Genomic DNA, 230686 nt, shown 5'->3' on the forward strand with positions numbered 1-230686 from the left:
TTGGGGTTTCGGTCCTTCAGTGCTTTGAGCGGGATGGCTGCGAGATCATCGGCACGCACGGACGATAAAGCGCCCCCGAAGCGGCCGATAGACGTACGTACATAGTCACAGATAAAGGCATCGGTCATAGTGTCTGCTTTTGCTGGTGTGCGGCAGCGGTCCGAGCCTTGAGATCGCGCAGCACTTCAAGCTCCTTAAGAGTTGGCACCGGTGTTTCCTGGACCATGTCGGCATAACGAATGTTCCAACCCACTGTCTCCTGCATCCGCGCTCGGGTGACACCGGGATGCAGGGACGTGACCGTGAATTCCCTGGTCTCCCAGTCCGGTTTCCAAATACCAAGATCAGTGACCAGAAGCATTGGCCCCTTTGTGGTCATACCGAGTCGCCGCCGGTGATCACCGCCCGCGCCATGGCCAAAAGAAGTTACGAAGTCGATTTTCTCGACGAAGCTGCGCTTGGACTGCTTCATGGTGATGTAAACCTCTCGGCAGAAAGCTGCAATCTCGGGCGCTCCGCCGCCGCCAGGCAGCCGCACCTTGGGCTTGTCGTATTCGCCGATTACGGTCGTGTTGATGTTGCCGAACCGGTCTAGCTGCGCCGCGCCCAGAAAACCAATTGTGATCCGTCCGCCCTGCAACCAATAGCGGAACATCTCCGGAACCGACACCGTCGTCAGCGCCGTGTCACACAATTCGCCGTCGCCGATCGAAAGCGGCAGAACGTCCGGCGCGGTTCCTATGGTGCCGCTCTCATAAATCAGCGTGATACCTGGTGAATGGGTCAGGCGCGCTAAGTTACAGGCCGCAGATGGCGCGCCGATGCCCACAAAGCACACATCGTCGTTTCGCAACAGTCGAGACGCAGTGATTGTCATCATTTCGTCCGATGTAAACTCGGTCATTCTGCGCTCCTCATCTCGGCGACGCGCTCGGTAAATATCTGAGGAGTTGTGTCGAGCACATGGGTTTTCATCCACGCCCGGAACGCATCACGGTCGGCAGCGACTCTGTCCCAGGCCAGATAGGAGGCGTTATCACGCTGGTAATAACCGTGTGTATAGGAAGGGTGCGCACCGCCCGGCACCGTGCAGATAGCGTCAATCGTCCAGTACGGCAGGATGCAGGCGTTGAGATGAGTGTTCAAATCATCGACGGTCTCCTCGACGGTGACAATTGCTGTCTTCGCCGCCAAAACCGCTTCCTTCTGCACACCGACGATACCCTCGGTAAGCACATTGCCTTCCCTGTCAGCTTTCTGGGCGTGGATGAAAGTGACGTCGGGTCGAATGGACCGGACTGTGGCCAGTTCCTCACCGGTGAATGGGCATGTAACGGACCGGATGTTGGGGTTCACGTCTTTTAGCTCTGCGCCCAGATAGCCCCGGAACACTGCGCAGGGTAAACCGGCGGCACCCGCTTCGTAGGCATTGGCCATGGCAGCGTGGGAGTGCTCCTCAATCTCTAACGGTTTTGGCCAGCCATTTTCTACCGCGTCGCGCAGCCGCTGCAGCAGGCCAACGCCCGGATTTCCGGCATAAGAGAAGATCAGTTTCTTGACCAAACCCATGCCTATCAGTTGGTCATAGATCAGATCAGGCGTCATACGAACCAGCGTCAGGTCGCCGATATTCTGGCGGATCACCTCGTGTGCGGCGGCGTACGGAATCAAATGCGTAAAGCCCTCGAACGCCACAGTTGACCCAGCGCTCAAATGTCTGCACACGGCATCGGCAAGTGGAATATGTTTGGCCATGGGTCTCCCCAACAATTACAAAACTGCTATAACATGAGAATATTGTCGCCTTTATTGACTTCTTATGGTTATGCGTTGAGAAAAAATCATGAGTCTTAATCGCAACGTCTCTCTCCGGCATCTGCGCTGCTTCACCGAAGCCTATCATATGCGCAGCCTGGCGGCGGCGGCGCAGGCGCTGGGCATCACGCAATCGGCTGCCAGCCGACGGCTGAGCGACCTTGAGCAGATGCTGGGCGTGAGCTTGTTTGAGCGGACGGGTCGGCGCCTAGTGCCAAGGCCACCGGCCGAACTACTGTTGCGCTATGCCGAGGCTGCGATGATCCAGCTAAACACCGGCCTCGAACTGGTAAGTGGAAGCGGTGCACAGACCACGCCTGAACTTTCCATCGGAGCTTTGCCAACTGTCGCCTCAACGCTGGTTCCGGCCTTGGTGCTTGATCTGCGCCGATTGTCGCCGCGTCTATTGATCCGCATCGAGACAGGGGCGGGTGACCAACTTTTGCCGCGCTTGCGGGCGGGACATCTGGACGTGGTGATCGGTCGCATGGCACCAGTTGCGGCGCTTGACGGCCTGGAGTTCGAGCCACTCTATGCTGACCGGCTCGCGTTTGTGGTCAGGGTTGGACATCCGCTGAGCCACAGGCCAGTCGAACTGGCAAAGATCAGTGATTACCCAATGATCCTGCCGGCGGCTAATGCCGTTGTCCGTCCGGCTGTTGATACGTTTCTGATGGCGCGAGGAGTTGGCATGCCCGATGACCGCATCGAAACGACCGACGCATCTGTTGCCGAACATTTGCTTACAGCAAGCGATGCTATCTGGGCGATCTCACGAAGCGCCGCCTTGCCAGCCGTACAGGTCGGAAGGTTAGCCTTTCTGCCGGTCGATACAGCGGACACGATTGGCTCGATTGGCCTAACCATTCGCTCAGGCGACAAAGAAAAGACACAACTGGGGCTTCTCCGTGATGCGCTGCCAGATAAATTTAGTGCCGATTGAGGTGGGGCTTGGTTTGAACCAACCGCTTGCCGATGTTGGTTAAGCCGCTTCCACGCACAATCTGAGCCAAAGTGCTTGTTCCGATTTTGGCCAAAAGGCCGAACGATTAAAATCCAAGCTCAAACAGTTTAGACCAAAACATGTTTCAGTCCGCCCATTACCTTTTTGTGACCGGGCAGGAAAACATCGTGGCAGCCTCAGATGTGGCATGCAGCGCCGCCGTGCCACTGTTCGTGGCCACTAACCAACGCGGGCGTGTCAAACATCAAACTAGCGACGGAACACGTGCCGAGTCAGACCTTTTTGGGCAGTTTTTACATAGTCCTGTTCGCGCCCGCGTTCAATCTCAGCCAAGTTTCATACGGATCGTATATAAACGGGCGGCATACGGTGCCATGCCAGATTGGTCGATGAACGCACTTAAAGTAGGTTGTGAGCAGGGCCGCCGCCGTCACGCATCTCCCCCATGTGCGAGCAGACGGGAATCCAACATAAATCCGGTAGGCATCACGTGCCGCTATGCGGCACGCTCAATGTACACAATCTCCGCCTCGTCAAAGACGGAAACTGAGCGGCTGTTCCCACTCTGTTTTGGCAACCAGACTATCCAGGGTTGGACGATTTGTGGCGGCGGAAATGCGGCCAGCTTGTCAAACCCTAGACGCCCAATACGCGGTACCAGGTCAGTGCATATTCCATCACAGATCTTATAGCAAAGTACATGAAGGGTTGACAGGAAGAGCCGCGCCCAGGCGTGATCATATCCTGTGAGTTCTGATAAATGGTAAGTCGACGATCGCCTGGCACTGCCGCAAAAGTTCTCAAGTGCCAGCTGCTCTTTCGCAAGGTGCTCGCAATATATTTTCTGACCACTGTTGTAGCGGTTTTGCTTGCATTGCCGACAAATGCAAGTATTCAAACAACCTCTCTTGAAGCTGCCATTCTGGGAGTGCAAATCAGACCGAAAGAGGAAACAGCTATGCCTAACGTCAAGATATTCGTGGATGATGCCGTTTTCGAGCAAAGGAAAGACGCAATCCGCGCCGTACTGGCACCTCTTCGCGAAAGCCTGTGCAGGGAACTGTCTGTTCCGGCATCCGCCTGCCAACTGGCGGTGGTCCCGGTGATGGGCATGAGCGAACAGTCAGTGGCCAACATGGAAATTCAATATCTCGCCAAACCCGAGAGGACGCCAGAAAAGATTGCAGCAACCTGCACCGCCCTGCGCGCAGTGCTCGAACCCGTTTTCAAAGCAAGGCTAGCGGTCAGAGCAAATCCATTGGACCCTACTGTTTATGTTGCTTTGAAGACGTAAGGGCTTCGACGAGGCAATAGCTAGCGCAGTCGCAGCCGCACAAGCCGGTGCCAATGAGAGTGCAATTGTTGGCAGATTGTGCGGTTCGCGCATGGCATTTGGTACGTTAAGCCGGATGATCTCCGCTGGTGATGTAGGGATCTCGAGGTAACTCTAACCAAACTGGACCGAAGTAGCAGACGCTTCTTGGACCGTCCTCTGCCTTAGCTGTGCAGGCTGCGTGTAAAGATAAAAGCTAGCTAAGGCTTGTTTCCGGGCTCCGCGGTTTGGTTGGTCAACTTATTGGGTGTCGAACGTCACTTTGGGACGACCTGCGGAAGTCCTGCAGAACCATTATTTGTTCCCAATCCGAACTGGTGAACCAGACGTCACTCCATGCCAAGACAATGTCGAAGACGAGAGGCGTCGCCGTGGGGACAGCCGGCGCGTCCAGAGCGTTTTATCATACGGATCGCGTATCAAAAAGGTCCACTATAGATATTGGACAAGGTGATATTTGCTCCCGATAAGAAGTCCAAAAGTGGACTGCTTGGAGAAAACATGAGGGACTTTGTCTACACTGGTTTGCCGGCGCGGGTTGTATTCGGTGTTGGCACCACACAACGGCTGACCGATGAAGTTGCCGCTTTGGGAATTACAAAAGCACTGGTGCTGACTACCCAGCCACAGGCCGGAGAAGGGCAAGCGCTCTCCAACCTCCTGGGAGACATATCCGCGGGGGTTTTCTCGGAAGCTGCAATGCACACGCCGATTGAAGTGACCAAACGTGCCATGCAGGCATTCGCGGCAACCGGTGCCGATGGCGTTGTCTCCATTGGGGGCGGGTCCACGATCGGGCTGGGCAAAGCCATCGCCTTGCGAAACGACGCGCCGCAGGTCGTGCTGCCGACCTCATACGCAGGTTCCGAGATGACCCCGATCGTCGGTCAAACGGAAGATGGAAAAAAGACCACACAGCGCACACTGAAAGTACTGCCAGAGACCGTTATTTACGACGTGAACCACACGCTCACCCTACCCCTGCAGATGACCGTTACAAGCGGCATGAATGCAATCGCACACGCGGTCGAAGCGCTTTATGCCGAGCAGGCGAATCCAGTTCTGGCGCTGATGGCGGAAGACGGCATTGCAAAGATGGTGGCTGCTCTGCACGGCGTTCAAGACGACCCGAACAACATCGGCGCGCGTTCCGACGCACTTTACGGTGCATGGTTATGTGCCGTGTGTCTGGGGGCTGGTGGCGTGGCGCTGCACCACAAGCTTTGCCATGTGCTGGGTGGCTCTTTTGATCTTCCGCATGCCGAAACCCACACTGTGCTTCTGCCGCACGTGATCGCCTACAACGCGCCGGGTATTCCAGGAGCAATGGATACCTTGCGCCGAGCCACAAACTCGGACACCCCTGCAACAGCGCTGTTCGACATTGCCAAATCAGGTGGTGCGCCCACCGCTTTGAAGGACATCGCTATGCCAGAAGACGGTATTGCACGTGCCGTCGAAATCACTCTAGAGAACCCATATTTCAATCCTCAAATCCTTGAGAGGGATGCCCTGACAGAGCTTTTGAAACGTGCTTGGCGCGGAAGCCGGCCAAAGGCGTAATGTAATGGCGGACGCTTCCATATTCTTCTTGATATTCAAATGGTCAATCATTTGGCAGTTCGTTCGCGCCGTTCGTGTGGCATCTGGTTTCGCTTGCCACTTAGTCAATGCGCGCGCGCATCTGCTGCACAGCCGGGCTATCCGGTGTTCACGGGTCGAAATAGCGGCGTGCAAACCGAGTATCTGCGATATTTGGACGGCCGGTGACGCGCCTGACGGGAGGCGAAAAACCGAAGCTCATCCCGCTAGTTCGCCCGGAGACCCGGACCGGATCCTAGCCATCCCAATTAATCTGCACATCGCATCTTCCGCTGACCTTTTCCGACATGGGGGCTTGTTAAGAAAGTGAGCGATACACCAATCCTATGGGGACGTGGTTCATCGTCCAACGTTCAAAAAGTACTTTGGATCGTCGCAGAACTCGATCTGGACATCCGTCGGCAGATCGTTGGCGGACAGCATGGCGGCACCGAAACCGAGGCCTTTTTCAATGTCAACCCGAACCGCACGGTTCCCGTTTGGCAATGCGGCGATTTTGCGTTGTGGGAAAGCCAGGCCATCTTACGACACCTCGCGCGACAGAACGGACAGCTTTATGGCAACTCCGAGCGCGATCGCGCTACCATTGATTGCTGGCTGGATTGGTCAACGATAGTCTTCTGGCCGAATGTCCGGTTACTCTTCCAAGAGGTTTTCCGGGCAGGGATCACTCCATCAGACCACCCGACAGCGCCAGAAATAATCTACAAGCTGCATCTTCTGCTGATGGTGATGGACAGGCAGTTGTCGGGCCGCGATCATTTGGTTGGCGCATTTTCCTTGGCGGACATAGCACAAGGCATCTGCATCAACCGGATGATTGGCTTGGCCTACGACATCGAACTGCCCTTGCACGTCGGCACATGGTTTCAACGCATCACTGCACGTCCAAGTTTCGCCTTGGCCACAGCGGACGAATTCAACATGCCAGGACATCGAGGGAGAAAACAGGAATGATCACGTTCTATGGATGGAACACCTCAAATGGTTACAAGGTTTCCATCGCGTTGGCCGAAATGAAGTTGGAACACAAGTTCGTACCTGTTGACATCACCAAGGGCGAGCAGTTTGAAGACTGGTTTGTTGCCTTGACGCTGAACTCCAAAATGCCCGTTCTTTTACACGAGCGACAGGGCAAGCCGCCAATCAGAATCTTTGAAAGCGGCGCCATCCTCGACTATCTCGCTGCATTGACCGGGCAGTTTTGGCCCAAAGACGAGGATGCCTGCCTTGAGGCAAGGCAATGGATATACTGGCAGATGGCCGGGCTGGGCCCGATGCTCGGGCAACTTCACCACTTCAATCACCGCGCTCCTGAAAACAACGGCTATTCCAAAGAACGTTATCTGACGGAGGGAAAGCGACTTTATGGCGTCTTAAATGAACGACTTGAGGGACGAGATTTCATCATTGGGGAATACTCGATCGTCGATATGATGTGTTGGCCCTGGATCATGCGTTTTGAAAAGCAGCAGATCGACATCACCGCCTTCCGAAACGTTGCAAACTGGCATGATCGTATAGCCGCGCGCCCTGCCGTTGAAGCTGGGATTGCGCGCTTGGATCGGGATTGCCGCTAATGCCATTGTAAGCGGGCGGATATCAACCGATGCACCCGCATTCGCCGTGGCACTTAAAACTATGGCGATAATAGGATGATCAGGTTGCACGACGCGGCCAACCGCCCGTCGAAATGGTATCCAAATATGGGAGAAAACGATCCAGAATGGGAGCCCTCAATTCTGAGGATTCGATATACGCGCAGCTCAGAGGTATGGTCAGTTTCAAATCCTCGATTGGTAAGAATACAAGAGATGGATGTCTTTGCTGCGCTATAGACTGCGGTACTATACTGAATGCACTTCCGCATGCGACTTGAGCCAGAGCCGAGGCGCTGTCCTCAGCAAAGCTCTGAACGTTGAGCATCAAATCCCGGGATTGAAACGCTGCAATAACCTGATCGGCAAAACTCGGTCGTTCTGAACTCGGAAACAAAATAACCGGTCGCGCGCGAAGATCAGCCATGCTCACGCCTGTGCCTTTTGCGAATTCCGAATCGTCGCGAACGACCGCATAGAGCTTCTCTTGGGTGAGCGTACGCGTTGCTATCCCCGCTTCGGACCTGTGGTAGCGACCGAAGCCTATGTGCAGTCTTCGCTCCCGAAGCGCAACCATTTGTGCATGGTGGTTCATACGAGTCAGGGTTATGTCGACCCCGGGATGTTTATCGCAGAACCGTCGGAGAAGATCGGGAACGAAACAACTGACGACCGAACCGAAGTAAGCGATGTCAAACCGGCCCAGTTTTCCAAGGAAAGCTTCCCGGGCTCGCATCCTTGAAAACTCTACCTCTTCCAGAACGCGCGTTGCATCCTTCTGAAACTGGATACCTGCCTCGGTCAGCAAGACGCCCTTCGGTGTGCGCACAAACAAGTCGAAGCCAAGCTCCCTTTCGAGCGCGTGAATGGTTCGCGTCACCGGCGGCTGCGATACGTTAAGGCGCTGCGCGGCCATACCGATATTGCCGAGTTCCGCGGCCGCAAGAAAATATCGAAATTGCTTGAGTTCCATCGGAGCCTTTATTGCCTTTGCGCTTCAGTTCGACAGCTCTAGGCTATCCTCCACAGCCATCAAGGCAAACAGAGTTCGCGGCCCGCCATGGTACAAAACGGTTTCGAACATGACAGCGCGCAACAGCTCCTTGCTATAGCCATTATCGAGTGAAGTGCGGGCAAACTTGCACAGCAACTCCGACGGGCTGGCAATCGTCATTCCCACCAAAGCACAACAGAGCCGCAGCTTGAGGCTCAGCGCAGGGCGCGACCAGATTTCTCCGTAACCGATACGTGAAACGATGCTGTAGAGCGGCCCCGAAAAAAATCGGCTTTCGTCTGCATGCCCCAATCCGTAGCGATCACTGTGAAGGGACTTACGTAGGTTAAGCGCCAGCAGTTCGGTGTCTAAGTCAGGGCCGGGCGCGAAGTTTAGCGAGCGACCTGTTTCTTCAAGCCCCGCTCGGATAGCTGTCAGCGCGCGGCCAAGCGAGGCCATGCCGGTATAGATTCCCGTCTGAAGGCAAATCTCGGCTAGTTCCTCGGCGCTCAGACCGATACGAGGTGACTCGATTGCAAGCCGACGCAGCTGTTCCCAGTCGCGGTTTGCAAATGCCGAAGTGGCCTCAATGACCTTGCGCATGTTGTCAGGAAGGATTGCCGTTTCATTCTGCACCGCGCTACAAAACCTAGTGCAGATCGCCTCGTATCCTGCGTCTACTTCATTTGTATGCCAATCGTTACTCTCGCTTTTGGCATTATGTTCCATGGTATCTCCCATTTGGGGTGCTCTTCAGGCGGTGAACCAGTTTGTAGCTTTTTTGGCTTATACCATTTTCCAACTCGCACATGTTGATACGGTCTAGTCTAAGGGTGCGAACTTGTAGCCTTGGCCCGAAGCAACAGCGCGACCAGCGCTGCGCCCCGGAAAATGGCCACAGAACATAACCGTTTCGTCGCGGCAGTACCCCTCAAGCTTGTCCCTCCGCACGCGGGCAGCTTGGTCTGGGTCGGAGCAGAACCGTGTAGACATCTCCGGAACCGTCATTTGTAAGGGGTGATGCATCAGGTCGCCGTTGAAAGCAGCGATGACCTTGCCGTCGGTGCGGTATTCAAGGCCCACCATGCCGGGGGAGTGCCCAGCTAAGTCCACGACAAAAAGAGAGTCGGCGATCTCATCGCCAGGCGAAATGAAAGAAAACAGGTTCGCGGCCGCGACAGGAGCGACGGAATCCGGGATCGAACGTTCCATAAATGGGAACTCGGCGTGATGCTTTGCCCAGTAGTCGAATTCGATCTTCGTTGTCATATGCCTCGCCTTGGGAAAACTTGGCATCCAGCCATCCGCGGTTTTTCGAGTCAGCCATCCCGTATGATCGATGTGCAGATGCGTGAGGAAGACAATGTCTATGTCTTCTGGAGCGACGCCGGCCTGGCCCAAGTGGTTCATCCAGTCAGACTTGGCGTGGTGCCAATCCGGGCGCAGCGCATATTCACCATCCTCGCCAACGGCGCAGTCAACGAGAATCGTTGCTTCGGGCGTTTTCACGATGAAGGACTGATAGGCCAGAATGAGCCTTTGCGAGTTGCTGTCGACATAGTTGCATTCAAGCCACTCGCGGTTGGCATGGACCAGATCTTCCGTGCCTCCCAACATCATTTCTGTGATCAGGCGGGCCGGTGCCACTCCATCGACAGCTGCATGCACATCTAGGGCACCCAGTTTCACCGATGCCATCCGAGGTAGTGGGCCAATTGTCATAGCTGTGTCCTCATATGTCCACCTGCCAGTCCAGTCCGATGGCCTGACGCGCCCATTTCTTTGACTAAAACGCGATGCGGTCAAATACCAAAATGTGAAGCGGCGATACCAAATCCGCATGGGCCGCCATACCGAAACTGTATTGCAGGCACCAAAATCAATATTGGACGTTTAATGTTTCAATTTGGAATGATCACATCCGTAGGAGCGCTATGACGATGGACCGGAATACTCGTGAGAGCAGACTGCACTTTTTGTTTGGACGTGGAACGAGGCGCTGCGGCTTGCCTCGGTCCTCACCCCTGGAAATGGACATGATCTGGAGCTGCTGATCGACGATGCTTGGTGCCTATGTTGTAGTTACAACATTGTGGAAGACCGAAACTTGAAGCACCACGTCGACAGCTTTGACGAATGGGAGGATATGATGAAAACAACGATCAAGATCGTATCGGCTGGCTGCCTTGCATGGTTCGCTGGCGCTTCGGTTGCGATGGCGAACGCCGAGGTCGTGCACTGGGATCTCAATGTTTTTGGTCCGCAGCGCCACCTTACAAAAGGGATTGAGGCGATTGTCGATCACGTGGAGCGAGAAACGGGTGGCAAGTTCACCATTGCTGTTCATTTTGGAGGGGCTTTGGGCAAGGGCCGCGATCAGTTAGACAACATCAAGATCGGTGCTTTTGAAATGGCGCTCTATTGCGTCTGTTTCGGCCCCGCCAAGACGCCTGCTGTTTCGGCGCTGATGCTGCCCTTCCTCCCTGTGGACGGCCTTGAGGATACCATCGCGCTGCGCGAGAGCTTTTACAACAACCAGATCGTCAAGGATGAATTTGGTCGCTGGAATGCCCTGGTTTTGATGGACAACATTATCCCTCAGAACACGCTGATCGGCAAAGGCGCGCCGCCCCAAAACTTGGAGGATTTCCAAGGTTTGCGCGTACGGGCTCTTGCCAGCAGCGGCAAGGCTATGGAACTCCTCGGGGCGACGACGGTCGCTATTCCTTCACCCGAGATCTATCAGGGCTACGAACGTGGTATGGTCGACTCCGTCGCTATGCCGTACTATGGGTTTTCTGCGTTCAAACTGGACGACTTATCGGATTGGTACACGGCAGACTTTGGGATCGGCGCCTTCACCGTGCCAACATTGATCAACATCGACGCCTGGAATGACCTTCCGGAACAATACCGCGAGGTTCTACAAGACGCCGTGCCATTTGGGCATGCAGCTTTGTTGGAGGCCTATCGCGAAGTCGATGAATTGAACTTGCCCAAATGGGCGGCGATGGGCCTTACCGAAGTGCGCTTTGACCCTGTGGAGGTGCAGAGCTTCATCGACAAAACTGGGCGCAGTATCTGGGATGATTGGGTCACTGAGAACGCCCAAAGAGGTATTCCCGCGCAGGAAATTTTCGATATGCTGCTCGTAGAAGCGCGTGCCATGAGTACGCAATGAGCGGATTGAAAGGCGCTCAGCTACTGGCTCGGGTTGACCGCGGACTATTCGCAGCCGAGCGGGTTACCGCACAGATCGGGGCAGTCACCATCTTCGGCATCATGGTCGCCGGGTCAGCCGAGATCATCATGCGAGGCATGTTCGATCGGCCAATACCTGCATACCTTGAATCAGTCGAACTGGTAATCGTCGCTTTCGCCATCCTGCCGATCTCCTATTGCTACAGACGGGATGGCCATTTGCGGATGGACCTATTGCTGAGGATGCTGAAAGGCCGCCTCTATTGGGTTGCCCATGCGCTAACGACAGTCGTCGCATTGTGTTTCCTGCTTGCAGTCTGCCCCGGCGCTTGGCGGTATTTTGCAAGCTCCTACGGGATTGGCGATTCTACGATGACGGCGGGTTGGCCGATCTGGCCCAGCAAGCTGGCCGCTGCGTTAGGACTGAGCCTACTGCTTGTGCGCCTCTCCGTAGAGTTTATTGCAATTGCCCGAATGATTGCATGGCCGGACACTGACCCACTTGCCGTGCCCCATAAACTCGATCCGCTACGCGAAGCGGTCGATTGAGTCGGAATTCCAAATGACAGACACTGCTATCGGCCTTTTGGGCTTTGTTGCATTAATCGTTTTGATTCTTCTTGGAGTGCGCATCTTTATTGCCGCCGGAATCGTTGGTTTCCTGGGCATTGCTTGGTTAAAGAGCTGGTCGGTGGCCGTTGGCGTGTCGGGTATCTCGCCCTTTTCTGAGGTATCCTCCTATTCACTGTCGGTGCTCCCGCTCTTTATCTTGATTGGCTTTCTGGCTCAAAGTAGCGGGCTTGTCGCTGGCGCCTACCGATTTGCCCGCGCCTGGATGGGCTGGCTCCCGGGTGGATTGGCCATTGGAACGGTCTTTGCCGCAGGAACGTTTGGTGCGGTGTCGGGTGCCAGCAGTGCAACAGCTGCAGTGTTCTCACGAGTAGCGATACCGGAACTGTTGAGCCGTGGTTATCAAAAGCAAATCTCGGCAGCCGTCGTTGCGGCCGGGGGCACGCTGGCTTCGCTGATACCGCCGTCGGCAATCCTCGTGATCTACGGCATCATTGTGGAGGAGAGCATAGGCGATCTTCTGTTAGCCGGCTTTGTACCAGGGATCATTTCCGCAATGATCTACATTGGCCTTTTGATGGCTATGTTCAAAATGAAGCCATCGCTGGGACCGTCGATCAAAGGGATCGACTGGAGAGAGCGCCTTGGTAGCATGCCAGGTATGCTGCCCATTCTTTTAGTTGTCGGGATCATTGTTGGCGGCATGTACACCGGTTGGGCGACACCCACCGAGGCAGGCGCCTTGGGTGCGAGTACCATTTTTCTCTATACACTGCTTCACGGCAAGCTGAGCTTCGCCAGTTTGAATGGCTCGCTTCTGGAGACCGTCAAACTCTCGGTTATGATCTTTTCGGTGTTGTGGGGTATCGTAACTTTCGTCAGGTTTCTTGGCTTTGCCGGGCTTCCAACGACGGTGGCCCACTGGGTTTCAGAACTGCCTTACCCACCGATGGCAATCCTGCTTATAATCTTGTTGATGTACACCTTTTTAGGGATGTTCATGAACGGCATCGGCATGTTGCTGTTAACGCTGCCGGTCATACATCCGGTTATTCTGAGCCTCGGTTTTGATCCGATCTGGTTTGGGATCATTCTCGTCAAAATGGTCGAGATTGGACTGATCACGCCGCCGATTGGTCTGAATTGTTATGTTGTGTCGGGAACACGTCCAGACATACCGATCGAACGCATCTTTCGCGGCGTGCTGCCTTTCATTGCAGCAGATATCCTCACTGTCGGACTGTTCATTGCCTTTCCGCAGATCGTGATGTTTTTGCCGGAGCTCGTGGCTGGAAGCCATTGACTCAGTTGGCGTTGGTTGTGAGACCCACCATAAGGCTAATTCAGACTTGCAGGTTATTTGCTAGGAAGCTTCCCGCAGGGTTTGGGTGCCGACTCAACGTAACCCAAAACATAGGTGCTCTTCACTCTGGGGTAAGCAATTGTATATCGTCAATATAGATGAGGCGTGGGACACCAAACTCCTTTACAAACTGCAAAAAACATCGCTCTAACTTGGAAGAATAAAATCCGGTTTCAAGGAACTTTGAACACCTTCGCCGTTGTCGTTGGTTGGGCTGGCTCACTGGTGGCTGTCGCGACCTAGCCAGAGTCGTCACTGGTAAGGATAGAAACTACTTTCGGTCCCTGACGCACCGCGTCAACAACGTCTGCGGATTTCACCAACGCCTTGATAGAGAAGCGGTGGACCCGCAAATCCCGGTGCAAATACATCGGTGTGGACAGTTCTATTTTTCGCCTGGGCAGCTTGGTCTGGCACTGTTGCAAAAGCTTCAAAACCGCGTGCTGTACCCGCACACATCATGACTAGGCCGCTGAAAGCTACCTCGGCTCAATCAACACGAATTCGACCCGCCGGCACCTTCACCCTGAATTCCATTCTCTCTGCACCGACCGGCGCTGGCATCGCAACAACTTGACTGCCGCATGACTACCGAAGCTTCGAAAGATCGAGGAACGGTGTCGCGCGCGTCATTTCGATGGACCGGATTGCACCGGAGCTTTCGATCTGCACATGCAGCTTCTCGGTTCCTTCGAAACGGTCGAAATACGCGAATTCTATGGTTTCCAAGGCCATCATATCCTGACACGTAATCACGTAATCCGCTTGAAACTCGGTATGCTCCGGGGGCTCGGAAAGCCGGGTGGTGTCATCAGATGCACTGTCGTCCTGACCGAGACTTTCGCCGGTCAATATGACGTTGGCCGAACCGGTCATGCATCCGGCTTCTTCAGAAGTAACAAACAGCTCCAGCGGCTTTGACAGATCCGAGATTGCAACCGCGACAAGTGCACGCTCATCGTCGTTTTCCGCGGGACGTTCAAACCCGACGATATCTGCGCTCGGCACGGCCAGCGACAGGGTGAACTCTGTTTCGGAAAGGGTGATACCAAGGCTCCCGGAACCATGCTCGTGGGGAACCTGAAGCTGTGTTGCCTGAGCCTGTAGGGCCGCAGGGCACAGGGACAAAGCAAAAACCGCGCACTTCATTAACCGGGTACCACCACAAAGAGAATCACGCTGTTCATTTTATCCTGTTTAGGCGGTCGCGCAACGTAAGCCGCTGCGTCGAATCCCCCCAGATATGGGGAGGCGGGCGCCGGATATCAATTGAGGCCCTCATTTCTGACAATAAAACTCAGGTTGACATAGTTGATTAAATCACTCAGTTAATTCACCGTGAAAACCTTGCTGCAAAGTCGTTCTCTTTGCCATTTCTGACAGGAAAGATCCAAATCTCATGCCCAGATTGTTTGCTGCCACCAGCGCCTTGATGCTTTGCGTTGCAACCGCCGCTTCAGCCGGCGATGCGCCGGCAAAATCCGATGTACTGAACAATTATGCCTACATTGCCGCAGCCAAATACGAAGACAGCCTGATCGCAGCGCAGGCGCTGCAGACCGCCGTAAACGCTTTGATCGCCGATCCGTCGGACGCCACATTGAACGCGGCGCGCGTTGCCTGGATCGCCGCACGTGTTCCGTATCAGCAGACCGAGGTTTACCGCTTTGGCAACGCCATCGTCGATGACTGGGAAGGCAAGGTTAACGCGTGGCCGCTGGACGAAGGACTGATCGATTACGTCGACACGTCCTATGGCGGCGCGACGGATGAGAACGAGTTTGCCGTGCTGAACGTCATCGCCAACCCGAACTTTGAACTGTCGGGCAACTCGATCGACGCCAGCGCAATCACACCCGAACTACTGGCAGAGACGCTGCACGAGGCCGGCGGGATCGAGGCCAACGTAGCCACCGGTTATCACGCCATCGAATTCCTGCTGTGGGGTCAGGATATGAACGGCCACGGTGCTGGCGCAGGCAACCGCCCCTGGTCCGACTATGCGCAGGGTGACGGCTGCACGGGCGGCAATTGCGACCGCCGTGCCCAGTTTCTGAGTGCAGCCACCGACCTCCTGGTCAGCGATCTGGAATGGATGACCGCGCAATGGGCCGACGGTGGCGAGGCACGTGTTGCGCTGACTGCCGACGCATCCGCAGGCGTCAGTGCAATCCTCACCGGCATGGGCTCGTTGTCCTATGGCGAAACCGCAGGTGAACGGATGCGTCTTGGCCTGATGCTGAACGACCCCGAAGAAGAGCATTCCTGCTTTGCCGACAACACCCACAACGACCACTATTATAATGGTGTCGGCATCCAGAACGTTTACTTGGGGCATTACACCCGCATCGACGGCACTCCGATCAGCGGCGCGTCTCTGTCGGATCTGGTGATCGCCAACGACCCGTCGCTGGATGCCGAGATGAAAGCCAAACTGGCAAACACAATGCTGGCATTGGGCACCATAAAAACCACGGCCGAAGCTGGTTTCGCCTATGATCAAATGCTGGAGCGCGGCAATGCCGGCGGCGAAGCTCTGATCATGAGCGGTGTCGACGGATTGATCGACCAGACCAAGACAATCGAGCGCATCGTGGCCGCCCTGGAACTGGATCAGATCGAGTTCGAAGGATCGGACAGCCTGGACAACCCGGACGCGGTCTTTCAGTAGCTGACATCACCAGCCGGAAGCCTGCGACAAATCGCGCTTCCGGCCCTTTGCGGGTCAATCGGCGCAAATTCGAACTGGACCCGGGATAAATAACTTACTATTTGAGTAAGAAATAAGAATCGGTCGAGTCACCATGATCGTCTGCCACTGCACCAACATAACTGACCACGACATCCGCGCTGCGATCGACTGGATGCGGACGTCGGATTCAAGTGCCATCATCACGCCCGGGAAAATCTACCATGCCCTTGGAAAGTCAGCAGATTGTGGCGGATGCATGCCTCTTTTCCTAGACACCATGCGATCAAACGATAATCTCGAAGTACCCATGCAGCTCCGTGCATTACGCACCGGAGTATCACAGGAGAGTGCAGATGAAGGGCGACCCAAAAGTCATCGAATATCTAAACAAGTCACTGCGGCATGAGCTGACCGCAGTCAGCCAATACTGGCTGCACTACCGACTGCAGGACGATTGGGGTCTGAGCGGCATGGCCAAAAAAAGCCGCGAGGAAAGCATCGAAGAGATGCATCACGCGGACAAGCTGATTGAACGCATACTTTTTTTGGAAGGTCACCCCAACCTGCAAAAACTTGACCCGCTGCGCATAGGTCAGAACCCGAAGGAAACACTGGAATGCGACCTTGCAGCCGAGATTGATGCACGGGCTCTCTACAAGGAAGCACGCGAATATTGTCAGAGCGCAGGAGACTATGTGTCGATGGCATTGTTCGAAGAGTTGATGGCCGATGAAGAAGGCCACATCGACTTTCTCGAGACGCAGCTCGACCTTTATGAAAGGATCGGCGAAGCCAATTATGCGCAACTCAACGCTTCCAAAATGGACGAAGGCGAATAGCCTTATGGCCCTGTCGGTGGCCGCCTTCGCGGCCACTCCCTCCCTGGCCAATGGGCTAAGGGATATTCATCTGAACACCCTTCCCAGAACCGCCGAAGAACGCGCCCGGATAAGTGTTGTCACAGCGGCGCCAGACGATTTCAGCGCGCCGCAACGGTTCGAGGACTTATCAGCCGGGGCTGCGACAGTGCGAGTGCGCAACAACGCCGACGCATTCTCGCAACCCTCGGGCAATCTGAGTTTCGAACAGGAACTGAACTTCAAGGTCGGCAACGGGCTATTCAAAAAAATCTGGGTCTCGTCCCCGTCTTCGACGCTGGCCTCGGACGGGCTCGGGCCATTGTACAACGCGCGGTCCTGCCAGCGCTGTCACATAAAGGATGGGCGGGGCCACACGCCCAATGGCCCAGACGACAGCGCGACTTCAATGTTCCTGCGTATATCAATCCCCGGTGCGCCCGAGGACGGGTTTGCGGAAATCGAAGGCTATTTCGCCACCCTGCCCGATCCGAACTATGGCGGCCAGTTACAGGATTTTGCGCTCGCCGGTCATCCCGCTGAGTATCGGCTTGATGTTACCTATGAAGAGATTGCGGTGGACCTCTCCGAAGGTGAGACCGCCTGGCTGCGCCGGCCGACCTACAAGGCGGCCGATTTGGGCTACGGCCCCCTGCATCCGGATGCCATGCTCAGCCCGCGGGTTGCGCCGCAGATGATCGGCCTGGGGTTGCTGGAGGCGATCCCGGTCGAGGATTTGTTGGCCAAGGCCGACCCCGACGATGTGGACGGTGATGGCATTTCCGGCCGTCCGAATATTGTCTGGTCCACCGAGTTCGGCGAGCCGATGATGGGCCGCTTCGGGCATAAGGCCGGGATGCCCACCGTCATGGAACAATCAGCCGGAGCCTTTGCCGGTGACATCGGCATCTCGAGCCCGCTGTTCCCCATGCCGCACGGCGACTGCACCGAGACGCAGAGGAACTGCGTCCGAGCCCCCCACGGCGACACCGATGTGCGCGGCGCCGAGATTGATCAGGTTGGCATGGACCTTGTGGCCTTCTATAGCCGAAATCTGGGCGTGCCCGCCCGTCGGGACACTGATGATCCGCAGGTCCTGCGCGGCAAAGAAGTGTTTCACACAACCGGATGCGCGTCCTGCCACACGCCCGCCCATGTCACGCATCGCATGGAAGACCGGCCCGAGCACAGTTTCCAGTTGATTTGGCCATATACCAACCTGCTCTTGCACGACATGGGCGAGGGGCTAGCCGATCATCGCCCCGAAGCCCGCGCCAACGGGCAGGAATGGCGCACGCCTCCGCTATGGGGCATCGGCTTGACCGAACGCGTATCGGGTCACACGCAGTTCTTACACGACGGGCGTGCCCGCAATCTGCTGGAAGCAATCCTGTGGCATGGCGGCGAAGCGCAATCTGCGCGGGACACAGTCGTATCGATGCCGAAGGCAGACCGCAACGCCCTGATCCGTTTTCTGGAGAGCCTTTGATCCATGCGCCTGACAGTTATTCTTGTCACTCTTTTTCTGCCGTTTGGAGCCTTCGCACAAGATCGCGCAGCAATCCTGCTGGACGTGACCGGCTCCCATATCCTGCCGCGATTTTCCGAACTGTCTGACGCGACGGGCGCGCTGGCGACCGAGGCCATGCTGGAGTGTGACCCGGGCTCGGCCGAGCTTCGCGCGGCATATGGCACCGCTTTTGACAGCTGGATTTCCGCAAGCCATCTGCGGTTCGGGCCAACGGAAACGGACGACCGCGCATTTGCGATGGCCTTTTGGCCGGACACCAAGGGCTTCACTACAAAAGCGCTGTCAAAGCTGATCGCAACCGAAGACGAGGCCGTTCAGAATCCAAAGGCCTATGCCGAAACATCGATCGCGGGGCGCGGGTTCCTTGCTCTGGAACGGTTGCTTTACGACCCCGCATTCAACCAACAAGGCAGCGCGAATTATCGATGCATCCTGATACAAGCAGTCGCAAAGGATATCGACGCAAACGCCAAGGCCATGGCAAGCGATTGGCCGGCCTACGCGCCACTTCTGACGCAACCAGGCAAGGACAGCCCCTACCGTTCGCAGAACGAGGCGATGCAAGAGCTGTTCAAGGCGCTGTCCACGGGGTTGCAATTCACATCAGAGACAAGGCTCGGCCGCCCCCTTGGCACTTTCGAACGCCCACGCCCCAAACGGGCTGAGGCGCACCGGTCCGGGCGTTCCTTGCGTCATGTGGAGCTGTCCCTGATCTCGCTGCGCGATCTTGCAGCACGTTTGTCTTACCAACACCATGATGTGGCCGCGGATCTGGACGCAGCGTTCGCGCGCGCCATCGACAGCATCCAGTCCATTGACGATCCCGCTTTGGCTGGGGTCGCAACACCGCAAGGTAGGTTCCGGGTCGAGGCACTACAGCAATCCATCAACGATATCCGCATGATCGCGGCAACCGAGTTGGGCCCCAAACTGGGGATCAGTGCCGGATTCAACGCGCTGGACGGGGATTGATCCATGACCAGCCGCCGTCTCTTCCTGGCCGGTCTGGCCGCCACGGCCCTGTCGCCTGTCCGAGGCTGGGCATCTGTCGGCGCACCCGATTTTCTGGCCGCCGCGCTGTTTCCGGATGGCACGTACCGACTGGCTGGGTTGAGTGTTCGCGGGGATGTCCTTTTTGCCCTTCCACTCCCCGCTCGCGGTCATGCGGCCGCCGCACATCCGGTCAAGGCAATGGCCGTGGCTTTCGCCCGTCGACCCGGCACATTTGCGTCGGTGATCGATTGTGCGAATGGGACCGAAGTGGCGCGGCTTCAGGCTCCGTACGGTCGCCATTTCTACGGGCACGGCACGTTCTCGGCGGATGGCGATCTGTTTTATGCGACTGAAAACAAATATGAAGCCGGAGACGGCATCATCAGTGTATGGGACGCCAGCAGCTTCGTAAGGTTGGGTGAATTCTCGTCCGGAGGGGTTGGACCGCATGACATGCGGATGATGCCCGACGGCCAGACACTGGTTGTTGCAAATGGCGGAATCGAGACACATCCTGACACAGGGCGAACCAAACTGAACCTGCCGACGATGCAGCCCAACCTGACCTATGTCGATATGTCCGGGACGGTGCAGGAGCAGGTTAAATTGCCACGCGCATTGCGAAAGAATTCGATCCGCCACCTCGCCATCCGGGGTGATGGTTTGGTTGCCTTCGCGATGCAATGGCAAGGCAGTCAAACGGAACACCCGCCGCTTCTGGGACTGCATCGCAGGGGCGAGAAACCTCGCCTGATATCGGCCCCTGAACGTATCCAAAACTCGCTGCAAGGCTATGCTGGCAGCATTGCCTTCTCGGCGAATGGCAAAACGGTGGCCATCACCTGCCCGCGCGGCAATGCGCTGCTCAGGTTCGACGTGAGCGAAGGCGCTTTTGCCGATGCCTTTGCACTTGAGGACGTGTGTGGTTTGGGTGCAGCCCCGGATGGCCTAATTTTCACGACGGGAACGGGAACCTTCGGATCGGTGACCGGAACGTATCCCGTGATAGAAGCCCGGTCCGATTGCCAGTGGGATAACCACCTGGTCCAGATCCGATCTGTCGCATAAATTCGGCAAGTGTTTCCACGCAGTTTACTCTTGGAAGAATCAAACCGCTGCCGTATTGGCGGGCGCGAAACCGACACCCACTCTGCAAGGATTGACCTGATTGAAACAGACGCCTGACGCACCGCATTCCATCTACGGCGTTGAGAAATGGGGCAAGGGCCTTGTCGAGGTGACGGAGCAGGGGGAAATCGGCCTGCGCAATCCGATGGCACCCGAAGCCAGTGCGATCAGCCTGCCGGGTATCCTCAGCGATCTGGATGACCGGGGCATCAAGGCCCCCATGGTTTTGCGCGTCGCGTCCTATCTTGAGCACGAGATCGCACATCTGAACGAAAGCTTCGCCGACGCCATTATGCGTGTCGGATACAAAGGGTCGTATCGCGGCGTTTTCCCGATCAAGGTAAACCAGCAGGCCCAAGTCGTGGACCGGATCGTCGAGTTCGGCAAGACATACCATTACGGGCTTGAGGCGGGGTCTAAACCCGAGTTGGTTGTGGCCCTGGCGCACCGCCTGGCCAGTGAGGCTCTGATTGTCTGCAACGGTGTCAAGGACGCCGAGTTTATCCAACTGGCCATCCTCAGCCGCAAGATCGGGTTCAACACGGTGATCGTACTGGAAAGCCCGAAAGAGGCTGACACCGTCATTGAGGTTTACAACAAACTGGGAATCGAACCCCTGATCGGCGTGCGGGTCAAGCTGACCAACCAGATTAGCGGCAAATGGGAGGAAAGCTCGGGCGACCGCTCAGCCTTTGGGATGAATACCGATCAGTTGATTGCCGTCGTCGACAAGCTGCGCGATGCCGGTTTGCTGCATTGCCTCAAGCTGCAGCACTCGCATCTGGGCAGCCAAGTTCAGGACGTCAACGATGTCCGCCGCGCCGTGGGTGAGGCCTGCCGCTACTACACCGAACTGACGCGTGAAGGCGTGCCGCTAACCCATCTGGACCTCGGCGGTGGCATGGGAGTGGACTATACGGGCGAGAAGAAGGTCGCTGAGAACTCGATCAACTACACGGTCGAGGAGTATTGCAGCAATGTGGTCGAAACCGTGGCCTATGCCATGGACGAGGCCGAAGTTGCGCACCCGACATTGGTCACCGAAAGTGGACGGGCCGTGGTCGCAACCTCCTCAATGCTGGTGTTCAACGTGCTGGAAAGCACGCTTTATGACGCCCCCAACGGCCCCGAAGTGGAGCCCGGCGATCACCACATGGTCTCGGACCTCGCTGCGGTACACGGGTACTTATGCAAAGACCGCCTGCAGGAATGCTGGAACGACGCCACATTCTACCGCAACGAGCTGCGCGCCCTGTTCCGCCGTGGATACGTCGATCTGCGCCAGATGGCCCGGGCCGAGCGTATCTATCTGTCGCTGATGGCCCGCCTAAAGGCGCTGGCCGCCAGTGATGATCTGGAAACGGATGTTGATGACCAGCTCGAGAAAGTGGCCGATATCTACCACTGCAATTTCTCACTGTTCCAATCCCTGCCCGATGTTTGGGCCATCGACCAGCTACACCCGATCGTCCCGCTGCAAGATCTGAACGCAACGCCTGATCGGCGCGCCGTTTTGTCAGACATCACCTGCGACAGCGATGGCAAGATCGACCGGTTCATTCTGGCCGATGGTGTCTCACCCAGCCTGCCGGTGCATTCCCTGCCCGAGGGCAGCGAGTATTTCATGGGTGTGTTCTTCGTCGGCGCCTATCAGGAAACGCTGGGCGATCTGCACAACCTGTTCGGCGACACCAACGTGGTCACCATCGACCTGCGCGCCGATGGCGGGTTCGACCTGCTGCACGAACAAGAGGGCGACACGATCAGCCAGGTTCTGTCTTACGTTGAGTTCGACCCGCAAGACTGCGTCGCCGCCTTCCGCAAAATGGTGGACGAGGCGATCTCCACCGGTACTCTGCAAGCCAAGGACCGCAAAACCCTGATGAGCGCCTATCGCGACTCGATCAACGGCTACACATATTACGAATAACCCCTGTGAGAGGAGAAAACCCCATGGGAAAAACACTGGTTGTTGGCGCAGGTGGCGTATCCCACGCCGCCGTGCACAAGATGGCGATGAATTCGGACATCTTCACCGAAATCACACTGGCCAGCCGCACCAAGTCAAAATGCGACGCCATCGCCAGGGCGGTGAAAGAACGTGTCGGCGTCGATATCGCAACCGCTGAACTGGACGCCTACAAGGTCGAAGACACGGTCAAGCTGATCAAGGAAACCGGGGCTGAAATCCTCGTGAACCTCGCTCTGCCCTATCAGGATCTGGTGCTGATGGATGCGTGTCTTGAGGCGGGCATCCATTATCTGGACACCGCGAACTATGAGCCCGAGGATGAGGCCAAGTTCGAATACCACTGGCAATGGGCCTATCAAGAGCGCTTCAAAGAGGCCGGTCTGACAGCGATCCTCGGCTCGGGCTTCGATCCGGGCGTGACCAGCGTCTTCGCCACATGGCTGAAGAAACACAAACTGGATACGATCCGCCAGATCGACGTTCTTGACGCCAATGGCGGCAGCAACGATCAGGAATTCGCCACCAACTTCAACCCGGAAATCAACCTGCGCGAAGTGCTGGCCGAGGTGCGCCATTGGGAAGGCGGCGAATGGAGACACTCTCCCGCCATGACCCACAAGGTCGAGTTCGACTTCCCCGCCATCGGCCCCAAAAACATGTACCTGATGTATCATGAGGAACTGGAGTCGCTCAGCACCCACTTTCCCGAGATCGAGCGCGCCCGCTTCTGGATGACCTTCGGCGACGCCTATATCACCCATGCGAAAGTGCTGGAAAATGTCGGCATGACCCGCATCGACCCGGTGATGCATGACGGCAAGGAGATCATCCCGATCCAGTTCCTGAAAACCCTGCTGCCCGACCCCGGTGATCTGGGCGCGGAAACCAAAGGCAAAGCCTGTATCGGCGACATCGCCACAGGTCAGGCCAAGGACGGCTCGGGCGAGAAGACTTTTTACATCTACAACATCTGTGACCACGAAGAATGCTACGCCGAGGTCGGCTCCCAGGCCGTCAGCTACACCACCGGCGTCCCCGCCATGATCGGCGCGGCACAGGTTCTGAAAGGCAACTGGACCGAGCCGGGTGTTTGGAACATGGAACAGCTCGACCCCGATGATTTCATGGACATGCTGAACACCCACGGCCTACCATGGCAAGTCCACGAACTCGATGGCCCAGTCGAATTCTGATCCGCTTTCGCTTCATCTGGCAAAAAATACCTCGGGGGTCCGGGGGCAGCGCCCCCGGCCTCTCCACCTAACGGAGACGCCGGTTATGTCCGACATGATGACCACGCAGGCCGGTGACGCCGGGGCCTTCCGTAACTTCGATCTCAGTCGTGTGCCCACCCCATGCTTTGTGGTCGACGAAAAGGCTGTTGAGCGAAACCTGACAATCCTCTCCGATATCGGCGCCCGATCCGGCGCACATGTCCTCAGTGCGCTCAAGGCGTTTTCGATGTTCTCGCTGGCCCCGCTGATCCGCCAGCACCTTGGCGGCACTTGTGCGTCCGGTATCTACGAGGCGCGTCTGGGTCGTGAGGAATACGGCGGCGAAGTCGCCACCTTTTGCGCGGGCTACAAAGACACCGACGTGGGCGAGATCCTGTCGCTGTCTGATCACATCATCTTCAACTCTCCAGCGCAAAAAGACCGCTTCCTCGCCAAGGCTCAAGCTGCGGGTGTTCAGGTCGGTCTGCGCATCAATCCGGAGCATTCCGAAGGCGACGTCTCAAAATACGATCCCTGTGCGCCGTGTTCGCGCCTCGGGACACCTGTCAGCCAACTCACTGAGGCCACTCTGACCGGAGTAGACGGCCTGCACATGCATACGCTCTGCGAACAGGGGTTCGAACCTCTACAACGCACGTGGGCCGCCGTTGAGCCAAAACTCCGCCCCTTCCTCGGCCAACTCAAATGGCTGAACTTCGGCGGCGGGCACCATATCACCCGCGACGACTATGACCGCGACGGGCTGGTGGCCTTTGTCAAAGCCATCCGCGCGGAGTTCAATGTCGAAATCTATCTCGAACCCGGCGAGGCCGTCGCACTGGACGCAGGCATTCTGGTCGGCGAAATTCTCGACCTGCCCACCAACGGTATGACCCTGGCGATCACCGATATCTCGGCCACCTGTCATATGCCCGACGTGATCGAGGCCCCCTATCGCCCCGCCCTATTGGACGAGGCCGAGGCGGGCCACACCTACCGCCTTGGCGGTCCCTCCTGCCTGGCAGGCGACGTGATCGGCGATTATACGTGGGACCAGCCGCTTGAAGTTGGCCAACGCTTTGCCTTCCTCGATCAGGCACACTACTCGATGGTCAAGACCAACACGTTCAACGGTGTTCCCCTGCCGACCATCGCGCTGTGGAACAGCGAAACAGACGAGCTGAACATCGTCAAACAGTTCGGCTATGACGACTTCAAGGACCGTCTTTCATGAGCATTTTCCTCGACAGCGAACTGACCGCATCCGAACGTACCAAAAACGCACGCTTCCGCGTGATCCCAGTGCCGCTGGAGCGCACAGTTTCTTACGGTTCGGGCACCGCCAAAGGCCCCCGGGCCATCATCGAAGCCAGCAACGAGCTGGAACGCATCACCGGCCATGCCGAGCCATGTGTTCAAGGCATCTTCACCGAAGACCCACTGGAGTGCGACGGGCCATTGCCGGACGTGATGGAGCGTCTTGCCCGACGTACCGAGACCGCCATCCATGCCGGCCAAGTGCCGGTCACTTTGGGCGGAGAGCATTCCCTGACCTACGGGGCCGTAATGGGCGTGACCCGCGCGCTGGGGCAGCCGGTCGGCCTCGTTCAGATCGACGCCCATGCGGACCTGCGCAACGCGTATCAGGGCGAGAAACACTCCCATGCCTCGGTCATGCACCTTCTGGCCGAAGAAGGTATCCGTCTGGCGCAATTCGGTGTGCGTGCTCTGTCTGTCGAAGAGGCCAAAAGCCGTCTGAGCAATCACGTCTTTCATGTGGATGCCGAGGAACTGGTCACCGGCAATATCCATGCGGTCGACCTGCCGGAGGACTTTCCCGATCTGGTCTATGTCAGTTTCGATGTGGACGGCCTCGACCCGTCGCTGATGCCCGCGACGGGCACACCTGTCCCGGGCGGGCTGGGCTATTATCAGGCGCTGCGACTGGTCGAACATGCCCTACAACATCGCAAATGTGTGGGCTTTGACGTGGTCGAACTGGCACCCGACGGCAATGCCGCCTGGGACTTCACCGCCGCCCAGATTGTTTATCGCCTGATGGCGGCCTGTTAATTCTCGGACGTTTCATTCAGCTCCATATGCCCCTCGCCCTTGCTCAGGACACGGCGCAGCATGGGCTCAAAAAACTCCAGCGGTTTGGTTGGATAGTCAGGATCAAACGCCTTCTGATCATATTCGTGGCAGAAATAGCGGCAATGCTCCCAATACGGGCTGTCGCGATACTTGTCGCGCGCGTTGCGGTCTCCGCCAAGGTGGTGGTTGTAGTAATACCCCTGAAACACGCAATGGTGCTTGAGAATCCAATGCGTGCGCTCACTGACATAGGGTTTCATCATCGCGGCTGACAACTCGCCATGATTGTAGGGCGACAGAATATCGCCGGTGTCGTGAATCAGGGCGGCGACGACCAGTTCCTCATCCGCACCATCCTCGTAGGCGCGGGTCGCCGCCTGCAGGCTATGCTGATAGCGGTTGACCGGATAGGGCGTCCAGTCCTCGTCCAGAGACCGGATGGCATCCAGAATTCGGTCCGGAAGCGCGGCATTGTACGCCTCTTCATATTCCATGACCGCATCCCAATCGGCTTTGGTTGCCTCTTCAAAACTGGTCCAGGTTGGTTTGTGGCTCTTGTCCAGCATGGTGTGTCCTTTGACTTGGCTTTACCGATCAGCGTAAGTCACGTTAGCCTTCCAAAAAAATAAATTGATTTTATCAACCTGATGAAAAAATACTTTCACTATGCAACTCAAGGCGATCGAAACCTTTCTATGCGTGGCTGAAACGGGCGGATTTCACGCGGCGGCCCGCAAGCTGAACGTCACACAAACGGCGGTCAGTGCCCGAATTCGTCTGATCGAAGAAGCAGCTGGCAAGCAATTGTTCACCCGCGGCGCCGGCGGAACGGCCCTGACGGACTATGGTCGCGAATTCAAACCCTATGCCGAACAGATGGTGTCCTTGTGGTCCTTTGCCTCAAAAGACCTGCCGACGCAGGCGCGGCATCGGCCCGCCCTGCGTCTTGGGGCACAACTAAGCATCTGGGATCCGTTGCTGGTTGATATTGCCGTGCGTTTTGAACAACGCTTTGGCCAACTGATGCTAACACTGAACTACGACCACGATCTGGATGTCGTTGACGCCGTCGCAACCCATGTCCTGGATGTAGCACTGACACACGAAACCCTTTCGGACCGGCGCGTTGTTTTTCACGAGCTTGCCGCGGAGCGACTGGTACTGGTCGAAAAACCCGAAGAACCCCAGACGGACGGTGCCTCGGTGTTCGTTAATCTGGAACTGGGGGACATCTATCAGGACCACGTGCGGTTTACGGCGCGGCAGGCCAAGGCTCAAACCATCTTTCTGGGCAATTGCATGATGGCGTTGCGCTATGTGCTCATGCGCGGCGGGCGCGGATACTTCCCGACTTATTTGGTTGGCGAGGATCTGGCCGCAGGTGCGTTGGTCGAGGTGGCCGGAGCGCGAGACTTGGTTGTGCCGCTTTACGTCGTGTCGCGACCGGACAGTACAACCGCGGCCGACGTTGTAAAGTGCGTGACCGACCTGCGCAGCTGACGTCAGCCGGTCGCTGCCAATGCTTGTCTTCGACCTCGATGCCGCACCAGTGGACGGCCGGCAACGGCGAGGAACAGGGCCGATATCAGAACGCCCATGATTGCCGGCAGATAAAGCAGAATCCACAAGGCTGGTTGATCAATCACCACAGGTGCAACAAAGCCCCGAACGCCCTCCAAGAGAACCAGGATGGTGAACGCGCCAAGAATTTGTGGCCACAAGCCGAACCGTGAAAAACTACCCAGCATCAGGGTGGAGTACCCCGCCAGCGCAACGGCAATGCATATTGCGACCCAGGAAAACCGCTGGTGCAATTCCTCAACCAGTTGCCCCTCGGAATAGCCGTCCGCAGCGGCAACGGCCGCGCGGTCCTGAATCAGCTCGACAGTTGGGATGGCTTCGAGACTGCGCTTGGTCAGGCTCTCGGTGTTGGTCAGTTCAGAGATGTCGTAGGACGCGTCCTGAAACAGGGTGGACGACAGGGTTTTGCCTTCTTCATCCAGCCGCAATGCCACCCCGTCAAGCATAACCAGATGGATGCCGGTGCCGTTGTTGACGAGATAAGCCGTGGCACTGGAATAGCTGACCGAGTTCTCCGGGTCGCGCTGATCGGACACGAACACTTCGTGCAGGGTTCCGTCCAGATCAATCCGGCCAATATAGACCGTCACGTTTGACGCCGGGTGCAGAAACTCACCTTCGTTCAGCAACTGCGCAGTCACGTCCCCTGCAACTTCGGCCTGACGCAGTTCTAACTGTTGAACCGAAGCCGGGCGCAGAAAGACACTGATGATCGCCATCATCAACCCGGTCACCAACCCGAACAGAACGATCGACCTGGCCAGTCGCCACGGGCTGGATCCGGTGGCCAGCATCACGGTCAACTCACTTTCCCGGCTCAATCGGTTGGTCGCATAAACAGCCGCAGCGAAGACCGCCATGGGCATGACGGTCCGGATCAGCGTCGGCAGGGTCAGGGCCGTGAACTCAAGAAACACCATCGCGGACTGGCCGCCACTGATCACCCGGTCAAACAGGCTGACAGAACGGGTGATCCAGAACACGCCGACCAGAACCAGCGTAAAAAACCCAAACAGCACCAGCAATTGCCGCAGGAAGTATCCATCAAAGCGCGACATGTATCCTCATTCAGACGTTTCTGTCCTGCCGCGACACTAGGCTATTCCCACGGCAGAAGAAACCGGGATTGGGGCAGGCGTTCCTGTGTCGGCGACAACTTTGAAAACCGCTTTCGGGAGGAATGGCAGGGGCAGCAGGGTTCGAACCCGCGACCTACGGTTTTGGAGACCGTCGCTCTACCAACTGAGCTATACCCCTGTGGTGCGACACCAGATATGCCAGCCGCGCAGCGGACTCAAGAGGCTTTTTCACAATCTCAATCAGTTCCCGACGGGACAAACAAGTTGCGTGTGGCGCGCAGTTCTTTAAGACAAACTTTGGTCAACAGAAGGACAGCGGCTTTGGGCCTCCGTCAAAACATTGCCAATAGCGAAGCCGTCCTGAACTGGGCTGCACGGCGGATTGCGGGCTATATCCGCATGGTTCATCGCAATACGCGGTGGCAACGCATCGGGTATGAAGAACTGGACAAGCTGGCAGAGCAGGCCGAACCGGTCATTGTTGTGTTATGGCATCAACGACTCGCACAATCGCCCTATTTCTTTCCATTGGACAAGGGGCGCATATGCTCGATTACGTCGGCCGCGCGGGCAGGCAGCATGGTCGGGCGCGTGCAACAACTCTTCGGGATGGACACGATCGCCATGTCCAGCCACAAGCGCCATGTCGCCTTGTCCCGCGAAGTGCTGGGCAAGATGAAGCAAGGCATCTCAATCGGGATTGCCGCCGACGGTCCCCGCGGTCCGGAACGTGTGTCGTCAACCGTCCCCTTGATCTGGGCCCGATCATCCGGGAAACGGGTCTTCGGTATCACCTATTCCACGCGGTATGGTCGCGAAGCAGGCACCTGGGATCGTTTGCTGATGCCACGGCCCTGGCGCAACGAAGGCGTCTTTTTGTGCCGGGAGTGGACGGACACCGTGCCGCGCAAGGCCAGTGAGGAACAGATCGAGGTCTTGCGGCAAAGTCTTGAGACCCACATGAATGATATCACGGCCGAGGCTGACCGCATGGTCGGGCGCGCACCGTGGGCACCCGACGCCTAACCGCCCCTCAGCCGCTGCATGAGGTAGACTTCACTGCCTTCGGGAATCGGTTCCGTCAACCCGCTGGCGATCACGCGCCCGTTGATGGCAATCGAGACACCCGCATCAATCGGGCCCTGCAGTTGCGGATGGGCTCGCACCAGTTCCCTGAGCAGTTCCCCGGTGGTGTTGGCCCGAACCTCCACCACCTGAAGGCCCCCGGTCAAAGACCGGAGGCCGGACCAGAGGTGGACCTCAACCATTGTCCTTCAACGCGGCCAGAATGCGCGGGGGCGACATCGGCAGTTGCTTCATCCGTACACCCGCCGCGTTTGAAACCGCGTTGGCGATGGCGGCCAGTGGAGGCACAATGCCGGTTTCGCCGACACCGCGCACCCCAAACGGGTGGCCGGGGTTCGGGACTTCGACAATCACCGTATCGATCATGGGCAGGTCACTGGCAACGGGGATGCGGTAGTCGAGGAAGATCGAGTTCTGCAGACGCCCATCCTCTCCATATATATATTCCTCGTTCAGCGCCCAGCCGATGCCTTGCGCGGCGCCCCCCTGATACTGGCCTTCCACGTAGGTCGGGTGAATCGCCTTGCCTGCGTCCTGAATCACGGTGTATCGCGTGACGCTGGTCTTACCGGTTTCCGGATCGACCTCGGCATCGACGATATGCGTGCCGAATGAGACGCCTGCGCCCTCGGGTGTCGCTTCGAAATGGCCCGAGATCGGCCCACCGGTTGCGCCCATGTCGGCGGTGATGTCCGCCAGCGGTATCGGATCAAAGTCACCGGCATTTGGACCGGAAGGCACGGCACAACCGTTTTCCCATTTCACCGCATCGACCGGGATGCCCCATTTCGCGGCTGCCCGTCCGCACAGTTTCTCAACTGCATGCCGTGCCGCCTTGATCGTGGCCAGACCGCTGGCATAGGTCACGCGAGAGCCGTGGCTGACGTCATTGTAGCCCAGCGTTGCGGTGTCGGCGATGGTGACACGGATGTTTTCGTAGGGAATGCCCAGAACTTCGGCGGCCATCAGCGCCATGGACGCCCGCGACCCACCGATGTCGGGCGTACCGACCATCAACTGTGCGGAACCGTCTTCGGACAGGGCCAGCGAAACCGACGTCTCGCCGCCGTGGTTAAACCAGAAGCCGCAGGAAATGCCGCGCCCCTGCCCCGGTTCGAGAGGGGCCGAGTAATGCGGATGCGCCTTCGCGGCCTCCAGCGTTTCGACCAGGCCGATCCTTTCATAGGTCGGGCCATAGCTGGCCTTGGTCCCCTCATGTGCCGCGTTTTTCAGCCGCACGTCGATCGGGTCAAGGCCCAGCTTGTTGCACAACTCGTCTATAACGGATTCGACCGCAAACGCCCCCATCGGTGCACCCGGGGCGCGATAGGCCGCCTGCTTCGGCCGATTGGCCATGACGTCATACCCGACCTGATGCACGTTGGTGAGATTATAGGGCGCAAAGGCGCACATCGCGGTCATGTCTCCCGGAGCACCCGGGAAAGCCCCGCCCTGCAGGCGGAACACACCCTGAGCTGCGGAAATGGTGCCGTCTTTTTTCATCCCGATCTTGATGTCCATCGAGGCCGAGGATGTCGGACCGGTTGCCCTGAAAACCTCGGACCGGCTCATCACGATCTTGACCGGACGGTTGGCCTTGCGGCTGAGCGCCAGCGCAACCGGTTCGATGAAGACGGTGGTCTTGCCACCAAAGCCGCCGCCGATTTCCGAGGCCGTCACGCGCAGTTGCGAGGTTTCGATGCCCAGCAGCGCCGCACAGGTTTTTTGCGCGATCCAGTGGCCCTGCGTCGTACACCACAGCTCACCCTTGCCGTCATTGCCCAACATACCCAGACAGGCATGGGGTTCGATATAGCCCTGATGGGTCGCTTCGGTCACAAAGCTGTCTTCGATGACCAGATCTGCCTCGGCAAACCCCGCCTCGACATCCCCGTGGCCGCTTTCGTGATAGCGTACAACATTGGGGTGCATGCCTTCGGGCACGGAATAGTCCGCCGCCCCTTCGCGAATGACCGGCGCGTCTGCCGCCATCGCCTTGTCGACGTCTGTGACATGGGGCAGCACTTCGTACTCCACCTCGATCAGTTTCAGCGCATCGCGCGCCGACAAGGCTGAGGTCGCCGCAACAGCCGCGACCGCGTGCCCGTCATACAGGGCCTTGTCGCCGGCCATGACGTTTTCCAGCACATTCCAGAATTCACCCTCAAGGCCAGGCTTGAACGGAACCTCGGCGAAATCAGCGCGCGTGACCACCGCCTTGACGTCCTTATGCGCCTCGGCTTTTGAGGCGTCGATTTTCACAATCCGTGCATGGGCATGTGGCGAGCGTAGAATGGCCCCATGCAGCATACCCGGCGCGGTCACATCGGCACCGAATTTTGCGCGTCCCGTCACCTTGTCCAGCCCGTCGGGACGGTCGGGGCGCGTGCCAACAAAATTGAATACAGACTTACGATCGTCGAGCGCCATTACGAAGCCTCCCGCAGCTCAGCCGCCGTATCCATCACGGCGCGAATGATCTTGTCATAACCGGTACAGCGGCACAGATTGCCCGCCAGCCAGTAGCGTGTTTCTTCCTCGGTCGGGTCCGGGTTCTTTTCCAGCAACGCTTTGGCCGCCACCAGAATCCCCGGGGTGCAGATGCCGCATTGGAGCGCGGCGTATTCGATGAACTTCTTCTGCAGCGGGTGCAGAACATCGCCATCGGCGATGCCCTCTACGGTTTCGATTCGCTTGCCGTCCGCTTCGACGCCCAACATGAGGCAGGAGCAGACCAGACGCCCATCAACCGTGACCGAGCAGGCCCCGCAATCGCCCGTGCCGCAACCTTCCTTGGCGCCGGTCAGGTTCAGCCTGTCCCGCAGGCAATCCAGCAGGGTTTCGCGCGGATCGCACAGAAAATCCACCGTGTCGCCGTTCACCTGAGTGGAAACGTGGAGCTTGCTCATGCTGTTTCTCCCTTTGCCCTGGCATAGGCTATTTTTGCCGCACGCTTGGCCAGAACGCCGGCCACCTCGGTGCGAAATTCTATTGTGCCCCGCTTGTCATCAATCGGGTTGCACGCAACCGACGCCGCCGACGCCAGAGCGTCAAGTGCGGCATCATCAAGCGTGGAGCCGATGATCGCCCGGGCGCACTCTTCGACCAGCAACACGGTCGGTGCGACAGCGCCCAGCGAGACACGCGCCTCGGCAACCGTGTCCCCATCCAAGCGCAAGCTGACACCGGCGCCGACAACCGCAATGTCCATCTCGGTGCGCGGTATAAAGCGCAGATAGGCGTCGCCGCCGTTTTTGCCACGCGCCGGGATGTTCACCGCCGAAATCACGTCGCCTTTGCCCAGAGACGTCTTGCCCGGACCGGTCGGAATATCCTCGACCGCAACGGTACGTGTTCCATGGGGACCGGTCACGGTCAGAGTCACGCCTGCGGCCATCATGGCGGGCACGGAATCAGCCGCCGGCGAACCGTTGCACAGGTTGCCGGCCAGCGTTGCCCGACCCTGTACCTGCGTCGAGCCAATCAGGTCCATCGCCTCGACAAGACCCGGCCAGTCTTGTGCCAGTTCGGCATGTTCGCTCATCTCGGCACCGGTTGTTGCGACGCCCAGCGTCCAGCTGCCGTCCGGATTGCGCGTTATGTCGTTTACACCGTTGATTTTCTTGATGTCTATCAGCGTATCTGGTGTCACCATTTCCGAGCGCAGCTGGACCAGAACATCGGTGCCGCCAGCCAGAAATCGTGTGGTACCCGTCGCATTTGCGGCCAGAGCCGACGCTTCGGCAAAACTGGCAGGGCTGTGATAATCCATGAATTTACCTCGCGCCTGTTGATCAGGGTTCACTGGGCTCCGGATGGACGTTAGTGCAGCCACCTGCCCGCGTCCATGGCTGGAGCGACCTATTTTTGCGCATAGCAATGTCGCTTCTGTGCTGTGTCAGAGATCAATCTCGATGACGCCGTCAGGATCCGCAGCGCGGCTCTGGCACAGGATCATCGAACCTTCGCGTTGTTTCCTGGACAAAACGAAATCCCGATGCTCGATTTCACCCGAGATGACGGCGCATTTACACACCCCACATATGCCGTCCGAGCATTTCACATCCACGTGAATGCCCGCTTCGTTCAGCACCTGGGCCGCGTCCTTTTCCGCAGGCACCAACAGCTCTCGTCCCGACCGCGCCAGCCTCAAGGTGAAGGGGTGGTTTTCAAACTCGGGCTGTTCAGGGACCGAGAAATACTCCAGATGCCGCGCCTCTTCGGGAAAGCCTTGTTTCTCGGCCGACTGAATGACGCCGTCCATGTACCGATCCGGCCCGCAAGTGTAGACATGCCATCCGTCCTCATAGCCGTTCAGAATCTCGTCGAACTCGGCGCGCGTGCCTTCGTCCGAAAAATGATAGTGCACATGGTCCGCCCATGGCATAGCCGCCAGATCGTGTATGTAGCCGGCCCCTTGGCGCGTGCTGGCCGAGTAGTGCAGAACGAAGTCCCGGCCCAGCGCGTGCAGCCGATGGGCAAAGGCGATCATGGGGGTGATCCCGATGCCGCCGCCCATCAGGAACGTCTTCGTTGCCGTCTCATCCAACTCAAAATGATTAATCGGGTTCGATACAAAGACCTTGCGGCCCTCGGTAAAAATACGGTGAAGCAACGCCGATCCGCCGCGTCCCTCATCCTCGCGCAGGACACCGATCTGATAGGAGGATCGGTCCGCAGGATCGCCGGACATGGAGTATTGCCGCAAGAACTCCGGCGCGACCAGAACGTCGAGATGCGATCCCGCGGTCCAGTCCGGCAACGGCGCGCCATCCATCGCCGAAAACTCGTATTTGGTCACGTCTGCGGTCATCTTGTCGACCTTGGTCAGCTCAACTCGCATCACCGGCGCGTCCCCGGCGATCTGATACCGATGGACCACCGACATATCGCCAGCCGCCTTTCGCGCTTTGTATTCATCTGCCGTGACCATCGCTTGATACGCCGCGATCCCGGCTTCACGGTCCATCGCAAACGGGTAAGGCCAAGGATGGGGGGCAAGATAGGCCGGGTAAACGGCAAGCGTCTGATCCCCGTATTTCAGGTCCAGATCCCGCTGCAGACCCCTGCGGTTCAATGGATGAACCGAGGGACGGTAAGACCCATCCTCCTGCAATTCGATATCCCACCACCATTTCTTGACGTCGTTCAAACCGCCATTGCCGACAGCATCGTCCAGTTTAGCCAGCGCAGGTGCGGCTTGCGGCAGGTTCATTGCCGCCCAGCGAAAGGGGCGTTCCTTGAAGATCCCTTCGAGGTTCCACGGGCATGTCTTCATGCACCGCCCGCACATGGACCCACCAGGCGTCGTGATCCGGTAGGTTGCGCATTTCTGGCTGTCGGATTTCCAGATTTCATAGCCGTTGAACATCAGCTTTGGCCCGGCTGTGATGGCGCCCGAGGGGCATTCCCGCGCGCATTTGTTGCAGCTTTCGCAAAAGCTTTGCAGGCCGAAATCTATGGGCTTGTCATGTGCCATCGGCATGTCGGTCGTCACCACGCCGGATTTCAGGCGCGGGCCGAGATAGGGGTTCAGGATGACCTCGCCAATCCGGCTGACCTCGCCCAACCCCGATAGCAGCAGCAGCGGTGGTTGCAGCACTTCGCCATCCATAACCGTGTGCGCCTTGGCCTTATAGCCGAGGTTGCGGATTTGCTGTGCAATGACACCGCCCAACAGAGAGAATCGAAGGTAGGCGCGCATGGATTGCGCGACGCTGATCCAGTCGTCTCCGCTGGCGCCTTCCATGGTTTCATACCCCTGATCGATGATCATGCTGACCGCCTGATCGTGAGGGGGATCAATCTCTTCGCCGGTCGCGTCGTGCGAATACCAGGTCCAGTCCGGGCAACGGCTCAGCCCCACGGCGTCGACACCGAGGAAGTAGCTGGCCGCCTTGATGTTCTCTGCATTACGCTTGGCGTCTGTGGGATTGGCAGTATCAGCGCTGTCCCCGTTCTGCAGCAGAACAAATGCACCCAGGGCACGGCGTTGCGCGAAGCTTGGCGCCGATTTGCGGACGTAATACCCGCCTTTGGCCGCATCCTGCAGGGGTTTGCCCATATCGCCGAACTGGGCGCGGGCAAACATGTCGGCGCGTTTGGGCACGCGGGCCACGTTCTCTTCATCGATGTATGTGGTCGGATCGTCCACGCGCCTGAGCTTTTCAAACGGGTGCGCACCGTCCACGTAGCGCCGCTTGGCATAGGGGTCACGGTTCAGCGCGTTTTTGGCGAACCCGGTTCCCAGCCACCACGCGGGGCCTTTGGTCCGGAACCAGTGTTGTTGCGCCATCGGTTGCAACGGCCGATCATGCGCAATCTCCATTTCGGTGGTGACCACCGCCAAACCAAACCGCTTGCCCAACCAAGGGGCGACAAGGTCCCCATCCTCGACCGAGGCTAAACCGGCAGCGACCGCCAATCTCCCCAAATCAACATCCGAGGACATCGCCGAATGCGCGCGCGCGTCAAAACCCAACAGGCGAATGTAGTTGGCGATCACAACGGCGTTTTCGGTGGCCAGCAAACAGGCACGATGATCTTGGGCATTCGTGATCCAGTCGGCACCCGGTTCCCCGGGCCCTGGGTCACGGTTGTGTTCGTAGAGGAAAACGATTGCGTGTTGATGCGTGTCCAACGGCCTCGGGGCGGCCTCCATACTGTCTTTCAGATCGGCCATGATAACATCGATCCCCGACGCCAGCGTCTTTGTCTGACGTGTGCGCAAGGCGTGGGCTAGCCGATCAATATCCGGGTTGCGACGCGGCTGGTTCAAAAGGGCCGAGGGTGGAAGCGGCCCACAGCCCATCATCGACGCGTCGTTGAAATAGCCGAAGGCTTTGAGGTGATCCGCGCGAGTTTTCGGGTCTGCCGGGATATCCGCAATCGCCGGGTTCACGATACCATCCCGGATGGTGTCCAGCATGGCCTGAAACTCGCCCATGGCATTGACGATGCTTTCCGGCTGCTCCGGGCGATGAAAGCTGAGTTCGGGGTCCGGGGGTACCATCGACAAGTCGAGTACAAGGTCCTGCCGGGCCAAACGCTCCAAAGGGTACGGCCCCATATGAACGGGCCGGTTCTTGTCCGAGAAAAAGCGGATCCCCATTGCGCGCCTCCTGTCCTAACTGATCACCTAGCCCACGGTGGACAGCAAAACCATTCATGAATAATCATAGATGGCATGAGCAAAATTGATTTTACCGACCTGGATGGAAAAGTGCTGCGCACATTCCTGACCATCCTCGAAGAAAGCTCTGTCTCAAAGGCGGCCGACCGATTGGGTGTCACACAATCGGCCATCAGCCACACGCTGGCCAAGCTGCGGCAGGTTCTGGGCGATCCGTTGTTTGTCAGGTCGGGACAGGGCCTGACCCCGACGGAACGTGCCTTGGCCCTGAAAGAGCCCGTGCAGGGGGTTCTGGACAGGATGCGAGCGCTGACCGAGGAGCGCCCGTTTGACCCGATGGCCGAAGAGATCACAATCCGGATTGCCACGAATGACATGCCGCGAGAGTTGATCTTTCCCGAACTGTTGCGCGCAACGCGCGCCGAAGGGGTTCGGCTGCAGCTGGAGTTTATCCCGTCGGGGGTCCCTGATCGCGAGCTATTGCGCAGCGACCGGTGTCAACTGATGCTGACGCCCCTACCCCCCGACGGGCCGGATATCTTTCAGAAAAGATTACTCACCAGTCCGCTTATGGTGTTCTACGATGCGGCCATGCGCACGCCCCCGGACAACTGGCAAGCCTATTGCGCAAGCGAGCATGTCGAGGTGCGCTTCCCCGACGGCCGCAACGCAAGGGCCGTGATGCGCGGCGTCGATCAGACTCGGATTCGCCCACCGACGGTGACGTTGCCGCATTTCAACGCGATCCCCTCGTTCATCAAAGGCAGCACCCTGATTTCGACGGACACGCTGCTCATGAAAGACGGGCCGCTGGCGACACTCGACTGCGCTCCGCTGCCGTTCGACTGTGAACCGGTTTCCATCTACATGGTCTGGCATCAGCGTTCCGCCAACGATCCCGCGCATCGTTGGTTGAGGGCCCGGATCGAGGACATCGCGTCCGCGCTTTAGGTCTGGGACAGCAGCCAGTCCCGCATCTTCGCCACCAGTTCAGGCCTGCGCGGCCTTTTGGGTGTCACGATGTAAAATCCAAGCTCGTCCTCCAAAACCTGTTCCAGCGGTCTGACCAATCGTCCGGATGCCAGTTCCGACGCGACGAGCGGTGCGTGGGCAAGCGCGAACCCCTGACCCGAGACAGCGGCATCAATGGCCAGGCTGGTTTGGTTGAACGTCATGGTGCGGGGCTTACCGCCTGCACCCGCATGTTCAAAAAACAAAGGCCAAAGCCCGTGGGAATCGCTGAGAAGGACCTGCTGCATCAGATCCGAAACATTTGAAACCTGTTGCGAAAGGTCCGGGGCACAAACGACCACCAATTCCGTCGAAAACAAAGGCACGGCATCCACGTCCTTGGTCACCGGATCGCGGCTGTGGCGAACGGCAATGTCGACGCCGTCATTGGCAAAATCTGCCAGTTTTTCGCGCCCGTCCACCTGAACCTGAATGTCCGGATACCGGGATGTGAAGCCGGGCAGTCTTGGAACCAGCCATTTGGATGCAAAACTCGGTGTGACAGAAATCGTAATCTGGCTGTGGGCGGTCAAATCGGCAACTGCTGTTTCGATGAGACGAAAAGCCCGTTTCAAAGGCGCCTGAAAGCGCCGCCCCGCCTCGGTCAGTCGCAGACCGCGCGGCATGCGGTCGAACAATTGCTCGCCCAGCCGCGCCTCAAGCCCGCGCACCTGCTGCGCGACAGCACCCTGTGTGACGCCAAGCTCTGCGGCGGCAAGACGAAAATTCAGATTTCTGGCCGAGGCTTCAAAGGCGCGCAAGGCATTCAGAGGCGGCAAGGCTGGCATGTCGATACACAGTAGATTTCCTACAGGCTTAGAGCAGAAGAACTGATTGGTCAAACTAGACGCCTTACCGCATCCTTTGGGCAAACTGGAAATGGAGCATGTAATGACCGAAAAAGTGGCCCTGATTACAGCGGGTGGCAGCGGCATGGGCGCAGATGCGGCCCGCCGACTGGCTGCCGATGGATTCAAGCTTGGCGTGTTGTCCTCATCCGGCAAGGGCGAGGCGCTCGCACGCGAATTGGGTGGTGTTGGCATAACGGGATCGAACCAGTCCAATGACGATCTGCAGAAACTGGTGGATGCCGCGATGGCGCATTGGGGAAGGGTCGACGTGCTGGTCAACTCGGCGGGTCACGGGCCGCGCGCGGAGGTTCTGGAACTGACGGACGAAGACTGGCACACCGGCATGGATGTGTACTTTATGAACGCGGTGCGCCCCACCCGGTTGGTGACACCGATCATGCAGGCGCAGGGTGGCGGGTCGATCATCAACATATCGACCTTTGCCGCGTTCGAACCCGATCCGGTTTTCCCCACCTCAGGCGTGTTTCGGGCCGGCCTGGCGGCGTTCACCAAGCTGTTCTCTGATCGGTATGCAGCCGAGAACATACGGATGAACAATGTCTTGCCCGGTTTTATCGACAGCCTGCCGGAGAAAGAGGAATTCCGGTCCCGCATTCCCATGGGCCGCTATGGGCGCAGCTATGACGAAATTGCGTCGGTCGTGTCCTTGCTGGCGTCCAAAGGCGGCGGATACATCACCGGGCAAAACATCCGCGTCGATGGTGGCATCACCCGCTCGGTCTGACAGGTCAGAACCGCGCCCTCAGGGCATGAGTCAGCGCCGCGCCTGTTTCGAAGAAAGCGCGGCGCAGCCCTGTCCAGCTTTCGCGATGCTCCGACACCGGAGGCACCGGCAGTCGCGCGTGATCATCATTCAGCAGACTGTCCGCCATCATGCGCCCGAACACCGTTCCAGGGCCAATGCCACGCCCGGAAAACCCGTGGACCGACAAGGCCTTGGGCCCAAACTCGGTGATCTTGGGGATATGGTCCGAGGTCATGGCGATGCGCCCATGCCAGCCGTGCACCAGCGGCTCGTCTGCAAGCTGAGGGTAAAGTTCATCCAACTTGCGCCTGACCCAGCCCGCATGCGCTGCACGACCTGCGCGCGCAAGGTCGCCCATACCGCCGATGATCATCCGCCCGTCCTGATCCAGCCGGAACGAGGTCATGATCAGGCCGGTGTCCCAGCAGCCTTCGCCATGGTCCAGAATACCGGCCCTCAGGTTGTGTGACAGCGGCGCAGTCGCATACTGGAAGTAGTAGACCGGCACATAGGCCGGTGCGGTCTCTTGCAGCCCCCGATGATACGCGTTCGTGGCCTGGATAACGGCCTTGGCACGGACGGTGCCACCGGGTGTGGTCAGAACCCATTCATTGTTGTGATGCTGCATGGCCTGCACCGGGCTCTGACCAAAAACCTGGGCCCCGGCCTCGGTCGCCGCGCGCGCCAGCCCAACCACATAAGCCAAAGGCTGAATGGTTCCGGCGCGCGGGTCAAACAGCGCCCCATGAAAGGCACTGCTGCCGGTTCGGGCCTGCGCACCTTCCGCAGACAACAGTTCCACCGGTGCGCCGGACGCACTCAACTGCGCATGGCGTGTCTGCAAATCCCGAAACCCGGCGGCAGAATGCGCGCAATGAAGCGTGCCATTTCTGACCGGTTCGCAGTCAATCCCATGCGCATCGATCAAGTTGAAGACATCTGTGGGGGCGTGCGCCAGCAGATTAATCAGGCGGTCGCCGACCTCACGCCCGATATGAGATCGAATGTCGTTGGGCGGCAGCCAGAGTCCGGCATTGACCAACCCGACATTGCGCCCCGAGCCGCCATGTCCGATGTCCTGTGACTCAAGCAGACAAACCGATGCCCCGGCTTGCGCCGCCGTCAGCGCGGCGGAGCAGCCCGTGTACCCTCCACCAATAACGGCGAGGTCAACCGTTAGATCGTTGGTCAGCGGCGGCGCGTTTATCGTTTCGCGACAGGTCTCGCGCCACATGGCATGTTCGGGATGGGTCACATTGAGCCTCAAGATGTTGAGCGCAAATCATCGGATAGCGCCTAGCCCGTTGCAAGCGCCCTCTGATCGTCGCGACCCATCGCGACAAGCACAGGAGCGGTTTTCTGACGTTCTACAAACGACGCCTTGTCCGCCATGCCGCGCCAACTGGCCAGAACCAGCGATTGGGCGACGGCGCCGCCCAGAGTGTCCCCCGGTCCGGTCACGATGAACAGGTCCGGGGCAAACTCCCGTGCCGCCGTTTGGATGGCACGGGTGAAGTCATAGGGTTCGGTGACCTGATGACCCAGCGTGTAGTCCCATAGCGCCGTGGTGTCTGTGGCATCGGGCCACCAGATCTTGCCCCGCCCGTCGATCAGCGGATGCTGGGGCTGCCCGAAAAGCTCGGCGCTCAGGCGCGTACGACCTTCCGCCGCGACGGGTGTCTGCAACCTTGTGTGAAACGCCGCGTGATTGGGCAAGCGCATGGGAAAGCGATCCTGAACCGATGGCTGTGAGGCCTCGAAGGCCGCCAAACCCGCCTCATTGCCAGCCAGAACCAGCATCCCGCCCAGATCGATGGACAGCGCCAGATCGTGGTCATCGGTCGCGTCGATGCGCGCCACATCTTGCAGCAATGCAGCTTTTCGATCCGGGTCCGGAGCCCAATCGTCGCCCACAAAGGGGTAGACCAACTGCCCGCCGATCAGATGCTCCTGCATCAAGGTTCCCATTGTGTTGACGACCCGAAACCCGTTCTCGGCGCTCAGGGCACCTGCTGCCGCAAGCGCTATGTACCACCCCATGGAATTTCCGGTGACTGCCACGACCTCAATATCGCTCGCAAGGCTCTGTGCATCGGCAAGCGATGCCGCGTAGATCAGGGGCGAGGCCACATCGCCACGAGAGAATTTGCCAACGGTAAACCGGGCCGCGCTGTCCAGCGTGGTGACCGGCTCCTGTCCGACTTCGGTCCGGATCGCGTCGAAGCCTTGAAACATCGCCATCCGCGGTGCGTGGTGTCGGTGCAGGTAACCCAGTTCCGGTTTGTTATAGGTCCCGCGCCCCGGGCAGATTACAACGGCGGTGCGGGTCATCTTGCCGCTCCGGTCAGGGCAAAAGCGGCATTCACAATGTCGTCCTTGGACGGCAACGGCGCGGCATAGGCCGGGCCGGTTGCAATGAAACTGTCTTCGGCAACAACGCGCGCAACGGGTTTGCTTTCGTCTTCCTCGCCAAAGAACGCCATCAGTGCTTCGGACTGGCTGCCGGTTCGGCGGCATTCATCTACGATCAACACGTGTCGGCACCCTTCGGTGGCGCTGCGCAAGGCCTCGACCGGCAGGGGCGCCAGCCACCGCATGTCGATGATCCGCACGTTCAAACCGGCGGCCTTCAAATCAGGCAGCGCCTGTTGCGACAAGTAGTGCCCGTTGCCATAGGTGACGATCGCCAAGTCGGTGCCGTCGCCACGCACACCAACCTCGCCCAGGGCGATGCGCTGATCCGGTGAGGGATAGATCGTCATCCAGGAACCGTCCTGCGCCGCATGCAGATCGCGCATGGGGTAGAGAGCGATGGGCTCCAGAAATACCACCACCCGCTGCTCTTCCCGCGCCAAACGCACACACTCGCGCAGCATCTGCGCCGCATCCGCGCCCTGGGAGGGACAGGCGATGACCACCCCCGGGATATCCCGCAAAACGGCCAGAGAGTTGTCGTTGTGAAAATGCCCGCCAAAACCCTTTTGGTATCCCAGCCCGGCAATCCGCACGACCATCGGGTTGGTGAATTGTCCTTTGGAGAAGAACGGCAACGTCGCCGCTTCGCCCCGGATCTGGTCCTCGGCATTGTGCAGGTAAGCCAGGAACTGGATTTCCGGGATCGGGACAAATCCGTTGTGGGCCATTCCGATAGCCAACCCCAGAATGGACTGTTCGTCCAGCAACGTATCGATCACCCGGTCCGGTCCAAACCGCTGCTGCAATTTCTGCGACACACCATAGACGCCACCCTTGCGACCGACATCCTCGCCCATGCTGACGATCTCGCCATGTTCCAGCATCAGATCGGTCAGAGCCCAGTTGATGATACGGCTCATCGGTTGCGGCTCGGCCATCGCGCTCAGGTCCGCCCCAAAAGTCTCGGCCCGCTCATTAGATCTGGGCCCGTTTGTGGGTTTGCACGCGCGTTTAGGTGGGATGATGCTGGCCATGACCTCCTGCGCGCTGGTCAGATGCGGGCGGGTTGCAGCCTCGGCTGCGATACGATCCGTGCGGGCGCAGGTGTCATCATAGATATTCAGCGCCTGTTCCGGCGTCAAAGCACCGGCCTCGTCCAGCAGGCGCACGGAATGCAGCAACGGGTCATTTGCCTCATCCGCCTCGACCTCGGACTTGCTGAGATAGGTCGTCGGCACATCTGCCCCGGCATGGCCATAAAGGCGGACGGTCCGCAGATGTAAAAAGGCGGGCTTGCGGCGTGCACGGACGTAATCGGCTGCCGCTTTCGCGACCGCATGAGTTTCGTAGATGTCGAGACCGTTGGCCTGAAAATACCTGATCCCGGGTCGATGCTCCATCGAGGCCTGAATCCATCCCCTCGGTGTCTTGACCGAGATCCCGATACCATTGTCCTCACACACGAACAGCAAAGGCAGCGGCGTGGATTGAACACTTGTCCAACCCGCCGTGTTTATCGCTCCTTGCGCTGTGGAATGGTTTGCGGAAGCGTCCCCGAACGAGCACATGGCGATCCCGTCTTCCGGCAGTTCCCGGTGCTCGAGGTTATGCCGCCGCGCCGCGCCCAGTGAATAGGCGGCCCCAACCGCCTTGGGCAGGTGGCTGGCAATGGTCGACGTTTGCGGCGGAATTGTCAGTGCCTTGGATCCCAGCACCTTATGCCGCCCTCCCGATATGGGGTCCTCTTTCGAACAGGCGAAACTCAGCAGCATGTCCCACGCGATCTGCTGACCAGGCACCTGCTCGGCCCGGGCAATCTGAAACGCCGCATCCCGATAATGAAGAAATGCGATATCTGTCGGGCGCAGAGCATGCGCCACGACCGCCATCCCCTCATGGCCCGACGATCCGATTGTATAGAACCCCTGCCCGGCCTTTTGCATTGCGCGGCTCGTGCGGTCCAGCGCGCGGCTCAGGACTTGCGACCGAAACAGGGAAACGGCATCGGGATCGCTCAACCCCGGCTTTGGGCGCGGACCCTGCGGCAGGTCCCTTTTGGCAACCCGGGCGCGGAAGTTTTCGTGAACGATCTGAGCGCGATCCATCGAATGACCTCTTCAAACGTTTCGGGGCGGACCCTGTTTTGCGGCCCAATCTGCGCCGATCGAAACCCATTGTGTAAGCAATTCATGTATCTCGCTGGTCTTGCCAAAAGGCCAGTGATATTCGGGGGCAAAGGTATGAGGAATTGTAATATGATTGCGCCGCGCCGCTTTCTCCCTTCGATTTCATCCCTGCTGGCTCTGGAAGCCGTGGACCGTCTGGGCAGCGCCTCGGCCGCAGCCGAAGAGTTGTCACTGACCCAAAGCGCGATCAGCCGTCAACTCAAGGCGATGGAAGAACAGTTGGGTGTCGAACTGATCCAGCGCACGCAGATGCGCCTTAACCTGACGCCGGCTGCAAAAGACTATGTGCAGACGGCGCGCGCGGCTCTTCATCAACTGGCGCAGGCGTCGCTGAAACTCAAAGCCAACCCGACCGGCGGGTCGCTGCATCTGTCGATCCTGCCGGCCTTTGGAATGCACTGGCTGGCACCGCGCCTGCAGGATTTTGCCCGCCGCCATCCGGAAGTGACTGTCAACCTGAACACGCGCCTGAAACCGTTTGACTTTACCAACGAACCCTTTGACGCGGCGTTCCATTTCGGTCAGCAGAACTGGAGCGGTGTGAGCTACATGAAGATCATGCACGAAGAGGTACTGCCAGTTTGCGCCCCTGCGCTGTTGCCCGAACGGATCAAGAGCATCGACTGGCTGACCGGGACCTCCCTTTTGCACATCGAAACCCGCCCCGACGGGTGGGAGCGATGGTTCGCCGCGCAGGGCAAACCGGTTCACGGGCTGCAGGGCATGATGTTCGATCAGTTTTCAACGATGATTCAAGCGACCATCCATGGGCTGGGCGTCGGTCTGTTGCCAAGCTATCTGGTGGCCGAAGACCTGAAATCTGGGCGCCTGGCCCTGGCATGGGAGGGTCCGAAGATCAGCCTCGGCGACTACTTCCTGGTCTGGCCCAAGGCAAAAGCCGAATCCGAACCCCTGAAATCTTTCCGAAATTGGCTGGAAAGCCAGTTGGAGCCGACACACGACGAGGCGGACCGCGGCCTTGAATGATCGACTGCGTCCGGTCACCTGAACCCCATCAAACGTCCAGTGACCGCGCGATCAGTTCCTTCATGACTTCGTTTGTGCCACCGTATATCATCTGGACCCTTGCGTCGGCATAGAGACGGGCAATCGGGTATTCCATCATGAAGCCGTAGCCGCCAAACAACTGCAGGCATTCGTGCATGATCTCATTTTGCACTTCGGAGCCCCAGTATTTGACCATAGACGCCGTGGCCGCATCCAGTTCTCCGGCTTCGAGCTTGCCGACGCAGTCATTGACGAAACTGCGCAACACCTCAGCCTTGGTCTTGCATTCCGCCAGCTTGAACCGGGTGTTCTGAAAGTCCATGACACGCTGTCCGAAGGCTTTGCGGTCCTGGACGTATTTCACCGTCTCGGCGATGGCGAAATCGATGGCTCCCAAGGCCATCAAGCCGATGGTCAGACGCTCCCAAGGCAATTGTTTCATCAACTGGTAGAACCCCTGCCCTTCTTCGGGACCCAAAAGGTTCGTCATCGGCACTTTGACATCTTCAAAGAACAACTCGGCCGTATCGTTGCCTTTCATGCCCAGTTTCTTGAGGTTGCGGCCGCGCCGGAAACCATCCGCCCCATCCGTTTCAACGGCGATCAGTGACACACCCTTGGCGCCAAGCGACTTGTCCGTCTTGGCCGCAACAATGATCAGATCCGCGGATTGTCCGTTGGTGATGAAAATCTTGGACCCGTTGAGACGGTAGGAATTCCCATCCTTCTCCGCCGTCGTCCGCACCGCCTGCACATCCGAACCGGTTCCGGGTTCCGTCATGGCAAGCGCCCCGACCATTTCACCCGAGGCCAGCTTGGGCAGCCATTTCTGTTTTTGATCCTCACTGCCATAAGCGGTGATGTAATGGGTCACGATAGACTGAATGCCGTAACCCCACCCGGCGTCGCCCCGGGCCGTCTGTTCGTAAATCGTGACCGAGTCGAACCCCATGCCGCCGCCGACGCCGCCATATTCTTCGGGTATGGCCCCTGCCATCAGTCCGGTTTCGCCCGCTTTGCGCCAGAACTCGCGGTCAACCACGCCATTTGCAGCCCAGGTTTCGATGTTGGGCGTCAGTTCATCATCCATGAAACGGCCTGCCATTTCAGCAAACATCCGGTGTTCATCCGTGACCCATGCGGCGGTGGAGGTAAAAAGCGACATCTCAGGCTCTCCGATAAGCAGTTACCGCAAAGCTAGCCTGCATCGCGCGCGCCGCCAATCCGTGTGACGCCGCGTTCATGCATCAGGCAACGCAACGTCTTTTATCCAGACGGGAAAACGGAACGAACACTCCCACGTAACCCGGTCACTCAAGTGCCGTAGCGAGCAATTGCCGGGCCGCGTCCTTTGCATCCTCTGCAGGATCACAGTTCTTCAGTAGAACCGCCGCCACGATGGCCCCCTCCTGCAGCAGGACAATCTGACTGGCCAGTTTTTCCGGGTCCTGAGCGTTCGCCTGCCGCGCGAGATGTGTGAAATGGTCCAACAGCAGGCGTTTGTGTTCAGCGGCCTGCGCATGAATCGGATGCTCGGCATCCTGATACTCGGCCCCGGCTTTGATGAACATGCACCCGCGAAAGCCGTCTTCCTCAAACCACTCTTTCATTGCGTCGAAACTGGCGATGATCTGCCCGGCGGGTGTGTCCGATAGCTCTTCGATCCGGCGGTAAATCCAGTTTCGAAAGTTTTCATCGCGCAAGCGAAGAGACGCGAGAATGAGCTCTTCCTTGGTACGAAAGTGCTTGTACATCGACGTCTTGGAGACACCCGTTTCCGCGACCAGCTTGTCCATTCCGGTCGCGTGGAAACCATCGCGATAGAAAACCTGCAATGCCTTGCGGACAAGCTGGTCTCGCTTGTTTGGGCGCATGTTTCGGCTCCTGGGTGTACTGCTCAGTACATATTAAGCAGAGCGCCGAGACGCAATACCCGATGAAAAAACCCATGTTTTAAAACACCTTAACCCAACCCAAAGCTGGATCACTTCCTGTTGACGAATTGCTCCCTTGATTAAGTTAACCGATCGGTACATGTATTCATTATAGCTTACCGATCTGTACACTTTAAGGAAAGCAGATGAAACGCCGCGCCAACCTGTTCCCCTCTCAATACGTTCCTTTCCTCTTGACCGTGGCACTTCTGGCCGCGTCCATGACCTGAAGGACGCCCTGCACAATGGACCGCACCCCGTTCCCTCCATTCTCCCACGAAACCGCCACAACGAAAGTGCGTTTGGCGGAGAATGCCTGGAACAGCCGCAATGCGAATGTCGCCACGTCCGCATACACAGAGGACAGCCAGTGGCGGACCCGCGCCGAATTACTGTCCGGACATCCTGACATTTGCGCCTTTCTGACCCGAAAATGGCGCAAGGAATTGAACTATCGGCTGATCAAGGACCTGTGGGCTTTTCGGCAATTGCATCACTGTGCGCTATGGCTACGCGTGGCATGATGACAGCGGACACTGGTTCCGGTCCTACGGCAACGAAAACTGGGGGTTTACCGCAGGCGGTCGGATGTCCCACCGCCACGCCTTACTGAACGACATGCCCACCGCCGAGGGGGAACATCTGTTTCGCTGGCCTCTGGGTCAGCATCCAGACGATCATCCCGGGCTTCACAGCCTCGGCCTTTGAAAGGATTGACCATGCCCCGCGCCTTCTCGGAACTGACTTTCACCCCCTCTGTCCGCGCGCATCAGGAGCGAATGGGCTCTGCCAAGACATATGCCAAGTTCACCGAGGGAGGACCTCGGCAAGGTCATCTGATCGGCGATCCGGAAAAAGCTTTTATCGAGGCACGCGACGGTTTCTACCAGGCCACGGTGTCCGAGACCGGGTGGCCGTATGTGCAGTATCGTGGTGGGCCTGCCGGATTTCTAAAGGTGCTGGGGCCTCAAACAATTGGATACGCCGATTTCTCGGGAAACAAACAGTATATCTCGCGCGGGAATCTCGACGGAAATGACCGGATTGCCCTGATCCTGATGGACTACGCCAATCAACGGCGCCTCAAGATCCTGGGGCGTGTTGAGTTCACTGAAGGCGAAGCGGCCGCAACCAGCCTGTACCCTGAGGGTGCCGAGGCTCCGGCAGAACGTGCCGCAATCATCCGTGTCGAGGCGCTGGACTGGAACTGCCCGCGCCACATCGCACCACGCTTTACCGAGACTGAACTGCGCCCGTATCTCGCAGATTTGGGTCAGCAACTGGCCCGATTACAGGCTGAAAACGAAAGACTAAAACGGGAACTGGCCAAGCCGGATTGAGATTGCTGATCAACTGGTCAAGACTCAACTTACGGTGTCGGTCAACTGAAGTGTTGCCTCCGTCACCATGCTAAAGCGCTCAAAAACTCCCAGGGCAAAAATATATATTCGATAATTTGATCGCACCCCTTGACCTTCCTGTCACTGGAACCCTCATCTAGATGGCAACTGAACTGCCGGAACGAGTCGGATGTCCAAACCGCACACCATACAGCTTAAGATCAATGGCATGACCTGCGCGTCCTGTGTCGCGCGGGTCGAAACTGCGTTGGAAAACGTTGCAAGCGTCGCAAGCGCCTCTGTCAATTTCGCCACCGAGACAGCCCAGGTTCGCTTTGACGGGCGCGTTTCTGAATTGACCGAGGCGTTGGAAACCGCCGGGTATCCCGCTGCAACTCTCCAGACGGATTTGAAGATCAGCGGGATGAACTGTGCCTCCTGTGTGGCCAAAATCGAACGCGCTTTGCTGTCCGCCCCCGGGGTCACGGGCGCAAATGTCAATCTGGCGTCTGAAACCGCGACTGTCCGTTATGTCGAAGGCGCGACCGACCCGGATGCCCTGGCACATCTTGTAACGGCGTTGGGATACCCGACCCGCACCAAGACAGCGCCCAACGTTCAACGTGATGAAAAAACGGACGAACTGCGCAAGCTGTACCGCGCGACCTTGTTCGCTGCGGTTCTTGCGCTGCCGGTTTTCATTCTCGAGATGGGCGGGCACATGATCCCCGTCTTTCACCACTGGGTTCACGCAACAATTGGCACGCAGACAAGCCATCTCATCCAGTTTGCGCTGACCTCCGTGCTGCTGATCGGACCCGGGCGCATTTTCTACGTAAAAGGAATCCCGTCCTTGCTGCGACGCGCACCCGACATGAACGCTCTGGTCGCATTGGGAACAGGGGCGGCGTATCTCTATTCGGTGACCGCAACATTCGCGCCGCAGGTACTGCCACAGGGCACTGCCAACGTGTATTTCGAAGCGGCGGCCGTCATTGTTGTCCTTATCCTTCTGGGCCGGCTTTTGGAGGCACGCGCCAAGGGCAAAACCGGCGCCGCGATCCGCAAGCTTATAGGCTTGCAACCCAAAACGGCGCGCGTTGAGCTGGACGGAAAGGCTGTGGACCGCCCTATCGCCGAGATCGTCGTGAGCGATATCCTGCAAATCCGCCCCGGCGAACGCGTACCCGTCGATGGGGATGTCATCGAAGGCACGTCATACATTGATGAGAGCATGATCACGGGTGAGCCTGTACCGGTCGGCAAGTCCTTGGGCGATCATGTCGTCGGAGGGACAGTGAACGGGACCGGCCCTCTGCGCGTTCAGGCAACGCATGTCGGGTCGGACACGGTGCTGGCGCAGGTCATTCAAATGGTGGAACAGGCGCAGGGGGCCAAGCTGCCCATTCAGGGGCTGGTGGACCAGATCACCTATCGCTTTGTTCCTGCGGTCATCGCGGTCGCGGTGCTCACCGTCGTAATGTGGCTGATGTTTGGGCCGTCCCCGGCCCTGCCGTTGGCGCTGGTGGCCGGGGTGTCGGTTCTGATCATCGCCTGCCCCTGCGCCATGGGACTGGCAACACCCACATCGATCATGGTTGGAACCGGTCGCGCAGCAGAACTGGGTGTTCTGTTTCGCAAGGGCGACGCGCTGCAACAGCTTCAGCAGGCGCAGGTTGTTGCATTGGACAAGACCGGCACGCTGACGCTTGGTCGCCCGGAACTGCAGGATGTGATGACTGCGAACGGATTTGAGCGGAGCGAAGTGTTGCGGCTGGCTGCCGCACTCGAAACGCGATCTGAGCATCCGATCGCAACGGCTATTACCCGTGCCGGGCCCGAGGAACTGCCGAAGGTCTCGGACGTCCAATCCCTGACGGGCCTTGGCCTGCAGGGCCGCGCAGACGGCAAGGAGCTCTTGATCGGTTCACAGAAACTGATGCAGCAAAGTGGGATCGATCTGCAAGAGCTGCAGGCGGATGCCGACGCGCGCGCCGCCCAAGGTGCCACGCCGTTGTTTCTGGCCATTGATGGCAAGGCGGCGGCGAGCCTTTCCGTTTCGGACCCGATCAAACCGGGCACGCGTGAGGCGTTGGCGCGGCTGCACGAAATGGGCCTGACGCTGGCCATGGTCACCGGAGACAACGCCCGCACGGCCGAGGCGTTGGCCGCCCGTCTGGGGATCGATCATGTGACCGCCGACGTGCTGCCAGAGGGCAAGCTCAATGCCATAAATGCGTTGCGCGACCGGCATGGGACACTGGCTTTTGTGGGCGACGGGATCAATGACGCCCCGGCGCTGGCCGCCGCTGATATCGGCATCGCCATCGGAACCGGAACCGATGTCGCCATTGAAACTGCAGATGTGGTCCTGATGTCAGGTGATTTGCGTGGCGTGGCAAATGCGGTCGAGATCAGCCGCCGAACCATGCGCAACATCCGCCAAAACCTCGGCTGGGCGTTTGGATACAACGTCTTGCTGATCCCGGTGGCCGCAGGTGCGTTATACCCCTTTGGCGGTCATCTTCTGTCACCGGCTCTGGCCGCCGGGGCCATGGCGTTGTCGAGCGTCTTTGTCGTCTCGAACGCATTGCGCCTGAGACGGGTTCGTGCAAGCGCACCGGAAACCGCTCCGGCCACAACCGTAGAGGTGCATGCATGAATATCGGAAATGTCGCTAGCCGCACCGGCCTGCCCGCCAAGACCATCCGGTACTACGAGGACATCAACCTGATCAAACCGCAGCGCGACGAAAACGGGTATCGCCGGTTCCGAGAACAGGACGTGCACAAGCTGAACTTTCTGGGACGCGCCCGCGCATTGGGGTTCACAATAGAAGACTGCCGAACCCTGCTGGCGCTGTACGAGGATGAAACCCGGGCCAGCGCGGATGTTAAGCGGGTCGCACGGGATCATTTGGCGCAGATCGAAGCCAAAATCGCCGACCTGAAAGCGATGCGGGATACGCTCAGCCATCTGATTGACGCCTGTGCAGGCGATGACAGGCCGGATTGTCCGATCCTGCAGGACCTGGGCGGCAAATCGTAGCGCGGGGTTGCCCTTTGTCCGCAGCTTTGCTTTGTCTCTGCTGAACATTCCGGCCCGCTGCGCCTGCAGAAGAAGGGGCCGGACAGCGGAGAGGATCACCAAATGGCAAAAGTCGCTTTCCTTGGCCTCGGAGTTATGGGCTATCCCATGGCCGGGCACCTGCAGGCCGCAGGTCATCAGGTTACGGTTTTCAATCGCACCACCGCCAAGGCCGAAGCGTGGGTGACCGAACATGGCGGCGCAATGGCTCGGACTCCCGAAGAAGCCGCGCAGGCTGCAGAGATCGTGTTTGCCTGCGTCGGCAACGATGATGACCTGCGCAACGTATGCACAGGTGAAGGCGGCGCCTTTCACGGCATGTCCAACGGAGCGATTTTTGTCGACCACACAACAGTGTCAGCCAAGGTCACGCGCGAGTTATCTGCAACAGCGGGCGCGCAAGGCATTGCTTTTGTCGATGCGCCGATCTCAGGGGGTCAGGCCGGAGCAGAGAATGGTGTGTTGTCGATCATGTGCGGCGGCGATCAGGGCGCCTATGGCCGGGCCGAACCCGTGATGCAGGTTTACTCGAAAATCTGCCGCCGGATTGGTGACAGCGGTGCCGGTCAAATGGCCAAAATGTGCAACCAGATCGCGATTGCGGGGCTGGTTCAGGGTCTAAGCGAAGCGTTGCACTTTGCGGAAAAGGCCGGTCTGGACGGACGCTCGGTCGTCGAAGTGATCAGTCAGGGCGCGGCCGGCAGCTGGCAAATGGCGAACCGGTATGAGACCATGCTGGACGATCATTTCGATCACGGTTTTGCGGTGGATTGGATGCGCAAGGATCTGGGCATCTGCCTGGACACTGCGAATGAGACCGGGGCATCCCTGCCAGTGACCGCACTTGTCGATCAGTTCTACAAGGACGTGCAGAAACTGGGCGGTGGCCGCTGGGATACATCATCGCTGATCAAACGGTTGCGTGCACTGGGCTGACGGAGTCAGGTGTCGATGAACGACAGCATTGAATTTTGGGCAGCTGTGCTGAGAGCGCGCTGGGGTCTGGACGCCAAACTGTCGCGACTGGCCGGCGAGTATGACCTGAACCTTTTGGTGCAAGCCACGAACGGACAGGACTACGTGCTCAAGATCATGCGTGTCGGGTGTGAGACCACGCTCGTCGACCTGCAGATCAAAGCGCTTGAACATCTCGCCGCCGAAGCGCCGGGCCTGCCATGTCCCAAGGTCATTCACGATCTGAACGGAGCGCTGTTGCCCGAGATCGCCGACGAGACAGGCGCCCCCAGGCTGGTCTGGCTGCTCGAACGATTGCCGGGGCAGTGTTACGCCGAAACGGCGCCCAAGAGCGAAGAACTGATCCTGAAGCTTGGACGCGTGTTGGGGGCAACCGACCGTGTTTTGGAACACTTCAAACATGACAGTTTGGCGCGGGAAGATTTCAAATGGGATCTGATGCAGGCGGGGTGGATCGCGGGCGAATTGGACGTGATTACCGATCCGGTCCGGCGCGCCTTATTGACCGAGATCACCAGCGGCTACGACGCTATCGCCCAAAAGGTTTCGACCCTGCCGAAACAGGCCATCCACAACGATGCAAACGATTACAACATACTGGTGGATGGCGAACTGGGTCAGCGTCAATCCGTGTCCGGTCTGATTGATTTGGGCGACATGTGCGCGGCCCCCCGGATATGTGACCTGGCCATTGCCGGGGCCTACGTCGTTCTCGATCACCCCAAGCCCGAGCGCGCCCTGACTGCTTTGGTACGCGGATATCACGCCGCCAATCGCCTGTGCACCGAAGAGATTGATTTGATCTGGCCGCTGCTCAGAATGCGTCTGGCGGTGTCCGTGGTGAACTCGACCCTGATGGCCGTCGCGAACCCAGCCGACCCCTATGTGACGATCAGTCAGGCGCCTGCGTGGCGCTTTCTGGAAAACACCTCGGTCAATGGTGGCCTGATGCCAGCGCGCCTGCGCGCCGCATGCGGCCTGCCCGTCACGGACGGGGCCGACCGGGTTCTGGCCTATCTGTCCGAGCATCGTGGCCACTTTGCCCGGATGTTCGAACAGGACCTGAGCGATGCACCGATGGGTTCTCTGTCGGTTGAAAACTCGGTCTGGCCGGAAAACCCGTTCCATATGCCCTTGGACGAGGCTGCGCGGGTCGGGGAAGAGTTCGGAGACGGCCTTTGGCTGGGCTACTACAACGAGCCGCGCCTGATATACGCCGAACCGGGGTTCCGCAAAGGCCAGTGGAAAGCGTCGGATCGGCGGACGGTGCATCTGGCCGTCGATGTCTTTGCACCTGCTGGCACCATTCTGCACGCCCCGATGAGCGGGCGGGTCGAAGCCGTCGAAAATCGCGCCAGCCATCTCGACTATGGCGGTGTCGTAATCCTGCATCACGAAACCCCTGACGGGGACCCGTTTTATACGCTGTATGGCCATCTGGACCCCGAAGTGTGTGACCGCCTGAAACCCGGCGACCCGGTTGCGCAAGGCGCGGCCTTTGCCCGTCTTGGAGATGCCAGCCAGAATGGCGGTTGGGCGCCGCATGTGCATTTCCAGCTGGCGCTCACCACCGACGGGATGCAGGCTGACTGGCCCGGTGTTGGTGACCCGGACGAGATGTTCCTGTGGCATGCGGTATGTCCCAACCCCGCCGCCTTGTTGAACTTGCCGGATGACAAAGTGTTTTATTGCCCGACAGACAAGCAGGCCGTCCTGCAGGGGCGGCAGGACCATTTCGGCGGCAACCTGTCGTTGACCTATGACGATCCGGTCATGTTGGTACGGGGCTGGAAACACCACCTGTTCGATGAGTGGGGGCGGCCCTATCTGGACGCCTATAACAATGTCCCTCATGTCGGCCACGCACATCCGCGCATTCAGGCGGTTGCAGCGGATCAGTTAAAGCGGATGAATTCGAACACCCGCTACCTGCACCCGGCGCAAACCGCCTTTGCCGGCAAGGTTCTGTCGAAACTACCGGACAGTTTCGAGGTCTGTTTTTTCGTCAACTCCGGGACCGAGGCGAACGAGCTCGCCTTGCGTCTGGCCCGCACGCATACCGGGGCCAAAGGGATCGTGACGCCGGATCATGGGTATCACGGCAACACCAACGCAGCCGTTGCGATATCGGCCTACAAGTTCAACAAACCCGGTGGTGTCGGGCAGGCGGACTGGGTCGAACTGGTCGACGTTGCCGATGATTACCGCGGCGCTTTCAAACGCGATGATCCGGATCGGGCACAGAAATTCGCTGATCTCGTTGACCCTGCGATTTCGGCCTTGCAGAGCCGAGGCCAAGGGCTCGCTGGTTTCATCGCCGAAACCTTTCCCTCGGTCGGGGGGCAGATCATTCCACCCCCGGGTTACCTGCCGGCGGTTTATGAGAAAATCCGGGCCGCAGGCGGTGTTTGCATCGCGGATGAGGTGCAGACGGGCCTTGGGCGGCTGGGTGAGTACTACTTCGGGTTCGAACATCAGGGCGCGGTGCCCGATATTGTTGTCCTGGGCAAACCTATCGGCAACGGGCACCCGCTGGGCGTCGTCGCAACGACCAAGGCAATTGCCGAAAGCTTTGACAACGGGATCGAGTTCTTTTCGACCTTTGGCGGCTCCACCCTGTCCTGCCGGATCGGCAAGGAGGTGCTCGATATCGTGGACGAGGAAGGCCTTCAGGTGAATGCCCGGGCAATGGGTGTGCGCCTGCTGGATGGATTGCGCCAGATCGAGACCGAATTTGCAGCCGTCGGTGACGTGCGGGGGATGGGGCTGTTCATTGGCGTTGAACTGATCAATCCGGACGGGTCCGAAGGCACCGAGATTTGCAGATACGTCAAGAACCGGATGCGCGATCATCGCATTCTGATCGGCAGCGAAGGCCCAAGGGACAATATCCTTAAAATCCGCCCACCTCTGACCATCGAGGCTGACGACTTGGATATGATCCTGTGGGCCCTGCGCGAGGTGCTCTCCGAGATCGGAGAGTACACGCCACCCCCGCCCCCCGACCATGATCACCATCACGCGGGCTGCGGATGCTGCTGAAACAAGAAACTCCGGCGTAAGCCGGGGTTTCACTGTTAGGCTAAGAATGGGCTCAATGCAGAACGGTCGAGTGAGACTTGTGACCGGTCGTCGGCATGGGCGTCGCCGCAACCATCCGCCGAAGGGCCAGACCAAATTCTTCGGACAAGGCTGCCAGAGCAGGCGCAAAATCCGGGCGGATCATCAAGGATGCCATTAACATCGCGTCCTCACGCGCACCCTCGGACGCTGCCCCGATCATCTGGGCAAAACAATTCTCGTCCGCTCCAACGCAGGCACATCCCAGACCGTGTCGGATCAGCGGCCTGCGCCCGTGTTTTGCACATAACGAACACAGGCGATCCAGCGTCAGCATGGCGGCCCTGCCATGATCCATACCCAGAGCGATGCCAAAATCACTGGCAGCATCTGCCCGGCCCTTTGGGCCTTCGCCCCACAACCGCAAATACATCACCGCGCCGGCTTCGACCGGGTCGAGATCGGATAGGCGACCGACAGCCGCCCCACCCCGAATGGACGGTGATTTCATTTTGTCAGGATCAGTTTGCCCGCGCGGGTGATGCGCAGGGTGTAGAGTTGGTCGCCCAGTTCGATATGGGCCAGATTGCCCCCTTTGGTCAGGTCTTCGGCCTTGTGCGCCGGAAGCATCGAAACTGCATAGGATTGGCTTGGATTCGGGGTCTGCGCGTTCATCGGACAACTCCAGAGGGTTTTAGCCAAACGGCCTGTTCTGTTTGCGTTTCTAATGATTTGGCTGACCCCGGATTGGGCTGGCTGTCGGTATTGAGCCTTAATCTGATTATTTTACTAAGGTATGTCAAGCCCCGGATTCTCCATTCTGAAAACGGGCACAATTGCGCTGCATTTCAGCACGGGTTAGGAGTTGCAAAACCCATTATTCAGGCAGGTATTCCATGCGCGCTGCGGTTGTATTCGATCTGGACGGAACTCTGGTAGACAGCATCGGTGACATCGCTAATGCCGCCAACAGGATGCTGAGTGACATTGGCAAAGGCCCTGTTTCACAGACTGTGATCCAGCGATTCGTTGGCAACGGGCTGCCCAAGCTGGTCGAGCGTTTGATGGGGCATTGTGAGTTGCCGATGGCCCGGCACGCTGAGCTCACGCGGATCACACTGACACATTACGACGCGGCCGCCAGTAACACGACCCAACCGTATCCGGGCATGCCAGACGCTTTGGTGCAGTTGCGCGACATGGGGTGCGTCCTCGGTGTCTGCACAAACAAGCCCGAGGCCCCGGCGCGGCACGTGCTGGACGCACTTGATCTGACCCAACACTTTGATGCCGTGCTGGGCGGGGATACTCTGCCAACACGCAAGCCGGACCCTGCACATCTGCACTCAAGCTTTGACGCTCTGTCATTCCAAGGACCGCGTCTGTTTGTTGGCGACAGCGAAGTGGACGCGGAAACGTCGCAACGCGCGCAGATACCCTTTTTGCTATTCAGTGGGGGGTACAGGAAAACGCCCGTCGCAGAAATTCCGCATACGGTCAGCTACGATGCCGCTGAACAACTGCCGGGTTTGGTGACACAGATGCTGAACCAAATGGAACAGCGCGCCTGAGGACCGCCCGGTTTCGGCCATCACAATCGCTGCGTTGCACCTGTTTGGGAAACCCCAGAAGTTATTGAGGGGCCGGCCGAGGGGGTGGTGACCAGCCCCTCATCGGGGAAAGTGGTTTGGCCGCGAACGACCTTGTGGTTAATCAATGTCTACCGATTCTCAACGGCTGGTGTAATTGGGGGATTCCCGTAGACGGCAAGATTTCTTGTCTGGGCACCACTCAAACATTGGCTTTGCTCAGAACAATTGCGTAGCGTTCCAGAAGCTTTTGTGCGGATAAAACCAGCGTCAGCGCACAACACCTGCAGCGAGCAATAAAAGGATCAGGGAATGGGATTGCCACGCAGAGGGAACCGTCTGTTTTCTCTGCCTATTCTGCAAGGACTCCTGCCGTTCGACCGCGCAAGACTGCCGGCGGAAATTCTGGCAGGCGTTACCTTTGCGTGCCTCGCGATCCCCGAAGTCATGGGCTACACTAAGATCGCCGGAACGCCGGTAATCACGGGCCTGTACACAATCCTGATACCAATGGCCCTGTTCGCGCTTTTTGGGTCCTCAAGGCATCTTGTCGTCGGGGCCGACTCGGCAACGGCAGCGATCACGGCGTCCGCATTAGCGGGAATGGCGGTTGCGGGATCATCCGAATATATGGCGCTGGCCTCCCTGCTCGCCCTGATGGCCGCTGCCCTGCTGATTGCAGCACGAACCATCGGGCTGGGTTTTCTGGCGGACTTTTTGTCTCGGACGGTTCTGGTCGGGTTCCTGACCGGCGTGGGCATTCAGGTTGCGACCGGCGAAGTGCCGGGCATGCTTGGAATCGACGTTGCGGGTCATGGCACGCTCACCAAGCTGCACGGCATCATACAGGACCTGTCACAGGTCAACTGGCCAACCGTTGCCGTCTCGGCCGGCATCCTGTGCATTGTCGTCGGCTGCACCCGCGTGTCTCGCAAAGCGCCTGGTCCCCTGATTGCAATCGTGGGCGTGATCCTGTGCAGCTGGATCTTCCAGTTCGACACAGTCGGAATCTCGCTGCTGGGCACGGTGCCAAGTGGTCTGCCCTCGTTTTCCGTGCCCGAAGTTCAATGGAACTGGACGCTGTTCAAGCAATTGCTGCCCACGGCTCTGTCCATTTTTGTCGTGATCCTCGCGCAGAGTGCGGCAACGTCCCGGGCCTATGCGGCCAGGTACGAGGAGAAGGTCAGCGAGAATACCGACCTTGTCGGACTGGGGCTGGCGAACCTTGGCGCAGCATTCACGGGCACGTTCGTGGTGAACGGAAGCCCGACCAAAACCGAAATGGTCGCCAGTGCCGGAGGACGCAGCCAGATTGCACAATTGACCACCGTTGTGATCGTTCTGATCGTCATCCTGTTCCTGACCGGTCCTTTGGCGTATCTGCCCAACGCGGCGCTGTCCGCAGTTGTGTTCCTGATCGGCGTCAAACTGATCGACGTCAAAGGCCTTGCAACGATCTTCAGACAGGCGCGGTCGGAATTCTGGGTTGCGGTCGCCACGGCAGCGGTGGTGGTTTTTGTGGGTGTCGAACAGGGCATCATTTTCGCAATGGTCCTGTCGCTTGTTGACCATACCCGCCGGGGTTACAGGCCGAAGAACTCGGTCATTGTGCAAAGCGACACCGGGGGTTGGCACTCCAAGGCGTTATCCGCGCCGAACCAGTTCGAACCGGGCCTGGTGATCTACCGGTTTTCCCACGGCATGTACTACGCGAACACCCAAAGGTTTACTGATGAGGTCACAGCGATTGCTCAGAACTCAGACCAAAACCTTGAATGGTTCTGCATCGACGCCTCGGCAATCGACGTCGTCGATTTCACGGCCGGGTACACATTGCGGAACATGATCGCATATTTGCATGCGCGCGAGGTCCGGCTGGTTTTCACGTTGGTGGAACCGGAGGTGAAGGCAGAGCTTGACCGATATGGCGTCACCGAACTGGTCGGGGCAGGCGCGTTTTTTGACAGCGGGAACAGCCTGTTGCAGGCTTATCTCGACCGCTCCCCTAGGAAGGCGCGGGGAAATGCAAATGCTCAGTGCTCCGGATCAAGGCCCGCCTAGTCCTGATAGTTTTTTGCCTTGGACATCTTGCCGATCCCCGGATTGAAGGAATTCGTCGGATCACAACACTGATAATGCGCCGCCAGGTCAGGTTTGGCTTTGTACAGGTGGCCAACATTGTGTTCGGCCGGGTATTCCGCGCCACGTTTGTCAAACAAGTCCAGCATCGCGGCCTTCAACGCTTTGGGATCTGCGCCTTTGCGGACCACATAGTCCTGATGCATCACGTGGCACATGAAGTGGCCGTAGTAGAGTTTGTGCACCAATTGGTTCTCGATCTCGGGCGGAAGCTTTTCAAGCCAGTCCTGATCGTTGCGGCGCAGTGCAACATCCAGTGCGATGATGTCTTCTACCTCATTGTCGTGCAGCGCCATGTACCGAACGGCGGCCCCGGCAGCGGCGAAACGGTGCAACCCCGCAATCTTGGCCTCACGCGCAGTGCATTCGAAGAAGTCTCCGTCGCGGTCCTTGAGGAACTGGGGCAACCATTCTGCCGCCTCGACAATCCCGTCATCTTTCATCTTCAGGATCAAATGGTGCTCGTATCGGTCGCGGAATTCAATCATCCGCTTAGGCAAGACGCGGGGCCAGACGGACACCGCCATCTGCATGAACCTGTCCGTAAAGTTGCGCAGGAACGGAATGCGGCGCAATCGGGCATCCACCGCCCCTTTCATTGCAAAGAACATCGGCAACCGGTCGGTGCCCAGCTTGTCGATCATCACCACCGTGTCTTTGCCGTATTTTGCAGTGATATCGAAAACCTCACGCTGCATGTATTCCGCCGAGACAGGCAGAGACTTGAAGCTGGACAGGATATGACGGCGCAAATCGGCCAGATCATCAGGGCTGTTTGTACCGATGTAGAACACCTTCTCGGCCTGGTTCTTTCGGAAGGTATCAAGGCGTACGGCAAACACAGCCACCTTGCCCGCCGAGCCTGCAGATTCGAACAGCTTGGTCTTGTCCGCATTGAACCGGGCCGGCGTTTCCGCATCCACATCCCGCACGATCTGCGCATAGTCACTTGCCGAGGCGCGTTTGTTCGTGGCACCCGGGTTCCGGTCAAAGGTTCCGGCATCGAGGTTCGCCAGGATGTCCTCAGGCGTCTCACCCAGATCAATGCCCAGATGGTTGACCAGTTCCAACTCGCCCTGCTCGGAAATTCGCGCATGGACTGACAGTTCGGTATAGACCGGCCCACGCTCGACCAGTGACCCGCCCGAGTTGTTGCAGACCCCGCCCACGATTGATGCCCCGATGCAGGACGAGCCAATCACCGAATGCGGCTCTCGCCCCAACGGGGCCAGCAGTTTTTCCAACGCAAACAGGGTCGCTCCGGGAAAACTGATGATCTGTTCGCCGTCGTTCAGCGGCACCAGGGTGTCCATCCGGCGCGTATTGATCAGGACCACATCGCGATCATAGCTGCCCGACGGGGTCGAGCCTTCGGTCAACCCGGTATTCGCCGCCTGCATGATAACGATCTTGTCTGCCGCGACGCAGGCTTGCAGAACCTTCCACTGCTCCAAAAGTGTGCCCGGTTGAATGACGCAAAGCGCCTCACCCTCGCCCGAGCGAAATCCACGGCGAAACCGTTCGGTGGCCCGTTCGCCGGTCAAAACGTGACGCGATCCAACGATGGACCGGAAGGTGTCGATCAACGCGTCATTGGTCACAGCAGTCTCCGTAACGGTTCAGACATTTCGAAATCGGATGTTCTCGCGGTTCAGTTGGTCGATACGCGTCACCCCCATCAGTTTCATACCGCGTTCGATCTCGGCCCGCATCAAACCCAGCGCACGCTCGACACCCGCCTGCCCGGCGGCGGCCAGCGGATACAGATAATGCCGCCCGACACCGACCGCCTTGGCCCCCAAAGACAAGGCCTTGAGAACATGTGTACCCCGTTGCACGCCACTGTCCATCATCACGTCCAGCCTGTCACCCACCGCGTCGACAATCTCGGCCAATTGATCGAAGGGCGTACGCGAGCCGTCTAGTTGGCGGCCGCCGTGATTGGACAGAACGATCCCGGTGCAGCCGATCTCGGCAGCACGGCGGGCGTCATCGACGGTCATGATGCCCTTGAGGCAGAATTGACCGTCCCAAGCGCGCACCATCTGCGCCACATCGTCCCAGTTCATGGACGGATCCAGCATGTCCGTGAAATAGCCGCCGATCGAACTGGCGCCGCCGCCCATATCCAGATGTTCTTCCAATTGCGGCAGACGGAATTTCTCGTGGGTGACGTAGTTGATCCCCCACATCGGCTTGATCGCAAACTGGATCATGCCGCCCAGCGTCAGGCGGAAGGGGATCGAGAACCCGGTGCGCAGGTCACGTTCGCGGTTGCCGCCAGTGATACTGTCGACGGTCAGCATCATCACCTCGACACCCGCATCTTTCGCGCGCTGCATCATGGCTGCGTTCAGTCCGCGATCCTTGTGGAAGTAGAACTGATAGACCTGCGGGTTCTTATGCTTCTGCCGCAACTCTTCCAGCGACACGGTGCCCAAAGAGGACACACCGAACATGGTGCCGTATTTCTCAGCGGCTGCCGCAACGGCGCGTTCGCCCTGGTGGTGGAACAGGCGCTGCAAGGCGGTGGGCGAGCAATAGACAGGCAAATCCAGCTTTTGACCCATTACCGTCACCGACATGTCGACGTCTGACACCCCGCGCAGGACCGAGGGCAACAGATCGCAGCGGTCAAACGCCGTGGTGTTTTCCCGATACGTCACCTCGTCATCCGCACCACCGTCAATATAGTTGAAGATGGGTCCCGGCAGCCGCTGTTTGGCCAGCCGCCGGAAGTCGTGGAAGTTGTGACATTGGCTCAGACGCATCAGGGCAGCTCCTTAATAGGCGACCGAGGGCAACCAGGTGGCAAGCGTTGGCCACAGGAAGACAAGCGCCAGGCCGGTCAGCTGCAATAGCACAAACGGGATGATGCCCTTGTAGATATGCGTCAGTCTAATCTCTGGCGGGCAGACGCCCTTGAGATAGAACAAGGCAAAGCCGACAGGTGGGGTCAGGAAGCTGGTTTGCAGGGTCACCGCGACAAGGATCACGAACCAGACCAGCGCCGGTTCGTCCAGAACACCAAAACCGGGGATATCGATGCCGAGGCCGTTTACGATGGGCCGCATCAGGGGCAGAACGATCAGCGTGATCTCAATCCAATCCAGCACGAAGCCCAGCAGGAAGACGATGAACAGGATAAAGAGAACAGTGCCATTGGCACCAAGACCGGTCGATTGAACCACATGTTCGATCAGCTCATCCCCACCCAGTTCGCGCAACACGTATGAGAAGACGGTCGCACCCAAGAAGATCGCGAAGATGTAAGCCGTGGTGTTGAAGGTCGACACCAGCACGTTCCACAGCTTGGTCAGGGTGAGCTTTCGATACCCCAGCGCCAGCAGGGTCGCACCCAGTGCGCCAATGCCCGACGCTTCGGTCGGTGTCGTCAGGCCGGCAAAGATCGAGCCCAAAACCGCAAGGATCAGCATCAGCGTCGGGATGACGGCAACCAGCACGTCCTTGACGGCGGCCCAATCGGGGGCTTTTGCACCTTCGGGCACGGGGGCAGCATCGCGCTTCACCAGCGCGAGGATGAAGATATAGGTCAGGTACAGCCCACCGATAATGACACCGGGGAAGACGGCGGCCATGAACAGATCACCGACCGACAGCGCCATCTGGTCGGCCATGATCACAAGCATGATCGAGGGTGGGATCAGGATGCCCAACGTCCCCGAGGCCGAGACCACACCCGCCGCCAGCGTCGGCTGATACTTCTGCTGCATCATTGACGGCAGCGACAGAACACCCAAAAGCACAACGGATGCACCAATGATGCCCGTAGAGGCGGCAAGAATAATCCCGATCAGCGTCACGGTGATCGCCAGACCGCCCCGCACCGTGCCGAACAAGCGCTGCATCGAGGACATCAGACGCTCGGCCACACCGGATTCGTCCAGCATCAGCCCCATGAAGATGAACATCGGCAGCGCGACCAGCACCGCGTTGGACATGGTTGCATAGACCCGGTTCACCACGGCGCCAAGCGTCAGGTAGTCGAGCCCGGTAAAGGTGCTCTCAAGCCCTGTCCACAGCATCAGATCGTTGTCGAACAGGTAGGCCAATCCGCAATAGGCAACACCCACACCGGCCAGAACCCAGGCCACCGGATAGCCCGTGAACAGCAGCGCGATGAAGGTCAGGAACATCGCGATGACCAGCTTTTCCTCAGTCGTTTCGACGAGGAAAGTCAGGCCTACGCAAACCGCTGCAAAAACGGCCAGCACCAGCAGAATAAGGCGCAGCGGTGCGCCCACGCGTTCCGAGGCCGGTCCGTACAGCAAGGCATGACCGTCATGGATCAGCCGTGCCAGCGCGGCCAACGCCAGCAGCACGAAGCTGATCGGGATAACCGCCTTGAAGGCCCAACGCGCCGGCAGACCGGTCGGGCTGTCCGACCGTTCATTGACGCGGAAGCTTTCGTAGAAATAGTCAAACCCCTGATCGATCATCAGATAGATGAACGGCGTCAGCAGGGTCAGGATGCCGATCACTTCGATGACCCGCTGCGCCCGGCGCGACAGCTGCATGTGCAGCACGTCCACGCGGACATGGCTGTCCGTTATCAAGGCATAGGAAATGCCGATCATCGTGACGATGCCGTAAAAATGCCACTGGATCTCGTCCAGCTTGGGGTAGTTCTGGCTGAGCAGGTAGCGCAGTGAAACCTGACTGAAGATTGCTGCGATCAAAAGGACGTTGGCCCACATGACCACATGTCCGACGGCCTTGACGCCCGTGTCGATTGCCACCGCGATCTTTTGACGGTCGGTCTCGGGATGCTCCAGGATGCCTTCATAGGCTTCGACCGGATCGGTGATATTCTTCTGCGTGGCCATGGTCATTCCTCGCTCAGCAGCCCGGCGCGCGGACAGGGACAGTCAGGATTGTCCGAAAATCAGGGAATAAGGACCGGAGCGGCGGAAACGGCCGCCCCGGTGTCGTCAGCACGGGAGGTTACTGACGCGGGAGAAACGCGTTGGTTTTCCAAAGGTCATAACCGTCACGGAACTCATTCATGTCGGCCAGAACCTGCGCGAAAAACGCATCATTTGCTGCTTCTTCGGCGGCAACCTCTTCCCACGTTGCGCGGAATGTATCGAGCATTTCAGGCGACCACTGCTTGAGCGTAACGCCGTTGTTTTCAACATTGTCGATCAGCGCTGCATGCTGGATGGCCTCGCCTTCGGCAAAGCTGTCCGCCATCGACGCCTTGCAGGCACTTTCGATGATGGCCTTGTGCTGGTCGCTGGTCTCGTTCCAAACGTCCTTGTTGATCAGCAGTTCGAATACGGTCGCCTGCTGGTGCCAGCCGGGGAAATAGTTGAATTTCACCAGCTTATGGAAGCCCAAACGCGCATCGATGGCAGGCATCGAGAACTCGGTCGCGTCGATTGCACCTTTCTCCAGCGCGGGGAAAATCTCACCGCCCGGCAGCAGCGACGTTGCCACACCCAGTTTCTGCATCACTTTGCCACCAAGGCCAAAAAACCGCATCTTCAGGCCGTTCAGGTCGTCCGGCGAGTTGATCTCGGTTGCGAACCAGCCCGAGGTTTCAGGCGCAATGATGGCGCAAGGCAGAACGTGCACGTTATAGCCCGCCTGATCATACATCTCCTGATACAGGGACATGCCGTTTCCGTAGTAGAGCCACGCCATGTATTCACCAGCCTCGGGGCCAAAGGGAACTGCCGAGAACAACGGGGCTGCGGGGATTTTGCCTGCCCAGTAGCCGGCTGTTGTGTAGCCCGAGTTGATCTTGCCAGTGGACACCGCGTCCAGAATCTCGAACGGCGGAACCAGCTTACCCGGCTCGTACACTTTCATTTTCAACGTGCCGCCGGACATCAGATCAAGCTGCTCGGCGACGCGCGGGATCGGCGAGCCCAGCCCCGGCAACTCGGTCGAGAACGCAATCGGGGTTTTCAGCAATAGCTTATCTGCGGCAACGGCAGGTACGCCAAGCAGGCTGGCGGCGACGGCCAGACTCGTCAGGGTCTTCTTCATGAAATCTCCTCCAGGGTCGTTCGGAACGCAGGTCCCGATCAGTGGCGCAGGGTATTCCAGCGCCGCTCGGGTGGTAAACTAACTTTACCACAACAAACCAGTCAACAACTTTCTTTACCATTATGGTTGCACCTCAAGGACCCACTCGTTGCGCGCACTCGCCCCAACCCGTGCAACCACAGGCGTAAAATTCTCATACAAGGACTACAAAATCTATCCAAAACAGACGGCTGACCCGCATCTCGAGTGCCAAGGATGACGGTTGATGTTTCGAGATGAATGGTTATATTTATTTACCATCAACGGTGGATTCAGGCTTGCAACGAGGCGTTCTTTCATGAGCAACACGGCGATATTTGAACCGGTTGGGCACGAATCGCTGGCCGAGGCGGTGGTGGCCCAGATCGAGGATCTGATTGCCTCGGGAATCCTGAAACAGGGACGGAAACTGCCGTCCGAGCGCGACCTGGCAGAGATGCTGCGCGTATCGCGTCCAAAGCTGCGCGAAGCCCTGTCCGTTCTGGAAGAGCGCGGTCTTGTCGCGACCCAGCATGGAGAGGGCACGTTTGTTGCGGCCCTGACAGGGCAGGCCATGATGCCAGCACTTTTGGCATTGTATGAAAGGCACGAACCGGCCTTTTTCGACTACCTCGAATACCGGCGGGAGCAGGAAGCCTTTGCGGCGCGCCTTGCCGCCCGTCGGGCGACAAAAGCCGACAAAGAGCGCATTGCCGAAATCCTCGCGGACAACGAACGCGCCTGGAAAGAGAATGATGCAAAAGCCTCACAAGAAGCCGATTTTGCCCTGCACTCGGCGATCGTGGATGCCAGCCAGAATGCGACGCTGATCCACATGATGGCTTCGATCTACGAGCTCACACGCAAAGGGGTGTTCTACAACCGAGATTTTCTGAGAACCATCGATGGCACCGGAGAGAAGCTGTTGCAGCAGCATCTGGAGCTTGGCCGGGCAGTGATCGACGGGGACGAAGCGCGTGCCGAAAAAGCGGCGACCGATCACATCGACTTTGTTGAAACATCATTCAAACTGGGAATTGAGCAGCGCCGCCGCGAGGCCATGGCTGAAAAGCGCCGCATCTTATCGCGATAAGGTCAACGTTGGTCGTGTAAGCGGCGGCACCCTGTCCGGATGCCGCCTTGTTTTCTCAGTAAGCCACCGAAGGCAGCCAGGTTGCAATCTGCGGGAAGAGGATCACCAGTGCCAGGCCAGTCAGCTGCAGCAGGATGAAGGGAATGACGCCCTTGTAGATGTCCTGCAATCGAATTTCCGGCGGGCAGACCCCTTTGAGATAAAACAGGGAGAAGCCCACGGGAGGTGACAAAAAGCTGGTCTGCAACGTCACCGCAACCAGGATGACGAACCAGATCAGCTCCGGGTTATCCAGTCCAAAGCCCGGAACCGTCATCTGCATGGCGACTATGATCGGCGCAACAAGCGGCAGGATGATCAGCGTGATTTCGATCCAGTCCAGAACAAAGCCCAGCAGGAACACGATCAGCAGGATGAAGAGGATGGTGCCCATCTCGCTCAAGCCCATGCCTTCGATGGTCTTGGTGATCAGTTCGTCGCCGCCCAGCTCGCGCAGAACAAAGGCAAAGCAGGTCGCGCCAAGGAAGATCGCAAAGATGTACGCGGTTGTTTTGAACGTATTGCGCGTCACTTCGAACAGATTGCGCCAGTTCAGCTTGCCATAGGCAAACGCCATCAGCGTCGCACCTGCGGCACCAACGCCGGATGCTTCGGTGGGTGTGGCGATACCCGCAAAGATCGACCCAAGCACGGCAAAGATCAGGGCAACAGGCGGCAGGACCGCCTTGAACACGTCCCAGATTGCTGCCCAGTCGACCCTTTTTGCATCCTCCGGCAAGGGGGCGACCTCTCTGTTGATCGTCGCGATGATCACGATGTAGAGGATGTACAACCCGCCGATGATCAGGCCCGGAAACAGCGCCGCCATGAACAGGTCACCAACCGACAGGGCCATCTGGTCGGCCATGATCACCAGCATGATCGAGGGCGGGATCAGGATGCCCAGTGTCCCAGAGGATGCGATGACGCCCGCCGCCAGTGTCTTGGAGTAGTTCTGTTTCATCATGGCCGGCATCGACAGCAGCCCCAACAAAACCACCGACGCGCCGACAATACCGGTCGAGGCGGCAAGGATGATCCCGATCGCGGTGACGGTGATCGCCAGCCCCCCGCGCATAGTGCCGAACAGCTTCTGCATCGAGATCATGAGGCGTTGTGCGACACCGGACTCGTCCAGCATCAACCCCATGAAGATGAACATCGGCAGGGCCACCAGAACCGCGTTCGACATGGTTGCATAGACCCGGTTCACCACCGCGCCAAGCGTCAGATAGTCCAGTCCGGTAAAGGTGGACTCCATTCCGGTCCACAGCAGCATGTCATTGTCGCCCATATAGGCCACGCCGGTGAACAGGACGCCAACGCCTGCCAACACCCAGGCAACGGGATAACCCGAGAACAGAAGCGCGACAAAGGTCATGAACATTACGATGACCAGCGTGTCCTCGGTGGTGTCGACCAGTTGGATCAGACCGATTGTGACGGTTGCAAAGATCGCCCACATCAGAAAAAGACGGACGAGGCCCGAACTGGCGGCACGCTCATCGGCATCGGTCATCAGCATGTAAGCGTCATGGATCAGACGCGCGATGGCCGCTGTGGCGACAAGCACAAAGCTGATCGCAATCACCGACTTCAATGCCCAGCGCGCGGGCAACCCGGTCGGACTGTCCGAGCGTTCGTTTACGCGGAAACTGTCCTGGAAATAGTCGTATCCCTGATCGATCATCAGCCAGCAGAACGGCAACAGAAGGATTGTGATCCCGAGCATCTCCACCACGCGCTTGGCGCGGGATGAGAAGCCAAGACGCAGAATATCAACGCGCACATGCGCATCATGCGTCAACGCATAGGACATCCCGATCATGGTGGTCAGCGCATAAAGATGCCACTGCAACTCATCGAGTTTCGGGAAGTTCCAGTCCAGCGCGTACCGCATACTGACCTGCGACACGATGGCGACAACCAGTGCAACGTTGGCCCACATGACAACGTGGCCAACGCCGGAAACGACGTCGTCCAGCCGGGCCGACAGCTTTGGGCGACGACGATCATCGCCTTCAACCTCGTCCCAATGCGGGTCGACATGCTTGTTTAGTTTGTTTTCGAAACTCTCGCTCGTCATTTTGTTACCCCCAAGCTGGGGCCCCTTCCTTTGGGGCGATTGAAGGGCCCGAGCAATGTTGCCCGGGCCCGACGTGTCGATTACTGCCGTGGCAGGAATGCGTGCGACTTCCACAGCGAATAGCCTTCGCTGAATTCATTCAGGTTCGAGTAAACCTTGTTGAAGAACGCATCGTTAGCAGCCTCTTCAGCGGCGACCTCTTCCCAGGTGGTCCGGAAGACATCCAGCATTTCTGGGGTCCAGTCGACGATGGTCACACCGTTTTCTTCCACGTTGCGCTGCATGGCTTCGAACTGGATCGCTTCGCCTTCGGCGAAACTCTCGGTCATCTGCGCACGGCAGGTCAGTTCGATCTGCGCCTGCAATTGCGGGTTCAGCTCGTTCCACTCATCCTTGTTGATCAGCAATTCGAAGATGGTGGCCTGCTGGTGCCAGCCGGGGAAGTAGTTGTACTTCACCAGCTTGTCGAAACCCAGACGCTGGTCGATCGCCGGCATCGAGAATTCGGTCGCGTCAATCGCGCCTTTTTCCAAGGCCGGGAAGATTTCACCACCCGGCAGCAGCGACGTGGCAACGCCCAGTTTCTGCATCACCTTGCCGCCGAGACCGAAGAACCGCATCTTCAGACCGTCAAGCTGTTCGACCGAAGTGATCTCTTCTGCGAACCAGCCCGAGGTTTCGGGGGCGATAATCGTGCAGGGGAAGACTTTGACGTTGTATCCGGCCTGATCATACATTTCCTGATACAGGTCCAGCCCGTCGCCGTAGTACATCCAGGCCATGTATTCGCCGGCCTCCGGGCCAAACGGCACTGCCGAGAACAGCGGCGCAGCGGGGATTTTGCCGGCCCAGTACCCAGCGGTCGCAAAGCCCGAGTTGATCTTGCCTGAAGACACGGCATCGAGGATTTCGAAGGCCGGGACCAGTTTCCCCGGCTCGTAGACCTTCATCTTGATGGACCCGCCGGAAATGGCGTCCAGATCTTCGGATACGCGGACAATGGGCGTGCCGAGGCCGGGCAGTTCTGTTGAGAAAGCGACCGGCGTCTTTAACAAGATCTTGTCGGCTGCCAACGCAGGCGCTGCCGCAAGAGCCGCAGCTGCAGTGAGGGTTGCTAGTTTGTTCATGTCTGTTTCCTCCGATTGGACATGGGGTTTTGCTCAGATGAGCGGATTGGACTAGCTGCCGGTCTTGACTATGGCCGGCGGCGTGTCGGGTAGTCTGAATTCGGTAGGGGCGCGGCGGGACGGGTCAGCCAAAGCCCTTGGCATCGGTCCGCCCGTCGCCCAATCCAGCATTTCGGCCGTGTGCACGACCGGGATCTGCGTGGCCGAGCCGATCTGCATCATGCAGCCGATGTTACCTGCCACGATGACCTCGGGCTTTTTGGCCTCAAGGGTCTCGACCTTTCTTGCCTTCAACTCGCCCGAGATTTCGGGCTGCATCAGGTTGTAAGTGCCGGCCGACCCGCAGCACAGGTGGCTGTCACGCGGCTCGGACACTTCGAAACCGGCGGATTTCAGCAATGACTTGGGCAGGGTCTTGATCTGCTGCCCATGCTGCAGCGAACAGGCGGCATGATAGGCTACGCGCAGCGAGTCTGCCTGATCCGGTTCCTTAAGACCGAGTTCGTTCATCACCTCGGAGATATCCCGGGTGATCGCGGCCACGCGCTGTGCATCATGCTCCAGCTCACTGCCCGCAAACATGTGACCATAGTCTTTGACGGTTGTTCCGCAGCCGCTGGTGTTGATGACAATGGCATCCAACCCGGCTCCGTCCATTTCCTCCGCCCACGCCCGGATGTTCTTGGCGGCGGTGGCATGGCTTTCCTTCGATTTGCCCATGTGATGGGTGAGCGCGCCACAGCACCCTGCCCCTTCGGCAATCACAACATCACACCCGTGGCGGGTCAGCAGCCGGATGGTTGCATCGTTGATGTCGGTGTTCAGCGCCCGTTGCGCGCAACCGGTCATCAAGGCGACGCGCATACGCCGGGGGCTGCCAGCCGCAAAGGTTTGGGGGTCGTCGTTGCGGCTGACCGGCGGGATGACCTTTGGTGCCATCTCCAGCATGGCCCGCAACCGCGCATCCGGCACCAGTTTCCGGAACGGATAGGCGATTTTGGCCGCCAACAACGCCAGCCTGAACCGCATGGGATAAGGCAGAATGCGGGCAAGGACCCAGCGCAGCGCGCGGTCATCCCAACTGCGGGTGTAGTTCTCTTCGATATAGGCGCGCGCATGATCGACCAGGTGCATGTAGTGCACACCCGACGGGCAAGTGGTCATGCATGCCAGACAAGACAGGCAGCGGTCGATATGCGTGACGGTTTTTTCATCCGGCACACGGCTGTTTTCCAGCATGTCCTTGATCAGGTAGATGCGGCCACGCGGACTGTCCAGCTCATCGCCCAGAACCTGAAAGGTCGGGCAGGTTGCCGTGCAAAATCCGCAATGCACGCAGGAGCGCAGGATCTCGTTCGACCGTTTCGTGTCGCGATCCGTCAACTGTTCGGCTGTGAAACTCGTCTGCATGTCGTCCTCCTGCTCAGGCGGCCATCAGGCCGGGGTTCAGCAACCCATGGGGGTCGAATTCGCGCCGCAGTCGGGCCGAAACCTGTTCCAGACGCGGGTGCTGCGGGTGAAAGACCGAAACCTGTCGGCGCAGCCCGACGCTGCCCCGGATCAAAGTCGCATGACCAGAACCGGGTGACATCAGGCCGCGAAGGATGTCCGCTTGTTCAGGCGCCTCGGACGGGATTGCCAGCCAAACCAGCGCGCCCCCCTGATCAAGAATGGCCCGCGCACCCAAGTGCTCGCGTGCGGCGGTCACCAGAGCGGGAGCGTCCGTCGGCTTGAGCGACAGTTTCCAGACCGTATCTTGCGTGCCGGAAAACACATGCACGTCGCGAACACTGGTCCAGAGCCGATCGTGCACCGCGCCCTCCAGCACGGAGCCGCCCCCATGCCCCAACAGCTCACTCAGTTTGTTCAGCCGGTAGTCAACTTGGGCCGACAATCCTTCGATCCGCAGCATGGCGGTGTCGTTCTGCCACGCGGCACCAGATACTTCGAACGGCGTCGTTGCAGCGCGGCAAAACAGGTCTACGGCTGCGCTTTCGTTCAGCCCGGCGAATTGAAGCGTCACGGACCGTTCCGGTCGGGGCAGCACTTTCAGGGCAACTTCGCTGAGGACGCCAAGCGTGCCAAATGCACCGCAGACCAGCTTTGTCAGGTCCAGACCGGTGACATTCTTCATCACGCGACCGCCGTTCTTGATGATACGGCCCCGACCGTCGACAAAGCGGACGCCGAGCAGAAAATCCCGGCACGCACCGCTCAGAAACCGGCGCGGACCCGACACGTTGCAGGCCACAACGCCGCCAAGGGTCGGCTCGCCTTCAGTCCCAAGCAGCGCCCGGTGATCCATCGGCTCGAACGCCAGCATCTGGCCTTCCTGCGTCAGCGCCGTTTCGACCTCGTGCATCGGGGTGCTGGCCCTGGCCTCGAGCGTCAGGGACCCGGGCTCGTACCGGGTGATGCCAGAGACGCCGGACACATCCAGAGCCCGGTCGAACGCACCGGGATTACCGATCTGGCTGCGGGTGCCGCCAGATATGATCCGCAGGCTGGATCGCTGATCCACCGCATCAAGCACAGCTTCTCTGATCGCCGACTCGGTCGTCGGCGTTCCCAAGGCCGTCATGGTAACTCCTCCTGTTGCTCTTTCGAAAAGAGCTCTCTTATCGTGTCATCAGGTGGCGCGGCTCCTGCGCTTCGCACTCAACTCCAATGGGAAAACTTTGGTTGGGTTCAGCAACCAGTCCGGATCGAACACATCCTTGACCTGCATCTGCGCTTCGAGGTCGGTGCCGGTGAACTGGTAGGTCATCAGGTCGCGTTTCTCAATCCCGACACCGTGTTCGCCGGTTAGACATCCGCCGACATCCACACAGGTGCGCAGGATATCGAAACCAAACGCCTCGGCCTTTTCCAGATCGCCGGGTTTGTTGGCATCGAACAGGATCAGCGGGTGCATATTGCCATCGCCCGCATGGAAAACGTTGGCCACGTCCAAGCCGTGTTCTTCGCTCAACTCGCCAATCCGCTTCAGGGTCTGTGGCAGGGCCGAGACGGGTACCGTCCCATCCAGACACATATAGTCATTGATCTGCCCCATCGCGCCAAAAGCGGATTTCCGGCCTTTCCAGATCAAAGCGCTTTCCTCGGTGCTTTGGCTGACCCGCAATTCGACCGGATTCAGTTCGCGCGCGATCGCGCTGATCCTGGCAAGCTGATCGTCGATTTCCGCGTCCGAACCCTCGACTTCGACGATCAGCAGCGCCTCGCACATCGGGTATCCCGCTTTGGCGAAGTTTTCGACGACGCGGATGCACGGACGGTCCATGTATTCGATGGCCACCGGCAACACACCGGCCTTGATGATCTTGCCGACGCATTCGCCAGCCACCTCGGCACTGTCGAAGCCGATCAGGATCGGCCGTGCGCCTTCGGGCTTGGGCAGGATGCGCAGGGTGGCCTCGGTCACGATACCCAACTGGCCCTCAGACCCGCAGATCAGACCCAAAAGGTCCAGTCCGGGGGCATCCATTGCCGGCCCGCCGATCTCCAAGACTTCGCCATCGGTCATGACCATCCTGACGCCCAAAAGGTTGTTCGTGGTCACGCCATATTTCAGGCAATGCGCCCCGCCAGAATTCATGGCGATATTACCGGCAATGGCACAGGCCAGCTGCGATGACGGATCGGGTGCATAGAAGAACCCGTCTTCCTCGACATGTCCCGTCACTGACAGGTTCGTCACACCGGTCTGCACGCGGATGAAACGGTTGTCATAGTCGACTTCCAGCACGTCCTTTAGCCGGGCCGTGCCCAGAATCACGCTGTCCGCCGTCGGCAGGGAGCCACCGGCCAGTGAAGTCCCGGCCCCACGTGGAACCACAGCGACGCCAAGGTCATAACAGACTTTCATCGCCGCGGCGCATTCTTCGGTGGTGCGTGGCAGCACCACGGCCAAGGGCGGGCAGCGATAGGCCGTCAGGGCATCGCATTCATAAGCGCGGGTTTCGTGCTCATCGCTGATTACACTGTCAGAGGGCAGGACATTTGCCAAAGCCGCAACAATACCAGCCTTGCGATCCAGAACGCTCTGGTCGGGTGTAGGCATTGAAATCGTTGACATGATGACCTCCCTCCAACTTCGACAGACGCTTAGAGCGTTGCGCGCTGCGCCTGCCCGCTTTCATCCGCAAGCCGCGCGGCAACGGACGCCACCGCCAGATCCTGCAGCCCGACCCCGGTTCCATCGAACAGGGTGATCTGATCGGCACTGGTCCGGCCAGCGTGGTCGCCATTGATGACGGCGCCGATCGGCGTGATGGCGTCTTCGCGCAAACTGCCATCGGCAATCGCGTGCTGCGCCTCACCAATGGAGATGGACTGGGCAATCTCGTCGGTGAAAACGGTGGCCGAGGACACCAGCGCCGCGTCGACCTCCTGCTTGCCCTTGGTGTCTGTGCCCATGCAGGCCAGATGCGTCCCGGGCTTGATCCAGTCTTTCATCAGCAGCGGCTCAAAGGCCGAGGTGATGGTGATGATGACATCCGCCTGAGACCCAAGCTCTTGCTGGCTGACCGCCTCAAACTCAAGACCGATCTCATTGGCCACTTCACCCAGACGCGGCAGCATTTCCGGATGCGGATTCCAGGCGACCACTTTTTCAAAGTCACGCTGTTCCGCAGCTGCACGCAGCTGGAACGCGGATTGATGGCCCGCGCCCACCATACCCAGAACCTTGGAGTCCGTGCGCGCCAGATGCGCAATTGACACGGCGGACGAGGCTGCCGTCCGCACGGCCGTCAGGTAGTTTCCGCCAACCAGAGCAGCCAGCTTGCCGGTGTCCGGATCAAACAAAAACACGGTGGACTGGTGATTGGTCAGCCCCTTGTCCATATTTCCGGGCCAGTAGCCGCCGGATTTCACCCCAAGCACCTGACCGGCCCGGTCAAAACCGGATTTGAACCCGTAAAGCGCATCGGCATGCCCGATCGCCTCGCGGATGACCGGAAAGTTATAGGCGTCTCCGCGCGCCATGGCGCCAAAAACAGCCTCAACCGCGTCAAACGCGTCGCTGCGACCGACCAACTGCTGGCACAGATCTTCTCCGACGATCAGCAGTCCTTTTTCAGACATATCTTTCATGACCTTTTCTCCGATGAAAATGGAATCAATCCGGGCGGCAAGGGGGAGAACCTGCCGCCCGGATCAAATGGGACGCGGTTCAGAATGCCTTGCCGCGTGCAGAGACCTGCCACAGGGTTTCGACCTTGCCGTTGCGCACGCCCACATACCAATCATGAACGTTGGCAGTTGGGTCGCAGTGACCGGGCACCAAACGCAGCTTTTCATTGATCTTGAGAACGCCGTCCGGGTCGGCCACAACACCGTGCTCGTCCGAGCATTTGACGTACTCGACATCCGTGCGTCCGAAGATCACGGGCAGGCCGCTGTCCACCGACTGCGCCTTGAGCCCTGCATCGACGATGGCCTTGTCGGCCTTGGCGTGGCTCATGACGCTGGTCAGGATGAAGAAGGCGTTCTCCCATTCTCCACGGTCGATCCGGTTGCCATCCTTGTCGAGGATACGGCCATAGTCGGCATCCATGAAGGCGTAGGACCCGCACTGCAATTCGTTGTACACGCCCGACGTGCTCTCGAAATAGTAGGATCCGGTGCCGCCACCGCCAACGATGTCGCACTCCAGCCCCTCGGCCTTCAGCCCGTCCACGGCGTCTTTCACTTGGGCCACGGCGATGTCGATCTTGGCCTTGCGATCATCATAGCTGTCCATGTGCTGCATGGCACCCTGATAGGCCTGAATGCCCGCAAACTTCAGCCCTGGGGCGGCGTCAATTGCCTTGGCGATGGCGATGACCTCAGGCGTTGTCGTCACGCCGCAGCGCCCGGCGCCGCAGTCGATCTCGACCAGGCACTCGATCTGAGTCCCGTGCCGCTGGGCGGCTTCGGACAGGTCGGCCACATTTTCGATGTCATCGACGCAGCAGATTGTCCGCGCGCCCAGCTTGGGCAAGCGCGCCAGACGGTCGATCTTGGCCGGATCACGAACCTGGTTCGACACCAGAACATCCTTGATACCGCCTCGGGCAAACACTTCGGCTTCCGAGACCTTTTGGCAGCAGACGCCGCAGGCACCGCCCAGATCGACCTGCAATTGGGCCACGTCAACGGATTTGTGCATCTTGCCATGTACCCGGTGGCGCATCCCATGAGCCTTGGCATAGTCGCCCATCTTCTTGATGTTGCGCTCCAGCGCGTCGAGGTCCAGGACCAGCGACGGTGTCTGGATGTCGGCTTCGTTCATGCCGATGGCAGCAGGAATGTCGAACCCGACTTCAAGCTGATCGATGTTTACAGGCTTGTTCATTTTCTTCCTCCTCAGCCCTTGATCCAGGGCAGTTTGTCCAAATCCACGTTGCCGCCGGTGATGACCACACCAACGCGCTTGCCTTTGAAAACTTCAGGGTTCTTCAGAATGGTGGCCAAGGGCACCGCGCAGCTGGGTTCCATCACGATGCGCAGATATTTCCACGTCGTCTTCATGGCATCGATGATCTCCTGTTCGCTGGCCGTGTGAATGTCGGTCACGAACCGGGATACGAAATGCCAGGTGTTTTCTTTCAACGGCACCTTCAGACCATCGGCGATGGTCTCGGGCGCATCATCTGCAATGATGTGACCGGACTTGAAGCTGCGGTAGGCGTCGTCCGCCTGCTCGGGTTCGGCCGCATAGATTTTTACTTCGGGCGCCAGATTGGACAGGGTCAGGCAGGTGCCGGAGATCATGCCGCCGCCGCCGATGGGTGCCACAACCGCATCCAAACCGTCGGTCTGCTCCAACAGCTCTGCCGAGCAGGTCGCCTGACCGGCAATCACCCGCGGGTCATTGTAGGGATGCACGAACTCGCCACCCGACTTCGCCTGCACCTCGGCAAACACCGCCTCGCGTGAGGTGGTCGACGGCTCACATTCGGTGATGATCCCGCCGTAGCGGCGCACCGCGTCTTTCTTGGCCTGTGGTGCGGTGCGCGGCATCACCACATTGCAGGGGATGCCGCGCCGCCCGGCTGCGTAGCTGAGGCTGAGGGCGTGATTGCCCGAAGAGTGAGTGGCGACACCTCGTTTTGCAGCATTTTCGTCCAGGCCGAATACTGCGTTGCACGCGCCGCGCACCTTGAACGCCCCGGCCTCCTGAAAGTTTTCGCATTTGAAGAACAACTGCGCGCCGGTCAACTCGTCCAGATAAGCCGAGCGCAGCACCGGCGTGCGGTTGATATGCGGTCTGATCCGGTCATGCGCCTCGCGCATATCGGCCAGGGTCAGACGGTCGGCGGTGGTCATGGCGTCCAGCATCGGGGCCCTCCTTATGCCGCGGATTGCATGGGGGTGGCGCTGCCGGCGCGGAAATATTCCTGCGCCGCCGCAACACCGCTGCCCAGCTCGATCGGATAATCCAGATCGGCCATCGCCATCTCGATGGTGGCGAGGCCAGACAGAACCATCACATCCGTCAGGCTGCCGAGGTGGCCGATCCGGAAGGCCTTGCCGTTCATCTCACCCAACCCGATGCCGAAGCTGACGCCATAAGCACTGAACGCATGATCTGTGAGCGCGTTGCTGTTAAAGCCTTCTGGCACATAAATCGCACTGACGGTGTCGGAATAGAGGTCGGGCGAATGCGCCACCAAGTTCAGCCCCCAGGCAGACGTGGCTTTGCGCACGCCCTCGGCAAGGCGGAAGTGGCGGGCATAGACATTGTCCAGGCCCTCCTCGAACAGCATCTTGAGGCTTTCGCGCATGCCATAAATCAGCTGTAGGGGCGGGGTGTAAGGGAACCCGCCAGAGGCATTTGCCGCCATCATGTCCCGGAAGTCAAAAAAGGTGCGGGGTAGCTTTGCGGTCTCCATCGTCGCCAGCGCCTTGGGGCTGACACACAGGATCGCCATGCCGGTTGCCAGCATGAACCCCTTCTGCGATCCGGACACGGCGATATCCACGCCCCAGGTGTCAAACTCGAACGGCATCGAGGCCAGAGAGCTGACGCAATCGACAAACAGCATCGCGGGGTGATCGCTGGCATCCATGGCCTTGCGAACGGCCGCAATATCCGACCGTACACCGGTTGCCGTCTCGTTATGGGTGGTCAGAACGGCCTTGATTTCGTGATCTTTGTCAGCCGCAAGAACGTCGGCAAACTTATCCGCCGGCGCGCCGCTGCCCCACGGGCAATCGATGATGCGAACGTCCAGACCGTGGCGCTGACAAAGATCGATCCAGCGATGGCTGAACATGCCATAGCGGGCGATGAGCACGGCGTCGCCGGGGCTGAGTGTGTTTGTAACAGAGGCCTCCCAGCCACCGGTTCCGCTGGCGGGAAACGTAATGATCGTGCCCTCTGTGGTCGCAAAAACCTTTTTGGTATCTTCAAGGACCGGCGCAAAGGTCTCGACAAAATCGGGCGCGCGATGGTCCTGGGTCTGAACCTGCATGGCCAGACGCAGACGGTCGGGAATATTGGTTGGCCCTGGAATAAAGACCGGGTTTTGCTGTGACATCGTCTTTTCCTCCGATTTGGTAAAATTATCTTACCGGACGGAAGGTTTTGCAATTTTCTCGAAAATATTTTTTGCTGAGCGGAAAAAGCGTCTAAAGCCTTGTAAAAGATGGGTTCGGAGGTTTTTCATTTTTTGCCGTGATTCTTGGCGAAATGGAAAAATATCTCTCGCAGCCCATTTTTTGCACAGATTTCAGAGGAGAAAACGGGTTTGGAGAATCAGAAAAGAGCGCGCGGCAGACCCAAATCACCGTTCAAAGAAAGCTCGGCCGGCACATTGCAGTCTCTCGACCGCGCCCTTGGAACCCTGAGCGCAGTTGCCAAGTTTGAACGCAGCACGCTTAGCGATCTCAGTCGCGAAACCGGTATCCCCACAGCCACGACACATCGAATACTGACTACCCTGTCCAACCGGGGCTATGTGAGCTTTGACGACGAAAGGCAGGAGTGGATGATCGGGATCGAGGCGTACAGAACGGGCGCCTCTTACCTGAAGCGCAGCAGCGTTGTTGAGCTTGGGCGCCCCATCATGCACAAGCTGATGCGAGACACGGGAGAGACAGCCAACATGGCCATGCCGGATGGGGCCGATGTGGTTTTTGTCAGCCAGATCGAAACCAGCAACCCGATCCGGGCGTTTTTTCCGCCGGGGTCCCGAACACCGATGTACGCCTCGGGCACTGGCAAGGCGCTGCTGGCGGCAATGCAGCCCAGAGCATTGGACAAAGTGCTGTCCGCGACCACCTTCGAAGCGTTCACCGATCAGACTCACGCCAAAGTGGACTCGTTGTTGAAGGACCTGGATGTCATACGCAACCGAGGCTGGTCCTATGACGAAGAGGAACGGTATTCGGGCATGTCCTGCATCGGTGCAGCGATATACAACGAACAAAATGAACCCTGCGCGGGTGTATCAGTTTCAGGACCGACCGCTCGTTTTCGCAGTACCGCAACAAACCAGGTCGGGGAACTGGTCGCGAACGCGGCGCGCGAAATCACATTGGCGGCCGGCGGTCAACCGCGTTGAGGCGCCGCGCCCCTACCCCCTTCTGCTGTGCCGTCCTTTGCAATTGCGGTATACCTCAACTTCAAAGAAACGGAGCACATCATGTCTGGTCATGGTTATGACGCCGGTCGCCTGAACCTGCCCTTTGTTGGCATTTCCACATTTGGCAAGAAACCCTATGTGGCGGATTGGGATGCCATCGATGCGGATGTCGCCATCCTCGGCGCCCCGTTTGACTTTGGCTGCCAGTTCCGCCCCGGCGCACGCTTTGGTCCACGAGCTGTGCGTGAGGCCTCAACACTGTTCAGCTTTGGCCATGCCGGTGCTTATGACCACGAGGATGATGCGACCTACCTTGGCGAAGACGTCCACATCGTGGATATCGGTGATGCGGATATCGTCCACACCAAGACCGAGAAAAGTCACGACAACATCCAGTACGGCGTCAAAAAGATACTGGATGCGGGCGCCATTCCCGTGACCATCGGCGGGGACCATTCCGTCAACATTCCCTGCATCAATGCCTTCGCCGAGGACTGCGCCCAAAACGGCCCGATCCATGTCGTTCAGATCGACGCGCATCTGGATTTTGTCGATGAACGCCACGGTGTCACCCTAGGGCATGGCAACCCCATGCGCCGGGCCATCGAAAAAGACTATGTCAGCGGGATGACGCAACTGGGCATTCGCAATGTCTCCTCCACCGCGAAAGAAGGCTATGACGATGCCCGTGTCAGAGGATCGGACATCCTGTCGGTGCGGCAGGTGCGCAAGCTTGGGCCCGATGCGGTTGTGGACCGAATTCCAGAGGGTGCCCGCTGTTACGTGACCATCGACATCGACGCCTTCTGTCCATCAATTGCACCTGGCACAGGCACGCCAAGCCATGGCGGGTTCCACTACTATGATGTTCTGGAAATCCTGCAGGGCCTGGCCAAGCGCGGTGACGTGGTGGGGGTTGACCTGGTCGAAGTTGCGCCCGCCTATGATCCGACCGAAAGCACTCAGATCCTCGCAGCGCAACTGCTACTGAACTTTATCGGCTTCATCTTCCACAACAGAAAATAGCGGCGCGGGTTGGGTTTGCTGGACCGACGACATTCCGATCTGTGCCATCGCGATGTCCATTTCTTCGCTGAACACCGACCAAAGCTGGTCCAGCCCGGCTTCGCCTTCGGCGGCGATTGCGAATTGCAGGCTGCGGCCGAAAAACACGAAATCCGCGCCGCTCAACATCGCTTTCAGCGCGTCCTCGCCTGATCGCAGACCACTGTCGTAAAACACCGGAAAGTCTGCGCCCACGGCCGCACGGATTTTCGCCAGCATCAAAAACGGGGCGGGGGCGCTTTCCAGTTGCCTTGCCCCGTGACTGGACACCTGAATTGCATCAACGCCAGCAGCTTTCAAAGCCACGGCATCTTCGGTGTCCAGAACGCCTTTGACAACAAGGGTGCCGGTCCACTCCTCTCTTAGACGGGCAAGCGTTTCCCATGTGGCCTTGGCTCGGCTTTCGGTTCGGTCGAAATCGAAACCATCCATCAAGAAGTTTGCAGTCTGGGGTTTGCCATGAAGCAGCGTGCTGAGAGACCAGCGCGGATGCAGCGCGAAATCCAGAAACTGCCAGGGACCAATTCGGAACGGCATGCGAAACCCGTGGCGCAACTCGCGCGGTCGCCGACCAACCTCAGGGACATCCACGGTAAGTACCAGCGTTTCGTATCCCGCAGCCCGGGCGCGGTCCACAAGTTTGAACGTGCCTGTACCGTCACCGCTGAAGTAGAGCTGGAACCACGCATTGCCTTGCGCGGTTTCGATCAGTTCTTCCATCGGGGTCGAGGCGACGGTGGACACCCCCAACGGGACCGAATACCGGGCCGCCAGACGCGCCAGCATCAGATCGGCGCCCGGTGCCGACAGATTACACATACCCATCGGAGCAATGCCAAAGGGACGTTTCGTGGCCTGCCCAAAGACAGTGCTGGCCAGCGACCGTTCGCTGACATCGCGCAGGATGCGCGGTCGCAGCGTCGTGTCGTCCAGAACCGCGCGATTGCGATCGGTTCCTGTTTCGGCCCCGGCCGCGCCGTCAATATAGTCGAATACCATCCACGGCAGACGCCGCCGCGCAAGGCGGCGGGCGTCTTCGGCGCAGTGTATGGCACTGTTTGGCATCAGGCCCGGACAGCCTTCATGAAGCGATCACAGATCACGACCGGATCCATTGTGATCGGCGGCATCTTGGCATTGCCGCTTTCACATTTGCTGACGATAATCGTCATCTGCCTTGCATCCAGAGCCTCCTGCAACACCCGACCGGTGTCTTCAGCCTGACACTCGATCACGCGCTCACACCCGGCGGCCTCGGCCATTTTGGTCAGCGATGTCTTTTGCCCGGCATAGGTCGGCTGATCACCGGTCGAGCCATACGAGCCATTGTCGATAATCAGCAGGATGTAATTGTCCGCCACGTTGTTGGCGATGGTTGGCAATGTGCCGAGATTGGTCAGAACGGAGCCGTCGCCATCAATCGCAATCACCGGCTTTGGTTGCGACAAGGCCAGACCCAGCCCGATGGACGAGGCCAGACCCATTGTGCCCAGCATGTAAAAATTGGTGGGCTGGTCATCGATGGCATGCAGTTCCTGGCTTGGGATACCGATATTGCACACGATAAGCTGGTCACGCAGGATCGGGGCAATTTCCTTCAGGATTTCAGAACGGATCATTGGTCGCCATAGCCTCCCCAGAAATTGGCGTCGGTCAGAATGGCGACCGGCTTGTTGCACATGAACGTGTATTTCAGGATGGCATCCAGTTCGTCGACATCTTCCTGATTGTGGAAGTGGTAGGTCGGGATGTTCAGTTGCGCCAGCAATGCCTTGGTGTGCACCGCCATTTCAACCTGACAGGCGATGGGTTCGCGCAACTCGCCGCGATACGAGATCAGCATAGGCAGCGGCATCCGGTAATACTGGATCAGTGTCGCCAGGGTATTGATGGTCACGCCGATTGCGGTGTTCTGCATGATGATCGCCGGGCGTTTGCCACCCATCCAGGCACCGGCGCACAGGCCCATCCCCTCATCCTCTTTGTTCGATGGGATATGGTAGATGTCGTCATGGGCATCGATTGCTTCAATCACGCCAGCCAGCTGTTTGCATGGCACGGTGGTCACAAACGAGATATCGTTCGCAACCAGATCGTCAGTGATCTTTTTGTCTATGTTCATTTCCGATCTGTCAGTCCTTTATTGAGGCGCCCGGGGCGCGATGGAGGGTTCAGGCCCTGCGGTGCACGTGAACAGCACAGGGGGCGTGGCGGACGACGCGTGATGCAGTCGATCCCAAAAAATAGTCGCTCAGGTCCGGTTTGTGCGAACCGATGACAATGCAATCCACCGCATTGTCTGTTGCAAAGTCGATGATCGTTCTGGCCGTATGCCCTTTGATAATCTCTGGGCTCACGCCTTCGAGACCGTCCAACTTTTCCAGCAAGTGCCGCCGCGCGCGTTCGTATGCATCGGCGACAACAGATTTGTCGAGGTAAGCACTGACGGACCCCTGCGGCATTTCGTAGACATGCAGCGCGATGATCTCGGCTCCGTCCTCGGACAAGGCCCGAGCCACCTCGAGCGTGTGCTGTGAAATGCCGTGATCCAGCGCCATCGGGACAAGAATCTTTTTGTACACAATATGCCTCCATTGCTGCCGGGGTTAACCCCACGGTGTCAGGATAATCTTTGGTGCGGCGACGGCACCAGCGCGCAGGTCCCGAAAGGCCTGGGCGCCGTCTGCCAGCATCCGCGTCTCAGTCCAGTCTAGCGCACCCAGCCGCCCGTCGAAAATCGCCGCCGCAGCCTGCCTGAAATCTTCGACCGTGTAGGTGTATGTCCCGATGAACGTGATTTCCTGTAAGGTCATCCGACGCACATCCAGACCGCCAGTATCCTCGCCCAGACCGACATGGGCGATCACACCTCCGGGTTCTGCGCAGGCCGATGCGGTCGCGCGGGTCGCCTTGTACCCAACTGCGTCTATCACCAGCGGAAAGGTTCCCATGGCGATTTCAACGACATTCAGAGATCCAAGATGCCGCAGGAAATTTCTGCGCGTGGTGTTTGGCTCTGCTATGGTGACTTCTTCGCCCCCCATAGCCGAAAGCGCCAGCGCCGCCGCCAACCCAATGGCACCTCCGCCGATCACCAATGCGCGTTTGTCCACTGCTGGATGCAATGCCTCGATCGCGAGCCGTGCGGCGTGCCAACTCACAGCCAGCGGTTCGGCCAGCGCCGCCTTGTGCAGCGATACGTGATCCGGCACTTCGACAAGATTTGAGATCGGCATCGCAACGTACTGCGCAAATGCGCCTTCACGTGGCGGCATCGAAATGATCTGCCGCTCGACACACAGGTTTTCGCGTCCGGACAAACAGGCAGGACATACACCGCAGGTCACCAAGGGATTGATTGTCACCCGTGTACCGTCCTGAGAGCCACCCACAACGGTTCCCGCAGCCTCGTGCCCCAGAATCAAAGGGGCGGGCCGCCGCGCATCGTGGCCGAGATAGGCGTGCATGTCCGAACCGCAGATGCCCACGGCCTCGACGCGGATCAGCAGCTCGTCCGCGCGCGGTTCAGCGTCTGGCACATCCGAAAACGCCATCTGTTCAACCCCTTGGTAAACCAGCGCCTTCATTTTGCGGTGAACCCTCCGTCGACCATCAGGATCTGACCTGTGACATAGTCTGACGCTCTCGAGCACAAAAACAGGATCGGCCCATCCATGTCTTCCATCCGCCCGTTGCGTCGAGTGCAGGTCTGAGCGGCATTGCGCTCGGCGCGGTCCGGATCGTCGAAAACGGCCTGCGTCAGTTCGGTGGGAAAGAATCCCGGGCCAATTGCATTGGCGGTAATACCGTGTGGCGACCACGCTTCGGCCATTGCGCGCGTCAGCTGGCCAATCCCCGCCTTGGTCGCGCCATAGGCAATCCCACCGGGGAATGCCCTTGTCGTCTGCAACGAGGCAAAATTCACGATCCGACCCCAACCTCGGTCCTTCATCGCCGGTACCATCGCCTGGCTGAGGAAAAACGGCGCGCTGAGGTTCAGCGCCAGCGTTGCGTCCCAGCCCCGCTCGGTAACATCGTCGGCCGCTTCGCGCGTGTTAATGCCGGCCGCATGCACGACGATATCCGGCGCCCCGAATTTGGCCAAAACCTCCTCGACCAATGCGCCGGTTGCGGCGCGGTCCGCAACATCAGCAACAACCGTCTCGGCACGCGTGCCGACCTCTTCGCGCAACTTGGCCAGAGCTTCGGCACGCCGCGCGACACCGACAACCCGCGCACCAGAGGCCGCCAGAACCTCGACGACACGCCGTCCAAGCCCCGAGCTTGCGCCCGTCACGCACGCAACCCGACCGGTCAGGTCAAAAAGCGTGCGGGGGTCATCCATCGGCGGTCAGATCAAACTGTTCGTCCGGGAAATACTTGGCAAGACGCACATCAGCGGCGCGGGCGTGCCCCTCCATCCCCTCAAGGCGTGAAATACGCGCGGTGGCCTCGGCGATGGATTTCGAACCCTCGCGCGTGGCCCGCTGCCATGTCACGATCTTCATGTATTTGTGGACACTCAGACCGCCGGTATAACTGGCCGCACCGGATGTCGGCAGTACGTGATTGGTACCGGTTGCCTTGTCGCCATAAGACACGGTGGTTTCTTCGCCCAGAAACAACGAACCATAGCAGGTCAGGCGACCCAGCCACCAATCCAGATCTTCGGCCTGCACCGTCAGGTGTTCAGGGGCGTATTCATCCGAGCAGGCAGCCATTTCCTCGCGATCCGAACACACGATCACCTCGGCATAGTCACGCCACGCAGCAAAAGCATTGTCGCGGTTGAGCTCGGGCAGATCGTCAATGAGGGTCGGAACAAGGTCCATGACTTTCTGGGCCAGTTCCCGGTCATCCGTCACCAGCCAGACCGGCGAGTTGTAACCATGCTCGGCCTGACTGACCAAATCGGTCGCGACCACATGCGCATCCGAGGAGGAATCCGCAAGGATCAAGCTGTCCGTCGGACCCGCGATCATGTCGATGCCAACCTTGCCATAGAGAATGCGCTTCGCCTCTGCCACGAACTGATTACCCGGTCCGACAAGAATGTTGGCCCGCGGCAGGCCGAACAGGCCGTAGGTCATCGCCGCCACGCCCTGCACACCGCCCATCGCCAGAATGCTGTCCGCCCCGCAGATGTGTGCCGCATAGACAATCGCAGGTGCGACGCCTTCGCCCGGACGGGGCGGAGAGCACGCGGTGATGTGCCGGCACCCGGCGACCTTCGCCGTTGTTACCGTCATGATCGCGCTGGCGATATGGCTATAGCGCCCGCCAGGCACATAGCATCCGGCTGCATCCACGGGGATCGCTTTCTGACCGGCAACAAATCCCGGCACAATCTCCATCTGCACGTCGGACACCGTCGCCTTTTGGGTTTCTGCGAAACGACGGACATTGTCGTGGGCAAACCTGATGTCTGCCTTCAGCTTCTCGGGCACCAGCGCGCAGGCCGCCTCGATTTCCTCCGGGGTCAACAGCACGTTGCCGTCGTACTTGTCGAACTTAGCCCCATATTCCAGCGCCTTCGCGTCGCCACCCGCCTCAATGTCGCCAAGGATAGTCTTGACAGTCTCGTGCACTTCGGAGGCATGAGTTTGCGGCGTCAGGGTTGCCTTTTTCAAATAGTCACGCGGCATATTCAGCAAATCCTACTGGTAGATTTCAGGGAGCAATGTGGTTGAAACTGCTGGTACATACGCAATCAACAGAACCACAATCAGCATGGTCAAGACAAAGGGAACGGCACGGGCCGCTATTTTTAGGATTGATTCTCCGGTTATCCCGGAAACGACAAACAGGTTCAGACCCAATGGCGGAGTGATAAAGCCTACGCCCAGGGCGGTGATCATCATGATGCAGAACTGAATCTCGTTCATGCCGATATTGTCGGCCAGCGGCTTCAGGATCGGCGCGAGGATCACGATGTTGGGTGTCGTTTCCATAACGCAGCCCGCGGCGATCAGGATACCGATCATCAGCAGGATCAGCAGATACGGGTCGTCGGTCAGCGCCGTGATCGAGGCCACAAACCCCTGCGGCACACCCATGATTGCCAGCGCCTCGGCCAGCGGTGCCGAGAATGCGATGATCGGCAGGATCACACCGTTGACCTTGGCCGAGCTCACCAGCATGGACGGAAAGTCCGCCAGCGTCAGCGTGCGCAAGATGAACCCCATGATGATGGTCACCACAACCGCGGTTGCGCCCGCCTCGGTCGGGGTCAGGCGACCTGAGAAGATGCCATAAAAGATGATGCCGGGCACGATGAAAGCATACCAGCCGGATTTGAGCGCCTTGCCCAGATTGGCCAGCCACTCACCCGTGGTCATTAGGCCCCCACCCTCATAAGCATAGATACGGTTCATGATGATGTTGGTGATCAGGATCGAGACCAGAATGGCCAGACCCGGGATAAGCGCGGCCAGAAACAGCGTGGACGCCGAAATACCCAACACCAGACCGATAATGATATAGGCAATCGACGGCGGGATCAGGATGCCGGTACAGGCCCCTGCCGCGACCAGAGCACAGGCATACGGGCGCGGATAGCCGCTTTCTACCAGCCGGTTGATGGTCATACGCCCCACGGCGGCAGCACCCGCTGCGTCAGACCCCGAGATGGCCGCGAACATGCCACAGACCAGAACGGTGGCGGACCCAAAACCGCCCTTGGCAAAACAGGTCAGCGCCTCGGCGACGTCCAGAAACTTGCGCGACAAGCCGGTGCGAACCAGAACGTCGCCGGTCAGGATAAAGAGCGGCACAGCCGTGAGTGCAAAGGCGTCGATGCCGGTAAAGAGGCTTTCGCCCACAAGGCTGAGCGGCAGATCGCCCGACATGATCAGCATGACGATCGCGGCAGAGCCGATCGCGGCCCAGACCGGAACGGCCATCGCGATCAGGCCAACGAACATGATCACGGGCAGGTAGAAATCCCAGCCCAGTTCAACAGTTTGATTCAGAGAACCCCACAGCATTCAGATTCTCCTCAATCAAACAGCTTGTCGCCTTCAAAGACGGGGGTGCCGTCCCGAAGGGATTTCAGATCGCGCAGGAAGGATTGGATCAGGCGCCAGATCATCAGCGCAAACCCGGTTGGTACGGCCATCAGGAACCAGACCTTGGACACGCGCAGACCATCGGTCACCGAGCCGAACTTCGCCGAGACATGGACAGCCTCGTAGGACCAGTAGAGCGCGATGATCGCCACAACGAACATCACAAGATCGCCGAAGATATAGAGCAGCGCCTTGGGGCGCGGCCCGAGGTAGTGCATGATCACATCGATGCGGATATGGGCGCGTTCCTTGACGGCAGCGGCGGCCCCGATCCAGGCAAGATATATGAAGGAATACCGGACGATTTCTTCGCCCCAGATTGAGGAATAGGCGAAGATCTCACGCCTCAGAACCTCGATGGCCATCGTGATGACCAGCATCACGTAGAACACCAGCAACAACCAGCGCTCGGCGTCTCGGTCAATTCTCTGCAGTATCGTCATATCCTGCCCCGAAGCTTGGCAGCACGGGGCAAACCGGTCGGAAAAGACCGCCGCTCGGTACTGCGGGTCGTGAGGGGAACGGGTGCGCTTTTGCACACCCGTTCGAGTGGCTTTACGCGTCGTGGACGTAATATTTGCCCTGCGTTCCGGCTGCTTCGACCAGTTTGTCGAAGGCTTCCATGGAGCCGGCCAGTTCTGTCTTGAACGGATCCCAATCAGCGTTCTGGTAGCCGCCGGCATCCTGCCATTCAGCCAACTGATCGCTGCTGAGCGAGTGGAATTCAACCCCGGCCTTGTTCAGTTCTGCCATGGCATAAGCCCGCGCCGACGGCACCTTGGACAGGTTCTGGTGACTGGTCATTTCCGAACCCCACATGATGCCTTCCTGGACATCAGCCGGCATCGAGTTGAACCATTCCAGGTTGCATGAGTAGACCTGACTGTCCGGCACGGCCTGGGTGAAGGTCACATGGCTCAGGATGTCTTTGAAGCCGAAGACGAACAAGGCACCAACCGACGGATCCAGCGCATCCGCCACGCCCTGTTTGATCGCCGAAGGCGTCTCACCCCAGGCGACCGGCGTCGGGTTGGCCCCAGCCATCCGGTAGTACTGTTGCAGCATCTTGGACCCCGGCACGCGGAACTTGACCCCGCTCATGTCGGAGGGTGTGATGATGGCATTGCCACCCTGACGGACCGCAACAACACGCGGGTCGATCACAACATAGAACAGGGCCTTGAACCCGGCAGCTTCGACCTTTGGATGGACTTCATTTTGCCACGTGTCCGAATGCACGAGGTTGGTGAACCGCTGGTTGGACCCGCAAAGATATGGCATGTTGATCAGGTCAACCGTCGAGGCAAACGGCGCGAAGTTCGACAGCGAATGCTGTGCCGCCTGGATGGTGCCGCCCTGCACTTTCTGCACCAGCGATCCGCCCGCGCCCAACTGCCCACCCGGAGCCAGCTTGACATAAACCTTGCCGTTGGTTGCGTTCTGAATGTTTTCCTTCAGATCCAACTGCATGATCGGATAGCTGCGCGAAGCACCCAGCACATACGCAGTTGCAATCGTCATGACGTGGTCCGCGGCTTTCTCGCGGTCGCTCTCTTCCTTGGCGGTCTGCGCTGTCGCCTCGGATGACCACAGCATTCCGCCGGCACCGGCAACCAGCGCGGCCGTAAACGATCCGCCTGCCGTCAGCTTCAGGAAATTGCGGCGCTCTTCGGACGCAAGTTCGTTTCTGTCGTTGTTCATGTATTGCCCTCCCAAGCAAAAATTCAGCTGCCGTTATCAGCGTTCCGGTTAGCCTCCTTTTTCAGAATTGCGACAACGAACAGGATCGACGCCGCGAACAGAACCAACATCTCTCCTACGTCCCCAAGAAAGGCGCTGCTCGCAAAGGCACCCAGCGCCACGTTTGCAAAGTAGATGACAAACACGATCGCGGATGCAGCAAGAAACATCTTCGGGACTCCCTTTGGATTCGGCTCCAATTTCCCTTGTAAGCGCTTACATGAAAAATGCAAGCGCTTACATATTTGCTTTTCTTGGGATGCGCTTGAGATTAGACTTATCGGCAAAATCTAATTACAGGTTCGAAAATGCCGAAACTTCGATCCGCACCAACACTGGATGACGTCGCCAAAGAGGCAGGCGTTTCCACCGCAACCGTGTCGCGTTGCCTCAACAATCCCGACCGTGTCGTCGAGGCGACGCGCAAACGTGTTATGTCGGCAGTGGACACATTGGGCTACACCCCCAATTTCGCGGCACGTGTCATGGCGGCGAAGCGCTCGTTCACAATCGGTGCGATCATCCCAACCATGGACAACGCGATTTTCGCCAGGGGGTTGCAAGCGTTTCAGGAAGAAATCCACCAGCGCGGCTACACATTGCTGGTTTCGAGCTCAGCCTATCAGCCCGAAGTCGAGGAGGAACAGATCCGCACGCTGGTTGCCCGGGGCGCAGACGGGCTGCTGCTGATCGGTCATGATCGTGAGGAGCGCATTTATGACTATCTTGAACGACAGAAAGTCCCGGCGATGGTGGCTTGGTCCTTCACCCCGGAACAGCGCACACCGTCCGTAGGGTTTGATAATAGAAGGGCCATGATGGCACTGGCACACGAGGTCATCGAACTCGGCCACACGCAGGTTGCGATTATTTCGGGTATTTGTCGCGGGAACGACCGTGCACGTCACAGAATCGAAGGAATCAGGGACGCTTTTGCAGCGCACGGCCTGTCCCCCGATGCCTTGGAGATCCTCGAAACACCCTATGAGATCGAAAACGGCGCCGCCGCGTTCAGGCGCCTGATGTCCGCCAAGGACCGGCCGACCGCTATCCTGTGCGGCAACGACGTTTTGGCCGTCGGCGCGGTTCGGCAGGCCCAGGAGATGGGTATTCGGGTTCCGGACGAAATCTCGATCACCGGCTTCGACGACATCGAGTTGGCCCGGATCGTGCAGCCCGGCCTGACCACCGTGCATGTCCCGCATCGCGAGATGGGGCGCCAGGCCGCCATCGAACTGATCGAAATGATCGAACGCAACACTCCGGGTCGTTCGGTTGAACTGAAAACCAAGATAGTGACCCGCAATTCCCTGTCGCAGGCAAAACGACACTGAAAGGTGGTGCCTAAGAGCCGACGCAGAACAGCCAGAGTTTCTGGAACCCAATATCGGCAGAGCAGGCGCAGGAGGCAAAGAACAGCGAAAACAACCCAAAGGGGATCCTAAATCAATCCACCCTTGCCGATTTATTCAACGTCAATATGCGAAGACGTCCTTTAGAATCCCACCGCTCACACCAAAGTCAAAAGTGTCGGAGTGCCACTTTGATCGCCCATCCGCCGCATGTCACGCCGTAGCGCCTTTGAGACGTATGGCGGTTCCAAGGCTGCCGGCACAGACACCGACGACGACGGCAATCAGCAGTTCCAGAGTTTCGACCTGCGCAAACTGCCACCGGGCGAACACCAGCGTTTCGATTACACCGATGAGCCCGCCCATGACCGCACCCAGCCACAAACGGCGGGTCATCATGCCAAGGGCAAGGCCCAGAATGCCGGGCAGGCTGAGAATATTGCCGCCGATTGTTCCCAGTATCTCAAGCATATCTCACCCCTTCTCAATCCGTCCGTGTCGCCAGGAATGACCGGATCTCATTGCTGTCCGCTGCGGCCTGTTGCTGTGGCGCCCCGGACTTCTCGGCATTCAATGCCTCGGTGATGCTCTGGTATTCCTCTAGGTAATTGGGCGGCAGGCTGTGCGCGATGCCCTGATGGCAATCGATGCAGGTCATGTTCTCGTCGATTGCACGCTGGTGTTCAGACGCTGCGCGCGCTTCCTGAATGGTGAAATCCATATAGTCAAAGTTATGGCAGTTGCGGCATTCGCGACTGTCGGATTCCTTCATCTTCTTCCACACGATCGAGGCCATCTGCAGCCGGTGCGCCTCGTATTTTTCGGGCGTGCTGATGGTGCCGGCGAGTTCGTGATAGACATCTTTAACCGCCATGATCTTCGCCTTGATCTTGTGGTTCCACTCGTCCGGCACATGGCAGTCCGAACAGACGGCCCGAACACCGGAATGGTTGTTGTAGTGGATGGTCTCGCGATACTCGCCAAGGTTGGTCTCCATCGTATGGCAGGACACGCAAAATTCCTCGGTATTCGTCATCTCCAGCGTCCAGTGGAACCCGCCCCAGAACAGGATGCCGGCCAAAAAGCCGGCCAAAAGCAGGAAGCCCGAGCTGAACATCACAGCGGGTGTCCAGATCCCGGTCCACAAGCGGCGGATCCAACCGCGTTTTTCGGGGGAGTCTGCCATATCGGTGCTCCTTTCAGACTTGCGTTGGATTAGTTGCCGGTGGACGGCTGAAAGACATTCTCGACCAGCGGCGGAGCGTCAGCCTGCGGAACATGGCATTGATTGCAGAAATACCGGGTGCCCGCGATCGTATCGAGCTCGTTGCCATCCCGATCCAGGTAGTGGGTCATCGACAGGGTCGGCGCGTTGCGTTCACCGGCTTTGGTCCAGTCATGGCAGGCAAGGCACTGATTGGTGCGTATGTCGATCTGATACTGCTCGATCGAGTGCGGGATCAGGGGCGGTTGCTGGCGGTAATTGCGCTGCATGCGGCCTTCGATCGTGCGGTGAATCTGATCGATTGGGACAAGCTCATCCACCTCGGCGCCGCGCAGGGTCTCCACCTGGGCTGATTGTGCAAGGGCGAACCCACTCAGGAGCAAAACGGGGATCAGGGCAGCTCCGCCTGTCACGATAGATTTTTTCATTTTGGCACTCCCTTAGATAGGTCTGGCAGCGCGCGGCTCGGGCGCGGCAACAGGTTCGGGTGGTGCGACGACGTGATCGTCGAACCGATGAGTAAAGGCAAAGACATTGACCGCGCAGACATCGATGCAGCGGCCGCAATTGGTGCAGTCCGGTGAAAGAATCAGCGGCGTGGTCCCCGCCTTGCCTTTCAGGGCTGGTGAAATCACATGGTTCTCCGGGCAGACAGCATAGCAATCCATGCAGTCGTCGCAGGCGCTGCGATTGGCTGCAATGACCCGCAACAGGCTTTTGGTGCCGATCAGGCCATAAAATGCGCCAACCGGGCAAATGTGGCCGCACCAGCCATGCCGAGCAACAATGAGGTCAAACACAAAGATCGCCGCCACCAGAGCCCAGACAAACCCCATGCCGAAAATCAGACCTCGGTGCAGCATGGTGATCGGATTGATCAGCTCCCACGCGATCACACCTGTGATACCCGAGACAATCAGAACTGTTACCAGTATCCACAGGCGCGTACCCCTTTTCGGCTGCCAGCCCTTCGGCAGGTCCAGCTTGCGATGGACCCAGTTGGCAGCATCGGTCACCGGGTTGATCGGGCAAACCCACGAACAATAAACGCGCCCGCCGATCAGCGCATAGGTCACAAGCACAATCAGCCCACCAATCAATGCGGTCAGCTCAGGCCAATGCCCGGCAACAACGCCTTGCAGCAGGATGAACGGGTCGGTCAGTGGCAGAACGCCCAGAGTCAGTGACCCGGCCAGGGTCCCCTGAACAATCCAGATTCCGAACCACGGACCCAGCAGGAACAACAACAGAAAGAACAACTGGCTGATCCGGCGCAACAGCAGATAGCGATGCGCGCCCACCCAGCCTTTGACCTCTCGGGCCTCCTGGCCAACGGGCAAATGGGTGCGCGCGCTCATTGTCCCAGCCCCGGCAGATTGTAGCCCGGCTCGTAACCACCCGGCGCGGCCAGGTTGTCGGTGCCGGGTCCGGGCAAGCGGTCCGGCAGGTCAATCACGCCTTCGACCAGAGGTGCGCCCTTGGCCGCCTTCTCTTCCCACCCTTTCCGGTAATGCTCGGCTGAACTGCCGCGCGCCAGGTGGGCGGGCAGAACTTTGATGGCGGCTTCCGGCAAAACGCAGCTCTTTTCGCACATCCCGCACCCGGTACAGCGGTCGGCATGCACAGTCGGTATGAACATCGCATGATGACCCGACCGCGTGTTGTGCGAGGTTTCCAACGTGATTGCTTCGTCAATCACGGGGCAGACGCGGTAGCAAACGTCACAACGTAGACCGAGGAAATTCAGGCAGTTCTCCTGATCCACCAGAACCGCCAAACCCATTTTAGCGTCATCGATGTTGTCCAGTTCAGGGTCCAGCGCCCCGGTCGGGCAGGCCGCGACACAGGGGATGTCGTCACACATCTCACACGGAATATCGCGCGCCGTGAAATACGGCGTGCCCGTTGCAACCGCATCCGCGCCCAGTTCCGCCAGTTTCAGGGTGTCGTACGGGCAGTCCCGCACACACAGACCGCAGCGGATGCAGGCCGACAGAAACTCTTTCTCCGGCAATGCTCCGGGCGGTCGCAAGGCCTCGGCCGGCAAGGCACGGGCGTCACGGGCCAGATAGGCCAGCAAAGTCCCGGCCACCACGCAACCGCCTGCCGCCCGCGCCGAATCCTGCAGGAAACGGCGCCGCTTTGGCGAGAGGGGTTTGTCGACAAGGGACATGGGGATTACCTCTGCCAATCCTTGCCGGTTACGCCCGCTCGACCTTGCAGGCGCATTTCTTGAAATCCGTCTCTTTGGACAGCGGACAGGTCGCATCCAGCGTCAGCTTGTTGGTCAACTGCCCTTCGTCGAACCAGGGCATGAAGACCAGACCGCGCGGCACCTTGTTGCGGCCCCGGGTTTCGACGCGACTGGTCACGTCCCCCCGGCGGGTGGACAGCAAGATTTCCTGTCCGCGCCGCAAGCCCCGTTCCCGCGCATCCTCGGGATGCATGTAGACAACAGCCGTGGGATAGGCCCGGTGAAGTTCCGGGACCCGGCGGGTCATCGATCCGGAATGCCAATGCTCAAGCACGCGCCCGGTGCAGAGCCACAGATCGAATTCTTCATCCGGCTCTTCTGCGGCGGGTTCATACGGGGCAAAGATGATCTTGGCCTTGCCGTCCTTGTGGCCATAGAATTTGACGTCAGCGCCCTCGGGCACATAGGGATCATAGCCTTCGCGGAAGCGATAGAGCGTCTCCTTGCCGTCAACAACCGGCCAGCGCAGACCCCGCGACTGATGGTATACGTCGAACGGTGCAAGGTCATGCGCGTGACCCCGGCCAAACTCGGCATATTCTTCGAACAGGCCTTTCTGGACGTAATAGCCGAAATGTTCTGACTCGTCGTTGTCAAACCCTTCGGCGGTTTCCGACAACGGATACTGATCCACGGTGCCATTGGCGTAAAGAACGTCATACATGGACTTGCCGCGATGTTCGGGCATCTTGGCCAGCAATTCTTCGCCCCAGACCTCTTCGACGGTGAAGCGCTTGGAGAACTCCATCAGCTGCCAAAGATCGGATTTCGACTCACCTGGCGCCTTCACCTGTTGCCGCCAGAATTGGGTGCGCCGTTCGGCGTTGCCATAAGCACCCTCTTTTTCGACCCACATGGCCGTTGGCAGAATCAGGTCAGCCGACACAGCGGTGACCGTCGGATAGGGGTCTGACACGGTGATGAAGTTTTCCGGATTTCGATAACCGGGATAACCTTCCTCATTGATATTGGGCGCGGCCTGCATGTTGTTGGTGCACTGAACCCAGTAGGCGTTGAGCTCGCCGTCTTTGAGCTTGCGGTTCTGCAGGACGGCGTGAAAACCAGGCTTGGGCGGTATCGTGCCTTCCGGGATTTTCCAGGCGGTTTCACAGATTTGGCGGTGCTCGTCATTTGCAACAACCATGTCCGCCGGCAGGCGATGGGCAAAGGTGCCAACCTCGCGCGCGGTTCCACAAGCCGATGGTTGGCCGGTGAGCGAGAACGGTGAGTTGCCCGGCTCCGAGATCTTGCCGACCAGCAGGTGCACGTTGTACATCAGCGAGTTCACCCAGGATCCCCGGGTGTGCTGGTTAAAGCCCATGGTCCACAGGCTCATGACCTTGCGGGTCGGGTCTGCATATTGCTGGGCCAGACGCTCGAGCTTGTCCGCCGGAACGCCGGACAGTTCTGACACGTATTCCAGCGTATAGGGCGCAACGGCCTCGGCGTATTCCTCAAAGCTGATGGTTTCCAGCTTGCCCGAATTCGGGTTCGCGGCCTCTTGCTGCAACTGATGCGTGTCGCGAAGGCCATATCCGATATCGGTCTCGGTCTTGGTGATATTGACGTGGTTGCGGACAAAGAATTCGTTCACCGCACCGTTCTGAATGATGTAGTTCGCGATGTAGTTCAGGATCGCCAGGTCGGTTTGCGGGGCGAAAATGATGCCATTGTCAGCCAGTTCAAACGAACGATGTTCGAAGGTCGACAAGACATGGACCTCTGAACCCGGCTTGGTCAGACGCGTATCCGTCAGACGCGACCAGAGGATCGGGTGCATCTCGGCCATGTTCGAGCCCCAAAGCACGAACGTGTCCGCATGTTCGAGGTCGTCGTAACAGCCCATCGGCTCATCGATGCCAAAGGTCCGCATGAAGCCGACAACTGCCGAGGCCATGCAATGGCGCGCATTGGGGTCGATGTTGTTGGACCGGAATCCGGCCTTCATCAGTTTGGCCGCAGCATAGCCTTCCCAGACTGTCCATTGGCCTGATCCGAACATACCAACACTGGTCGGTCCTTTCTTGGCCAGCGCCTCTTTCCACTTGGCGGCCATCACATCAAAGGCTTCATCCCAGCTGACCGGTTCAAACTCGCCATTCTTGTCGTATTCGCCGTTTGTTTTGCGCAGCAGCGGCGTGGTCAGACGGTCCTGGCCATACATGATCTTGGAAAGGAAATAGCCCTTGATACAGTTCAAACCGCGATTGACCGGTGCGTCCGGGTCACCCTGCGTTGCGACGACACGACCATCCTTGGTGCCCACCAGTACCGAACACCCGGTACCACAGAACCGGCAAGCGGCTTTGTCCCAGCGGATATCCGGTCCGCCCGTCTGCGCATTTGCCTGACCGGTGGCCAAAGGCAGACCTGCGGCCGAGGCCGTGGCAGCCGCCGCAGACGCCTTGAGAAAGGTACGACGGGATTCAGAGATGGTCATGGCATGGGCCTCCTGCTTGTCGGTTGGCTTGGGGCATCGGGTCGCGGGCGCGATTCCGCGAGATCTTCGAAATGGTGGTATGTCAGGCTAAGTGAGATCACGCCTGGGATCTGGTGCAGATCCATGATGGTCTCGGACGCCAGTCGGTCCGGCGTGTCCTCGACGACGACAACAAAGCGACCGTCATCTGCTGCGGCATGAACTTCGACGCCGGGTGTCTGATCCATTGCCGCGCGCGCTGGTGTGGCGTTTTCCGGTACAACGTGAACGAGACAGCCGCAGATATTCATTGGACAGCCTCTTGCTGAGAGACAACGTAGCGTTCAAACGAGACCGCACCGGCGGGGCATGAGGCGGCACAGGTTCCGCAACCGATGCAACTGTCCTTGTCCAGAACCGGCTCGGCCCGTCCTCCAACCTGCAACTTGAAACGGATGGCACCCTGATCGCAGATATCCTGACACGATCGGCAACTGACGCCGGTTGTGGACAGGCACTCGCCCGCCTTGACCGTTGCGCGCCACGGCCAGTCCGGGACGCGTTCGATCACAAGAGCATCGGTTTCGCAGGACAGGGCGCAGACACCGCAGAACGTGCAGGCACCGACATTCAGTTGCGCGACCGGATATCCACCATCATCAAAATCCAGAATGCCTTCGGGACAATCTCGGACGCAATCGCCGCACCCAGTGCAAAGATTGAAAAACTCAGCCTCAACCGCACCCGGCGGTCGGATCGCATTGCGGTCCTGTCGAAGCATCCGGGCGCTCAGAAAAGCGCGTCTGTTGGTCTGCTGGCTCATGCGCGGGCGACCCATTCATTTGAAGTCTATCTGTTCGGCATTTTCCTATTAGCGGTTTTAAATATGCATTTGATTGATCCAGATCATGTTTTCTCCGTTCAACTCTTCAGCGGAACGGAAAATGTCCGGGCTTCGATGTACTGTGGCACTGGAAACTTACGCGGAACGATCTGCAAGAACGGGCCTAAAATGCGCGGTCAAGCGACACTTAAAGGTGGGCGTTGTCCCTCCCGACCACTCCTGTTCCTACACCGGCAGACGCACGTCTGTTGATCCGCTGCCAGTGCACTTTAGACGCAACGAGCCGGTTCTTAACCGGCTCACGCACGCCGTTTGCCCGATTGCGAGGGTAGGAATTAATCTTGGATATCCGCAATCCAGGTCCGTGCAGCAACCGCTTTTGGCAGACCCAGAGGTCCAATCGCCAGCAAAGCGACTTGGTTCAGGTCTTCTTCGGAAATGCCCTCCGCGCGCGCCCTGCGGGTGTGGGAATGCACTGCGCCTTCCGAGGCCGCGCCGATGGCCAGAGCAAGCTTTACAAGCCGACGCTCACGTGCCGTAAGGTTGCCCGCTTCGGCGGTTGCCTTGCCAAGCTGGGCATATGCGGACCAGACCTCTGGGTTGTTTTGCGCGAGTTTGCCGGCAGCGCCGGGGAGGTCGTTAGTCATGATGTTTCCTTCTGGTGATAGTGCAGGGTGTCAGCCGCCCAAGACAGACATATGACGCGAAAGGGCGGGGTCCGCCATATGTGACAGATCGAAGCGATGCCGCTCGGGCTTGGCCCTGACGGCGGTCTGAATTGCATTCAGGGTCGCTTTTTCGGACTGGCGCAGAGGCGCGCGCAGGTCGACTGACCCTTCGTCGCCCATACACGTGTAAAGACGCCCCGTACAACTGACACGAACGCGGTTGCACAGCGCGCAGAAATTGCAGGACATCGGAGAAATAAACCCTAGCAGCCCGCCTGTCTCCTGAACCCGGGCATATCGTGCAGGTCCGCCCGAGCAATGCCGCTGCGGGGTGAGAGTCCAGCGCGTTGACAGATCGGTCTGAAGGTCGCGCAGCGACAAAGCGCTGGCAGTCCGATCCCGCCCGGTGTCACCAACCGGCATCTCCTCAATCAGCGTCAAATCCGCATCACGCTCGTGGGCAAACCGGATGAGATCATCAACCTCCTTTTCGAATGCCCCCTTGCTGGCAACCGCATTCAGCTTGACCCTTAACCCGGCTGAACGCGCTGCTTCGATACCTGCCAGCACCAAACGAATGTCGCCTCTGCGGGTGGTTGCCCGATATCTGTCAGGATCAAGCGTGTCGAGAGAGACATTGACCCTGCGCACACCACATTCCGCAAGAGACTGCGCATGCCGCGCCAGCAAAGTTCCGTTGGTGGTCAGCGTCAGTTCTTCCAGCGCGCCGGATTTCAGGTGCCGGGACAAATCCCGGAACAGGTCCATCACATCCCGCCGCACCAAGGGTTCACCCCCGGTCAGGCGCAGTTTACGAACCCCTTGGCGGATGAAAATACCGCTGAGGCGCGCCAGCTCCTCGAGGCTTAGAATATCGCATTTGGGGAGGAACACCATTTTCTCGGCCATGCAGTAGGTGCAGCGCAGATCGCACCGGTCGGTTACTGACAGACGCAGATAGTTGATCGTGCGACCAAATCGGTCGACCAGAGGGGTAGGGGCAGCATCAAGCGGCATGATGGCCCTCCATCTGGTCAGCGAACCACGTGAACACCGCACCTCGCTGCAACGGCAGATAACACGCCAGGTCAGCGCCGAACGCGGCCCAAGTCCCGCCATAGGCCGGGCGCAAGGCCGTCAGAACGGGAACGTTCAACTCCAGTGCCTTTGCGATCAAGTCCCGAAATCCACGTCCTTCGCTTTCTCCTCGGCCAAACCGGTTAAGAACGAGAAGATCGGCCCCCTGTTTCAGGTCGCGCTCAATAAATGACGAGCACTCTGCCAGCGCGCCTGGATGCAGGCGGCAGCCCTGCGAGCCGTTGCCCAAAGACTGCGAGATGCGGAACACCCGATTTGACCCGATTGTTGTCAGGTCCATGTCGGCGCAATGACAGTCTCCGATCACCGCACCACGGGTTTGCAACGCGCCACATACACGCAACCCGTCCGCCCGCAATGTGTCTGCGATACCGCCCAGAAACACGTCGACATCATTGTTCTCGGTGTAGACTGCGGCCAGGGGAAAGCTGCTCATCCCAATTCTCCGGTTTGACAGAAGGGACGCCAGGCCAGCGGCATGCCTGCTTTGAGGTGTCTGGTGTCGGGCGGGACAATCACAAGCCCGTCCGCCGCGCTGAGCGGCAGCAAAGTGGCCGAAACACTGTGCCCAAGGCGCTGCAGCACCGGTGTGCCGTTGGAATCATATGTGGAGAGCCGCACTGGAAAGACTTCGGCACGGCCCGGTTTGCGAATCCAGCCGAACCCGGCGATGGCCGGAACCGGTGCAAAACTCGAGCGCGGCGCTCCCAACAGTCGGAAAATTTGCGGCAGCACGAACAAATGAAAGCCCACATGCACCGCGAAAGGGTTGCCGGGAAGGCCGGTGAACGCCGCCTGACCCAGCCTGCCAAACATAACGGGCTTGCCGGGCTTCAGTGCCACACGCCACCCTTTGATGTCGCCGCCAGCGGCACGCAGGGCGTCGCGGATGTGGTCCTTGCCCCCCATCGACACCGCGCCGGAAGTCAGGATGAGGTCGGCCCGGCCTTGCATCTCGATGAAAGCGCGGGTCGACGCCTGCTGATCGTCCGGCAGGATGCCGAAATCGATCGCCTCTGCACCGGCTTGACGTGCCAGCGCCAGAAGCATCGGACGGTTCGCATCATGGATTTGCCCCGGGCCGCGCGCGCCCTTGCAGAGTTCATCGCCCGTCGACAGGATTGCAACGCGCGGGCGGCGCACCACGGAAATCCGGCTGAAGCCGTTGGCCGCCAACAATCCGACGTGGTGCGCCGCAATCCGCGCACCGGCCGCAATCAGCTCCTGGCCCGCCATCTGATCGCTTCCCGCACGTCGGATATTCTCTCCAAGAGCCGGCTTTCGTTTGAAATGGACCTTGTGAGACTTGTCTACACAGGCCTCCGACATCACCACGGCGTCCGCCCCGTCGGGCAGCGGCGCGCCGGTGTAGATTCGAAGCGACGCCCCGGATGGCAGAGTGCCTGACGCATCGCCTGCAGCAATTGTGCCCGCAACCGGCAGGCAGTAGCGCCCGTCAAGATCAGCGCAGCGGACTGCAAACCCGTCCATGGCAGAGTTGTCAAAGAAAGGCATCGCAGTTGGGGCTGTGACCGCCTGCGCGCTCGTCCGCCCAAATGCGTCCGCGAGATCGACGCACTCCGTGTCCGCAATCGGTGCGACCTGTGCCAGCGCGCAGTTAACCGCTTTGGAAACGCTCATCAGATCGGATGACGGAGAAACACTGTCACAACCACATCCATCGGCGACGCGAGCCACATGCATCTGTCCTATCCTCCTTTGGTCAAGTGTGGACAGGGGCCGTTGGTTCCGGCCCCTGCCGTTTCTGCGCAGCGCTCAGTTGGCGGCGTCCGCAGCGTTCTTCATCAGATAGTCCATAACCAGCGCGGCTTCGTCTTCTTCAAGACCGGCCCGCGGGAACATCGACGGGGTGATACCCCTCCACTGTTGCTGCGTGAAATGTGTCACTTCGCGCGGCGCGTGGCAGACGGTGCAGCGCTCATAGTAGATCTTTTCGCCTGGCTCCATGCTGGCATAGAGGCTTGCAGTCAGCGCTTCGAGCCGTTCAAGACCAAGCTTGTCCTCGTCGATCGCAGCGATCTCCATCTCCTCAATGATCGGAGGCTTCTCATACGCAAGATTCGGACCTTCGGGGTCTTCGCATTTGCGCATGGAACAAAGCACGGTGTTCGCGGTGTTGGCCTCGGACAAGCCGGACGAGCGCTGCGTCGATGTGATGAAATTCACCAGGCCCGAGTTGCAGCGACCCTTGCTGTCCAGCGATGGCCAGGCACCCTCGTAGATCGAAACGACGCCCTTCATAATGTCGTCCGACACGACCGCCCCGGCAATGACCGTGCCACGGTCATTGTACAGTTCGACCAGATCGCCATCCTCGATACCACGCGATGCGGCATCCTCGGTGTTGATCCGAACCGGCTCACGGCCCTGAACCTTGTAGAGATCCCGCAGGGTTTCCGACTGATCCATCTGGCTGTGCAGACGGAACCAGGGGTGCGGTGAGACAACGTGCAACTGGCCCTCCTTGGCGTTGCCCAGATACTCGTGCTTTTCCATCCAGATCGGCATGCCGGGGCAGTCATCGATATCCAGCTTGGCGAAATCCTCGCAGAACATCTCGATCTTGCCCGAGGCGGTGTGCAACGGGTTTGCTTCCGGGTCTTCATAGAAGGCGCCGTGACGTGTCCACTGGCGAGCCTCTTGTGGCACCTCCATACGGGCGTAGCCTTGGTCCCAGAACTCCTCGAACGAGGTGTGTTGTGCCGCGCTGGAGCGCTCATAGGCCTGACGGATGTGGTACATCTTGTCTTCACTATCCGTGAACTGTGCCCACAGACCCAACTTGTCGGCCAAACCTTCAAAGATTTCATAGTCCGGCAGGCTTTCACCCACAGGTTCGATCACCTTTTTCATCGCGTAAACGCGGTCGTTAGAATAGGTGCCGCCCGAGGTGATATCGTCCTGCTCCAGTGTCGATGCCGCTGGCATTACGATGTCCGCCCAACGGGTGGCCGCCGTCCACCAGACGTCGACGCTGACGATGGTTTCGACCTTTTCAAGCGCGCGGATCAGCCGGTTGGTGTCCTGCTGGTGCGACATGAAATTGTTGCCTGCGTTGAAGATGACTTTCACGTCCGGGTAAGTGTGGGTGTTGCCGTTGTAAAAGACCTCCTGACCGGGATTTTCCAGCATTTCGGTGATGCGTCCGGCCGGGCAGACACCTTTGACCCAGTTGCGCCCTTGCGACAGACCCGAGGGGATGGATTTGCCCGAAGCCGGCATGCCGCCATTGCCATAGTGCCAACTGAAACCGACGCCCTGCCCCGGCTTACCGATCTTGCCTGTCAAAGCGGCAAAGTTGATGATGGCCCAGTGGGTCATCTCACCGTGCTGCGCTCGCTGCAGCGACCATGCCCCGGCAATTTCGGTTCGCGACGTGGCAAACAGCCCGGCCAGTTCCTTGATCTTGGCTTCGTCCATGCCGGTGATCTCAGAGGCCCAAGCCGGTGTTTTGGGCACGCCGTCGTCTTCACCTTTTACATAGGCGATCCACTTGTCAGCCCCAACGGTGTATCTGTCCATATACGCACGATCTTCAAGCCCCTGTTCCAGCACGTGATAGGCCATGGCGCAGAACAGCGCGACGTCGGTGTTCGGGACGATTTTAACCCATTCCGCGTTCAGATAATCATCCGACGCGGTCCGCTGCGGGTTAATGGAAATGAACTTGACGCCGGCATCGCGAATGGCTTCCCAATGCGCATACATGCCGTGATCGGCCACGCGGAACTCAACCCGGTTATTCTTGATCGGATCACACCCGACCAGAACGAACACCTCGGTGTTGTCACGCACGGTTTCCCAGGCAGACTGAGTTGAATACACTTCCATATCGCCGATGATGTGCGGCAGGGATACCTGAGACGCGCCCGCCGACCAGTCGCCGGACGTGATGGTGCAGCCTCCCATCAGGTTCAGCAGCCGACCCTGCAGAACGTTGGGACGGAAGGTGCCAGCGTTCGACCAGCCACCATAGGACGAGCTGAAGATTGCCTGGTTTCCATGGTTCGTCGCAGTGTCGAGCAAAGCCTTGGCGGTCAGGCTCCAGACGGTGTCCCAATCAACCTTGACGTATTCTTCCTTGCCACGGAGCTCGGGCTTTGTATCACCGGTTTCCCAGCCTTCCAGATACGACTTGCGCACCATTGGATAATTGATGCGGGACTTGTCGTAGGTCCGGTCCATCACCCCATAGCTGAGCAACTCGGTGGGCCGGGCGTCCAGTTCCTTGACCGAGTTAAGACCGATCAGCTTGCCGTCCCGCACCACCGCCTCGAAAGGGCCATAGTGGGTTGCGTGGAACGTACGGCTTGCAAAAGAGTTTGGGTCCAGCGCGGCAAGCGCTGTTGTCCCCATCAAGTTGGCAGCGCCGAACGCGGCTGCTCCCCCTTGCAGAAATACGCGGCGGGTTGGTCGATTGAACGACATAAAAGCCTCCTGTGGCTGAATGAGCTTAGTGGAGGTTAACGCTTTGAACACAACCGTACTTTGACAGCGCGCAAACCATCTTGTTTGAAATTGTAAAAATATGTAAATCACCGGTTATGACGCAACACATCCTGATTGTCGAAGATGACCGAACCACTCGGATGCGGCTTGCCGCCTACCTGCGCGAGCAGGGCCACCGCATCAGCGAAGCGGAAAACGCGGACGATATGCAGAGTATTATCAGCGTGGACCCACCAGAACTTTTGCTGGTCGACATCAATCTCGACGGCAAGGACGGTCTGACGATTACGCGCGAACAGCGTGCCGCATCACGGGTTGGGATCATCCTGCTGACATCGCGCGATGATCAGGTCGACAAGATTGTCGGATTGGAAATGGGCGCAGATGATTACGTGACCAAGCCGTTCGACAAGCGCGAATTGGCCGCGAGGGTCAAGAATCTGCTGGCCCGGATCGCCGACATCGGGCAGGCACCGCAAGGCCCCGCCCCGATCGAGGCATTCGGTCCATGGTGCTTTGACCGCATTCGGCGACGATTGGTGTCCGCCGCGCGAACGGAACCGCTGACCAAGCAGGAATTCGATGTACTGGCAGCACTGGCTAACAACCCGGGGCAGACACTCAGCCGGTCCCGGTTGTCAGAAATGATAGGCAGGCCACCTCACCGTTCAAATGACCGGATGATTGACGTGATCGTCGGCCGATTGCGCAAAAAACTTGAAAAAGACCCAACCGACCCGGAGTGGATTTTGACAGACCATGGCCAAGGCTATCACTTCGTTGATCCGGCTTTGACCTGAAGCCCGGCGCGTGTGGCTGCGGAAACAAGAACCGCCGCCGCTTCGGCGGCTCTGTCCTGAACTTCCAAGAAAAGCCTATCGTCGGTAGCTTCGGGGCCAAATTCGATCCCCGCCAACGCGGAACAGAGACTGTCCAGTCTGAAATTCGCCGCCGCGCCCTTGAGCCGGTGTGCCGCTTTGCGTTGCGCATCCTGCGGCGGGGTCGAGATGGCTGCAACCGACTGCGGCAGGTCGCTCAGAAACTCCTGAACGATCCGGGCCGTTGTTTCCGGTCCAAGGTCGGCGATATCGCTCTCCAGGCTGTTCTGTACAGCGGAACTTTCAGAGGACAAACCCGCATCCGGTAAGGCCGCAAGTACATCAGCCAACGCTCTTGGAGAGATCGGCTTTGACAGAATGCGTGCAACACCCAACCGGCTGCGGGCCTCCGGCGTATCTTCAATCAGGTGAGCCGTGAGGGCAACAAGCTGCGGGCCATTGCTGCGGGACGCCAGCTGCGCCGCGACATCATCACCAGGCATGTCTGGCAGGTCAAGATCAATCAGGATCAGATCGAAAGCATGCACATTGGCCGCCGTAAGCGCCGCTTTACCGGTCTCGGCTTCGCTCACCGTGCACCCCATGCGCTCCAGATATCCACGCGCCACCATGCGGTTAACGGCATGGTCGTCGATCACCAGCACGCTGCTTCTGAAATCGCCAGCCGGCATATCCGCATCCTCATCCGCAACAAGTGCCGGATCCCCGACCGTGAAGGGCACGGTCAAAGTGAACCGGCTGCCAACTCCAGGCTCGCTCTCAACAGACAGTGCACCACCCAGCGCCTCAGTAAGATTGCGCGCGATCGCAAGACCCAGACCAAGCCCTTCGACCCCGGATCGGCGCGCCTGCGCTGTTCGGGTGTAAGCGTCGAAGGCATGGGCAATCGTGTCCGGGGCCATTCCGACGCCGGTATCCAATACGGAAAAGCTCACCACCAGTCCGTCTGCCTTGTCGGAAACCGCGTGATCCACCGACAGTGTGACCATTCCACGCTTTGTGTATTTCACCGCGTTGGAAATCAGGTTGCCGACGATCTGGCGGACCTTGACCACATCACCGAACAAAACCACAGGTGCAGGTTCCGCAAGATCGACGATCTGCTCCAGCCCTTTTGCACTGGCCAGAGACTGCAAATGATGCCCCAACTGGCCAACCAAATCGCGTAGCAGAAAATGCACAGGGTTGCCTCGGTGGCCCTGATCCGCATTTCCCGCGTATTCAAGGATATCGTTCGTGATCCCCAGCAGGTCACGCGCAGATTTCAGCGCCGTCTTGACCCGCGTGCGGCTCTCGGAATCTGTCGCTTCGGTTAGCAGCAGTGAAAGCATCCCGATGATGCCATTGAGCGGCGTGCGGATTTCGTGGCTCATTCGGGCCAAAAACTCGGTCTTGCTTCGGTTTGCCGCCTCGGCGTCTGCGCGGGCAAGATCAGACGCTTTCATCTCAGCGACCACATCCCCGGTTCGGGCGATGACCGCTTCTTCAAGATGTTCACGCAAGCGGGTCGCCTCGATAGACCTGCGGCGCAGGATGTTCAGGGCCTTTTCCATCCGCCCGATTTCATCCTGACCACTGATCGACAGCGGAGCACCGGTTTCACCCCCCGCAACAGCCACGATGCGCCGTGAAAGGGTCGCCAGACGCGCAACCAATTGACGACGGGCATAAACCCACAGGATCATACCCGCCAACACAGAAAGCAGCACGATCGAAACAAGAACAGACATCATCAATAAGGACCGGCGCTCGACCGTCGCAATCTGCACCAGCCCTTCGGCCTGTACGGCGTCTCCGGTCAGTCTTGCCTGATCGGACAAGTCGGCAATAAGACCGCGTAAACCTTCACTTTCGGTGGCAATTTCGGCCTGCAGTTGGATCCGCTCAACTTGAAGGTTCATTAACCCGTTATCGCCCAGCGCGTCACGGTATTGATGCAATATCTTCTGCGCCTCTTCGCGCGCAACAACAGACGGCATGTAACCGACCCGTCGTTCCGCCGTCACAAGACGCGTGGCCACGTCAGACCGAAGACGTTCAATGTCTGCGAGTGTTCCGGTCTCTGCCACCTGCTGCATCAAAAGGCGGATCGCATCGACCATGCGGGCCAGTTCAGCCAAACGCTCGAACGAAAAGAAATGACTGTCCGCCAGCGTATCCAGCGCCGCGCGAGGGTTGGCGTCCGGTGTCGAATAGAGCCCCACAAGACCGGCGGTAATCCGAAGACGGGCGAGATCAATCTCTGCCTCGACTATTGCCTCCAGCCGCGTTCCGGCCGCCGCAATCGCAGCTGATTTGTCAGACACGCGTTCGCCGAGCCGCAGTACCGCGTGTCCATTTCTTGTCATCCGCTCAACGATCGCGCCAGCCTGCGTTGCCACCGCAGGGTCCGGTGGCAAAGGGCTTATCTGGGTCAACGCCAGCGATGCCTCTTTGATATTTGTGACCGTCGCTTTCAGGGTGTCAGCAACCCGGTCGAGATCTTCATGTGAATCCGTCTGCACAAAGGCCGTAGCGAGCGTTCCGACAATTTCGACCGAAGCGCCGATTTCACTTGCCAGATGCATCGCCGGCACATGGGTCTGGATCAGTTCGGCATGCGAGCGCACCAGATACCGGTTGACGCCAATGGCTGCCACGCCCACCATGAGAGCGATTGCCGCCATAGCAGACAGAATCCGGATCAGCCGTGTGTCAAAACTCGCTCGTCGCATAGCCAGAGTTTACGAGGCCCTCTCTGTCCGTACAATCTTGGCCCTCACGCTATGTGTCGCACCCTGGTCCACAGCGGCCGGTGCTGGTCCGGAACAGACATTCTGTGTCTTGGTTCCGCATTTCAAGGACGAGTACTGGCTTAGTGTCGGCTATGGGCTTGAGCAAGAAGCTGAATTGAACAACATCACACTTCGCTTCTTCGAGGCGGGCGGCTACCGCGCCCGGATCGAGCAAATCTCGCAACTCAACACCTGTGCCGAATGGAAGGTGGACGCGATCCTGATCGGTGCTGTCACATCGGACCATCCTGACCTCATAGAGGCAATCGACCGGGTCGCCCGGGATGTCCCAATCTTCGGGCTGGTAAACGAGTTGCACGCGGACACGCTGAGTGGCCGCACAGGTGTGGATTGGCAGGACATGGGGTATGCAGTCGGCCGCCACCTGACCCACCTTCATCCCGCTGGCTCAACGCCACGGACCGCGGTCTTCGTTTCCGGCCCGGCTGCGGCGGGATGGACCGGCCCCCTCGAGGCCGGTTTGCGCGACGGGCTGGTTGAAAGCTCGGTAACGATCAAAGAGGTTTTTGGTGCAGACACCGGCCTCAGACAACAACTGGCACAGGTTGAATCCGCCCTGGAACGCCATCCCGACGTCGACTATCTGATCGGCAGCGCACCGGCCGTTGAGGCGGCGATGGGGCTATACGCGGCCGAGTTTCGCAACCCCAAGCCAAAGCTGGTATCGACCTATATCAGCCACACGGTCATTCGCGGGCTGATGAACGGAAGTGTTCTTGCCGCATCCTTTGACGACCCGGCGCTGCAAGGCGCAATGGCCATCCGGCAGGCGGCTTCAGCAGACAGGGCACCCGTCGCTGTGCCCCTGACCGGGCCGGATATCGTGCTGCTGACATCCGCTGATCAGGCACTGGGCAATGTGCGCATCTCACCCGCCGACTACTTCCCCGATATCCGTTAGCCAACTCAACAGGCCTCGCTTTGCCGTATCCACCATCTGACCAGCCTTCTCAAACCAGATTTCGGCATCGGATACAGTCATCCACCTCACCGAATAAGACTGCGGACCAAACACCTGTCCAGTCTTCAGCATACAACCCCTGGCAATCAGGGATGAGGCCCGCTTCGCAAAAAACCAACCCGCGCCCGAGACGCTTTTCGTCAGTCTATCGGAAAGTCCGAGAGTTGCCCCTGTCAGGACTGACCACCCGGCAATTTGACTTCAACGCCATGTTCAACATCCCATGGCCGCCAGTGCCAGAACTGTCATCATGTGACAGTTCAACAAGGACGCGGCCATGGCCTGCTCGGGATTGGTCGAGGTCGGGTCACCGTCCCAGTTCGGAGCCGCGCCACTGGGTAGCGTTTAATGCGCGTCATATGTGATATCATGCACACTGCTAAATTTCCTGAAGGTAAGGTTCGGCGAACTGCGGGTCCAATTGACGTCAATGGAAAGGTCAGACATAGAAAGCCCCTAAGTAGCAAGGATTATTTGACAAAATTGCATCTTAGAGATCGAACGACATTCGTAAATGCAGAAGAATTCGCAACCGCATGCACAATGCAGATAAATTGGTGGGTAAAATCCGGTGGCTTCCCGCGAGTCTAAGTTGAACTGAGCAAATATAAACCACCCAGGATCACAGCACCCAGGAACAAGGTTTCCAGCACGATCAGGAGGACCGCCTGACCACCCACATCCGCAATACGCCTTAGCGATGTCTTCATGCCGACTGCCGCAATTGACGCGAGCAAGGCCCATTGCGAGAGATCTGTCAGGACCGGTGTCAGAACGGACGGAATCAAAGACAGTGAGTTCAACCCGGCCAACACCATAAAACTTAGGATAAACCCCGGCACGAGAGGCGGTCGCTTGGAACTGCCATGTTGGTTGCTGACCATGCGACGCACGGCCAGAGACAGGATCAGCACAACAGGGGCCAGCATCATCACCCGGATCAACTTGACCAGCGTGGCCGCTTCTCCGGTTTCTTCTGAGATGGAAAACCCGGCGCCGACCACCTGCGCAACGTCATGGATCGTGCCGCCCAAAAACACACCTGCCGCAAGCGCATCCAACCCAAGCACACTGACCAAAAGCGGATAGAGGATCATGGCCAAGGTGCTCAGCACAGTAACGCTGAGAACGGTAAATGTCAGGTTCCGGTCGGAATGCTCGTTCTTGGGAAGAACCGCTGACAGCGCCATCGCAGCACTTGCCCCGCAAATCGCAACCGAGCCTCCCGTCAACATACCAAACCGCCATCCCCGCGACATCAGTCTGGCCACCAGAAGTCCGAACCCGATGGTCAAAACCACACCCGCAAAAAGCAGAACAATGACACCCACACCCAGATCGGCCACAAGGCCAAAGCTGATCCGCGCACCCATCAGCGCAACGCCAAAGCGCAGGACATATCGGGCGGTAAAGTCGATGCCATCAACGCAGGGCCCATCCTCCGAAAGAAACTGAAGCGCCATGCCAAATAGCAGTGCCATCAGCATGGCTGGCGCGCCGTAGTGCTCGGACACGAACATGGCTGCAACGGCCACCACCAGCGACACAAAGAGGCCTTGCGTCACCTTTCTGGCCGTCTGGATTTGGGGTCCCGCCTTCCAGCGCATGGCGTCCTCCTCGGCATCTTTGGGTCAACCGGTCAGACCGGCCCAATCAGGCTTGTGGTCTTTTCACGATCACCGCAATGCCTTGGCCGCCGCCGATGCACATCGTGGCCGGCCCATACCGTCCTTCGACCCTGCACACATGATAGACCAGCTTGATCAGAATGATCGCGCCTTGCGCCCCGATCGGATGACCCAAGGCAGTCGCACCGCAATTTGGATTGGTGATTTTCTCCGGAAAGTCAAGCTCTTGTGTCATCACGCAGGCCAGCGTGGTTCATGCGCCCCGCACCACTGGCCAAGGTGACGTACGCGCTGCCCAACAGGATGGCTTCGGCATTGCGTCCGGCGCGATCCCCGCACGCGCAATTGCGTCATCCGTGACACGCGCTCCAACTCTGTTGGCGGAACAGAAGCGAGCGCGCCCAAAAACTGCCAAGAGCAACACGAAAACCCGATGCCGTTAGAACATTCATTCTCTACTTCCCGGGAGTTTCCGTCAGTAGGTTGAAAATCTGCTCGGCTTTGAACTCGAAAACTCACTGGCTTGCCTTTGTCGAGTATCGGGAACAATCCTGATCATTGCGATGCAGAAATGCCTGGCCAGACCTTTCACGCCAACTGACTTCGACACAAGCGCAGTCTGGTAGATCGAGAGTGTTTTGCAACCGATTGCAAGTCGGGTGCAAAATGCCTAGTGTTCCGCCATGAAAGACATGGAAAACACTCCACACCCCGATTGCCGGACCACACGGTCATGAGCGTCACCCTTAAAGAAGTCGCAGCCTTGGCCGGCGTGTCCCGCTCGGCCGTATCTCGCACATTCACCGAGGGTGCGTCTGTTTCGGCCAAAACCCGCAGCAAGGTTGAGAAAGCGGCTCAGGCACTGGGATACAGCCCAAACGCGCTGGCTTCATCCCTCACGACCGGGCGCACGAAACTTATCGGCTTGATTTCAAACAACTTTCATAACCCGATCTTTCTCGAAGTCTTCGACCAGTTCACCCGCGCCTTGCAGGAACGTGGCCTGCGCCCTCTGATCGTGAACCTGACGGATGAAACCGAACCAGCCAATTCGGTCAGAATGCTGCGGCAGTATTCCGTTGACGCGGTCATTGTGGCCTCGTCCACCCTGCCTGCCAGCTTTGCCAAGGCCTTTCACGATGCGGGTGTGCCCGTTGTCCATACGTTCGGGCGATCTGCCACTTCGCCCGAGGTTCATGTCGTCGGAATTGACAATGTCGAGTGCGGCCGCATGGCTGCCCGCGAGTTGCTGGCGCGCGGCTACCAACGTGTCGGGTATCTGGGGGGGCCCAAGGATGCGACATCGGCAATGGACCGGCATCGGGGGTTCATGGAGGAACTGGGCAACCATCCCGGTATCGACGTCTCCTATTGTTTTGCCAGCGCGTATTCCTTTGAAGCGGGACGTGCCGAGATGTTAAGGCTGCTCGCGGGCACGCCGGCCGAGGCCTATTTCTGCGGCGACGACATCCTGTCCATCGGGGCGCTGTCGGCACTGACCGATCACGGGCTGAAACCCGGCGAGGACATCGGCGTCATCGGCCTGAACGACATGGAAATGTCGCGCTGGGAAAGCGTTGACCTGACCACGATTCATCAACCCATCAAACAGATCATCACATCATCGGTCGATCTGATCGAAGAAATGCTGAAAGAGCCTCAGCGCTATCCAGAGGCCCGTATCTTTCCGTGCAGGGTGATCGAACGGGGCACGCTCAAACCCCGCCCGTGATCAGCGGAACATCGGCGGGCGCGCGTCTTTCCAGGCGCCTGCGTCCCTCGACGATGCAACAGCGGCATGCACAGCCGCAATTGACCGGACGCCATCGGACGGGCTTGGCAATCCGTCCCGGACCTCGCCCCGGATCGCATCGGCCAGGTCGCAGTATATGTTCGCAACGGCCAGCGGGAACCCTTCGGGATGCGCAATGGCGACGCGGGACAGGCGTTGCGTCTCGGCATGCAGGTCGCCTTCGCCCTTTTCGATGATCTGCGTTCGTCCGCCGACGGGCGTGTAAACCAACTGATTGGGTTGCTCGGAAGCCCAGCGCAAGCCGCCGGTCTCGCCAAACACCTGAATGTCGAACCCGTGCTGCCGCCCGATGGCGACCGAAGAGGTCCACAGCCGCCCGACGGTCCCGCCTTCCATGCGAAAGTTGACCATGGCATCGTCTTCCAGCACGCGGCTTGGAATGGTCGAGGCCAGATCGGCAGACAGTGTCTCGACCTCGTCGTCACAAATGAAACTCGCCATGTGCAGCGCATGAATTCCACAATCGGCAAACTGCCCGGACACGCCCGCCATCTCGGGGTCGTACCGCCAGCGGACACGCGGGTTGTCGGCATCCGCTGCATCGCCGTGGTGGCCGTGGCTGAAGTTCGTGACGACCAGACGCACCTTGCCCAACTCTCCGGCGCGCACCATTGCGCGGGCCTGCCGGATCATCGGGTAGGCGGAATAGCAATAGTTCACGGCGCAAATCTTGCCCGAGGCTTCGGCGACGCGAACAATCTCTTCACCTTCTTCAACTGTCATGGTCATCGGCTTCTCGCACAGCACGTTGAAACCGGCTTCGAGAAAGGCTTTGGCGATTTCGAAATGGGTCGAGTTGGGCGTCGCGATTGTCACCAGATCGATCCGATCTGCGCGATCCTGTTCACCCGCCAGCATCTCTTGCCAGTTTCCATAGGCACGATCAGACGCGATACCCAGACGCTGGGCATAGTCGCGACCTACATCCGGGCGGTGATCCAGGGCACCCGCTGCAAACTCGAAATGCCCGTCCGCAAGCGCGCCCAGTCTATGCGCGGGTCCGATCTGGCTGCCTTCGCCACCGCCAATCATACCCCATTTCAGCTTTGCCATGGTCTTCGTCTCTCTTCAAAATTTCGTTGGAATAGCGACTATAAATCGCTGATCTGTTTCCATTGCCGCTGGTCCGATGAGGCAAGCGCAGCGGCCACTATGCGATTGACCTCATGCCCGTCCCGGAAGGTCGGCCAGATCGCTTCGCCTGTCTGGATCGCCTGCAGAAAATCCTTGGCTTCGATGATGATCTGGTCCTGATAGCCGGTGCCATGCCCGGGACCCTGACAGAAGGGTTCATAATCTGGATGCGACGGTCCAGTCAGGATCTTGGTGAACCCTCTTGAAGCTTCGGGGCCTTCACGGCGATAGAACCACAAAGCGTTCTGATCCTCCTGATCGAACCGGATCGCCCCTTTGGTCCCTGAAATTTCATAGGCATAGCCCATCTTCCGGCCAGTGGAGATCCGGCTGACATAGATATTGCCCATGGCCCCGTTTTCGAACCGGCACATGATCTGCGCGTGATCGTCGTTGGTGACGCTGCCTCCAGGACGCGTGCGGTGAACAGTTTCAACCTCGGCCATGACTTCGGCGATTGGCCCGATCAAAGCCAATGCGCCATTGAGCATATGCGGGGCCAGATCACCCATTGTGCCGTTCGACATGCCAGAGGTGCGCCATGTGGCGGGGGCCTCCGGGTCGGCATAGAAATCTTCAGTGTGCTCGCCACGAAACCAGGTGATGTCTCCCAGTTCGCCATCGGCAATAAGCTGTCGTGCAAATTGGGTGGCAGGCGTACGGACATAGTTAAATCCGACCATATTGGTTACACCAGCCGCCTCGGCTGCATCGACCATGGCCCGACCGTCTTCCAAAGTTGCGCCGAGCGGTTTTTCACACAGAACCGGCTTGCCGAGTGCCAGGGCTGCTTCGGCGATCTGACGATGCGTCGTTTGCGGTGATGCAATCACCACGGCCTCGACAGCAGGATCGGTCACCAATACACGCCAGTCCTTGGTCGCGCGTTGATATCCATAGGCCACCCGGTATCGCTCGGCGCTTTCCGGGGATGAGGCGCAGATCATTTCCAGTCGCGGTCTGAGCGCCGTATCAAACACAGCACCGACTGCGGACATGGCAACCGAATGCGCCTTGCCCATATAGCCGCCGCCAACAATTCCTATTCCGATTTCAGGCATCTCTCGCGGCTCCGAATATATCAATTGCAACCGGTTGCAAAATCAGTATCGTGTGAATCGATCCAATGCAAGTTCCAACAGCTTTGCCAGACCAATTTTGCCCCGGAGGAATTTCGTGAGCGCTCTGATCGACGGTATCAAAGGCAACCGGTTTGCCGTTCTGGGACGTGCGGGCATGGATTTGTTCGCGGACCCAATTGGCGTCAAAAGCGAGGATGCTGAAACCTTTCGGGCAGATCTGGGCGGCTCGTCCGCCAATATCTGTGCAGGTCTTGTCAAACTTGGCAGACAGGCGGCGCTGATCACCTCCGTTTCGGACGATGCGGTTGGCCGTTTTTGTCTGAACCGGTTGCGCCACTACGGGGTCGATACCTCATTCATCAAGGTAGTCGGCGGCGAATATCGCATGTCACTGGCAGTTTACGAAAGCCGGACCGAAGACTTTCAAAATGTCATCTACCGCAATGGTGCCGTCGATTTTCAGGTCACCGAAGACGATATGGACAAGGTCGACTACAGCAGGTTCTCGGCCGTTATTTCAGCCGGTACCGTCTTCGCCGCTGAACCCTCACGCGGGGCCACGTTCCGGGCTTTTGAAAATGCGCGGAATGCCGGATTGCCCGTCATATTCGACATCGACTACCGCCCCTACAGCTGGCCCTCGCCCGAGGTCGCATCGGATGTACTGTCGCGTGCCGGGGATGCCAGCGACCTGATCGTGGGTAATGACGAAGAGTTTGGGTTCATGGCCGGTGGTATCGAGAAAGGCTTTGCCAAGGCCCGGGAACTGGCCGAAAGACCGGGTCGCATCGTCATCTACAAGATGGGTGAAAAAGGCGCTGTCACGCTGATGGACGGGCAGGAAATCCGTACCGGTGTCTATCCTGTCACAGCCGTTAAGCCAAATGGTGCTGGTGACAGTTTCATGGCTGGCCTGCTGGCCTCGATCGCAGCGGGGCATCCTCTGAAAGAGGCCGTCATGCGCGGGTCCGCGTGTGCCTCGATCGTCGTGTCGCAACCCGGCTGTGCCCCGGCGATGCCCAACATATCAGAACTGGACGCGTTTCTGGCGTCCCACCCGGGACCGACCTCGGCCCCACAGGAGTAACCCATGCATATTGCGCCTTATGACAACCAGAACCAGCCGATTGTCGATGCCGATGATCCGACGGTGCCGCTGAACTACTTCAACATCGTCAAACTGAAAAAGGGTGAGGCGTTCGAGTATCAGGTACCCGGTTATGAAACCTGCATCGTACCCGCCACGGGCAGTGTGGATGTCGACGTCGAGGGCGTGCGCTTTGACGCATTGGGCAACCGCGGCGAAGATGTGTGGGACGGAGAGCCGGAGGGCGCCTATGTCCCGGTTGGCGCCAAAGTGCGGATGGTCTGCGTCTCGGACGACGCCGAAGTGTTTGTCGCCGGTGCCAGATACGACACGGTCCTGGACCCGTTCGATGTCCGCGCGCATGATCTTGTTCAGTACGGCAGCGATGACACCAAAACGCATCGCAAGATCAAACACATCCTCGGTCAAAAACAGCATGATAAGGTCGGGCGCCTGTTGGTCAGCGAGCTGTTCACCGTAGGTCAGGGCGGCTGGTCCGGCTTTCCAAGCCACAAACACGACACCAATCGCCTGCCGGATGAAACCCGCCACGACGAGACCTATAACTTCCGGTTCAAACCCAACTGGGGCTCGGGCCTGCAAATGCTGCAGCGCGAAGACAACAAGCCGGGCGACGCCTACCACATCGTCGACGGCTCAACGATCTGTATCGACAAGGGTTACCACCCCTGCTGCGTTCTGCCCGGGTACGAGATGTACTATTTCACCATCCTCGGCGGGCTCAGCCAGCGCTCTCTGGTTCAGTATTTTCAGCCAACACACGCGTACCAGGTCGAGACCATCCCCGGCATCAAAGACATGATTGCAAAGTTCAAATGACCCTTGCCACACTTTCTGACGCCCTGACGCCAGCCTACCAACAGGGCTATGCCGTCGGCGGGCTTGTCACACTCGGGTGGGAAGATATGCGCGCCTATGTCGCCGCCGCCGAGGCGGAAAACGCACCGGTGATCCTGCAGGCCGGGCCGAGCTGTCGCGAGCACACGCCCCTGCCGGTTCTGGGCAAGATGTTCCGGCATCTGGCCGAAAACGCCTCGGTCCCGGTGGTCGCCCATCTGGACCACGGTTACACGTTCGAAGAGTGCAAGATCGCGCTGGACAGCGGCTTCACATCTCTGATGTTTGACGGGTCCCGCAAACCCTTGCAGCAAAACATCGACGAAACCGCCGCCATCGCCGAGATGGCGCATGCGGCGGGCATCTCCTGCGAAGGCGAGATCGGCTTTGTCGGCTATTCCGGGGGCGAAGGATCAAATGGCACTGATCCTGCCGAGGCCGCCCAGTTCGCAAAGGACAGCGGCGTTGATGCGATGGCGATCTCTGTCGGGAACGTGCATCTGCAGGAAAACAAGGAAGGCGGTCTGGACGAGGACCGCATTCGCCAGATCGACGCCATGACAGATGTGCCGCTGGTGATCCATGGCGGCTCGGGCGTGCCGGTGGAACAGCGCGGTCGGCTGGCCCGCGAGACCTCCATCTGCAAGTTCAACATCGGAACCGAACTGCGCATGGCCTTTGGCGCCGCCTTGCGGGACGCGGTCAATCGCGACCCCGACAGGTTTGACCGGGTGGCCATTCTCAAAGAGACCATCGACCCCGTAGAATCCGCCGCCCGCAGCATCATTCGGACCTTCGGAGCGCCACCACAGAGACCGTAGTGTGCAAGATCAGGGGCCCTCAGGCGACCCTACTGGCTTAAGAGCTGTCCCGTTCCATGATCCATTCGACCTCTGGCGCGGGCACGAACCGCCATTTCCGCAGCGGCCCGGCCATGACGTTCAGATAATACATCTCAAACCCGTATGGCGCGCCACAGGGATGATGGCCGCGCGGGACGGTCACGACATCGCCATCTGACACGGCCATGGTCTCATCCAACTGTCCGTCATCGGTATAGACCCGCTGAATGCCAAAGCCATCGGCAGGGTTCAGGCGGTGATAATAGGTCTCTTCCAGATAGGTGATGCGCGGATAATCGTCCTCGTCGTGACGGTGGCTGGGGTAGGACGACCAATGCCCGTTTGGCGTGAACACTTCGGTGACCAACAGGCTGTCGGCATAGTCTTCGCCTTCCATCGCGATGTTGTTGATATAGCGCGTATTCGTGCCCTTGCCGCGTTCGGTCAGGGTGATGCCATCGGGGCCGATGCGTCGGGCCTGGTGCCCGCCCATCCCCGGCGCGGAACACACAGCTATAACGCAATCGGTTTCTGCGACAGCCTCCCAATCCGTCCCGTTCGGCAGGTACAGACAATGCGGCGCGGTCTTTTCAAACACATTCATCCGGTCGCCCAAAACACCCCAATCCTGTCCCGCGCCCGTGATCTGCGCCTTACCTTCGACCATGACCAGAATGACCTCGCGGTCGCCGGTGGCCTCGGCCGCACGGTCTCCGGCGCGCAAGCGATACAGCCCAAATCCCACATAGCGCCACCCGGCACTTGCCGGGGTGATGTCATGCACCTTGCCGCGCGTGCCAAAGGGTTTTTTCAGCAGGTCTGCCATTCCGTTGTCTCCTTGATGGGCGGCCGTACGACCCAACCCTGTCGCACTAGGCAGCTTGCCGTGATTGCAGTGCCGCGAAAGCATCCGTCAGTTTTGCCTCTGTCCAATTCTCAGACACGGCCCGGCGCAGGATGTCGGCCTGACTTTCGGGCGCGTTGCCCCCAATCGGCGGGTCTGTGTCCAGATTTGTCGGGAACGGATAGCCTTCGGCGGTGGCGGCAATAGCAGCCTCCAGTTCTGTGGCACTCAGATCACCGCGCTGTCTCAGCGCTATGAGCGACGGGAAGACCGCCTGCGCCATTGCCCGCCGGTCTATCGCCTCCATCGCGCGGCCAAATGCGGACGAGACTTGCAACAGATTGGCCATTCTGTGGATTTTGCTGCTGCTGTTTTCGCCTGCCGCATGAAACAGCGCCGGATTGAAAAAGACCGCATCCCCTTTTTTCAATGGTAACTGGATATAGGCCGTCTCAAAGTAATCCCTGTGCGCAGGATCGTGAAACGCCAGATAGCCCGGTGCATAAAGTTGCGAGAACGGCAATAGCTTGGTCGGGCCGCTTTCCACCGGCATGTCGCAATGGGCAACCGCTCCCTGCAACGTCAACGAGGCCGTTACCAGATGCGCATGCGCCGGGTAACGGGCGGCACTTTCGGCGTTCTGGAATCCCAGGTGGTAATCCCTGTGCGCCTGCTGCGCCCTGCCTCCGGGTCGAACCTGATTAATCTGCGCCGTGACCTGATAGTTCGGGCCCAGCCACGCCTCGCACACCGCCGCAATTGTCGTGTTACCGAAATAGAGCGCAAAGCCCTCGGGGTCTTGCAGACATTGCTTTTGCAATGCGTTCCAGATTCGGTCATTGGCACCCGAGGCGGCAAAGTGATCGCCTTCTCCGGACCCGCTCTGACGCTCGTCGTCAATGATCTTCCTGAAAACCGCCGTGGCACGGTCGATCACGGATGTATCCGCAAACGCGCCTTTCAGGGCGATCACGCCAGCCGACGTGTCCAGCACGCGGCCCCATTCCGCCAGAATAGCGCGGCGGCTCTCATCGTGCTCCAAGGCTGGGCGCAGCGCGTGCATGTCATAGACCGGAACGTTTTTCTCGATGGTCGCCGCGTGCGGAACATCATTCGCCAAAAGGGTCTGTGAGGTCAGAACCTTGAACTCATCCAGGTCACAGGATGCCCGGTCGAAATAGCCGACATATCCAAGCTCTTGATGTAGCACGACTTACTCCTTTTTCATGGCTTCGACATCGGCCTTTTGAGCAGTGGTCTACGCGATGATCTCCAACCCGGCCTTGCCGCACACATCGACGATGTGGTCATAGCCCATTTTCGAGTATTCGTAGGGTGGCGCCTTGGCCGGATCCTGTTCGGCCTCGACCACGATCCACCCGTCGAAATCCATGGCTTTGAGCGCATTTGCGACCGCTTGGAAGTCGATACATCCGTCGCTTGGAACGGTGAATGCGCCGCCGACAACAGCATCCAGGAAACTGTGATCCTTCTCACGCGCCGTCTGCACAACATGCGGGCGAATATCCTTGAAATGCACGTGGTGAACGCGGTCGCCCCAGCGATCCAGAGTGGCCATGACATTGCCGCCTCCAAACAACAAGTGCCCGGTGTCAAAACACAGGTTCACCTCGGGGCCCGAGCCGTCCATAAGCCAGTTCACATCATCTTCGCTCTCGATGATCGTGCCCATGTGATGGTGATAGGCCATTGGCATGCCCTGATCGCCCATCCATTTGGCCAGTTCGGTGATCTTTGCCGCGTAGGCCTTAACCTCATCCCGAGACAGCTGTGGGCGTTTATTGACCGGTGTTCCGGCTTGGGCCTGGATGGTGTTCGAACACTCCGCATAGACGATGCAGGGGCTGTTCAGGGCCACGAACTGCTCGACCTGTTCGCGCACCGCTTCGCGTTCGGTTGCAAAGTCATTGATCAGCGACGCGCCCGAGCACCAGCCGCCGCACAGGGCGATGTCATTGCCTTCGAGATAGGCGCGCAGACCTTCGGTGTCACTGGGCATGCGCTGGCCACGTTCCACGCCGGTATACCCGATTTCACGGGCTTCTTTCAGCGCCTGCTCCATCGTGTAATCCGCCGTCAGATCCGGTAGGTCGTCATTTTGCCAGGCGATCGGAGAGATCCCGATTTTCACGCTCATTTCGTGTTTCTTTCCTTGATGGCCAGTTCATAGGCGGCGCGTTTTTCGTTTACTTCGGGGCGAATGCTGACTTCGGGTACCGCCACTTCCCACCACGTGCCGCCATATTCGGTGGACGGGTATGGATCGGTGTCGATGACCACCACATACGGACCTTTTATCTCACCGCGCTTGGCCAGCGCCTCTTCAAGCTCGGCGATCGAGCTGACCTTGACCGACGTCGCGCCCATCGCTGCGGCATGCGCGGCAAAGTCGATGGCCGAGGGTGTTTCGTGAACGGCATGGTCAAGCAGGTTGTTAAACTCTGCCCCGCCGGTCCCCATCTGCAACCGGTTGATGCAGCCGAACCCGCGGTTGTCGGTGATCACAACCGTGAATGAAATCCCCATCATGGCGGCCGAGGCCATCTCGGAATTTGCCATCAGATAGGTTCCGTCGCCAGTAAAGCAGATCACATCGCGATCCGGCTGGGCCATCTTGATGCCCATGGCACCGGCGATTTCATACCCCATGCAGCTAAAGCCGTATTCCATATGATAGGCACCGGGTCGCGGCGCTTTCCAGAGCTTGTGCAACTCGCCCGGCATGGTGCCCGCCGCGCACATCACAACCGTGTCGTCATTGGAAGCACGCTGAACCGCGCCCACGACCTGCATGTCGGTCGGCAGAGCGTTGCCGTCGCCCGGCGCGTCGGTCAGCGCATCGACTTTTCCGAACCAGTCCGACTTGAGCGTGTCGGCCACCGGGTCCGCCCGGTAGCCCTGCAACGCGCTTGCAAGTTCTTCCAGACCCGCACGGGCATCCGATTGCAAGGGCATCGCACCATGCTTTTCCGCGTCGTAAGCCGCCGTGTTCAGACAGACCATCTCGCGCTGAGGATTCGAGAACAACCCCCAAGAGCCGGTGGTGAAATCCTGAAACCGCGTACCAATGCCCAGCACCAGATCAGCCTCGGCACAGACCGCATTGGCGGGCTCCCCTCCAGTTACGCCGACAGGGCCCAGGTTCAGCGGATGATCCCACGCCAGGGCAGATTTACCGGCCTGTGTCTCGGCGACAGGGACGTTGTGGGTCTCGGCAAAGCTTTGCAGCGCATCCGTCGCATCCGAGTAATGAATGCCTCCGCCGGCGACAATGACCGGGCGCTTGGCCGCTTTGATGGCCGCCACGGCACGGGCCAGTTCACTCTCATCCGGGCGGATGCGACGCTGATACCAGACGCGAGGCTCAAAGAAGCTTTCGGGATAATCATACGCCTCGGCCTGAACGTCCTGACAGAATGCCAGGGTCGCAGGCCCGCAATCCGCCGGATCTGTCATTGTGCGGAATGCGCGCGGCAGAGCGGTCAGCAGGTGTTCCGGGCGAGAGATCCGGTCAAAATAACGGCTGACCGGCTTGAAACAGTCATTGGCGCTGATCGTGCCATCACCAAAGCTCTCGATCTGTTGCAGAACCGGATCAGGCCCCCGCGTCGCGAATACGTCACCGGGAATAATCAGAACCGGCAGACGGTTCACATGCGCCAGCGCTGCAGCCGTGACCATATTCGTGGCCCCAGGTCCGATGGATGACGTTACAGCCATCGTCCGGGTCCGCCGCATTTGCTTGGCGTAGGCAATCGCGCAATGGGCCATGGTCTGCTCGTTATGGCCGCGATACGTGGGCAGGCTGTCCTTGACAGCGTGCAGGGCCTCACCCAATCCGGCCACATTGCCATGGCCGAAAATGGCCCAGACACCGGCGATGAACGGCTCTCCGGCCTCGTTCATCTGCGCCCCCAGATAGCGCACCAGAGCTTGCGCAGCCGTCAATCGGATTGTCTTGGTCATGATAATCCCTTTCAACAGGAGCCCGCAGCGGGCAGTCCGTCGTCTTTCATGTTTTCGAAGGTTCCAATTCTCGTGACAGACAGGGTTGCACCCTGAAATATCATGCCACCGCTTGTTGAACGCCCCGCCCCACGGGCGGAACGCTCGGGTCGTAATTGGGTCAGACGGTGCCGCCCAGTGATCCCTCAAGCTGGGCCATTTCCTGACCGCCAGCCATCAGGTCCTGCAACTCTTCCGGTGTGATTTCTCCACGTTTAGCCGTCCCTAGCGTCTGGCCCCGGTTCAAAACGGTAAAACGATCACCGACTGCCAGCGCATGGCGCACGTTGTGACTGATGAACACGACGCCAATCCCCTGACTGCGCACCTTGTCGATGGTCGCCAGAACGTTGGCTGTCTGGCGCACGCCCAGCGCCGATGTTGGCTCGTCCAAAATCAGGATCTTGGCGCCAAAATGCACTGCGCGGGCAATCGCAACCGTCTGCCGCTCACCCCCGGACAAGGTGCCGACTGCCTGATCTGGACCCCGCAGGTTGATGCCCATCTTGCGCATCTCTTCCATGGTGATTTCATCGGCAAGTTTCTTGTCGAAGAAATTGATGCCCGCAACCTTGCGCGTGGGTTCATTGCCCATAAAGAAGTTGCGGCTGACGCTCATCAACGGGATCATCGCAAGGTGCTGGTGCACCGTTGCGATCCCGGCGGCAATCGCATCGCGCGGGTCTTCGAAATGCATGGGTTTGTCTTCAAAGAAAATCTCGCCCGCCGTGGGCTTGTGGACACCCGACATCGTCTTGATGAAGGTCGACTTTCCCGCACCGTTGTCGCCCAGCAGACAGTGACATTCGCCGGGCTTCAGATCGAAACTGACACCGGCCAGAGCAATCACCGACCCAAAGTGCTTTTGAATGTCGACCATGCGGATAATCGGCTTTTTTGCCTCGGCGTCGCCGTGATGGAATTTGGTGTCTTCAGTCATCTCAGCGTTCTCCTGTGATGATGCGACGGATGTAGGTGTTCAGGATCACAGCGCCCAGCAGGATGACCCCCAGGAACACTCGGAACAGCGAGCTTTCGACCCCGGCAAAGAACAGACCCTGCTGCACCACGCCAAAGATCAGTGCTCCGAGTGCGGCCCCCAGAACCGAGCCATAGCCTCCGGTCAGCAAGGCGCCGCCGATCACCACAGCAATAATGGCTTCGAACTCTTTCAACAGACCGCGATCCGCACCGGCCGAACCGAATTCCATCACCTGGCAGGTCGCAAAAACCGTGGCGCAGAAGGCCGTGAACATGAACATCAAAATCTTGACCCGGTTCACTGGAACACCCGAGTTCCGGGCGGCTTCGGCGTCGCCTCCGGCAGCGAAGATCCAGTTTCCGAACTTGGTTTTGGTCAACAGCACATGGCCGAAAATGATAATAACAATGGCCCAGATGATCAGCATAGGGATGCCGTCTACCACTGGTTCACCGGCGCGGTTGCCCCGCTCGAACGTCTCGATCAGCCCGTTGTCGCCCAGCCACGAAAAGAAACCCTGAAGCACTTTGCCGCCGAATACCGAGGCCAGCCAATCGCCTTCGGCTGAATCCTTGATGCCGCCAATGATGGTTTTGCGCTCAATCGTCTGAGGCAGGAAGATCGTGAAGCCGCGCAGAATGAACAGGAAGGCCAGGGTAACGATGAAGCTCGGCAAGCCGGTTCGGACAACGATGAACCCGTTCAGCGCCCCGATCGAAATGCACAGAGCAAAGGTGACGATGATCGCCATCCAGACAGGCCAGCTCATCGTGACCGAGAAAATCGCAATCATCATACCGGCAAAGCCAATCATCGAACCGACCGACAGGTCAAACTCGCCGGCGATCATCAGCAGACAGGCACCTACGGCGATGATCATGAACTGCGCCGAAACGACAGACCAGTTCATTACGCCCTGACTGGTGAACATTCCGCTGTCGAATGCGAACAGCAGGAAAAAGGTGAAGACGGCAACGGTACCGACCATCCCGCCCAGTTCCGGGCGGATCAGGGCCCGCCGCAGGGGCGAGATCTGTTTGATCCGTTCGTCACCGCCTGCCGTGGTTTGCGCTGACTCAGCCATTCCTAGTCCTCCCTCGCGCGGTCTTCAAAGACTTGAAGTATTGGTTGGTGTGGGCGCACGCCTTGCGCGCCCACACCGTGAAGACGATCAGCGGTATTCGCCCGCGAACTCTTCGATTTTGGTCAGGCCGTCAGCAGTGACAAACCCCGGGCCCGAGTTGATGTTGTTGCCCGGCAGAACGCCATAGCGGTGGTAGTTGGTCATAACCACGATCGGCAGATAGGCCTGCAGGAAGGGCTGTTGGTCGATGCCCCACTGGATAGTCCCATCCTTGATGCCTTTGACGATCTCACCACCCAGGTCGAAGGTGCCGAAATAGATGTCACCGGCCATGCCATTTTCCTGAAGCGCCAGAATCGTCGGGTCCGCCGAGGTCGGGCCGAGCGTCAGAACAGCGTCCGTGTCGGGGTTGGCCGACAGATAAGCCAGAACCCGGTTCTTGATTTCGGCAGGGTCCTGACCCGCGTCGATCATCTGTTCACCCAGCTCGACACCCAGACCATCAGCAAAGCCCTGGCAGCGTTCCTGGCTGGACGGCTGAACGATGTAGTGGTTCACGCAAAGGAACGACCCAATGCCGTCGCCTTTGGCGCGCTGTCCAGCGGCAAAGCCCGCGTCATATTCAGGCTGTCCGACATACATCAGCGCACCAACTTCGCGCGCCTTTTCGGGCGTGCCGGTGTTCATGATGATGACGTCGATTCCGGAATCCACAGCAGCCTTGATCGGGCCTTCCAGAATGTCTGGATCAGCCAGAGTTGTGATGATGCCGTTGGGACCCGACGCCGCCGCCTGATCGATGATCCGTGCCATATCGGCCAGGTCACCCGTGGGCGGGTTGCGGTATTCGACCTCAACCCCCATCTGCTCACCCGCAAGGGCGATGCCGTTCTTGATCGTGTTCCACCAGCTGTCGCTGTCAGGGGCGTGGCTGACCAGAATGTATTTCTCGCCTTCCGCGGCAGCACCGGTCGCTGCGCCCAGCGCAACCGCACTGGCCATCAGAACCCCTTTTACAAACATTTTCATTTCCATTCCTCCCATTAGAACAGTCTGTCTTGTGGCCGGGGTCTCAACCCCGATCATTCGGCAAAGCCGAATCTCTGGTACTCCGACCCAGGGCGGAGCTGGTTTCAGTTTGAAGATATCCGATCATTTTGCAACCGGTTTCAAAATTTCATCCACAGACACCGGTCCTCCGGACTGCGCCGAACGTGTCGCCGCCTCGGCCATAGCCAGCGCTGCGACCCCGTCTTCCAGCGTCACAGGGTAGTCCGAACCGAACAACGCCGCATCGACGAATGCAGCCCATTCGGCCTGATAGGCCGGCATGTAACGTTCCAGGAAAAAGTAGGTTGGCTTGGCCCCCACAACCCCGTCCGCAGTGGATTTGACGATGGTGTTTTCCAGCACGTTCTGGGCCTGCAAAAGACCCTTGGATCCCAGCACCTCGATCCGCTGATCGTAGCCATAGGCCGCGCGCCGCGAGTTCTTGATGACCGCTATGCGACCATCCGCGTAAGTCATTGTAACAACGGCGGTATCTACATCCCCGGCCCGCCCGATTTCCGGATCGACCAGTGAGGACCCCACGGCGGAAAGACGGGCTGGAAGTCCTCCCATCAGGTAGTTCGCCATGTCAAAATCATGGATCATCATGTCCCGGTACAAGCCGCCGGACGTCTTGATATAGCTCACCGGCGGCGGAGCCGGATCAAAGGAGGTAATCGACAGGAGTTCGATCGCCCCGATCTCTCCGGCGTCGATGGACGTTTTCATCGCGGTGAAGCTGGGGTCAAAGCGACGGTTGAACCCGATCATGACGGGATGACCCAGTGCAGCAACGGTGTTTTGACAGGCAATTGCCCGCTGCAAGTCCAGATCGACCGGTTTTTCGCAAAGAACCGCTTTTCCAGCCTGAGTCGCAGCCTCAATCAGGTCAGAATGCGTATCTGTCGGCGTCGCAATCAAAACCGCATCAATATTGGCGTCCTGGATGATGTCGTCCGAGTTCCGCACGTCCGCACCATGCTCCTCAGCAAGCGCAGCCGCGGCTTCGGGCAAGGCATCGGAGACGGCGCACAGCTTGCTTTGCCGATGCGCATCAATGGCCTGCGCGTGCACACGCCCAATACGACCCGCACCCAGCAGTCCGATCCTCAGCATGCAACTCTCCCGAATCCTATTTGCCACGTACAATGTTTATTTTTGCAACCGGTTGCAAGAGATTTTTCGCACGGTCGTGTGACTGCCTCGGAACCGCGCGTGGCCAAAGCTTAGCCTTGGAAGACAGGATACAGTTCACGACCCTGGCTAAAATCGCGCACCCAAGGCCCAAAGCGTCATCGATTGCGTTCAGAACACCTTTGTAAGGTTTGGCAAACCGGCTGCATCGTGCGACCAAGCGACCCGTACATCGTCTCCTTTGTGCGGCCAGTTGACATTCCGAGTGGCCTTACAATGGTGTCATCATGAGACTTATTTTTGTTTTCGTTCTTCTTGCCGAATACGCCCAGATCATTCTTGAGGATTATGTGGGACGGCCAATCACAGAACCGATTTCGAATCTTGGCCGGCCCCTGAACGTTGTGAACTTGCCGGACGGACGAAAGGCCTTTCAAGTGGCCGCCAATCGTTTTCGAGCGGTCGCGGGCGACCAATATCGAAGCCGGCACGGCTTGGGGTGACGGTCCGACAGTTTACGTTTCCGGACCCGAAAACAGTTATGTTCCGGCTTTATGTGATTGCCTGTACACACTGTACACGAGACAACAAGGCGAAGAGTGGATCGTCACCGACTACAGAGGGCTGAGCTTTCATTGCTACTAGGCTCAGGAGTCATAGCCAATAGATGACAATTGCCGCGAGAGCGATGGCTGAAAGGAAGACCTTGGGGCAACGGTCGTAGCGTGTCACCACACGGTGCCAGTCCTTCAATCTGCCAAACAAGATCTCAATCCGATTTCGGCGTTTGTAGCGGCACTTGTCGTATCGGACAGTTGTCTTGCGCTGTTTGCGGCCTGGGATGCATGCGCGCATGCGGTACATCGACCAGCAGTGTCAGATCTGCCCGAAGGGCCTCCGCCGCACGTTCTGCAATAATCTGACGATTGAGGCTGGCCCAACGAACGGCCCGATCATGATCCTGCAGGTAGGCCAACGCGGTGTCACTTTCGCGGTCAAGGCCCGCGAAGGCATCCTTCAGTACCGAACCAAGAACCGCATTGCCAAATCCGCGCGATCCGGAATGAACCAGCAGATAGAGGCGCGATGTATCAAGGCCAGTACTTTCATCAGCCTCGGCAAAGGTCTGCACCTCGCAGAAATGATTGCCGCCACCAACCGTACCGAGGGATGTGGCAAACAGATCGGTCGGCAGGCCAGCATCTTCCAGTCGCCAGCGCTGATCTTCAGATGCAGGTTCTCCAAGAACACGCATCCGGCGCAGCGCCTTTTCCAGCTTCAGCTTCTGCGAGGGCAGGTCAAGTTGGAACAGTGACATCCCACAGCCAATATCATTGCCGATAAGCTGCGGAAAAATCCGATCAGCCAGCACTGCGCAGCCAACCGGCCCGTATTTGCCCGGATGCAGATCAGGAAAACCCGCGATTTTTTGCACGCCGGTCCAGCCAGCAACCTCTTCAAGTAGCGTTTAGGCCCGTCCTTCGATCCAGGCCGCAGATGTAAAGAATTCCGTGATGATGCCGTCGCCGGACCCGGCTGACGCGCGACCATCCAAGACAGAATTGCCCATAAGATAGTACCCAATAAACGTATATAGATGCGTCAGCTACGAGCCGGCGAACTGGATCAAACCTGATCTGATTTCAGCTTAGGTGTTGATCGGCCCCGAAAGGGCGTAGTGACGAACAAGCATGTATGTCCCTTTCCTTGTTTGGGGTTACGATTTGGTTCCGACGAACCAATAGGAGGCCGCTCCATGAAGCGGCTGGTGACTCCTTCAAAGGCTTTTGAGCCTGATCAATAGGCAATGTGACCAAAACGCAATAGACCTGTGTCTCGGCAGCCACTACGTCGGCGTCATAAAACATCACCAATAATGCGATGTGCTTCCCAAGTTTCAGGTGGCTCCAGCTTTTTTGGCCAGATGGTCGATGACGGCATCTGGAACCTCATCCGACCTGCCTCGGTTCTGCTGGCAAAGCTGTTTGGGGCCCACCTCAACACAGGCGATCTCAATATGCGCATCATAGTCCCGGAGGAGTCGCAATATCTCTGATCTGTTCTGCCGTGTGACGTTTGTCGCGTTCCAGACAAAATCTGTGCCCGCTCGGAGATGCTCCCGCGCACGTCCATGGGCGGCCTGAATGACCTGCCCCTGATTGTCTGTCGCTGACACGCCTAATTCCTCGCGGATTAGATCGAGGCTGACAACCGGTTGATCCGTCCGGTTATTAGAGACCCAGGTATCCTTGCCAGCCCCGGGCGGGCCCGACATGATGGTGACTCTGCACCTGAACTCTTCACGTGCCGCGTAGTGCGGATCGCGGTCTGAGTAAGACACGCGGCTTTCGTCATTCGCGAAGGTAAACGGTCGATCAAAGCAACCCGCTTCCTCGAATGTCGCTGTAGCGAGGTCAACGCTTTCCAGGATTGTTTGCTTATCCTGACAGGTTCGGCCTAATGCATCCGCTTTGGCTTGCAGGCAAAGGTGATCAGGACGGCACTGCCAGGAAGTTTCAATGGCCAGCCGCTCGGGATCCCCGCGTTCAATCAGCCAGAATGGCAACTGATGCTGGTTGATAACCCCGCAAAAAGCTTCCCGCCACGCAAAGGGGGAACCAGCAAACCATATCAATTGCCGGGCGATAGACGCCCCGACCCGCGAATGCCCCCGCGATGAAATGCGTCCATCTTCCTCGCGCTTTGTGACGGCAGGTTTACCGATATCATGCAGAACCGCCGCCCAGAACAGATAGCTCTGATCAATCGGCGACAGGGACCGCCATTCCTCATCCGCGACGAGTACCTCAACCATCATTCTTGTATGAATTCCCACGTTCCCCTCAGCATGGTGGATTGGATCTTGTGGGCAATCGTCCAGCACAGCTAACTCCGGCCAAAGAGACCAGATGGCATCCCAATTCGGTTGCCAGATTGGACCAGTGGGAACCAATGACAACAACTGCTGATGGGTCACAGTAGGTTTTGCCGATTTGTGCATCATAGGCTCCTTCCACACCAAGTCTGGGCGCGAAAATGTCGACCCCATCGACCAGAGCATTGGGCAGGATCGGCCGATCATGCCAGTGGCCATCCGAGGCCTAAATGGCCTGATGGAAGTCAGCTCGTACAAACTTGAAACGATCCTGAACGCGCTCCCCGTTTTCAAGCTTGATGTACAATCCCTCGGCCAAATCGCTATCCCCGGTCTGTTGCTCAACCATATCGGGGCGGCTGTTTGACTGAACTGCTGCCTTTGTCAACACATCCCGCCAGTAATCCGATTTGTAGGGTGTGGACCTGACCATGGTATTGATCTGGTCGACCGAAGTAAGTTCCCCTTCATGCACAACCGGCACCGGCATCACCGGCAAACCCGTTAACAAGGATCGGCGCGCGGCTGTACTCAGAAACTTCTCTGCTTCACGATCCAGCACATCAAACTCCATGAAGTAATGCGGCAAGCGGTCATAAAAGACCGTGTGCTTGGCGTACATCCATTCGCCATACATGACATAGCGATGGCCAAGCACAGGATAGAAAGTCTGTGCGTGCCCCGCCGCCCAGGTTTTGAAAAGCGCGAAGTGACGTTCCCTGCCTCCGCCCAGCAGAAAATGCCCCCTGCTTTGCAGCAACAGGTTTCTGTCTTCATCAAAGGAAACGGCGGAATTGGCACCGTCGAGCTTTTCCTCGATGATCAGATGTTGACCTGCCAACTCTTTGATGGGTTTGTCGTCCGCAATATCACCGACCTGAAGGCGCGAACCCTCAATGTGCCGCATGCGCGGATATTTGTAGATTTTCATAACTGTCTCACAATGTACCGAAGTCACACAAAAAGCACCCGGCCAGTATGGTCGGGTTAAAGGCTAGATATGTGCGCAAGCGTTACATGGGTCTTCCGTGGGGTTCAGGGTTGAGACAGAATGCGTTCGATAATCGTAGAGCGGCTAAAAATCAATACAGGACATGATAATGGGTAATGCCCCTAGGCTGTGTCATGATCGAAAAAATAGCCTGTGCAACTGATCTAACCCCAAGGATTGGATAGTCTAGAGGAAAGTGCCGAAAGAAATTTCCTTGCATTGCGCATGACAAACACCTAACTAACTCGCTCAAATCAGGGGATAACCGTCATGAAATCGGTGCTTGAAATTCAGAACTTGTATGCCGCATCAGTCAATGCTGACGCGTCCGCAGTCGATTCATGGGAATTTTAAACCGCCTCTGAAAGAGATTTCCGGAGGCTTTGGCCTCCGCTTGGTTCAGATTTTTTGACCCCGGATGGCCGCCGCCTCCGGGGTTTTGAATTTCGGACCATATGCCATCCGCATCCGGTCCGATTTGAAATTGGCGCGCCAATGCCAATGGCCGTCTCATATGCGCTTGGCCAGCGTGTGTGGGGCGGCGCTCATGAGCCAAAGGAGAAAAGAAATGGCTATGAAACTGAACGTGAATGTCGGCACCATTGGTCACGTCGACCACGGGAAAACGACCCTGACCTCTGCCCTGACGCAGATCCAGGCCGCACGCCTGGGCGGGCAAGCTTTGTCCTTCGATCAGATCGACAAGGCACCCGAGGAAAGGACCCGTGGGATCACGATCAACACCAGCCATGTGGAATACGAATCCGACACCCGGACCTATGCCCACATCGATTGCCCGGGGCACGCTGATTATGTGAAGAACATGATCACTGGCGCGTCGCAGATGGATGGTGCGATTCTGTTGATTGACGGAACGGAAGGTGCGGCCAAGCAAACGATCGAGCACATCCTGCTCGCCCGTCAGGTGAATGTGGCCAACATGGTTGTCTTCGTGAACAAGATGGACATGCTGACCGATGCCGAGCGCTTGGAAATGGCCGAGCTGATCGAGCTGGAAACCGGTGCGTTGCTGGAGGCACAGGGGTATGAAAACACCCCGTTCATCTTCGGTTCTGCTTTGCAGGCGCTCGAGGCTGCTTTGCGCGGCGATCTGGACGCACCCGAAGTGGCCTGCGTCAAGGATCTGGTCGATGCGATGGATCGCCATTTTCCCGACCCTGTGCGGGATTATGGCAGCCCGTTCATGATGCCAATCGAAGGCGTGCATACCATCCCGGGCCGGGGCACCGTGGTGTCTGGCCGGGTTGAGCGCGGTGTCATCAAGGTTGGTCAGCCTGTCGAGGTAATCGGTCTGTCCAATGATGGTGCCGAGCTGGTTGTGACGGGTACTCAAGCGTTCCGCAAGGACGTGGCTGAGGCTAAGGCCGGTATGAATGTCGGCCTGCTTCTACGTGGTCTGAAACGGGACGAGGTTCAGCGCGGCCAGATCCTCAGCGCGCCGGGTGTCATCCAGCCTTACCAAAAGGGCCGGGCCGAGATCTTCGTGCTGACCGCAGAAGAAGGCGGGCGTCATACGGCATTCTCGACCGGGTACAGCCCGCAGTTCTTCTTTGGCGTGACGGATATCACCGGTGTGATTGATGTCGCGGATGATCTGCCTGTTCTTCCCGGCTCGCAGGCGGATGTCGGGTTTGTCCTTCACAAGCCCGTCGGCATCGAAAAAGGTGTCCGGTTTGCCCTGCGTGAGGGCGGAAAAACCGTTGGTGCCGGGATCGTGACCGAGGTCGCGACTTGAAAGCTTAAAAAGAAGGCCATGGCCTGGTTTGTTCCGGGCCATGGCTACTCTTCGAATTTGATTGAAATTGTTCTGCTTTTTTGTCCCAATCGTCGCCCAAGCAAACATGCTATTGAATTTCGTACGCCGAATGCATGTCGCTCAGATCAGTGCGTTTTCAATCTCTTTACCGACCGTTGATCTTCAATGCGACTGTTGTCGGTACTCGTTACTGTGTGCGTGGATCGTGATTGCCTGAGCCGACATGCCCGACGAGTGACTTTTGAAGCATGCGGCATTGCTGGGAATACGGGCGCGCCGGATGTAAACGCACCGGTGAATGTGAGTTGAACCGCAGTCATTGCTGCCCTCCCTCACAACCTCATCCAGCCATTCCCCGGCGTGGATCGCGACCTTTAAGTTGTAGTCGAATTGTCGCTCAGTTTTTGACGACCAGCGAAGCGTCAATCGCTATCCTTGGCCGTAACTAGTTTCATAAACGCCTCACGCCATGCACCCTCTCTGTACTGCCGGTCTGTGAGGTTCACGCCGCCGCCTTCTGTCATGAGTGCCTCCGGTGTTCGGATCGCGCGTTAGCTCACTTAAGCTCGACGTATGTCATCCAGGTGTAGAACTGCGCCTCTGACTTCAAATCACCGTCATCAATGAGGGCGGGCTTGGTGGGATAACTCTCATCAGTCCAGAGTGTACCCCAGCGCGTATCCTCGGTTCGAAATAACGGCGGACCTTCGTAAATGGTCTTCAGATTGCGGATCAGTTCTTTCCTGTGTGTATCATTCGCTGGAATGTCCTGTGCCTGTTGTGCTTCCACAGTGTTTGCAATCGCCGCTTTCAAACGCTTTCTGAGTGGCTTTACTTCCAGTCTGAGCGCCTTGAATCCCGCACTCTCCGTCATCTGTTTGATCGAGTAGCAATCCCCGTGCCCAACCGGATAGTTGTCCTCGAAGATAGCCCGCTTGAAACCCTTCCAACTAAGTTGCTGTAGCCTCATGAGGGCATCTTGGTGGTCATCCAGGAACACAATCGAATTACTTAGTTCTCGGTCACTGAAATCGACCAGAGACAAGTCCATTTCGTGGTACTCTGCTTTGGGGCTTCGATACTCCAAGTTACCAAAATCAATATCGAGGCATACGATGTTCGCTTCGGGGCAGGCTTGTTCCATGAGCCACGTTCCAAGGCCCTTATAGACGCCGCTCTCAACAATAAGATCAGGATTCAGCCTCGATAAGAAGAACCATGTCAGGAAGGCGTGCGGTGCCTTCATGCCGTAGATGTTGTCCGTGATCGGACGACTAGCATAGACCTCTTTGAACTCAGGAAATGCAGCGCGCATATCCGCATCAGTCCAAGGAACGGTTCCAATCTCTAGCGGCAACTTGGTCTTTGGGGCGTTTTTCACCAGGCTTCGTCCATAGTGGGAGTTGCAATTACACTGCTAGTCTTATGATACAGACCCGTGGCGGCCCAGCCCTTTTGTTCGTCGTGCGGTTTGATCACACGGGCCAGGCAAACTGAGTAGAAAACCCACCAACCGAAGATGTGCAACCGCACCTGACACTGAAAAAGATCGAGGAACCCACTCGAAAAGCGCAACGCAGAACAGCGTTTTCAGGGAAGAAACAAGTAAAAAACTGTCTTGCGCGCCGCAAAAAGCTTACTACTTATCAATGTCTAAAAGCGCTACTGGCGATCCCGGAAGGACTCGAACCCTCAACCTGCTGATTAGAAGTCAGCTGCTCTATCCAGTTGAGCTACGGGACCGCTGGCCCTTCTTGCGGCTTTTACCGGGCGGGTTCAAGGGCCAAGCGCATGAAGGCGCTGTTGGGATCGGGTGCGTAGCCAAAGATGGGCCCGCAATAGGAATAGCCCAGCGTCTCATAGAGTTTGCGGGCCGCGTCATATTCGGCCAGATGCGCCGCGCCGGTTTCCAGAACCAATGAAGATATCCCCTCGGCCCGCGCCAGGTCAGCCAGATGGGTCATCATCACCCGCGCCAGGCCGCGCCCGCGCGCGGTCGACAGGATATGAACCGATTTCACCTCGGCCGTGCCATCCGGCAGCGCTTTGAGCGCGCCGCATCCCAAGGGCTTGCCAGCTTCGTAGATCGCCCAGAACCGGATGCCCGGCTCGCGCAGCGATTCAACGTCCAACGTGTGGTTCGAAGTCTGTGGTGTCGCGCCCCAGCTATGGGCCAGATGTGCCTTGATGATGGGCCGTAGGTCGTCGGCACCGGGATCCGCCTCGCGGATGTCGATCATCCCGCGACTCTCGGTCAGTGCGACCAGGGTTCGCGCCGGTCGGTGGCAAAGTTCTCGCCGTAGCCGCGGGCGCGCAGGTTCGGCTTGCGCTTGTGCGGCTCGCTGACCTGTGCGTCGATTCCGTTATCCTTGGCGTAATCGATCGCCTCTTCCTTGGTGTCGAATTTCAGGCGCACCTGGGTCTGCGTGTCGCTGGACGAAGTCCAGCCCATCAAGGGATCCACTTCGCGCGCAGATGCAGGTGCATATTCCAGAACCCACTTGCGGGTCTCAGCCATCCCCGATGTCATCGCGTTCCGCGAAGGCTGGTAAATCCGTGCGCGCATGTCGCCTCTCCGTAATCGTTTGGCTGCGCCTGTTTATGCGCCAGAGCGCGTTCGGGGACAAGATGACAATTGTCGCTCGGTGTGCGTGGCGATCTGATGACAGAACTTGTCATTAGCGTCATCTACTGTCTCTAACAGATCAGCCAAAGGATTAAACAGATGATCCACCATGAAAGAAGCTTGGAAATGGACGCACGACCAGAGGCCATCTGGGCGACACTCAGTCGGTTCATGCACATTGACGAAATCGCGCCTCAGGTCACATATGTGGACGCCTTGACCCATGGCACCAACGGGGTTGGATCAAAGCGGCGCTGCTATTTTGAGAACGGGACCTCTCTGGTCGAAGAGGTGACGAGTTGGGAACCCAACCGGGGCTACAGCGTCCGTCTATCCGACATGTCAGCCATGCCATTAACCGAGGCCCACGCCGCTATTGAAATCGAATCGCTCGCCGGAAACAGGGCGCAGGTAACGTGGAGCATGAATTACACCGTAAAATACGGTGCTTTCGGGTGGATCCTGGGGCAAACACTGATGAAAATGATGATGACGCGGGTTCTGGACAGAAACTTGAAAGCTCTGTCCGAAAAGCTGTGCACGGATCACATTCCGGACGCTCTGCCTGCCTATTATTAAATCTGTCGTTTCCAATCCGGATCAGGCCTTGCAGTTGGACAAAATAAGAACAAATGTAGGGGCCTGACCCGGAGTTCTCCCATGCCGTACGCCAATTCCGACACTACGCAACTGACTCAGGACGATGTCCGCGCCCGCCTCAAGCTTGAGGGCGGCAAGGCATTTGTCATGCATACCGAATTTGCGCCCGCCGGAGACCAGCCTACCGCGATCACAGAACTGGCCGGAGGCGTGAAAGACGGCGAGCGTGATCAGGTTCTGCTGGGCGCGACCGGCACGGGAAAGACCTTTACGATGGCCAAGGTGATCGAGGAAACGCAGCGCCCCGCGATCATCCTTGCACCCAACAAGACATTGGCGGCGCAGCTGTATGGAGAGTTCAAAGGGTTCTTCCCTGAAAACTCGGTGGAATACTTCGTCTCGTACTACGACTATTACCAGCCCGAGGCCTACGTGCCGCGCAGCGACACCTACATAGAAAAGGAGTCGCAGATCAACGAACAGATCGACCGGATGCGCCACTCGGCCACCCGCGCTCTGTTGGAACGCGATGACGTGATTATTGTGGCGTCAGTCAGCTGCATCTACGGTATCGGCTCGGTCGAAACCTACGGGGCGATGACACAGGACCTGAAGGTCGGTCACGAGTACGACCAGCGGCAGGTGATGGCCGATCTGGTGGCCCAGCAATACCGCCGCAATGATCAGGCATTCCAGCGCGGCTCGTTCCGGGTGCGTGGCGATTCCCTGGAAATCTGGCCCGCCCACCTCGAAGACCGCGCGTGGAAGTTCTCGTTCTTCGGGGAAGAACTGGAAACCATCACAGAATTCGACCCGTTGACCGGCGAACGTGCGGCCACAATGGAACAGGTGCGAGTCTACGCTAACTCGCACTACGTAACGCCGAAACCGACGATGCAGCAGGCGATCATCGGCATCAAAAAGGAACTGCGCATCCGGCTCGACCAACTGGTGGGCGAAGGCAAACTGCTTGAGGCCCAACGTCTGGAACAGCGCACCAACTTCGATTTGGAAATGCTTGAGGCCACCGGCGTCTGCAACGGGATCGAGAACTACTCGCGCTATCTGACCGGCCGCGCGCCAGGGGAACCGCCCCCCACCCTTTTCGAATTCATCCCCGACAACGCCATCGTCTTTGCCGACGAATCCCACGTCAGCGTGCCACAGATCGGCGGCATGTACCGGGGCGACTATCGGCGCAAATTCACACTGGCCGAACACGGGTTCCGCTTGCCCTCCTGCATGGACAACCGCCCCCTCAAGTTCGAGGAATGGGACGCCATGCGCCCGCAATCCGTCTTCGTCTCGGCGACGCCTGCGAAGTGGGAGATCGAACAGACCGGCGGCGTCTTCACAGAGCAGGTCATCCGCCCCACCGGGCTTTTGGACCCCGAGGTCGAAATCCGCCCCGTGTCGATGCAAGTGGACGACCTGCTGGATGAGGTGCGCAAGGTCGCCGCTAATGGTTATCGCACGCTTGTCACCACGCTGACCAAACGCATGGCCGAGGACCTGACCGAATACCTGCACGAACAGGGCATAAAAGTCCGCTACATGCACTCGGATATCGACACGCTGGAACGGATCGAAATCCTGCGCGATCTGCGTCTGGGAGCCTTCGACGTGCTGGTCGGCATCAACCTGCTGCGCGAGGGGCTCGACATCCCCGAATGCGGGCTGGTCGCCATTCTGGACGCCGACAAAGAGGGTTTCCTACGCTCGGAAACCTCGCTGATCCAGACCATAGGTCGCGCCGCGCGCAACGCCGATGGCCGGGTGATCATGTATGCCGACAAGATCACCGGCTCGATGGAGCGCGCCTTGGGCGAAACCAACCGCCGCCGCGCCAAACAGCTTGCTTATAACGAGGAACACGGCATCACACCGGAGACGGTGAAGAAGAACGTCGAGGACGTTCTGGCCGGTCTCTACGAAGGTGATGTCGACATGAACCGCGTCACCGCCACCATCGACAAACCGATGCACGGCGCGAATTTGGAGGCCCATCTGGACGGGTTGCGCGACCAGATGCGCAAAGCCGCCGAGAACCTTGAATTCGAAGAAGCCGCCAACATCCGGGATGAGATCAAACGTCTGGAAGCCGTCGATCTGGCGGTCGCCGACGACCCGATGGCGCGCCAATGGGCAGTCGAGAAAGCCTCGGAAGACGCGGTGAAATCGCGCGGACGGTCAACGGCTGGCAGGCCGGGGCAGCGGGGTGGGAATGTGAAGCGGCGGAAGCGGTAGAATTGAAGAAGTTTGGAATTCAAGAACAGCTAAACGGTTGGGTGCTGGTTGATCTCAATAACATGCTTACTGTTTGGGAAGTTGCAATTGGCAGAATGATTTCAGCATGCGACGTTCGGCTTCCTGGAGCGGTGTCTCAATGGTACTATTGGAAGCTAAAGGAAGCACTCGAGAACAGCGATTTCAATGTTTTTTCCCGGGAAATGGAACTCGAGAGTTTTCGAGCGGAGTACTACCCACACGCTGTTTCCCGCCTTACTGGAATTTTCATGTTCGGGTCCGAAGCGGATGCACAGAGGGCCAAGCGGATGTGGAGAAAGCCTGTTACGACTACTGAGACTACAGATGTTGGTTTTTCTGCGGAAAGATTCTCGGTTCACGATTCTAATTGGCTCTTAAACATGGAAACTCCAGTTTCCGAAATAGCGCATCAATACTGGCGCGGTGAAGCCGCTGGAAATGAACCACTTTGGGAAATTATTGCTTCAGGGATCGGAAGGGTTTGGGAAAAGGATGTTCAGCTTCGGTGCTACAAGAAAGCCTATCACGGAGAGCCTCATGCTTCCTTGTTTTTGAAAGGTGCAACCTACGCATTTTTGGATGGCCAAGAGCAAGCGGGGTTGTCGATACCCTACACTTATTTCGACGACGGTTTGATAAATGGACGCATTATTATGAAAGATGAAGAGCTTAGGAGCTTTCATATCAACATGAAGAATCCGATTTTTGAGAAGGTAGATTTACCTGTTCACCCAAAAGCACTTGATGAACTCAAAACCCCCGACTTATCAAAGCACTTTTTTCAACACGCTCTTGTGCTGAAACAGCAAGCGTAGGATGGGTTTCCAACCCATCACCCCGAGGCTAGCAACCGCATGATGGGGTAAAACCCCATCCTACACTTCGCACAACAAAAAAGGGCGGGAAACCCCCGCCCCGCCGATTAGCCCTTATCCCAATGGGCAACCACATCATACCCAACGGGTGTTGGCGGGCTTTCCAAGAATTCGGCAAACTGCCCCCATAGCTCGGCCACTTTGGGCGCGTTTGCGTTCGAGGTCGCCTCGCTTTCGACCACCGAGATCACGTAGCCCGAGCCGTCCTCGTTCATCACGTTGGTAAAGCTGTGCATGCCGGGCATGCCCATGATGTCGGATTTCAATGCGTTCATTTTCGTCGTCGCCGCCTCGCGCGTGCCGGGTTTCATTTTGTATTGAGTAATCCGTGCAAACATGACTTTCCTCCCTCGTCTGGCGAAATTGCCATAGGGCGCGACCGGTACGGCCGCGCCGCGCGTAACGTATCACAGCGGCCTGAAATCTCGCATTGATACGTATGGAATCCGTGCATTTTCAACCTAGCGCCTGACCCGAGCGCGGCCATCGACACTTCAAAGTTGCAGCCCCGCGCTCCCTCGTCGACGTGTGAAATAATAGATTGTGAATCCAATCGGCGGTCATAGAGGCGTCCAACACCCTGCGCCCCTGACAATCAACATTGATCCCAATCAATGCTGATCCACCATCGCGCCAGCATACTGCGACCTATGACCGTGCCAAACCCGACTGGAGTAGACGCCTACAAACCCACTCAGATCGCCGAGCTGGTTGAAACCGCAGGCGTGTCCAAGGCGCATCTGTCGGTCGGGCAAACGCTGACACTGGCCATCCTTGCCGGCGTGTTCATCGGCTTTGGCGGGGCCGCCTACACGATGGTCATGACCGGGGTCGATTCTGGCTTTGGACCCGCCCGGTTTCTGGGCGGGGTCGTGTTCTCTCTGGGCCTGATCCTGGTGGTTGTGGGTGGCGCTGAGCTGTTCACCGGAAACGCGTTGATGACCATAGCGGCGGTGGATCGCAAAATCTCACTGCGTCATCTGCTGCGAAACTGGGGACTTGTCTATGTCGGGAACCTGATCGGCGCGGTCGCGCTGGTGCTGGCATTTGCTGCTACCGGTCTGCTCGATGGACCGATGGGGCTTGTTGCGGCCAATATCGCAAATGGCAAAATCGACCTCACTCCGGTGCAGGCATTTGCGCGCGGGGTTTTGTGCAACGCGTTGGTCTGTCTGGCCGTCTGGCTGAGCTTTGCCGCCAGATCGGTCGTGGGGAAGGTCATGGCGATCCTCTGGCCCATTTCCGGTTTCGTTCTAATGGGTCTCGAGCACTCGGTCGCCAACATGTACCTGCTGCCGCAAGGCATGGCCGCTGGGGCAGGCTTTGGCTGGGGCGAGGTGATTGCCAATCTGTTCTGGGTTTCGGCAGGCAATATTGTCGGAGGGGCGGGCGGCGTCGCCCTCGCCTATCGGTTCGCGTATCTTCGCAGCCCATCCGTATGACGCCTGTAGCTGACTTGCGTCACACTCCCAGTTCGGCCCGTTTCTTTCTAGTCAGCTTGGCCACGACCATCTCATACGACGTCTCGATATGCTCACGCAGTGAGGCATCGCTCATCCCGCGCTCTTCATAGACCTGCAGCCACTTCATCCCCCGCGATGCCAGATACGGCGCGGGCCGGATACCGGGTTCGTCACCCAGCACCTCAAAGGCCAGATCGCTGGCTTTGAAGGTAAAAGCGTCCTGTCCATCGTTCCAGCCACAGATGGCAAACACCTTGCCGCCCACTTTCCAAACATCCGCATTGCCCCATTGCACAACATGAGACGTGGCCTTGAGACCGGAGCAGAAGGCGTTGAATTCATCACGGGTCATGGCCCCGATCCTGATCGCCCTGCCGGTGTTTCGCAAGGCTGCAATACCCGGGCCGTCTCGTAGATGTCAGCCGAACAGATCTTCCAGAATCCCGCGAATCTGTACAATCGTGGCACTGGACCAGTCCGGACGGTAGGACGGCTTTCGCACGTCAAACTCGGTACCCGTGCCCGTGTTAGACCACACCCCGTCGAAGAACAGCGCGCGTTCTTTCCGGCGCCGCGGGATGATTTCGGGTGGCCGCCGCCAGTTCATGATCGCCCGGCGCGCGCCTGAGACGTCGCCGGCTTTCCATCTGCTTACCCAGGCTGCCTCCCCGACCTTGCCGGTGTTGTAATGGAAAGACAGCGCCGCACCCAACTGCGGCTCGGTCAGGGAATGGCCGGAAAACGCATTCTCGACCGCCGGCAGATAATTGGTCCGGATGGCCCATTCATACACTTCGAAACACCGCCGGAGCGTCTGGGGATTGTCCAGATAGCGTGGCCAGACCGTGTGGCCCGAGGCCGACGTGATGCCAACGCTCCATGTCCAGACCCCGACCGAGTCGCGATAGGCCTCTCGAACGATGCCTTCGTGTGAGATCAGTTCAGCGGCGATCCGTGGCGTGATCTGGTAGGGCATCACCACCTCCTGTCATCGCAGCCCGCGTTCTGCGCGTGATCCGGCGCTGACCGCTAACCTTTGTCCCAATGCGCGACCACGTCATACCCGACCGGCGTTGGCGGGCCCTCCATGAACTCGGCAAAATGGCCCCACAGCTCTGCCACTTTGGGCGCATTGGCGTTCGAGGTTTCCTCGCTTTCCACCACCGAGATCACATAGCCGGACCCGTCTTCGTTCATCACATTGGTAAAGCAATGCATGCCGGGCATGCCCATGATTTCAGATTTCAATTCATTCATCTTTGCCGTGGCCGCTTCACGCGTGCCGGGCTTCATTTTGAAGCGTGTAATACGTGCAAACATGTCTTTCCTCCCTCACTGGGCGAAATAGCCCGTAGGCGGTGCGCAGCGGCGCCACCCCAGCGTATTTTAACACGTCGGGTCCAAATCTCGCACAGACACAGGCGGAACGGTCGTTCCACCTTGACGCCTCAACCGGTAGGCGCGCAGGGGTGTGCAACTTGCCAAACGGTTCTGTTCGACTAGCTTCTCCGGATGCGTATTCTTGTTCTGAGCCTGCTCCTCGGTACCTCGGCCCACGCGTGGGAGGCCACGGTCGGAGAGATATGCACCCTCGCTCACGACACTGAAACGGCCGGCATTTTCCTGACCTACGACCCGAGCCGGCCGCTCTATACGCTCACCATAACCCGCAAGGCCGATGTCTGGACCGAGGCGCCATGGTTCGCCATGCGGTTCAACGGCCCTCGCACCATCGAGATTGCAACGCCGCGCCACGTGTTGTCTGCGGACGCATCCACACTCACCGTCACGGACACGGGGTTCGGGAACGTTCTGGACGGGTTGGAACACAACGAAACGGCCTACGCCTTTACGCAGGATCAGGTCACACAGTTCCCGTTGGACGGCGCGGCGCCCGAGGTCCGGATATTTCGCGATTGCACCGGAGCGCAGCTGTCCTGAGATTGGCCGGTTCGATCAGAAATCGAACAACTCGTCCAGAAACCCACCCCGTTTCTTCTTTTTGCGATAGCCCCTGTCCGACCGGTCATCATACCCCTGCTGCGGTGGCGGGGGTGGCGATTGGGCGGATGAGCGGTCGATGATCTTGTCCAGCTCCCCCCGGTCCAGCCAAACGCCGCGACATTGCGGGCAATAGTCGATCTCGACCCCGCTGCGCTCGGTGATTACCAACTGAGTTCCATCAATCGGGCATTGCATCAGACGCTCTCCGTTTTGTTACCCGAAAGAGATGGGCCGGTTTTGTCTGAATTTCACCCCATCTGCGACCAAGCGCCCCGATCCGACCGGGCGGTTCAGGGACGAACGAATTTGGCGTTTCCAACAGCTCTCTGGGTAGGGGTGCTATTGGCCGGGGCCGGGCTTTGCGGCGCTGCGTTCTGGATGGGCTGTAGTTCAAACGAGCCACATGCCACCCCGTCGCCGTCAGGATCATTGCGTTTGTGATACCCTGCCTGGCCTTCGCGGAACGGCCCGAATCCCAATGTTTCAACCGTCTCGCACCCTGCCATTGCCAAAAGGTGCAGCACCGCTTCGTTCCGGTCATAGTCGGACAGGCGCAAAAAGATGCTGGCCGCGACCACACCAACGGTCAGCGGCAGCAAAAGCACCATGAGAATAATGCGCACGGGCGACAAGGCCTCTCGCCGCGTTGCATCGGCCCGGCGCTGCCGCCTGGACGTGGGCATATCAGCCTCTTCGCGCGCAGATTTTCCAACCATCATACGCACCGGTTACACCAGATTTATGGCATTGCGAAGGCAGCAAGTGGACACCATTGAAGCGCAGGACTCGCACTGGTCCAAACACCCATGTATCACTGGGAACACCCCGAACCACTGGACCGAAACCTTGACCAAAACCGATCCCTATCAGGCTACGGATGACTCTGCGCGGACCCTCGCGCGGAACCTGATAAACGCGGCGACCTATGTATCCCTGTCCTTTTTGCGCGCCGACACCGGCTCACCATCCATTTCGCGCATCGCGTTGGTGACCGACGATCTGGGCCAGCCTGTGACACTGATCTCAATGCTGTCGGAACATACCAAGGCGCTTCATGCCAATCCGTCTTGTGCGCTTTTGGTTGGTGAGCCGGGGGACACAGGCGACCCGCTGACCCATCCGCGCCTGACATTGCATGCGACCGCGCAAATGATCGCGCGCGGCTCAGCTGATCATGACGCCTTGCGCCAGAGATATCTGAGCCTGCGCCCCAAGGCGAAGCTCTATGTCGACTTTGCCGATTTTGGTTTTGTCCGTTTCGACATCCACGACGGGCTGCTGAATGGCGGGTTTGGCAAAGCCTATCGCCTTGACGCTGCAGATCTCTGATTTTCAGCGGACCACGTGTACCGCGCATTTGGCGTGCCGGACTACGTGGGTCGCAGTCGACCCCAGCAACAAGTCCTGCATCCCGGGCCGGTGCGAGGCCATGATGATCAGGTCCGGTTTGTTTGTTTCGGCCCAGTCCAGAATAGTCCGGCCGGAATGACCTTCGACGACAATGCCTCTTGCATTCGGAACCTTGGCGGCCAATGCATCCAACTCGGTCTGGATCGCCTTGCGCGCTTCGGTCAGGTATTCGGCCGGCATATAGGAAATCGCATAGTTTGGAATGTGTTCGACCACATGCAATAAGGTCACCTGCGCGTCGGGCGTGGCAAGGATCTGCGCAAGCTTCAAGGGGGCCGACGTATCGCGCTCGGCATCAAAGGAAATCGGGACAAGGATGTTGTGATACATAACGCGGGCCTCCATATGAGCGCGTTCAGCTTGCAATGGGCATCCGCCGCCGGCTTTGATCCATGTCAGGATCAGTCAAAAGTTTCGGCCACGTCATACATGACGGGTTCGAAACTTTTGCACAGCTCGTTTATCTTGCGGTTGCGGTTGCGCATTTCGGGCGTGCGCAACATGGCAAGAAAGTCCTCGCGCCGTTGCCACTGCGAATAGTTTGCGATCCGGGTCTGCGCGTCATTGACGTGCAGGCCCGCCGCGACGAAACCGGGCTGCTTGGAGATGAACTCGGAATAGGCATCCGTCAGAGCCTCCAGAAGATCCTGGCAGGTTCCCGGTGTCATCTCGAACGTTGTTATCACGGTCTGGACGCTGGTATTTTTGGCTATGCTGGGCATCTGAATCCTCCATTGGCTGATCCAAACCTAGCACAACTTTTTGAAACGTCTTGGAAAACAGGTTGGGATTCAAGCAATGGCTCCGGGCACTTTGCTACGATAGGCAAAAGCCGCCCGGGTTCGGGCGGCTTTCAAGGGCCTCAGCGTTCGATGCGCATGATGGCCGACACCTCACCCTTGAGGTTTTCAGACCAGCGTAGTTGCAGCGCGTCCCCTTCGCTGCCTTGCTCAACATCAACATAAGGCGCGGCATATCTTGTGGTGTTCAGTGCCGATTTCAGCGGTCCCAGAACGGTCACGGCATCACAGCTGCGGGCCTTGGCGCCAAACGGCAGGCGGTTTTGCGACCCGACCGTCCAAACCTGAGCCGCCGTATTCTGCGTGTGCCGAACCCGCAACGGGTTTTCCACTTTGGCAGAAATGCCGTGATACGTGTTGTTCCGGAACGTGACGTTAAGATGTCGGTCACTATCGAGATCGGCAAATGTGGTGTCCACCCGCTCCGCCCGGTCCAGATCGCTGCTGTTGGACCGAAACTTGTTTCCCGTGACGGCCAGACCGTTCAGGAAATGGCCAGGCCCATGCGGACGAATGACGATATAGCTGAACCACGGCGGTGCCTCGCTCGAATAGAAGATGTTGTCGGTGATGCTCATCGCGCTGAACGAATATCCTGCGGTGTAGGTGGGTAAGGCATCCCGCTCATTCGTCCACTCGACAAAGCAGTTGTCGACATAGTTCTCGGCGATGGTCGAACTGTTATAGGGGCCGATCATGATCAGGCCGGCGGTTCGAACGCCCAGCGGGATGCTGTCACCCTGAAAGAAGTGGTTGCCCAGAACCATGTTATTGTCGCCTGCCAGTACTGCAAAGTGTTTGAACCGAACGGCCCGGTTGTGCCGTATCTTCACGTCATTTGCGTTGGTGTTCAGGGCAATCGAACTGCGGTCAGGGACGATGAAGGATTCTTCGCTGGACAGGAACTGGCAATTGTCGATCAGCATGCCCTTGCAGCCGGTCCCGAACGACGTGATCCCGCGATCCAACGGCCTGCTGACAAAGCAATCCGTGAGCGAGAATGTGCTGCCCGACGGCGCCAGCCGGATCGCACTGCAGCGACCGTTGCACTGGAACTCGATCTGCTCCATGCCAAATTTGCGTAACGTGGCGAAACCACTGAAATCCAGCAGGTATTTGAACGACACGAACGTGTACGTCTGAGTCCCCGACGCGTCGTAAATCGGCGCATTCAGAGTGATTTCACCGGCACCTTCATCTTTCGAGCGCACGTAAATCTCGCGACCGACACCGTCGCCCTGAACCAGCGATCCCACCGGAATATTGGCAACATTTGCCACGTTTGTCAGCCGGGTGGGATCCACCGGATCGTAAGTCGCGATTGATGTGAATGTCTCGGTATCCCAGGCTGTGTTGCTTTTAACGTCAAACTGCCCGTTGCGCACGATCCGCCGTGTGGAAAAGCCGCTCTGCCGGTTGGGCACCGCAGCAGCCATGTCGATCGGCCCATTGACGGCAATCTTGCGCCCGCCCAGATCCAGCGATTCATGATCCGAATTGTTCAGCAGCGCCTGAAACGCCTTCTTGAATGCCAATTCCTCATCCCCAAACGCCGAGATATACGAAGGCAGATCGAAGTTCTTGGTCAGCAGCAACATCTTGTCATCAGGCATCGTGACCGTGCCCTCGAAATCCAACTCGGACGCCATGCTGGTGGTTTCCGCCAATAGATAGGTGCCCTGAGGCACATAAACCCGGCGACCGCCCGCCGCCTGATCCGCCGCCTCGAATGCTGCCGAGTCATCGGTCACGCCATCACCGACGGCCCCGAAATCGCGCACGTCGACGATACTGATCATCTCACGCAGAAAGACGCCGGTGACATCTGTGATTTCGATATCATCGACCCGCACCAGCGCACCATTTGCGCCGTCGATGTCCAGACCAAAGTGCCCGTAAAGCGCAGCTACACCCCACGGCATGTCTACGCCGGGCCGTTGCCCGGTGCCTACGATTGCAGTGACCTCATGCACGGTGCCGTAGCCCGACAGCTGCGTGGCCGGGCCCTGCTCGACCACGCCCGTTACCTGTGCATCTCCGGCACCTCCGGCCCAGCCGGCAATCCGAACCTCGGGCAGCGGACCGCTGATCGCTTTGACCCGCGCCTTGATCTGCAGATAGCACCCAGGCAGCAACGGCGTTTGACCCATGTATCGCAGCTGCTGTGTGGCATTGACCTTCAGAATCTCGAGGCAACCCCCAAAATCCGCATCTGCCGGCACAAATGCCCCGGTTCCCGACCCCTCATACGTTGGCGATCCGGGCGTTCCGTCGCCAGCGGACCATACGCCTAGGCCATTCGCAAACTGAGGCGGCATGAACACGATGCCGTCGGTGATTGCCTTGTTCATAGAAATCCCTTTCCCAATCGCACCGCATGCGCTTGCGGCACGTTCAAACCCCGTGTTCAGGTCCTGCCCGAACGCGAAAGCCTGAGTAACGAAAAGGGATTAACCACCGCTCTCATCACCGTGACGGTGGTGTTGCGTCAGGCTGCAGGATCGGAGTTCCCCAGCAACTGCACACCATTGATTTTCCAACTATTTTCCTGCTGGATCATCTGGTAATCCAAGATATGAACCCGACCGTCATTGTCGGTGACCATGACTTTCTGCCACAAGGCGCCGTTGATCTCACGCAGCTCCAGAAAACGCACATCTGCCGGGCGCCAGACCATCGGGTAGCCGCGTTGCACCATGACCCCGAAATTCTCGGGCGTACCGAACAGGCGCTGGATATTGGGGCTGGCAAAGGTGAAAGCGGTGGCAAAGTCATCCGCCTCAAACGCCTGCATCTGTGCCGCGATGTTCGCCTCTATTTCGGCGTTCTGGGCAAAGGCTCCGGATGCCAGTCCGGCACTCAGTGATAGGGCAAGCACGAGTCGACGCATGGGGCCACCTCCTGACGAAACAGTAGCCTCATGCTGGGTTAGGTCAAATCAGACCAATTCTCCGGCCAATGCCTTGTCGATCAGAGCGATGGTTTCAGGGACACCATACAGTGCAATGAAACCGCCAAAGCGCGGCCCCTGCGATGCACCCAGCAGCACTTCGTACAGCGCAGTGAACCAGCCGCGCAGCGGGTCAAACCGCTCGCGTCCCACGGCGTATACCACCGACTGCAGCGCCTCATCCTCGACGGGGCCATCATACGCTTCCAACTCCGCCTTCAGTGCTTCCAGTGCCTCCCGCTCCTGATCGGTTGGCATCCGGTGCTTGCGGGTCGGTTTAACGAAATCGTTAAAATACCGCACCGCAAATCCCGCAGCCTCATCCAGATCGGGATGCGTCTCGGCTGTAGCCTCGGGCGCATAGCGGCGGATGAAGCCCCACAGCGCCTCTTTATCATCGGCCCCTGACACCGAGGCCAAGTTGAGCAGCATCGCAAACGGAACCATCAGCGTGGATTCCGGAACATCTCCGCCATGGATGTGCCAGACCGGATTGTTCAACTGCGCCTTAAGGTCCTGCCCCGGATAGGCCCGCAGTTGCTGATGATACTCATCATAGGCTTTCGGGATCACATCGAAGTGCATCCGCTTGGCCGTCTTGGGCTTCTGATACATGAAATAGGCGAGGCTTTCGGTCGGCGCGTAAGTCAGCCACTCGTCAATCGACACACCATTGCCCGATGATTTGGAAATTTTCTGCCCGTTCTCATCGAGGAACAGTTCATACGAGAAATGCTCGGGCGCACGGCCACCCAAAGCGCGGCAGATCGCGTCATAGATTTTCTCGTTGGTGGCGTGTTCCTTGCCGTACATCTCGAAATCCACGCCAAGCGCCGCCCAGCGCGCGCCAAAATCCGGCTTCCACTGCAGCTTCACATTGCCGCCAGTCACGGGCAGCGTCCATTCTTTGCCATCCTCGTCATCGAAGGTGACATTATAGGTCTCGGCGCAAACCTTCTTCATCGGCACATACAGAACGCGCCCGGTTTCAGGATGGATCGGCAGGAAGATCGAATAGGTTTGCTGGCGCTCCTCGCGCAGGCTTTTCAGCATGATGGCCATCACGTCGTCATAGTTTTCGACTGCCCGCTTCAGAATTTCGTCGAACTGACCCGAACGATAAAAGTCGCGCGCCGAATAGAATTCATACTCGAACCCGAAGGTATCGAGGAACCGCCGCAGCATCGCATTGTTGTGTTCGCCAAAGCTGTCATGCGTGCCAAATGGATCCGGTACCGAGGTCAACGGACACTGCAAATAGTCCTGCAAGACCTCAGGGTTCGGCACGTTGCTAGGCACTTTGCGCATACCGTCCAGATCGTCCGAGAAACAGATCAACTTGGTCGGGATATCCGACAGAGCCTCAAAAGCGCGCTTGACCATCGTGGTCCGCGCCACCTCGCCAAAGGTCCCGATATGCGGCAGGCCCGAAGGGCCGTAGCCTGTCTCGAACAGCACGTACCCCTTGTCCGGAGCGCCCTGCTTGTACCGTTTGAGCAACCGCCGCGCCTCTTCGAAAGGCCAGGCCTTTGACGTCATCGCGGTTTCACGCAGGTCGGACATTGAATTTCTCCATCGGGAAACGGGCCTGACACACCATGCGCCCGGCCCGGCCCCTGTTATTGTGCGGATGCAGCATGAGTCAATAAAGGCCGGGCGGAACAGTGGTTATTTCTGGCCGGTTTCGGCAATCCAGTTCAGAATCTCGCGAACATGAGGCTCGGCTGCCAGCCCGTCACGGGCCGACAGAAAGTACCCCCGGGTCGACACTGCGGTTGATCCTTCCAGACGCGTGATGGCGCCCGTCTCCAGAAAACTGTCGAGAACGCCATCCCAGCACAGGCAGACACCCTGCCCGGCCAGCGCCGCATTCACCAGCATGACGTAGGAGTTGAAATCCAGCACCCGTGCGCCTTTCGGCATCGCCATGCCCGCGGCCTGGAACCAGCTTGGCCAGTCATGCCACTGGCTGCGCGCCGCCTCCATCGTCAGTAAGGTCATGTGCGAGAAATCGTGATGGTCCCGGCTCATCTCTTTTCTCGCAAGATACAGGGGACTGGCAGCCGGAAAAACCGCATCGCCCAAAAGACGCGTTTCCTCTTCGGTTTCCCGGTGCCCGAACCGGATGACAACGTCGCCGGGTCGAACGGCCTCTCCATACTCTTGACTTATGATACGAATCGTTATGTCCGCAAAGGCGGCTTCCAACTCTCCAAGACGGGGAATCAGCCAAAAAGCCACAAAGCCCGATGGCGCCGTCACGCTGACAACTTTACCCTGTGAAGCCTGCCGAATCTGACCCACCGCGCTTTCGATCTGCCCCAGCCCACTGTGCAGGGCCCGCAGCAAGTCCCTGCCATGTTGGGTCATTTTGACCGGTTTCCGACTGCGATCGAACAATGCGCATCCCAGATCGGCCTCAAGATCTGCAATTCTGCGGGACACCGCAGGTTGAGAGACATTCAGTTCCCTTGCAGCCGCCGTCAGCGTCCCCCGTCGCGCCGCTGCATAAAATGCCGTCAACCCGGCGAAACTGGGCAGCCTGTCCATCTAATATAACCTCACCGTATGATAGACTTCATCTTTCCCTTATTGCCTCGCCAACCCAATCGCGTCAAATGGCAAAAAGGAGGACCTGCCATGACGCAAGAACTGAATACGTTGGCCACGGACTACAGCGAAGCTGTATTGGTGCATTGTGCCAGCAATCTTCCACATCCGCCGCTGGCCACGGATGCCGCTCATGTTCCATTGGCGGGCGGCACAGATCCCTCTTATGGCGAAGTGCGCTGGCGCACCCTGATCAATGGCACTCAGGACAGCCCCCGCGATCTGGTCCTTGGTATTGCCGAGTTCGGCCCCGGTGATCGCCTGTTACCCCACCACCATGACCCAGCGGAGTTTTACCTGGGTCTGGACGGTGATGGTATCGTGACCATCGACGGGGTTGCGCACCAAATTCGGCAGGGCGTCGCGCTTTATGTGCCGGGCGGCGCGGAACATGGTGTGATTGCGGGCGAGACCGGTTTGCGCTTTGCCTACGGGTTCGCCAGTCAAAGCTTCGAACTCATCGAATACAGGTTTTCCTGTACCGGCTGAAGGCTGCTCACTGTTCGATGACGCACAGCCTGCGATTGGTCCGGTCGGCACAGATCCGGTGCGGCCAAACAAGGTGTTGAACCCGCCCTCGGTGCCTCATATCGTGCGCGGTCAGAGACACCCAAGCAGGACGACCCCATGACCGAGCAAATTCCTCATCCTATGTCGCCACAGGATTGCCTTGTGGCGATCATGGTGGCGGTCTCCGCCTCAGACGAGAACATCCGAACGGCAGAGCTGGTCAAGATCGAAGGCGCGGTCAACATGCTGCCGGTCTTTGCCGGATACGACATCGACCGCACCCGCACGGTGACGCAGATCGTGTTCGACCTGTTTGAGCAGGAGGACGGTCTGGACGCGCTGTTTGGCCTGATCCGCGACAACCTGCCCGAGCGGCTGAACGAAACCGCCTATGCCCTAGCCTGCGACGTCGCAGCGGCGGATGGTTCTCTGGCCGAAACCGAACTGCGCCTGCTGGAAGAGATTCGCTACGAACTCAACATCGATCGTCTGCACGCCGCCGGGATCGAACGCGGCGCCCGGGCGCGTCACACCACCTAGGCTCAACTGCCGTAGAGTGCGCCCCACCGTTCAATCAGCGCCCGCTGCAGTTTTCGCGACCGCCGGTTCCAACTGCGCGCGCCCTCCGGGCGCTCGCGGTGTTCCCGTGGGATCGTTGCACGGTGGTCCACATCGGCGGTGAAAATGGCAAAGGCCAGGTCGGATCCGTCCGCCGTGGTCACGAACCCGCCCAGACCCGAGACAAAATTCAGCGTCCCCGTTTTGGCGTCGACCTTTATCGGATGATCCTTGATTGTCTTTCCGTTGCCGTCGGTCAGTGCAAAAGGTTTGAGCAAAGGGCGCAGCGCGCCGGTTTTCCGGGCCGCCACCAGCGCGGTCACAAGATCGCCGGGCGTCATGCGCGAGGCATCCCCCAGGCCCGAGTGATCCACCATGGCGATGCGATCCACTTCATAGGTTTCAGCGGCCCAGCGGTTCATCTCGGCTGCGGACTCCGCCAGACTTCCAGGCTGAACGCCCCGTGCCTTGGTGGCAGCCATACCCACCATTTCTGCCGTCAAGTTGGTCGAGTATTTCAACATCCCCCGCAGAATGCTGTCCAGCGGATCGCTCTGATGTACGACCAGAACCGCGCCCTGAGGCATCTCTCGGGTGACCTGTACACGGCCCAGAACAATCCCGTTCGACCGCGCCAGTGTGCGAAACACATCGCCGGCATACAGCGCCGGTTTCCGCACCGGCAGCCACCGCGCGCCACCGTTTCCCAGCGCGGCTCTGGCGACCGTCCAACGATCCTGCCGCGCACTGGGTTGGTAGGTATAGATCGGTAGCCGCCGGCCCTCGACTTTCATCGCGGCCACGTCAACGTCAGGCCTGTACCGCGCGCTTCGCGCATCCATCGTGACACCATACTCAGTGCCATCCCGCTTCCATTCGAAATGCACGCGGTTGAAATTCAGCGATATCCCACTGATGGCCGGGCTGTAGCCAACATGGTCCGGTTGCCCCGGATCAATGCTGAACACATAGGGCAATGCGCCGTCATATACCTTGAATGCACCGCGCACCTCGCTGACCCCGGCCGCCCGCAGGTTGGCCGCCATCGCCGCCAAATCGTCAGTGTCCAACAGCGGGTCACCCCCGCCCACCAAGATCAGATCGCCTTTGAGGATACCGTCCTCGATCAGTCCATCGGCCATCAGCACGGTTTCAAACCGATGATCCGCCCCCAGAACGTCCAGTGCGTAAAGCGCCGTCAGAGCCTTGCCCACGCTCGCGGGCGGTAATCCGGTCGCTCCTCCGAACGCCTCTAGCTGAGTGCCGGTTTTGACATCGGCCACCGCGAACACGACATCGCCCTTGAGCCCCGCGGCTTTGATGAGTCCTTCGGCCCCGGTGAACGGCAGAGCACGCGCCTGCGGTCTCAGGGATACCAAGGGTGCCTGTGCCAGCGCGGCGCCGGGAATCAAAGACGCACCCAATCCCCCCAGAAACAAACGACGCGAAATACGATCAACCATGGGCCAATTAAAATCTCAGAGACAAAGAGCACACAACCGCTCGGTCGGATTATGTGCCCGGTGGGGCTATTCAGGCAACACCCCTTCGCTCCATCCTGAACGTGTACGAATCTCGGTCGAGCTGACATCCACCATCGGCACGTTCACGAAACACCATGCCGGGGCCGTTGCCCGCCCCAGCAAATGCCGCGCCTGCCCGTCGATGCGGTACGGAGCGTATACCCGCGCGGCCGGAGACATGCGCGCCGAAATCCGGTCCCCCGGTCGTGCCACAACCCCCACCGGCACGCTGTCCATGATCCGCCGCCAGTCTTTCCATTTGTGAAATTGGGCCAGATTGTCCGCACCCATCAGCCAGACGAACCGCACTTGCGGGTAAAGCCGCCTGAGCGCCGCCAGAGTATCCGCCGTCGCCCGCGTCCCCATCAGCGCCTCGATATCCGTCACCTCAACGCGCGGGTGCCGCATCACATTCCGCGCCGCCGCGATCCGCCGAGCCAATGGCGCAGGCCCGCGCGCCTTCAAAGGATTGCCCGGAGACACCAGCCACCACACGCGATCCAGCCCAAAGGCCTTCACCGCCTCACGCGTGACATGCACATGGCCCTGATGCGGCGGATCGAAAGACCCACCGAACAGCCCGACAACCTGCCCGGGTCGCGCATATGGCATGGTGTACCGCAGCATATCTGCTGATGCTCAGAAGCCGGTGGCGTTGTCAATCAATCGGTTGTTCTCGACGAAGGCCGTCGAACTGCGGCGGCCTCATAAATCTGGCGGTCTGGCGCTCAGCACATCACCCAGTAAACTAAACGCCTCATTATTTTGAAAGATTTGGAGCGCCTGAGGCGGTTGGCTCTCCCTGAACCCAAAACTGGCCTCTGTATTGACAGCTTTGTCGAGCATGACAGGCGATCCCTCAAACCCACAGGGGGAGACCTCCCAGAGTTGGGCGATCGCATTGTTGGATCCGATCGATCAACGTTCCAACTGGCTTTTGCGTCGCAGGATTTTGTGGCGCGATTTTTGCAATCCGGTTCGCTTGTGTTTCAGGTCTCTTTGACCCATAGACGTGGATGATGTAGCTACGCCGCCGCCCGGGTGTGAGACAATCAAACGCATCCGCTGACGTCTGGCAATCCAGCACTGCGTTGACCGATTGACAAGCATCCGCAGTTGGTATGCTATCGCCAACTACAACGTTGACAGAGATTTGCGACATCGTATCGCGGATTCAATGCAGCCAAGTGGCTGCAGAAATGGGAGAAAATAATGAAAAAATCAATGCTCGCGCTCGCGGTGCTGCTGACGACGACAACGCTGGCTCAGGCGGAAACACTGCGATGGGCACGCTCTGGAGATGCGTTGACGCTGGACCCACATTCGCAAAACGAAGGACCCACGCATACCGTACGCCATCAGATGTATGAACCTCTGATTATCCGGGACACAACGGGTGCCTTTGAACCCGCGCTCTCGACCGATTGGGCACCCAGCGAGGAAGATCCCAATGTCTGGGTGTTCAACCTGCGCCAGGGTGTGAAATTCCATGATGGGGCCGATTTCAACGCTGAAGACGTCGTGTTCAGCATCAACCGCGCCAAGCAGCCGAACTCTGACATGAAAGAGCTGATCAATTCCATTGTCGAGGTGCGCGCGGTCGATGATCACACGGTCGAGATCGTGACCGATGGTCCGAACCCGATCCTGCCTGCAAACCTGACCGACCTGTTCATCATGGACAAAGGCTGGACTGAGGCGAACAACACGGTCGATGTTCAGGATTTTGAAGGTGGTGAAATCACCTTTGCGACCACTAACGTGAACGGCACCGGTCCCTACAGGCTGGTCAGCCGCGAACCGGACGTGAAAACCGTCATGGAGCGGAACGAGGATTACTGGGGTCGCGACCAGTTCCCAATGGCGATCAGCGAGATCATCTATACGCCCATCCAGAACAACGCGACGCGCGTCGCGGCCATGCTGTCCGGCGAAGTGAATTTCCTTCAGGATATGCCGGTTCAGGATCTGGAACGGGTCAATGCTGCGGATGGCCTTGTGGTCAAGCAAGCGCCTCAGAACCGGGTTATCTTTTTCGGGATGAACCAGGGCACAGACGATATCGAGGCCGATAACGTCGATGGCAAGAACCCCCTCGCAGATGTGCGCGTGCGTCAGGCGATGTCCAAGGCGATCAACCGGGATGCCATTAAGCAGGTGGTGATGCGGGGTCAATCGCAACCCGCCGGCATGATCGCACCGCCCTTTGTAAATGGTTGGACGGCCGAGATGGATGCCGAAAGCAGCACGGATGTCGAAGCGGCGAAAGCTCTTTTGGCCGAGGCAGGCTATCCTGATGGCTTCTCTATCCGTCTTGACTGCCCCAATGATCGTTACATCAACGACGAAGGGATCTGCCAGGCGGCGGTCGGCATGCTGGGTCAGATTGGCATTACCGTGAATCTGGATGCCAAGCCCAAGGCGCAGCACTTTCCTCTGATCACCGATGGCAAGACCGATTTTTACATGCTGGGTTGGGGTGTTCCGACATATGACTCGGAGTATATCTTCAACTTCCTGGTCCACGGCCGGGAAAGCGAAATCGGCACCTGGAATGGCACGGGCTTCAACGATGACGAGCTTGATGCCAAGATCAAATCGCTGGCCTCAAACACGGACCTTGTTGCCCGCGACCAAGCAATTGCCGACATTTGGCGTGTCGTGCAGGATGAGCAGCTGTACATCCCAATCCACCACCAGGTTTTGAACTGGGGCATGGCTGAAAATCTGGCCATTGACGTCGATCCCGAGGATCAACCCATGGTGAAGCACTTCGGTCTGAATTGAGCAAAGTGGCCGGGCCTCGGAATGCGAGGCCCGCCGCCACGTAAATGAGAGCTATTATGAAACGTTTGACCACTGCCGCGCTCATGGGCGCGCTTGCCTTACCCGTAGCAGCCGAAGAGTTCACGTTCGCGGTCACAACCGACCCACAAACGATGGACCCTCATGCAGTCAACTCCGCGCCCGTTCTCGGATTTCTGAACAATGTCTACGAAGGACTTGTCCGCCGGGGCAAAGATATGTCCATCGAACCGGCCTTAGCGACCAGTTGGGAGACCATCGGTGACGGCGCGGGCTGGCGCTTCAAACTGCGCGAAGGTGTTACGTTTCATGATGGGTCCGAGTTCAACGCAGATGACGTGATATTCTCGTATCAGCGTGCCTCGGACGAAAACTCGGATACCCGCAGCTGGTTCGCCCCTGTCAGCGAGGTTGTGAAGGTCGACGACTATACTGTTGATGTCATGACGACCGCGCCCAACCCGATCTTTCCAGACAGCATCGCCAACTGGATGATCCTGGACAGCGGATGGGCCGAGGCGAATGAAGCCGGTTTGCCGGACAAAGAGGCTGGCAACTACGCGACACTGAACGCCAACGGCACCGGTGCCTTCCGCGTCATAGCGCGCGAGCCGGGCTTGCGCACCGTTCTGGAACCGTTCGACGGTTGGTGGGGAGAGCCGGAACACAATCTGACCCGCGCTGAACTGGTGCCAATCCAAAATCCGGCAACCGCACTGGCGGCGTTGTTGTCGGGTGATGTGGACTTCATCAATCCTGTCCCCATTCAGGACGTGGCCCGGTTGCAGAGCAACCCGGACGTTAAGGTCGTTCAAGGTATCGAAGCACGCGTCATCATGCTGGGCTTTGATCAGAAGGAGGGCGCAAGCGAAGCAGGGCAAGGCGGTTCTGATCTGTTCCGTGACCCGCGTGTTCGAGAGGCTGTAGCCAAGGCCGTCAACGTACCGGCTATCCTGCAAACCATCATGCGCGGCAACGCCGAAGTGGCGAGCCAGCTTGTCAGCCCTGCCATGCGTGGGTTCTCAGTTGTAAACGCAGACCCGTATGGCTTCGACCCTGAAGGCGCGAAGGCGCTACTGGCTGAGGCCGGGGCTGAAGGTGCCGAGGTCAGCTTCAAGTGCTCCAACAATCGCTATTTGAATGACGAGGCCGTCTGCCAGGCGATAACGGCCATGCTGACGCAAGTTGGGTTAACTGTCACACTCGACGCGATGCCCGTTCAGAACTACTGGCCGGAACTGCGAGCTGACAATTTCGACATGTATCTGCTGGGCTGGTCGCCCGGAACGTTCGACGCCGAACATCCCGTGCGCTTTCTTGCCTCGACTCCCAACGAGGAAAAGAAGCTGGGGTCTTGGAACTTTGGCGGGTATTCCAACGCCCGCATCGATGAGTTGCTGCCCATGATCCAGTCCGAAATTGACGAACCCAAGCGTCAGGCGATGCTGGATGAGGTCGCTGGTATCTTGCAGGACAATGTGGCCTATGTGCCCCTTTACGTCCAACCACTGGTTTGGGGCGCGCGCAGCAACATCGAGTTGACGCAGCGGCCCGATAACTTCTTCCTTCTGCGTTGGGTTACGGTCAACTAAATGCTGTCATACATCATCAGACGTGTGGCCCAGTCGGCGCTGGTCCTCTTTGTCGTGGGCCTCGTCGCCTTTTCCATGTTCCGTTTTGTCGGCGATCCGATCGACAACATGCTGGGGCAGGAACGCACCATGGAAGATGTAGAGCGTCTGCGCAGCCAGTTGGGCCTCGATCAGCCATTCCCGGTGCAATATGTGAAGTTTCTACAAGAGGCCGTGCAGGGTAATTTTGGCGTCAGCTTCCGTCAGGGCCGCCCTGTTGCCGAAATTCTGGCTGAACGCGCACCAGCCACGCTGGAACTGGCGCTGGTCTCGGCCGTGTTCGCGATCGTTCTTGGAATCGCGTTGGGCGTTTTCACCGCCATCAGGCGGGATGGTTTTGCGGCGAATTTCATCATGTCGGCCTCGCTCATCGGGGTTTCCTTACCCACGTTCCTGATCGGCATCCTGCTCATCTACATCTTTTCGGTTGAACTTGGATGGCTTCCCAGCTTCGGACGCGGAGAGGTCGTTGACCTGGGTTGGTGGAACACCGGTTTACTGACGGCAAGCGGGCTTAAAGCGTTGATTTTACCTGCGATTACGCTGGGCCTGTATCAAATGACCCTGATCATGCGTCTAGTACGGTCTGAAATGCTGGAAGTGCTCCGGCAAGACTACATCCGCTTTGCCCGCGCCCGTGGCCTGAGTGATCGGGTTATCAACTATCGCCATGCGCTGAAGAACACGATGGTGCCCGTGATCACCATAATCGGTCTGCAATTGGGTGCCATTATCGCATTCGCCATCATCACCGAAACGGTGTTCCAATGGCCGGGCCTCGGCCTTCTGTTCATCAACGCCGTCCAGTTCGTGGATATCCCTGTCATGGCAGCTTACCTGATGATGATTTCGGTCATTTTCGTCACCATCAACCTTGCGGTCGACATTCTTTACGCGTTCATCGACCCACGCCTGAGGGTCAGCGCATGAGCCGTCTGCAAGCCATCCTGGACAGCGACCAGTTCTACGCCTTTCGTCGGTCCCCCGTAGCCGTAGCTTCTGCAGCTGTGGCGTTGGTGCTCATAACTGCCACCGTGTTCGCGCCGCTGATTGCGCCGACGAACCCGTTCGACCCGTCGAGCCTGAACCTGATGAACGGTTTCACCCCGCCGATGGAACCGAATGCCTTTACCGGCGAAAGCTTCCTGATGGGCACCGACGATCAAGGGCGGGATGTGTTTTCGACGATCTTGTACGGGATGCGAATCTCGCTGTTTGTCGGGGTCGCAGCGGTCCTGTTTGCCATGGTGCTGGGAATCATTCTGGGTCTTCTGTCCGGATATTTCGGCGGCTGGACCGAAACCATCATCATGCGTACCGCAGATGTGCAACTGACCTTCCCCTCGATCCTGCTGGCCATGCTGATCTTTGGCATCGCCAAAGGCATAACCCCGGTGGAATATCGCGACCAGATGGCAATCTGGGTGCTGATCCTTGCAATTGGCCTGTCCGATTGGGTGCAGTTCGCTCGGGTGGTTCGGGGCGCAACATTGGTGGAGAAAAACAAGGACTATGTCGCCGCCGCGCGCATCATCGGGCAAAGCCCACTGACGATCATGCTGCGCCATATCCTGCCCAATGTGCTGTCTCCTGTACTTGTGATTGCAACCATCTCCTTGGCGCTGGCAATCATTGCCGAGGCGACGCTCAGTTTTCTTGGTGTGGGCGCCCCGCCGACACAGCCGTCGCTGGGCACGCTCATCCGCATCGGACAGGGTTTCCTGTTCTCGGGTGAGTGGTGGATCCTGTTCTTCCCGGCCTGCACCCTGCTGGCACTGGCGCTGAGTGTGAACCTGCTGGGCGACTGGCTGCGCGATGTTTTGAACCCGAGGCTGAAATGACCGACCCCGTTCTTTCGATCCGCAACCTTACGGTGGAAATCCCCACCCGCCGCGGCAGCTTCAAGCCGGTAGAGCACGTGACCTATGACCTCTACCCCGGTGAAATCCGGGGGGTCGTGGGCGAGAGCGGCGCTGGCAAATCCATGACCGGCAACGCCGTGATCGGCCTGCTGGACCCCCCGGCGCATGTGTCCGAAGGCGAGGTCTGGCTCAACGGGCGTCGGATCGACGCGCTTGATGCCGAGGACAAGCGCAGAATCCGGGGCAAAGAGATCGGGATGATCTTTCAGGATCCGCTAACCTCGCTCAACCCGCTGTTCACAGTGGGTGAGCAACTGGTCGAGACGATCCAGCTACACCTTGGCCTGTCTGCATCCGAGGCTAAAAAGCGCGCCATCGCCCTGCTGGATCGCGTGTCGATCCCCGACCCGGCGGATCGGTTCAATCAATATCCGCACCAGTTTTCCGGCGGGATGCGTCAGCGGGTTGTGATCGCCTTGGCCCTGTGCACCGAACCCACCGTCCTGATTGCGGATGAACCCACAACGGCCTTGGACGTCTCCGTGCAGGCGCAGGTGCTGGACCTGATCAAGGAACTGGCGAAAGAGCGCCAGGTGGGCGTTATCCTCGTGACGCACGACATGGGCGTTATTGCCGACACTACCGACACGGTCACCGTGATGTATTCCGGCCACGTGGTCGAAAGCGGCACAACCGATCAGATTCTCGGCGCGCCCACGCATGACTACACCAAATCCCTGATTGCCGCCGTTCCACGACCTCATACCAAGGTCGAACGCTTTCCGGTGGTCAGCTATGGCGAGCGGGAAAGAACCTTCAAGATCGATGATCTGGCCGCACATTGGGATAAGACCGACCTGTCAAAATCCGGCAAGCTGCTTGAGGTCGAGAACATCACCAAAACGTTCTTGCAAAAGGGCGGGCTGCTACCGTCGCAACGCAAGTACTTTACGGCCGTCGATCAGGTCAGTTTTGACATTCGAGACGGCGAGGTTTTTGGGCTTGTGGGCGAAAGCGGCTCGGGTAAATCCACCGTCGCGCGGATGATCGGAACATTGTATCCGGTGGATGGCGGCCACGTGATCTTTGACGGGCAGGATGTGACGGCCATGGGGGCAGACACCCTGCAAACCTATCGTCGCCAGATTCAAATGATCTTTCAGGACCCCTTTTCCAGCCTCAACCCACGCATGAGGGTCGGGGATCTGGTTGCCGAGCCAATCCATCACCACAAAATCCTGCCCAAGCCTGCAATCCAACCGCGTGTACGCGAGTTACTTGACTGGGTCGGGCTCGCCAAGGACGCGTGGCGCAAGTATCCACATGAATTCTCCGGCGGGCAGCGTCAGCGCATTTGTATCGCCCGCGCCCTGGCAACTCAGCCCCGGTTTCTGATCTGCGATGAGCCGACCAGCGCCCTGGATGTGTCCATTCAGGCGCAAATTCTGAATATCCTCAAAGACCTGCAGGACCACCTCGGGTTGACTATGCTCTTTATCAGCCACGATCTCCCGGTCGTGCGTCAGATGTGTGACCGGGTGGGCGTGATGCGCCAGGGAAAGCTGGTTGAGGTTCAGGAAACGGACTTGTTGTTTACAACTCCAGAGCATCCGTACACACGGGAACTCTTGGATTTGATGCCCCGGCTAAAGCAATTGGCATAATCTTACTGACTAGGTTCTGCTTCGGTCTTTTCAGGAGCACCAGACGCGAGGAGTGCAAACGCAAAATCGGCGGTGGTTCAAATGCTCACCACCTGCAAACTCGGAGTATTGGCTAAACGAACAGATTCCGGACGTGAATTGAATTTACGAGTTCATGTGCCACTTCAATTCCGCTCAACGTGGCCAATGCACCAAATACATAAACGAGTATAGATTGTATGTTGCCCACCGGGTGTCGCTGAAAGGCGTACCTTTGTCACTCCATCGCTTCCAACGATTATAGAGCGTCTTGTGTGGTCCATATTCCCTAGGTGCATCGCGCCACCGTAACCCCTTGCGATTGACAAAGGTAAACCCACTCAAGACACGCCTGCCGTCAACCCGAGGTTTGCCGTGGCACTTTGGGAAGAAGGGCTCCAGACGCGCCATCTACTCGTCACTTAACCAGAAAAGATCGGACACGTTCACTGCCCGTTTTGAACGCGATGAATCACGCAACCAAACGGAAATCAATGGGTCCTGAGCCTACAGCCCTTCAAGCCCGTTTTTTTTCAAAATGAATGAGAACAGTCTCGGCGCGCTCATCTCCGATGTCTTTCGACAAAAGACTGCGGGCGTCATCCCGAGAGATTGGTTCCAGAAACAGCTCCAGTGGATCGTTGCCATAGGCGTCCCCCACAGCTTGCACGCTTGTAGCGCTTCTCCAATCAGCCACGCGGCAAGAAAGAATGAAGTTTGGGAACCCTGCTACTTCAAGCGAAGCAAGGACGGCGTCTAGCCCCCGGTTTCAATACCATTAATTTAGCGTTTCTCTAACAAGGTTTCAGGGACAGGCGGGCGTATGTTCAGGGCATGATGAGGCCGGATTTGGTTGTATTGTCTTAGTCATATGTTGATGACGACCTGAGCTTGTTTTGTGCCGTGGAACCATTCTGCACTAAGGACTTCGCGACGGAGTGTTCCGTTGAAGCGTTCGTTGTAGCCGTTTTCCGAGGGGCTGCCGGGATAGATCTGCATCGGTTTGATGCCGACCCGCCTGAGCCGGTCCTGAAGCTGTGCGGCGATGAACTCCGGGCCATTACCTGGCCGCCTGACGAAGTTGCTCCCGCACCAGGCCTTCAGCTTTAGATGATCCAGGCTCCCCTTCAGGATAAGCTTGTCGAGCTGTAGATTAGCAACAATCTTCTTGAGCCTTTAATTCTCTTTTTGCAGCGCCCGCATCTGCGACAATTGAGATCTACCATCCCACCAAACTTCATGCGCCAGTACTAATACGTTTTGTCTGAAATCCCGGCCCTGCGGCAGGCCCCCACAACATCCAGACCATCATGCAGATGGACGTCAATCTCTCGCAATAACTTCAACGCCTCTTCATCTGAATACCGCTTTCGAGCCAGCTTCCACCCCTCCCATGACACCAAAATAGTGGCACAGTTTTAAGGGGTTAAGACAGTATTTCTTTCGATGAGCTTTGGTGCCAGCGCTATGTTCTCAACTTCGATGGACTTGTCTCTCACCAACTCGTTAATCTGGCGAACCGCGTTGGCAACCATGTTGTTGACGGGCTGCCTTAGCGTAGTCAGAGCGAACTCTGGCATGGAAGCCATCGGGATATCATCGAACCCGATAACCGAGAGATCATCAGGAACGCTGATGTTTAACTCGTTCCGCAAAATACTGATCGCTTCGATCGCCATGTAGTCGTTTGCCGCAAATAGGGCATCGGGATGTGTTTCCTTCGGGCCGCCAAACATCTTTCGAATTGCCGTTCCCGTTCTATCGAGATCAAAGTGACCGACTTCATGAGCAAAAAGACTGCGGCCACTTTCCCGAAGCTCAGCCTCAAAACCAAATTTCCGGTCTCGGCTTGTAGATGACCGCTCCCATCCGGACAGAAGTGCAATGCGTTGATGCCCCGTTTTCAGCAGATGCCGCGCGGCCATGCGCCCGCCTGCAACATTGTCTGTTGTAACGCTTGCAATGCCATCATGTTCTTGAAAACGATTGAACATCACGACAGGGATATCGCGCTGAGAACAGAACTGAACGAGTGTTGAGGAAAGCTCGACGGACGCCGTAATAATCCCGTCGACCTGATACTCCAACAATTGGGATACGGTATCTTCGACGCCTTCATCTGTGCTGGGCATCATAAAAACGAGCGCATGGAAACCGGTTTTTTGGAGTTCTATGCAAAGTTTCTCAAGCGCCAGCGCGTAGAACTGATTGTCCAGATAGCTGAACAACAGCGCGACTATGTTTGATCTTTGCGTAATGAGCGTACGTGCGATTGCATTGGGGCGGTACCCCAGCTCGTCCGCGGATTTGAGAATGCGTTTTTTTGTTTCAGGGGAAACACCGGACTGGGTTGGCGTGCGGGAAAAAGCCCGGCTCACCGCAGATTGAGACACGCCAGCATGGCGCGCAACATCAATTGAAGTGACCTTGGACTTTTTCAAAGGAACTCACGCCAACCCGTTTTGCATTAGCTTCTATTGACAGCTGCCATCAGATCGACACCCAATTGCTTAAACGTATCGACGTGGTCAACCATTACCCAGTTTTCCTTTAGTTTGCCATCAACTACCAGCCAGAAATCCGAGAAGCGCATCTTCACCGGTCGTCCGGTGGGTGGCAGGCCGAGGTATTCGCCGTTTTGATGACCAGTCAGGTATCCGGTCCCTGCAATCCATGTCTCGTTGGCGAACTCGATCTCGTGGCTGACATGATAGTCAGGAAACGCTTTGTAGAATTCGGCAAGAACGTCATATTTGAAGCGTTCACGGCCGTGGATATCGCCAAAACCCGGCGGCCCGTGCCAGATCATATCCTCATGCCAATACTGGTCATGCGCATCAAGATCCTGAGCGTTTAACGCGACATACATATCCTGAATAAGTTTGAGGTTGGATTCAGCAGTCATTTTTCATCCTTTCACTGCACCTGCGGTCATTCCTGACACGATTTGTTTCTGAAAAACGAAGACCAGAATGATGATTGGAATGGTGATCGAGACAGCGCCCGCGACGCCATGCATCAGCCGGGCAAGGCTCTGATTCTGCCCCATATAGCTGCCGAGAGCCGCAGTCATCGTCGCCATGTCGCCGTTCATGAGTTGGCTCGAAATGATGAAGTCGTTATAGGCCAGCAAGAATGAGAAGAGACCGGCCGTCACAATGCCAGGCCACATGACGGGCACGATTACGCGGAAGAATGCCTGCCATCGGCTGCAGCCATCAACCAGTGCCGCTTCGTCCAGCTCTTGCGGGATATTCATGAAGAATGCCCGCAGCATCCAGATTGTAAACGGCTGGTTGATTGCGACAAGCACGATGATCAGCGTCTCGTATCGACTCCAGATTCCCAGTTCAAAAAAGGCCGGACGATAGGCGGTCAACAGAACGACATGGGGCATGGCGCGAAACACCATCGCCGCCATCAACAGCCAAAACCCAAGTGAACCTCGATATCGCGACAATGCGTAGGCCGCCAAACTGGCTATCGTCAGGGAAACGACGACGGTTAAAGCAGTTACAGTGGTCGTGTTGATCGCATACTGCCAAAACCCATCCTCAACCCAGATGTATCTGAAATTCTCGAACGTCACTGGCGCTATCAACTTCGGTGGCGTTGAAAACGCATCCACCGGTTTGCGCAGGGAGATGACAAACATCCAGAAAAACGGCAGCAGCGCTGCAAAGAACCAGAACCAAAGGCCAAGGTTGATAGATAACCGAGAAGCAAAGTTGAGTTTCGCTGGTCTCATTTTTCGGCTTTCTGATCTTTGTAGGTCCGGATCATGATCGGTATCAGCAATACAACGACCCCGGCCACCGTCAGCACCGCATAGGCCGCCGCCTTGTGGATATTCCCTTCGAAAACAAGCGTGTAGTACGTTAGGTACTGCACCGAGTTTGCAAAGACACGTGAACCGAAAACCAGAATGGGTTCAAACACCCGGTAACTGTCCATTACATGTATCAATGTGATCACGGCGAATAGTGGAGACAGATAAGGGATCACGATGTACCGAATGCGTTGCCATGGCGTGGCCCCGTCTATGATCGCCGCTTCAAGCGGCTCTTCCGGAACCGTTTGCAACCCCGCATAGAGAATAATGAAAGCGAAGGGTGTGGCAAACCAAACCCCGTAAGCGATAATAACAAGTCGTATCGTGACCTGATCTGCAAGAAAGTAGAACTTACCGAGACCTATGGCTTCTAACGATGCCGCAATCACGCCACCATCAATGAACAGCCAATAGACCGCGAGGGACGAGACCACCGGGGTCACAATCATCGGGAGAATGGTCACAAACACAACCGAGCCGCGCAGTTGCAGCGTGACTCGATTGGTTGCAAGGGCGAGGCCGAACCCCAGGATCAGTATGATCGGTGTCGTCACAAACGTGTAAAGAAGCGTGAATTCCAGCGCAGACCAGAAATCTACATCACTGATTTCTCGATAAAGCGCTTTGATGAACTCTCTGGGGTTTTCAACTTTGGTCCCGTCAATGGAGGCCCTGAGACCCTCCACATCGATAGCATTTTCTAAGTTTTGCCCACCGACATATTTCCAGACCTTTACCGGATTGCCGTCTGCATCCAGTACCGATTGCGGTACCATTCGGGTGACTTCCCGGGTTAATCCTCCGAACAGAGGCACCTCAGTCTTAACTTCTTTCAATTCAGTCTGCGTAAAGGACTGATACAATGCGAGATAAACAATCGCGACCAGGGGAAGTGCGATGAGCAGCAGCATCGACACCAAGGACGGTGCAACGAACGAAAAGAAGGTAGAGCGCTTCATTGAACCGACCCGTCAGAAGTTCGGTGCCAGTCAAATCGCGTCGACATAGCTGGCACCAGGGAGTTGGCCTATTTCAACAGGCCCTGATCACGCGCAGCGGCGCGATATGCCTTTGTTGCGTCGGCCAGGGAGTCCTCGGCACTTTCCTTACCGACGATAAAATCCGCGATATTCTCGCCCAAGGCCGAATGCGCCAAGGCTGCTTGCGGGTTCATCGGATAAGGAGGCGCGCCTCCTACAACCGTGTCGGTGATCGCCGTCGTGTATTGGCCCGGCTCATATGCCGACCGAATCCAGAGGGTTACATCATTGTTTTCTTTGACCGTTTCAGCCCGCATCGCATGCATCAGGACTTGGAAGGTCAGATCGGGATCACCATCGAGGTTCTTTGGCATAACATAGCCGTCCCACCAGAATGTCGATGCAGGCGCCCCGCCTTCGACCATGACGGGCGACGGAGCAAATCCGATCTTGCCGACTACCGTGCTTTCGTCTGGATCGTCCATGCCTGAGGCTTCGTTGCCCCACATAACGGCCATCGCCACATCACCTTGTTGCAATTGCCGTTTCACGTCACCGAAGTCCATCGACATCGAATTTGGCGACATGTACTTGTAGAGCGCGCCCATTTTTTCCAACGCGGCGATTGCCTCCGGCGTTTCGAAGGTAGAGTCGGATGTCTCCGGGTCGAACAGTGTGCCACCATTGGCCAGCAGCATATTGACATACTCATTCGCCAGTTCCCAGCTGTTGCCAAAGGCCGCGCCATATGGGTGTTCAATCCCGGCTGCCTTGAGTTTCTCGGATGCCTCCAGAACCTCATCCCAAGTGGTCGGAACAGCGATGTTGTTCTCTTCAAAGATGTCTTTGCGGTAGAACAGGTGTTGAGCGTTGACCATGAAGGCAATCGCCATGATGTCGTCCCCAAAACGGATCAGCATCCCATCTTCGATGTCGTATTTGTCCCGGTACTTCTCGACCAGATCATTCAATGGGCGAAGTTGTCCCTTGGCCTGAAGCAGAGTTATCGAGCTATTTGCAACAGCGGCTGCGTCCCAAGGGGAGGTCGAGGATTCAAACGCTTTGTTCGTTTCTTCCTTGTGATCCGTGGTCAGCTTGGTTTCGACGACAAGACCGTCCCGCTCGCAGGTTTCCATTTCGGCTGCCAGAACTTCCAGCGCTTCGAAGAAGTTGGACAAGACATTCACTTCGCCCGTACCTTCGATCGTACACTCGGCCGAAGCCGCCATCGGGCTCAGCCCGATGGCCAAAGCTGGCAGTATGTGTTTCAGTTTCATATCAACCTCCGTGTTGCCGCGGTTGCGGTTAGGTGTCGTCCAGAATCTGCATTAAAATCCCGAACTCATTGAAAACAGTCCATTCTTTCTGGACCTTGTTGTTATGAATATGCCACTGAGTGATGCCCCAGATATGGGCTTCCTTCCCGGTGGGTTCGCCGTATGGCCCGTTCCCCCGGTGCGCGCCGACACCACCCCAACGAATTGAGGCGAGATACCCGTCATTGGCATTGCCCATCCAATAGATGTCATCGACGGCAACCCGAATGTTCGGGAACATGGCAACCATCGACATTACATGTGAGCGCATCTGGCCCACCCCCCGGTAAACCCTACTGGTAGAGCCCTCGAAAACGATGTCCGGTGCATAAACTTGATCCATCGCAGCAAAATTCCGGCGGTTCCAAATGCTTTCGAATGCCGCGTGAACGAAGTCTCGCACGTTTCCATCAACCACATCCGGGATCGGATAACGCTTTGGGAACGCTTGACCCGCCAAACGTTTCGGCTCGCTGGCGGCAAAGTTCGGTGCAAACGGGCCCTGCGGGCGTTGCGAGGCAACTTGTCTGGCCATTTCACCCACATTAAAGCCCATTTGCTGGATCAAAGCTGCGGTGTCATAGGCAACGTGCTCGTCGTAGATCTCGTTGTCTCGCGCGACACAATTGGCGATGCAGAACAGCCGTAGGGGCCGATTGGTGGGGGGGCCGAAGCGGGAGTACCCTGTGTTGGTTCCCATGATCATCGTGCGATGTGAGGTATGAAAACTCACGTCATCATTGCCGGCCCAAATCACCTCATCCGCGACGAGGCGTATGTCGGGGATCGCATTGTTGGTATGAACGGTATCTGCGACGATCTTGTCGCGCCCGTATTGCAGCCCGACATCGTCCCACACGCGGCAGTCGTGGCTGTAAGTGTCATAGATGCAGCCAATGTCTTTTTCTTCCCAGATCTGATGCGTTATTCGGACAATGTAGTCGACAATGTTTCTGTACTTGTCGTCAAACCCGTTCATCTGGTGTGTCACCAGATGATCAGGCTCTTTACCCAGGAACTCTTTCGTTCCGCCGCGACGGTATTCTTCCAGCGAAATCGAATAGTCCGCTGGCATATGTTCGTCTTTCAAGGGGCTAAATCGAATATGCGTTCCCGTTTTTACGGTTTTCGCATCACTGCGCATCGACGACGTCGCGGGCGCGACTGAAGTATCTTCGGGGAGTTTAGCTTTCTGTGTCACGTCGGCCTCGTCGATTTTGAATCGCATACGTATGCTTATAAATTTCAGGTAAACTCAGATTCTGTCAAGGGGGTGTATCTGTGAGACTCAAATTCATAATGAAATCCCAACTTTTTAGCGCTTGATTTATTGGTTGAATCCAAGGAAGGTACGCATACCTATTCTTATCTAAACAGGATTTGCAGCGTGCCTCAGCCTAAAGATGCGAGATCATTTGTTCGCAGTAAGAGTCATCGGGCTCACCTTTTTAGGGGCGGTTGTGATGGTTTTCCTGCGAACCCCAGCCTGACGATGCGGCCAAAACGCGGATACCCGGAGCACACCGCCAACGGCGATGGAACTGCGGGTAGGCGTATCGTTGATCCAATTCGAAAAGGCGGTGACAATCTGGCCGAGAACCGGAGCTTCATTGATCACTTTTGGTTTCTGAAACAGTTGGGGTTCGATTTGATCAAACGTCGCCGTTTAATGACTGCACCGGTTGAAGAGTTTCATGGATGACCAAACTATGAAACTGACCTCGACTGGCCCGTCTGCTCGACTGGCCGCGTACCGCAACGCCCTTTACAACTTTGATGCCGATAAAGCCCAAAAGGAACTAAGTGTACTCGTCAGCCCATCGGTCAGATTCCGGATGTGCACCCCATTTGAAACCAGTTGCACAGTTGGTGAGTTGTTTGATGTGACTTACGGGCCACTGGCCGTGGCTTTACCCGACATAGAATGTCGCGACCAAATCCGTATCTCCGGCAAAAGCCAATCAGGTCAGCCCTGGGTCGGGATCATGGGCAACATCCACGGCGTCTTCGAGAAACCGTTTTTGGACATACCGCCTACGGGCCATATCGCGCACATGCGGTATCACGAGTTTTATCGGTTTGAAGAGGATCAGATCGTTGAGATGCACGCAATCTGGGACTTGCCTGAATTGATGATGCAGGCAGATGTCTGGCCCATGGCCCCAAGTCTCGGTCGAGGCTGGTGCGTACCTGGTCCGGCCACACAGGATGGGATCAGTTGCGGCGACACCGATCCCGAACACTCGGCAAAATCATTGCAAATTGTCGAAGAGATGCTTGAACAAATGAAGGATTACCCGGCGAAAGGCGGTCCTGAAAAAATGCAGCTAGAGCGGTTCTGGCATCCCCGGATGGGTTGGTACGGTCCGGCCGGCATTGGATCTTCCCGCGGATTTGCCGGGTTCACAGATTGGCACATGAAGCCATGGGTCGCCGGAATGCCAAGCTGGAGTGACCAGAGATTCCATGACCTTTGCCACTTTTTTGGTGACGGCGCCTACGTGGGAGAAACGGGCTGGCCAGCTATGAGGCAAACTTTGGTCGGCGATGGATTCCTGGGCATTCCACCCACGGGGCAAACTCTGGACATTCGAGGATTGGATTTTTGGCGCGTGGAGGGGGATCGCATTCGCGAAAACTGGGTAATGGTGGACTTGCTGCACATCTACCAGCAACTCGGGGTAGACGTTCTGGCACGGATGAGACAGCTACGACGGCCAAATCCCTGAAATCCATGCATGCAGCAGACAAGAGAATGACTTTTTCAGAACAGCCTATCGAACAGGAGTTGCTGATTTTCAAAGATCTGGACCTGAAATGAAAATCGCCAAGGCGAAGCAATATGCGGCTTGAGCCGCGGAACAGTCTGACGGAGTGTCCGGCAGACTCCCTTAAGAACCGAGAGGTACATATGTCCGATTTACAATCTGCAAAAGATCTTGTTCGACGCTATTTTGCGGCGCTGGACGAGGATGCCGTGGCTGCGGCTAAAACCTACTTTTCACCTGACGCCATCTGGCGCGGCTATCACCCGTTCCATGAGATTCATGATCCGGTCGAAGTTGCCGAACGGTTCTGGAAGCCCCTCCAAAACGCGCTGCGCCGAATGCAGCGCCGTTTGGATATCTTCATGGCTGGTGAAAACCACCTCGAGGGTGGAGGTGTCTGGGTTGCGTCGATGGGACACCTGATGGGGCTTTTCGATGAACCATGGTTGAACATTCCACACACCAACAAAATCGCAATGCTGCGGTATGCAGAGTTCCACCGTGTCGAAGGGGACAGGATCACCGACACGGCAATGTTTTTTGACATCCCCCATCTTGCAGCGCAGGCCGGTTTGCGTTTGTTCGCGTCACAAACCGGAGCACAATTGGTACAACCCGGACCAATGACCCATACGGGCGTGATGTTCGATGCGCAAGACCCCGAGGAAGGGCGTCGGACCATGGCCGCAATCGAGTTCATGATCAACGACATTCGCGACTGGACTGGGCGCGAAGAGATGGGGCTTGAAGTAGAGCTGCCACGCAGTTGGAATGACGATATGATTTGGTGGGGGCCAACGGGGATCGGTGCCGCGTATACAATCGAGCGTTACATCAAACAGCACGCCGGTCCCTTCCGCGACGGGTTGGCGGACCGCACGTTCAACGGCCACATTGCCCGGATCGCAGAAGGTGAATTTGGAGGCTTTTTTGGTTGGCCAAACCTGACGCTCAGACCGTCTGGTGGGTTCATGGGAATGCCTGCATCCGACAGGCTCAGCGACATGCGCGTGATAGACATGTACCGCCGGTCCGGCGACAAACTGACGGAAAACTGGATTTTTATCGACCTGCTGCACTTTTGGAACCAGCAGGGTACTGACATACTTGGACGCATCCCAAATATGCGCGGTTAGTCAACTTTTGGGCGCTGCACTTACTGCTGGCGCCTATAAAGCAAAGCACGCACCCCAAATGAAGCAATTGAGGCGAGGTTTTTTGCAAATTTTTGGGCCTGTTTAAACGGGTGAAATTATTTGATTTCAGTAAGCTAGGGTCAGGATCCGAATGTGCTGATGGTTGGGGAGATCCGGGATGAGGAGACGGCCGAGATTGCCTGTCGGGCGGCGCTGGTGGGGCGGATGGTCTTGTCGACGCTGCATACGAATACGCCCGAGGGGGCGATGACGCGGCTGGTGGATTTGGGGGTGCCGGATTACATCGTCCGGGAAGTGTTGCGTGGGGTGTTGGGGCAGAGGTTGAATTTGGTCGGGGACGATAGCGTGCGGCAACTACAAGTCAGATTGGCGCGCTAAATTTCATCGGTGATGACCAAAAGGACAAACCTAAACCTTCAATTTATACCCATGACGCCTACGGGATTAGTTTTCTTCATTGTTTTGAGAAATACGATGTTGTCGTTCTGGGTTTCTTACAACGTTCTCGAAGAACATACCAAAATCGAAGTCTTCATCTTCAATGAACGGCGTGGGATCATCTGAAATTTCTCCACTGAGACAATAACTTGAATTAACATCATTACCTTTCGCTAGTCCAACTTTGATTCTGACATGCTGAGAATCGTTATATGAACGTGCTATTCCTCGAATTTCATCAACCTTGAATGCATTCTCGCCGAAAAAAAAGAACCAACAGTTCCCTTTATAAAATAGCCCGAGAAGTTCTTGGGCTCCTTTGCAATAAAACCCTTTGCTAGAGGTTTTTTCTTCACTATCGCTTTCTACTTCGTGGATTTTCATTTGATTTTCATCAAAAGAAAAGTATCGAAAATCGCGATAGGAATCATAGTTCCGAAGTTTGTAAATCAACATTAAAACCCTAGATCCTTTCCGCCTGTGCGTTTTGCACTTTCAATAATATCCCCCCACGATTTTCCTCGACCTCTAAGATAGCCGATGCTCGGACCAAGTGGATCGCCATATCTATCCAAATTTCGTTGGAGGATCTCTTGCCTTTTATTTGCTGGTGTCAAGCCCTTAAAGGTTTGCCCGATGCTTCGACGTGCGCGATGCAAAGATATTGCAATCTCTTTTTCTGAGTAGCCTCGAGCACGCATCGCCTGTTCTAGTAGCTGCAATGACTTTACGCTGGCTCGATATGCTATCCTACCCGCTTTTAAGGCAGCTTGATCAATGGCTTGGGGAAGCTGTCGTTTGAAAAGATTATCGAGAGGTTTGACAACTCGATCAAGAGCGGATGCACATCTACCTTTGCAGGAGTTTAAGACTCTATTGATAATGTTATAGTGGTTTCTCGAAGAAAGCCTTGAGAACTCTCCAAAGCTGTCCAACGGATAAGCTGCGTTTATGACATCTCTATAGTTTGCGTTTCCAAATGCGCCTGCTGCGAATGCCCTTTGCGTTTCCGCTCGACTATCGAGGTAATCGTTGTACGCGTTCTGTGACCCGAAGGTTCTGCCTTTGCCCGTTTCGTTGCCCATGTGGTCGACTTCAGTGACGGATACGCTTCCGTCGCTGTGGTAGCTTGTGGCATTTCCTGATGGGTCTGAGAGGTTGATGGGATCGTTGAAGGAATAGGAGTACCTGTTTGTCCCGACGCCTTGTTGTGTGACTTCGAACCAGTCTGGCTGGATGAAGAGGGCAAGTTCGGGGTCGTAGTATCTTGCGTTGAGGTATTGCAGGCCTGCGCCGGCATCAAAGCGCTCGCCGATATAGCCCTTGGTCTCGGGCGCGGCGACCAGGTCCGAGATCCAGTCCCGGGCGGTGCCGAACGGGTGGTAGATGGTGCGCTTGTCCTCGGCCCCGTCGGAGCCGGCGATCATGCGGACCGAGTTCAGCTGGTCGCGGTGCATGTAGCTGGCCACGCCGTTGACCAGCCGCACATCCGGATGCGGGTAGGTCACGATCTCTTCCGCAGTGCCCTGTCCGAAGTTGCGGATCTCGACATCGCCGAAGGTGACGGTGACCATCTCGTCCGGACGCCCGGTCCGGTCGATCCGTTTCAGTCGCGCGCCATCGGCGCCATAGACATAAGAGGTGGTCGCGCCGGCATAGGTGACGCTCAGCGGGCGGTTCTCGCCATCATAGCTCATCCCCTTGCCGTGCAGGCCCTGAAGCATGTTGCCATTGGGGTCATAAGTCAGGCTCTGACCCGCAACACTGGTAGGGCGGTGGGTACCCGGCAGATAGTCGTAGACCCCCAGATGACTGTTCGAGCGCATGTTGCCCGCGGTGTCATAGGTAAAGGTCTGATCGAACGCGGTCACGTTGCTGCGGTTGGTGACCGTGGTCAGGCGGCCGGCATAGTCGTAGGCATAATCCAGATTGCCCGCGTCCTGGAGAGTCCACTGCTGGGCCACCCGGCCTGTGGCCGACCGGACATACTGCGTTTTGGACATGGCCAGACCGGAGGTGTCGCGCAGCTCGGTCCGGTCCATCCAGCCCCGGCTGCGCGAGAACTCACTGACCGACCGCAGGCCGTTGCCATAGACGATCTCCACAGGGTTGCTGCGCAGGTCATAGAGAACGGTTGTGATATGCGGGCCAAACCCGGTCAGCCGGTTCGCTGCGTCATATGCGAACGCCTCGGTCCAGTTGGTTGTTGTCGCCCCGGGTGTATCCGGCAGCGTACGCCGAAGCGGAGCGCCGTTGGCGGCATACTCGGTTTGCAGCTGATACGTGCGGCCATCGATCTCGTGCCGCTCTTCTGCCAGCAGGCCCTGAATGTTGTAGTCGTATTCGATCGCATGGGTACCGGCGATCGAGACGCCCGTGAGCATGCCGATATTGTAGAACCCGCCCCTGGGCTGGTCATAGCTGTGCTGGGTTGTGATGCTGCTCAGACCCGGGCCGCTGACGGTTTTGGTCTGCACCCGATCCAGTTGATCATAGGTATAGGCAATCGTCTGCCCCTTCGCGTCGATCTGAGAGATCAGGTTGTCGGTGGCGTCGTAAGACAGGGTCCACAGCCCAAGGCCGGGATCATCAGCGGTCAGCCGATTGCCAACAGCGTCATAGGTATAAGCCCATTCCGCACCTCCGGGGTCTCTCACACCGGTCAGCCGGTCAAGAAGATCATGGGCAAAATCGGTTTCGTCGAACAAGGATGTTTCCGGTGCCGTGGTGCCATTGCGCACCCCGGTTCGGATCGTGTTTCCACGCGCATCCAACACCGCGCGCGTCCAGCCGCAGATCGTTGCGGTATCATTGTCAAAGCACTGCGCGTCTTTCTGATCGACAAACGGGAAAGACCCATTCTGACCGGTGCCGTACGAGGCAAAAGGATCGGTCCGGCCATAGCTGCGCTCAGAATAGGTTCCGTCCGCAGCGGTGACCTGCAGAACCCGTCCCAGGGTGTCGTATAAAAAGCCGGTTCGCTGATTGCTGTCCGCACTGTTGTCCGCAGCGTCCGCCCAGGACAGCGGTATGCTCGTCCAGGCTACATTCCCACGTGTGTCATAGTGATTGAGCGTGACGATCGCATCCTCGATCTGGCTTGTCGCACCGCTGGTGGTTTCCTTGTAGACCTGACCAAACCCGTCAAAATACTGCCGGGATACGGTATCCGAGGTCGCGCCGACGGCAGAGGCCGATGCCGCACGGGTCTCGACATATTGCGCGGCCGGGTCCCCAAAGACATTGTATGTCCAGTTCACCTCATACCCGTTCGGGCCCTGTTTGCGGATGCCCCGGCAATGCAGGTCCAGAGTGGTTGTCGTGACCAGACCATTGGCATCCGTCTCTGTGAGCGGCGCCTGACAGCCATGGTGCCACTGCGTGCTTGCCGTATGACCCGCCGCATTTGTTGCACTGGTCAGAAGCAGATGTTTCTGGGCATCATAGGTGAATGTTGCCGTCCGGCCCTTCGCATCGGTCTCGGACAAAACGTTGCCAAAACCATCATAGGTGAACGCCCCGACAGTCTGGTGATAAACCGTGCTCTGGGCGTCTCTGCGCATCCGGCGCAACTCTGTCAGTTGGCCTTTGACCGGAGCCGTCAGGCCAGGCGCTGCCTCCCCATCATAGAGGTAGAATTCCGCAGACAGCCAGTTTGACGGATCGGTTGATGGCGCGGAGCCCGCATTGACCGCTTTTTGTGACGCCCTGTTGACGACATAGCTGTCCGGGTTCGGCGTATAGGAAAACCACGTCGTACGATCATCTTCGGTTCCCGCGTAGCCCAGATCCGCAATGGCCATCGGCGCGCCATACAGGTTCATGGTATATTCCATGGTCCGTTCGGTCAGGGTGCCTCCATCAAGAACCTTCTCGGTCGCGCGCGTCTTCCAGGCGCGCTGCGGCTTGCGGTCCAGATCCAGCTCCGTCCAGTCATTGATCTCCTGCCGCCAGGTCACACCATCCCGCACCAGTGTGCGGGACTTGACCTTGCCTTTATAACCCGAGCTCGATCGCCCGTTGGCATAGTTCTGCATGTAGGTGGTTATCAGCTGCGGCCTGACTGCCTCCCCCTCGATCGCAGGCAGGGTTGCCGTGATCGTCCGGAAGCCCAGCGTCTGGCGCCGCTCATAGTCAAAGCGATTGCTGACATAGGAATAATCCGTAACACGCTCCGCACCCCCTGCCCCGTCAGAGCGCGTCAGCCGGCTGACAACCGGATAAGACCGCGGCACCCGGTTGTCGTTGAAATGCCCAGACGGCAGATATTCCACCGACAGTTCACCACCCAACGGCTCGGACACGGACGACAGAAGGTTCTTGAACCCCGACACCCCAAACAGGTGCGAATTCCCCTCCTTGCCCACAATGTCCCCAATCCCGTCCCCGTCAACATCAACAACAACGCCACGCTTCGTTCCAACAGGATTACCGGAGGAGGCAACCTCGCCCGGCGAGACTGCGACAAACTTGGCTCCAGCAGACAGGTAAACAGTGGACCTGAACCGGGTTCTGACACATGTGGCGCTGTCGGTATCGCACCTATCCGACAACACGACATCAGACAAACCGTCCCCATTCATATCGCCGGTTTGAATCCCGACGCTGGTGTGACTCCCAACATACTCAACCGGGGCAAACCATTCCCTGCCCTGAAGCTCGAAGTATGAGCCTGTCGACAGGTGAACCATGAACCGGAGAGGATCATTGTTGGTCTTTTTGGTGGCAACAACCAGATCTACTGCGCCATCCCCGTTGAAATCGCCAAAGCCAAACTCCAGAATGCGCACGTTGTTTACATGGTATTGCTTGATTGGGTTGACGTGGTTCTTCGAAGAAACCGCACCATTGCCATCGAACTGTGAAAACACCCAGTTCGCCGCTTTTCTTTCTCGAGATACAGTAGTCTCTCCCAAAACCTCTTCTCGCCCGTCACCATTGATGTCCACGGCATTCCGGCCACGAATGGTTCCAACCGAGCGACCCGATGTCAGATGCCCACCAGCCGATACGTCGTAAATGTTCGAAGAAACGTGCGCTTCGATGCCAGGGTCATAGTCAAAGTTCCCGAATCTCCTGACTGAGAGACCAAGAATTGCATCCCCGGTTCCAGGGGTTATCCCACGAATGGCTCTTTTCATGACAGTAGTTACCAGTCTGGGCCGGTCCTCTCTGTCTGCTACATTTGAACGCTTTCTATCGCTGTATTGATAAAATGTTTGGCCCGATGTCGGATCGTGTCTGGATACCTTACTTAGGGTGTTGAACCTTCCTTCGCCTGAAAAGGGGTTTGTGTAGTTGTTCACAAAGAGGTTCCTGAGATGGCCCGGCAATCCTCGTTCGGTTATGGCTCTGGTCTCATCAAACTCAAATGCGCGAATAAGGTTGGGGACCCCGGTTCTTACGAGGATTTCCTGTTTGCCGTTCTGGTCGAGGTCGAGCACTGACATGGGAAACGCAAACACGTTCGACCCGCCTGTGACGCGGGTGAATTCGAGCGCGTCAGGCGAATAGCTGAAGCTGTGGGGCTGGGCCAGCTCTGTACCTTCCAGCACACCCGCCGCACCCACGGTAAAATCCGTGCCGTATTGCGCGACCGAGGCCAGCAGGCTGATCCGCGTCTGCGCCGCAACCGTGTAATCCAGCTGATAGGCGCGGATCGGGGTCGTCTCGTCGCCCTCATACACCTGAATGCCCGCCAGCCGGTGCTGCTGTTCACCGATCAGGGCTGTGCCCGTGGCATAGCTCGGCCAGGTCACATCCCCGGCCAGTTCATCATATCTCAGCCGGATCGCGTAGATCACGGTCGCGTCCGGCAACTCATAAGAGATTTTGGTCAGCCGGGGCGCATAGGCTTGCGCCTGCGGGGCAAAGTCATAGGCATACCGGACAAGGTTCCCCGACACATCGGCCACTGTCTCCAGAAGGTAGCGGCTGTGGCTGAGCACCTTGTCCGCATCCGTACCCGCCGTCGTCTGAATACCACTCAGCACCTGCATATTCTGGTACCGGAGTTGGGTCCCATCCCGGCGGAAGACCACAAACCCGGTCCCGTCCCGGCGGATCTTCAGGTAATTGTCATTGTAGGTGACAAAATGCCCACCCGAGGAACAGCTGGCGCTCTCGGCGTTGGTCTTGCGTTGCGGCGGGTAATCCGCGACCAACACATCGGTTGCCTGCGCATCATCGCACAGCAGAAGATCCTGACCATCCAGGCGATACACATCATCCGCGTCTCTGTATGTCGGGATACCCCCGCCCAGTGATACACGGTCAATGGAGGACAGCGCACTCAGGCGCCATCCCGCGCCCAACACCGCATCCGGTGTGCCCCGACCATTGAAACTGGAAACATATCGAAGCGCAAACCCGGGCTCCAATCCCCGGAACGCAGGCACCTCAATCGGAACCGAGTATTTGAAGCTGCCGTCAGACAAGACATCGTTGGTAAAGGTCACCGCAGGCGCCGTGGCATCCCGATAACCGTCTTCCACTTGGGCGTTCACGCCAATAGGGTTGAACACACCAGCCGTGGCAATCACGGCGGCCAAAGCAACTCGAATCAATGCCTCACTCCGGGTCAAATATCCTATTGTTTTGCCTAGCAAATAAACCTTAGCGATCAAACATCTTTTTCAAATCTACTTTAAGTAGTCATAATCCGTTCAAACTCAGACATCTCCAACCTCAATTCAGCAAAAATCTTAACAGATCGTTAACACACCACCTCCACCAGCGGCGCAGAACCTCTCGATCGACCGACTGAAGTGGTCCTAGAAGACTGGACAGTCGGCTAATGTGTATCCCAGACCTTTGAATGGATACGAGAATGGCCAAGCGCCGCAACTTTATAGATCGGTTTGAGGCCAAGGTCGCGTTGGAAGCGCTGCGCGGTGATAAGACCGTACAAGAGATCACGGCGAAGCCTCAGTTGCACCCAAATCAGGTCAGCACATGGAAGCGGCAGGTCATCGACGGGATGGTCGATGTGTTCTCTGGCGGAAAGCAGAGCGGCCAGACGGAAGCCGAGGTCAAAGAGTTGCATGCCAAGATCGGGAGGCTGGCGACCGAGAACGATTTTTGTCCGAAGGGCTGCAGCGATGAGCCCTGAGAAGAACCGCGCGGTGATCAAGCGTGGTCATCCCGACTTGAGTAGGCATCAAAAATGCCAGACATGTCTAGGATAGAGCCCAGTTTTATTGCATCCGAAGCATGGGCCTTGAAAGGTACGGCAGTGGCGGCGGCAAACAGGCTCGCGCGTTCCAAGAAACCTCGTCTGTTCAAAGTCATGACGTCCTCCTAGATGGGTCCAATCAGTGCATCGTAGAGGGTGTTCTGCATCTGCATGATGCGATGCGCCCCCTGTTGGGAAATCCGCCCGTCAACAGGCTGTGTTATGAGTGGACTCACGATGGAAGGTTTTAATTTCCTTTTCAAGTAATTTAATTGAATTGGAAAGCAAAAGTGTTTTTATATATTGTTTACAACATCTTGAAGTCTTTGAACTGCAGGCCATCTGCGCGCGCCAGATAGATAGATCGGCGACTTGGTGACGCAGAACTGGCATAGGTCCGCCCGCTGGAATGAATCACTGGCACGGCATCACGGCTGGAATATTCGCGCCAAACGTCGCCAAAATCTCGCAGCAATGCCGCCAGAAAATGCAACCCCTCATAGATGGATTGCCCCAACCCGTTCAAAAGGGGTGCCGTGTCGCCATGCAGCGAATAATAGCGTTCCCTGAAACCGGCATTGGCAGAGGTTTGAAGCGAGCCAAAATAGGCAGAAACGGAAAACAGCCGTTCGACGTTTTTCGCACCACAGGCAATCAAACCGTTCTCTTCCAAGGCACATGACAACCGTATGATAGACCGATGAAGCCCACGGCGCCCGAACTCCCGGTTAAAGTTCACCCCGTCCTGACCGACCAGCGAAATCAGCACCGCATCTGCATCAGAGGCTTCCAATCGGTCGAGCAGACTGCTCATGTCGGAGGCACCAAAGGGGACATAGCATTCCATGGTCATCCCGGCGCCCAGCTCTTTCAGGCAGGATTTGGCATAGGAATGAGAGCTGCGCGGCCAGACATAATCGTTGCCGATAAGCGCCCATCTTTTGGGCTGATACTTGAGCTGCAAGGCGCTGATCGCGGGGCCAAGTTGCTCTTGTGGCGTCTCGCCAATCGCAAAAACGCCGGGTGTCGACTCGCCCCCTTCGTAAAGCGGGGTGTAAATGTACGGGACACGGTTGCGCACAACCTTGGACAATCGCTGGCGCACGGCACTGATATGCATACCGACAATTGCGTCGATGGCACCCAGATCGATCAGTTCGTTGATGACCTCCTCAATCGGCTCCCCGGATTCAACCGCCGCGTCAATCATGATCAGCTGAATGCGACGCCCATCTATGCCATGCCCTTGATTTAGTTGATCAACGGCGACTTGAGCGCAAGAGATACAGGATGGCGCCCAAATGCCAGCTGCACCGCACATGGGGATCAAAAGGGCCACACAGAAACTGTCTTTGCGCAAGACTTGCCTGCGCGCCCGGAAGTCCGAAAGCTCGATCGGCAGCGCAACTTTTTTTGTGAAAGCTTGCAGTGGATCCCCCCCCTTTCCTTGCGCACGCGCACGTGAAAGCACAATTGAATTTGCTTTCCAAGTCAACTAAGCTTTCGGCAGCCAACACATGAGGGAAGAAAATGACCTCCGCGCGCAAGCCATTGCAAAGCCGTATCTGTTATGTTCTGGCCGCTGCACATCGTGCCGTGAACCAGTCTTTGAATGATCGCCTGAAGGAGCACGGCATCCAGATCGAAGCCTGGCGGGTCATGGAATGCCTGAACGACGACCAGCAACTCACGATGAGTGAGCTTGCCAAACGCGCCCTTATCAACCCCCCTGCTCTGAGCAAGTTGGTTGATCGCATGGTGGCAAACGGGTTGGTGCACCGTCAGATCTCTGCATCTGACCAGCGGCAGGTAAACGTTCTGCTGACTTCTATTGGGTTGGAACGGTTGCACCAAATCCAAAACGTTGTCGAAGATCAGGACCGGCTGCTGGATGATCTGTTGGTCAGCCAAGGGGACAGCGCGACATTGAAGGATATGCTGCGCAAACTGGCCTAGTCGCAAACTTCATTCTAGTTTTCGGGCAGCGTTCAAGCTGGCGCGCATTGCATTCGGGGTCATGGAAAACCAGATGCGAAACGCACGGTGGAATGCGCTGGGTTCCGCGTATCCAAGCCGTTTGGCAATCTCGCTGATGGGAAGATCGGTCGACTTCAGCAGATGGGTCGCTTGCGATTTGTGCTTTTCGTCCTTGATCCGACGCAGCGTTTGCCCTTCGGCTTTCAGCCGTCGATGCAGAGTTGATCTGGACATGTTCAACGCCGCGCAAATGTCTTCTGTTGCAGGCCAAAGGGCATGGTCATACCCCGTGATCAGGTCTTGCACGCGACGCTTCAGGCTCAACACTGGTCGATAGCCACGCAACAATGTCTCAGGCGTGGTGCGCAAAAACACTTTCAGATCGTCCTCAGTGCGGTTCACCGGGCGCTGCAGGTACCCCGCGTCAAACGCAATCGCCGCATCGGACGCGTTGAAGGCCACGGGGCGCCCGAAAAAGTCGCCATAGTCGTTTTGACCCCGTGGCGGGGCACAGGGGAACTGGATGTGCAACAGCGAAATCCGTTCCCGCACCAACCAGCAGTTCAGCCCGTGCAGGATCAGGAAGAACGTACGATAGGCAAAAGCAGACCGTGGGCCATCCGTCTCGACCAGGCGCACCCTGCAACGCCCATTCTGAACCTCCATGACACCATAGGGCTCCTCCAGGACAATGCGCAAAAAGCGCAAGGCACGCTTGAGTGCGATCTCAAAGGTGGCTGCCCCCCGAACGGCGTGCCCCATCAGGGTAAAGCTGCCCGGCGCCATAGGCCGTTTGCCAAGGCGAAAAAACTCGTCTCCGATCTGCAAAGACATCTCAAGCCACAGCCGAGCAAAGTCTGTGGTGGTCAGCGTGTCCAGATCGGCAAGGCTGAACCCAAGGGCGTCCAGAACCGCGCGGTTGTTCACTTTGGCGCGATGGCCACATTCCAGCACTTCGGCCACAAAAACTCGCGCAATCGGTATGGTGGCATTTTGTGTCATCATGTTGAGCATTACTGGCACTGTGTCGCATGCCGTCAACCTTTATGTAACGTGTCAGGGGAGTTTTCATGACACAGACGCATCCTATTGTTGTGACTGGCGCGGCATCCGGTCTTGGCCAGGCCACATGCGCCGTTCTCGCGGCGCGAGGGCATACCATCGCCGCTGTCGACCGCGCCGAGCTAGATCCGGCGACTTTGCCGCCCGGTGCATCCGCCCACCAAGTGGACATCACGGACGCGAGCGCAGTCGACACCATGGTGGCCGAAATCCTTGAGACATCGGGTGATATTTTAGGTCTTGTGAACTGTGCTGGCATCGTCGCTGGTGGAAAGCTCGCCTGTACCAAAGGTCCGCATGACGCGGACGTTTTCAAATCCGTCATCGAAGTGAATGTGATCGGAACATTCCACATGATGCGCGCGGTGGCGGCTGCCATGCTGGCCAACGCCCCCGATGATGTTGGACAGCGTGGCGTGATCGTGAACACCGCCTCCATTGCAGCCTATGACGGGCAGATGGGGCAGATTGCCTATGCCGCCTCAAAAGGGGCAGTTGCTGCGATGACGCTCCCGGCAGCCCGCGATATGTCCAGCGCCGGCATACGGGTTGTCTCCATTGCCCCGGGTATCTTTGATACACCGATGCTCGCCAGCTTGCCCCAAGATGTGCGCAGCGCGCTCGAAGCAACTGTCCCCTTCCCCTCCAAACTGGCCGACCCGAAGGATTTTGGATCGCTGGTCGCCCATATCTTCGAAAACAAAACCCTGAACGGAGAGGTCATTCGTCTGGATGGCGCCCTTCGTATGGCACCCAGATAAGGAAATACGCATGTCAGACCCCATTGTAATTGCCGGTGCCAAGCGGACGCCCATGGGCGGCCTTGGCGGAGAGTTGAGCGCCTTGACCGCAGCAAAGCTGGGTGCTGTCGCCGCCCGTGCTGCGTTGGAGCAGTCGGGCGCAGATGCTGCCGATGTGGACGAGGTGATCTTTGGCAACGTCCTCAGTGCTGGTCAGGGTCAAGCCCCGGCCCGACAGGTTGCCTTGGGGGCCGGGCTGCCCGAAACGGCTGTCTCTACCACCGTCAACAAGATGTGCGGGTCTGGTATGAAAGCGACCATGCTGGCCTATGACGGGCTTGCGGCGGGGAACATCGACCTGGCGTTGGTGGGTGGTACCGAAAGCATGTCGAACGCGCCCTACCTGGTGCCCAAGGTGCGCGGCGGGCTGCGCATGGGCCATGCGGAGTTAAAAGACCATATGTTCCTGGACGGGTTGGAAGATGCCTACGAAAAAGGGACCTTAATGGGCGCCTTTGCCGAGCGTTGCGCAACGGATTACCAGTTCACGCGCGAGGCGCAGGATGCCTATGCTATTGCGTCGCTTGACCGCGCACTTGCCGCACAGGTGAACGGCGCGTTCGCGGATGAAATCGCCGCGACGGATGTGGTCAGCCGCAAGGACACCGCGACAATCGACAGCGATGAACAACCCCGCAACGCACGCCGCGACAAGATCCCGACGTTGCGCCCGGCATTTGCCAAAGACGGGACCGTGACAGCGGCCAACGCCTCCAGCATCTCGGATGGGGCTGCGGCACTCATAGTGACGCGGGCCTCCGTGGCGGAAGCCAAGGGTTTGACACCTTTGGCGCGCATTACAGGCCACGCGAGCCATGGAGTGACCCCGGAGAAATTTCCCGTGGCCCCAATCGGCGCGGTGGAAAAGCTGTTGGACAAGACCGGCACTGAACTTGGCGACTACGGGTTGTTTGAGGTCAACGAGGCCTTTGCCGTCGTGGCGATGGCAGCGATGAAATCTCTTGGCCTGCCTCACGATCTGACAAATGTGAATGGCGGCGCCTGCGCGCTTGGGCATCCGATTGGTGCCTCGGGCGCACGCATTCTCGTGACCTTGCTGAATGCGATGCGGCAACAGCAGGTCAAATCCGGTATGGCCGCGATCTGCATTGGCGGCGGTGAAGCCACCGCCATGTCCCTGGAATTGATGGAGTAAGCGTGATGGTTTTGGACGACGTACAACGTGCCATTCAGGACACCGCGCGGCAATTCGCGCAAAAACAGCTTTGGCCCGGTGCCGAAATGCGCGACAAGGAACACCGCTTTCCGCGTGTGGAACTCGACGAAATGGGTGCCCTTGGATTTCTGGGGATGCTCGTGCCCGAAGACTATGGCGGCATGGACAGCGACATGGTCACCTACGCCAATGTGGTCGAAGAAATCGCGGCGGGTGATGGCGCCTGTTCTACAATCCTGTCGGTGCATTCATCGGTCGGCTGTGTGCCGATTGCACGCTATGGCACAGAGGAGCAGAAACAGAAGTTTCTGCCCAAACTGGCGAGCGGTGAATGGATCGGTGGCTTTGCCTTGACCGAACCGCAGGCAGGCTCTGACGCGTCGAACCTGCGCACGACTGCCATACGCGATGGCGACCACTACGTCATCAACGGGGCCAAGCAGTTTATCACGTCCGGCAAGAATGGGGCCGTAATCATCGTGTTCGCTGTCACCGACAGATCGGCGGGCAAGAAGGGGATATCGGCCTTTATCGTGCCCACCGACACACCCGGCTACGAGGTGGTTCGTGTCGAGGAGAAACTCGGCATCAATTCTTCGGACACGTGCCAGATCAGCTTTCACGATATGCGCATTCCGGTCGAAAATCGATTGGGTGAGGAAGGCGAAGGTTACAAGATCGCGCTTGCCAACCTTGAAGGCGGGCGTATTGGCATCGCCGCCCAAGCCATTGGTATGGCCCGCAAAGCCTTTGAAGTGGCGCGTGACTACGCCGTCGAACGTCAGGCTTTTGGCGAACCGATTGCGTCCAATCAGGCGGTGTCGTTCAAACTGGCCGAGATGGCGACCGACCTTGAGGCAGCACGTGGCCTTGTCATGTTGGCCGCCAGCAAAAAGGATATCGGCGCGCCCTGCCTGCGCGAAGCGTCCATGGCCAAGCTGTTCGCGTCCGAAATGGCAGAGCGTGTGTGTTCCGCCGCGATCCAGATTCATGGAGGGTACGGATATCTAAGGGACTACCCGGTAGAGCGGATCTACCGCGATGTGCGTGTGTGCCAGATTTATGAAGGCACCAGCGAAATACAAAAGCTCGTCATCGCGCGCGATGTGATGCGCGACGTAAACTGAGGGAGGATACCATGATCACATTCGACCATATCGACCGCAGTTACGAGGCGGCCCGCAAAGACTTCAAAATCGACATCCCCGATACGTTCAATTTTGCATTTGACGTTCTGGATGTCCGCTCCAACCAGTCAGACAAAGACGCGCTGTTGGCGATTGATGTTGTAGCGGGCACAAAAACAACCCTGCGCTATTCGGATATCGCAACGGCTTCTGCCAAGTTTGCACAGGCGCTGATGGCATTGGGGCTGCAACGGGGCGATGCGGCTTGTGTCGTCATCGGGCGCAGGCCGGAATGGCACAAGGTGCTGTTTGGGTGCATGAAGGCGGGTGTGATCTCGATGCCCGGCACCAATCTGCAGACGGCCAAGGACATCGCCTATCGCATCAATCAGGCGGGGGCCAAGGCGGCAATTGTGTCGCCGCAACATGTGGAAAAGGTCGATACGATCCGCGCGGAATGCCCCACACTGGAGCATCTGATTGTGGTGGGCGATGCCGCGGGCGACTGGCTCTCGTTCGATGATCTGTGCGCGGCGCAAGATGGCACGTTAACGGCCACAGATGTGCCGCCCTTTTCATCCGAAGACACGATGATGATTTACTTCACCTCCGGCACCACCGCGCTGCCGAAAATGGTGCCCCGCAACTTTGGCTATGCGCTGGCCCATGCGGCGACGGCGCTGTTCTGGATGGACCTGCGCGAAAGCGATGTGCACTGGACGCTGACGGATACAGGATGGGCCAAGGCCGCATGGGGGATGCTGTTTCCCCAAATGCTGATCGGTGTGACCACGGTCCTGTATGATGCCCCCGGCATGGACGTGGAGGCGCATTTGAACGCAATCGCCGAGATTGGCGTAACCACGTTTTGTGCCCCGCCCACGGCGTATCGCCTGTTCGCGCAGCAGGACCTTTCCAAATATGACCTGTCATCTCTGCGCCGCTGCCTTGGTGCGGGCGAGCCGCTGAACCCCGAAGTGATCCGCTATTGGCAGGAACATACGGGCACGGTGATCGCGGATGGGTACGGTCAGACCGAAACCATCAATATCGTTGGCAACTTCCCCGGCGTGGAAACACGCAGCGGCTCGATGGGCAAACCGGTACCCGGCTTTGACGTGGACGTTGTGGACGACGCGGGCAACGTCGCTGCCGACGACGACGTGGGTCATATCGCCATCCGCACATCGGACAGTTGGCCTGCCGGTCTGTTCCACGGGTACCTGCGCGATGGAGAATTGGTGACAGAACCGTTCCGGAACGGCTGGTACTACACCGGCGACACCGCGTCGCGCGATGCGGATGGCTATTTGTGGTTTGTGGGCCGGTCGGATGACCTGATCTCGTCCGCAGGCTATCGGATCAGCCCGTTTGAGGTCGAAAGCGCGCTCCTCGAACATCCGAACATTGCCGAAAGCGCTGTGGTCGGAGTGCCGGATGAGACACGTGGTCAACTGGTCAAAGCCTTCATCGTCCTGACCGAAGGCGCATCGGGCAATGATGCGTTGGCGGAGGACATTCAGGATTTCTGCAAGAACCTGACAGCCCCCTACAAGTACCCACGCGAGATCGAATTTGTAACGACCCTGCCCAAGACGATTTCCGGTAAAATCCGCAGGGTCGAACTCCGCGAGGCCTGACCGCCTAATACGCGTAGATCTTTCCCCATGGCGTCTGCAAACGCTATGGGGTTTTTCTTTTCCAGACGTCTGAAACAGCGTCTGAGCAATATCAGGCAACAAGGTCGCACGCTGAGGTAATCAAAAATCATCCCTCCGTGGCACGGTCCCATCATGAAAAGGTTCGGTGACCTTCTGCGCGGATCGCAGCCCCTTAGTCTCCCCATTTTTTGCTGGGCGCGCCTGCGTAGAAGGCCACCGTGGCTTATTGACCAAAAGGGAGGACACCATGAACATCGTTTCATTGAAATTCACGACAGCGGCCTTGGCTCTGATCGGCGCTGCCGCAACATCAGGTGAGGCACAGTGGGAGCTGATGGATGTCGGCGCCAACATCAACACCGAATACCACGAAGGGTTCTCGGTCATGACGGCGGACGGCCTGTCGCTCTATTTCTCGTCAAACCGTCCGAACAAGAACCAGGACGCCGATATCGAAGACGGCTGGATCTTCCGCAAGGACGGGTCCGAGACCCGGTATGACATCTATGTTTCGCACCGGTCGTCGCCGTCCGAGCCGTGGGGGGACCCCACGCTTCTGCCTGACACGATCAACAGCGGTGCCACAGACCACAGCCCGGTCTTGTCCAAAGATGGGCACTATCTGCTTTTTGCCAGCGATCGCCCCGGTGGCTGCGGGTCGCTTGACCTTTACGCCAGCTACCGCGCGGATAGTACCGATGATCAGGGATGGGAACCGGCCAAGCACCTTGGGTGTGAGGAAGATGGCGGCGTCAACGGTGCGGGCTTTGACAGCTGCCCGATCCTGATGGATGACCAGTTGTATTTTACGTCGACCGCGACCACAGACCTGGGCAAGCTGGAATTCAAGCGCACGTCTTTCTCCAAGGAAGACATGACCGCCCAGGTGTCGGAAATCCTGCCCAACAGCACCCCTTATGTGGACGCGCATTTCGACCCGTTCCACGGGCTGATCTGGGCCATCTACCCAGAAGGTGGCGTGGGCGGCAGCGACCTGTGGCAGTTTGAAAACGCGCACACGGAAAGTGACCCGGCGAAATTCGTGAACCCGGTCGCGTTTGCCGCACCGATCAACACCCCAGCGGAAGAGCATATGCCCTCGGCCACTGCAGACGGCAAGTACCTTGCCTTCGCCTCAGATCGCGAGGGCGGCCAGGGTGGCATGGACATCTTCCAGGCCATGCAAAAATAAATCCTCAAAGGGCCGCGCAAGACAAGCGTGGCCCTTTTTCAATCAGGGGAAGCCAGTGCCTGATCCACGGCGTACCCGGTCTCCCCTGACATGTTCATTCAGAGAGGACCTCATGCTGACATCCAAAACATTCTATTCCGATGCCGAGCGGGACTTGCAGAAAACCTACGGCACCGAAAAGCTGGCCAACACCGTTTTTGACGCGATCCTCCGCGAAGAGATCGAAGAACCGCACATCCCTTTCATCGAAAGCCGCGACTTTTTCTTTCTGTCCACGGTCAATGCCAATGGCGAACCCACCGTCAGCTACAAGGGCGGATCGCCGGGCGTGGTGAGCGTGCTGGACCCCAAGACCGTCATCTTTCCGTCCTATGACGGCAACGGCATGTTCAAATCCATGGGCAACATCCAGGCGGCCAGCAAGGTTGGCCTGCTGCTCATGGATTTTGAAACACCGCATCGGGTGCGGATCCAAGGCGATGCGCACCTGTCTTTTGATGACCCTGAGCTGGCGCGCTACCCCGGCGCAAACTTTGTCGCGCGGGTCGATGTCACCTCATGCTGGATTAACTGCGCCCGCTACATTCACAAGCACAGCCGCGTCGAACCCAGCCCCTATGTTCCGGCCAAAGACGGCTCTCAGCCGTTCCCAAGCTGGAAGCGCATCGATTTCATGCAAGAGGTCTTGCCCGAGAAAGACCAGGCCAAAACCGAAGGCGAAGGTGGCACGATCACGATGGACGATTACTTTGAGAAACTGATGGCTGGTGAATCCTGACCGGCTCAAAACGAAAAAGGGCTCCTACCCTTCAGTAGGAGCCCTTTTTTGGATGTAAACCGTGTCAGCTGCTTTGGCCGGTTTCCAAAGCGGTCAACAGCGTTCCAAGATTATGCTCGAACATCGCGAGATAGCTGGTGGCAGGACCGCCACGTTCGGACAGTGCGTCGGAGAAGAGGCGCCCGCCAATCTTCAGCCCCGTCTCGTCCGCGACCTGCTGCACCAATGCAGGGCTTGTGATGTTTTCCACAAACAAAGCGGCGACGCCTTCGGTCTTGATCTGATCGATCAGGCTGGCAAGCTCGCGGGCCGACGGTTCTGCTTCGGTATCAATGCCGACCGGGGCCAGGAAGTTCAGGCCATAGGCATCCGCCAGATATCCAAACGCATCATGTGCTGTCACAACCGTGCGCCGTGTGTCCGGCAAATCAGCAAGCTTTGCTTTGGTGTGGGCATCCAGCGCCTCAAGCTCAGCAATGTAGTTTGCGGCATTGGCCTCTATGTCATCGGCATGGTCCGGCAACGCCTTGGACATCACCTCGGCAATGTTCTGGACGTAGATGACACCATTGGTCAGGGCGTTCCACGCATGCGGATCCGTCTCGCCATCAATCAGCAACGGTGTCACGCCGTCTGTTGCGACATGTACACTGCCGTCTGTGCCGGACTCGGCGATCAACGTATCTGACCACGTCTCGAACCCCAGACCGTTGACAAAGATCACGTCTGCATCGGCCACCGCACGCGCATCCGCGACAGAGGGTTGATAGACATGCGCGTCGGCGTCCGGCCCGACGATGGTTGTGACTATGGCGTGCTCGCCCACGACCTGCTCCACCATGTCCCCAAGGATCGAGAAGCTGGCGACAATCTTGATGTCTTCCGCACTTGCGACCGACGACAATGCAATCAGAGCGGTCGAGGCTGCGATGTTGCGTACGGAGTGCCTGAATATCATTGGGATCTCCCTATTTTTGTTGCGAAGGATGATTGATGCTTGGAGTGCGCTGTTTTGCGCGCCAACCGTGTCGCAAGGCCAAGCGGTCCCAACAGGAATGACACAAAGAAGATGGCCCCGGCGACCAGCACAATGGCCGGACCAGACGGCGTTTGCGGAAAGAGATAAGAGAGGGTCAGTCCCAGCCAGCAACTGACCAGCGACAGCACAAATCCCAGCACCAGCTGCATGGTGATCGTGTTGGACCAATACCGGGCAGAGGTCGCCGGCAGGATCATCAAGCCAACGGCCATTAGCGTACCAAGCGTCTTGAATGCAGCCAGAAGGTTCAGAACCAGCAGCAACATGAAACCCTGCTCGACCAACCACGGACGTCGCACCTGCGTTTCGAAAAACACCGGATCGCAGGTGCTGAGGATCAGGGGTCTGAGCAGAACGGAAAACGCCGCCAGCGTAATCGTCGCCACGCAACCCAACAGGACCATCGACGCGTCATCAATGCCCAGGATCGACCCAAAGAGGAAACTTTTGAGGGGGATCGCGGACCCCGCCACCGACAGAATGAAAATGCCAATGGCCAAAGCGATAAGATAAAGCGACGCAAGGCTGGCATCGCTGCGCAAGATGGTTCTGCGCGCCAGGAACGATGTCAAAAGGGCAACGCCCACGCCTGCGATCAGCCCACCGATCAGCAAGGACGCCACAGACAATCCGGTGGTCACAAACCCGATGACAACGCCGGGGGTGATGGCATGGGCCATCGCCTCGCCCGCCAATGACAGACGGCGCAGGACAAGGAAGGCACCGACCGGGGCGATGGACGCCGACAGCACGGTCGTTGCAACAAATGCGCGTTGCATAAACGCGTAGCTGAACATTTCGGCAAGGAATTCAAACATGCGCCACCTCCGCCCGACGCGGCGCGGCGTGGTCAAACATCCAGGACGCCTGACTTTCCGACAGGTACCCGTGTTCGACAAGCCGATTTGGCGTCACGACATCTTCGACTTTGCCGTGCGTGGCCGCCTCCCGGCCCAACAAAAGCGCATGGTCGCAGTGATCCAAGACGGACGACAGGTCGTGGACAACCAGCACCACCGCCCTGCCCTCGTCCCGCCAGCGGCGCGTGATGGACAGCAGATGCGCCTCGGTGCTCTGATCAACTGCGCTAAAGGGTTCATCCAGCAGGATCAGCGGAGCGTCCTGCACGATGACACGAGCGAACAAAGCACGCTGCAACTGTCCGCCAGACAGGGTGTGAATGGGTTGATCTGCGATATCCGTAACCCCGGTGGCGTCCAGCGCGGCCTCGATCCGGGCGCGCCTTGTCTTGTTCAGGTTGCCCCACACCCCCATTTCCCGCCAGGCCCCCATGGCCGCCAGATCTTTCACGCGCACGGGGAAGCGACGGTCAAATTCTGTCATCTGCGCCAGATACCCGACAACGCCGGGGCGCGTCGCAGGCCATTTCAGGTGTCCCGATGCCGGCTGAAGCAATCTGAGAAGAAGCTTGATGAAACTGCTTTTGCCTGACCCGTTTGCCCCCAACACGGCAAGGGTGCTTGCGGCGTCAATTGTCATCGACAGGTTCCGAAACAAGGATTTTTCGGAATAGCCCAATGAGACATTCTGAAGTTGTGCAACCGCGCCCATCAAAGAACCGCGGCAATCAACAAGCAAAGGAAGGCAGAAACACCAAGTGCCCCCAAAATCAGCATCGCAACGCTCAATTCGGTCAGGCAAAACCGGAATCGGATAGCTGCGCCAATGTCATGCGGCTGTTTCAAACTTCGTCCTCCCACAAAGCCCAAGTCCTCTTTGACAGTTCGCTTGAAAGACGCCTTTGCAGTACTCCGCAAAGAATTTACGCCCTATCGAATGCCGAGGTTGATGTGCGACCGGCCGCAACGCGCACTGCCGCGACCGGTCATTCTTTTCAGTGATGGCTGTGCTGGGTCCGGCTTGCGCCTTTGACGTAAACCGGGGCTTCGCCATGCACGCGTGCATGATCCGCTGTGCGCCAGTCTTCGAACGCCAGGGTCAGACCATCCTGGTTGGACACCCGCTTTTGCACGACCAGCTTTTCCAAAGCACCCAGCCAATGCATGTAATATGTGTCGCCCAGATCCGGATCCCCATCTGCCTGCGCCAGCTTGATCTCACCTGACAGCGCTTCGCACCACTCGGTCCAGGTAAAGATTTTCGCGTCGGCCAGCTGCAAGGTCATGGCAAACGCACGGGCCTGCCATGGTTCCTTGAACACCGGCCCTTCATCATCGCGCGGGATAGATGGCGTCTGACGCAGCATATGTTGAGAAATGTGCTGAGCCATCAGATCTTGTCCATGTATTCGTCAAACATGTCGATATAGAGGTAATCCGTATCGCTATACGCATCCCCCCATAGCTCACGCATGGTGAATTTCACGGAATAGCAGTTCTGATGCCCCTCTTTGCCATGGGCCACGGCATCGTTGAAGTGGAACACCCCATGGTGCATGTTCACCACGCCCTGCTTGCCACGAACGTAACGCGCAAGGCGGGTGTGGGTATGGGGGTGGTTGTTCTTCATCTGGACAGTATCACCCACCGCAAACTTGACTGGTACATTCACGCCGGTGACGCGGGTGGACGCACCCGTGGCTACAAGCCCCGGTACAATTTCAGGTGTCAAAGCCGCCATCAGTTCACCTCCTTGCGCATTTCTTCCATGCGCTGTTCGAGCTCTTGCTTGGTCACAGCGCCGCTTTCATGCAGAAGCGTCTGAAAGGATTCGAGCCAGTGCTCGTAATAGGACCCTTCAAGGTAATGCCGGTTGCCCATCCGCTCCATCGCGTGACGGAACGCATCGACGTTGATCTGACCGCCCGCAAACAGGCAGAAGAACCAGCCAAAAACGCGTTCTTCCCATTCATAGTGAAAGATCTCTTCGTTCGGGTTGGGATTGATCGGGCCAAAACCCTCCATCCCGCCCATGTCATGGATCGAGTTCATGTTGTTATCCTCCCGATTTGATTACGCTGGTGCGTCTGCGAACCGAACCCCGATCATGGAATCGCGGTTGACCAGCTTGGCAAGGTCATCCTCGCTCATCCCTTCGGTGCCCGCAGGGCGTTGGGGCAGAACGAGGTATCGCAATTCTGCATTGCTGTCCCAGACGTGGATTTCGGTATCTTCAGGCAGTTCGGTGCCAAACTCTTCCAGCACGCCGCGCGGGTCCTTCACAGCACGCGACCGGTATGGCGCCGCCTTGTACCAGATCGGCGGCAGGCCCAGGGTTGGCCACGGGTAGCAGGAACACAGGGTGCAGACGACCATGTTGTGAGTCTTGTCAGTGTTCTCGACCACGACCATGTCCTCGCCCTGAACGCCCGAAAAGCCAAGCTCGGCAATGGCTTCTGTCGGCGTTTCCAACAGACGCTTTTTGTATTCTGGATCGGTCCAGGCTTTTGCAACGACCCTCGCGCCATTGCGCGGACCAATCTTGGTCTCATATGTGTCGACCAACAGGTCAATGGCTGCGGGATCAACCAGGTCTTTTTCAACCAGAATGGATTCCAGTGCCCGAACCCTCAGTTCGGTATCGGGCAGTGGATCGTAGTGATGATCATGTGGCATTGTTGCTCTCCCTTGTGCTTATTTGGATGCAGATGCGTAGGCATCCGCGACTTGATAGATTGTCTTTTCATCCCAGTGCTTTCCGACCAGCATGGCCCCCACAGGCAAACCATCGTTCATGCCGCATGGCAGGGACATGGCCGGGTGGCCGGTGGCGTTGAACGGGGCCGTGTTCGGGATCATCTCGAACGCGCGCTGCAGATACAGCGCAAGCGGCGCATCCGGGTCAGGCAAGGGTGTCGCCTTCATCGGCGTTGTCGGCATCAGCAACACGTCGCATTCAGCCAAAGCCGCATCATAAGCCGCCGTCAAACGGCGCAGGATGTTCATTGATTTCGCGTAGTAGCGGCCGCGATATTGGCGGATGAAATACTCCCCCACGAACATCGAGATTTTCAGCGAATCCGACAGCTCGTCCGCGCGGTCGCGCCAGGCCGAATGCGCATCAAGCAAGCTGGTGGTATAGAGACCCTTCCAGTTCATGCCCATGCCATTGCCGTGCATCATCTGCCATTGCAGACCTTCCAGCGTGATCGGGGTCCAGATGACGGGACCCATCAGGTGCATCGGGACCGAGATTTCCTGCACATCGGCACCCAGATCCTTGAGCTTCTTGCTCATGTCCATGACGGACTTGTCGACATCCTCTTCGCTGGACGCGAGGCCAAAACCCTCTTTCAGCACACCGATTTTCAAACCTTTGACGCCTTTGCCCAAGGCATCGGTGTATTTGTCGGTTTTCACGTCATATTGGCGTGGGTCCAGCCCATCCGCACCGGCCAGAACCTCAAGGAAAAGCGCGTTGTCCTCGACCGAATTGGTGATGGGGCCCAAGTGGTCAATTGTCGCCTCAATCGGCATCGCGCCGGTATAGGGCACAAGGCCATGGGTGCCTTTCATCCCATAGGTACCGCTGAACGATGACGGCAACCGGATGGAACCGCCCTGATCCCCGCCGATGGCCATGTCTGCCTCTTCCAGGGCAACAACAACTGCGCTGCCCGAAGACGATCCGCCTGACGCGTACCCCATTTTGTGTGGGTTGTGCACGGGCCCCGTTGCATTGGTGTGCGACCCGCCCGACAGGCAGTAGAACTCGCAATGCGTTTTGCCCACAATGGTTGCACCTGCATCCAGAGACCGGGTCACGACAGTGGCGTCCAGGTCCGGCGTATACCCCTCCAGGATTGACGCTCCGTTCATCAGCGGAACACCGGCGACACACACATTGTCCTTGACCGCGACGGTCTTGCCTTTCAGCGGTCCTTCGGACGCGCCTTTGATATCCGTCTTCACATACCAGGCATTCCGCTCATTTTCCTCGGCGGGTGGGCGATATCCCGGCGTGCGCGGATACTGCACAACCGGTTTTTCATCAGGCATCGATTCGATCAGGTCATAGGCCTGAAAGTTCGGCTCCATACATTCCAAAAACTCAGCGACGCGGTCTTGCGTCATGGTCATTCCAAGATCGGCGACAATCTCATGAAGTTGCTCCACGGTTGGGCGCTTGATGGTCATTTTGGAGGATCTCCCTGTCTTTTCTGGTCAGCGACTTGGGCCGCTGCGGAGTGTCAAAGGTGCAGCAATGCGTGCGCGTTGCGTGCAACTCAGGACAGAGCATCAGCAGATTTACTTTCCAATTCAAGTAAAAATACTTTCCGCTTCAAGTTTTTTTATGACATGATGTCGCACAAGATGTCCGAAAGGGTGGTACATACACGTCTTGTGATCTTGTCTCGGAGCGCTTGGCTTTTGTCCGATGTTGCTCATTTCTGGTGAGCGCGTAGCCCCTTGGGATTGGGCAATGCAGGATCACACAAGGTCATACCGGCGAACCTGCCACCCTGTTTTGAGTGAAAAAAGGAGCGAGTCATGTATATCGACGGCCATAGCGAAGAAAAATACACGACCGGCACACAGCTGATGTCGAGTGTGGACCGCAATTGGTCGACGGTTCTGGCAGAGACCTGGCAACACAAAGCGGGCGATCTGCCTGACACCCTGCCGCGCGACACGGAAATTGCGATCTTGCTGTCCGGCACCTCAAAGGTGCGCCGCAAAGGCGATGGGCAAACGCAGATCAGCGAGGGACAAACCGGCACTATCTGGTTGTGCCCCGCAGGGATCGAAGAACGCAACATCCGCATTTACGACGATATGGACGAGGTGCTGCACATCTTCCTGCCTGCCGTTCCATTCAATCAAATGGCGGTGTCCGAGTTCGACATGGACGTCACGGGCCAAAACCTGCGCTACGAGGGCGGGTTTCAGGATGAATTTATCCACCAGCTTGGCAGGGCGATTTTAGATGAGCTGAAAAGCCCAAGCCCCGTGGGCGCGCTGCGTATTGAGACAATCGGCGCATGCCTCACGACCCATCTGATGAGCAGGTATGCAAGCGGACCCAGAAAGGCACAGCTTATCCCGGCAAGAAATGGTGCGCTTGACCAACGGCGCCTGCGCCGCGTCATCGAATATGTCGAGGCGCATCTTGCAACACGCATCACACTGGAAGACTTGGCGAACGTGTCTTGCCTAAGTCGCCATCACTTCGCCCGATCCTTCAAAAAAGCCACCGGCAAGACCCCGCAACTCTATGTGCTTGATCAAAGGCTCAGTCATTCAAAAAAACTCCTCAGTGCAGGTCATTTAAGCCTGACGGAAGCCGCAATTGAAGCAGGCTTCGCGAACCAGGCCCACTTCTCCCGAGTATTCAAGCAACACACGGGTATGACGCCCGGCCAGTACCGACGCAAGTCGACCTACGTACAATAGAGCACCGCCATACGTCCCGATCACGGCCAAATCGTCCCAGTTCCAAGGGCACAGTGACGCTACAATTGGTCAAAACGCGAGTTTTGCTGACGGTCAGAAATCGAGAGATACAAACGAATGGCGGCGTACCCCGATTGGATGATCCGATTTGTTATTACGGTCAGGAGTCACAGGCAGTAAATGACGCGAGCTGCGGGGGCGGAGATGGCGACGCGGTTCTTCACAATACCATCGGCTTCTAGACGCTTGATCCGCCGCCAACAGGCGTTGCGGCACAGGTTCACACCTTCAGCGAGCGTATCGAGTTTGAGGGATGAGCCCTGCTGTAGCAACGTCAGAAGCTTGCGATCCACCTCATAAAAGTTTGGTGTCATGAGTGGTGAGATGCACTCGCGCCTGACAAGTCGCAGCTGACAAAATCGGACCGCACTGACTCCGGACATGCCCCTGCTCTTAAGTCAGGGGCATTTGTTGCTCCACCAACGCAACCCAGTAGCCCGCGCCGATCGGTAACGTATCGTCATTGAAATCATAGTTCGGATGGTGGAGCGCTGCGGTATCACCATTCCCGATCAACATCATCGCACCCGGTTTGCGTTGCAGCATGAATGCAAAGTCTTCCCCGCCCAAAAGGGGTTTCTTTTCCGGTTCGACGGCGGTTTGACCGACCAGAGATGTTGCGGCCTGGATCGCCCTCTGCGTCGCGTTGGTGTCGTTCACCGTGACCGGATAGAGTCGGGAATAGGTTAGGCTTGCTTTGGCACCGAAGGCACCGGCGATCCCTGAGGTCAGTCGGTCCAGTCGTTGTTCTACATGGGCGCGAACATCTTCGTTAAGGGTTCTTGCGGTCCCAAACATGTCCACGGTGGGCGGAATGACATTGAATGCGTCGCCTGCATGAATTGAGGTCACGGATATCACGGCGTTTTCGATCGGGTCTATATTGCGAGACACGATGGTCTGGATGCCCTGAATCAGGGCTGCAGATATTGGTATGGGGTCAATCGTGGTTTCGGGCATGGCGGCATGGCCACCTTGCCCCTTGATCTCGATCCGGATTTCATCGACGGAACCCATGATAGGGCCGGGTGTGGTGGCAAATTGGCCCACTGGCAAGCCTGGGAAATTGTGCAGGCCGTAGACCTCGTCACAGGGCCATGTTTCAAAAAGACCATCGTCAATCATAGCTTTTCCACCCGCGCCGCCCTCCTCGGCCGGTTGGAAGATCAGCACTGCGGTTCCATTGAAGGAGCGGGTTTTTACAAGGTGGTGCGCGGCGGCCAAGAGCATCGCCGTGTGTCCGTCATGGCCGCATGCATGCATTTTGCCTTCAGATTTTGATGCCCAGGGCTTTCCACTGGTCTCTGCGATAGGTAACGCATCCATGTCTGCGCGCAGGCCAATCATTTTCTCCGATGTGTTGGTCTTGCCCTCAATGACAGCGACGACGCCGGTGCGACCAATACCTTCGAAGACATCGTCAACGCCAATTCGACGCAGACAGGATGCGACTTTGGCCGCAGTTCTTGGCAGGTCATACAAGAGCTCTGGAGTCTGATGGAGATCTCGTCTGAGGCTGACGAACTCGGAGATTTCTGTTTCGGTGAACATTTTTGATGTCTTTATCTGATGGTGGTGACGGCCGGGCCAGCAGTGAGGCGGAGCCCGTGCCTACAGCAGCCCAACACTGAGTGCGGGAACGAAGCTGACGAAAAGAAGAACGATGATCATCAACCCGATAAACGGCAAAACCGATCTGGTGATGAGAAGGAACCGCTCCTTGAAGGCGGTGGTTGCAACCAGAAGGTTGATACCCATGGGCGGCGTCAGCAGACCGATTTCCAGATTGAGCACCATGATGATCCCAAAGTGGATCGGATCAATCCCATAGGATTGCGCCACCGGCATCAACAGGGGTGCCAAAACCAGAATGGCCGACACCGTGTCCATGATCATGCCCACGAGCAGCAGCAATATGTTCACGAAGATCAGAAACACGATCAGGTTCGTTATATTGCTTTGCAGCAACTCTGTCGCCATCTGCGGCACACCTTCGGTCGCCAGGAAAACATTGACGCTGACGGCAATCGCGATGATCGGGATAATGCTGCCCAGCATCGCAATGGTTTCCTGAACAATATTGTAACCGTCTTTCCACGATAGTTCGCGATGCAGGAATATCTCGACCAGCAGAGCATAGAACAAAGCTACTGCGGCAGACTCCGTCGGCGTGAAATAGCCGGAATAGATGCCGCCAAGCAGGAGGACAGGCAAGAGAAGTGCCGACCAACCGCGCCGTAGTGCCTGCCGGAGTGAAGGGCGGTCACTTTCCCTGGGCAAAGGCACGGCCCGATTCACGACAAGGGCGTAAACAACCATCACCGCTGTCAGGATCAGGCCGGGAATGATCCCTGCAAAGAACAGATCCACAATCGATGTTTCGGTTGCGATTCCATAAATGATCAACGGGATGGACGGTGGGATGATGATCCCCAAGGTCCCGCCGCTGGTGAGCGAGCCAAGCGCAAACTTCTTGGGATACCCCTCGCCCATCATCGCGGGATAAAGGACAGCCCCGACCGCCAAGAGGGTGACCGCGGATGACCCGGAGATCGCGGAAAAGATGGCACAAGACAGGATAGATGCGGCACCCAATCCGCCCCTGAAAGACTTTGTCACGGCCACCATGATGTCGATCAGCCGTTCGGCGATGGACCCACGGGTCATAACAGCACCAACCAACAGGAACATTGGAATGGCCAGCAGGGCTTCTTTATCGATAGCGGCCCAGGCATCTTCGAGCATGTAGATGGGGTCGCCATCACCCCAGTACAGATGCACCCAGGCCACCACGACAGCCAAGATGACCATGATATTCTGACGCAACGCCAGAAGAACCAAAACGGTGATCAGCAAAAGAACAGAGGCCGGCATCAGTGTGTCACGATATCTTTGGGTTGAAGATCAGGCCTGAGCGCGAAGCACAGATATCTCAGGCCGGCAGAGGTCAGGCCGTAGAAGAGTGCCATCTGAGGGATCCAGATCGGGATTTTCAGGGGCGGCGCGGTAAAGCCAAGTTCTCGGTTTTCAGCTACCAATTGCAGCGCGAACCATGCGCCAGCAAACAAAACCAGGGCCGAAACCAAATGCCCGATCGTATCAACAACGTGACTAAATCGTTCCGGAAACACCGCATCCAACACCGCCGGGCGCAAATGCCGGTTCAATGCGGCGGCAACCCCCAACCCGATCAGAGCGGCGCTGTTGGCCAGAAACACCGAAATGCGCTGGCCACCCCAGATTGGAGTTTCAAAGAGCTCTCGCATCACAACATCCGCAAAGAGAATTGTGGCGGCGAGGGCAAAGAATACCCCCGCGACCAGTGTCTCAATGACCAAAAGGATGGCCAGAAAACGCTTCATTGGGTGACAGTGCACGCGTCGCGCGCGGCAACCACCGCGTCATAGACCTCGGCCGCCTGCCCACCGATAGACGCGATCAGCTCCTGCTGCAGTTCGGGCGTAAACAATGCGGCCCATGCGTTCCGCTGCTCTTTGGTGAGCTCGTGGATGACACCGCCGTCTTCCGCGTGCTTTGCGACGAAAGAGTCCGACACCCCGCGCACCGATTGGCGTAGCTCTTCCGCATCGCTCAACGACGCGCTGAACTTTTGCAGCTCGTCTTCGGTCAGTCCGTTCCAGACCTTGGTGCTGATCACAAGCAGGGAGGGCTGGTAGATGTGACGTGTTTCCATCATGTGCGGGGCCAATTTGCCAACCCCGGCCGCCACGTATGGAATAATGGGCAACTCACCTGCATCGACAAGCCCGGTCTGAAGCCCGGTCGCAATTTCGCTGAAAGGCAGCGGCACACCATTCGCGCCGGTGTTGCGCCAGAAAATATCATGGTTTTCCGCAGGCGTTACACGGGTTTTGACACCAGCGACATCTCCGGGTTCCAGCATCGGTTCTTTGCCAAACAGGTTTTGCCAACCCAGTTCCTGCCATTCGACGATTTTCAGACCCTTCGCCTCGAAGAGAGGAGAGAAAATCTCGGTCAGGTGATTGTCAATTGCGCAGTCGGCCTGCGCCGTGGTGTCCCAAAAGAAAGGCGATGCCATCAGAGCCACTTCGGGCACGATGGAGGCTGAAGCGTTGATGGAAAAATGCCCCATGTCGATTCGCCCGCGCACGACCTGGCGCAAGGTTTCCACGTCGGTTCCCAACTGGCTGGACGGAAAAACCTCGATCTGCATGGCCCCGTCCGATGCGTTGGAAAGGTCCTTCGCCATATCTTCCAGCCGTGTCACCCAAGGTGTCTTTGGTGGCGCGGCCGTGGTTGCACGTAATGTGACCTCGGCAATGGCGGTCGTGGCGCAAGCCGTCATCATGGCTGCTGCGAAAACGGTCCTGAACATCTTTCTATCCTCCTTGTTTTCCGTGGCACCGGGCATCGCGGCCAGGTAAAAGCTTGCACGTCACTACTAGAACTAGTATTCTAATTCTAGTATTTTCTTGCAATCAGGCCGAGACATGTCAACCGATCAGCATGAACCAAAGAAGCAACAGCGCAGTTTGGTGACAGAGCAAAAGGTGCTTGAGGCGACAGATGCGCTGATCAATGAGCTTGGGTACGAAGCCACCCATGTTTCGAAAATCATAAAGAAATCTGGTGTCTCAGCGGGCAGCTTTTATCACCATTTCGGATCGAAAGAGGCTGTCATGCTTCGGCTAACAGCCGCATTTTTTGAGGCCGCGAGCGCCCGTTTTAACGCGGTGGATTGCGCTGGCTGCGGCTTTGAAGACGTGGTCGACCGCTATATCGACGCGCTGATAGAAGAGTTTCGGATCAACCACGGCACCTATCGGGCGATGGTTGAAAACATCAACGTCAACAGGGAGCTTTGGGAGCCGCTGCGCGACGTCAGGCGTTTGATCGAAGCGCGACTGCTGGAACACCTCGGGTCAGACCTACAGGCCCGCGGCTGCAAGGATCCCGCGCATCTGATCGGGATCATGATGCAAACCATTCTGGGCCTGTTGACCCATGCGATCGTCATCAAAACAGGCCCGCTCGATTTGAACAACTCTAGTGACAGGCACCGTGTACGACAGGTCGCTCAGGCCATTATGAAACTGGAATAGCTTCTTGCTCTTTTTGTGGAGCGAACCTCTGCATTGAACGAGGTCACCGGCGGTACGACAGCAACTCCGCTTCTCAATAAAAAACAGCCATGGAGAACTCAATGCCTGTAACCTTGGACCATCTGCTTTGGGCGGCCCCTGATCTGGACGACGGTGTCGCACTCATGGCGGAGATGACCGGCGTCAAACCGATGATGGGCGGCAGACATCCCGGCCTCGGCACACGGAATGCCCTTTTGAGTTTGTCACCAACGACGTACATTGAGGTCATCTCGCCTGATCCGACCCAGGATCTAGAAGGAACTCTTGGCGGTCAGCTTGCGGCCTTGCCCGCTCCGAAACTTTGGCTGTTTGCCTTGGCAACAAACGATCTGACCGGTGTTGCCAGCAGCGCGGGCGGCGTTGGTCTAAATGTAAGCGAGCCGGTGGCCATGAGCCGCAACACCCCCGAAGACGAGCGGCTTGACTGGTCTATTCTGTGGGTATCGGATGATCGTTGGCCGGATCGTCTGCCTTTCTTTATTGATTGGCAAAACTCGCCCCATCCCGCCGCAAACGCGCCTGGCGGTGTCAGCCTCGTTGATTTTTCGGTTGAAGACCCAAACGCCGAGGAGTTGCGAACGGTGTATGATGCGATCGGATGTGACGTGCCGGTGCGAAAGGCTGATGAACACCGCTTTGTGGCAAACATCGACACTCCGAACGGGTCTGTTGTTCTGAAGTAGCTTGACCGGCGAGGCGACTTGAGCGCGGCCATGCGGTAGCGCCGGCCTTCTGGTGTTCGGTCCCTGATTTCACCCTTCGCTGCATGTCGGTGTTCAACACCAATGCCATCATGAACAGGGGGTTAGGCACCGTTTGGTCGATGGTCTTATTCAAATGCAGAGTTTTCAATCAATGTTGAAAGTGGAGAACGGGCCATCATCGCGCCCTGTGGGCTGGAATTTGATAAAACTTGATCGAGGACTAAAAAGACTGATCTGTTCTTTTTAAGACTGAGTTTAGTGCTTTTGCCAATAACTGCGTATGGAAACGCTAAGTTTTCCCGGCGGATGGATCTTTGTCCGTACGGGCCATTTGCCTCATGATTGCTGCCGAGAAAGTGGAAACTTGCCACGGAGTCCAAGCTGACGACCCGTTTTTACCTACCTGTGAACAACCTTTTTCACTTCAACCCGTCAAGGCGCGGTAAAACTGATCAACCCTTAAATTGACAGAATGTTCCTTGATTGATTTTAGTGCTACGGTGCTCCTTTGTTGGCTCTGTTTTGACCTGAAGTTGACTTTTTTCATAAAAGAGCCGAGAGATAAAAGACCAATCAGTAATAAAACGTGCCCTATCTAGATGGCCCATGAGGTTTTTCGAGAAGGTGCGTAGTCTCGGGGAGGATAGCATGGAGGATGGCCAGCTCAGCCTAAGCAACGCAACCAAGGGAGTATTGGATGGGTTCGACGGGATCCTGTCCGGCGCAAATGTCCTGGTCGTTGATGACGAGCCAGGCATGAGGAACTTCCTTGAAAAAACTCTTTCGAACTATTGTGCGAAGGTTGACGTGTCGGGCGATACGCAAGACGCCACGAAACGGCTGGATGAATCCAACTATGACATCATCATATTGGACAATGTTATGCCAACCCAAACAGGTGTTGAGTGGTTGGCCGAACAGCAAAAGGTTGGTCTTTTTTCAGACACGATCCTGATGACTGCATATGCTGACCTGGAAATAGCAATAGCTGCCATTCGCGCGGGTGCATCGGATTTCCTGCTCAAACCTTTCCGCTCCAATCAGATCCTGAATGCAATCGCTCAAAATCTTACCCGAACAAACCTCAAGCGGCAGAATAGTGTTCTTAGAAACGAACTTGAAACTGGGCAGGATTTGCTCAGACACAGGCATGCGCTTTTGGGCAATTCAGAGCCCATCCAGGGCGTTAGGGACCGTATAGACCGTGCTGCTGTGTTTGACGCACATGCCGTCATTCATGGAGAGACCGGCTCAGGCAAACAAATAGCAGCGCGTATGCTTCATGCACGCTCAGGCCGCGCCGACCACCCCTTCGTATGGCTGCAGTGCCATGGGTTGGATGAAGATGCTTTCAGGGAGAGCCTGTTCGGGCGCGTGTCAGCTGAGGGGCATGTTGGAGATCAGCAACTCGGATTGCTGCTCAATGCCGCCGGAGGGACACTGTTTCTTGAAGATGTCGACCGCCTCTCAATTGGGTGCCAGAATCTTCTGGTTGAATGTTTGACAAATGGGAAGTTCAGACCGGTTGGAGCCAAGCGTAGTTTTCCGCTGGATGTCCGTTTGATCTGCTCGGCGACACATTCACTTAGGAAACTGGTCGATGAGAACCGATTTCGAGCTGATCTTTATTACTTGCTCAACATCGATGAAATCCCCCTGCCTCCCTTGAGAGAGCGTATCGAGGATATCACGGTTCTTGCTGAATTTTTTCGCGACAAACTCTGTGAGCGTATGGGAATTGTCGCACCGGAAATTACTCTAAAGGCGCGACGGCAACTCATGGCACATCCTTGGCCCGGAAATGTCATGGAACTGCGCAACGTTGTTGAACGGGCGCTGATCCGAGGAACATTTGAAGCAGCCGTTGAAGTTGGTCCGCAAGGGTCTGAGGCACAAAGCCTGTCCGCTGTAGAACGCCGCCACATCCTTGCTGTGTTAGATGCCTGCTCAGGTAACCGGGCTGAAGCGGCCCGCAGATTGGGATTGGCCAGAAAAACCATTGATCGAAAATGTCAGGCATGGGGCGTTTAGTCCCCGCAGTGCGCTCTGTTCGGATACGGCTTCTGATCTTAGCGCTCCTGCCGTTGGTTGTTCTGTTACCTCTTCTGCTGGGTGTGACGATGGTCCGCTGGATCAACAAGTTCGATGAATTGCTGCTGGCCAAGGTTGCGAGCGATCTCAGGGTCGCAGAACAGTATTTTGGTAGAATCGAAGCAACGCAGGCGTCCGATGTCGCGGCACTGGCCCGGTCTGTTCGCTTTGCCGCCGCTCTTGCAGACGGAGACACTGCTCTCGCAGGTATTTTAGAAGCGGAACGCGCAAGGATGGGGCTTGATCTCTTGTTCTACGGTGAGATTGAGGGGCGGGATTTTCCGTTGAGTGCGCTTCCTATAGCCTCCCTAGCTTTACCGGATGAACCAAGTGCCGGGCTGGCGATATTCTCCGACCAAGAGCTCAATGCGATTTCGCCAGATTTGGCAACTCTGGCCGAGATCCCATTGGTCCCTACTGAGGCAGCACGCCCCATCGAAAAAGAGGTTGAGACAAGGGGTATGATGCTTTTGGCCGCCCACAGGGCGAGCGATAGCGATGCCGTGCTGGTGGGGGGACGGCTATTAAATCGAAACCTTGATGTGATCGACACAATGAATGCGTTGATCTACCGAGACGAAGAATCCGATGAGACTCGCCAAGGGACCACCACCCTTTTCCTTGATGATGTAAGGATAAGTACGAATGTTCGCCTCTTCGAAGGAGAACGGGCACTGGGTACGCGGGTGTCAGAAGTCGTTTGGAACCAGGTCATGCGTGATGGGCATCCATGGCTCAATCGTGCCTTTGTCGTCAACGATTGGTATATTTCGGGCTACGTTCCGGTCACTGATGTCGCGGGTGAGCGTATCGGGATGCTCTATACCGGGTTCTTGGAATCCCCCTTCACCACGCAGCGCAATACGACCATTCTTTCACTCATCTTCGCCTTTTTCGCAGTCCTGTGTATCTCCGTTCCGCTATTCCTAAGACTGGCACGCGGCATCTTTTCACCTTTGGAGCAGATGACAGCCATTATGGCACGCGCCGAACAAGGTGATCTTGAAGCTAGAATTGGCAAGGGACAGTCCCAAGATGAGATCGGGACTGTTGCCCGACATCTTGATCGTCTTTTGGACCAGGTCAAAGAACGTGATGAAGAGCTCCGCGGTTATGCGGGGACGCTGAATGAGCAGGTCGACAAGCGTACAAAGGAACTAAGGGAGGCCAATCAGAAGCTTGAAGCCACCTTCCAGCAACTCGTGATGTCCGAAAAACTGGCCTCTATCGGAGAAATAACCGCCGGTGTGGCTCATGAGATCAACAACCCCGTGGCGGTCATCCAAGGCAATCTGGAGGTATTGCGTGGCTCGATGTCTGAAGAGGTTGAAAACGACCACAGATTGGAACTGGATCTCATCGACGCGCAGACGCATCGTATCAATGTCATTGTCGGTAAACTGCTGAACTTCTCCCGACCCGGCGAAATCTCAGATGAGGCAGTTTATGTCAACGTAGAGAACTGTGCCGAGGATGCGCTTGTTCTCGTCATGGCAGATATTCGAAAACACAGTATCGAACCAATAATTTCTCATGTCCCTGCCCCGCCGATCCAGATAATCGCATCCGAGTTGGTGCAGGTGCTTGTAAATCTGTTCATCAATGCTTCTCAAGCGATGCCCGACGGCGGAACCTTGGAAGTCACCACGCGCCCGGCTGAACGAGATGGGCAAGCTGGCGCGGAAATTGTGGTCTCCGATTCCGGTCCAGGGATCCCGGCAGAACGACTGAACAAGGTGTTTGACCCATTTTTCACCACGAAGATCGCTGAAGGAACCGGATTGGGGTTATCAATTAGCCAGGCTTTGATTGCTCGGGCTGGCGGGATGATCACGGTAGAGAGCGCTGAGGGGCTAGGCACACAGTTTTTTGTTTGGTGCCCTGCCGCAGACATCTTGGACGCTTAAGTTACTCGGTCCTCACTATTCCTGGACATTTTGTCCGACCACGTGCTCGGAATTGGCAGAATTAGTGGTCAATCTTACCTTTCTGCGATGCGGCGCATATCTTCTAACTCATTGTTTTTTATATTAAACATACGTTGACAAGGTCAAGAACCTCTTAACAACCTATGCGCGGGGCTGCGGCATACTGCAGTAGACAGTTATCGTTGAGAGCTCCGCTTAAGGGGGCGAGGAGCCCCTGTTTTGTAGGGAGGAGCTATCTCATGTCAGATGCTGTCAGCGGGCCTCTTGGGTTCCTGCGCAAAGAAAATATTGTGGCCCCGGACGGCTACAACAGGTGGCGGGTTCCACCGGCCTCAATCGCAATTCACTTGTGCATCGGCTCCGTGTACGCTTGGTCGGTCTTTAACCCTCCATTGACACGCGAACTCGGGGTTGTGGCCTCATCGGGAAGCGACTGGAGCCTGTCGTCGGTGGTTTGGATCTTCTCGGTTGCCATTGTGGTGCTTGGGCTTGCGGCAGCCTTCGGCGGAAAGTGGTTGGAGAAAGTCGGTCCCCGGTATGTGGGCGTCGTCGCGGCAACCCTCTGGGGCGGGGGCTTTGTTATTGGGTCCATTGGTATCTCGACGCATCAACTTTGGCTTTTGTACTTGGGATATGGTGTGTTTGGTGGCGCTGGCCTCGGGCTTGGTTATGTATCTCCCGTATCGACACTGATCAGATGGTTCCCGGACCGCAGGGGTATGGCAACCGGTATGGCGATCATGGGCTTTGGCGGTGGCGCAATGATTGGTGCACCGCTGATTGGCTGGTTGCTCAGCGTCTATCAGAAGGCCCCGGACTACCTCGGAGCAGAAAGTGCTGAAAATCTCATAACAGAAGGTGGACGTCGCTTTGCGGAAACGGCAGCCGGCAAAGTCGAGATCGTCGTTGCCTCTGCGCAGCAGGCAGCCGCATTCGGTGGCGAAGCAGGCGTCTACGTGGTTGGAACCGGGAACACCGGTGCAGCATCGACCTTTATGACTTTGGGTATTGGCTATTTCATCGTCATGATGATCGCCGCATTTCAGTACCGCGTGCCGCGTGAGGGTTGGAAACCTGAAGGCTGGCAACCGGCACCATCGGCATCAGGAATGGTAACGCAAAACCACGTCCATATCGATCAGGCTCTAAAGACACGCCAATTCTGGCTGTTGTGGGTCGTCCTTTGCTTTAACGTGACTGCGGGGATTGGTGTGATCGGAGTTGCCAAAACGATGATCAACGAAATCTTTGGAGACCTTGCTATCGTCACCGCAGCATTTGCCGGAACCTACGTTCTGATGATTTCGGTCTTCAACATGGTTGGGCGTTTTTTCTGGGCGTCTACATCGGACTTCATCGGGCGGAAGAACACCTATCACTGCTTCTTTGTTCTCGGCACGATCCTGTACTGTTCGATCCCGTTTTGGGCAGGCCTGGGGGGTACCACCGCGCTGATCGGGTTCTACATCGCAACGATGATCATCTTCACGATGTATGGCGGTGGGTTTGCGACAATCCCAGCTTATCTCGCCGACATGTTTGGTACGATGCACGTTGGCGGTATCCACGGTCGCCTTCTCACTGCCTGGTCAACCGCGGGTGTTCTTGGGCCATTTGCAATCACCTACTTGCGTGATCTGTCTCGGAACAATGCGATCAATGATCTCGCGTCGAAGGTGGATCCTACCGCGTTCGCAGAGCGGTTCGGTGCGCCATTGACTCAGTTGCGGGAACTGGTCGACGCAAACACGGTTACCATTGCGCGACTGATGGAAATCGCCCCGGCGGGCACTGTCGACCCAACACCATCTCTGTACAATACAACGATGTACGCGATGGCTGCCCTGCTTGTGATTGCCTTCTTTGCCAACCTCATGGTGAAACCAGTCGCATCACGGCATCATGTAGAGACGACCCATCCGGACGCAGTTCCGGCTGAATAGGGTGTCTCCCTGTGGTCCCAGCACTCCACTATCAGGGACCATCCTCTGGCGAGCTGTAAAGGCTCGCCAGCTTTCCAGTAGAAAAACAACCCGATCGAATAAGACGCAATGATGGATCAAGTTGCCCCCAAAGGTACAAGCGCCGCGATCCTTTGCCGCCCAAAGGGCGGCAGGTTATTCAGGACAAACGCAGCCATATTTCTGCATCCGACATTGCGGCCACGGCCGAGGTGTCCCGCTTGCCCAAGTCGAAGTCTACGACGTCGCAAGCCTCTATCACCGCTTTGACATCATGCGGGAGGGCGATACGCCCCCTACCCTAATGCGGTTTGGCCGCCGCTATCAGAATGCGTGCAGTTGCCTTGGCTTCTTCAGCCGGTCGTTCGATTGACCCAAACTGCGCAGCAACAACTGCGCCTTCCTTGAGAATAAGGAGCCGCTTAACAAGCGTTTCCGGATCCTGCAGGTCGGCTTTCTTGGCCAAGGTGAATAGATGCGCCTCAATGAGCGATTTATGTTCAACAGAGTGTTTAAAAGCCGGATGGTCAGGGTCTTGAAACTCCGCGACTGCTTTTATGAACATGCAGCCCTTGAACGAAGGCTCGTTGAACCACTCGCCAAGCGCGTCAAACATTACGGCAAGTTGGTCAACTTCCGAGGTTCCCAACTCGGCCATACGCTTGAAAAGCCAGTTCCTGAAAACCTCGTCACGACGTCGCAAGACCGCAAGGATCAGATCGTCTTTGGTTCTGAAATGGTTGTAGATCGCGGTCTTTGAAATACCCGTTTCTTCGACGATCATGTCCATGCCGGTCGCGTGAAAACCACCTCGATAAAAGACATCCAGGGCCTTGCTTACAAGTTCTTCGCGTTTTGAAGGTCGCATTTTTCGTCTCTGAAGATACTGGTCATTCTGTATACTGATTTTGCCCAAAAAGCCAAGTAAAACAGAAAACCCTCTTTTAAAGGTTTGACTTTAGGGGTCGCGCAGAGGTAATAACAGTACCGATCAGTCTTTTTAACCCCCCCTGGAGGCTGACGCAGTCTTCAATGCAAAGGAATCGACCATGAGCCGCCCGCCCCTCCCACCTTTCACCGAAGAAACAGCCCGAGAAAAAGTCCGTCTGGCTGAAGATGGCTGGAACACGCGCGATGCCGCGAAAGTCGCGCTGGCCTACACCACAGACACCAAGTGGCGGAACCGTTCCCATTTTGTGACCAACCGCGACGAAGCGCAGGCCTTTCTCACCGACAAGTGGAAACGCGAGAATGAATACCGCCTGATCAAGGAACTCTGGGCCTTCACCGGCAACAGGATTGCGGTCCGCTATGCCTATGAATGGCGCGACGACAGCGGAAACTGGTTCCGGTCCTACGGCAACGAGAATTGGGAATTCAACGAAGATGGTTTGATGGCCAACCGTTTCGCCAGCATCAATGACCTTCCGATCAAAGAGGTAGATCGCAAGTTCCACTGGCCACAGGGTCGCCGACCAGATGACCACCCAGGTTTGTCAGACCTCGGACTCTAAATCGGCTTTGTTGCAAAGTTACTAGCACGCCGAGCTGTCTTGGAGATCGCGTTGAAGTTAGGCAGCCAGCTCAGCGAACTGTTTAAAAGGACAGGCTCCGGGCGTGAGTTGACCCTTACGGATCATGTGCGACATCTCGATGCCAGCAAGTGTTGCCGAGCCAGTGACAAAGGACTTAAAGCCGAGCATCGGGCGAGTTCATCTCTTGATGAAATGATAGTCTTGTTCGACGATGTCGTTATCCGGCATGAATGATCGCGACGTTTCAATCGGAGGTTCTGAAGGCTTCGATGTGGATTACTATTGGTCCACCGGGATTGGGGCGTTGGGAGCACGAATGGCGGGCAGGCCGAAGTATCTGATGAGCTGCGAGCTCGAGTTGTTATCTGGCCGCCCCTTCGACTTGCCCGGTTGCGCTGCGAGCGCGGATCCGTAGTTGTCGTGTAGCCCGCTGGCTCCCTTGGTTGCTGACCATGGAAAGGAGCCGGTCATGAAAGTCATTGCGCTTGATGTGCATCGCACCTTTGCTCAGGTGGCGATTCTGGAGAATGGTAAGATTCGGGATGCCGGTCGCCTCGAGCTTGAGCGAGAACACATCCTGAAGTTTGCAGAGCGGCTGCATGTGGAGGACGAGGTCGTCCTGGAAGCGACAGTCAACACAAAGGCCATCGTGCGGCTGCTGTCCCCTTTTGTGAGCCGAGTTATCATCTCAAACCCACTGCTCGTTCGTTCCATCGCCTGGGCCAAAGTCAAGACCGACAAGATCGATGCAAGTGTTCTGGCGAAGCTTCACGCCAGTGGCTTTCTGCCAGAAGTCTGGATGCCGGATGAAGAAACGGAAAGGCTGCGTCGGGTCGTGGCTGAGCGGGTGCAGCTGGTTTCCCAAATGACCCGCCTCAAGAACAGGATCCATTCGGTACTGCATGCCAATCTGATCCCGCCGTACAATGCGTCTCTTTTCACAAAGCGTGGGAGGAAATGGCTGGCGGAACAACCCGTCGCGCAAGACCAGCGGCGCGTCATCCTCCGTCATGCCGGTGAGTTGGACCGTCTCGGTCTCGAGTTGAAACAGATCGACGAAGACCTTGCACAGACAGCACTTCAGGAGCCGCGCGTGAAACAGCTGATGACAATCACCGGCGTCAACATGATCGTCGCTCTGAGCGTTCTGGCGGCAATTGGCGATATCGGGCGCTTCTCGTCTCCGGAGAAGCTCGTCAGCTATTTCGGTCTCAATCCCCGGGTACGCCAATCTGGAGACAAAGCCGCCTATCATGGCCGGATCACTAAGCAGGGACGGTCGCATGCACGGGCGATGCTGGTGGAAGCAGCCTGGTCGGTGTCCCGTACGCCCGGACCACTAAGAGCCTTCTTTCGGAGGATCAGGGAAAAGCGGGGCAACCAAATCGCGGCGGTGGCAACAGCGCGGAAGCTGACAGTGGTCATCTGGCACATGCTCTCCAAGGACGAAGAATTTATCTGGAGCCGTCCCGCTCTGTTGAACTGGAAGCTGAGAAAGCTGGAACTGGCCGCTGGCTACCCCTCTCACCGCGGTGGAAGAACGAAAGGCTCAGCTGCCGACTACAGCCTCAAATCAGTGCGCGATCGGGAGAGAGAAGCTGTCGGTCACGCGGAAGAGGTTTACCGGCGTTTCGTAAAAAAGTGGAAACAGAAATCTCCGATGGCAAAGCCCGTCGCACCTTAGTAGCTCACCCAAAGACAAGGGCCCGGTGCCTCAAAAAGTTCTTGTCAAATACATCCGTCAAATATTCATGACTGACCATCTCGATCGGGGTTGGGCAGCCAAAGCCCGCAAGCATCTTGTTGATTGCCTTGATGCCAGCAGTGTTGGCACTTCTTTTGTCGATAACAATCTTTCGTGGAAGACCATTGACCTCCAGCATTTTGGCGAAGAGCTTTGTGGCTGCCAGCTTGTTGCGACGTTCTAAAATCATGAAATCGAGCGTCTTACCTTGTTTGTCTAAGGCTCGATGAAGATAGATCCACGTACCTTTCACTTTGCTGTTCGTTCATCCATTCTCCAAGAGCGGTCGCATTGACCCTTGCAATGACGGGCAACTTCAGTGATCGCGCTTGCATACCGTGTCACCCAGCGCTCCAGCGTGGTGTGATCCACCGCAACGCCTCGCTCGTGCATGATCTCTTACAGATCGCGATACAACACGCCGAAAAGGACACAGAAGAACACCGCGAACAGGATCACATCATTCTGAAAATGTGCGCCTTTGAAGGAAATCATGAACCAACTTTCGTCTTGAAATTACAAAAAGCCATCAACTCGCTAAATCTAAGAGCGTCAAACGGCAAAACTTTGCAACAGATCCGTCAAGAAATATGATCCCGTCGGTTTATCCAAACAACTCAGTTTGGTCTGATGCAATCACTGCAAAGGACTTAAATGCGGATCTGGTTGCTTTGCGACAACCCGAACACTGGCAATGTTGGCTCCATAAAAAAGGTCGCGGACCAGGTCTCCATCTGGAGCATGTCTTTCGGCGCGGTTAAAATACGGACGCAAAGTAGCTCGAAAAAAGCCGAACGTGCGACGGGCGAATAATTTGTCGCACGTCTTGTTCGCGGACTCTGAAAGCACGGTCTTTTCAATTCGATTAATTTCACGCAATTATTATGCAAAGAAAAGTCGCTTTCCGACTTCTCCAACAGGCAGGGGCTCATTTCCTCAGATGATATTGTCAAAGGCCTATTATGCACGCAGCTAAGTGTTTCTTATCGCTGGCATTTTTGATCGTTTGTGGGACGGTACATGCTCAAAGCGTCATGCCGCTTTCTGAAAAAGGCGGGTTGCACGCAGCCTATGTTGTTCCGACAGATGGCTTCCACCGTGTAGATGTGCAGTTGATCGTTCTATCGGGGGCATATGACGATCCGGAACCTTCTGGCACGGCTCATCTGATCGAGCATCTGGCCGCTTTTTCGTCCGACTTCACAGTTCTTAGAAGACCTCGGGAGCGCGATGTCCACGCAACGACATACAATGTATCAACGGTTTACACCAACACTGGCGCTCCTGCTGAGCTAGAAACCATGTTGCGGCTGTCTCGTGCCGTCCTTGACACACCAAAGTTGCCAGAAGGCTTTGCGGAAAGTGAAATTGACATCGTTCAACGTGAAACACTGCTTCACGAAAGACAGTCACCCTATCGATGGTTGAGACGAAAGGCACTTCAAAATCTGTATGGCACTCTGCGCGGTCGTGCAAACAACGACGTTGAAGATTTACCCAAGTTGACTCTTGAGAAGGCCTATCAGTTCCACAAGGAACACTATGTTCCATCCAATGTTACTCTGATCGTGTCGGGTATGGTTGAACCAGATGCAACCGCTGAACTAGTCGCGCGAGTTTTTGGCGACACCCAACCCTCAAAGGTTCCTCAAAAGCCTTGGTTAGATCAGAAACCTGATCCAGAACTTAGGTCCGTTGAGCACATAAAGTCGGACAAGTTGGCGTATGACACAGTGCAGTTCGCAAAATTCGTCGACTTCCAAGACAGATCAACCAGCATTGATATGCAAGGCGCCTTCTTCATCACGATCAACATTTTGCAAGAGAGGCTGGTCAAGGCTTTGTACTTTGAAGACGAGAGGTTTCTTGACTTCAATTCAGAATGGTACTTTGCAAAGAACGCTGATCTTGAGCTCACTATTGATATGCAGCTCATGCCCGGTTTCACCTTGGGCGCGGCGCACAACAGACTAAATGAGGTTATGGCCGGTTTGTTGACCGAACCGATCAGCAGAACAGAGATCAATCAGGCACGAAAAAAAGAAATAGTTAACGCTCAAATCGCCACGCGTCGGCCCTCAGACTTTTTGTACTTTCTGAAGAATGTGGCAGCCGATGGCTTCCCTCCAATTAGCCCGTCAGTATTCGCTGACATACTCGGCAAAACCACAGATCAAGAAGTTATTGATTTCGCAGAAACGGCTATGAAACCATCGGCAACCTCTGTCATCCTGGCCGAGAAAACAGACTGACATGCAAGCATTCAAAGTCCAGCTCATCTTAACTCTATTGGTTGTACTCTGCATGCTGTCACCGCAGCCGTTGCGAGCAGAGCTTGTTGCAACATCTGGCGACGCAAAGCTGATTACCCTTTCGCCCCTTCAAAACGGCCTTTCAGCACTAACACTTGTTTGGCCAATAGATCGTTCAACCAAGGAACGTGTATCTGCATTGAAGGCCGGTCTCTCAAGTGTCGTGTCAGGAGGGACATCGAGCCGTTCGTCATATGAAATCCGTGAGTTCTTAAAACTAAATGGGATAGAGCAGCAGGTCGGTACAAATGGACAAAATCTGTTGCTAACCATCTCAGCTCCGGATGAAGTTTTTCCGGAAACGCTCGTTCATCTAGAGAACCTTTTGCTTAAACCGGAATACACCAGCGGCTGGTATGCAAGAGCACTCCAAAAACTCAGCCTCAACACTTCCACCAGAACCAGAATGCCATCAGACGTTCTGAATGAAATTGCAGATTTCCTTGAGTATGAACCCGGTGATGCAGCCGCCGAAGAGAGTGGCGGTGAATTTCGTTTTGGCCATCCCTCTCAGGCAATCTTGAGATCGGAAGATCAAGAAGTAGAGCGCCGCACGGTACGGCTTGTCCAAAAACTTCCCAAAGCGACGGCGACTTGGGGACTCCCGTTTGCGAAATGGGTCGACGCATTACTCGGCGCAGAAGAGAAGCCTTTTGAATTGCCAACTGGTACTGTTCACTTCGCTGATCCAGATTCTACTGAAATGTTGATCCTGTTCGCAAAAGCTGAAGAGTTTGCCGACGACAACGACCAGATCGGGTCAAATCTTCTGATTGACTACATAGGAGCCGGCCAGGGTTCCAAGATGTTTCAGACAATCCGACAGGAAATGCGCGCGGCATACGATCCACGCTCTGATTTTAGAGTCATGAAGAAGAACCAAGCACTCCTTTCATTTAGCGCGACTGTTGAAGCCAACAAATGGCCCGAGGTCCATGATAAAGTCAGAGAAATCTATAACGCTGTGCGCAATGGGAAAATTGAGCAAGCAGGTTTAGGCATTCAGTATGACAGATTGGCGCAGCATTACTACGAAAGCGTCTTCCTTTATCCTGGTTGGGGCGAGCACCATTACCTTGACGAATACCCCACTGGTGCCGAAGGCCCTATCACCATCTCCCTTTTCGGTGCGCTTGAAACGGCTTCCATCGCTGAGATAACTGATAACTCGGAAGCACATTTACCACCTTTGGAAGACTTCCTGCTCGTTCTGATTGGAGGAGGTGCCGCTCCGACAAAAGCGATAAAGTCGAATGGATACTGCGCGTTACCAAAGAACACACACCTCAGTTTTTGCCTTGAAGCGCTGTCGAATGTTCAAAACTAGATGTTACGATCGCGTCACTGCAACTCTCGATAACCGAGTCCATACCGCAAATCGATAGAACGGCCCAAAGCGGATGAGGTGGGTGGCTCCTGCTCCACCGGCATCGAATGTGCCAAAGTGCAGTTGTGATTGACTGCAAGGAAAGGAGCCACCCAATGACAGTAAAGACCGTCGGCCTCGATCTGGCCAAGGATGTTTTTCAAGTGCACGGCATTTCGGAGAATGGCCGTGTGATCTTCAACAAGGCGATCAAACGCGCGAAGCTGTTGGCGTTTTTTGAGACGTTGCCACCGTGTACGGTTGGCATGGAAGCCTGCGGCTCGTCTCATCACTGGGGCCGTCAGCTGCGCAAATTGGGGCACGACGTGAAGCTCATGCCCGCTGGATACGTCAAACCCTACGTGAAGCGCGGCAAGAACGACGCCGTTGATGCTGAGGCAATCTGTGAAGCGGTCCGTCGACCGACAATGCGATTTGTCGAGATCAAGACGGAAGAGCAGCAAGCCATTCTCTCAATCCACCGGACTCGAGATCTGGCCGTCCGGCAGCGCACCCAACTGGCCAACATGATCCGCAGCCTTTTGCGTGAGTTTGGGCATATCTTGCCCATCGGGATCGAAGCCGTGACGGCTTTTGCAAAGCGTCACCTTGATGGCGACCATCCAGAAATGCCGGAGATCGCCAATGGCATGCTCGGTATCCAGTGCTATCAGTTCCTCGGCCTGAACGAACGCATCGATGGCTATTCTAAGATGATCCAGCAACATGCCCTTCTGAATGCAGATGCGCGTAGATTGATGCGTATGCCTGGTATCGGCCCGATCACGGCGTCGGCGATTGTCACTACGATTGGCGATGCAAAACAGTTCCGGACTGGACGCGATCTGGCAGCGTGGTTGGGACTGACCCCGCTCAACAAATCCAGCGGTGGCAAGGAACGTCTGGGCAAGATCACAAAGCAAGGTGATCGCTACATTCGCAAGCTGTTGGTCGTAGGTATGACATCGCGCGCTGTGATGGCGAAACGTTCGCCAGAGAAGGTCGATTTGTGGACAGCAAAGATCATCGCAGACAAACCGTTCCGACTGGCAACAACTGCCATGGCCAACAAGGCCGCTCGGGCCATCTGGGCAATGCTCACGAAGAAACAGGAATACCGGCAGCCTGCGTTCTAACCGCGCCGATTGCCCACGAGATGCAAGACGTTGAAGTGATGATGCGGAAGTAAGTCAACCAAGAGCAAGGACACTCCGGGAACGGCAGCGGCCCTCTGAGGTCGATAAGCCGATTGGAACCTCGCTTGCGGAACTCATCAGGGCCAGTGGAGGCAATGCCAAAACATAAACAGGCCGGACAGACGACGGTACTGACGAAAACGACCGCAAAAATCACCAGAAAACACTTGCAATGCAGGAGCCACCCACAGATGCCGTTCGCTGCGCTCACTTGATCTTGAATGTGGCTGATACAGGGACCGAGGAAAGAAGCTGACATTTCTCGTCTCACCAAAAACGATCCATTCGCGCGCGTTAACCGAAACGTGGGCAGCCAAGAAGACCTCCACCGTCTAGCAATGTTTCCGTGGTTTTAGGTTAAGCCGCCAACGGAGATCAGTTTCTCTTCAAGAAACTCCCTGAGCCCACCCAACCCACCCTCTCTTCCAAGACCACTTTCTTTCACGCCGCCAAATGGTCCCTCGACCATCGATACGCGGTGATCATTGATCCCGAGCAGGCCACATTCGATTTGACGACCCACCGCCCAGGCCTTTGCAAGATCGCCGGAATAGACATAGGCCGCCAGACCAGCGGACACTGAGTTTGCTTGCTGTACTGTGTCTTCGATTGTTGCAAAGCGCGTCATCGCCGCAACCGGCCCGAATATCTCCTGGGTCAGGATAGGTGCATCGCTTGGGAGATCTTCGAGTAGCACCGGTGCCAGATAGCAGTTTTCAGAGACTTGATCGATTCCGATTGAGATGGTGGCGCCCGCCCCAACGGCGTCGGCGACCAGCGCCGTGACGTTGTTCGCTGCGGCACCCGAAATCATCGGTCCCATGGTTGTATCCGCCTCCAACCCACTTCCCACCTTTAAATCGGCCAGCATCCTTTTCTTGAGACGGGCTGCGAACTCTTCCGCAACCGAATGCTCCACTAGGAGCCTGTTGGCGCTGATGCAGGTTTGGCCAGCTTTGCGAAAGCGCGATTCAAGAAAATGGCTTGCTGCGAGATCGAGATCGGCATCCGCAAACACGATGAACGGGGCGTTGCCACCAAGTTCCAGGGAGAGCTTTTTGACGGTTTTGGCGCACTTCTCCGCCAGCAGCTTCCCAACGCGCGTCGATCCGGTGAATGTGAGTTTCCGAACGATCGGGCTGTCGCAGATGATTTCACCGAAGGTCTCCGGTCGCTCTGTTGGCAGCACAGAAAAAAGCCCCGCTGGAACGCCAGCTTGCTCTCCGAGGGCCGCCAAGGCCAGGGCCGATAGCGGGGTTTCCGGAGAAGGCTTCAAGATAACGGCGCAACCGGCCGAGATCGCCGGAGCCACCTTGCGGGCCACCATAGATGCCGGGAAGTTCCATGGGGTGATAGCAGCCACAACGCCAACCGGTTCATGTACGACCATCACCTGACGAGGGGCGCCGTCGAACGGCAGTACCTCGCCACGGTTGCGACGCGCTTCCTCAGCAAACCAGGAGAAATACGACGCCGCATTCTCCACTTCCGCAACCGCCTCACGCAACGGTTTCCCTTGCTCGCGTGTAATCAGTTTCGCAAGCGGATCTTTGTGCTCAAGGACGAGGTCATGCCAGGCGCGAAGTACCTTCGCGCGCTCATGGGTGGACGAAAGCCGCCAAGCAGCAAAAGCCCTCTCAGCAGCGCGCAGAGCTGCATCAATCTGTGGTGGACCACAGTCCAGAACGGACATGATGGTCTCACCTCTCGCGGGGTCGGACACTGCGAAGCCAGCCTCACCTGTTACCCACTCACCGGCTACAAAGGCGCTAAACTCGGGGACGCCCCCGACGATGTCGTCGATCATTGCAGTTCACTCAGGACTTCGTCGGTGTGTTCGCCGAACTTCGGTGGTGGGCGACGATAGCTCACCGGGGTTTTGGAAAAACGCAGCGGGTTCCCGATCATGTCGATCTTGCCCAAGGCCGCATGTGCACTGGGAATGCTGACTTGCATCTCCCTCGCTGCTACTTGATCCGAGCCAAAGACGCGATCCAGCGTGTTTACTGGTCCTACTGGAACGCCAACACCTTCCAGCCCATCGATCACATTGTCTATCTCAAAGCTCGCGAGAGCATCTGAGATCAGATCAACGAGAATATCGCGGCTGGACAGGCGCGCGGGATTTGTCGCAAAACGCGAGTCCTTGGACCACTCCGGGTGACCAATCCACTCCGCGAAGCGGGAGAACTGACTGTCATTCCCAACCGCGATGACCACATGACCATCCCGTACCGGAAAGACCTCGTATGGCACGATATTTGGATGTCCGTTGCCCCGTCGTTGAGGCAATTCGCGGCTGGTCAGATAGTTGGCGCCTTCGTTGATCAACCACGCTATCTGCGTATCCACAAGCGCGAGATCAATGTGCTGCCCTTCCCCTGTCTGATCGCGATGCCGCAAGGCCGCGAGGATGCCGGATGACGCGTACATCCCACACATCACATCGGCGATGCCGACAGCGACTTTCATCGGCTCACCGTCAGGTGCGCCTGTGAGCGACATGATCCCGCCATAGGCCTGCGCCATGAGATCATATCCCGGTTTGGTGGCGTTCGGTCCCGTCTGGCCGAACCCGGAAATCGAGCAATAGACAAGGCGTGGGGCCAAACGGGACAAACTTTCGTGGTCCAGACCGAACTTCTTCAACGCACCGGGTTTGAAGTTTTCGACAAGTACATCGGATTGCGTCGCTAACTTCCGGACGGACTGTTGTCCTTCGGGGCTTGCGAGATCGATCGCCACGGAGCGCTTGTTCCGATTTGCGCAAACGAAGTAGGTGCTGAGGTCCGATGCGTTGCCATCGACGCCAGTAACAAAAGGGGGACCCCAGCTTCTCGTGTCATCACCAGCGGTGCGCGGGTTCTCGACCTTGATGACATCCGCTCCCAAATCCGCAAGAAGCTGCGTGCATGTGGGACCGGCCAGGATACGACTGAGATCGAGGACCTGCAGGCCTGTCAGAGGTCCGGTCATGCTGCAACCTTCAACGATCCGACCGCTGTTTTGATGCGCACACAGGCGGATCGCAGGTCATCCTCGGAGGCGGCTGTCGAAATGCGGATATGGGGTGACAGCCCGAAGGCAGCACCGGGCACGGTCGACAGATGATGTGTTTCCAGAAGCCAAGTGCTGACCGCGGTGTCGTCCGTCAGGATGACGCCGTCGGGTGTCGTCCGACCAATGAGGCCTCCAACATGTGGGAAGACATAGAAAGCGCCTTCCGGTCGCAAACAGGAGATGCCGTCGATCCCGTTCAGCGCATCAACGACGATGTTGCGGCGGTGTTCGAAGCTTTTTGCACGGTGCACAAAGAAATCCGTCGGACCATCAAGTGCCGCAACCGATGCCGCTTGCGAGATGGAGCATGCATGTGTGCTGCTTTGGCCTTGGACCGCATTCATTGCCGCGATCAGGGATGCCGGACCCGCGCCATAGCCGATGCGCCACCCGGTCATCGCGAAAACCTTCGAGACGCCGTTGACCAGCAAGGTTCTTGGTTTCAGGTCGGGGGCGACATTCAGGATCGAGACGAAGCGGTGAACCTCAAACATCAGATGCTCGTAAATGTCATCGCTAAGGACCCAAACATTTGGATGCCTGCGCAACACTTCCGCAATGACCGCGAGCTGTGCCTTGCTATAGGCCCCGCCTGTTGGATTCGAGGGCGAATTCAGCATAAGCCATTTGGTCCGCGGCGTGATGGCTTTTTCAAGCCGTTCCGGCATCAAAAGAAACCGGTCCTCCTGCGGGCAGTCCACGATAACAGGTGTGCCATCGGCGATGGCGACCATATCGGGGTAGGATGACCAGTACGGTGCGGGAATGATCACTTCATCGCCTTTTGACAGCGAGGCCACGAGAGCGTTGTAAATGACCTGCTTTGCACCGCCGGAGACGGTGATGTCTTCCGGTGCATAGTCGAGCGCATTGTCACGCTTGAGCTTGTCGCAGATCGAGGACCTGAGCGCTGGCGTGCCGGCCACAACGGTGTAGCGCGTTTCATCGTTATGGATGGCCTCTATCGCGGCAGTCTTCACGTGATCGGGCGTTTTGAAGTCCGGCTCTCCGATCCCAAGATCGATGATCGGATGTCCCTTGGCTTTCAGGGCACGGGCCTTGGCCACAAGTCCCATGATCATTGAAGGTGCGACAGCAGCCAATCGGTCGGCCCGCATATCAGATCCGTCCATCATACGCCCCCCTGTCAATCACAGCGGCGATAACCGTGAAGCTATCTGAGGATTGTGCAGCAGAAAGTGCATCTTTCAGTTCTGCTGCCGTCCCGACGGTATGACCCGCCCCACCAAAAGCCTCCGCCAGCCGGGCAAAATCATGTTTGGCAAAATCCACGCCTGCATTCTTGAGCTGCCGCCCGCGCTGCTTGATTTCAATCAGCGCGAGGCTGGCGTCTACGAACACCACGAAGATGGTCTTCAACCCGAGCTCCGCCGCCGTAGACAATTCACCGGCGACCATCAGCATGCCGGCGTCCCCAGAGAAAGACACAACGGTGTGCTCGGGTTCGATCAGGGAGGCGCCCATCGCCAAGGGCGCCGCGCAGCCCATCGTGCAAAGCGCGGAAGACTGCAACAGGCCCTTCGGAGCGTAGCAGCGCCACTTCTGTGACAACAGAATACGGTGCGCGCCGGAATCGACCGTCGCAACCGTGTTCTTTGGCAGCATGTCGCGACAGATATCAATGACCACCCCAGGTCCCCACGCCCCCGTCTCTACAAAAGCCGTGGTCAGGTTGTCACGCACCGAGTCAATTCTGCCACCTGACCAGCTTGGCGTTGTCGCAATGCCATCTGACAAAGCGTCCAACGTCAGCCCGACATGGCTGACGAGCTGGAGGGTCGATTGATGCATGTAGTGGGTGTTGGGCTCGGCTGCGATGTCGATGACATTGACAGTTTCGGGATCCCAGACATCGCGCCACCCAACCCGCATTTCGATGGGGTCGTAGCCAGCACAAATGATCAGATCGGCCTCCTGCACAAAGGGCAGCAGAATATCATCGTTCTTGGGCGACAGGCCCGCACCGCCCAGGCAGAGGGGATGATCTTCCGGGACGATGCCCTTGGCTTTGTATGTCGTGATGACCGGTACGTTCTGCGCTTCGCAAAATCGCAAAATCGCTGCGCTTGCATTGTCCTTCAAAGCGTCGAGGCCTGCAATCATCACGGGTCGCTTGGAAGACGCGAGCCAAGAGCGGGCCAGTGTGAGATCATCTTCCCCAGGAACAACCGCGCTGACCTTGGCCCGGCGGCGCATCTCAACCGGTCCGGGCTTTGCATCGGCCACAGAGATCGGGACGTCTATATGAACAGGACCGTCCCGGCCATCCGTGGCAATGGCCACTGCTTTGTCTGCAATCGTGTCCGCCCCTTCTGCAGTCAACATGAAGCTCGCCTTGGTGATGGGACGGAATACGGCCTGATGGTCCAGAACCTGATGAGTATAAGTCAGGGCTTCGGTTGCATCGACACAGCCAGTCAGGACGATCAAGGGCACGCGGTCTTGCTGCGCGTTCGCAACGACATTGACTCCGTTGAAGGCACCGGGTCCGACGGTTGCCACCAAAATGCCCGGCGCGCCCGTCATGTGATGCGCGCCCTCGGCCATGAAGCCGGCGCTGTTTTCGTGTTTGCACAAGATGAACTTGATGCCTGCCTTTTCCAGCGCATCAACAATCGTGAGCACCTCGCCGCCCGGCATGCCAAATGCATGCCGGCAGCCAGCCTCGTAGAGCCGCCGCGCGACGAGGTCGGCGGCCCGAAGGTCTTTGTCAGTTTTCATGAGATCTCCTATTCAGCCGCGAAGCGCGCCGTATCTGTGAGGCGCGCATATCCATCACGCGTCTGTGGTGTTTTGATGCCAAGAACGTTCCCGGCGACTTGTGTTCTAAGGATTTGAGCCGTTCCACCGCCTATGGTGAACATGCGCACATCCCGATACATACGTTCCAAGGGCTCGCGGTCGCTGTAGCCACGTGCGCCGAACATCTGCAGCGCGTCACTGACGACTTTGATTGCCATCTCCGAGGCAAAAAGCTTGGCACGGGCGGCCATCGTCATATCAGGGTACTGGCTGCCATTCGGGCCACGCGACCGTGCCGCTTCATGCAGCAACAAACGGGCTGCGTGCACTTGCGTGTCCATATCCGCGACCATCCATTGAAGACCCTGGAATTCCGCGAGCGGACGCCCAAACTGCTCGTGCTCAAGGAGGTAGCGTTTCGCATGTTCGAGCGCCCCTGCGGCAACACCCATGGCGATGGTGCCAGCACCCACGCGTTGCGAATTGTAGGCATTCATAAGATCAGCAAAGCCCCGCTTGAGGCCAGACGGCGGTCTGACCAACCACTTTTCTTCGATCTCGACATTTTCGAACCGAAGCTCCGCTTCCGGCATCCCGCAGAGGCCCATTGTGTATTCGCGGCCCACGACGGTGAACCCCTTTGGCATCTCGCCGGAGAGCGCATCGGCAAAGAGGATGAAGCCGCCAATACCCTGCTCGACACCCGCTTCATCGAGGACGCGGGCAAAGATCAGGTGAAGTTTTGACGCCCCACCACCGGTGATCCAGTGCTTTGCCCCGTTGAGGACATATGTATCGCCCTGTTTCCGGGCGGTGGTCTGCATTTCGGTTGCGGCACTTCCGGCCTCGGGTTCCGTGATGCAGATCGCGGGTTTGTCCCCGGCCAGTACATGCGGAGCGCAGAAGACCTTTTGCTCATCATTGCCATAGCCCATCACGGCGCTGATTCCGCCCATGTTGCCTTCGACAACGATGCGCGCTGTAAGCGTGCAGGCTTTCGCGATCTCTTCGACCACCATGGCGACGTCGAGGAAGCTTGCGCCCTGTCCGCCATATTCCTTCGGAATAGACATCCCCATGATCCCGGCATCGGCGAGTTCACCAACGTTCTGCCAGCAGTAGACCCGGGATTTATCCCACTCTGCAGCGCGTTTCTCGAAGCCCGGTGCTAGTTCTCTGGCGACGCTCACAAGCGGATGTGTCATGGCATGTCCCTCATTCTCTTTTCGTCAGAATACGCTTGCTAAAATCCAACACAATCGAATAAGATTGGATATCAAATACAGAGTTTCTTAAGTAATGCAGACACGCTCTCTCCGAACCCTGGTCCGGGTGTCAAAGGTCGGCTCCTTTGCCAAAGCAGCCGAGCAACTGAACATGACGTTGTCCGCCCTTTCCATGCAGATGAAAGCGTTGGAAACGGAGCTTGGTGTCGATCTCTTTGACCGGTCTGTGCGACCGCCGCGCTTGACGCCTATCGGACGGACCATCGTCGAGGCCGCGACGCCGCTGCTGCAAAGCGAGGACAAGCTTCTCGATCTGTGCAGGCCCACGGATACATTGGTTGGACATTTCCGGATCGGCTTTGTGACCTCCGCCGCCGTTCGCCTGCTGCCTGATTTTCTGAAGAACGCCACGCGAGATGCGCCACAGGCGACCTTCGAATTCGAGACCGGGCTCTCAAAAGTGCTGCAGGAGAAGGTTGTGAATGGGCAACTCGACGCCGCACTTGTCACGGATGCCGAAGGCGTTCCAGATGCGCTGTCAGAATTGGTGCTGAGGGAAGAACCTTTTGTTTTTGCGGCCCATGAAACCCTCCTAAAGGACGGCCTCTCGGGTTTGCTGAGTGAGCAGCCATTCTTTCACTTCATGCCCAACACGGGCATCGGGAAACTCATCGCAGGTGAAATGCTGAAGCATGACCGACCAAAGGGGTCCGAGACGATCGTTCTCGATAACCTGGAAGCCATCATGGAATGTGTCTCAGCGGGACTGGGATTTACGCTTCTGCCCGCTCCTGATGTCGAAAGATATCGGTCCGCCAAGGTTAAAAGGCTCCGTCTTCCAAAGACTTCAGCCCGAAAGTTAGTTCTCGCCACTGTGCGTGACGGCGCATTGGCGGGACGCGAAGCGACGCTCGCCGAATTGTTTTCAACGGATGAAGTTGGCGCCATGGACGACTGAGAAATCTTCCTCCACTCTTAGCGTTCGACTATGCAGATCGGGTGGTTTCCGGGGTCTCGGCCTCCTCCCATGTCCAGACACAGATCCAGATACCTCGTGCGTTTAAACATCACGCCAGACAGGAATCCAACGTCTACATAGCGGTAGGCTCTCACAGGGGGTCCAAAAATTTTTGGAGTGTCATTTTGCCCGATGCCGCAAGCGACTCCATGGAGGCAAATTCCTAAACAAGTGGAATGTTCAAACTGAATTGGTGCCGAGAAAGCGGGACGATCTATTGCGCAGTGCGGGGGGATTTAGAACAATGCTATCATACATCGACGGTCGAAATGCGTTGTCCCGCACTCGGCGACACAAATTGCCTCACCCATCGCTTTGGAAACTGAACTCACCACAATGGCACTCACCAAGGAATTCATGTTTAGCTTGGTAATCGTCGCACAACGATAGGCAGAAGTGCATTTTTACATACGCCATTTCCAGGGTGGTGTCTCGCCCATCGACAACGTCGTTGTCTCGCATCACACTGCTGGCAGCATAGGTTCCCATCTTCATCCCGCCCTTTGGGCATTGGCTGACCGCAATAACCGGCAATTCTCGAACACGGGCATTGTCCAGGGCCAGTCGTATTTCCGGTGTGTCTGGAGCAGTTCCTGATCCATAGCATCGCAAAACCAGTCCATCGCATAGGTCAACGGCGCTGGTTAAAAGATCTGCGCAAGTCCCTGGGGCAAAAGAGAATATGCCTACATCTAGTTTTGCAACTGTGATAACATCAAGTTGGTTTCCGGGAACAAGGGGGGCTGCAGCACAGGTTATTGCCTCAAATGCATCAAAAGAGCCTGCATGCGACTTGCGAACGCGAGCCCCATGCAGAAGCCTGCCTGCAAACTGCACCCAGACGCCAGGTGATCCGTTTTCTGCCGCGTTTAGCGCATCGCTCAGGTTGCGGTAACCATCTGTACCTTCGACCGTCAGAGGGAGCATGGCACCGGTCACAATCACCGGCTTTTGCAAACCCGGCATCGCGAGGCAGAGCGCTCCTGCAATATAGGCCAATGTATCCGTCCCATGGGTGACAACAAAAGCAACATGGCTTAGGCTGGTGTCGAGAATACACTTGGCAAGTCTGTTCCAATTGGCCGGTGTCGCCCAGGCGCTTTCGATCAAAGGCTCGAGCATTTGAATACCAACCGGTGCCTCCACGTCACCAGCCGCAACGCTTCCTCAACCACACCTTTTTGAGGCGCATACCCGTCGTCAGTTTTTGCCATCCCAATGGTTCCACCGGAGTGGATCAACAAGACTCGTATGTTTGATTTTCCGTGAGCTTTGGATTTAAAGAAGCCACTCGTAAGTTTTTCAATCCAGCACCAATACCGTTGCGCAGAACGAAGTCACCACTACAGGTAGTATGGCCTCATTGGATATATGAGTGATTAACTGTAAGTCTGTTCAATATTTCTGGGTTCGGTTCAAAACCCAGCCCAGGCTTCGTTGGTGCTGAAACTGTCGCCTCCGATACCGTTATGTGCGGACTTGCCAGATCATTCTCATAAAAACGACTAGACGGAAAGATGTCACACGGGTACTTGATGTTCGGCATGGTTGCCAAGGCCAGCGAGGCTCCTTGTCCCACACCGGATTCCAAATTGCCGCCAACCCAACACGGCACCCCATGTGCCTGACAAAGATCGTGAATTTTTAGGGCCGGCGTTAGTCCTCCCACGCGCCCGACTTTGATGTTAATCCACCTGCAGGCACCAAGTTTAAGAGCTTTTTGAGCCTTTTCCACAGAGTTGATGCTTTCATCCAGGCAAATAGAAGTTTTGATGGCTTTCTGAAGCTCGGCGTGGTTGACTAGATCGTCGTGGGACAATGGTTGTTCGATCATCGACATGCCAATCTCGTCGAGAGCTTGGAGTGTCTCTATATCATCCAGCGTAAAGCAACTGTTGCAGTCGATATGAAACTGAATGTCGGGATGCGCTTCACGCACCTGTCGGAGCAGGTCAAGCGAGCCAGTACGGCCAAACTTTAACTTGATCCGCGTGAATCCCGCTGCAACCGCCTCGGCAACATCGTTCATAGTTTCTTCTGCGGTTTTCCGAATCGAAAGGTCTGCCCCAACCGCAACAGATTCTGATTGCCCGCCAATAAGCTGCCAAAGCGGCTTGTCCAGCGTCTTCGCATGCGCGTCCCACCACGCAACATCCAAAGCGCTTTTGGCAAATGGGTTGTCTTTTTGTGCTGACATCAGTCTCTGAATGTCCTCACCAGACTCTATGTTCAAGCCAATGATCTGCGGCGCGAGTATTTCGCTGATCAGGCCATAGGCACCTTTTGTATACTCCGGAGAAAAAAGCGCAGATCTGGTAGGCGCGGTCTCGGCCCAACCAACCGCTGCATCGGTTGTCATTTTGACGATAACGCTTCCGGTGCCACTGGAACTCCCAAAGGAGGTTACCCAAGGCTCCCAATATGGCATTTCGACGTGATAAACATCCACAGACAAGATTTTCATGAGTTTCTCCGTTACAAATGGCGATCAAGGACGCGGGCACTAGTTGTTGTCGTCTGCCTCAGACAAAGCGTTCACATATTTTTCCATTCGGGCCAGATGCTCTTGTGTTCGCCGACCGCCACGGCTGTGAAACTCTGAACAGAAGAGATTCAATAGGCTTGTGGTCGAACCATGTGAGTCAAGTAGGGAATTCCCTGTGGTTTGACACAGAAACGACCAGCGGGCGAACTTCAGGGTTGAAACGGTACGATGGTCGGCAAAATAGACTATCGGCACACCCATGCTGTGCAGAAGCTCCATGGCTTCTCCCAGCAGGGGCGCGCGGCGGCGCAGACCGATGGCGATGACCACGTCTTCAGGACCGGCGTGGGCCAAATCTTCCATTACGGATTGCCCGTCAACAGGTAAAAGACCCACGTCAGACCGCATTACAGAGAGATGACGGCGCAGATAGGAAGCAAAGAAATAGCCGTTCCGAAAGCCGATAACCCAAACCCGCCGGGCGGCCAGGGTGGCTTCTACCGCATCTTGAAGCTCTTGTGGATTCAGCGCCTCAAAGGTAGCGGTCAAGTTGGAAATTTCTTGTTCCACATGACCCGCAAAGCTGCCGCTCACCGAGGCATCCCGTCCTTTTGCGGTTGTGCGATATAATGCAACGCCTTTGATTTGCGCCTCGCGCACTTCAAGCTGAACTTCGCGATAATCCTTATATCCTAAGCGCTTGACCAAGCGAGAGACCGCCGAGTTTGAACTGCCTGCACGCGAGGCCAATTCGGATGAAGCGTAAATCGCGACATCCCCCGGAAACTCGAGCATCACATCGGCAACCGATTTCTCACTTCCCGGCAGCGTCTCGTATAAGTCTCTTATTTTTTCGTCGAAAAGCATCAACCCATCCAAATACATGGTGTGACCAAAATTAAAAACATATTTTCATAATTGACAAGACTAAAAAATCAATTTTACAACAGTTACAAATGAAAATGCCGACTCGAGTTGTGTCAGCCAGGGGGGGGGTATGGATCGCATCGCACGCATAGCGAAAGCAGCCAGCCTACGGGTGAACTGGGTGGTGGAACGAGTTTGTGTTCTGCTGCTGATCTTGCTGGTTTTGGATGTTTGGTTGGGCGTGATGGTTCGCTACCTAATCCCACTCCCATTGACCTTCACAGAAGAACTGGCGCGTTATCTGATGATATGGATGGCGCTTTTGGCTGTCTCGAGCGGCATTGCCTATCGCGAGCATATCGGTGTGAGCTTCATATTCGAACGATTGCCGCGCAAGCTGCGCCGCATTCTTGCGATCAGCTTTGACATCATTGCCTTTGTCTTTTTTGCAGCTCTTTTCTGGTACGGAATCGACTTCGTAGAACGCGGGTTTCGCCGCATCACGATGATTTACGGTTTGCCAAAAGGATATCCGTTTATCGGAGTGCCGCTAGCTGCAGGCGTGGCTTGCTTGCAACTGCTTCTTGTAGGCATTCATGATGCCTTTGCCTCACCTCCATCTGATCAGTCAGACGACCCCGGCGCTCAAACCGAGTCGAGTAAGCTGGAGGCGTTCTGATGCTCATCGTCTTGTTTCTTTTCGTTTTCCTAATGGCGTTTGGCCTGCCTGTTGGAATTGTGATTGGTGTTGCCGGGATGGTTGGCATATTGGACATGGGTCCACGTTTTATGGCCATGGCGCCTGATCGCCTCTTTGCCGGTCTTGACCTCTTCCCCTTCCTTGCAATGCCATTTTTTATTCTGGCAGGCGAGATCATGAACAAGTCCGGTATAACGCTGGGTTTGGTTAAGCTGGCAGAGGCGCTTGTGGGCTGGCTGCGCGGTGGCATGGCCCATTCAAACATGGTTGCTTCGGTATTGTTTGCTGGCATAACCGGTTCTGCGACGGCAGATGCGGCGGCTTTCGGCAACACGTTTGTACCGGCCATGGAAAAAGCCGGGTATACCCGCAAATTTGCTTGTGCGGTAACCGCAGCAGGTTCGATTATTGGACCGACCATTCCCCCTTCAACACTGGCGATCATCTACGGTTCGATTATGGGTGTTTCCATTGCTGGTCTCTTCGCGGCAGGTATCCTGCCGGGACTGTTGATAGCAATTGTCTGCATGATAGTGATTGCGCTGTTGGGCAAACGCCTCAACCTGCCGAAAGGCACTGAGAAACCAAGTCTTTGCTCTGTGTGGGTGGCCTTCAAGGAAGGTTGGCTGGCAGTGATCCTGCCGGTTTTCATCTTGGGCTCGATCTTGGGCGGCATCGTGACACCAACAGAAGCGGCGGCCATCGCCGTGGCTTACGCGCTTTTTGTTGGCGGCGTGATCTATCGTGCCCTGACTTGGAAAGACATCTATGTGGTCTGCGTGCGCACAACGCGTATCACCGGTGTCATCTTCCTGATCATTGCTTCGGCGAGCATCCTTGGATGGTGGATGACCTTTAATCAAATCCCGCAGGCGATTGCTTCGGGGATGCTGTCGCTCTCGTCCAACCCCAACGTCATTATCGGTCTGATTTTGTTGCTTTTGTTGGTCATTGGCCTGTTCATGGACATCAATGCCGTATTGATCATTCTGGCACCTGTCCTGGCACCGCTGACCTTTAGCATCGGAATGGATCCTGTACACGCGGGCATCATGATCATTCTCGCGTTGAACATATCGCTGATGACACCACCGGTTGGCGCCTGTCTCTTTGTATTGGCGTCGGTGACGAAAACCAAAGTGGAGGCGATTTCATCGGCGCTTTGGCCATTCATCATCGCCGAATTTCTAATCCTGATCTTGGTGGCTTTCTGGCCTGATCTCACCCTCTTTGTCCCCCGTCTGCTCGGTTTCTAGGCAGTCGGCCAATAATTCAAAACTGTCTGCGTAAACATGGAGGAACGCAAAATGAAATCTCTCAGAAGCTTAACGCTAGGAACACTTGCAGCCGTTGCACTTGCAGTTCCTGCCTTGGCCGCAGATGTAACCATCCGCATCGCTCACCTGAATCCGGAAGACCCCTTCCAAAGTAACTCTGGAGCTATGGTTTCGGTGTTCAAGGCGCTGGTGGAATCCGCGTCCAACGGAGAAATTGAAGTTCAGGGCTTCCCAAGTGGTCAGCTTGGCAAGGACAATGAAGTCATTGAGCAAGTATCCGCAGGTCTGGTCGAGGCGACCATTTCTTCTTCTGGTGGGGTGGCACAGCACTATCCGTTGGTTGGCGTTTTTGACCTGCCGTTCGCCTTCCCGAACATCGCAGTCGCAAGCCGCGTCATGAGCCTGGAGTCCAGCTTTGGCCAGAAGTATGCGACGGATGTGGAAGCAAAAACCGGCATGAAGGTCATAGGGCTTCTGGATGCGGGTGGTTTCTTCGCATTCACCAATGGCCAGCGCCCGATCACCAAGGTGGAAGATATGGACGGCTTGCGGATCCGCACCATGACACTACCAACTCACGAAGCTATCGTGAGTTCCCTGGGCGGCAGGCCAACGCCGCTGCCATGGGCAGAGGTCTACAGCGCGCTGCAAACCGGGGTTGCCGATGGTCAGATGAACCCGGTGACAATTATTGCCAATCATAATTTTGACGAAGTTCAAAATTACCTCAGTGTGACCAACCACATCATAACTCCATACACGTGGCTGATGAACGCTGAATTCTACAACACTCTGAGCGAAGAGCACCGCAACATCGTGGACTGGGCGGCAGAAGTGGCGGTCGACGCAGGTCGCGGTATGGCCCGTGTTGTTGAATCTTCCGACAAAGCTCTCCCCAAGCTGATGGAAAAAATGGAAGTCAACGTTGTTTCACCAGCAGAACAAGCACGTTTCGCTGAAGCGGCCCAGCCTGCTGTGATCGAGTTGATCAAAGAGAACTTTGGCACCGAAGGTGAAGCAATGCTTGAAGCCTTGCTGGCATCCATCGAAGAAGAAAAATCCTGACTCAAACAGCAGGCAGTCGCTCGCCCCGAAGAACGTTTGGGGCGAGCTTTCTTGTGACCCCCAAGTTGACCTGAGGTCGAAAACCCTGTGATCAGGCCCACCAGAGTGGTCCAATTTGATTGTTAGTGCATGATCGGCCTGTGGTTCATCTGGACGACGGTTTGCGGGGCCGGTGGGCGATATCCGCTTTCGTCCAATTCACCGCTTTTGATAGATAATGCAGCGAACTTCCGCTTTCCGCCGATTCTGTTGAAAAACAACGTGTTGCTGACGCAGAAAGTGGCCCTCTGAACTGGGCGTGCGTGCCTTTCTGATCAGGCTTTTCGCGTTTGCTGCGGTGCGGGAAAGATCTTTGCCAGCTTGCGGAGGTTCTGGGCGGTGGCGGCGAGGAGGAATTTGTCATTTGCACCGCATGGTCCGCGTAATCGGAGGCGGCCAAGACCAAGAATGCGTTTGAGATGAGCGAAGAGCATCTCGACCTTCTTCCTGAGTTTCATCGAGATGTCGTATTGCTTGGTCTTGGCGATGTCGCGTGCGACCTGACGGGCGTCTTCGTGCTCCTCACGGGTGATCTTCCGCGCATCGGCATTAGGGCAGCATTTGGCTTTTGATGGACAGGCCTGGCAAACGTCTTTCAGGGCGCGGTAGCGGGCCGTGCCCTTGTCAGTTGGCCCTCGGTTTGGGTCAGAATAGTTACGGCGGAACTGCTTCAGGGCGTGACCTTCGGGACAGACATATTGATCGTTTTCGGCGTCCCATTCGAAGTCGGCCCGCGTCCAGGTGCCATCGTGGCGCCCGGACTTGTCGAAGACCGGAATGTGCGGGGCGATGTTGCGCTCGACAAGCCAGCCCAAGAGCGGCCCGGTGCCATAGGCGGTGTCCGCGATCAGGCGTTCGGGATGCAGATCGAACTTGTCCTCTACCCGATCCAGCATGGTCTTGGTTGATCCGACCTCAGCTTGTCGGATGGAGTAAGCGTTGCATCTGACCCCCGAAATAGCACCTAAATAAGCCAATTTGATCCGTTTATGATGCCTCAAAAAGGATACAGGCATCATGAATTCTCAAGCTTTGGGTGAGCTCGCAAGTGACCAGAAAATCGAAAACGTCTTCCACGCCTACGGCTACTCCATCCCTGTCGGGAAAGATGGTCGTCGTCTTTGGCCGACAAAGTTCAAAGGCGCGATGGGTCAGAGAATGAGATCCGGCGAGCTATCAATCAGTGAGGTGCAAAAGACCTGTCAGGTTTCGAACAAGACGGCCTACAGTTGGAGGAAAGGCGGTTCTCGAAAATCATCGCACAAGCCAAAGAAGACACAACAGCCACCTCCGGCGTTCGCCGAAATCAAGGTTGAGCGTGCTGAGCCAGCTGCACCGCCTCCGACATCACAGATTGTTTTCAGGCGCGCAGGCTGCGAAGTTCTGCTACCGTCGAGTTTCCCAATCGATCAGCTCGCTCAGTTGATCAGCGCGTTCGAAAGTGGCCAATGATCTCTCCGGCGGGCAACTTCAAATTCTACGTCGCAACCAAGCCTGTCGATTTTCGAAAGGGCATGGATGGCCTGGCCGCCATTGTCATGAATGAATTTGAGCTCGACCCCTTCAGTGGCACCATTTTCATCTTTCGCTCAAAACGGGCAGATCGTCTCAAGCTGATCGTGTGGGACGGCACAGGTCTCGTGATGACGTACAAGCGCATTGAGGGCAAAGGCTTCGAGTGGCCACGTATCCAAGACGGTATGATCACCCTAAACAAGTCCCAATTTGAAGCTCTGTTTGAAGGACTCGACTGGAAGCGTGTCACCGCCAGGGGAATGCGGCGTCCCGTAGCCGTCTAAAGACGATCGCCCTAGGGGCTCTAAGCAATTAACAGATATGAAGCGGCGAACATGACAAATTGGTACACTGCAGACACCCGCTTTGGGCATGAAAACGTTATTCGGTTTTGCGACCGTCCATTCAAGTCCTCCGCTCATATGGACGGCATTATGCTTGAAAACATGTGGAAGGTCGTAAAGCCTGAGGACGATCTCTGGATCATCGGAGATTTTGCCTTCGGGGGACCAGCGAAAGACGCAGCGTATCTACAACAGATCTTTGGCCAGCTGCCCGGAGC

Annotated in this window: 211 protein-coding genes, 2 tRNA genes and 7 pseudogenes (2 of these 220 only partly in view); 85 read left to right on the forward strand and 135 right to left on the reverse strand. The window is 57.4% G+C overall.

The window, feature by feature from the left end:
• The 3 genes in view from pcaF to ACR3E0_RS16795 are tightly spaced (each overlapping or abutting the next) and all read right to left on the reverse strand, a layout consistent with a single transcriptional unit that may run on beyond the window.
• Positions 1-128, reverse strand: partial view of a 3-oxoadipyl-CoA thiolase gene (gene pcaF, locus ACR3E0_RS16785; RefSeq protein ID WP_480479987.1) — the 5' end (the start) only. Its footprint begins 1075 nt before the window's first position; only the first 128 of its 1203 coding nucleotides appear in the window; its start codon is at positions 126-128; its stop codon lies off the left edge, out of view.
• Positions 125-904 (reverse strand): CoA-transferase subunit beta, encoded by a 780-nt coding sequence (locus tag ACR3E0_RS16790; RefSeq protein WP_480479988.1) that lies wholly within the window; start codon positions 902-904, stop codon positions 125-127. Before ACR3E0_RS16790 ends, pcaF begins: the two co-directional genes overlap by 4 nt.
• The gene (locus ACR3E0_RS16795; protein WP_480479989.1) at positions 901-1755 is read right to left on the reverse strand and encodes a CoA transferase subunit A; all 855 of its coding nucleotides are present in this window, start codon (positions 1753-1755) and stop codon (positions 901-903) included. Before ACR3E0_RS16795 ends, ACR3E0_RS16790 begins: the two co-directional genes overlap by 4 nt.
• Positions 1756-1843: 88 nt before the next feature.
• On the opposite strand from ACR3E0_RS16795, the gene ACR3E0_RS16800 reads away from it, so the two are divergent.
• From ACR3E0_RS16800 to ACR3E0_RS16820, 5 genes are all read left to right on the forward strand, one after another.
• A complete protein-coding gene (locus tag ACR3E0_RS16800; protein WP_480479990.1) occupies positions 1844-2758 on the forward strand; it encodes a LysR substrate-binding domain-containing protein in 915 nt (304 codons plus the stop codon).
• 781 nt (positions 2759-3539) lie between these two features.
• Positions 3540-4073 carry a hypothetical protein gene (locus ACR3E0_RS16805; protein ID WP_480479991.1) on the forward strand — a complete coding sequence of 178 codons (534 nt, stop codon included), beginning with the start codon at positions 3540-3542 and terminating at the stop codon, positions 4071-4073.
• Positions 4074-4613: 540 nt separating this feature from the next.
• On the forward strand, positions 4614-5675 hold the full coding sequence (locus ACR3E0_RS16810) for a maleylacetate reductase (protein WP_480479992.1): 1062 nt from the start codon (positions 4614-4616) through the stop codon (positions 5673-5675).
• Positions 5676-6020: 345 nt separating this feature from the next.
• Entirely contained in the window at positions 6021-6671 is a 651-nt protein-coding gene (locus tag ACR3E0_RS16815) for a glutathione S-transferase family protein (protein WP_480479993.1), read from the forward strand.
• Entirely contained in the window at positions 6668-7294 is a 627-nt protein-coding gene (locus tag ACR3E0_RS16820) for a glutathione S-transferase family protein (protein ID WP_480481075.1), read from the forward strand. Before ACR3E0_RS16815 ends, ACR3E0_RS16820 begins: the two co-directional genes overlap by 4 nt.
• A 79-nt stretch (positions 7295-7373) precedes the next feature.
• Here the strand turns inward: ACR3E0_RS16820 and ACR3E0_RS16825 are convergent, their stop codons facing one another.
• The 3 genes from ACR3E0_RS16825 to ACR3E0_RS16835 all read right to left on the reverse strand — a co-directional run bounded on the left by ACR3E0_RS16825 (position 7374) and on the right by ACR3E0_RS16835 (position 9953).
• Entirely contained in the window at positions 7374-8285 is a 912-nt protein-coding gene (locus ACR3E0_RS16825) for a LysR family transcriptional regulator (protein WP_480479994.1), read from the reverse strand.
• A gap of 24 nt (positions 8286-8309) precedes the next feature.
• On the reverse strand, positions 8310-9035 hold the full coding sequence (locus ACR3E0_RS16830) for a carboxymuconolactone decarboxylase family protein (protein ID WP_480479995.1): 726 nt from the start codon (positions 9033-9035) through the stop codon (positions 8310-8312).
• 93 nt (positions 9036-9128) lie between these two features.
• On the reverse strand, positions 9129-9953 hold the full coding sequence (locus ACR3E0_RS16835) for an MBL fold metallo-hydrolase (protein ID WP_480479996.1): 825 nt from the start codon (positions 9951-9953) through the stop codon (positions 9129-9131).
• Between the two features lie 502 nt (positions 9954-10455).
• Here ACR3E0_RS16835 and dctP point away from each other — a divergent pair.
• The 3 genes from dctP to ACR3E0_RS16850 are packed head-to-tail and all read left to right on the forward strand — an operon-like array spanning position 10456 to position 13380.
• Positions 10456-11487: a TRAP transporter substrate-binding protein DctP gene (dctP, locus tag ACR3E0_RS16840; protein WP_480479997.1), complete on the forward strand. Its 1032-nt coding sequence runs from the start codon at positions 10456-10458 to the stop codon at positions 11485-11487.
• A complete protein-coding gene (locus ACR3E0_RS16845; RefSeq protein WP_480479999.1) occupies positions 11484-12056 on the forward strand; it encodes a TRAP transporter small permease subunit in 573 nt (190 codons plus the stop codon). The genes dctP and ACR3E0_RS16845 overlap by 4 nt, the downstream gene beginning before the upstream one ends.
• Positions 12057-12069: 13 nt before the next feature.
• Complete coding sequence (locus ACR3E0_RS16850) at positions 12070-13380, forward strand: TRAP transporter large permease (RefSeq protein WP_480480000.1); 1311 nt, start codon at positions 12070-12072, stop codon at positions 13378-13380.
• Positions 13381-14028: 648 nt separating this feature from the next.
• On the opposite strand, the gene ACR3E0_RS16855 is transcribed toward ACR3E0_RS16850, so the two are convergent.
• Positions 14029-14589, reverse strand: coding sequence for a ZrgA family zinc uptake protein (locus ACR3E0_RS16855; RefSeq protein ID WP_480480001.1), 561 nt, complete (start codon positions 14587-14589; stop codon positions 14029-14031).
• Positions 14590-14839: 250 nt separating this feature from the next.
• On the opposite strand from ACR3E0_RS16855, the gene ACR3E0_RS16860 reads away from it, so the two are divergent.
• The 10 genes from ACR3E0_RS16860 to speB (ACR3E0_RS16905) all read left to right on the forward strand — a co-directional run bounded on the left by ACR3E0_RS16860 (position 14840) and on the right by speB (ACR3E0_RS16905) (position 25900).
• Positions 14840-16111 (forward strand): imelysin family protein, encoded by a 1272-nt coding sequence (locus tag ACR3E0_RS16860; RefSeq protein WP_480480002.1) that lies wholly within the window; start codon positions 14840-14842, stop codon positions 16109-16111.
• A 133-nt stretch (positions 16112-16244) separates the two neighbouring features.
• Positions 16245-16538, forward strand: coding sequence for a (2Fe-2S)-binding protein (locus ACR3E0_RS16865; protein WP_480480003.1), 294 nt, complete (start codon positions 16245-16247; stop codon positions 16536-16538).
• Complete coding sequence (gene bfr / locus ACR3E0_RS16870; RefSeq protein ID WP_480480004.1) at positions 16486-16971, forward strand: bacterioferritin; 486 nt, start codon at positions 16486-16488, stop codon at positions 16969-16971. The genes ACR3E0_RS16865 and bfr overlap by 53 nt, the downstream gene beginning before the upstream one ends.
• Positions 16972-16975: 4 nt before the next feature.
• Positions 16976-18478, forward strand: a complete 1503-nt coding sequence (locus tag ACR3E0_RS16875; RefSeq protein ID WP_480480005.1) for a di-heme oxidoreductase family protein — start codon at positions 16976-16978, stop codon at positions 18476-18478.
• Between the two features lie 3 nt (positions 18479-18481).
• A complete protein-coding gene (locus ACR3E0_RS16880) occupies positions 18482-19492 on the forward strand; it encodes an imelysin family protein (protein ID WP_480480006.1) in 1011 nt (336 codons plus the stop codon).
• Between the two features lie 3 nt (positions 19493-19495).
• Positions 19496-20581, forward strand: coding sequence for a DUF1513 domain-containing protein (locus ACR3E0_RS16885; protein WP_480480007.1), 1086 nt, complete (start codon positions 19496-19498; stop codon positions 20579-20581).
• Between the two features lie 100 nt (positions 20582-20681).
• On the forward strand, positions 20682-22571 hold the full coding sequence (speA, locus tag ACR3E0_RS16890; protein WP_480480008.1) for a biosynthetic arginine decarboxylase: 1890 nt from the start codon (positions 20682-20684) through the stop codon (positions 22569-22571).
• A 23-nt stretch (positions 22572-22594) separates the two neighbouring features.
• A complete protein-coding gene (locus ACR3E0_RS16895; protein ID WP_480480009.1) occupies positions 22595-23806 on the forward strand; it encodes a saccharopine dehydrogenase family protein in 1212 nt (403 codons plus the stop codon).
• A gap of 85 nt (positions 23807-23891) precedes the next feature.
• Entirely contained in the window at positions 23892-25061 is a 1170-nt protein-coding gene (gene nspC, locus ACR3E0_RS16900) for a carboxynorspermidine decarboxylase (protein ID WP_480480010.1), read from the forward strand.
• Positions 25058-25900, forward strand: a complete 843-nt coding sequence (gene speB, locus ACR3E0_RS16905) for an agmatinase (RefSeq protein WP_480480011.1) — start codon at positions 25058-25060, stop codon at positions 25898-25900. The genes nspC and speB (ACR3E0_RS16905) overlap by 4 nt, the downstream gene beginning before the upstream one ends.
• Here the strand turns inward: speB (ACR3E0_RS16905) and ACR3E0_RS16910 are convergent.
• A complete protein-coding gene (locus ACR3E0_RS16910; protein WP_480480012.1) occupies positions 25897-26487 on the reverse strand; it encodes an HD domain-containing protein in 591 nt (196 codons plus the stop codon). The genes speB (ACR3E0_RS16905) and ACR3E0_RS16910 overlap by 4 nt on opposite strands.
• A gap of 100 nt (positions 26488-26587) precedes the next feature.
• On the opposite strand from ACR3E0_RS16910, the gene ACR3E0_RS16915 reads away from it, so the two are divergent.
• The gene (locus tag ACR3E0_RS16915) at positions 26588-27421 is read left to right on the forward strand and encodes a LysR family transcriptional regulator (RefSeq protein WP_480480013.1); all 834 of its coding nucleotides are present in this window, start codon (positions 26588-26590) and stop codon (positions 27419-27421) included.
• A gap of 2 nt (positions 27422-27423) precedes the next feature.
• Here the strand turns inward: ACR3E0_RS16915 and lptF are convergent, their stop codons facing one another.
• Both lptF and ACR3E0_RS16925 read right to left on the reverse strand, forming a co-directional pair.
• On the reverse strand, positions 27424-28560 hold the full coding sequence (gene lptF, locus ACR3E0_RS16920) for an LPS export ABC transporter permease LptF (protein WP_480480014.1): 1137 nt from the start codon (positions 28558-28560) through the stop codon (positions 27424-27426).
• Positions 28561-28683: 123 nt separating this feature from the next.
• A tRNA-Trp gene (locus ACR3E0_RS16925) sits at positions 28684-28759 on the reverse strand.
• Positions 28760-28902: 143 nt separating this feature from the next.
• Here ACR3E0_RS16925 and ACR3E0_RS16930 point away from each other — a divergent pair.
• Positions 28903-29607, forward strand: a complete 705-nt coding sequence (locus tag ACR3E0_RS16930) for a lysophospholipid acyltransferase family protein (RefSeq protein ID WP_480480015.1) — start codon at positions 28903-28905, stop codon at positions 29605-29607.
• Here ACR3E0_RS16930 and ACR3E0_RS16935 read toward each other — a convergent pair.
• The 5 genes from ACR3E0_RS16935 to ACR3E0_RS16955 form a co-directional block, all read right to left on the reverse strand.
• Positions 29604-29849, reverse strand: coding sequence for a MoaD/ThiS family protein (locus tag ACR3E0_RS16935; protein ID WP_480480016.1), 246 nt, complete (start codon positions 29847-29849; stop codon positions 29604-29606). The two genes, ACR3E0_RS16930 and ACR3E0_RS16935, sit on opposite strands and share 4 nt — an antisense overlap.
• Positions 29842-32097, reverse strand: a complete 2256-nt coding sequence (locus ACR3E0_RS16940) for a xanthine dehydrogenase family protein molybdopterin-binding subunit (RefSeq protein ID WP_480480017.1) — start codon at positions 32095-32097, stop codon at positions 29842-29844. Before ACR3E0_RS16940 ends, ACR3E0_RS16935 begins: the two co-directional genes overlap by 8 nt.
• Complete coding sequence (locus ACR3E0_RS16945; protein WP_480480018.1) at positions 32097-32576, reverse strand: (2Fe-2S)-binding protein; 480 nt, start codon at positions 32574-32576, stop codon at positions 32097-32099. Before ACR3E0_RS16945 ends, ACR3E0_RS16940 begins: the two co-directional genes overlap by 1 nt.
• Positions 32573-33439 carry an FAD binding domain-containing protein gene (locus ACR3E0_RS16950; protein WP_480480019.1) on the reverse strand — a complete coding sequence of 289 codons (867 nt, stop codon included), beginning with the start codon at positions 33437-33439 and terminating at the stop codon, positions 32573-32575. The genes ACR3E0_RS16945 and ACR3E0_RS16950 overlap by 4 nt, the downstream gene beginning before the upstream one ends.
• 126 nt (positions 33440-33565) lie before the next feature.
• Positions 33566-36778, reverse strand: a complete 3213-nt coding sequence (locus ACR3E0_RS16955) for a reductive dehalogenase (protein WP_480480020.1) — start codon at positions 36776-36778, stop codon at positions 33566-33568.
• A gap of 75 nt (positions 36779-36853) precedes the next feature.
• Between ACR3E0_RS16955 and ACR3E0_RS16960 the strand changes: the two genes are divergently transcribed.
• On the forward strand, positions 36854-37750 hold the full coding sequence (locus ACR3E0_RS16960) for a LysR family transcriptional regulator (RefSeq protein WP_480480021.1): 897 nt from the start codon (positions 36854-36856) through the stop codon (positions 37748-37750).
• Here ACR3E0_RS16960 and ACR3E0_RS16965 read toward each other — a convergent pair.
• Positions 37747-38652, reverse strand: coding sequence for a LysR substrate-binding domain-containing protein (locus tag ACR3E0_RS16965; protein WP_480480022.1), 906 nt, complete (start codon positions 38650-38652; stop codon positions 37747-37749). The two genes, ACR3E0_RS16960 and ACR3E0_RS16965, sit on opposite strands and share 4 nt — an antisense overlap.
• Positions 38653-38701: 49 nt before the next feature.
• On the opposite strand from ACR3E0_RS16965, the gene ACR3E0_RS16970 reads away from it, so the two are divergent.
• Positions 38702-39406, forward strand: coding sequence for an SDR family oxidoreductase (locus ACR3E0_RS16970; protein WP_480480023.1), 705 nt, complete (start codon positions 38702-38704; stop codon positions 39404-39406).
• A 4-nt stretch (positions 39407-39410) separates the two neighbouring features.
• Here ACR3E0_RS16970 and ACR3E0_RS16975 read toward each other — a convergent pair whose 3' ends face one another.
• The 3 genes from ACR3E0_RS16975 to ACR3E0_RS16985 all read right to left on the reverse strand — a co-directional run bounded on the left by ACR3E0_RS16975 (position 39411) and on the right by ACR3E0_RS16985 (position 43947).
• Positions 39411-40661 carry an NAD(P)/FAD-dependent oxidoreductase gene (locus tag ACR3E0_RS16975; protein ID WP_480481077.1) on the reverse strand — a complete coding sequence of 417 codons (1251 nt, stop codon included), beginning with the start codon at positions 40659-40661 and terminating at the stop codon, positions 39411-39413.
• Between the two features lie 62 nt (positions 40662-40723).
• Positions 40724-41758 (reverse strand): ACP S-malonyltransferase, encoded by a 1035-nt coding sequence (locus tag ACR3E0_RS16980; protein WP_480480024.1) that lies wholly within the window; start codon positions 41756-41758, stop codon positions 40724-40726.
• Positions 41755-43947 (reverse strand): dehydrogenase E1 component subunit alpha/beta, encoded by a 2193-nt coding sequence (locus ACR3E0_RS16985; RefSeq protein ID WP_480480025.1) that lies wholly within the window; start codon positions 43945-43947, stop codon positions 41755-41757. Before ACR3E0_RS16985 ends, ACR3E0_RS16980 begins: the two co-directional genes overlap by 4 nt.
• A gap of 150 nt (positions 43948-44097) precedes the next feature.
• On the opposite strand from ACR3E0_RS16985, the gene ACR3E0_RS16990 reads away from it, so the two are divergent.
• The gene (locus ACR3E0_RS16990) at positions 44098-45015 is read left to right on the forward strand and encodes a LysR substrate-binding domain-containing protein (protein WP_480481079.1); all 918 of its coding nucleotides are present in this window, start codon (positions 44098-44100) and stop codon (positions 45013-45015) included.
• A 28-nt stretch (positions 45016-45043) separates the two neighbouring features.
• On the opposite strand, the gene ACR3E0_RS16995 is transcribed toward ACR3E0_RS16990, so the two are convergent.
• Positions 45044-46201, reverse strand: a complete 1158-nt coding sequence (locus ACR3E0_RS16995) for an acyl-CoA dehydrogenase family protein (RefSeq protein WP_480480026.1) — start codon at positions 46199-46201, stop codon at positions 45044-45046.
• A 145-nt stretch (positions 46202-46346) separates the two neighbouring features.
• Positions 46347-46910 carry a TetR/AcrR family transcriptional regulator gene (locus ACR3E0_RS17000; RefSeq protein ID WP_480480027.1) on the reverse strand — a complete coding sequence of 188 codons (564 nt, stop codon included), beginning with the start codon at positions 46908-46910 and terminating at the stop codon, positions 46347-46349.
• Between the two features lie 305 nt (positions 46911-47215).
• On the opposite strand from ACR3E0_RS17000, the pseudogene ACR3E0_RS17005 reads away from it, so the two are divergent.
• From ACR3E0_RS17005 to ACR3E0_RS17030, 6 genes and pseudogenes are all read left to right on the forward strand, one after another.
• Positions 47216-47678, forward strand: a pseudogene (locus tag ACR3E0_RS17005) (DUF1348 family protein).
• Between the two features lie 11 nt (positions 47679-47689).
• Complete coding sequence (locus ACR3E0_RS17010; protein WP_480480028.1) at positions 47690-48310, forward strand: pyridoxamine 5'-phosphate oxidase family protein; 621 nt, start codon at positions 47690-47692, stop codon at positions 48308-48310.
• A gap of 190 nt (positions 48311-48500) precedes the next feature.
• Positions 48501-50972 (forward strand): heavy metal translocating P-type ATPase, encoded by a 2472-nt coding sequence (locus tag ACR3E0_RS17015; RefSeq protein ID WP_480480029.1) that lies wholly within the window; start codon positions 48501-48503, stop codon positions 50970-50972.
• Positions 50969-51358 carry a Cu(I)-responsive transcriptional regulator gene (gene cueR / locus ACR3E0_RS17020; protein ID WP_480480030.1) on the forward strand — a complete coding sequence of 130 codons (390 nt, stop codon included), beginning with the start codon at positions 50969-50971 and terminating at the stop codon, positions 51356-51358. Before ACR3E0_RS17015 ends, cueR begins: the two co-directional genes overlap by 4 nt.
• Before the next feature lie 102 nt (positions 51359-51460).
• Positions 51461-52333: an NAD(P)-dependent oxidoreductase gene (locus ACR3E0_RS17025; protein ID WP_480480031.1), complete on the forward strand. Its 873-nt coding sequence runs from the start codon at positions 51461-51463 to the stop codon at positions 52331-52333.
• A 15-nt stretch (positions 52334-52348) separates the two neighbouring features.
• Positions 52349-55414, forward strand: coding sequence for an aminotransferase class III-fold pyridoxal phosphate-dependent enzyme (locus ACR3E0_RS17030; protein WP_480480032.1), 3066 nt, complete (start codon positions 52349-52351; stop codon positions 55412-55414).
• Between the two features lie 52 nt (positions 55415-55466).
• Here ACR3E0_RS17030 and ACR3E0_RS17035 read toward each other — a convergent pair whose 3' ends face one another.
• Positions 55467-55943 (reverse strand): hypothetical protein, encoded by a 477-nt coding sequence (locus ACR3E0_RS17035; protein ID WP_480480033.1) that lies wholly within the window; start codon positions 55941-55943, stop codon positions 55467-55469.
• Positions 55940-56107, reverse strand: coding sequence for a hemin uptake protein HemP (gene hemP, locus ACR3E0_RS17040; protein ID WP_480480034.1), 168 nt, complete (start codon positions 56105-56107; stop codon positions 55940-55942). The genes ACR3E0_RS17035 and hemP overlap by 4 nt, the downstream gene beginning before the upstream one ends.
• Before the next feature lie 221 nt (positions 56108-56328).
• Here hemP and gph point away from each other — a divergent pair, with 221 nt between their 5' ends.
• On the forward strand, positions 56329-57003 hold the full coding sequence (gph, locus tag ACR3E0_RS17045) for a phosphoglycolate phosphatase (protein WP_480480035.1): 675 nt from the start codon (positions 56329-56331) through the stop codon (positions 57001-57003).
• A 330-nt stretch (positions 57004-57333) separates the two neighbouring features.
• Positions 57334-59082, forward strand: a complete 1749-nt coding sequence (locus ACR3E0_RS17050) for a SulP family inorganic anion transporter (RefSeq protein WP_480480036.1) — start codon at positions 57334-57336, stop codon at positions 59080-59082.
• Here ACR3E0_RS17050 and dld read toward each other — a convergent pair.
• From dld to ACR3E0_RS17070, 4 genes are all read right to left on the reverse strand, one after another.
• Positions 59079-60761 (reverse strand): D-lactate dehydrogenase, encoded by a 1683-nt coding sequence (gene dld, locus ACR3E0_RS17055; RefSeq protein WP_480480037.1) that lies wholly within the window; start codon positions 60759-60761, stop codon positions 59079-59081. The genes ACR3E0_RS17050 and dld overlap by 4 nt on opposite strands.
• A gap of 18 nt (positions 60762-60779) precedes the next feature.
• The gene (locus ACR3E0_RS17060; RefSeq protein ID WP_480480038.1) at positions 60780-61931 is read right to left on the reverse strand and encodes an alpha-hydroxy acid oxidase; all 1152 of its coding nucleotides are present in this window, start codon (positions 61929-61931) and stop codon (positions 60780-60782) included.
• 12 nt (positions 61932-61943) lie between these two features.
• Positions 61944-64007, reverse strand: coding sequence for a TRAP transporter large permease subunit (locus tag ACR3E0_RS17065; RefSeq protein ID WP_480480039.1), 2064 nt, complete (start codon positions 64005-64007; stop codon positions 61944-61946).
• A gap of 118 nt (positions 64008-64125) precedes the next feature.
• Positions 64126-65175 carry a TRAP transporter substrate-binding protein gene (locus ACR3E0_RS17070; protein WP_480480040.1) on the reverse strand — a complete coding sequence of 350 codons (1050 nt, stop codon included), beginning with the start codon at positions 65173-65175 and terminating at the stop codon, positions 64126-64128.
• Positions 65176-65512: 337 nt separating this feature from the next.
• Between ACR3E0_RS17070 and ACR3E0_RS17075 the strand changes: the two genes are divergently transcribed.
• Positions 65513-66286: a FadR/GntR family transcriptional regulator gene (locus ACR3E0_RS17075; RefSeq protein WP_480480041.1), complete on the forward strand. Its 774-nt coding sequence runs from the start codon at positions 65513-65515 to the stop codon at positions 66284-66286.
• A 55-nt stretch (positions 66287-66341) separates the two neighbouring features.
• Here the strand turns inward: ACR3E0_RS17075 and ACR3E0_RS17080 are convergent, their stop codons facing one another.
• From ACR3E0_RS17080 to bhcA, 9 genes are all read right to left on the reverse strand, one after another.
• Positions 66342-68411 carry a TRAP transporter large permease subunit gene (locus tag ACR3E0_RS17080; RefSeq protein WP_480480042.1) on the reverse strand — a complete coding sequence of 690 codons (2070 nt, stop codon included), beginning with the start codon at positions 68409-68411 and terminating at the stop codon, positions 66342-66344.
• A gap of 80 nt (positions 68412-68491) precedes the next feature.
• On the reverse strand, positions 68492-69538 hold the full coding sequence (locus tag ACR3E0_RS17085; RefSeq protein ID WP_480480043.1) for a TRAP transporter substrate-binding protein: 1047 nt from the start codon (positions 69536-69538) through the stop codon (positions 68492-68494).
• 51 nt (positions 69539-69589) lie between these two features.
• A complete protein-coding gene (gene glcF / locus ACR3E0_RS17090) occupies positions 69590-70948 on the reverse strand; it encodes a glycolate oxidase subunit GlcF (RefSeq protein ID WP_480480044.1) in 1359 nt (452 codons plus the stop codon).
• A 13-nt stretch (positions 70949-70961) separates the two neighbouring features.
• A complete protein-coding gene (gene glcE, locus ACR3E0_RS17095; protein ID WP_480480045.1) occupies positions 70962-72119 on the reverse strand; it encodes a glycolate oxidase subunit GlcE in 1158 nt (385 codons plus the stop codon).
• A 48-nt stretch (positions 72120-72167) separates the two neighbouring features.
• A complete protein-coding gene (locus tag ACR3E0_RS17100; RefSeq protein WP_480481081.1) occupies positions 72168-73607 on the reverse strand; it encodes an FAD-linked oxidase C-terminal domain-containing protein in 1440 nt (479 codons plus the stop codon).
• A gap of 38 nt (positions 73608-73645) precedes the next feature.
• Positions 73646-74635 carry an iminosuccinate reductase BhcD gene (gene bhcD / locus ACR3E0_RS17105; protein WP_480480046.1) on the reverse strand — a complete coding sequence of 330 codons (990 nt, stop codon included), beginning with the start codon at positions 74633-74635 and terminating at the stop codon, positions 73646-73648.
• Positions 74636-74714: 79 nt separating this feature from the next.
• Complete coding sequence (gene bhcC, locus ACR3E0_RS17110; protein ID WP_480480047.1) at positions 74715-75878, reverse strand: 3-hydroxy-D-aspartate aldolase BhcC; 1164 nt, start codon at positions 75876-75878, stop codon at positions 74715-74717.
• Between the two features lie 11 nt (positions 75879-75889).
• On the reverse strand, positions 75890-76864 hold the full coding sequence (bhcB, locus tag ACR3E0_RS17115; protein WP_480480048.1) for a beta-hydroxyaspartate dehydratase BhcB: 975 nt from the start codon (positions 76862-76864) through the stop codon (positions 75890-75892).
• Between the two features lie 11 nt (positions 76865-76875).
• A complete protein-coding gene (bhcA, locus tag ACR3E0_RS17120) occupies positions 76876-78066 on the reverse strand; it encodes an L-aspartate--glyoxylate aminotransferase BhcA (protein ID WP_480480049.1) in 1191 nt (396 codons plus the stop codon).
• Positions 78067-78276: 210 nt separating this feature from the next.
• Between bhcA and ACR3E0_RS17125 the strand changes: the two genes are divergently transcribed.
• Positions 78277-79092 (forward strand): IclR family transcriptional regulator, encoded by an 816-nt coding sequence (locus ACR3E0_RS17125; RefSeq protein ID WP_480480050.1) that lies wholly within the window; start codon positions 78277-78279, stop codon positions 79090-79092.
• Between the two features lie 81 nt (positions 79093-79173).
• Positions 79174-80139 (forward strand): agmatinase, encoded by a 966-nt coding sequence (gene speB / locus ACR3E0_RS17130; protein ID WP_480480051.1) that lies wholly within the window; start codon positions 79174-79176, stop codon positions 80137-80139.
• Here speB (ACR3E0_RS17130) and ACR3E0_RS17135 read toward each other — a convergent pair.
• The 11 genes from ACR3E0_RS17135 to ACR3E0_RS17185 all read right to left on the reverse strand — a co-directional run bounded on the left by ACR3E0_RS17135 (position 80098) and on the right by ACR3E0_RS17185 (position 89155).
• Positions 80098-81243, reverse strand: a complete 1146-nt coding sequence (locus ACR3E0_RS17135; protein ID WP_480480052.1) for an alpha-hydroxy acid oxidase — start codon at positions 81241-81243, stop codon at positions 80098-80100. The two genes, speB (ACR3E0_RS17130) and ACR3E0_RS17135, sit on opposite strands and share 42 nt — an antisense overlap.
• Positions 81243-81797 (reverse strand): sulfopyruvate decarboxylase subunit beta, encoded by a 555-nt coding sequence (comE, locus tag ACR3E0_RS17140; RefSeq protein ID WP_480480053.1) that lies wholly within the window; start codon positions 81795-81797, stop codon positions 81243-81245. Before comE ends, ACR3E0_RS17135 begins: the two co-directional genes overlap by 1 nt.
• Entirely contained in the window at positions 81794-82300 is a 507-nt protein-coding gene (gene comD, locus ACR3E0_RS17145) for a sulfopyruvate decarboxylase subunit alpha (RefSeq protein WP_480480054.1), read from the reverse strand. Before comD ends, comE begins: the two co-directional genes overlap by 4 nt.
• Before the next feature lie 49 nt (positions 82301-82349).
• Positions 82350-82760, reverse strand: a complete 411-nt coding sequence (locus tag ACR3E0_RS17150; protein WP_480480055.1) for a universal stress protein — start codon at positions 82758-82760, stop codon at positions 82350-82352.
• Between the two features lie 24 nt (positions 82761-82784).
• On the reverse strand, positions 82785-83765 hold the full coding sequence (locus ACR3E0_RS17155; protein WP_480480056.1) for an alcohol dehydrogenase catalytic domain-containing protein: 981 nt from the start codon (positions 83763-83765) through the stop codon (positions 82785-82787).
• Complete coding sequence (locus ACR3E0_RS17160; protein WP_480480057.1) at positions 83762-84523, reverse strand: SDR family NAD(P)-dependent oxidoreductase; 762 nt, start codon at positions 84521-84523, stop codon at positions 83762-83764. Before ACR3E0_RS17160 ends, ACR3E0_RS17155 begins: the two co-directional genes overlap by 4 nt.
• Entirely contained in the window at positions 84516-85823 is a 1308-nt protein-coding gene (gene hisD / locus ACR3E0_RS17165; RefSeq protein WP_480480058.1) for a histidinol dehydrogenase, read from the reverse strand. The genes ACR3E0_RS17160 and hisD overlap by 8 nt, the downstream gene beginning before the upstream one ends.
• 12 nt (positions 85824-85835) lie before the next feature.
• Positions 85836-87164, reverse strand: coding sequence for a TRAP transporter large permease (locus ACR3E0_RS17170; protein ID WP_480480059.1), 1329 nt, complete (start codon positions 87162-87164; stop codon positions 85836-85838).
• Between the two features lie 11 nt (positions 87165-87175).
• Positions 87176-87688: a TRAP transporter small permease gene (locus tag ACR3E0_RS17175; protein ID WP_170428591.1), complete on the reverse strand. Its 513-nt coding sequence runs from the start codon at positions 87686-87688 to the stop codon at positions 87176-87178.
• Positions 87689-87800: 112 nt separating this feature from the next.
• Positions 87801-88946: a TRAP transporter substrate-binding protein gene (locus ACR3E0_RS17180; RefSeq protein ID WP_480480060.1), complete on the reverse strand. Its 1146-nt coding sequence runs from the start codon at positions 88944-88946 to the stop codon at positions 87801-87803.
• Between the two features lie 23 nt (positions 88947-88969).
• On the reverse strand, positions 88970-89155 hold the full coding sequence (locus ACR3E0_RS17185; protein WP_480480061.1) for a hypothetical protein: 186 nt from the start codon (positions 89153-89155) through the stop codon (positions 88970-88972).
• 138 nt (positions 89156-89293) lie between these two features.
• Between ACR3E0_RS17185 and ACR3E0_RS17190 the strand changes: the two genes are divergently transcribed.
• On the forward strand, positions 89294-90319 hold the full coding sequence (locus ACR3E0_RS17190) for a LacI family DNA-binding transcriptional regulator (protein ID WP_480480062.1): 1026 nt from the start codon (positions 89294-89296) through the stop codon (positions 90317-90319).
• A gap of 231 nt (positions 90320-90550) precedes the next feature.
• Here the strand turns inward: ACR3E0_RS17190 and ACR3E0_RS17195 are convergent, their stop codons facing one another.
• From ACR3E0_RS17195 to ACR3E0_RS17255, 13 genes are all read right to left on the reverse strand, one after another.
• Positions 90551-90808 (reverse strand): hypothetical protein, encoded by a 258-nt coding sequence (locus ACR3E0_RS17195; protein WP_480480063.1) that lies wholly within the window; start codon positions 90806-90808, stop codon positions 90551-90553.
• A 13-nt stretch (positions 90809-90821) separates the two neighbouring features.
• A complete protein-coding gene (locus tag ACR3E0_RS17200; protein WP_480480064.1) occupies positions 90822-91523 on the reverse strand; it encodes a NapC/NirT family cytochrome c in 702 nt (233 codons plus the stop codon).
• A 29-nt stretch (positions 91524-91552) separates the two neighbouring features.
• On the reverse strand, positions 91553-91990 hold the full coding sequence (locus ACR3E0_RS17205) for a nitrate reductase cytochrome c-type subunit (protein ID WP_480480065.1): 438 nt from the start codon (positions 91988-91990) through the stop codon (positions 91553-91555).
• A 12-nt stretch (positions 91991-92002) separates the two neighbouring features.
• Positions 92003-92920, reverse strand: a complete 918-nt coding sequence (gene napH / locus ACR3E0_RS17210) for a quinol dehydrogenase ferredoxin subunit NapH (protein WP_480480066.1) — start codon at positions 92918-92920, stop codon at positions 92003-92005.
• The gene (gene napG, locus ACR3E0_RS17215) at positions 92917-93735 is read right to left on the reverse strand and encodes a ferredoxin-type protein NapG (RefSeq protein ID WP_480480067.1); all 819 of its coding nucleotides are present in this window, start codon (positions 93733-93735) and stop codon (positions 92917-92919) included. Before napG ends, napH begins: the two co-directional genes overlap by 4 nt.
• 28 nt (positions 93736-93763) lie before the next feature.
• Complete coding sequence (napA, locus tag ACR3E0_RS17220) at positions 93764-96256, reverse strand: nitrate reductase catalytic subunit NapA (protein ID WP_480480068.1); 2493 nt, start codon at positions 96254-96256, stop codon at positions 93764-93766.
• Positions 96253-96546, reverse strand: a complete 294-nt coding sequence (locus tag ACR3E0_RS17225) for a chaperone NapD (RefSeq protein ID WP_480480069.1) — start codon at positions 96544-96546, stop codon at positions 96253-96255. The genes napA and ACR3E0_RS17225 overlap by 4 nt, the downstream gene beginning before the upstream one ends.
• The gene (locus ACR3E0_RS17230) at positions 96543-97058 is read right to left on the reverse strand and encodes a ferredoxin-type protein NapF (RefSeq protein ID WP_480480070.1); all 516 of its coding nucleotides are present in this window, start codon (positions 97056-97058) and stop codon (positions 96543-96545) included. Before ACR3E0_RS17230 ends, ACR3E0_RS17225 begins: the two co-directional genes overlap by 4 nt.
• Before the next feature lie 356 nt (positions 97059-97414).
• On the reverse strand, positions 97415-97726 hold the full coding sequence (locus ACR3E0_RS17235) for a carboxymuconolactone decarboxylase family protein (RefSeq protein ID WP_480480071.1): 312 nt from the start codon (positions 97724-97726) through the stop codon (positions 97415-97417).
• A gap of 30 nt (positions 97727-97756) precedes the next feature.
• Positions 97757-98764 (reverse strand): GTP 3',8-cyclase MoaA, encoded by a 1008-nt coding sequence (gene moaA, locus ACR3E0_RS17240; RefSeq protein ID WP_480480072.1) that lies wholly within the window; start codon positions 98762-98764, stop codon positions 97757-97759.
• Positions 98754-99281, reverse strand: a complete 528-nt coding sequence (locus ACR3E0_RS17245; RefSeq protein ID WP_480480073.1) for a DUF2478 domain-containing protein — start codon at positions 99279-99281, stop codon at positions 98754-98756. The genes moaA and ACR3E0_RS17245 overlap by 11 nt, the downstream gene beginning before the upstream one ends.
• Positions 99278-100486 (reverse strand): molybdopterin molybdotransferase MoeA, encoded by a 1209-nt coding sequence (locus tag ACR3E0_RS17250; RefSeq protein WP_480480074.1) that lies wholly within the window; start codon positions 100484-100486, stop codon positions 99278-99280. Before ACR3E0_RS17250 ends, ACR3E0_RS17245 begins: the two co-directional genes overlap by 4 nt.
• 135 nt (positions 100487-100621) lie before the next feature.
• The gene (locus ACR3E0_RS17255) at positions 100622-103294 is read right to left on the reverse strand and encodes a molybdopterin-dependent oxidoreductase (RefSeq protein WP_480480075.1); all 2673 of its coding nucleotides are present in this window, start codon (positions 103292-103294) and stop codon (positions 100622-100624) included.
• A 116-nt stretch (positions 103295-103410) separates the two neighbouring features.
• On the opposite strand from ACR3E0_RS17255, the gene ACR3E0_RS17260 reads away from it, so the two are divergent.
• Entirely contained in the window at positions 103411-104115 is a 705-nt protein-coding gene (locus tag ACR3E0_RS17260; protein WP_480480076.1) for a response regulator, read from the forward strand.
• On the opposite strand, the gene ACR3E0_RS17265 is transcribed toward ACR3E0_RS17260, so the two are convergent.
• Positions 104088-106868: an ATP-binding protein gene (locus ACR3E0_RS17265; protein ID WP_480480077.1), complete on the reverse strand. Its 2781-nt coding sequence runs from the start codon at positions 106866-106868 to the stop codon at positions 104088-104090. The two genes, ACR3E0_RS17260 and ACR3E0_RS17265, sit on opposite strands and share 28 nt — an antisense overlap.
• Before the next feature lie 37 nt (positions 106869-106905).
• On the opposite strand from ACR3E0_RS17265, the gene torT reads away from it, so the two are divergent.
• The gene (gene torT / locus ACR3E0_RS17270; protein WP_480480078.1) at positions 106906-107850 is read left to right on the forward strand and encodes a TMAO reductase system periplasmic protein TorT; all 945 of its coding nucleotides are present in this window, start codon (positions 106906-106908) and stop codon (positions 107848-107850) included.
• Between the two features lie 647 nt (positions 107851-108497).
• Here the strand turns inward: torT and ACR3E0_RS17275 are convergent.
• Both ACR3E0_RS17275 and ACR3E0_RS17280 read right to left on the reverse strand, forming a co-directional pair.
• On the reverse strand, positions 108498-109517 hold the full coding sequence (locus ACR3E0_RS17275) for a YeiH family protein (RefSeq protein WP_480480079.1): 1020 nt from the start codon (positions 109515-109517) through the stop codon (positions 108498-108500).
• 46 nt (positions 109518-109563) lie between these two features.
• A complete protein-coding gene (locus tag ACR3E0_RS17280) occupies positions 109564-109773 on the reverse strand; it encodes a hypothetical protein (RefSeq protein ID WP_480480080.1) in 210 nt (69 codons plus the stop codon).
• Between the two features lie 498 nt (positions 109774-110271).
• On the opposite strand from ACR3E0_RS17280, the gene ACR3E0_RS17285 reads away from it, so the two are divergent.
• The gene (locus tag ACR3E0_RS17285; protein WP_480480081.1) at positions 110272-111270 is read left to right on the forward strand and encodes a LacI family DNA-binding transcriptional regulator; all 999 of its coding nucleotides are present in this window, start codon (positions 110272-110274) and stop codon (positions 111268-111270) included.
• On the opposite strand, the gene ACR3E0_RS17290 is transcribed toward ACR3E0_RS17285, so the two are convergent.
• Together ACR3E0_RS17290 and ACR3E0_RS17295 are read right to left on the reverse strand one after the other, a co-directional pair.
• Positions 111271-112404: a Gfo/Idh/MocA family protein gene (locus ACR3E0_RS17290; RefSeq protein ID WP_480480082.1), complete on the reverse strand. Its 1134-nt coding sequence runs from the start codon at positions 112402-112404 to the stop codon at positions 111271-111273.
• Between the two features lie 38 nt (positions 112405-112442).
• A complete protein-coding gene (locus tag ACR3E0_RS17295) occupies positions 112443-113546 on the reverse strand; it encodes a Gfo/Idh/MocA family protein (protein ID WP_480480083.1) in 1104 nt (367 codons plus the stop codon).
• Positions 113547-113661: 115 nt separating this feature from the next.
• Between ACR3E0_RS17295 and iolC the strand changes: the two genes are divergently transcribed.
• Genes iolC through ACR3E0_RS17310 form a run of 3 tightly spaced genes read left to right on the forward strand, consistent with a single transcriptional unit; the run spans position 113662 to position 116333 of the window.
• Positions 113662-114654 carry a 5-dehydro-2-deoxygluconokinase gene (iolC, locus tag ACR3E0_RS17300; protein WP_480480084.1) on the forward strand — a complete coding sequence of 331 codons (993 nt, stop codon included), beginning with the start codon at positions 113662-113664 and terminating at the stop codon, positions 114652-114654.
• Positions 114655-114657: 3 nt separating this feature from the next.
• Positions 114658-115494 carry a 5-deoxy-glucuronate isomerase gene (locus ACR3E0_RS17305; protein WP_480480086.1) on the forward strand — a complete coding sequence of 279 codons (837 nt, stop codon included), beginning with the start codon at positions 114658-114660 and terminating at the stop codon, positions 115492-115494.
• A complete protein-coding gene (locus tag ACR3E0_RS17310; protein ID WP_480480087.1) occupies positions 115491-116333 on the forward strand; it encodes a class II fructose-bisphosphate aldolase in 843 nt (280 codons plus the stop codon). The genes ACR3E0_RS17305 and ACR3E0_RS17310 overlap by 4 nt, the downstream gene beginning before the upstream one ends.
• A gap of 37 nt (positions 116334-116370) precedes the next feature.
• Here ACR3E0_RS17310 and iolB read toward each other — a convergent pair whose 3' ends face one another.
• The 13 genes and pseudogenes from iolB to ACR3E0_RS17375 all read right to left on the reverse strand — a co-directional run bounded on the left by iolB (position 116371) and on the right by ACR3E0_RS17375 (position 129280).
• Entirely contained in the window at positions 116371-117180 is an 810-nt protein-coding gene (gene iolB / locus ACR3E0_RS17315; protein WP_480480088.1) for a 5-deoxy-glucuronate isomerase, read from the reverse strand.
• Between the two features lie 46 nt (positions 117181-117226).
• Positions 117227-118408 (reverse strand): phytanoyl-CoA dioxygenase family protein, encoded by a 1182-nt coding sequence (locus ACR3E0_RS17320; protein ID WP_480480089.1) that lies wholly within the window; start codon positions 118406-118408, stop codon positions 117227-117229.
• A gap of 48 nt (positions 118409-118456) precedes the next feature.
• Entirely contained in the window at positions 118457-119356 is a 900-nt protein-coding gene (gene iolE / locus ACR3E0_RS17325) for a myo-inosose-2 dehydratase (RefSeq protein ID WP_480480090.1), read from the reverse strand.
• Positions 119353-121185, reverse strand: a complete 1833-nt coding sequence (gene iolD / locus ACR3E0_RS17330; RefSeq protein ID WP_480480091.1) for a 3D-(3,5/4)-trihydroxycyclohexane-1,2-dione acylhydrolase (decyclizing) — start codon at positions 121183-121185, stop codon at positions 119353-119355. The genes iolE and iolD overlap by 4 nt, the downstream gene beginning before the upstream one ends.
• A 160-nt stretch (positions 121186-121345) precedes the next feature.
• Entirely contained in the window at positions 121346-122164 is an 819-nt protein-coding gene (locus ACR3E0_RS17335; RefSeq protein WP_480480092.1) for an ATP-binding cassette domain-containing protein, read from the reverse strand.
• 1 nt (position 122165) lies between these two features.
• Positions 122166-123290, reverse strand: coding sequence for an ABC transporter permease (locus ACR3E0_RS17340; RefSeq protein ID WP_480480093.1), 1125 nt, complete (start codon positions 123288-123290; stop codon positions 122166-122168).
• Positions 123291-123377: 87 nt separating this feature from the next.
• Positions 123378-124319 carry a sugar ABC transporter substrate-binding protein gene (locus tag ACR3E0_RS17345; RefSeq protein WP_480480094.1) on the reverse strand — a complete coding sequence of 314 codons (942 nt, stop codon included), beginning with the start codon at positions 124317-124319 and terminating at the stop codon, positions 123378-123380.
• Positions 124320-124442: 123 nt separating this feature from the next.
• The gene (gene iolG, locus ACR3E0_RS17350) at positions 124443-125456 is read right to left on the reverse strand and encodes an inositol 2-dehydrogenase (protein WP_480480095.1); all 1014 of its coding nucleotides are present in this window, start codon (positions 125454-125456) and stop codon (positions 124443-124445) included.
• A 672-nt stretch (positions 125457-126128) separates the two neighbouring features.
• A pseudogene (locus ACR3E0_RS17355) lies at positions 126129-126329 on the reverse strand (transposase); the annotation flags it as partial.
• Positions 126244-126729, reverse strand: coding sequence for an RtcB family protein (locus ACR3E0_RS17360; RefSeq protein WP_480481082.1), 486 nt, complete (start codon positions 126727-126729; stop codon positions 126244-126246). The pseudogene ACR3E0_RS17355 and the gene ACR3E0_RS17360, both read right to left, overlap by 86 nt.
• A gap of 12 nt (positions 126730-126741) precedes the next feature.
• A pseudogene (locus ACR3E0_RS17365) lies at positions 126742-126921 on the reverse strand (RtcB family protein); the annotation flags it as partial.
• Between the two features lie 450 nt (positions 126922-127371).
• The gene (locus ACR3E0_RS17370; protein WP_480480096.1) at positions 127372-128289 is read right to left on the reverse strand and encodes an AAA family ATPase; all 918 of its coding nucleotides are present in this window, start codon (positions 128287-128289) and stop codon (positions 127372-127374) included.
• Positions 128290-128575: 286 nt separating this feature from the next.
• Positions 128576-129280 (reverse strand): RNA ligase family protein, encoded by a 705-nt coding sequence (locus ACR3E0_RS17375; protein ID WP_480480097.1) that lies wholly within the window; start codon positions 129278-129280, stop codon positions 128576-128578.
• Between the two features lie 628 nt (positions 129281-129908).
• Between ACR3E0_RS17375 and ACR3E0_RS17380 the strand changes: the two genes are divergently transcribed.
• Positions 129909-131096, forward strand: a complete 1188-nt coding sequence (locus ACR3E0_RS17380) for an elongation factor Tu (RefSeq protein ID WP_480480098.1) — start codon at positions 129909-129911, stop codon at positions 131094-131096.
• A gap of 577 nt (positions 131097-131673) precedes the next feature.
• Here ACR3E0_RS17380 and ACR3E0_RS17385 read toward each other — a convergent pair.
• From ACR3E0_RS17385 to ACR3E0_RS17400, 4 genes are all read right to left on the reverse strand, one after another.
• Positions 131674-132498 carry a hypothetical protein gene (locus ACR3E0_RS17385; RefSeq protein WP_480480099.1) on the reverse strand — a complete coding sequence of 275 codons (825 nt, stop codon included), beginning with the start codon at positions 132496-132498 and terminating at the stop codon, positions 131674-131676.
• Positions 132499-132783: 285 nt separating this feature from the next.
• Positions 132784-132860 (reverse strand) — tRNA-Arg (locus tag ACR3E0_RS17390).
• A gap of 20 nt (positions 132861-132880) precedes the next feature.
• Positions 132881-133357 (reverse strand): GNAT family N-acetyltransferase, encoded by a 477-nt coding sequence (locus ACR3E0_RS17395; RefSeq protein ID WP_480480100.1) that lies wholly within the window; start codon positions 133355-133357, stop codon positions 132881-132883.
• A gap of 14 nt (positions 133358-133371) precedes the next feature.
• Positions 133372-133683 (reverse strand): ETC complex I subunit, encoded by a 312-nt coding sequence (locus tag ACR3E0_RS17400; RefSeq protein WP_480480101.1) that lies wholly within the window; start codon positions 133681-133683, stop codon positions 133372-133374.
• A gap of 159 nt (positions 133684-133842) precedes the next feature.
• Here ACR3E0_RS17400 and ACR3E0_RS17405 point away from each other — a divergent pair, with 159 nt between their 5' ends.
• From ACR3E0_RS17405 to ACR3E0_RS17415, 3 genes are all read left to right on the forward strand, one after another.
• A complete protein-coding gene (locus ACR3E0_RS17405; RefSeq protein WP_480480102.1) occupies positions 133843-134322 on the forward strand; it encodes an SRPBCC family protein in 480 nt (159 codons plus the stop codon).
• Positions 134323-134403: 81 nt separating this feature from the next.
• Positions 134404-136590: an excinuclease ABC subunit UvrB gene (gene uvrB / locus ACR3E0_RS17410; RefSeq protein ID WP_480480103.1), complete on the forward strand. Its 2187-nt coding sequence runs from the start codon at positions 134404-134406 to the stop codon at positions 136588-136590.
• A gap of 2 nt (positions 136591-136592) precedes the next feature.
• Entirely contained in the window at positions 136593-137426 is an 834-nt protein-coding gene (locus ACR3E0_RS17415; protein ID WP_480480104.1) for a hypothetical protein, read from the forward strand.
• Positions 137427-137533: 107 nt separating this feature from the next.
• Here ACR3E0_RS17415 and ACR3E0_RS17420 read toward each other — a convergent pair whose 3' ends face one another.
• On the reverse strand, positions 137534-137824 hold the full coding sequence (locus ACR3E0_RS17420; RefSeq protein ID WP_480480105.1) for a hypothetical protein: 291 nt from the start codon (positions 137822-137824) through the stop codon (positions 137534-137536).
• A gap of 312 nt (positions 137825-138136) precedes the next feature.
• On the opposite strand from ACR3E0_RS17420, the gene ACR3E0_RS17425 reads away from it, so the two are divergent.
• On the forward strand, positions 138137-138928 hold the full coding sequence (locus tag ACR3E0_RS17425; RefSeq protein WP_480480106.1) for a formate/nitrite transporter family protein: 792 nt from the start codon (positions 138137-138139) through the stop codon (positions 138926-138928).
• Positions 138929-138947: 19 nt separating this feature from the next.
• Here ACR3E0_RS17425 and ACR3E0_RS17430 read toward each other — a convergent pair whose 3' ends face one another.
• From ACR3E0_RS17430 to ACR3E0_RS17440, 3 genes are all read right to left on the reverse strand, one after another.
• Positions 138948-139301 (reverse strand): MmcQ/YjbR family DNA-binding protein, encoded by a 354-nt coding sequence (locus ACR3E0_RS17430; protein ID WP_480480107.1) that lies wholly within the window; start codon positions 139299-139301, stop codon positions 138948-138950.
• A 66-nt stretch (positions 139302-139367) separates the two neighbouring features.
• Positions 139368-139925, reverse strand: a complete 558-nt coding sequence (locus ACR3E0_RS17435) for a lysozyme (RefSeq protein WP_480480108.1) — start codon at positions 139923-139925, stop codon at positions 139368-139370.
• A 53-nt stretch (positions 139926-139978) separates the two neighbouring features.
• A complete protein-coding gene (locus tag ACR3E0_RS17440) occupies positions 139979-140269 on the reverse strand; it encodes an antibiotic biosynthesis monooxygenase family protein (protein WP_480480109.1) in 291 nt (96 codons plus the stop codon).
• A gap of 192 nt (positions 140270-140461) precedes the next feature.
• Between ACR3E0_RS17440 and ACR3E0_RS17445 the strand changes: the two genes are divergently transcribed.
• Positions 140462-140890, forward strand: coding sequence for a hypothetical protein (locus tag ACR3E0_RS17445; protein ID WP_480480110.1), 429 nt, complete (start codon positions 140462-140464; stop codon positions 140888-140890).
• A 15-nt stretch (positions 140891-140905) separates the two neighbouring features.
• On the opposite strand, the gene ACR3E0_RS17450 is transcribed toward ACR3E0_RS17445, so the two are convergent.
• Positions 140906-141148 (reverse strand): TFIIB-type zinc ribbon-containing protein, encoded by a 243-nt coding sequence (locus ACR3E0_RS17450; RefSeq protein WP_480480111.1) that lies wholly within the window; start codon positions 141146-141148, stop codon positions 140906-140908.
• Between the two features lie 95 nt (positions 141149-141243).
• Positions 141244-141669: an excalibur calcium-binding domain-containing protein gene (locus ACR3E0_RS17455; protein WP_480480112.1), complete on the reverse strand. Its 426-nt coding sequence runs from the start codon at positions 141667-141669 to the stop codon at positions 141244-141246.
• Positions 141670-141715: 46 nt separating this feature from the next.
• Between ACR3E0_RS17455 and ACR3E0_RS17460 the strand changes: the two genes are divergently transcribed.
• Positions 141716-142282 carry a HugZ family pyridoxamine 5'-phosphate oxidase gene (locus ACR3E0_RS17460; protein ID WP_480480113.1) on the forward strand — a complete coding sequence of 189 codons (567 nt, stop codon included), beginning with the start codon at positions 141716-141718 and terminating at the stop codon, positions 142280-142282.
• 3 nt (positions 142283-142285) lie between these two features.
• Here ACR3E0_RS17460 and ACR3E0_RS17465 read toward each other — a convergent pair whose 3' ends face one another.
• The 6 genes from ACR3E0_RS17465 to ACR3E0_RS17490 form a co-directional block, all read right to left on the reverse strand.
• Positions 142286-142693, reverse strand: a complete 408-nt coding sequence (locus ACR3E0_RS17465; protein WP_480480114.1) for a universal stress protein — start codon at positions 142691-142693, stop codon at positions 142286-142288.
• 71 nt (positions 142694-142764) lie between these two features.
• The gene (locus ACR3E0_RS17470; RefSeq protein ID WP_480480115.1) at positions 142765-143085 is read right to left on the reverse strand and encodes an antibiotic biosynthesis monooxygenase family protein; all 321 of its coding nucleotides are present in this window, start codon (positions 143083-143085) and stop codon (positions 142765-142767) included.
• 140 nt (positions 143086-143225) lie between these two features.
• Positions 143226-145514 carry a glycosyl hydrolase family 28-related protein gene (locus tag ACR3E0_RS17475; RefSeq protein ID WP_480480116.1) on the reverse strand — a complete coding sequence of 763 codons (2289 nt, stop codon included), beginning with the start codon at positions 145512-145514 and terminating at the stop codon, positions 143226-143228.
• 137 nt (positions 145515-145651) lie between these two features.
• Complete coding sequence (locus ACR3E0_RS17480) at positions 145652-146053, reverse strand: DUF4864 domain-containing protein (RefSeq protein WP_480480117.1); 402 nt, start codon at positions 146051-146053, stop codon at positions 145652-145654.
• A gap of 48 nt (positions 146054-146101) precedes the next feature.
• Positions 146102-147676: a lysine--tRNA ligase gene (locus ACR3E0_RS17485; RefSeq protein WP_480480119.1), complete on the reverse strand. Its 1575-nt coding sequence runs from the start codon at positions 147674-147676 to the stop codon at positions 146102-146104.
• 105 nt (positions 147677-147781) lie between these two features.
• A complete protein-coding gene (locus ACR3E0_RS17490) occupies positions 147782-148663 on the reverse strand; it encodes a LysR family transcriptional regulator (protein ID WP_480480121.1) in 882 nt (293 codons plus the stop codon).
• 90 nt (positions 148664-148753) lie between these two features.
• Between ACR3E0_RS17490 and ACR3E0_RS17495 the strand changes: the two genes are divergently transcribed.
• Positions 148754-149212 (forward strand): cupin domain-containing protein, encoded by a 459-nt coding sequence (locus ACR3E0_RS17495; RefSeq protein ID WP_480480123.1) that lies wholly within the window; start codon positions 148754-148756, stop codon positions 149210-149212.
• Between the two features lie 138 nt (positions 149213-149350).
• Complete coding sequence (locus ACR3E0_RS17500; protein WP_480480125.1) at positions 149351-149773, forward strand: tellurite resistance TerB family protein; 423 nt, start codon at positions 149351-149353, stop codon at positions 149771-149773.
• 2 nt (positions 149774-149775) lie between these two features.
• Here the strand turns inward: ACR3E0_RS17500 and dacB are convergent, their stop codons facing one another.
• The 3 genes from dacB to ACR3E0_RS17515 all read right to left on the reverse strand — a co-directional run bounded on the left by dacB (position 149776) and on the right by ACR3E0_RS17515 (position 152476).
• Positions 149776-151254, reverse strand: coding sequence for a D-alanyl-D-alanine carboxypeptidase/D-alanyl-D-alanine endopeptidase (gene dacB, locus ACR3E0_RS17505; protein ID WP_480480127.1), 1479 nt, complete (start codon positions 151252-151254; stop codon positions 149776-149778).
• Between the two features lie 66 nt (positions 151255-151320).
• Positions 151321-151941, reverse strand: a complete 621-nt coding sequence (locus ACR3E0_RS17510; RefSeq protein ID WP_480480128.1) for a nicotinate-nucleotide adenylyltransferase — start codon at positions 151939-151941, stop codon at positions 151321-151323.
• Between the two features lie 232 nt (positions 151942-152173).
• Entirely contained in the window at positions 152174-152476 is a 303-nt protein-coding gene (locus ACR3E0_RS17515) for a YdeI/OmpD-associated family protein (RefSeq protein ID WP_480480129.1), read from the reverse strand.
• A gap of 50 nt (positions 152477-152526) precedes the next feature.
• Here ACR3E0_RS17515 and ACR3E0_RS17520 point away from each other — a divergent pair, with 50 nt between their 5' ends.
• The 5 genes from ACR3E0_RS17520 to ACR3E0_RS17540 are packed head-to-tail and all read left to right on the forward strand — an operon-like array spanning position 152527 to position 159276.
• Positions 152527-154101, forward strand: coding sequence for an ABC transporter substrate-binding protein (locus tag ACR3E0_RS17520; RefSeq protein WP_480480131.1), 1575 nt, complete (start codon positions 152527-152529; stop codon positions 154099-154101).
• Positions 154102-154157: 56 nt separating this feature from the next.
• On the forward strand, positions 154158-155711 hold the full coding sequence (locus ACR3E0_RS17525; protein ID WP_480480132.1) for an ABC transporter substrate-binding protein: 1554 nt from the start codon (positions 154158-154160) through the stop codon (positions 155709-155711).
• The gene (locus tag ACR3E0_RS17530) at positions 155712-156680 is read left to right on the forward strand and encodes an ABC transporter permease (protein ID WP_480480133.1); all 969 of its coding nucleotides are present in this window, start codon (positions 155712-155714) and stop codon (positions 156678-156680) included.
• Positions 156677-157591, forward strand: coding sequence for an ABC transporter permease (locus ACR3E0_RS17535; RefSeq protein WP_480480134.1), 915 nt, complete (start codon positions 156677-156679; stop codon positions 157589-157591). The genes ACR3E0_RS17530 and ACR3E0_RS17535 overlap by 4 nt, the downstream gene beginning before the upstream one ends.
• Positions 157588-159276, forward strand: coding sequence for an ABC transporter ATP-binding protein (locus ACR3E0_RS17540; protein ID WP_480480135.1), 1689 nt, complete (start codon positions 157588-157590; stop codon positions 159274-159276). Before ACR3E0_RS17535 ends, ACR3E0_RS17540 begins: the two co-directional genes overlap by 4 nt.
• A gap of 249 nt (positions 159277-159525) precedes the next feature.
• On the opposite strand, the pseudogene ACR3E0_RS17545 reads toward ACR3E0_RS17540, so the two are convergent.
• The 9 genes and pseudogenes from ACR3E0_RS17545 to ACR3E0_RS17585 form a co-directional block, all read right to left on the reverse strand.
• Positions 159526-159705, reverse strand: a pseudogene (locus ACR3E0_RS17545) (transposase); the annotation flags it as partial.
• Positions 159706-159811: 106 nt separating this feature from the next.
• The gene (locus tag ACR3E0_RS17550; RefSeq protein ID WP_480480136.1) at positions 159812-159964 is read right to left on the reverse strand and encodes a hypothetical protein; all 153 of its coding nucleotides are present in this window, start codon (positions 159962-159964) and stop codon (positions 159812-159814) included.
• Positions 159965-160161: 197 nt separating this feature from the next.
• On the reverse strand, positions 160162-160293 hold the full coding sequence (locus tag ACR3E0_RS17555) for an integrase core domain-containing protein (protein WP_480480137.1): 132 nt from the start codon (positions 160291-160293) through the stop codon (positions 160162-160164).
• A gap of 419 nt (positions 160294-160712) precedes the next feature.
• On the reverse strand, positions 160713-161735 hold the full coding sequence (locus ACR3E0_RS17560; RefSeq protein ID WP_480480138.1) for a LacI family DNA-binding transcriptional regulator: 1023 nt from the start codon (positions 161733-161735) through the stop codon (positions 160713-160715).
• Positions 161736-161761: 26 nt separating this feature from the next.
• Positions 161762-162199 carry an ester cyclase gene (locus ACR3E0_RS17565; protein ID WP_480480139.1) on the reverse strand — a complete coding sequence of 146 codons (438 nt, stop codon included), beginning with the start codon at positions 162197-162199 and terminating at the stop codon, positions 161762-161764.
• A 3-nt stretch (positions 162200-162202) separates the two neighbouring features.
• Positions 162203-163042, reverse strand: coding sequence for a carbohydrate ABC transporter permease (locus tag ACR3E0_RS17570; protein ID WP_480480140.1), 840 nt, complete (start codon positions 163040-163042; stop codon positions 162203-162205).
• Positions 163039-164085 carry a carbohydrate ABC transporter permease gene (locus tag ACR3E0_RS17575; RefSeq protein WP_480480141.1) on the reverse strand — a complete coding sequence of 349 codons (1047 nt, stop codon included), beginning with the start codon at positions 164083-164085 and terminating at the stop codon, positions 163039-163041. Before ACR3E0_RS17575 ends, ACR3E0_RS17570 begins: the two co-directional genes overlap by 4 nt.
• Before the next feature lie 68 nt (positions 164086-164153).
• Entirely contained in the window at positions 164154-165383 is a 1230-nt protein-coding gene (locus tag ACR3E0_RS17580; RefSeq protein ID WP_480480142.1) for an extracellular solute-binding protein, read from the reverse strand.
• Positions 165384-165411: 28 nt separating this feature from the next.
• Positions 165412-166650, reverse strand: a complete 1239-nt coding sequence (locus ACR3E0_RS17585) for a nuclear transport factor 2 family protein (RefSeq protein WP_480480143.1) — start codon at positions 166648-166650, stop codon at positions 165412-165414.
• Between the two features lie 466 nt (positions 166651-167116).
• Here ACR3E0_RS17585 and ACR3E0_RS17590 point away from each other — a divergent pair, with 466 nt between their 5' ends.
• From ACR3E0_RS17590 to ACR3E0_RS17600, 3 genes are all read left to right on the forward strand, one after another.
• Positions 167117-168151, forward strand: coding sequence for an ester cyclase (locus tag ACR3E0_RS17590; protein ID WP_480480144.1), 1035 nt, complete (start codon positions 167117-167119; stop codon positions 168149-168151).
• Between the two features lie 182 nt (positions 168152-168333).
• Positions 168334-169326 (forward strand): nuclear transport factor 2 family protein, encoded by a 993-nt coding sequence (locus ACR3E0_RS17595; protein ID WP_480480145.1) that lies wholly within the window; start codon positions 168334-168336, stop codon positions 169324-169326.
• Positions 169327-169479: 153 nt separating this feature from the next.
• Positions 169480-169725 carry an ATPase, T2SS/T4P/T4SS family gene (locus ACR3E0_RS17600; protein ID WP_480480146.1) on the forward strand — a complete coding sequence of 82 codons (246 nt, stop codon included), beginning with the start codon at positions 169480-169482 and terminating at the stop codon, positions 169723-169725.
• Positions 169726-169791: 66 nt separating this feature from the next.
• Here ACR3E0_RS17600 and ACR3E0_RS17605 read toward each other — a convergent pair whose 3' ends face one another.
• Together ACR3E0_RS17605 and ACR3E0_RS17610 are read right to left on the reverse strand one after the other, a co-directional pair.
• Complete coding sequence (locus tag ACR3E0_RS17605) at positions 169792-170169, reverse strand: hypothetical protein (RefSeq protein WP_480480147.1); 378 nt, start codon at positions 170167-170169, stop codon at positions 169792-169794.
• A gap of 71 nt (positions 170170-170240) precedes the next feature.
• Entirely contained in the window at positions 170241-176351 is a 6111-nt protein-coding gene (locus tag ACR3E0_RS17610; RefSeq protein ID WP_480480148.1) for an RHS repeat-associated core domain-containing protein, read from the reverse strand.
• A gap of 251 nt (positions 176352-176602) precedes the next feature.
• Here ACR3E0_RS17610 and ACR3E0_RS17615 point away from each other — a divergent pair, with 251 nt between their 5' ends.
• Positions 176603-176896, forward strand: a complete 294-nt coding sequence (locus ACR3E0_RS17615; RefSeq protein WP_480480149.1) for a transposase — start codon at positions 176603-176605, stop codon at positions 176894-176896.
• Positions 176897-177266: 370 nt separating this feature from the next.
• Here ACR3E0_RS17615 and ACR3E0_RS17620 read toward each other — a convergent pair whose 3' ends face one another.
• Entirely contained in the window at positions 177267-178430 is a 1164-nt protein-coding gene (locus ACR3E0_RS17620) for a substrate-binding domain-containing protein (RefSeq protein WP_480480150.1), read from the reverse strand.
• Positions 178431-178489: 59 nt separating this feature from the next.
• Between ACR3E0_RS17620 and ACR3E0_RS17625 the strand changes: the two genes are divergently transcribed.
• The gene (locus ACR3E0_RS17625) at positions 178490-178915 is read left to right on the forward strand and encodes a MarR family winged helix-turn-helix transcriptional regulator (RefSeq protein ID WP_480480151.1); all 426 of its coding nucleotides are present in this window, start codon (positions 178490-178492) and stop codon (positions 178913-178915) included.
• 9 nt (positions 178916-178924) lie between these two features.
• On the opposite strand, the gene ACR3E0_RS17630 is transcribed toward ACR3E0_RS17625, so the two are convergent.
• Entirely contained in the window at positions 178925-179941 is a 1017-nt protein-coding gene (locus ACR3E0_RS17630; RefSeq protein ID WP_480480152.1) for an AraC family transcriptional regulator, read from the reverse strand.
• Positions 179942-180006: 65 nt separating this feature from the next.
• Here ACR3E0_RS17630 and ACR3E0_RS17635 point away from each other — a divergent pair, with 65 nt between their 5' ends.
• The 6 genes from ACR3E0_RS17635 (at position 180007) to ACR3E0_RS17660 (ending at position 186733) form a co-directional block, all read left to right on the forward strand.
• Positions 180007-180759: an SDR family NAD(P)-dependent oxidoreductase gene (locus tag ACR3E0_RS17635; RefSeq protein ID WP_480480153.1), complete on the forward strand. Its 753-nt coding sequence runs from the start codon at positions 180007-180009 to the stop codon at positions 180757-180759.
• A gap of 10 nt (positions 180760-180769) precedes the next feature.
• Positions 180770-181954 (forward strand): acetyl-CoA C-acyltransferase, encoded by a 1185-nt coding sequence (locus ACR3E0_RS17640; RefSeq protein WP_480480154.1) that lies wholly within the window; start codon positions 180770-180772, stop codon positions 181952-181954.
• A gap of 5 nt (positions 181955-181959) precedes the next feature.
• Positions 181960-183102 (forward strand): acyl-CoA dehydrogenase family protein, encoded by a 1143-nt coding sequence (locus ACR3E0_RS17645; protein WP_480480155.1) that lies wholly within the window; start codon positions 181960-181962, stop codon positions 183100-183102.
• An 11-nt stretch (positions 183103-183113) separates the two neighbouring features.
• The gene (locus ACR3E0_RS17650; RefSeq protein ID WP_480480156.1) at positions 183114-184742 is read left to right on the forward strand and encodes an acetate--CoA ligase; all 1629 of its coding nucleotides are present in this window, start codon (positions 183114-183116) and stop codon (positions 184740-184742) included.
• A 268-nt stretch (positions 184743-185010) separates the two neighbouring features.
• On the forward strand, positions 185011-185955 hold the full coding sequence (locus tag ACR3E0_RS17655; RefSeq protein ID WP_480480157.1) for a hypothetical protein: 945 nt from the start codon (positions 185011-185013) through the stop codon (positions 185953-185955).
• Between the two features lie 112 nt (positions 185956-186067).
• Positions 186068-186733, forward strand: coding sequence for a pyridoxamine 5'-phosphate oxidase family protein (locus ACR3E0_RS17660; protein WP_480480158.1), 666 nt, complete (start codon positions 186068-186070; stop codon positions 186731-186733).
• Between the two features lie 64 nt (positions 186734-186797).
• On the opposite strand, the gene ACR3E0_RS17665 is transcribed toward ACR3E0_RS17660, so the two are convergent.
• From ACR3E0_RS17665 to ACR3E0_RS17700, 8 genes are all read right to left on the reverse strand, one after another.
• Entirely contained in the window at positions 186798-187691 is an 894-nt protein-coding gene (locus ACR3E0_RS17665; RefSeq protein ID WP_480480159.1) for a metal ABC transporter solute-binding protein, Zn/Mn family, read from the reverse strand.
• Positions 187688-188590, reverse strand: a complete 903-nt coding sequence (locus ACR3E0_RS17670; protein ID WP_480480160.1) for a metal ABC transporter permease — start codon at positions 188588-188590, stop codon at positions 187688-187690. The genes ACR3E0_RS17665 and ACR3E0_RS17670 overlap by 4 nt, the downstream gene beginning before the upstream one ends.
• The gene (locus ACR3E0_RS17675; protein WP_480480161.1) at positions 188583-189344 is read right to left on the reverse strand and encodes a metal ABC transporter ATP-binding protein; all 762 of its coding nucleotides are present in this window, start codon (positions 189342-189344) and stop codon (positions 188583-188585) included. The genes ACR3E0_RS17670 and ACR3E0_RS17675 overlap by 8 nt, the downstream gene beginning before the upstream one ends.
• A gap of 283 nt (positions 189345-189627) precedes the next feature.
• Complete coding sequence (locus tag ACR3E0_RS17680) at positions 189628-190023, reverse strand: nitrile hydratase accessory protein (RefSeq protein ID WP_480480162.1); 396 nt, start codon at positions 190021-190023, stop codon at positions 189628-189630.
• Complete coding sequence (locus ACR3E0_RS17685) at positions 190023-190373, reverse strand: SH3-like domain-containing protein (protein ID WP_480480163.1); 351 nt, start codon at positions 190371-190373, stop codon at positions 190023-190025. The genes ACR3E0_RS17680 and ACR3E0_RS17685 overlap by 1 nt, the downstream gene beginning before the upstream one ends.
• Complete coding sequence (locus ACR3E0_RS17690; RefSeq protein ID WP_480480164.1) at positions 190373-190684, reverse strand: hypothetical protein; 312 nt, start codon at positions 190682-190684, stop codon at positions 190373-190375. Before ACR3E0_RS17690 ends, ACR3E0_RS17685 begins: the two co-directional genes overlap by 1 nt.
• A gap of 21 nt (positions 190685-190705) precedes the next feature.
• Positions 190706-191308 carry a nitrile hydratase subunit alpha gene (gene nthA, locus ACR3E0_RS17695; RefSeq protein WP_480480165.1) on the reverse strand — a complete coding sequence of 201 codons (603 nt, stop codon included), beginning with the start codon at positions 191306-191308 and terminating at the stop codon, positions 190706-190708.
• Between the two features lie 18 nt (positions 191309-191326).
• Complete coding sequence (locus ACR3E0_RS17700; RefSeq protein ID WP_480480166.1) at positions 191327-192829, reverse strand: amidase; 1503 nt, start codon at positions 192827-192829, stop codon at positions 191327-191329.
• 354 nt (positions 192830-193183) lie between these two features.
• Between ACR3E0_RS17700 and ACR3E0_RS17705 the strand changes: the two genes are divergently transcribed.
• Positions 193184-194086 (forward strand): helix-turn-helix domain-containing protein, encoded by a 903-nt coding sequence (locus tag ACR3E0_RS17705; RefSeq protein ID WP_480480167.1) that lies wholly within the window; start codon positions 193184-193186, stop codon positions 194084-194086.
• Between the two features lie 167 nt (positions 194087-194253).
• Here the strand turns inward: ACR3E0_RS17705 and ACR3E0_RS17710 are convergent, their stop codons facing one another.
• The 5 genes from ACR3E0_RS17710 to ACR3E0_RS17730 form a co-directional block, all read right to left on the reverse strand.
• A complete protein-coding gene (locus tag ACR3E0_RS17710) occupies positions 194254-194460 on the reverse strand; it encodes an Lrp/AsnC family transcriptional regulator (protein WP_480480168.1) in 207 nt (68 codons plus the stop codon).
• Positions 194461-194539: 79 nt separating this feature from the next.
• Positions 194540-195697: a M20 aminoacylase family protein gene (locus ACR3E0_RS17715; protein ID WP_480480169.1), complete on the reverse strand. Its 1158-nt coding sequence runs from the start codon at positions 195695-195697 to the stop codon at positions 194540-194542.
• Positions 195698-195757: 60 nt separating this feature from the next.
• On the reverse strand, positions 195758-197020 hold the full coding sequence (locus ACR3E0_RS17720; RefSeq protein WP_480480170.1) for a TRAP transporter large permease: 1263 nt from the start codon (positions 197018-197020) through the stop codon (positions 195758-195760).
• Entirely contained in the window at positions 197020-197508 is a 489-nt protein-coding gene (locus ACR3E0_RS17725) for a TRAP transporter small permease (RefSeq protein ID WP_480480171.1), read from the reverse strand. The genes ACR3E0_RS17720 and ACR3E0_RS17725 overlap by 1 nt, the downstream gene beginning before the upstream one ends.
• Positions 197505-198503, reverse strand: coding sequence for a TRAP transporter substrate-binding protein (locus tag ACR3E0_RS17730; protein ID WP_480480172.1), 999 nt, complete (start codon positions 198501-198503; stop codon positions 197505-197507). The genes ACR3E0_RS17725 and ACR3E0_RS17730 overlap by 4 nt, the downstream gene beginning before the upstream one ends.
• Before the next feature lie 160 nt (positions 198504-198663).
• On the opposite strand from ACR3E0_RS17730, the gene ACR3E0_RS17735 reads away from it, so the two are divergent.
• The 5 genes from ACR3E0_RS17735 to ACR3E0_RS17755 all read left to right on the forward strand — a co-directional run bounded on the left by ACR3E0_RS17735 (position 198664) and on the right by ACR3E0_RS17755 (position 205938).
• Complete coding sequence (locus ACR3E0_RS17735) at positions 198664-199230, forward strand: TetR/AcrR family transcriptional regulator (RefSeq protein ID WP_480480173.1); 567 nt, start codon at positions 198664-198666, stop codon at positions 199228-199230.
• 101 nt (positions 199231-199331) lie between these two features.
• Positions 199332-199955, forward strand: a complete 624-nt coding sequence (locus ACR3E0_RS17740; RefSeq protein WP_480480174.1) for a VOC family protein — start codon at positions 199332-199334, stop codon at positions 199953-199955.
• A gap of 669 nt (positions 199956-200624) precedes the next feature.
• Positions 200625-202007: a sigma-54-dependent transcriptional regulator gene (locus ACR3E0_RS17745; RefSeq protein WP_480480175.1), complete on the forward strand. Its 1383-nt coding sequence runs from the start codon at positions 200625-200627 to the stop codon at positions 202005-202007.
• A gap of 89 nt (positions 202008-202096) precedes the next feature.
• Positions 202097-203974, forward strand: a complete 1878-nt coding sequence (locus tag ACR3E0_RS17750) for a sensor histidine kinase (protein ID WP_480480176.1) — start codon at positions 202097-202099, stop codon at positions 203972-203974.
• Between the two features lie 260 nt (positions 203975-204234).
• Positions 204235-205938, forward strand: a complete 1704-nt coding sequence (locus ACR3E0_RS17755) for an OFA family MFS transporter (protein ID WP_480480177.1) — start codon at positions 204235-204237, stop codon at positions 205936-205938.
• A gap of 319 nt (positions 205939-206257) precedes the next feature.
• On the opposite strand, the gene ACR3E0_RS17760 is transcribed toward ACR3E0_RS17755, so the two are convergent.
• Positions 206258-206824: a TetR/AcrR family transcriptional regulator gene (locus tag ACR3E0_RS17760; protein ID WP_480480178.1), complete on the reverse strand. Its 567-nt coding sequence runs from the start codon at positions 206822-206824 to the stop codon at positions 206258-206260.
• A gap of 181 nt (positions 206825-207005) precedes the next feature.
• Between ACR3E0_RS17760 and ACR3E0_RS17765 the strand changes: the two genes are divergently transcribed.
• On the forward strand, positions 207006-207470 hold the full coding sequence (locus tag ACR3E0_RS17765; protein WP_480480179.1) for a nuclear transport factor 2 family protein: 465 nt from the start codon (positions 207006-207008) through the stop codon (positions 207468-207470).
• A 57-nt stretch (positions 207471-207527) separates the two neighbouring features.
• Here ACR3E0_RS17765 and ACR3E0_RS17770 read toward each other — a convergent pair.
• Positions 207528-207710 (reverse strand): annotated as a pseudogene (locus ACR3E0_RS17770) (DDE-type integrase/transposase/recombinase); the annotation flags it as partial.
• A 250-nt stretch (positions 207711-207960) separates the two neighbouring features.
• Here ACR3E0_RS17770 and ACR3E0_RS17775 point away from each other — a divergent pair.
• A complete protein-coding gene (locus tag ACR3E0_RS17775) occupies positions 207961-209175 on the forward strand; it encodes an IS110 family RNA-guided transposase (protein WP_480480180.1) in 1215 nt (404 codons plus the stop codon).
• 22 nt (positions 209176-209197) lie between these two features.
• Here the strand turns inward: ACR3E0_RS17775 and ACR3E0_RS17780 are convergent.
• Positions 209198-209730 (reverse strand): annotated as a pseudogene (locus ACR3E0_RS17780) (IS6 family transposase); the annotation flags it as partial.
• 539 nt (positions 209731-210269) lie between these two features.
• Between ACR3E0_RS17780 and ACR3E0_RS17785 the strand changes: the two are divergent.
• From ACR3E0_RS17785 to ACR3E0_RS17795, 3 genes are all read left to right on the forward strand, one after another.
• A complete protein-coding gene (locus ACR3E0_RS17785) occupies positions 210270-211487 on the forward strand; it encodes a M16 family metallopeptidase (RefSeq protein ID WP_480480181.1) in 1218 nt (405 codons plus the stop codon).
• Position 211488: 1 nt separating this feature from the next.
• On the forward strand, positions 211489-212874 hold the full coding sequence (locus tag ACR3E0_RS17790) for an insulinase family protein (protein WP_480480182.1): 1386 nt from the start codon (positions 211489-211491) through the stop codon (positions 212872-212874).
• A gap of 155 nt (positions 212875-213029) precedes the next feature.
• The gene (locus ACR3E0_RS17795) at positions 213030-214049 is read left to right on the forward strand and encodes an IS110 family RNA-guided transposase (protein WP_480476947.1); all 1020 of its coding nucleotides are present in this window, start codon (positions 213030-213032) and stop codon (positions 214047-214049) included.
• 412 nt (positions 214050-214461) lie between these two features.
• Here the strand turns inward: ACR3E0_RS17795 and ACR3E0_RS17800 are convergent, their stop codons facing one another.
• Genes ACR3E0_RS17800 through acdA form a run of 5 tightly spaced genes read right to left on the reverse strand, consistent with a single transcriptional unit; the run spans position 214462 to position 221137 of the window.
• On the reverse strand, positions 214462-215916 hold the full coding sequence (locus ACR3E0_RS17800) for an NAD-dependent succinate-semialdehyde dehydrogenase (RefSeq protein WP_480480183.1): 1455 nt from the start codon (positions 215914-215916) through the stop codon (positions 214462-214464).
• Positions 215913-217085, reverse strand: coding sequence for a CaiB/BaiF CoA transferase family protein (locus ACR3E0_RS17805; RefSeq protein WP_480480184.1), 1173 nt, complete (start codon positions 217083-217085; stop codon positions 215913-215915). The genes ACR3E0_RS17800 and ACR3E0_RS17805 overlap by 4 nt, the downstream gene beginning before the upstream one ends.
• Positions 217082-218302, reverse strand: coding sequence for a pyridoxal phosphate-dependent aminotransferase (locus ACR3E0_RS17810; RefSeq protein WP_480480185.1), 1221 nt, complete (start codon positions 218300-218302; stop codon positions 217082-217084). The genes ACR3E0_RS17805 and ACR3E0_RS17810 overlap by 4 nt, the downstream gene beginning before the upstream one ends.
• Complete coding sequence (locus tag ACR3E0_RS17815) at positions 218289-219911, reverse strand: thiamine pyrophosphate-binding protein (protein WP_480480186.1); 1623 nt, start codon at positions 219909-219911, stop codon at positions 218289-218291. Before ACR3E0_RS17815 ends, ACR3E0_RS17810 begins: the two co-directional genes overlap by 14 nt.
• An 8-nt stretch (positions 219912-219919) precedes the next feature.
• Positions 219920-221137 carry a 3-sulfinopropanoyl-CoA desulfinase gene (gene acdA / locus ACR3E0_RS17820; protein ID WP_480480187.1) on the reverse strand — a complete coding sequence of 406 codons (1218 nt, stop codon included), beginning with the start codon at positions 221135-221137 and terminating at the stop codon, positions 219920-219922.
• A gap of 94 nt (positions 221138-221231) precedes the next feature.
• Here acdA and ACR3E0_RS17825 point away from each other — a divergent pair, with 94 nt between their 5' ends.
• Complete coding sequence (locus ACR3E0_RS17825) at positions 221232-222116, forward strand: LysR family transcriptional regulator (protein WP_480480188.1); 885 nt, start codon at positions 221232-221234, stop codon at positions 222114-222116.
• Between the two features lie 363 nt (positions 222117-222479).
• Here ACR3E0_RS17825 and ACR3E0_RS17830 read toward each other — a convergent pair whose 3' ends face one another.
• From ACR3E0_RS17830 to ACR3E0_RS17840, 3 genes are all read right to left on the reverse strand, one after another.
• Positions 222480-223322: an asparaginase domain-containing protein gene (locus ACR3E0_RS17830; RefSeq protein ID WP_480480189.1), complete on the reverse strand. Its 843-nt coding sequence runs from the start codon at positions 223320-223322 to the stop codon at positions 222480-222482.
• Positions 223323-223536: 214 nt separating this feature from the next.
• Positions 223537-224640 (reverse strand): o-succinylbenzoate synthase, encoded by a 1104-nt coding sequence (gene menC, locus ACR3E0_RS17835; protein ID WP_480480190.1) that lies wholly within the window; start codon positions 224638-224640, stop codon positions 223537-223539.
• Between the two features lie 39 nt (positions 224641-224679).
• Positions 224680-225528 (reverse strand): MurR/RpiR family transcriptional regulator, encoded by an 849-nt coding sequence (locus ACR3E0_RS17840; protein ID WP_480480191.1) that lies wholly within the window; start codon positions 225526-225528, stop codon positions 224680-224682.
• A 130-nt stretch (positions 225529-225658) separates the two neighbouring features.
• Between ACR3E0_RS17840 and ACR3E0_RS17845 the strand changes: the two genes are divergently transcribed.
• From ACR3E0_RS17845 to ACR3E0_RS17860, 4 genes are all read left to right on the forward strand, one after another.
• Positions 225659-226207 (forward strand): TRAP transporter small permease, encoded by a 549-nt coding sequence (locus ACR3E0_RS17845; protein ID WP_480480192.1) that lies wholly within the window; start codon positions 225659-225661, stop codon positions 226205-226207.
• Positions 226208-226239: 32 nt separating this feature from the next.
• Positions 226240-227484: a TRAP transporter large permease gene (locus ACR3E0_RS17850; protein ID WP_480481084.1), complete on the forward strand. Its 1245-nt coding sequence runs from the start codon at positions 226240-226242 to the stop codon at positions 227482-227484.
• Positions 227485-227535: 51 nt separating this feature from the next.
• Positions 227536-228570, forward strand: a complete 1035-nt coding sequence (locus ACR3E0_RS17855) for a TRAP transporter substrate-binding protein (protein ID WP_480480193.1) — start codon at positions 227536-227538, stop codon at positions 228568-228570.
• A 129-nt stretch (positions 228571-228699) separates the two neighbouring features.
• Entirely contained in the window at positions 228700-228861 is a 162-nt protein-coding gene (locus ACR3E0_RS17860; RefSeq protein WP_480480194.1) for a hypothetical protein, read from the forward strand.
• 23 nt (positions 228862-228884) lie between these two features.
• Here ACR3E0_RS17860 and ACR3E0_RS17865 read toward each other — a convergent pair.
• Positions 228885-229541, reverse strand: a pseudogene (locus tag ACR3E0_RS17865) (transposase); the annotation flags it as partial.
• 85 nt (positions 229542-229626) lie between these two features.
• Between ACR3E0_RS17865 and ACR3E0_RS17870 the strand changes: the two are divergent.
• The 3 genes from ACR3E0_RS17870 to ACR3E0_RS17880 form a co-directional block, all read left to right on the forward strand.
• Positions 229627-230061, forward strand: a complete 435-nt coding sequence (locus ACR3E0_RS17870; RefSeq protein WP_480480195.1) for a hypothetical protein — start codon at positions 229627-229629, stop codon at positions 230059-230061.
• The gene (gene tnpB / locus ACR3E0_RS17875) at positions 230058-230408 is read left to right on the forward strand and encodes an IS66 family insertion sequence element accessory protein TnpB (protein WP_480480196.1); all 351 of its coding nucleotides are present in this window, start codon (positions 230058-230060) and stop codon (positions 230406-230408) included. Before ACR3E0_RS17870 ends, tnpB begins: the two co-directional genes overlap by 4 nt.
• Positions 230409-230546: 138 nt before the next feature.
• On the forward strand, positions 230547-230686 hold the 5' portion of the coding sequence (locus ACR3E0_RS17880; protein WP_480480197.1) for a metallophosphoesterase. The gene runs 340 nt beyond the window's last position; the window shows 140 of its 480 coding nt (coding positions 1-140); it begins with the start codon at positions 230547-230549; its stop codon lies beyond the right edge, outside the window.

The sequence above is a fragment of the Ruegeria sp. AJ12 genome, from assembly GCF_056536245.1.

What these genes read in the sequence shown, in the direction of transcription:
- ACR3E0_RS16790 (WP_480479988.1), bottom strand. Translation starts at nt 904, where the DNA reads ATGACCGAGTTTACATCGGACGAAATGATGACAATCACTGCGTCTCGA.
- ACR3E0_RS16795 (WP_480479989.1), bottom strand. Translation starts at nt 1,755, where the DNA reads ATGGCCAAACATATTCCACTTGCCGATGCCGTGTGCAGACATTTGAGC.
- ACR3E0_RS16800 (WP_480479990.1), top strand. Translation starts at nt 1,844, where the DNA reads ATGAGTCTTAATCGCAACGTCTCTCTCCGGCATCTGCGCTGCTTCACC.
- ACR3E0_RS16805 (WP_480479991.1), top strand. Translation starts at nt 3,540, where the DNA reads ATGGTAAGTCGACGATCGCCTGGCACTGCCGCAAAAGTTCTCAAGTGC.
- ACR3E0_RS16810 (WP_480479992.1), top strand. Translation starts at nt 4,614, where the DNA reads ATGAGGGACTTTGTCTACACTGGTTTGCCGGCGCGGGTTGTATTCGGT.
- ACR3E0_RS16820 (WP_480481075.1), top strand. Translation starts at nt 6,668, where the DNA reads ATGATCACGTTCTATGGATGGAACACCTCAAATGGTTACAAGGTTTCC.
- ACR3E0_RS16825 (WP_480479994.1), bottom strand. Translation starts at nt 8,285, where the DNA reads ATGGAACTCAAGCAATTTCGATATTTTCTTGCGGCCGCGGAACTCGGC.
- ACR3E0_RS16830 (WP_480479995.1), bottom strand. Translation starts at nt 9,035, where the DNA reads ATGGAACATAATGCCAAAAGCGAGAGTAACGATTGGCATACAAATGAA.
- dctP (WP_480479997.1), top strand. Translation starts at nt 10,456, where the DNA reads ATGAAAACAACGATCAAGATCGTATCGGCTGGCTGCCTTGCATGGTTC.
- ACR3E0_RS16845 (WP_480479999.1), top strand. Translation starts at nt 11,484, where the DNA reads ATGAGCGGATTGAAAGGCGCTCAGCTACTGGCTCGGGTTGACCGCGGA.
- ACR3E0_RS16850 (WP_480480000.1), top strand. Translation starts at nt 12,070, where the DNA reads ATGACAGACACTGCTATCGGCCTTTTGGGCTTTGTTGCATTAATCGTT.
- ACR3E0_RS16855 (WP_480480001.1), bottom strand. Translation starts at nt 14,589, where the DNA reads ATGAAGTGCGCGGTTTTTGCTTTGTCCCTGTGCCCTGCGGCCCTACAG.
- ACR3E0_RS16860 (WP_480480002.1), top strand. Translation starts at nt 14,840, where the DNA reads ATGCCCAGATTGTTTGCTGCCACCAGCGCCTTGATGCTTTGCGTTGCA.
- ACR3E0_RS16865 (WP_480480003.1), top strand. Translation starts at nt 16,245, where the DNA reads ATGATCGTCTGCCACTGCACCAACATAACTGACCACGACATCCGCGCT.
- bfr (WP_480480004.1), top strand. Translation starts at nt 16,486, where the DNA reads ATGAAGGGCGACCCAAAAGTCATCGAATATCTAAACAAGTCACTGCGG.
- ACR3E0_RS16875 (WP_480480005.1), top strand. Translation starts at nt 16,976, where the DNA reads ATGGCCCTGTCGGTGGCCGCCTTCGCGGCCACTCCCTCCCTGGCCAAT.
- ACR3E0_RS16880 (WP_480480006.1), top strand. Translation starts at nt 18,482, where the DNA reads ATGCGCCTGACAGTTATTCTTGTCACTCTTTTTCTGCCGTTTGGAGCC.
- ACR3E0_RS16885 (WP_480480007.1), top strand. Translation starts at nt 19,496, where the DNA reads ATGACCAGCCGCCGTCTCTTCCTGGCCGGTCTGGCCGCCACGGCCCTG.
- ACR3E0_RS16895 (WP_480480009.1), top strand. Translation starts at nt 22,595, where the DNA reads ATGGGAAAAACACTGGTTGTTGGCGCAGGTGGCGTATCCCACGCCGCC.
- nspC (WP_480480010.1), top strand. Translation starts at nt 23,892, where the DNA reads ATGTCCGACATGATGACCACGCAGGCCGGTGACGCCGGGGCCTTCCGT.
- speB (WP_480480011.1), top strand. Translation starts at nt 25,058, where the DNA reads ATGAGCATTTTCCTCGACAGCGAACTGACCGCATCCGAACGTACCAAA.
- ACR3E0_RS16910 (WP_480480012.1), bottom strand. Translation starts at nt 26,487, where the DNA reads ATGCTGGACAAGAGCCACAAACCAACCTGGACCAGTTTTGAAGAGGCA.
- ACR3E0_RS16915 (WP_480480013.1), top strand. Translation starts at nt 26,588, where the DNA reads ATGCAACTCAAGGCGATCGAAACCTTTCTATGCGTGGCTGAAACGGGC.
- lptF (WP_480480014.1), bottom strand. Translation starts at nt 28,560, where the DNA reads ATGTCGCGCTTTGATGGATACTTCCTGCGGCAATTGCTGGTGCTGTTT.
- ACR3E0_RS16935 (WP_480480016.1), bottom strand. Translation starts at nt 29,849, where the DNA reads ATGGTTGAGGTCCACCTCTGGTCCGGCCTCCGGTCTTTGACCGGGGGC.
- ACR3E0_RS16940 (WP_480480017.1), bottom strand. Translation starts at nt 32,097, where the DNA reads ATGGCGCTCGACGATCGTAAGTCTGTATTCAATTTTGTTGGCACGCGC.
- ACR3E0_RS16945 (WP_480480018.1), bottom strand. Translation starts at nt 32,576, where the DNA reads ATGAGCAAGCTCCACGTTTCCACTCAGGTGAACGGCGACACGGTGGAT.
- ACR3E0_RS16950 (WP_480480019.1), bottom strand. Translation starts at nt 33,439, where the DNA reads ATGGATTATCACAGCCCTGCCAGTTTTGCCGAAGCGTCGGCTCTGGCC.
- ACR3E0_RS16955 (WP_480480020.1), bottom strand. Translation starts at nt 36,778, where the DNA reads ATGGGGATCCGCTTTTTCTCGGACAAGAACCGGCCCGTTCATATGGGG.
- ACR3E0_RS16960 (WP_480480021.1), top strand. Translation starts at nt 36,854, where the DNA reads ATGAGCAAAATTGATTTTACCGACCTGGATGGAAAAGTGCTGCGCACA.
- ACR3E0_RS16970 (WP_480480023.1), top strand. Translation starts at nt 38,702, where the DNA reads ATGACCGAAAAAGTGGCCCTGATTACAGCGGGTGGCAGCGGCATGGGC.
- ACR3E0_RS16975 (WP_480481077.1), bottom strand. Translation starts at nt 40,661, where the DNA reads ATGTGGCGCGAGACCTGTCGCGAAACGATAAACGCGCCGCCGCTGACC.
- ACR3E0_RS16980 (WP_480480024.1), bottom strand. Translation starts at nt 41,758, where the DNA reads ATGACCCGCACCGCCGTTGTAATCTGCCCGGGGCGCGGGACCTATAAC.
- ACR3E0_RS16985 (WP_480480025.1), bottom strand. Translation starts at nt 43,947, where the DNA reads ATGGATCGCGCTCAGATCGTTCACGAAAACTTCCGCGCCCGGGTTGCC.
- ACR3E0_RS16990 (WP_480481079.1), top strand. Translation starts at nt 44,098, where the DNA reads ATGATTGCGCCGCGCCGCTTTCTCCCTTCGATTTCATCCCTGCTGGCT.
- ACR3E0_RS16995 (WP_480480026.1), bottom strand. Translation starts at nt 46,201, where the DNA reads ATGTCGCTTTTTACCTCCACCGCCGCATGGGTCACGGATGAACACCGG.
- ACR3E0_RS17000 (WP_480480027.1), bottom strand. Translation starts at nt 46,910, where the DNA reads ATGCGCCCAAACAAGCGAGACCAGCTTGTCCGCAAGGCATTGCAGGTT.
- ACR3E0_RS17010 (WP_480480028.1), top strand. Translation starts at nt 47,690, where the DNA reads ATGCCCCGCGCCTTCTCGGAACTGACTTTCACCCCCTCTGTCCGCGCG.
- ACR3E0_RS17015 (WP_480480029.1), top strand. Translation starts at nt 48,501, where the DNA reads ATGTCCAAACCGCACACCATACAGCTTAAGATCAATGGCATGACCTGC.
- cueR (WP_480480030.1), top strand. Translation starts at nt 50,969, where the DNA reads ATGAATATCGGAAATGTCGCTAGCCGCACCGGCCTGCCCGCCAAGACC.
- ACR3E0_RS17025 (WP_480480031.1), top strand. Translation starts at nt 51,461, where the DNA reads ATGGCAAAAGTCGCTTTCCTTGGCCTCGGAGTTATGGGCTATCCCATG.
- ACR3E0_RS17030 (WP_480480032.1), top strand. Translation starts at nt 52,349, where the DNA reads ATGAACGACAGCATTGAATTTTGGGCAGCTGTGCTGAGAGCGCGCTGG.
- ACR3E0_RS17035 (WP_480480033.1), bottom strand. Translation starts at nt 55,943, where the DNA reads ATGAAATCACCGTCCATTCGGGGTGGGGCGGCTGTCGGTCGCCTATCC.
- hemP (WP_480480034.1), bottom strand. Translation starts at nt 56,107, where the DNA reads ATGAACGCGCAGACCCCGAATCCAAGCCAATCCTATGCAGTTTCGATG.
- gph (WP_480480035.1), top strand. Translation starts at nt 56,329, where the DNA reads ATGCGCGCTGCGGTTGTATTCGATCTGGACGGAACTCTGGTAGACAGC.
- ACR3E0_RS17050 (WP_480480036.1), top strand. Translation starts at nt 57,334, where the DNA reads ATGGGATTGCCACGCAGAGGGAACCGTCTGTTTTCTCTGCCTATTCTG.
- ACR3E0_RS17060 (WP_480480038.1), bottom strand. Translation starts at nt 61,931, where the DNA reads ATGCGTCTGAGCCAATGTCACAACTTCCACGACTTCCGGCGGCTGGCC.
- ACR3E0_RS17065 (WP_480480039.1), bottom strand. Translation starts at nt 64,007, where the DNA reads ATGGCCACGCAGAAGAATATCACCGATCCGGTCGAAGCCTATGAAGGC.
- ACR3E0_RS17070 (WP_480480040.1), bottom strand. Translation starts at nt 65,175, where the DNA reads ATGAAGAAGACCCTGACGAGTCTGGCCGTCGCCGCCAGCCTGCTTGGC.
- ACR3E0_RS17075 (WP_480480041.1), top strand. Translation starts at nt 65,513, where the DNA reads ATGAGCAACACGGCGATATTTGAACCGGTTGGGCACGAATCGCTGGCC.
- ACR3E0_RS17080 (WP_480480042.1), bottom strand. Translation starts at nt 68,411, where the DNA reads ATGACGAGCGAGAGTTTCGAAAACAAACTAAACAAGCATGTCGACCCG.
- ACR3E0_RS17085 (WP_480480043.1), bottom strand. Translation starts at nt 69,538, where the DNA reads ATGAACAAACTAGCAACCCTCACTGCAGCTGCGGCTCTTGCGGCAGCG.
- glcF (WP_480480044.1), bottom strand. Translation starts at nt 70,948, where the DNA reads ATGCAGACGAGTTTCACAGCCGAACAGTTGACGGATCGCGACACGAAA.
- glcE (WP_480480045.1), bottom strand. Translation starts at nt 72,119, where the DNA reads ATGACGGCCTTGGGAACGCCGACGACCGAGTCGGCGATCAGAGAAGCT.
- bhcD (WP_480480046.1), bottom strand. Translation starts at nt 74,635, where the DNA reads ATGAAAGATATGTCTGAAAAAGGACTGCTGATCGTCGGAGAAGATCTG.
- bhcC (WP_480480047.1), bottom strand. Translation starts at nt 75,878, where the DNA reads ATGAACAAGCCTGTAAACATCGATCAGCTTGAAGTCGGGTTCGACATT.
- bhcB (WP_480480048.1), bottom strand. Translation starts at nt 76,864, where the DNA reads ATGCTGGACGCCATGACCACCGCCGACCGTCTGACCCTGGCCGATATG.
- bhcA (WP_480480049.1), bottom strand. Translation starts at nt 78,066, where the DNA reads ATGTCACAGCAAAACCCGGTCTTTATTCCAGGGCCAACCAATATTCCC.
- speB (WP_480480051.1), top strand. Translation starts at nt 79,174, where the DNA reads ATGTCTGGTCATGGTTATGACGCCGGTCGCCTGAACCTGCCCTTTGTT.
- ACR3E0_RS17135 (WP_480480052.1), bottom strand. Translation starts at nt 81,243, where the DNA reads ATGCCAAACAGTGCCATACACTGCGCCGAAGACGCCCGCCGCCTTGCG.
- comE (WP_480480053.1), bottom strand. Translation starts at nt 81,797, where the DNA reads ATGATCCGTTCTGAAATCCTGAAGGAAATTGCCCCGATCCTGCGTGAC.
- comD (WP_480480054.1), bottom strand. Translation starts at nt 82,300, where the DNA reads ATGAACATAGACAAAAAGATCACTGACGATCTGGTTGCGAACGATATC.
- ACR3E0_RS17155 (WP_480480056.1), bottom strand. Translation starts at nt 83,765, where the DNA reads ATGAAGGCGCTGGTTTACCAAGGGGTTGAACAGATGGCGTTTTCGGAT.
- ACR3E0_RS17160 (WP_480480057.1), bottom strand. Translation starts at nt 84,523, where the DNA reads ATGGATGACCCCCGCACGCTTTTTGACCTGACCGGTCGGGTTGCGTGC.
- hisD (WP_480480058.1), bottom strand. Translation starts at nt 85,823, where the DNA reads ATGCCGCGTGACTATTTGAAAAAGGCAACCCTGACGCCGCAAACTCAT.
- ACR3E0_RS17170 (WP_480480059.1), bottom strand. Translation starts at nt 87,164, where the DNA reads ATGCTGTGGGGTTCTCTGAATCAAACTGTTGAACTGGGCTGGGATTTC.
- ACR3E0_RS17175 (WP_170428591.1), bottom strand. Translation starts at nt 87,688, where the DNA reads ATGACGATACTGCAGAGAATTGACCGAGACGCCGAGCGCTGGTTGTTG.
- ACR3E0_RS17180 (WP_480480060.1), bottom strand. Translation starts at nt 88,946, where the DNA reads ATGAACAACGACAGAAACGAACTTGCGTCCGAAGAGCGCCGCAATTTC.
- ACR3E0_RS17185 (WP_480480061.1), bottom strand. Translation starts at nt 89,155, where the DNA reads ATGTTTCTTGCTGCATCCGCGATCGTGTTTGTCATCTACTTTGCAAAC.
- ACR3E0_RS17190 (WP_480480062.1), top strand. Translation starts at nt 89,294, where the DNA reads ATGCCGAAACTTCGATCCGCACCAACACTGGATGACGTCGCCAAAGAG.
- ACR3E0_RS17195 (WP_480480063.1), bottom strand. Translation starts at nt 90,808, where the DNA reads ATGCTTGAGATACTGGGAACAATCGGCGGCAATATTCTCAGCCTGCCC.
- ACR3E0_RS17200 (WP_480480064.1), bottom strand. Translation starts at nt 91,523, where the DNA reads ATGGCAGACTCCCCCGAAAAACGCGGTTGGATCCGCCGCTTGTGGACC.
- ACR3E0_RS17205 (WP_480480065.1), bottom strand. Translation starts at nt 91,990, where the DNA reads ATGAAAAAATCTATCGTGACAGGCGGAGCTGCCCTGATCCCCGTTTTG.
- napH (WP_480480066.1), bottom strand. Translation starts at nt 92,920, where the DNA reads ATGAGCGCGCGCACCCATTTGCCCGTTGGCCAGGAGGCCCGAGAGGTC.
- napG (WP_480480067.1), bottom strand. Translation starts at nt 93,735, where the DNA reads ATGTCCCTTGTCGACAAACCCCTCTCGCCAAAGCGGCGCCGTTTCCTG.
- napA (WP_480480068.1), bottom strand. Translation starts at nt 96,256, where the DNA reads ATGACCATCTCTGAATCCCGTCGTACCTTTCTCAAGGCGTCTGCGGCG.
- ACR3E0_RS17225 (WP_480480069.1), bottom strand. Translation starts at nt 96,546, where the DNA reads ATGAATATCTGCGGCTGTCTCGTTCACGTTGTACCGGAAAACGCCACA.
- ACR3E0_RS17230 (WP_480480070.1), bottom strand. Translation starts at nt 97,058, where the DNA reads ATGAGCCAGCAGACCAACAGACGCGCTTTTCTGAGCGCCCGGATGCTT.
- ACR3E0_RS17235 (WP_480480071.1), bottom strand. Translation starts at nt 97,726, where the DNA reads ATGACTAACGACCTCCCCGGCGCTGCCGGCAAACTCGCGCAAAACAAC.
- moaA (WP_480480072.1), bottom strand. Translation starts at nt 98,764, where the DNA reads ATGCCGCTTGATGCTGCCCCTACCCCTCTGGTCGACCGATTTGGTCGC.
- ACR3E0_RS17245 (WP_480480073.1), bottom strand. Translation starts at nt 99,281, where the DNA reads ATGAGCAGCTTTCCCCTGGCCGCAGTCTACACCGAGAACAATGATGTC.
- ACR3E0_RS17250 (WP_480480074.1), bottom strand. Translation starts at nt 100,486, where the DNA reads ATGAGCGTTTCCAAAGCGGTTAACTGCGCGCTGGCACAGGTCGCACCG.
- ACR3E0_RS17255 (WP_480480075.1), bottom strand. Translation starts at nt 103,294, where the DNA reads ATGTCGTTCAATCGACCAACCCGCCGCGTATTTCTGCAAGGGGGAGCA.
- ACR3E0_RS17260 (WP_480480076.1), top strand. Translation starts at nt 103,411, where the DNA reads ATGACGCAACACATCCTGATTGTCGAAGATGACCGAACCACTCGGATG.
- ACR3E0_RS17265 (WP_480480077.1), bottom strand. Translation starts at nt 106,868, where the DNA reads ATGCGACGAGCGAGTTTTGACACACGGCTGATCCGGATTCTGTCTGCT.
- ACR3E0_RS17275 (WP_480480079.1), bottom strand. Translation starts at nt 109,517, where the DNA reads ATGCGCTGGAAGGCGGGACCCCAAATCCAGACGGCCAGAAAGGTGACG.
- ACR3E0_RS17280 (WP_480480080.1), bottom strand. Translation starts at nt 109,773, where the DNA reads ATGACACAAGAGCTTGACTTTCCGGAGAAAATCACCAATCCAAATTGC.
- ACR3E0_RS17285 (WP_480480081.1), top strand. Translation starts at nt 110,272, where the DNA reads ATGAGCGTCACCCTTAAAGAAGTCGCAGCCTTGGCCGGCGTGTCCCGC.
- ACR3E0_RS17290 (WP_480480082.1), bottom strand. Translation starts at nt 112,404, where the DNA reads ATGGCAAAGCTGAAATGGGGTATGATTGGCGGTGGCGAAGGCAGCCAG.
- ACR3E0_RS17295 (WP_480480083.1), bottom strand. Translation starts at nt 113,546, where the DNA reads ATGCCTGAAATCGGAATAGGAATTGTTGGCGGCGGCTATATGGGCAAG.
- ACR3E0_RS17305 (WP_480480086.1), top strand. Translation starts at nt 114,658, where the DNA reads ATGCATATTGCGCCTTATGACAACCAGAACCAGCCGATTGTCGATGCC.
- ACR3E0_RS17310 (WP_480480087.1), top strand. Translation starts at nt 115,491, where the DNA reads ATGACCCTTGCCACACTTTCTGACGCCCTGACGCCAGCCTACCAACAG.
- iolB (WP_480480088.1), bottom strand. Translation starts at nt 117,180, where the DNA reads ATGGCAGACCTGCTGAAAAAACCCTTTGGCACGCGCGGCAAGGTGCAT.
- iolE (WP_480480090.1), bottom strand. Translation starts at nt 119,356, where the DNA reads ATGAGCGTGAAAATCGGGATCTCTCCGATCGCCTGGCAAAATGACGAC.
- iolD (WP_480480091.1), bottom strand. Translation starts at nt 121,185, where the DNA reads ATGACCAAGACAATCCGATTGACGGCTGCGCAAGCTCTGGTGCGCTAT.
- ACR3E0_RS17335 (WP_480480092.1), bottom strand. Translation starts at nt 122,164, where the DNA reads ATGACTGAAGACACCAAATTCCATCACGGCGACGCCGAGGCAAAAAAG.
- ACR3E0_RS17340 (WP_480480093.1), bottom strand. Translation starts at nt 123,290, where the DNA reads ATGGCTGAGTCAGCGCAAACCACGGCAGGCGGTGACGAACGGATCAAA.
- ACR3E0_RS17345 (WP_480480094.1), bottom strand. Translation starts at nt 124,319, where the DNA reads ATGAAAATGTTTGTAAAAGGGGTTCTGATGGCCAGTGCGGTTGCGCTG.
- iolG (WP_480480095.1), bottom strand. Translation starts at nt 125,456, where the DNA reads ATGCTGAGGATCGGACTGCTGGGTGCGGGTCGTATTGGGCGTGTGCAC.
- ACR3E0_RS17360 (WP_480481082.1), bottom strand. Translation starts at nt 126,729, where the DNA reads ATGCGTGTTCTTGGAGAACCTGCATCTGAAGATCAGCGCTGGCGACTG.
- ACR3E0_RS17370 (WP_480480096.1), bottom strand. Translation starts at nt 128,289, where the DNA reads ATGGTTGAGGTACTCGTCGCGGATGAGGAATGGCGGTCCCTGTCGCCG.
- ACR3E0_RS17375 (WP_480480097.1), bottom strand. Translation starts at nt 129,280, where the DNA reads ATGAAAATCTACAAATATCCGCGCATGCGGCACATTGAGGGTTCGCGC.
- ACR3E0_RS17380 (WP_480480098.1), top strand. Translation starts at nt 129,909, where the DNA reads ATGGCTATGAAACTGAACGTGAATGTCGGCACCATTGGTCACGTCGAC.
- ACR3E0_RS17395 (WP_480480100.1), bottom strand. Translation starts at nt 133,357, where the DNA reads ATGATCGACATCCGCGAGGCGGATCCCGGTGCCGACGACCTACGGCCC.
- ACR3E0_RS17400 (WP_480480101.1), bottom strand. Translation starts at nt 133,683, where the DNA reads ATGCGCGCACGGATTTACCAGCCTTCGCGGAACGCGATGACATCGGGG.
- ACR3E0_RS17405 (WP_480480102.1), top strand. Translation starts at nt 133,843, where the DNA reads ATGATCCACCATGAAAGAAGCTTGGAAATGGACGCACGACCAGAGGCC.
- uvrB (WP_480480103.1), top strand. Translation starts at nt 134,404, where the DNA reads ATGCCGTACGCCAATTCCGACACTACGCAACTGACTCAGGACGATGTC.
- ACR3E0_RS17420 (WP_480480105.1), bottom strand. Translation starts at nt 137,824, where the DNA reads ATGTTTGCACGGATTACTCAATACAAAATGAAACCCGGCACGCGCGAG.
- ACR3E0_RS17425 (WP_480480106.1), top strand. Translation starts at nt 138,137, where the DNA reads ATGACCGTGCCAAACCCGACTGGAGTAGACGCCTACAAACCCACTCAG.
- ACR3E0_RS17430 (WP_480480107.1), bottom strand. Translation starts at nt 139,301, where the DNA reads ATGACCCGTGATGAATTCAACGCCTTCTGCTCCGGTCTCAAGGCCACG.
- ACR3E0_RS17435 (WP_480480108.1), bottom strand. Translation starts at nt 139,925, where the DNA reads ATGCCCTACCAGATCACGCCACGGATCGCCGCTGAACTGATCTCACAC.
- ACR3E0_RS17440 (WP_480480109.1), bottom strand. Translation starts at nt 140,269, where the DNA reads ATGTTTGCACGTATTACACGCTTCAAAATGAAGCCCGGCACGCGTGAA.
- ACR3E0_RS17445 (WP_480480110.1), top strand. Translation starts at nt 140,462, where the DNA reads ATGCGTATTCTTGTTCTGAGCCTGCTCCTCGGTACCTCGGCCCACGCG.
- ACR3E0_RS17450 (WP_480480111.1), bottom strand. Translation starts at nt 141,148, where the DNA reads ATGCAATGCCCGATTGATGGAACTCAGTTGGTAATCACCGAGCGCAGC.
- ACR3E0_RS17455 (WP_480480112.1), bottom strand. Translation starts at nt 141,669, where the DNA reads ATGGTTGGAAAATCTGCGCGCGAAGAGGCTGATATGCCCACGTCCAGG.
- ACR3E0_RS17465 (WP_480480114.1), bottom strand. Translation starts at nt 142,693, where the DNA reads ATGTATCACAACATCCTTGTCCCGATTTCCTTTGATGCCGAGCGCGAT.
- ACR3E0_RS17470 (WP_480480115.1), bottom strand. Translation starts at nt 143,085, where the DNA reads ATGCCCAGCATAGCCAAAAATACCAGCGTCCAGACCGTGATAACAACG.
- ACR3E0_RS17475 (WP_480480116.1), bottom strand. Translation starts at nt 145,514, where the DNA reads ATGAACAAGGCAATCACCGACGGCATCGTGTTCATGCCGCCTCAGTTT.
- ACR3E0_RS17480 (WP_480480117.1), bottom strand. Translation starts at nt 146,053, where the DNA reads ATGCGTCGACTCGTGCTTGCCCTATCACTGAGTGCCGGACTGGCATCC.
- ACR3E0_RS17485 (WP_480480119.1), bottom strand. Translation starts at nt 147,676, where the DNA reads ATGTCCGACCTGCGTGAAACCGCGATGACGTCAAAGGCCTGGCCTTTC.
- ACR3E0_RS17490 (WP_480480121.1), bottom strand. Translation starts at nt 148,663, where the DNA reads ATGGACAGGCTGCCCAGTTTCGCCGGGTTGACGGCATTTTATGCAGCG.
- ACR3E0_RS17495 (WP_480480123.1), top strand. Translation starts at nt 148,754, where the DNA reads ATGACGCAAGAACTGAATACGTTGGCCACGGACTACAGCGAAGCTGTA.
- ACR3E0_RS17500 (WP_480480125.1), top strand. Translation starts at nt 149,351, where the DNA reads ATGACCGAGCAAATTCCTCATCCTATGTCGCCACAGGATTGCCTTGTG.
- dacB (WP_480480127.1), bottom strand. Translation starts at nt 151,254, where the DNA reads ATGGTTGATCGTATTTCGCGTCGTTTGTTTCTGGGGGGATTGGGTGCG.
- ACR3E0_RS17510 (WP_480480128.1), bottom strand. Translation starts at nt 151,941, where the DNA reads ATGCTGCGGTACACCATGCCATATGCGCGACCCGGGCAGGTTGTCGGG.
- ACR3E0_RS17515 (WP_480480129.1), bottom strand. Translation starts at nt 152,476, where the DNA reads ATGTCGCAAATCTCTGTCAACGTTGTAGTTGGCGATAGCATACCAACT.
- ACR3E0_RS17520 (WP_480480131.1), top strand. Translation starts at nt 152,527, where the DNA reads ATGAAAAAATCAATGCTCGCGCTCGCGGTGCTGCTGACGACGACAACG.
- ACR3E0_RS17525 (WP_480480132.1), top strand. Translation starts at nt 154,158, where the DNA reads ATGAAACGTTTGACCACTGCCGCGCTCATGGGCGCGCTTGCCTTACCC.
- ACR3E0_RS17530 (WP_480480133.1), top strand. Translation starts at nt 155,712, where the DNA reads ATGCTGTCATACATCATCAGACGTGTGGCCCAGTCGGCGCTGGTCCTC.
- ACR3E0_RS17535 (WP_480480134.1), top strand. Translation starts at nt 156,677, where the DNA reads ATGAGCCGTCTGCAAGCCATCCTGGACAGCGACCAGTTCTACGCCTTT.
- ACR3E0_RS17540 (WP_480480135.1), top strand. Translation starts at nt 157,588, where the DNA reads ATGACCGACCCCGTTCTTTCGATCCGCAACCTTACGGTGGAAATCCCC.
- ACR3E0_RS17555 (WP_480480137.1), bottom strand. Translation starts at nt 160,293, where the DNA reads ATGCAGATCTATCCCGGCAGCCCCTCGGAAAACGGCTACAACGAACGC.
- ACR3E0_RS17565 (WP_480480139.1), bottom strand. Translation starts at nt 162,199, where the DNA reads ATGACTGCTGAATCCAACCTCAAACTTATTCAGGATATGTATGTCGCG.
- ACR3E0_RS17570 (WP_480480140.1), bottom strand. Translation starts at nt 163,042, where the DNA reads ATGAGACCAGCGAAACTCAACTTTGCTTCTCGGTTATCTATCAACCTT.
- ACR3E0_RS17575 (WP_480480141.1), bottom strand. Translation starts at nt 164,085, where the DNA reads ATGAAGCGCTCTACCTTCTTTTCGTTCGTTGCACCGTCCTTGGTGTCG.
- ACR3E0_RS17580 (WP_480480142.1), bottom strand. Translation starts at nt 165,383, where the DNA reads ATGAAACTGAAACACATACTGCCAGCTTTGGCCATCGGGCTGAGCCCG.
- ACR3E0_RS17585 (WP_480480143.1), bottom strand. Translation starts at nt 166,650, where the DNA reads ATGCGATTCAAAATCGACGAGGCCGACGTGACACAGAAAGCTAAACTC.
- ACR3E0_RS17590 (WP_480480144.1), top strand. Translation starts at nt 167,117, where the DNA reads ATGGATGACCAAACTATGAAACTGACCTCGACTGGCCCGTCTGCTCGA.
- ACR3E0_RS17595 (WP_480480145.1), top strand. Translation starts at nt 168,334, where the DNA reads ATGTCCGATTTACAATCTGCAAAAGATCTTGTTCGACGCTATTTTGCG.
- ACR3E0_RS17605 (WP_480480147.1), bottom strand. Translation starts at nt 170,169, where the DNA reads ATGAAAATCCACGAAGTAGAAAGCGATAGTGAAGAAAAAACCTCTAGC.
- ACR3E0_RS17615 (WP_480480149.1), top strand. Translation starts at nt 176,603, where the DNA reads ATGGATACGAGAATGGCCAAGCGCCGCAACTTTATAGATCGGTTTGAG.
- ACR3E0_RS17625 (WP_480480151.1), top strand. Translation starts at nt 178,490, where the DNA reads ATGACCTCCGCGCGCAAGCCATTGCAAAGCCGTATCTGTTATGTTCTG.
- ACR3E0_RS17630 (WP_480480152.1), bottom strand. Translation starts at nt 179,941, where the DNA reads ATGATGACACAAAATGCCACCATACCGATTGCGCGAGTTTTTGTGGCC.
- ACR3E0_RS17635 (WP_480480153.1), top strand. Translation starts at nt 180,007, where the DNA reads ATGACACAGACGCATCCTATTGTTGTGACTGGCGCGGCATCCGGTCTT.
- ACR3E0_RS17640 (WP_480480154.1), top strand. Translation starts at nt 180,770, where the DNA reads ATGTCAGACCCCATTGTAATTGCCGGTGCCAAGCGGACGCCCATGGGC.
- ACR3E0_RS17645 (WP_480480155.1), top strand. Translation starts at nt 181,960, where the DNA reads ATGGTTTTGGACGACGTACAACGTGCCATTCAGGACACCGCGCGGCAA.
- ACR3E0_RS17650 (WP_480480156.1), top strand. Translation starts at nt 183,114, where the DNA reads ATGATCACATTCGACCATATCGACCGCAGTTACGAGGCGGCCCGCAAA.
- ACR3E0_RS17655 (WP_480480157.1), top strand. Translation starts at nt 185,011, where the DNA reads ATGAACATCGTTTCATTGAAATTCACGACAGCGGCCTTGGCTCTGATC.
- ACR3E0_RS17660 (WP_480480158.1), top strand. Translation starts at nt 186,068, where the DNA reads ATGCTGACATCCAAAACATTCTATTCCGATGCCGAGCGGGACTTGCAG.
- ACR3E0_RS17665 (WP_480480159.1), bottom strand. Translation starts at nt 187,691, where the DNA reads ATGATATTCAGGCACTCCGTACGCAACATCGCAGCCTCGACCGCTCTG.
- ACR3E0_RS17670 (WP_480480160.1), bottom strand. Translation starts at nt 188,590, where the DNA reads ATGTTTGAATTCCTTGCCGAAATGTTCAGCTACGCGTTTATGCAACGC.
- ACR3E0_RS17675 (WP_480480161.1), bottom strand. Translation starts at nt 189,344, where the DNA reads ATGGGCGCGGTTGCACAACTTCAGAATGTCTCATTGGGCTATTCCGAA.
- ACR3E0_RS17680 (WP_480480162.1), bottom strand. Translation starts at nt 190,023, where the DNA reads ATGGCTCAGCACATTTCTCAACATATGCTGCGTCAGACGCCATCTATC.
- ACR3E0_RS17685 (WP_480480163.1), bottom strand. Translation starts at nt 190,373, where the DNA reads ATGGCGGCTTTGACACCTGAAATTGTACCGGGGCTTGTAGCCACGGGT.
- ACR3E0_RS17690 (WP_480480164.1), bottom strand. Translation starts at nt 190,684, where the DNA reads ATGAACTCGATCCATGACATGGGCGGGATGGAGGGTTTTGGCCCGATC.
- nthA (WP_480480165.1), bottom strand. Translation starts at nt 191,308, where the DNA reads ATGCCACATGATCATCACTACGATCCACTGCCCGATACCGAACTGAGG.
- ACR3E0_RS17700 (WP_480480166.1), bottom strand. Translation starts at nt 192,829, where the DNA reads ATGACCATCAAGCGCCCAACCGTGGAGCAACTTCATGAGATTGTCGCC.
- ACR3E0_RS17705 (WP_480480167.1), top strand. Translation starts at nt 193,184, where the DNA reads ATGTATATCGACGGCCATAGCGAAGAAAAATACACGACCGGCACACAG.
- ACR3E0_RS17710 (WP_480480168.1), bottom strand. Translation starts at nt 194,460, where the DNA reads ATGACACCAAACTTTTATGAGGTGGATCGCAAGCTTCTGACGTTGCTA.
- ACR3E0_RS17715 (WP_480480169.1), bottom strand. Translation starts at nt 195,697, where the DNA reads ATGTTCACCGAAACAGAAATCTCCGAGTTCGTCAGCCTCAGACGAGAT.
- ACR3E0_RS17720 (WP_480480170.1), bottom strand. Translation starts at nt 197,020, where the DNA reads ATGCCGGCCTCTGTTCTTTTGCTGATCACCGTTTTGGTTCTTCTGGCG.
- ACR3E0_RS17725 (WP_480480171.1), bottom strand. Translation starts at nt 197,508, where the DNA reads ATGAAGCGTTTTCTGGCCATCCTTTTGGTCATTGAGACACTGGTCGCG.
- ACR3E0_RS17730 (WP_480480172.1), bottom strand. Translation starts at nt 198,503, where the DNA reads ATGTTCAGGACCGTTTTCGCAGCAGCCATGATGACGGCTTGCGCCACG.
- ACR3E0_RS17740 (WP_480480174.1), top strand. Translation starts at nt 199,332, where the DNA reads ATGCCTGTAACCTTGGACCATCTGCTTTGGGCGGCCCCTGATCTGGAC.
- ACR3E0_RS17745 (WP_480480175.1), top strand. Translation starts at nt 200,625, where the DNA reads ATGGAGGATGGCCAGCTCAGCCTAAGCAACGCAACCAAGGGAGTATTG.
- ACR3E0_RS17750 (WP_480480176.1), top strand. Translation starts at nt 202,097, where the DNA reads ATGGTCCGCTGGATCAACAAGTTCGATGAATTGCTGCTGGCCAAGGTT.
- ACR3E0_RS17755 (WP_480480177.1), top strand. Translation starts at nt 204,235, where the DNA reads ATGTCAGATGCTGTCAGCGGGCCTCTTGGGTTCCTGCGCAAAGAAAAT.
- ACR3E0_RS17760 (WP_480480178.1), bottom strand. Translation starts at nt 206,824, where the DNA reads ATGCGACCTTCAAAACGCGAAGAACTTGTAAGCAAGGCCCTGGATGTC.
- ACR3E0_RS17765 (WP_480480179.1), top strand. Translation starts at nt 207,006, where the DNA reads ATGAGCCGCCCGCCCCTCCCACCTTTCACCGAAGAAACAGCCCGAGAA.
- ACR3E0_RS17775 (WP_480480180.1), top strand. Translation starts at nt 207,961, where the DNA reads ATGAAAGTCATTGCGCTTGATGTGCATCGCACCTTTGCTCAGGTGGCG.
- ACR3E0_RS17785 (WP_480480181.1), top strand. Translation starts at nt 210,270, where the DNA reads ATGCCGCTTTCTGAAAAAGGCGGGTTGCACGCAGCCTATGTTGTTCCG.
- ACR3E0_RS17790 (WP_480480182.1), top strand. Translation starts at nt 211,489, where the DNA reads ATGCAAGCATTCAAAGTCCAGCTCATCTTAACTCTATTGGTTGTACTC.
- ACR3E0_RS17795 (WP_480476947.1), top strand. Translation starts at nt 213,030, where the DNA reads ATGACAGTAAAGACCGTCGGCCTCGATCTGGCCAAGGATGTTTTTCAA.
- ACR3E0_RS17800 (WP_480480183.1), bottom strand. Translation starts at nt 215,916, where the DNA reads ATGATCGACGACATCGTCGGGGGCGTCCCCGAGTTTAGCGCCTTTGTA.
- ACR3E0_RS17805 (WP_480480184.1), bottom strand. Translation starts at nt 217,085, where the DNA reads ATGACCGGACCTCTGACAGGCCTGCAGGTCCTCGATCTCAGTCGTATC.
- ACR3E0_RS17810 (WP_480480185.1), bottom strand. Translation starts at nt 218,302, where the DNA reads ATGGACGGATCTGATATGCGGGCCGACCGATTGGCTGCTGTCGCACCT.
- ACR3E0_RS17815 (WP_480480186.1), bottom strand. Translation starts at nt 219,911, where the DNA reads ATGAAAACTGACAAAGACCTTCGGGCCGCCGACCTCGTCGCGCGGCGG.
- acdA (WP_480480187.1), bottom strand. Translation starts at nt 221,137, where the DNA reads ATGACACATCCGCTTGTGAGCGTCGCCAGAGAACTAGCACCGGGCTTC.
- ACR3E0_RS17825 (WP_480480188.1), top strand. Translation starts at nt 221,232, where the DNA reads ATGCAGACACGCTCTCTCCGAACCCTGGTCCGGGTGTCAAAGGTCGGC.
- menC (WP_480480190.1), bottom strand. Translation starts at nt 224,640, where the DNA reads ATGAAAATCTTGTCTGTGGATGTTTATCACGTCGAAATGCCATATTGG.
- ACR3E0_RS17840 (WP_480480191.1), bottom strand. Translation starts at nt 225,528, where the DNA reads ATGCTTTTCGACGAAAAAATAAGAGACTTATACGAGACGCTGCCGGGA.
- ACR3E0_RS17845 (WP_480480192.1), top strand. Translation starts at nt 225,659, where the DNA reads ATGGATCGCATCGCACGCATAGCGAAAGCAGCCAGCCTACGGGTGAAC.
- ACR3E0_RS17850 (WP_480481084.1), top strand. Translation starts at nt 226,240, where the DNA reads ATGGCGTTTGGCCTGCCTGTTGGAATTGTGATTGGTGTTGCCGGGATG.
- ACR3E0_RS17855 (WP_480480193.1), top strand. Translation starts at nt 227,536, where the DNA reads ATGAAATCTCTCAGAAGCTTAACGCTAGGAACACTTGCAGCCGTTGCA.
- ACR3E0_RS17860 (WP_480480194.1), top strand. Translation starts at nt 228,700, where the DNA reads ATGATCGGCCTGTGGTTCATCTGGACGACGGTTTGCGGGGCCGGTGGG.
- ACR3E0_RS17870 (WP_480480195.1), top strand. Translation starts at nt 229,627, where the DNA reads ATGAATTCTCAAGCTTTGGGTGAGCTCGCAAGTGACCAGAAAATCGAA.
- tnpB (WP_480480196.1), top strand. Translation starts at nt 230,058, where the DNA reads ATGATCTCTCCGGCGGGCAACTTCAAATTCTACGTCGCAACCAAGCCT.